This is a genomic window from Salmonella sp. SJTUF15581, from assembly GCF_043356775.1.
In the GTDB taxonomy this organism is placed as follows: Bacteria; Pseudomonadota; Gammaproteobacteria; order Enterobacterales; family Enterobacteriaceae; genus Salmonella; species Salmonella enterica.
On sequence record NZ_JBEUJY010000001.1, the window covers coordinates 461,374 to 692,059 of the forward strand.

At 53.1% G+C, this 230,686-nt stretch carries 202 protein-coding genes, 6 pseudogenes and 1 riboswitch (2 of these 209 running past the window's edge); of the genes and pseudogenes, 120 read left to right on the top strand and 88 right to left on the bottom strand.

The window, feature by feature from the left end; translation table 11 throughout:
• From ABVN36_RS02220 to ABVN36_RS02270, 11 genes are all read left to right on the top strand, one after another.
• A protein-coding gene (locus ABVN36_RS02220) for a hypothetical protein (protein ID WP_023138577.1) crosses the window boundary here: on the top strand, positions 1-256 show its 3' end. The gene continues 2,741 nt to the left of window position 1, outside the view; the window shows 256 of its 2,997 coding nt (coding positions 2,742-2,997); the start codon falls outside the window, past its left edge; the stop codon is at positions 254-256.
• A gap of 282 nt (positions 257-538) precedes the next feature.
• Positions 539-1,243: a winged helix-turn-helix transcriptional regulator gene (locus tag ABVN36_RS02225; RefSeq protein WP_000738619.1), complete on the top strand. Its 705-nt coding sequence runs from the start codon at positions 539-541 to the stop codon at positions 1,241-1,243.
• A gap of 429 nt (positions 1,244-1,672) precedes the next feature.
• On the top strand, positions 1,673-2,215 hold the full coding sequence (locus tag ABVN36_RS02230; RefSeq protein ID WP_000743357.1) for a fimbrial protein BcfA: 543 nt from the start codon (positions 1,673-1,675) through the stop codon (positions 2,213-2,215).
• Between the two features lie 100 nt (positions 2,216-2,315).
• Positions 2,316-3,002 carry a fimbrial biogenesis chaperone BcfB gene (bcfB, locus tag ABVN36_RS02235; RefSeq protein WP_000742551.1) on the top strand — a complete coding sequence of 229 codons (687 nt, stop codon included), beginning with the start codon at positions 2,316-2,318 and terminating at the stop codon, positions 3,000-3,002.
• Positions 3,003-3,006: 4 nt separating this feature from the next.
• The gene (bcfC, locus tag ABVN36_RS02240; RefSeq protein WP_023138578.1) at positions 3,007-5,628 is read left to right on the top strand and encodes a fimbrial usher BcfC; all 2,622 of its coding nucleotides are present in this window, start codon (positions 3,007-3,009) and stop codon (positions 5,626-5,628) included.
• Positions 5,629-6,636, top strand: a complete 1,008-nt coding sequence (locus tag ABVN36_RS02245; RefSeq protein ID WP_000701245.1) for a fimbrial protein BcfD — start codon at positions 5,629-5,631, stop codon at positions 6,634-6,636. It abuts the gene before it with no gap.
• Positions 6,637-7,182 carry a fimbrial protein BcfE gene (locus ABVN36_RS02250; protein WP_001082038.1) on the top strand — a complete coding sequence of 182 codons (546 nt, stop codon included), beginning with the start codon at positions 6,637-6,639 and terminating at the stop codon, positions 7,180-7,182.
• 15 nt (positions 7,183-7,197) lie between these two features.
• Positions 7,198-7,716, top strand: a complete 519-nt coding sequence (locus tag ABVN36_RS02255) for a fimbrial protein BcfF (RefSeq protein WP_001243232.1) — start codon at positions 7,198-7,200, stop codon at positions 7,714-7,716.
• Entirely contained in the window at positions 7,682-8,413 is a 732-nt protein-coding gene (gene bcfG, locus ABVN36_RS02260; RefSeq protein WP_077908627.1) for a fimbrial chaperone BcfG, read from the top strand. Before ABVN36_RS02255 ends, bcfG begins: the two co-directional genes overlap by 35 nt.
• Positions 8,414-8,477: 64 nt before the next feature.
• Complete coding sequence (locus ABVN36_RS02265) at positions 8,478-9,323, top strand: DsbA family protein (protein WP_000291383.1); 846 nt, start codon at positions 8,478-8,480, stop codon at positions 9,321-9,323.
• Positions 9,324-9,361: 38 nt separating this feature from the next.
• Positions 9,362-9,649, top strand: coding sequence for a hypothetical protein (locus tag ABVN36_RS02270; RefSeq protein WP_000839832.1), 288 nt, complete (start codon positions 9,362-9,364; stop codon positions 9,647-9,649).
• A 99-nt stretch (positions 9,650-9,748) separates the two neighbouring features.
• Here the strand turns inward: ABVN36_RS02270 and ABVN36_RS02275 are convergent, their stop codons facing one another.
• A complete protein-coding gene (locus tag ABVN36_RS02275; protein WP_001248821.1) occupies positions 9,749-10,198 on the bottom strand; it encodes a transcriptional regulator in 450 nt (149 codons plus the stop codon).
• Between the two features lie 747 nt (positions 10,199-10,945).
• Here ABVN36_RS02275 and ABVN36_RS02280 point away from each other — a divergent pair.
• Complete coding sequence (locus ABVN36_RS02280; protein ID WP_023138580.1) at positions 10,946-11,137, top strand: hypothetical protein; 192 nt, start codon at positions 10,946-10,948, stop codon at positions 11,135-11,137.
• A gap of 137 nt (positions 11,138-11,274) precedes the next feature.
• Here ABVN36_RS02280 and ABVN36_RS02285 read toward each other — a convergent pair.
• Positions 11,275-11,672 (bottom strand): annotated as a pseudogene (locus ABVN36_RS02285) (5'-nucleotidase C-terminal domain-containing protein); the annotation flags it as partial.
• 11 nt (positions 11,673-11,683) lie between these two features.
• Positions 11,684-11,856 (bottom strand): annotated as a pseudogene (locus tag ABVN36_RS02290) (IS1 family transposase); the annotation flags it as partial.
• A 255-nt stretch (positions 11,857-12,111) separates the two neighbouring features.
• On the opposite strand from ABVN36_RS02290, the gene ABVN36_RS02295 reads away from it, so the two are divergent.
• The 8 genes and pseudogenes from ABVN36_RS02295 to nhaR all read left to right on the top strand — a co-directional run bounded on the left by ABVN36_RS02295 (position 12,112) and on the right by nhaR (position 19,776).
• On the top strand, positions 12,112-12,876 hold the full coding sequence (locus ABVN36_RS02295; protein WP_000052612.1) for an outer membrane protein OmpK: 765 nt from the start codon (positions 12,112-12,114) through the stop codon (positions 12,874-12,876).
• A gap of 20 nt (positions 12,877-12,896) precedes the next feature.
• Entirely contained in the window at positions 12,897-14,390 is a 1,494-nt protein-coding gene (locus ABVN36_RS02300; RefSeq protein WP_241648198.1) for a sulfatase, read from the top strand.
• A 103-nt stretch (positions 14,391-14,493) separates the two neighbouring features.
• Positions 14,494-15,690: an anaerobic sulfatase maturase gene (locus tag ABVN36_RS02305; protein ID WP_001519625.1), complete on the top strand. Its 1,197-nt coding sequence runs from the start codon at positions 14,494-14,496 to the stop codon at positions 15,688-15,690.
• Positions 15,691-15,707: 17 nt separating this feature from the next.
• The gene (locus ABVN36_RS02310) at positions 15,708-16,961 is read left to right on the top strand and encodes a hypothetical protein (protein ID WP_000457885.1); all 1,254 of its coding nucleotides are present in this window, start codon (positions 15,708-15,710) and stop codon (positions 16,959-16,961) included.
• 118 nt (positions 16,962-17,079) lie between these two features.
• The gene (locus ABVN36_RS02315; RefSeq protein ID WP_000528983.1) at positions 17,080-17,337 is read left to right on the top strand and encodes a hypothetical protein; all 258 of its coding nucleotides are present in this window, start codon (positions 17,080-17,082) and stop codon (positions 17,335-17,337) included.
• Positions 17,259-17,486, top strand: a pseudogene (locus ABVN36_RS02320) (arylsulfatase); the annotation flags it as partial. The gene ABVN36_RS02315 and the pseudogene ABVN36_RS02320, both read left to right, overlap by 79 nt.
• A gap of 162 nt (positions 17,487-17,648) precedes the next feature.
• Complete coding sequence (gene nhaA, locus ABVN36_RS02325) at positions 17,649-18,815, top strand: Na+/H+ antiporter NhaA (protein WP_000681340.1); 1,167 nt, start codon at positions 17,649-17,651, stop codon at positions 18,813-18,815.
• A gap of 61 nt (positions 18,816-18,876) precedes the next feature.
• Positions 18,877-19,776 (top strand): transcriptional activator NhaR, encoded by a 900-nt coding sequence (gene nhaR / locus ABVN36_RS02330; protein WP_000062872.1) that lies wholly within the window; start codon positions 18,877-18,879, stop codon positions 19,774-19,776.
• Between the two features lie 54 nt (positions 19,777-19,830).
• Here nhaR and ABVN36_RS02335 read toward each other — a convergent pair whose 3' ends face one another.
• The 3 genes from ABVN36_RS02335 to rpsT all read right to left on the bottom strand — a co-directional run bounded on the left by ABVN36_RS02335 (position 19,831) and on the right by rpsT (position 24,002).
• Positions 19,831-21,870, bottom strand: a complete 2,040-nt coding sequence (locus ABVN36_RS02335) for a TIM-barrel domain-containing protein (protein WP_001116438.1) — start codon at positions 21,868-21,870, stop codon at positions 19,831-19,833.
• Positions 21,871-21,909: 39 nt separating this feature from the next.
• A complete protein-coding gene (locus ABVN36_RS02340) occupies positions 21,910-23,283 on the bottom strand; it encodes an MFS transporter (protein WP_000099989.1) in 1,374 nt (457 codons plus the stop codon).
• A gap of 455 nt (positions 23,284-23,738) precedes the next feature.
• Entirely contained in the window at positions 23,739-24,002 is a 264-nt protein-coding gene (gene rpsT / locus ABVN36_RS02345; RefSeq protein ID WP_001518655.1) for a 30S ribosomal protein S20, read from the bottom strand.
• Positions 24,003-24,107: 105 nt separating this feature from the next.
• Between rpsT and ABVN36_RS02350 the strand changes: the two genes are divergently transcribed.
• The 8 genes from ABVN36_RS02350 (at position 24,108) to rihC (ending at position 32,543) form a co-directional block, all read left to right on the top strand.
• Positions 24,108-24,323 (top strand): DUF2575 family protein, encoded by a 216-nt coding sequence (locus ABVN36_RS02350; RefSeq protein ID WP_001726890.1) that lies wholly within the window; start codon positions 24,108-24,110, stop codon positions 24,321-24,323.
• Between the two features lie 7 nt (positions 24,324-24,330).
• Entirely contained in the window at positions 24,331-25,269 is a 939-nt protein-coding gene (gene ribF, locus ABVN36_RS02355) for a bifunctional riboflavin kinase/FAD synthetase (RefSeq protein ID WP_000767311.1), read from the top strand.
• 44 nt (positions 25,270-25,313) lie between these two features.
• On the top strand, positions 25,314-28,148 hold the full coding sequence (gene ileS / locus ABVN36_RS02360; RefSeq protein ID WP_001670710.1) for an isoleucine--tRNA ligase: 2,835 nt from the start codon (positions 25,314-25,316) through the stop codon (positions 28,146-28,148).
• Positions 28,148-28,648 (top strand): signal peptidase II, encoded by a 501-nt coding sequence (lspA, locus tag ABVN36_RS02365; RefSeq protein ID WP_000042739.1) that lies wholly within the window; start codon positions 28,148-28,150, stop codon positions 28,646-28,648. Before ileS ends, lspA begins: the two co-directional genes overlap by 1 nt.
• Before the next feature lie 154 nt (positions 28,649-28,802).
• Complete coding sequence (gene fkpB, locus ABVN36_RS02370; RefSeq protein ID WP_000047269.1) at positions 28,803-29,252, top strand: FKBP-type peptidyl-prolyl cis-trans isomerase; 450 nt, start codon at positions 28,803-28,805, stop codon at positions 29,250-29,252.
• A gap of 2 nt (positions 29,253-29,254) precedes the next feature.
• Positions 29,255-30,205, top strand: a complete 951-nt coding sequence (gene ispH / locus ABVN36_RS02375; protein ID WP_001166426.1) for a 4-hydroxy-3-methylbut-2-enyl diphosphate reductase — start codon at positions 29,255-29,257, stop codon at positions 30,203-30,205.
• Positions 30,206-30,404: 199 nt separating this feature from the next.
• Positions 30,405-31,607 carry an XAC2610-related protein gene (locus tag ABVN36_RS02380; protein ID WP_020898360.1) on the top strand — a complete coding sequence of 401 codons (1,203 nt, stop codon included), beginning with the start codon at positions 30,405-30,407 and terminating at the stop codon, positions 31,605-31,607.
• Positions 31,608-31,622: 15 nt separating this feature from the next.
• On the top strand, positions 31,623-32,543 hold the full coding sequence (gene rihC / locus ABVN36_RS02385; protein WP_023138582.1) for a ribonucleoside hydrolase RihC: 921 nt from the start codon (positions 31,623-31,625) through the stop codon (positions 32,541-32,543).
• A 21-nt stretch (positions 32,544-32,564) separates the two neighbouring features.
• Here rihC and ABVN36_RS02390 read toward each other — a convergent pair whose 3' ends face one another.
• The 6 genes from ABVN36_RS02390 to citS all read right to left on the bottom strand — a co-directional run bounded on the left by ABVN36_RS02390 (position 32,565) and on the right by citS (position 39,841).
• Positions 32,565-33,251 carry a response regulator gene (locus tag ABVN36_RS02390; RefSeq protein ID WP_000377416.1) on the bottom strand — a complete coding sequence of 229 codons (687 nt, stop codon included), beginning with the start codon at positions 33,249-33,251 and terminating at the stop codon, positions 32,565-32,567.
• A gap of 1 nt (position 33,252) precedes the next feature.
• Entirely contained in the window at positions 33,253-34,872 is a 1,620-nt protein-coding gene (locus ABVN36_RS02395) for a sensor histidine kinase (RefSeq protein WP_033903623.1), read from the bottom strand.
• A 134-nt stretch (positions 34,873-35,006) separates the two neighbouring features.
• Positions 35,007-36,308: an oxalacetate decarboxylase subunit beta gene (locus ABVN36_RS02400; RefSeq protein WP_050901197.1), complete on the bottom strand. Its 1,302-nt coding sequence runs from the start codon at positions 36,306-36,308 to the stop codon at positions 35,007-35,009.
• Positions 36,309-36,320: 12 nt separating this feature from the next.
• Positions 36,321-38,087, bottom strand: a complete 1,767-nt coding sequence (gene oadA / locus ABVN36_RS02405; protein WP_114052045.1) for a sodium-extruding oxaloacetate decarboxylase subunit alpha — start codon at positions 38,085-38,087, stop codon at positions 36,321-36,323.
• A 15-nt stretch (positions 38,088-38,102) separates the two neighbouring features.
• Positions 38,103-38,342 (bottom strand): oxaloacetate decarboxylase subunit gamma, encoded by a 240-nt coding sequence (locus ABVN36_RS02410; RefSeq protein WP_001001155.1) that lies wholly within the window; start codon positions 38,340-38,342, stop codon positions 38,103-38,105.
• Positions 38,343-38,500: 158 nt separating this feature from the next.
• On the bottom strand, positions 38,501-39,841 hold the full coding sequence (gene citS / locus ABVN36_RS02415) for a citrate/sodium symporter CitS (protein WP_023139015.1): 1,341 nt from the start codon (positions 39,839-39,841) through the stop codon (positions 38,501-38,503).
• A gap of 244 nt (positions 39,842-40,085) precedes the next feature.
• Between citS and citC the strand changes: the two genes are divergently transcribed.
• The 10 genes from citC (at position 40,086) to caiF (ending at position 52,216) form a co-directional block, all read left to right on the top strand.
• A complete protein-coding gene (citC, locus tag ABVN36_RS02420; RefSeq protein WP_001181445.1) occupies positions 40,086-41,129 on the top strand; it encodes a [citrate (pro-3S)-lyase] ligase in 1,044 nt (347 codons plus the stop codon).
• Between the two features lie 29 nt (positions 41,130-41,158).
• Positions 41,159-41,452 (top strand): citrate lyase acyl carrier protein, encoded by a 294-nt coding sequence (citD, locus tag ABVN36_RS02425; protein WP_000691461.1) that lies wholly within the window; start codon positions 41,159-41,161, stop codon positions 41,450-41,452.
• Positions 41,449-42,318: a citrate (pro-3S)-lyase subunit beta gene (citE, locus tag ABVN36_RS02430; RefSeq protein WP_001247811.1), complete on the top strand. Its 870-nt coding sequence runs from the start codon at positions 41,449-41,451 to the stop codon at positions 42,316-42,318. The genes citD and citE overlap by 4 nt, the downstream gene beginning before the upstream one ends.
• A 10-nt stretch (positions 42,319-42,328) precedes the next feature.
• The gene (citF, locus tag ABVN36_RS02435) at positions 42,329-43,849 is read left to right on the top strand and encodes a citrate lyase subunit alpha (protein ID WP_000665573.1); all 1,521 of its coding nucleotides are present in this window, start codon (positions 42,329-42,331) and stop codon (positions 43,847-43,849) included.
• Positions 43,849-44,400: a citrate lyase holo-[acyl-carrier protein] synthase gene (gene citX / locus ABVN36_RS02440; protein WP_000679050.1), complete on the top strand. Its 552-nt coding sequence runs from the start codon at positions 43,849-43,851 to the stop codon at positions 44,398-44,400. Before citF ends, citX begins: the two co-directional genes overlap by 1 nt.
• Positions 44,378-45,286, top strand: a complete 909-nt coding sequence (gene citG, locus ABVN36_RS02445; RefSeq protein WP_001103242.1) for a triphosphoribosyl-dephospho-CoA synthase CitG — start codon at positions 44,378-44,380, stop codon at positions 45,284-45,286. The genes citX and citG overlap by 23 nt, the downstream gene beginning before the upstream one ends.
• 179 nt (positions 45,287-45,465) lie before the next feature.
• Positions 45,466-46,287, top strand: a complete 822-nt coding sequence (gene dapB, locus ABVN36_RS02450; RefSeq protein ID WP_023139014.1) for a 4-hydroxy-tetrahydrodipicolinate reductase — start codon at positions 45,466-45,468, stop codon at positions 46,285-46,287.
• Between the two features lie 865 nt (positions 46,288-47,152).
• Positions 47,153-48,301 (top strand): glutamine-hydrolyzing carbamoyl-phosphate synthase small subunit, encoded by a 1,149-nt coding sequence (carA, locus tag ABVN36_RS02455; RefSeq protein ID WP_023139013.1) that lies wholly within the window; start codon positions 47,153-47,155, stop codon positions 48,299-48,301.
• 18 nt (positions 48,302-48,319) lie between these two features.
• Positions 48,320-51,547, top strand: coding sequence for a carbamoyl-phosphate synthase large subunit (gene carB / locus ABVN36_RS02460; RefSeq protein WP_023139012.1), 3,228 nt, complete (start codon positions 48,320-48,322; stop codon positions 51,545-51,547).
• A 273-nt stretch (positions 51,548-51,820) separates the two neighbouring features.
• On the top strand, positions 51,821-52,216 hold the full coding sequence (caiF, locus tag ABVN36_RS02465) for a carnitine metabolism transcriptional regulator CaiF (RefSeq protein WP_000333324.1): 396 nt from the start codon (positions 51,821-51,823) through the stop codon (positions 52,214-52,216).
• A gap of 77 nt (positions 52,217-52,293) precedes the next feature.
• Here the strand turns inward: caiF and caiE are convergent, their stop codons facing one another.
• The 6 genes from caiE to caiT form a co-directional block, all read right to left on the bottom strand.
• Positions 52,294-52,890 (bottom strand): carnitine operon protein CaiE, encoded by a 597-nt coding sequence (gene caiE, locus ABVN36_RS02470; RefSeq protein WP_000122863.1) that lies wholly within the window; start codon positions 52,888-52,890, stop codon positions 52,294-52,296.
• A gap of 109 nt (positions 52,891-52,999) precedes the next feature.
• Positions 53,000-53,785, bottom strand: coding sequence for a crotonobetainyl-CoA hydratase (caiD, locus tag ABVN36_RS02475; protein ID WP_000004383.1), 786 nt, complete (start codon positions 53,783-53,785; stop codon positions 53,000-53,002).
• A 53-nt stretch (positions 53,786-53,838) separates the two neighbouring features.
• Entirely contained in the window at positions 53,839-55,392 is a 1,554-nt protein-coding gene (gene caiC, locus ABVN36_RS02480; protein WP_023139011.1) for a crotonobetaine/carnitine-CoA ligase, read from the bottom strand.
• Positions 55,393-55,454: 62 nt separating this feature from the next.
• Entirely contained in the window at positions 55,455-56,672 is a 1,218-nt protein-coding gene (gene caiB, locus ABVN36_RS02485; RefSeq protein ID WP_001016209.1) for an L-carnitine CoA-transferase, read from the bottom strand.
• Between the two features lie 111 nt (positions 56,673-56,783).
• Complete coding sequence (gene caiA / locus ABVN36_RS02490) at positions 56,784-57,926, bottom strand: crotonobetainyl-CoA dehydrogenase (protein ID WP_000347134.1); 1,143 nt, start codon at positions 57,924-57,926, stop codon at positions 56,784-56,786.
• 34 nt (positions 57,927-57,960) lie between these two features.
• Positions 57,961-59,478 (bottom strand): L-carnitine/gamma-butyrobetaine antiporter, encoded by a 1,518-nt coding sequence (gene caiT, locus ABVN36_RS02495; RefSeq protein ID WP_000787073.1) that lies wholly within the window; start codon positions 59,476-59,478, stop codon positions 57,961-57,963.
• Between the two features lie 480 nt (positions 59,479-59,958).
• Here caiT and ABVN36_RS02500 point away from each other — a divergent pair, with 480 nt between their 5' ends.
• The 8 genes and pseudogenes from ABVN36_RS02500 to ABVN36_RS02535 all read left to right on the top strand — a co-directional run bounded on the left by ABVN36_RS02500 (position 59,959) and on the right by ABVN36_RS02535 (position 65,821).
• Complete coding sequence (locus ABVN36_RS02500) at positions 59,959-60,729, top strand: electron transfer flavoprotein FixA (protein ID WP_000692197.1); 771 nt, start codon at positions 59,959-59,961, stop codon at positions 60,727-60,729.
• 16 nt (positions 60,730-60,745) lie between these two features.
• Positions 60,746-61,687 carry an electron transfer flavoprotein subunit alpha/FixB family protein gene (locus tag ABVN36_RS02505; protein WP_023139010.1) on the top strand — a complete coding sequence of 314 codons (942 nt, stop codon included), beginning with the start codon at positions 60,746-60,748 and terminating at the stop codon, positions 61,685-61,687.
• 49 nt (positions 61,688-61,736) lie between these two features.
• Positions 61,737-63,023, top strand: a complete 1,287-nt coding sequence (locus tag ABVN36_RS02510; RefSeq protein WP_001287774.1) for an FAD-dependent oxidoreductase — start codon at positions 61,737-61,739, stop codon at positions 63,021-63,023.
• On the top strand, positions 63,020-63,307 hold the full coding sequence (fixX, locus tag ABVN36_RS02515) for a ferredoxin-like protein FixX (RefSeq protein ID WP_000203736.1): 288 nt from the start codon (positions 63,020-63,022) through the stop codon (positions 63,305-63,307). Before ABVN36_RS02510 ends, fixX begins: the two co-directional genes overlap by 4 nt.
• 146 nt (positions 63,308-63,453) lie before the next feature.
• Positions 63,454-64,794 carry an MFS transporter gene (locus ABVN36_RS02520; RefSeq protein WP_001187057.1) on the top strand — a complete coding sequence of 447 codons (1,341 nt, stop codon included), beginning with the start codon at positions 63,454-63,456 and terminating at the stop codon, positions 64,792-64,794.
• Positions 64,795-64,882: 88 nt separating this feature from the next.
• The gene (locus ABVN36_RS02525) at positions 64,883-65,113 is read left to right on the top strand and encodes a YgdI/YgdR family lipoprotein (RefSeq protein WP_001172089.1); all 231 of its coding nucleotides are present in this window, start codon (positions 64,883-64,885) and stop codon (positions 65,111-65,113) included.
• A gap of 26 nt (positions 65,114-65,139) precedes the next feature.
• Positions 65,140-65,234: pseudogene (locus ABVN36_RS02530) on the top strand (glutathione-regulated potassium-efflux system ancillary protein KefF); the annotation flags it as partial.
• A gap of 170 nt (positions 65,235-65,404) precedes the next feature.
• Positions 65,405-65,821: a hypothetical protein gene (locus ABVN36_RS02535; protein ID WP_000767274.1), complete on the top strand. Its 417-nt coding sequence runs from the start codon at positions 65,405-65,407 to the stop codon at positions 65,819-65,821.
• Positions 65,822-66,044: 223 nt separating this feature from the next.
• On the opposite strand, the gene srfN is transcribed toward ABVN36_RS02535, so the two are convergent.
• Entirely contained in the window at positions 66,045-66,335 is a 291-nt protein-coding gene (gene srfN, locus ABVN36_RS02540; protein ID WP_000745961.1) for a DUF1471 family virulence protein SrfN, read from the bottom strand.
• An 897-nt stretch (positions 66,336-67,232) separates the two neighbouring features.
• Here srfN and ABVN36_RS02545 point away from each other — a divergent pair.
• A complete protein-coding gene (locus ABVN36_RS02545; RefSeq protein ID WP_000066315.1) occupies positions 67,233-69,122 on the top strand; it encodes a sulfatase-like hydrolase/transferase in 1,890 nt (629 codons plus the stop codon).
• A 351-nt stretch (positions 69,123-69,473) separates the two neighbouring features.
• Here ABVN36_RS02545 and ABVN36_RS02550 read toward each other — a convergent pair.
• Positions 69,474-69,554 (bottom strand): annotated as a pseudogene (locus ABVN36_RS02550) (hypothetical protein); the annotation flags it as partial.
• A gap of 121 nt (positions 69,555-69,675) precedes the next feature.
• On the opposite strand from ABVN36_RS02550, the gene kefF reads away from it, so the two are divergent.
• The 3 genes from kefF (at position 69,676) to folA (ending at position 72,739) form a co-directional block, all read left to right on the top strand.
• The gene (gene kefF / locus ABVN36_RS02555) at positions 69,676-70,206 is read left to right on the top strand and encodes a glutathione-regulated potassium-efflux system oxidoreductase KefF (RefSeq protein WP_000600710.1); all 531 of its coding nucleotides are present in this window, start codon (positions 69,676-69,678) and stop codon (positions 70,204-70,206) included.
• Entirely contained in the window at positions 70,199-72,061 is a 1,863-nt protein-coding gene (kefC, locus tag ABVN36_RS02560) for a glutathione-regulated potassium-efflux system protein KefC (protein ID WP_023139009.1), read from the top strand. The genes kefF and kefC overlap by 8 nt, the downstream gene beginning before the upstream one ends.
• Before the next feature lie 198 nt (positions 72,062-72,259).
• Positions 72,260-72,739 carry a type 3 dihydrofolate reductase gene (folA, locus tag ABVN36_RS02565; protein WP_000624379.1) on the top strand — a complete coding sequence of 160 codons (480 nt, stop codon included), beginning with the start codon at positions 72,260-72,262 and terminating at the stop codon, positions 72,737-72,739.
• 105 nt (positions 72,740-72,844) lie between these two features.
• Here folA and apaH read toward each other — a convergent pair whose 3' ends face one another.
• Genes apaH through lptD form a run of 6 tightly spaced genes read right to left on the bottom strand, consistent with a single transcriptional unit; the run spans position 72,845 to position 79,591 of the window.
• Entirely contained in the window at positions 72,845-73,693 is an 849-nt protein-coding gene (gene apaH, locus ABVN36_RS02570) for a bis(5'-nucleosyl)-tetraphosphatase (symmetrical) ApaH (protein WP_000257211.1), read from the bottom strand.
• Positions 73,694-73,703: 10 nt separating this feature from the next.
• Complete coding sequence (gene apaG, locus ABVN36_RS02575) at positions 73,704-74,081, bottom strand: Co2+/Mg2+ efflux protein ApaG (RefSeq protein ID WP_000610894.1); 378 nt, start codon at positions 74,079-74,081, stop codon at positions 73,704-73,706.
• Positions 74,082-74,083: 2 nt separating this feature from the next.
• Entirely contained in the window at positions 74,084-74,905 is an 822-nt protein-coding gene (gene rsmA / locus ABVN36_RS02580; RefSeq protein ID WP_001065397.1) for a 16S rRNA (adenine(1518)-N(6)/adenine(1519)-N(6))-dimethyltransferase RsmA, read from the bottom strand.
• Positions 74,902-75,891: a 4-hydroxythreonine-4-phosphate dehydrogenase PdxA gene (pdxA, locus tag ABVN36_RS02585; RefSeq protein ID WP_000093001.1), complete on the bottom strand. Its 990-nt coding sequence runs from the start codon at positions 75,889-75,891 to the stop codon at positions 74,902-74,904. Before pdxA ends, rsmA begins: the two co-directional genes overlap by 4 nt.
• Positions 75,891-77,177 (bottom strand): peptidylprolyl isomerase SurA, encoded by a 1,287-nt coding sequence (gene surA / locus ABVN36_RS02590; protein WP_000800482.1) that lies wholly within the window; start codon positions 77,175-77,177, stop codon positions 75,891-75,893. Before surA ends, pdxA begins: the two co-directional genes overlap by 1 nt.
• Positions 77,178-77,230: 53 nt before the next feature.
• Complete coding sequence (gene lptD, locus ABVN36_RS02595) at positions 77,231-79,591, bottom strand: LPS assembly protein LptD (RefSeq protein WP_000746119.1); 2,361 nt, start codon at positions 79,589-79,591, stop codon at positions 77,231-77,233.
• A 253-nt stretch (positions 79,592-79,844) separates the two neighbouring features.
• Between lptD and djlA the strand changes: the two genes are divergently transcribed.
• Positions 79,845-80,657, top strand: coding sequence for a co-chaperone DjlA (gene djlA / locus ABVN36_RS02600; RefSeq protein WP_001200595.1), 813 nt, complete (start codon positions 79,845-79,847; stop codon positions 80,655-80,657).
• Between the two features lie 94 nt (positions 80,658-80,751).
• Here the strand turns inward: djlA and rluA are convergent, their stop codons facing one another.
• The 4 genes from rluA to ABVN36_RS02620 all read right to left on the bottom strand — a co-directional run bounded on the left by rluA (position 80,752) and on the right by ABVN36_RS02620 (position 87,518).
• Positions 80,752-81,411, bottom strand: coding sequence for a bifunctional tRNA pseudouridine(32) synthase/23S rRNA pseudouridine(746) synthase RluA (gene rluA / locus ABVN36_RS02605; protein WP_000525198.1), 660 nt, complete (start codon positions 81,409-81,411; stop codon positions 80,752-80,754).
• Between the two features lie 11 nt (positions 81,412-81,422).
• A complete protein-coding gene (gene rapA / locus ABVN36_RS02610) occupies positions 81,423-84,329 on the bottom strand; it encodes an RNA polymerase-associated protein RapA (RefSeq protein ID WP_023139008.1) in 2,907 nt (968 codons plus the stop codon).
• Between the two features lie 173 nt (positions 84,330-84,502).
• On the bottom strand, positions 84,503-86,854 hold the full coding sequence (gene polB / locus ABVN36_RS02615) for a DNA polymerase II (RefSeq protein WP_023139007.1): 2,352 nt from the start codon (positions 86,852-86,854) through the stop codon (positions 84,503-84,505).
• Between the two features lie 43 nt (positions 86,855-86,897).
• Positions 86,898-87,518, bottom strand: coding sequence for a YdcF family protein (locus ABVN36_RS02620; RefSeq protein WP_023139006.1), 621 nt, complete (start codon positions 87,516-87,518; stop codon positions 86,898-86,900).
• 719 nt (positions 87,519-88,237) lie between these two features.
• On the opposite strand from ABVN36_RS02620, the gene ABVN36_RS02625 reads away from it, so the two are divergent.
• Positions 88,238-88,657, top strand: coding sequence for a DUF4751 family protein (locus ABVN36_RS02625; protein ID WP_001103156.1), 420 nt, complete (start codon positions 88,238-88,240; stop codon positions 88,655-88,657).
• A gap of 5 nt (positions 88,658-88,662) precedes the next feature.
• On the opposite strand, the gene araD is transcribed toward ABVN36_RS02625, so the two are convergent.
• The 3 genes from araD to araB form a co-directional block, all read right to left on the bottom strand.
• Positions 88,663-89,358 (bottom strand): L-ribulose-5-phosphate 4-epimerase, encoded by a 696-nt coding sequence (gene araD, locus ABVN36_RS02630; protein WP_000888682.1) that lies wholly within the window; start codon positions 89,356-89,358, stop codon positions 88,663-88,665.
• 140 nt (positions 89,359-89,498) lie between these two features.
• The gene (gene araA / locus ABVN36_RS02635) at positions 89,499-91,001 is read right to left on the bottom strand and encodes an L-arabinose isomerase (protein ID WP_023139005.1); all 1,503 of its coding nucleotides are present in this window, start codon (positions 90,999-91,001) and stop codon (positions 89,499-89,501) included.
• Positions 91,002-91,011: 10 nt separating this feature from the next.
• Entirely contained in the window at positions 91,012-92,721 is a 1,710-nt protein-coding gene (gene araB, locus ABVN36_RS02640; RefSeq protein ID WP_000951816.1) for a ribulokinase, read from the bottom strand.
• Between the two features lie 340 nt (positions 92,722-93,061).
• Between araB and araC the strand changes: the two genes are divergently transcribed.
• Positions 93,062-93,907, top strand: a complete 846-nt coding sequence (gene araC / locus ABVN36_RS02645; protein ID WP_000852385.1) for an arabinose operon transcriptional regulator AraC — start codon at positions 93,062-93,064, stop codon at positions 93,905-93,907.
• A 118-nt stretch (positions 93,908-94,025) separates the two neighbouring features.
• Positions 94,026-94,793: a DedA family protein gene (locus tag ABVN36_RS02650; RefSeq protein ID WP_001148369.1), complete on the top strand. Its 768-nt coding sequence runs from the start codon at positions 94,026-94,028 to the stop codon at positions 94,791-94,793.
• Positions 94,794-94,831: 38 nt separating this feature from the next.
• Here the strand turns inward: ABVN36_RS02650 and thiQ are convergent, their stop codons facing one another.
• From thiQ to sgrR, 4 genes are all read right to left on the bottom strand, one after another.
• Positions 94,832-95,539 (bottom strand): thiamine ABC transporter ATP-binding protein ThiQ, encoded by a 708-nt coding sequence (gene thiQ, locus ABVN36_RS02655; RefSeq protein ID WP_000915962.1) that lies wholly within the window; start codon positions 95,537-95,539, stop codon positions 94,832-94,834.
• Positions 95,523-97,133: a thiamine/thiamine pyrophosphate ABC transporter permease ThiP gene (thiP, locus tag ABVN36_RS02660; protein WP_000235639.1), complete on the bottom strand. Its 1,611-nt coding sequence runs from the start codon at positions 97,131-97,133 to the stop codon at positions 95,523-95,525. Before thiP ends, thiQ begins: the two co-directional genes overlap by 17 nt.
• Entirely contained in the window at positions 97,109-98,092 is a 984-nt protein-coding gene (gene thiB, locus ABVN36_RS02665) for a thiamine ABC transporter substrate binding subunit (RefSeq protein WP_000915326.1), read from the bottom strand. The genes thiP and thiB overlap by 25 nt, the downstream gene beginning before the upstream one ends.
• A gap of 31 nt (positions 98,093-98,123) precedes the next feature.
• Positions 98,124-98,223: riboswitch (TPP riboswitch) on the bottom strand.
• A gap of 46 nt (positions 98,224-98,269) precedes the next feature.
• Positions 98,270-99,928 (bottom strand): HTH-type transcriptional regulator SgrR, encoded by a 1,659-nt coding sequence (gene sgrR, locus ABVN36_RS02670; RefSeq protein WP_020898376.1) that lies wholly within the window; start codon positions 99,926-99,928, stop codon positions 98,270-98,272.
• Positions 99,929-100,020: 92 nt separating this feature from the next.
• Here sgrR and sgrT point away from each other — a divergent pair, with 92 nt between their 5' ends.
• Positions 100,021-100,143: a glucose uptake inhibitor SgrT gene (sgrT, locus tag ABVN36_RS02675; RefSeq protein ID WP_001248755.1), complete on the top strand. Its 123-nt coding sequence runs from the start codon at positions 100,021-100,023 to the stop codon at positions 100,141-100,143.
• A 333-nt stretch (positions 100,144-100,476) separates the two neighbouring features.
• On the opposite strand, the gene leuD is transcribed toward sgrT, so the two are convergent.
• The 5 genes from leuD to leuL form a co-directional block, all read right to left on the bottom strand.
• A complete protein-coding gene (gene leuD, locus ABVN36_RS02680) occupies positions 100,477-101,082 on the bottom strand; it encodes a 3-isopropylmalate dehydratase small subunit (protein WP_000818267.1) in 606 nt (201 codons plus the stop codon).
• 10 nt (positions 101,083-101,092) lie between these two features.
• Positions 101,093-102,493 carry a 3-isopropylmalate dehydratase large subunit gene (leuC, locus tag ABVN36_RS02685; protein ID WP_023139004.1) on the bottom strand — a complete coding sequence of 467 codons (1,401 nt, stop codon included), beginning with the start codon at positions 102,491-102,493 and terminating at the stop codon, positions 101,093-101,095.
• Positions 102,494-102,495: 2 nt separating this feature from the next.
• Entirely contained in the window at positions 102,496-103,587 is a 1,092-nt protein-coding gene (gene leuB, locus ABVN36_RS02690) for a 3-isopropylmalate dehydrogenase (RefSeq protein ID WP_000042336.1), read from the bottom strand.
• Positions 103,587-105,158: a 2-isopropylmalate synthase gene (gene leuA / locus ABVN36_RS02695; RefSeq protein ID WP_000082820.1), complete on the bottom strand. Its 1,572-nt coding sequence runs from the start codon at positions 105,156-105,158 to the stop codon at positions 103,587-103,589. Before leuA ends, leuB begins: the two co-directional genes overlap by 1 nt.
• Before the next feature lie 87 nt (positions 105,159-105,245).
• Positions 105,246-105,332: a leu operon leader peptide gene (gene leuL / locus ABVN36_RS02700; RefSeq protein WP_001575587.1), complete on the bottom strand. Its 87-nt coding sequence runs from the start codon at positions 105,330-105,332 to the stop codon at positions 105,246-105,248.
• A gap of 656 nt (positions 105,333-105,988) precedes the next feature.
• Here leuL and leuO point away from each other — a divergent pair.
• The 23 genes from leuO (at position 105,989) to mutT (ending at position 133,362) form a co-directional block, all read left to right on the top strand.
• Positions 105,989-106,933, top strand: coding sequence for a transcriptional regulator LeuO (gene leuO, locus ABVN36_RS02705; protein WP_001115420.1), 945 nt, complete (start codon positions 105,989-105,991; stop codon positions 106,931-106,933).
• Positions 106,934-107,254: 321 nt separating this feature from the next.
• Entirely contained in the window at positions 107,255-108,979 is a 1,725-nt protein-coding gene (gene ilvI, locus ABVN36_RS02710; protein WP_023139002.1) for an acetolactate synthase 3 large subunit, read from the top strand.
• Between the two features lie 2 nt (positions 108,980-108,981).
• Positions 108,982-109,473, top strand: a complete 492-nt coding sequence (gene ilvN, locus ABVN36_RS02715) for an acetolactate synthase small subunit (RefSeq protein WP_001563086.1) — start codon at positions 108,982-108,984, stop codon at positions 109,471-109,473.
• Between the two features lie 283 nt (positions 109,474-109,756).
• On the top strand, positions 109,757-110,761 hold the full coding sequence (gene cra, locus ABVN36_RS02720; RefSeq protein ID WP_000762406.1) for a catabolite repressor/activator: 1,005 nt from the start codon (positions 109,757-109,759) through the stop codon (positions 110,759-110,761).
• A gap of 605 nt (positions 110,762-111,366) precedes the next feature.
• Positions 111,367-111,825 carry a division/cell wall cluster transcriptional repressor MraZ gene (gene mraZ / locus ABVN36_RS02725; protein WP_000488294.1) on the top strand — a complete coding sequence of 153 codons (459 nt, stop codon included), beginning with the start codon at positions 111,367-111,369 and terminating at the stop codon, positions 111,823-111,825.
• 1 nt (position 111,826) lies between these two features.
• Complete coding sequence (gene rsmH, locus ABVN36_RS02730) at positions 111,827-112,768, top strand: 16S rRNA (cytosine(1402)-N(4))-methyltransferase RsmH (RefSeq protein ID WP_023139001.1); 942 nt, start codon at positions 111,827-111,829, stop codon at positions 112,766-112,768.
• Entirely contained in the window at positions 112,765-113,130 is a 366-nt protein-coding gene (ftsL, locus tag ABVN36_RS02735; RefSeq protein ID WP_000625651.1) for a cell division protein FtsL, read from the top strand. Before rsmH ends, ftsL begins: the two co-directional genes overlap by 4 nt.
• 15 nt (positions 113,131-113,145) lie before the next feature.
• Positions 113,146-114,912 (top strand): peptidoglycan glycosyltransferase FtsI, encoded by a 1,767-nt coding sequence (gene ftsI / locus ABVN36_RS02740; RefSeq protein WP_000642235.1) that lies wholly within the window; start codon positions 113,146-113,148, stop codon positions 114,910-114,912.
• On the top strand, positions 114,899-116,386 hold the full coding sequence (murE, locus tag ABVN36_RS02745; protein WP_023139000.1) for a UDP-N-acetylmuramoyl-L-alanyl-D-glutamate--2,6-diaminopimelate ligase: 1,488 nt from the start codon (positions 114,899-114,901) through the stop codon (positions 116,384-116,386). Before ftsI ends, murE begins: the two co-directional genes overlap by 14 nt.
• Entirely contained in the window at positions 116,383-117,741 is a 1,359-nt protein-coding gene (gene murF / locus ABVN36_RS02750) for a UDP-N-acetylmuramoyl-tripeptide--D-alanyl-D-alanine ligase (protein ID WP_000626634.1), read from the top strand. The genes murE and murF overlap by 4 nt, the downstream gene beginning before the upstream one ends.
• Positions 117,735-118,817 (top strand): phospho-N-acetylmuramoyl-pentapeptide-transferase, encoded by a 1,083-nt coding sequence (gene mraY / locus ABVN36_RS02755; protein WP_000964138.1) that lies wholly within the window; start codon positions 117,735-117,737, stop codon positions 118,815-118,817. The genes murF and mraY overlap by 7 nt, the downstream gene beginning before the upstream one ends.
• A gap of 2 nt (positions 118,818-118,819) precedes the next feature.
• Entirely contained in the window at positions 118,820-120,136 is a 1,317-nt protein-coding gene (gene murD, locus ABVN36_RS02760; RefSeq protein ID WP_112324582.1) for a UDP-N-acetylmuramoyl-L-alanine--D-glutamate ligase, read from the top strand.
• Entirely contained in the window at positions 120,136-121,380 is a 1,245-nt protein-coding gene (gene ftsW, locus ABVN36_RS02765) for a cell division protein FtsW (protein ID WP_001239803.1), read from the top strand. The genes murD and ftsW overlap by 1 nt, the downstream gene beginning before the upstream one ends.
• A complete protein-coding gene (gene murG / locus ABVN36_RS02770; RefSeq protein ID WP_000016613.1) occupies positions 121,377-122,444 on the top strand; it encodes an undecaprenyldiphospho-muramoylpentapeptide beta-N-acetylglucosaminyltransferase in 1,068 nt (355 codons plus the stop codon). The genes ftsW and murG overlap by 4 nt, the downstream gene beginning before the upstream one ends.
• Before the next feature lie 118 nt (positions 122,445-122,562).
• Complete coding sequence (gene murC, locus ABVN36_RS02775; RefSeq protein ID WP_001096070.1) at positions 122,563-124,038, top strand: UDP-N-acetylmuramate--L-alanine ligase; 1,476 nt, start codon at positions 122,563-122,565, stop codon at positions 124,036-124,038.
• Positions 124,031-124,951, top strand: a complete 921-nt coding sequence (locus ABVN36_RS02780) for a D-alanine--D-alanine ligase (RefSeq protein ID WP_000763906.1) — start codon at positions 124,031-124,033, stop codon at positions 124,949-124,951. Before murC ends, ABVN36_RS02780 begins: the two co-directional genes overlap by 8 nt.
• A gap of 1 nt (position 124,952) precedes the next feature.
• The gene (gene ftsQ / locus ABVN36_RS02785; RefSeq protein ID WP_000075728.1) at positions 124,953-125,783 is read left to right on the top strand and encodes a cell division protein FtsQ; all 831 of its coding nucleotides are present in this window, start codon (positions 124,953-124,955) and stop codon (positions 125,781-125,783) included.
• Positions 125,780-127,042, top strand: a complete 1,263-nt coding sequence (gene ftsA / locus ABVN36_RS02790) for a cell division protein FtsA (protein ID WP_000588463.1) — start codon at positions 125,780-125,782, stop codon at positions 127,040-127,042. The genes ftsQ and ftsA overlap by 4 nt, the downstream gene beginning before the upstream one ends.
• A gap of 60 nt (positions 127,043-127,102) precedes the next feature.
• Positions 127,103-128,254: a cell division protein FtsZ gene (gene ftsZ / locus ABVN36_RS02795; RefSeq protein WP_000462785.1), complete on the top strand. Its 1,152-nt coding sequence runs from the start codon at positions 127,103-127,105 to the stop codon at positions 128,252-128,254.
• A 100-nt stretch (positions 128,255-128,354) separates the two neighbouring features.
• Positions 128,355-129,272, top strand: coding sequence for a UDP-3-O-acyl-N-acetylglucosamine deacetylase (lpxC, locus tag ABVN36_RS02800; protein WP_000595487.1), 918 nt, complete (start codon positions 128,355-128,357; stop codon positions 129,270-129,272).
• A 278-nt stretch (positions 129,273-129,550) separates the two neighbouring features.
• Entirely contained in the window at positions 129,551-130,048 is a 498-nt protein-coding gene (gene secM, locus ABVN36_RS02805; RefSeq protein ID WP_023138999.1) for a secA translation cis-regulator SecM, read from the top strand.
• Positions 130,049-130,109: 61 nt separating this feature from the next.
• The gene (gene secA / locus ABVN36_RS02810) at positions 130,110-132,815 is read left to right on the top strand and encodes a preprotein translocase subunit SecA (protein ID WP_000905756.1); all 2,706 of its coding nucleotides are present in this window, start codon (positions 130,110-130,112) and stop codon (positions 132,813-132,815) included.
• Positions 132,816-132,966: 151 nt separating this feature from the next.
• Positions 132,967-133,362, top strand: coding sequence for an 8-oxo-dGTP diphosphatase MutT (gene mutT, locus ABVN36_RS02815; protein ID WP_000736058.1), 396 nt, complete (start codon positions 132,967-132,969; stop codon positions 133,360-133,362).
• 33 nt (positions 133,363-133,395) lie between these two features.
• On the opposite strand, the gene ABVN36_RS02820 is transcribed toward mutT, so the two are convergent.
• Positions 133,396-134,385 carry an aldo/keto reductase gene (locus ABVN36_RS02820; protein WP_023138998.1) on the bottom strand — a complete coding sequence of 330 codons (990 nt, stop codon included), beginning with the start codon at positions 134,383-134,385 and terminating at the stop codon, positions 133,396-133,398.
• An 85-nt stretch (positions 134,386-134,470) separates the two neighbouring features.
• Here ABVN36_RS02820 and ABVN36_RS02825 point away from each other — a divergent pair, with 85 nt between their 5' ends.
• Positions 134,471-135,412, top strand: a complete 942-nt coding sequence (locus ABVN36_RS02825; RefSeq protein WP_023138997.1) for a LysR family transcriptional regulator — start codon at positions 134,471-134,473, stop codon at positions 135,410-135,412.
• On the opposite strand, the gene yacG is transcribed toward ABVN36_RS02825, so the two are convergent.
• Genes yacG through coaE form a run of 3 tightly spaced genes read right to left on the bottom strand, consistent with a single transcriptional unit; the run spans position 135,409 to position 136,973 of the window.
• Positions 135,409-135,600 (bottom strand): DNA gyrase inhibitor YacG, encoded by a 192-nt coding sequence (yacG, locus tag ABVN36_RS02830; protein WP_001286419.1) that lies wholly within the window; start codon positions 135,598-135,600, stop codon positions 135,409-135,411. The genes ABVN36_RS02825 and yacG overlap by 4 nt on opposite strands.
• Before the next feature lie 9 nt (positions 135,601-135,609).
• Complete coding sequence (gene zapD, locus ABVN36_RS02835; protein WP_000557441.1) at positions 135,610-136,353, bottom strand: cell division protein ZapD; 744 nt, start codon at positions 136,351-136,353, stop codon at positions 135,610-135,612.
• Entirely contained in the window at positions 136,353-136,973 is a 621-nt protein-coding gene (gene coaE / locus ABVN36_RS02840) for a dephospho-CoA kinase (RefSeq protein ID WP_023138996.1), read from the bottom strand. Before coaE ends, zapD begins: the two co-directional genes overlap by 1 nt.
• A 225-nt stretch (positions 136,974-137,198) precedes the next feature.
• Here coaE and ABVN36_RS02845 point away from each other — a divergent pair, with 225 nt between their 5' ends.
• Complete coding sequence (locus ABVN36_RS02845; RefSeq protein ID WP_001217365.1) at positions 137,199-138,242, top strand: GMP reductase; 1,044 nt, start codon at positions 137,199-137,201, stop codon at positions 138,240-138,242.
• A 30-nt stretch (positions 138,243-138,272) separates the two neighbouring features.
• Here the strand turns inward: ABVN36_RS02845 and hofC are convergent, their stop codons facing one another.
• The 4 genes from hofC to nadC form a co-directional block, all read right to left on the bottom strand.
• Positions 138,273-139,475, bottom strand: coding sequence for a protein transport protein HofC (gene hofC, locus ABVN36_RS02850; RefSeq protein ID WP_023138995.1), 1,203 nt, complete (start codon positions 139,473-139,475; stop codon positions 138,273-138,275).
• Positions 139,465-140,850 (bottom strand): type II secretion system protein GspE, encoded by a 1,386-nt coding sequence (gene gspE, locus ABVN36_RS02855; protein ID WP_023138994.1) that lies wholly within the window; start codon positions 140,848-140,850, stop codon positions 139,465-139,467. The genes hofC and gspE overlap by 11 nt, the downstream gene beginning before the upstream one ends.
• A gap of 9 nt (positions 140,851-140,859) precedes the next feature.
• Positions 140,860-141,297 carry a prepilin peptidase-dependent pilin gene (ppdD, locus tag ABVN36_RS02860; protein WP_000414989.1) on the bottom strand — a complete coding sequence of 146 codons (438 nt, stop codon included), beginning with the start codon at positions 141,295-141,297 and terminating at the stop codon, positions 140,860-140,862.
• A 221-nt stretch (positions 141,298-141,518) separates the two neighbouring features.
• Entirely contained in the window at positions 141,519-142,412 is an 894-nt protein-coding gene (gene nadC / locus ABVN36_RS02865; protein WP_001135135.1) for a carboxylating nicotinate-nucleotide diphosphorylase, read from the bottom strand.
• Positions 142,413-142,499: 87 nt separating this feature from the next.
• On the opposite strand from nadC, the gene ampD reads away from it, so the two are divergent.
• Positions 142,500-143,063 carry a 1,6-anhydro-N-acetylmuramyl-L-alanine amidase AmpD gene (gene ampD / locus ABVN36_RS02870; protein ID WP_000936326.1) on the top strand — a complete coding sequence of 188 codons (564 nt, stop codon included), beginning with the start codon at positions 142,500-142,502 and terminating at the stop codon, positions 143,061-143,063.
• Positions 143,060-143,914 carry a beta-lactamase regulator AmpE gene (gene ampE, locus ABVN36_RS02875; RefSeq protein ID WP_000172039.1) on the top strand — a complete coding sequence of 285 codons (855 nt, stop codon included), beginning with the start codon at positions 143,060-143,062 and terminating at the stop codon, positions 143,912-143,914. The genes ampD and ampE overlap by 4 nt, the downstream gene beginning before the upstream one ends.
• Before the next feature lie 91 nt (positions 143,915-144,005).
• On the opposite strand, the gene ABVN36_RS02880 is transcribed toward ampE, so the two are convergent.
• From ABVN36_RS02880 to aroP, 3 genes are all read right to left on the bottom strand, one after another.
• On the bottom strand, positions 144,006-144,956 hold the full coding sequence (locus ABVN36_RS02880; RefSeq protein ID WP_000024771.1) for a family 43 glycosylhydrolase: 951 nt from the start codon (positions 144,954-144,956) through the stop codon (positions 144,006-144,008).
• Positions 144,956-146,362 (bottom strand): glycoside-pentoside-hexuronide (GPH):cation symporter, encoded by a 1,407-nt coding sequence (locus ABVN36_RS02885; RefSeq protein WP_000357539.1) that lies wholly within the window; start codon positions 146,360-146,362, stop codon positions 144,956-144,958. The genes ABVN36_RS02880 and ABVN36_RS02885 overlap by 1 nt, the downstream gene beginning before the upstream one ends.
• Positions 146,363-146,525: 163 nt before the next feature.
• A complete protein-coding gene (aroP, locus tag ABVN36_RS02890) occupies positions 146,526-147,899 on the bottom strand; it encodes an aromatic amino acid transporter AroP (RefSeq protein WP_000969487.1) in 1,374 nt (457 codons plus the stop codon).
• Between the two features lie 562 nt (positions 147,900-148,461).
• On the opposite strand from aroP, the gene pdhR reads away from it, so the two are divergent.
• The 5 genes from pdhR to ABVN36_RS02915 all read left to right on the top strand — a co-directional run bounded on the left by pdhR (position 148,462) and on the right by ABVN36_RS02915 (position 156,151).
• A complete protein-coding gene (gene pdhR, locus ABVN36_RS02895) occupies positions 148,462-149,226 on the top strand; it encodes a pyruvate dehydrogenase complex transcriptional repressor PdhR (RefSeq protein ID WP_000331771.1) in 765 nt (254 codons plus the stop codon).
• Positions 149,227-149,385: 159 nt separating this feature from the next.
• Positions 149,386-152,049 carry a pyruvate dehydrogenase (acetyl-transferring), homodimeric type gene (gene aceE, locus ABVN36_RS02900; RefSeq protein ID WP_000003853.1) on the top strand — a complete coding sequence of 888 codons (2,664 nt, stop codon included), beginning with the start codon at positions 149,386-149,388 and terminating at the stop codon, positions 152,047-152,049.
• A gap of 14 nt (positions 152,050-152,063) precedes the next feature.
• On the top strand, positions 152,064-153,953 hold the full coding sequence (gene aceF / locus ABVN36_RS02905) for a pyruvate dehydrogenase complex dihydrolipoyllysine-residue acetyltransferase (RefSeq protein WP_023138993.1): 1,890 nt from the start codon (positions 152,064-152,066) through the stop codon (positions 153,951-153,953).
• A gap of 200 nt (positions 153,954-154,153) precedes the next feature.
• On the top strand, positions 154,154-155,578 hold the full coding sequence (lpdA, locus tag ABVN36_RS02910; RefSeq protein WP_001519338.1) for a dihydrolipoyl dehydrogenase: 1,425 nt from the start codon (positions 154,154-154,156) through the stop codon (positions 155,576-155,578).
• A 288-nt stretch (positions 155,579-155,866) separates the two neighbouring features.
• Positions 155,867-156,151 carry an outer membrane protein gene (locus ABVN36_RS02915; RefSeq protein WP_000765363.1) on the top strand — a complete coding sequence of 95 codons (285 nt, stop codon included), beginning with the start codon at positions 155,867-155,869 and terminating at the stop codon, positions 156,149-156,151.
• Positions 156,152-156,188: 37 nt separating this feature from the next.
• Here the strand turns inward: ABVN36_RS02915 and ABVN36_RS02920 are convergent, their stop codons facing one another.
• Together ABVN36_RS02920 and ABVN36_RS02925 are read right to left on the bottom strand one after the other, a co-directional pair.
• On the bottom strand, positions 156,189-156,980 hold the full coding sequence (locus ABVN36_RS02920; RefSeq protein WP_000757452.1) for a DUF2950 family protein: 792 nt from the start codon (positions 156,978-156,980) through the stop codon (positions 156,189-156,191).
• A gap of 12 nt (positions 156,981-156,992) precedes the next feature.
• A complete protein-coding gene (locus ABVN36_RS02925) occupies positions 156,993-158,621 on the bottom strand; it encodes a DUF3300 domain-containing protein (RefSeq protein ID WP_023138992.1) in 1,629 nt (542 codons plus the stop codon).
• Positions 158,622-159,009: 388 nt separating this feature from the next.
• Here ABVN36_RS02925 and acnB point away from each other — a divergent pair, with 388 nt between their 5' ends.
• Complete coding sequence (gene acnB, locus ABVN36_RS02930) at positions 159,010-161,607, top strand: bifunctional aconitate hydratase 2/2-methylisocitrate dehydratase (RefSeq protein ID WP_023138991.1); 2,598 nt, start codon at positions 159,010-159,012, stop codon at positions 161,605-161,607.
• Between the two features lie 31 nt (positions 161,608-161,638).
• Here the strand turns inward: acnB and ABVN36_RS02935 are convergent, their stop codons facing one another.
• Positions 161,639-162,610 (bottom strand): DUF4424 family protein, encoded by a 972-nt coding sequence (locus ABVN36_RS02935; RefSeq protein ID WP_020839585.1) that lies wholly within the window; start codon positions 162,608-162,610, stop codon positions 161,639-161,641.
• 141 nt (positions 162,611-162,751) lie between these two features.
• Here ABVN36_RS02935 and ABVN36_RS02940 point away from each other — a divergent pair, with 141 nt between their 5' ends.
• Entirely contained in the window at positions 162,752-163,774 is a 1,023-nt protein-coding gene (locus ABVN36_RS02940) for a DUF4431 domain-containing protein (RefSeq protein ID WP_231923113.1), read from the top strand.
• Positions 163,775-164,116 carry a hypothetical protein gene (locus ABVN36_RS02945; protein WP_001230267.1) on the top strand — a complete coding sequence of 114 codons (342 nt, stop codon included), beginning with the start codon at positions 163,775-163,777 and terminating at the stop codon, positions 164,114-164,116.
• 14 nt (positions 164,117-164,130) lie between these two features.
• On the opposite strand, the gene ABVN36_RS02950 is transcribed toward ABVN36_RS02945, so the two are convergent.
• A complete protein-coding gene (locus ABVN36_RS02950; protein ID WP_023138989.1) occupies positions 164,131-165,063 on the bottom strand; it encodes a DUF4424 family protein in 933 nt (310 codons plus the stop codon).
• Positions 165,064-165,137: 74 nt separating this feature from the next.
• On the opposite strand from ABVN36_RS02950, the gene ABVN36_RS02955 reads away from it, so the two are divergent.
• Positions 165,138-166,271: a DUF4431 domain-containing protein gene (locus ABVN36_RS02955; RefSeq protein WP_023138988.1), complete on the top strand. Its 1,134-nt coding sequence runs from the start codon at positions 165,138-165,140 to the stop codon at positions 166,269-166,271.
• An 88-nt stretch (positions 166,272-166,359) separates the two neighbouring features.
• Positions 166,360-166,452: pseudogene (locus ABVN36_RS02960) on the top strand (hypothetical protein); the annotation flags it as partial.
• Between the two features lie 39 nt (positions 166,453-166,491).
• Here the strand turns inward: ABVN36_RS02960 and ABVN36_RS02965 are convergent.
• Positions 166,492-166,956 carry a hypothetical protein gene (locus tag ABVN36_RS02965; RefSeq protein ID WP_023138987.1) on the bottom strand — a complete coding sequence of 155 codons (465 nt, stop codon included), beginning with the start codon at positions 166,954-166,956 and terminating at the stop codon, positions 166,492-166,494.
• A 409-nt stretch (positions 166,957-167,365) separates the two neighbouring features.
• Positions 167,366-167,689: a low molecular weight protein tyrosine phosphatase family protein gene (locus ABVN36_RS02970; RefSeq protein ID WP_001101536.1), complete on the bottom strand. Its 324-nt coding sequence runs from the start codon at positions 167,687-167,689 to the stop codon at positions 167,366-167,368.
• A gap of 270 nt (positions 167,690-167,959) precedes the next feature.
• Between ABVN36_RS02970 and yacL the strand changes: the two genes are divergently transcribed.
• The 5 genes from yacL to ABVN36_RS02995 all read left to right on the top strand — a co-directional run bounded on the left by yacL (position 167,960) and on the right by ABVN36_RS02995 (position 172,528).
• A complete protein-coding gene (gene yacL / locus ABVN36_RS02975) occupies positions 167,960-168,322 on the top strand; it encodes a protein YacL (protein ID WP_000384308.1) in 363 nt (120 codons plus the stop codon).
• A gap of 234 nt (positions 168,323-168,556) precedes the next feature.
• Complete coding sequence (locus ABVN36_RS02980; RefSeq protein WP_001022089.1) at positions 168,557-169,510, top strand: 2-keto-3-deoxygluconate permease 1; 954 nt, start codon at positions 168,557-168,559, stop codon at positions 169,508-169,510.
• Positions 169,507-170,778 (top strand): D-threonate kinase, encoded by a 1,272-nt coding sequence (locus ABVN36_RS02985; protein WP_023138986.1) that lies wholly within the window; start codon positions 169,507-169,509, stop codon positions 170,776-170,778. The genes ABVN36_RS02980 and ABVN36_RS02985 overlap by 4 nt, the downstream gene beginning before the upstream one ends.
• Positions 170,768-171,751 carry a D-threonate 4-phosphate dehydrogenase gene (locus ABVN36_RS02990; RefSeq protein WP_000448749.1) on the top strand — a complete coding sequence of 328 codons (984 nt, stop codon included), beginning with the start codon at positions 170,768-170,770 and terminating at the stop codon, positions 171,749-171,751. The genes ABVN36_RS02985 and ABVN36_RS02990 overlap by 11 nt, the downstream gene beginning before the upstream one ends.
• A gap of 9 nt (positions 171,752-171,760) precedes the next feature.
• Positions 171,761-172,528: a DeoR/GlpR family DNA-binding transcription regulator gene (locus ABVN36_RS02995; protein WP_000678254.1), complete on the top strand. Its 768-nt coding sequence runs from the start codon at positions 171,761-171,763 to the stop codon at positions 172,526-172,528.
• Positions 172,529-172,557: 29 nt separating this feature from the next.
• Here the strand turns inward: ABVN36_RS02995 and speD are convergent, their stop codons facing one another.
• The 3 genes from speD to ABVN36_RS03010 all read right to left on the bottom strand — a co-directional run bounded on the left by speD (position 172,558) and on the right by ABVN36_RS03010 (position 174,687).
• Positions 172,558-173,352, bottom strand: a complete 795-nt coding sequence (speD, locus tag ABVN36_RS03000) for an adenosylmethionine decarboxylase (protein WP_000734293.1) — start codon at positions 173,350-173,352, stop codon at positions 172,558-172,560.
• A gap of 20 nt (positions 173,353-173,372) precedes the next feature.
• Entirely contained in the window at positions 173,373-174,233 is an 861-nt protein-coding gene (gene speE, locus ABVN36_RS03005) for a polyamine aminopropyltransferase (protein WP_000829968.1), read from the bottom strand.
• A 106-nt stretch (positions 174,234-174,339) separates the two neighbouring features.
• Entirely contained in the window at positions 174,340-174,687 is a 348-nt protein-coding gene (locus ABVN36_RS03010) for a YacC family pilotin-like protein (RefSeq protein ID WP_000846613.1), read from the bottom strand.
• A 201-nt stretch (positions 174,688-174,888) separates the two neighbouring features.
• Here ABVN36_RS03010 and cueO point away from each other — a divergent pair, with 201 nt between their 5' ends.
• Positions 174,889-176,499, top strand: a complete 1,611-nt coding sequence (gene cueO / locus ABVN36_RS03015; protein ID WP_023138985.1) for a multicopper oxidase CueO — start codon at positions 174,889-174,891, stop codon at positions 176,497-176,499.
• 77 nt (positions 176,500-176,576) lie between these two features.
• Here the strand turns inward: cueO and ABVN36_RS03020 are convergent, their stop codons facing one another.
• Entirely contained in the window at positions 176,577-178,967 is a 2,391-nt protein-coding gene (locus tag ABVN36_RS03020) for a glucose/quinate/shikimate family membrane-bound PQQ-dependent dehydrogenase (protein WP_023138984.1), read from the bottom strand.
• Between the two features lie 205 nt (positions 178,968-179,172).
• Between ABVN36_RS03020 and hpt the strand changes: the two genes are divergently transcribed.
• The gene (gene hpt, locus ABVN36_RS03025) at positions 179,173-179,709 is read left to right on the top strand and encodes a hypoxanthine phosphoribosyltransferase (protein ID WP_000683342.1); all 537 of its coding nucleotides are present in this window, start codon (positions 179,173-179,175) and stop codon (positions 179,707-179,709) included.
• Between the two features lie 57 nt (positions 179,710-179,766).
• Here hpt and can read toward each other — a convergent pair whose 3' ends face one another.
• On the bottom strand, positions 179,767-180,429 hold the full coding sequence (gene can / locus ABVN36_RS03030; protein WP_000651591.1) for a carbonate dehydratase: 663 nt from the start codon (positions 180,427-180,429) through the stop codon (positions 179,767-179,769).
• Between the two features lie 108 nt (positions 180,430-180,537).
• Here can and ABVN36_RS03035 point away from each other — a divergent pair, with 108 nt between their 5' ends.
• Both ABVN36_RS03035 and ABVN36_RS03040 read left to right on the top strand, forming a co-directional pair.
• Positions 180,538-181,464 (top strand): ABC transporter ATP-binding protein, encoded by a 927-nt coding sequence (locus ABVN36_RS03035; RefSeq protein ID WP_000150628.1) that lies wholly within the window; start codon positions 180,538-180,540, stop codon positions 181,462-181,464.
• Entirely contained in the window at positions 181,461-182,231 is a 771-nt protein-coding gene (locus ABVN36_RS03040; protein WP_000983418.1) for an ABC transporter permease, read from the top strand. The genes ABVN36_RS03035 and ABVN36_RS03040 overlap by 4 nt, the downstream gene beginning before the upstream one ends.
• Positions 182,232-182,344: 113 nt before the next feature.
• On the opposite strand, the gene ABVN36_RS03045 is transcribed toward ABVN36_RS03040, so the two are convergent.
• Genes ABVN36_RS03045 through ABVN36_RS03060 form a run of 4 tightly spaced genes read right to left on the bottom strand, consistent with a single transcriptional unit; the run spans position 182,345 to position 187,267 of the window.
• A complete protein-coding gene (locus tag ABVN36_RS03045) occupies positions 182,345-183,421 on the bottom strand; it encodes a fimbrial protein (protein ID WP_023138983.1) in 1,077 nt (358 codons plus the stop codon).
• Between the two features lie 8 nt (positions 183,422-183,429).
• Positions 183,430-185,976, bottom strand: a complete 2,547-nt coding sequence (locus tag ABVN36_RS03050) for a fimbrial outer membrane usher protein (protein WP_023138982.1) — start codon at positions 185,974-185,976, stop codon at positions 183,430-183,432.
• 26 nt (positions 185,977-186,002) lie between these two features.
• Positions 186,003-186,686: a fimbrial biogenesis chaperone StiB gene (stiB, locus tag ABVN36_RS03055; RefSeq protein WP_001086407.1), complete on the bottom strand. Its 684-nt coding sequence runs from the start codon at positions 186,684-186,686 to the stop codon at positions 186,003-186,005.
• A gap of 47 nt (positions 186,687-186,733) precedes the next feature.
• The gene (locus tag ABVN36_RS03060; protein ID WP_017441540.1) at positions 186,734-187,267 is read right to left on the bottom strand and encodes a fimbrial protein; all 534 of its coding nucleotides are present in this window, start codon (positions 187,265-187,267) and stop codon (positions 186,734-186,736) included.
• Between the two features lie 369 nt (positions 187,268-187,636).
• Here ABVN36_RS03060 and ABVN36_RS03065 point away from each other — a divergent pair, with 369 nt between their 5' ends.
• Complete coding sequence (locus tag ABVN36_RS03065; RefSeq protein ID WP_000901958.1) at positions 187,637-188,077, top strand: PTS sugar transporter subunit IIA; 441 nt, start codon at positions 187,637-187,639, stop codon at positions 188,075-188,077.
• 61 nt (positions 188,078-188,138) lie between these two features.
• Positions 188,139-189,368, top strand: a complete 1,230-nt coding sequence (locus tag ABVN36_RS03070; protein WP_033903668.1) for a polysaccharide deacetylase family protein — start codon at positions 188,139-188,141, stop codon at positions 189,366-189,368.
• Between the two features lies 1 nt (position 189,369).
• On the opposite strand, the gene ABVN36_RS03075 is transcribed toward ABVN36_RS03070, so the two are convergent.
• The 16 genes from ABVN36_RS03075 to thpR all read right to left on the bottom strand — a co-directional run bounded on the left by ABVN36_RS03075 (position 189,370) and on the right by thpR (position 203,892).
• Positions 189,370-190,431 (bottom strand): fimbrial protein StkG, encoded by a 1,062-nt coding sequence (locus ABVN36_RS03075; RefSeq protein WP_000777846.1) that lies wholly within the window; start codon positions 190,429-190,431, stop codon positions 189,370-189,372.
• Positions 190,432-190,442: 11 nt separating this feature from the next.
• A complete protein-coding gene (locus ABVN36_RS03080; RefSeq protein WP_001186616.1) occupies positions 190,443-191,042 on the bottom strand; it encodes a fimbrial-like protein in 600 nt (199 codons plus the stop codon).
• Positions 191,043-191,060: 18 nt separating this feature from the next.
• Positions 191,061-191,618: a fimbrial protein gene (locus ABVN36_RS03085; protein WP_000673424.1), complete on the bottom strand. Its 558-nt coding sequence runs from the start codon at positions 191,616-191,618 to the stop codon at positions 191,061-191,063.
• A 26-nt stretch (positions 191,619-191,644) separates the two neighbouring features.
• Positions 191,645-192,229, bottom strand: coding sequence for a fimbrial protein (locus ABVN36_RS03090; protein WP_023221127.1), 585 nt, complete (start codon positions 192,227-192,229; stop codon positions 191,645-191,647).
• A gap of 22 nt (positions 192,230-192,251) precedes the next feature.
• On the bottom strand, positions 192,252-194,849 hold the full coding sequence (locus ABVN36_RS03095; RefSeq protein WP_023138980.1) for an outer membrane usher protein: 2,598 nt from the start codon (positions 194,847-194,849) through the stop codon (positions 192,252-192,254).
• A 67-nt stretch (positions 194,850-194,916) separates the two neighbouring features.
• Positions 194,917-195,669, bottom strand: a complete 753-nt coding sequence (locus ABVN36_RS03100) for a fimbrial chaperone (RefSeq protein ID WP_017441535.1) — start codon at positions 195,667-195,669, stop codon at positions 194,917-194,919.
• Between the two features lie 86 nt (positions 195,670-195,755).
• On the bottom strand, positions 195,756-196,361 hold the full coding sequence (locus ABVN36_RS03105; RefSeq protein ID WP_020898401.1) for a fimbrial protein: 606 nt from the start codon (positions 196,359-196,361) through the stop codon (positions 195,756-195,758).
• 280 nt (positions 196,362-196,641) lie between these two features.
• The gene (gene panD / locus ABVN36_RS03110) at positions 196,642-197,022 is read right to left on the bottom strand and encodes an aspartate 1-decarboxylase (RefSeq protein WP_000621526.1); all 381 of its coding nucleotides are present in this window, start codon (positions 197,020-197,022) and stop codon (positions 196,642-196,644) included.
• 94 nt (positions 197,023-197,116) lie between these two features.
• Complete coding sequence (panC, locus tag ABVN36_RS03115) at positions 197,117-197,971, bottom strand: pantoate--beta-alanine ligase (protein ID WP_000905349.1); 855 nt, start codon at positions 197,969-197,971, stop codon at positions 197,117-197,119.
• A gap of 125 nt (positions 197,972-198,096) precedes the next feature.
• Entirely contained in the window at positions 198,097-198,888 is a 792-nt protein-coding gene (panB, locus tag ABVN36_RS03120) for a 3-methyl-2-oxobutanoate hydroxymethyltransferase (RefSeq protein WP_023993177.1), read from the bottom strand.
• 120 nt (positions 198,889-199,008) lie between these two features.
• A complete protein-coding gene (folK, locus tag ABVN36_RS03125; RefSeq protein WP_023138978.1) occupies positions 199,009-199,488 on the bottom strand; it encodes a 2-amino-4-hydroxy-6-hydroxymethyldihydropteridine diphosphokinase in 480 nt (159 codons plus the stop codon).
• A complete protein-coding gene (pcnB, locus tag ABVN36_RS03130; RefSeq protein WP_204355897.1) occupies positions 199,485-200,882 on the bottom strand; it encodes a polynucleotide adenylyltransferase PcnB in 1,398 nt (465 codons plus the stop codon). The genes folK and pcnB overlap by 4 nt, the downstream gene beginning before the upstream one ends.
• A gap of 161 nt (positions 200,883-201,043) precedes the next feature.
• Positions 201,044-201,940 (bottom strand): tRNA glutamyl-Q(34) synthetase GluQRS, encoded by an 897-nt coding sequence (gene gluQRS, locus ABVN36_RS03135; protein WP_023138976.1) that lies wholly within the window; start codon positions 201,938-201,940, stop codon positions 201,044-201,046.
• Between the two features lie 68 nt (positions 201,941-202,008).
• Positions 202,009-202,464: an RNA polymerase-binding protein DksA gene (gene dksA, locus ABVN36_RS03140; protein ID WP_001155232.1), complete on the bottom strand. Its 456-nt coding sequence runs from the start codon at positions 202,462-202,464 to the stop codon at positions 202,009-202,011.
• A gap of 176 nt (positions 202,465-202,640) precedes the next feature.
• Positions 202,641-203,345 carry a DNA/RNA nuclease SfsA gene (gene sfsA, locus ABVN36_RS03145; RefSeq protein ID WP_000899412.1) on the bottom strand — a complete coding sequence of 235 codons (705 nt, stop codon included), beginning with the start codon at positions 203,343-203,345 and terminating at the stop codon, positions 202,641-202,643.
• A 16-nt stretch (positions 203,346-203,361) separates the two neighbouring features.
• Positions 203,362-203,892: an RNA 2',3'-cyclic phosphodiesterase gene (thpR, locus tag ABVN36_RS03150; protein WP_001294185.1), complete on the bottom strand. Its 531-nt coding sequence runs from the start codon at positions 203,890-203,892 to the stop codon at positions 203,362-203,364.
• A 72-nt stretch (positions 203,893-203,964) separates the two neighbouring features.
• Between thpR and hrpB the strand changes: the two genes are divergently transcribed.
• The 13 genes from hrpB (at position 203,965) to stfH (ending at position 222,773) form a co-directional block, all read left to right on the top strand.
• A complete protein-coding gene (gene hrpB / locus ABVN36_RS03155) occupies positions 203,965-206,394 on the top strand; it encodes an ATP-dependent helicase HrpB (protein ID WP_033903671.1) in 2,430 nt (809 codons plus the stop codon).
• 140 nt (positions 206,395-206,534) lie between these two features.
• The gene (gene mrcB, locus ABVN36_RS03160) at positions 206,535-209,057 is read left to right on the top strand and encodes a bifunctional glycosyl transferase/transpeptidase (protein ID WP_000918127.1); all 2,523 of its coding nucleotides are present in this window, start codon (positions 206,535-206,537) and stop codon (positions 209,055-209,057) included.
• A gap of 292 nt (positions 209,058-209,349) precedes the next feature.
• Entirely contained in the window at positions 209,350-211,593 is a 2,244-nt protein-coding gene (gene fhuA / locus ABVN36_RS03165; RefSeq protein WP_010835134.1) for a ferrichrome porin FhuA, read from the top strand.
• Between the two features lie 48 nt (positions 211,594-211,641).
• Positions 211,642-212,439: a Fe3+-hydroxamate ABC transporter ATP-binding protein FhuC gene (gene fhuC / locus ABVN36_RS03170; RefSeq protein WP_023138974.1), complete on the top strand. Its 798-nt coding sequence runs from the start codon at positions 211,642-211,644 to the stop codon at positions 212,437-212,439.
• Entirely contained in the window at positions 212,439-213,329 is an 891-nt protein-coding gene (gene fhuD / locus ABVN36_RS03175; RefSeq protein ID WP_023138973.1) for a Fe(3+)-hydroxamate ABC transporter substrate-binding protein FhuD, read from the top strand. Before fhuC ends, fhuD begins: the two co-directional genes overlap by 1 nt.
• Positions 213,330-213,343: 14 nt before the next feature.
• The gene (gene fhuB / locus ABVN36_RS03180) at positions 213,344-215,383 is read left to right on the top strand and encodes a Fe(3+)-hydroxamate ABC transporter permease FhuB (protein ID WP_023138972.1); all 2,040 of its coding nucleotides are present in this window, start codon (positions 213,344-213,346) and stop codon (positions 215,381-215,383) included.
• Between the two features lie 940 nt (positions 215,384-216,323).
• Positions 216,324-216,884, top strand: a complete 561-nt coding sequence (stfA, locus tag ABVN36_RS03185; RefSeq protein ID WP_001090554.1) for a fimbrial major subunit StfA — start codon at positions 216,324-216,326, stop codon at positions 216,882-216,884.
• 85 nt (positions 216,885-216,969) lie between these two features.
• Positions 216,970-219,627: a fimbrial biogenesis outer membrane usher protein gene (locus tag ABVN36_RS03190; protein WP_023138971.1), complete on the top strand. Its 2,658-nt coding sequence runs from the start codon at positions 216,970-216,972 to the stop codon at positions 219,625-219,627.
• A 17-nt stretch (positions 219,628-219,644) separates the two neighbouring features.
• Positions 219,645-220,397, top strand: coding sequence for a fimbrial chaperone StfD (gene stfD / locus ABVN36_RS03195; RefSeq protein ID WP_023138970.1), 753 nt, complete (start codon positions 219,645-219,647; stop codon positions 220,395-220,397).
• 18 nt (positions 220,398-220,415) lie between these two features.
• Complete coding sequence (locus tag ABVN36_RS03200) at positions 220,416-220,928, top strand: fimbrial protein (protein ID WP_001250313.1); 513 nt, start codon at positions 220,416-220,418, stop codon at positions 220,926-220,928.
• Complete coding sequence (gene stfF / locus ABVN36_RS03205) at positions 220,925-221,401, top strand: fimbrial minor subunit StfF (protein WP_000737993.1); 477 nt, start codon at positions 220,925-220,927, stop codon at positions 221,399-221,401. Before ABVN36_RS03200 ends, stfF begins: the two co-directional genes overlap by 4 nt.
• On the top strand, positions 221,401-221,931 hold the full coding sequence (locus tag ABVN36_RS03210) for a fimbrial protein (protein WP_001129319.1): 531 nt from the start codon (positions 221,401-221,403) through the stop codon (positions 221,929-221,931). The genes stfF and ABVN36_RS03210 overlap by 1 nt, the downstream gene beginning before the upstream one ends.
• Positions 221,931-222,773, top strand: a complete 843-nt coding sequence (stfH, locus tag ABVN36_RS03215; RefSeq protein WP_001747688.1) for a fimbrial adhesin StfH — start codon at positions 221,931-221,933, stop codon at positions 222,771-222,773. The genes ABVN36_RS03210 and stfH overlap by 1 nt, the downstream gene beginning before the upstream one ends.
• A gap of 97 nt (positions 222,774-222,870) precedes the next feature.
• Here stfH and hemL read toward each other — a convergent pair whose 3' ends face one another.
• Positions 222,871-224,151 (bottom strand): glutamate-1-semialdehyde 2,1-aminomutase, encoded by a 1,281-nt coding sequence (hemL, locus tag ABVN36_RS03220; RefSeq protein WP_023138969.1) that lies wholly within the window; start codon positions 224,149-224,151, stop codon positions 222,871-222,873.
• Between the two features lie 169 nt (positions 224,152-224,320).
• Here hemL and clcA point away from each other — a divergent pair, with 169 nt between their 5' ends.
• Complete coding sequence (gene clcA, locus ABVN36_RS03225) at positions 224,321-225,742, top strand: H(+)/Cl(-) exchange transporter ClcA (RefSeq protein ID WP_023138968.1); 1,422 nt, start codon at positions 224,321-224,323, stop codon at positions 225,740-225,742.
• 81 nt (positions 225,743-225,823) lie between these two features.
• Positions 225,824-226,168: an iron-sulfur cluster insertion protein ErpA gene (gene erpA / locus ABVN36_RS03230; RefSeq protein WP_001278668.1), complete on the top strand. Its 345-nt coding sequence runs from the start codon at positions 225,824-225,826 to the stop codon at positions 226,166-226,168.
• A 100-nt stretch (positions 226,169-226,268) separates the two neighbouring features.
• On the opposite strand, the gene ABVN36_RS03235 is transcribed toward erpA, so the two are convergent.
• Genes ABVN36_RS03235 through mtnN form a run of 3 tightly spaced genes read right to left on the bottom strand, consistent with a single transcriptional unit; the run spans position 226,269 to position 228,420 of the window.
• Positions 226,269-226,892: a TRIC cation channel family protein gene (locus ABVN36_RS03235; protein ID WP_000964234.1), complete on the bottom strand. Its 624-nt coding sequence runs from the start codon at positions 226,890-226,892 to the stop codon at positions 226,269-226,271.
• A 36-nt stretch (positions 226,893-226,928) separates the two neighbouring features.
• A complete protein-coding gene (gene btuF, locus ABVN36_RS03240) occupies positions 226,929-227,729 on the bottom strand; it encodes a vitamin B12 ABC transporter substrate-binding protein BtuF (RefSeq protein WP_000240674.1) in 801 nt (266 codons plus the stop codon).
• A complete protein-coding gene (gene mtnN, locus ABVN36_RS03245; protein ID WP_000689822.1) occupies positions 227,722-228,420 on the bottom strand; it encodes a 5'-methylthioadenosine/S-adenosylhomocysteine nucleosidase in 699 nt (232 codons plus the stop codon). Before mtnN ends, btuF begins: the two co-directional genes overlap by 8 nt.
• 84 nt (positions 228,421-228,504) lie before the next feature.
• On the opposite strand from mtnN, the gene dgt reads away from it, so the two are divergent.
• Both dgt and degP read left to right on the top strand, forming a co-directional pair.
• Positions 228,505-230,022 carry a dGTPase gene (gene dgt / locus ABVN36_RS03250; RefSeq protein WP_000146455.1) on the top strand — a complete coding sequence of 506 codons (1,518 nt, stop codon included), beginning with the start codon at positions 228,505-228,507 and terminating at the stop codon, positions 230,020-230,022.
• 129 nt (positions 230,023-230,151) lie between these two features.
• Positions 230,152-230,686 carry the start of a serine endoprotease DegP gene (degP, locus tag ABVN36_RS03255; protein WP_000753961.1) on the top strand. Its footprint extends 893 nt past the window's final position, so 535 of the gene's 1,428 nt are visible here — the first part of the coding sequence; the start codon lies at positions 230,152-230,154; the stop codon falls past the right edge of the window.

Here is a 230,686-nt window from a genome sequence, read left to right on the forward strand (position 1 = left end):
TTTGCAGCTACTCAATACGGCCTTAAATAGCGCGACTTACGGCGTCCCGACCGTCGGCGACTTTTTACGTAAAGATAAAGGGTATGACTGGGGCCAGATGCAGGCGCTGAACCTACCGGACTTTAACGTCTTTTCGATCTTATGGGGCGGTGGTTCTACTATCAGTATTACGACAATCCATTCTAACGGTGAAGACGGCGGCTGGCTGGCGGATAAAATGGTAGAGTATTATGCTGCTCCACGCTATTTCAGATAATATCACTGCTTATTTGCATTAATCTGGACTATTAGTTTGAGATTCGAAGGTGCGTGCTCTTTCGAATCTCTTTTCTTGCGCCCCCTGACCTCTCATTCTTTATGCGTAATTCGTTATTAATTTTCTGTAATCATTTTGTATTAAGAATTGTCTTAATCTTAAAAATATTGCGTATTAGTGCGTTGTGAATACAGAAATACTGCATAGTGATGTTATTTATTATTAATTTAAGTACTTTTTGAGAAGTTATACTGTGGCGCTACATTGAGTAGACAACCGTTAATGAAAAAAATGATGAATGACGCTTTTGCTAAAGATAATAATGAGAATTCATTACACTCTTTTCTTTTTTCTCAGCAGGCTAAACCTCACGCGGCGATTGATGCCTTATTTTCGGCCTTGTTGCCATTTGGTCAACCGTTTACGCTGGGTATCGGCGATGAGTTTTATTTACAGGCAAATGATGAACACTACATTGTATTACTGGAGTCAGGCGTTGTTTCTTTCTGTCATAATGACAAACGACTCCATATATCTTCATCGTTTGCGCCATCGGTCGTGGGTATGGTTGACAGCTATGGCGCTACCTATAATGTCCCCGCGCGACCGGAACACTTTTTGCTCGCAGAAACGGTTTGTACCGGTAGATTTGTTCGCCTGCCGGATTTTATAAAAATCGCCGATGAATGCGATTTGTGGCACGACGTGGCCCGTTGTCTGGCTTACCGTCTGATGGTGATGAGCGCGCGCGATCGTGAATTAGTCGGCGTCGATTCTTATCTGAAAGTTCGGGCGCTGCTGACTGAAATATGGGCTTATCCACAGGCCTACCGGGAAAGCATTATCGTGTTGAATTTTATTCAACGGCGTACCGGGATATCGCGCAGTCGGACCATGAAGATTCTGTCTGAACTAAAAAAAGGCGGGTATATCCATATTGATAATGGGCGACTGACGGCGCTCGGAAAACTGCCAGTGGCGTATTAATGTACTATGTGCAACGATATATTTACATATCTCGTCTGAATTTGCCTGATATCGTTAATAAAATGTTTTATTGAAGGTTGTTATGAAGGCTATTTTTAAAAAGTCAATACGGCTAAAGGAGATAGGCCGAACGACTGGTGTAAAGTTAATATAAAACAAGAAGTTATGTCTGGTCCTATAAAACCAAATGTCGATGATTGCAACTTGCCGTTGGCTTGCTAATAATTAATAACATCGTTATCTCATTATAACGTAAAGATTAACTCACGACGTTGAGTGGCTGTTTTATTGCCTCTGACATTTATATCAGAACAAGAAGACACTTTTTTTCGCATAAGAAAAAGTCGTGATATTGCTGTGAAGAAATATCAGCAGCCGTTTCGTTAAAAAATCTGATTACCCTCATTTTTATATTTAAAAGGAGCTTGAATGAAAAAGCCTGTACTAGCATTAATGGTCTCTGCAATTGCCTTTGGCGGAATGTTGTCCACCGCGCAAGCGGATACTACAACCGTCACTGGCGGTACGGTAAATTTTGTCGGACAGGTCGTTGACGCCGCCTGTTCTGTTTCCGCTGACTCTGTCGATCAGACCGTGACATTAGGCCAGGTTCGCGCCAGTAAATTAACCGAGGCCGGTATGGTGGCGAATCAAAAAGAAGATTTCACCATTAAACTGGAAGACTGCGATACTCAGACCAGCCAGAATGCGGCGGTGATTTTTAATGGCCAACAGGACGCAAACCAGCCGGGGTCGCTGGCGAATACCGCTGGGGCAGGTTCGGCGACGAATGTGGCATTACAACTTTATGGACCAGATGGCCAGGCGCTGAATATCGGTGAATCGTCCAGTACTGTTACCTTGAACGATGGCGAAAACGTTATTCCGCTTAGCGTGGATTATATCGCTACCGGTACGGCGACTGCCGGTAATGTTACCGCGACGGCGACATTTAGCATGGTTTATTCCTGATTCCTTATTGGGATTTTTTTCTCGTCTGTTGGGAGGCGAGAAAGGGGCGTTACGCGCGTCACTGCGCGTAACAAACCGACGGCATCAGGATATTACGCAGATGAAAAAAAACGTACCGATTTTCCTTCGATTATTGCTACTGCTGTCGGCGGCCGGCCTGTCGTTTGCCGCGCAGGCGGGAGGCATTGCGCTGGGCGCGACCAGGGTGATTTATCCGCAGGGAAGTAAGCAAACCTCCTTGCCGATTATTAATTCTTCTGCCAGCAATGTTTTTTTAATTCAGTCATGGGTCGCCAATGCCGATGGTTCACGCTCGACGGATTTTATCATTACGCCGCCTCTCTTTGTGATCCAGCCTAAAAAAGAAAATATATTACGTATTATGTATGTCGGGCCGTCATTACCGACCGATCGCGAAAGCGTATTTTATTTAAACAGTAAAGCGATACCCTCTGTCGATAAAAATAAATTGACCGGCAACTCCCTGCAAATTGCGACGCAAAGCGTGATTAAGCTATTTATTCGCCCGAAAAATCTGGCGGAGGCGCCAGCTCATGCCCCGTCGACGCTTCGCTGCCGTAACGAGCGCGGCCAGCTAACGATTACTAACCCTTCGCCGTACTACGTTTCGATGGTTGAACTGTACAGCGCGGGGAAAAAACTGCCGAATACTATGGTACCGCCGAAAGGCGCGATCACTCTCCCGGCGACGCCCGGCCAGGTATCTTTGCGCACGGTAAACGATTTTGGCGCAACGACGCCAGCACGCGTTTGTCCAGCTTCATGATGTTATGCGTAATCAGCTTTTCATGACGCGATATTACTCCAGCGTAGCTAAACCCGTATTAACCCCGCTGGCGTTGGCTATCGCACTGGCGCCTGCGCCGGGGTGGGCGGAAAACTATTTCAACCCGGCGTTTCTGTCTGACGACCCGTCTGCGGTGGCCGACTTATCGACCTTTTCCCGTAATGCCCAGGCGGCGGGGATGTATCGCGTTGACGTTTACCTGAACAATACGTTTCTCGCGACCAGAGACATTGCCTTCCAGGCGGTGAAGACGACGGGAAAAAGCGCGCCCACCGATGACAGCGGATTACGCGCCTGCCTGACGCCTGAAATGCTTAAAAATATGGGAGTAAACACCGGGGCGTTTCCACTGTTGGCGAAGGCGGCGGCGGGAAGTTGCCCGGATCTCGCCAGTGCGATACCGGCCGCCCGGACCCGCTTTGATTTTGCGCAGCAACGTCTCGACATTAGCATCCCGCAGGCGGCGATGGTTGCCAGCGCCAGAGGCTATATCCCACCGCAATACTGGGATGAAGGTATTAACGCGTTGCTATTGAATTACACCTTTACCGGCGCGAATAGTCAGGATCGGAGCCCAGGCGGCAGTGCGGAGAACAGCTATTTTCTTGGATTGAATAGCGGCCTTAATCTGGGGGCCTGGCGGTTACGCGACTACTCCACATGGAACGCGAATAGCGGCGATCAGAATAGCGACAGCGACTGGCAGCACATCAGTACTTATCTGGAACGTGATGTGGTCTTTTTGCAGGGAGAACTGACGGCAGGCGATAGTTATACCCCCTCCGCATTATTCGACAGCCTTCCTTTTCGCGGGCTACAACTGGCGTCTGACGACAATATGTTGCCAGACAGCATGAAGGGCTTCGCGCCGACCATTCACGGCATTGCCAGAAGCAACGCGCAAGTGACCATTCGGCAAAACGGCTACATCATCAATCAGCGCTATGTGCCGCCCGGGGCATTTACTATTAATGATCTCTATCCTACCGCCGCCAGCGGCGATTTGACTGTGGAAGTCAAAGAATCCGACGGTTCTATTAATCGCTATAACGTGCCCTATTCCGCCGTGCCGATTCTACAACGAGAAGGGCGGTTGAAGTATGCGGCGACGGTGGCGGAGTATCGCAGCGATAGTAGTCAAAAAGAGAAGGTGAAATTCAGTCAGGCGACCTTGATATGGGGGTTACCGCATGGTTTTACGCTGTATGGCGGAACACAACTTTCCAGTCATTATCACGCGCTGGCGATCGGCAGCGGCGCAAATCTGGGCGATTGGGGCGCGGTGTCGCTGGATGTCACCCAGGCTACCAGTACGCTGGCGGATAATAACACCTACCAGGGGCAATCGCTGCGTTTCCTGTATGCCAAATCGCTTGCACAGTCAGGAACCAATTTACAGCTTATGGGCTATCGCTATTCAACCTCGGGCTTTTACACGCTGGATGATACCACGTGGAAACGGATGAGCGGCTATGACGATGACAGTCGGACTGACAGCGATAAAAGCAGGCCGGAATGGGCGGATTATTACAATCTTTATTACACCAGGAGGGGGAAAGTACAACTCGATATCAATCAACAGCTAGGCGGGTTGGGATCGCTTTTTATTACCGGCAGTCAGCAAAGTTACTGGCACACTGATGAAAAGGATTCTTTGTTGCAGGTGGGATACAGCGATACGCTGGCGGGGATTGCATGGAGCGTTTCTTACAACAATAACAAATCCGCAGGCGATGCGGAGCGCGATCAAATTTTCGCGCTGAATATCTCGGTGCCGCTAAGTCAATGGCTGCAACACGATGATGAGGTCACGCGCCATCACAATGTTTACGCTACCTTTAGCACCAGTACGGACAAACAGCATAACGTTACGCAGAATGCGGGCCTTAGCGGCACACTGCTGGACGAAAACAATCTTAGTTACAACATACAGCAAGGCTATCAGAATCACGGTATTGGCGAAAGCGGCGCCGCCAGCCTGGAATACGATGGCGCGAAAGGCAACGCCAACATTGGCTATAACGTTAGCGATAACGGTGATTACCAGCAGGTGAACTATGGCCTGAGCGGCGGCCTGGTGGCGCACGCGCATGGAGTGACGCTAAGCCAGCCGTTGGGCAATACCAATATTTTGATTGCCGCGCCGGGCGCAGCCAACGTCGGCGTTGTCGACCAGCCGGGTATTCATACAGACGCGCGTGGCTATGCGGTGGTGCCGTATGCGACGACATATCGCCAAAACCGTATGGCGCTGGACGTTAACGCCATGGCGGATGATGTCGATATTGATGACGCGGTGACTCGCGTTGTGCCGACCGAAGGCGCGCTGGTTCTGGCCAGCTTTAAAGCGCGGGTCGGCGCGCGTGCCCTGGTAACGCTGAATCATAACGGTAAGCCTGTACCCTTTGGCGCAACGGTGACGGTGAATGATCGTCATGCGGAGGCGATTGTTGACGAGGCCGGGGAAGTCTATCTTTCCGGGTTGTCAGCGCAAGGCGTTCTGCACGTTCGCTGGGGGAACCTGCCGGATCAACAGTGCGTCGCGTCCTATCATCTCTCTTCCTCCCGTCAGATTCTGAGTCGACAACATGCGGAGTGTCATTAAATGAAAATACCTCTTTTATTTGCTCTGCTGGCGGGAAGTGTCGTATCGCAGTACGCCTTCGCAGACGTGTGTAAAAACGTTAACGGTGTACCTTCCAGTATTAATTACGATTTAACGACCACTCTGACGGCAGAACAAAACCAGGTGGGAAAGACGGTTCAACTGGAAAAAAGCCAGGAAGTTAATGTACAGGCGGTGTGTCCCGCCGGCGCGTCGACCTATAGCCAGACTTATCGCTCCTATGTGTCGCCATATCCGGTCGTAGAAACGAGCGGTAACTGGAAATATTTAAAGCTGGACCCGGACTATCTTGAAGGCGGAATGCGAATTGAGGATTCTTCGGCGGGCGATATCTATCCGCCAATGAACAACGTTCTGATGGGATATGATGAAAATGTGAAAGCGGGTCAACCGTTTTACGTTCGTGACTCAAATCTGGAGTTTCAGCTCAAAATTGTTAAACCGTTCGTCGGCACGGTGAATATTAGTCCTAAGACTATGTTCAATGTTTATGTCATGACCGCCGCAGGCGATCCGCTGACAGATGTCGTATACAGCATTCTTTATAGTGGAACGGTGACCGTACCGCAAAGCTGTGAAATCAACGCCGGACAAACGATTCTGGTAAATTTCGGCGCATTATACAGCGGCAATTTCAACCATGCAGGCCAAAAGCCGGAGGGGGTACGAGCGAAAAAATTCAGCGTACCGGTAAAGTGCAGCGGTCTGGATTCGCAGGTCAATTTAACAATGCGTCTTATCGCTACGCCGGATAGCCACTTTCCCCAGGCTATCGCTTCGGATAATGCCGATGTCGGCGTAGTGGTCGAAACCGATGAAGGAAACGCGCTTATCCCCAATGATGTACAGAGCGTCGCGCCTTTTATCACCGATAGCGCCGGACGCGCTAACATCACATTGCAAGCCTACCCGGTAAGTACAACAGGCGAAACGCCTGCGGAAGGGGCATTTACCGCACTGGCCAGCCTGCGAGTGGACTTTGACTAAATGAACAGATCACACTGCGCTCTTTTTGCCATGGGACTAATGCTGTGTCCACAAATCAATGCCAGCGCTGACGACCTCGCTTATAACCTCGAATTTACCGGCACTATTGTGGCGCAAACCTGCGACATAGATATCTCCAGCCTCAGTCAAAGTATTGATTTAGGGCAGTTTGCAGTTGGCGATTTTCCTTCGACAGGAACAACGACAAAATTTAAGCCCTTTAATATCAACCTCAAAAATTGTTCCCGAGGAATTGCCGGGGCGAAGATCTGGTTTACCGGCGAACCCGATCCGGACAATCCCGCGCTACTGGCGATAACCGACACCGGAATGGGAAGCGGAAACATGTTAGCAAGCGGGGTTGGGGTGGAAATTCTGAATGATGATCAGGATACCATCAGTATCAATAATGCCGACTCGGTGGTCTATCCGTTGAAAGCCGGACGCAACACGCTGTCTTTTTATATTCGCTATAAATCGACCCGGCCGACGGTCACGTCCGGGAACGCGACGGCGGTCATGTATTTCGATATGCAGTATGAATGAGGAGCCATCGTAATTATGCGTAACGATATCCTGTACGGCATCGGGATGCTGCTGGCGGCATCCGGCGTCCAGGCGCACGATGGCCGGGTCTATGTTTCCGGAACCATCACGGACAATACGTGTTCGCTCTCTCCTGGCTCGGAAAATATTAACGTGGCGATGGGCGCGGTTTCTCAACGGCAGTTTTATCGCGCAGGCGACGGTTCCGCATGGCAACCTTTTGCTATCGATTTACAGAACTGCGGCAGCACTGCCAGCGGCGTAACGGTCAGTTTTAGCGGTGCGGCGGACAGCCGTAATACGGATTTATTGGCGCTTACCGCAGGGGAAAGCGACGCTTCAGGCATTGGGATTGCGCTTTATGATCAAAATAAAACCTTAATCCCACTGGGGCAGGAGAGTGATGTGGTGACGCTCAGTCCGGGCCAGGCGTCGGCACATCTGCAATTTTATGCGCGTTATCTTGCCGATGGCGGCGCGGTAACGCCCGGGGACGCCAATGCCTCCGCAACCTTCATTCTTGCCTATGAATAAGCTCTTTTTACGCTGCGCGATATATTGGTGCTTGCTTCCCATATCATGGGCGCAGGCTGGCGTGGTAATTGGCGGTACTCGCTTTATCTATCATGCGGGCGCCCCGGCATTAAGCGTACCGGTAAGTAACCATTCAGAAGCGTCCTGGTTAATTGATACGCATATTTTACCTGGTGGCCGCTGGCCTGGAACCAAAAACGAAGGGAATATCACGCCCTTCGTGGTCACGCCGCCATTATTTATGCTTTCAGCGCGCCAGGAAAACTCAATGCGGGTGGTTTATACCGGCGGACCGCTACCCGCCGACAGGGAAAGTCTGTTTACCTTGAGTATCGCCGCTATTCCCTCCGGTAAACCGGAAGCGAACCGTGTACAAATGGCGTTTCGTTCGGCTTTAAAATTGCTCTATCGCCCTGAGGGACTCGCCGGCAATCCGCAGCAGGCCTACCGGCATCTGATCTGGTCGCTTACCCACGATGGCGCGACGGTACGCAATCCGACACCCTATTACGTTACGCTCTTTTTATTACGCGCTAACGAGCGCGCCCAGGACAACGCCGGGGTCGTGGCTCCCTTTGCAACGCGTCAAACGGACTGGTGCCGGCACACGGTTCGCTGCACTGTGCGCTGGCAAAGTATTAATGACTATGGGCGGGTAATGCCAGCGCAAACCGTGGATCTGACGCGTATTCATTAACCTATTTTTCAGGCGTCTCCCGATAGCGGGAGGCTTTCCGATCTTATCGAACGAGACTTTTATTATGTATTATCACGCGTTAAAAATTTCCCGACTGGCGATGTTGACGTTGGCAGGCGTTGCCGTATCCGCCTCGGCAATCGCCGCCGATTCAGCCCCGACGTCGCAAATTGGCCCGACGGCGGAAGCCTACATCGTCAGTCATCCGGATAAAGTGGGAGAGGTGGTGGCAACGTACTTGGCCGAACATCCGGAATTTTTGGTCGCCGCCAGCGAGACGTTGCATCAGCGTCAGCAGATTGCGCAACAACAGGCGTATGTTCAACTGGCATTACAGTATCGTGCTGAGTTGCTCAGTAGCAGCAGTCCTTCCGTTGGGCCCAACGAGGCAAAAGCGGCGGTGGTGATGTTCTTTGATTACCAGTGCTCGTGGTGCAGCAAAATGGCGCCTGTGGTCGAAAACCTGATTAAGGCGAACCCGGATACCCGGTTTATTTTCAAAGAGTTTCCTATTTTTTCCTCCCGCTGGCCGGTATCCGGACTGGCGGCAAGAGTCGGCGAACAGGTATGGCTCACCCAGGGCGGGGCAAAATATCTCGACTGGCATAATGCGCTTTATGCCACAGGGAAGGTGGAAGGCGCGTTAACGGAACACGATGTCTATACCCTGGCGCAACATTATCTAACGCCGACGCAGCTGGCCGCCGTAAAAGAAGCGCAAAGCAGCGGTGCAGTACATGATGCGCTCCTCACTAACCAGGCACTGGCGCAGCATATGGACTTTAGCGGCACGCCTGCTTTTGTCGTCATGCCTCAGACGCAAAACGGTGATGTAAAACGGGTGACCGTGATCCCGGGAAGCACGACTCAGGATATGTTGCAAATGGCGATTCAGAAAGCGAAGGGGTGATATTCGCTCAGAGGAGAACGCACAGGAGTGAAAGTAAAATGAAGTCTATGCGTTGCGTCATACCGGTGATTTTACTTTCCTTTATCGTTCATGAAGGGACAGCGAAACCGACCGCTCAGATTCATTTTATGGGATCGGTTGTTGAGGCAGGCTGCTGGAATGACGTGGGAACCTTAGAAATTCAATGCCATAATAAAGAGGGAGTTGAACGTTATATTATTGTCGAGAATATTATCACGCCGATATCATCTCCTCATGCAATGGTAAAACGAGATTATTTGGATGAAGATAAGCAATTAACAGTGCTACGCATTGTCTATGACTGAACCGCGTAGCAGACCGCAGGTAGTGTCCCGTCAGTGTCGTGTGAGGATATTATGAAAAATGTTCTCACCTTCCCGGGACACGGTCTACAGACTTTATCTTCAGATAAACGGCGCTAAAAAGAAAAGTACGATCAATAAAAAAAGGGTGGGAATACCAATAGATATAATTTTATTACATCGGTGAGTATGATATTGAATAGCTTGTGGCGGTATGTCAGCAGCGTCAATGATAAATCTTTCATCAATTTTTATCCCCTGCCTGGGGAGCGTAACGAACAGTTCGAAAAGCCCGATTTGTTGTAAATCTCGTCGCAGCAGATAAAGAAGTTGCGTCAAATTAGCATCGCTAACAAATTGACTTCGCTCTCCCCAAACTGCGTACGCGACACCTTCACGGATAATCAATTCCTGATGTGCGTTTTCTATTAAATAGCTCAGGCACCAGGCCCGCATAAATGTCATTTTGAACGCTGCATTGCTGCGCAAGGACGTGATTTCCCTTAATGATTCATTGTAAATAAACTCATTATTTATTTTATGCTGTCTCATGATTACTCCATTTGTGCTTTCAGGCCATGACATCCCACTTGTTCCGTATAGTCAGCATCGTTGCAACGTGTCCGCTATGCTATGAGCAAGGATAGGTTGGGGCGACAGGCCTGAAAAATCAACTGTCATTAAATTGGCTAAATTGTTTACGTGAAATAAATGTTATTGTGTTATTGTTTTTGTGTTCTTTCTATAAGCATGTTGATTCTGTTTTATCAATATTTAATGGGTATGCATATAACGCGTCGTTTAAGGATTCTCAAACCATGTTTTTGAGCGGTAAATAATATGTATGTCATTATTTTTTATTCAGTTGATGAGAATTGTCTGTTGTGATTCATTAATTTGAAAATGCGGTTAGTTACAAAAAAGGACATAAAAATAATATTTTGCCACCGTTTATGATTAATTTTATTAAGTGGTGCTATGATTTTAGGTTAAGCATTTTTTATGTGCTTGAATGATAATTTATGTTATCTGGTGTAACTTTTATTTCGGCCTATTGGTCGGTCTTATGGATGCTATAGGATATAGGTAAAAAGAACTAAATAAATATTCGATGATGACTTGCTTTCTCAGGATGAAATTTTATGAGTAGATGGCGATATAAAATATTTTTATGATTTTTTTTTGTTATGGCGTTATACATGATAACTATGCTGAACATCTTCGGAATATTACGTTGGACGGGCAGAGAAATTGCCTCTGCATTGCAGAAGTCTCATAACGTATAGTCTGGAGAGCATTATGTACGTAAACCAACAGTCCTCACTCGCCATGCCTGCACCAAGAGCGCCGATGAATCAGAAAATTGATACCGATAACGCGATGGTGCAAAACCATAACGCCATATACCAACAGCTCCTCGACCAAATTCGTGAGGACAATACATATACACATGCCGTTATTACCTTAATCCTTATGGCACCGCGCCGTTAAGCCTTTATCCTGGTGTCTGAGTTGAAAGCAGCGAACCGGGTATCGTGGAGTTTCTGGTTTTTGACAACGGTAATTACCGTTTCCGCGAAGATAATATCAATCTGCCGCCACCGGGTAACGACCGCATGAGAGTTGTTTTATTTACTGATGTCGTCAACACGCATGGTGTGATCCGGAACGATGTTATTGATATGTTCCATATAATCAGCAATTGCCTGCGAGGTTTACAGCCCTTTAATGCCTTTGACATTTTTACCTTTCGTGAAGTCAAATCCGCCACGGCCTTTACCGATAAAGGAGTCAGCGCGACGGTACTGAATGACTTGTCTGCGACCTGTTTACCTTTGATATCAAATTCGACAATACGCTGTCCCAGCGGTTTTGTGTTGTAGTGTTTGAATTTGGCCGTTTTCGACACATGCAGCATGCCGTTCTTCGGATCGGCTGCATGAGACATCATCGCCTTCAGATCTTTACCGCTAATTTCCACGTTCATTACGTCGTTAGTAAAAGGATACATACTCAGAACATCGCCGAGCAGGTAATCATCGTCATATCAATAATGGTGTGATGGAGGGCACCGTTGTTGTGATGGCTGTGCTGGCAGGTTTTCAGGTATTGCTTACAGCGATAGAGTTGCACTCCTGAGGGGGAAATGACCGTTCGGATCACCCCCTGAGTTACGGAACAGCGGGGCAAATCACATCAATCTTTGCTATCAGTTATCCAAAAGGTAAAGCTTAGTACAACACTAAATCTGCGGTATGACCTAAAAAGATGAAGTGTTGATTTAATAATAAACATTGAGTTATTTTTTATAAAAAAACATTTCTCGACACATTATTTTTAAATACTTTTATCCTGCGTGATGTGAGATTTATATCACTATTCTATAACTAGATTTGGTTAAACTTCGACACCGGAGTAAAACATATTCATTGATGAATAAAATATAACTATGGGAAATATATTCAATGTCTCTGATAAAGCGAACAGTATTATTTAGTCTCTTACTTACAATATCTACTGTTTTTAGCCATTCTGTACATGCACTGGAATATAAGAATTCATTTGGATCAATTAATGCCGGTTATGCTGACTGGAATAGTGGATTCGTCAATGTACATCGTGGGGAGGTGTGGAAAGTAACTGCTGACTTTGGTGTCAATTTCAAAGAGGCAGAATTCTATTCATTTATTGAAAGCAACGTGTTAAATCACGCTGTTGCTGGAAGAAATCATACTGTTTCTGCCATGACTCATGTACGACTCTTTGATTCAGATTATACTTTCTTCGGTAAGATATATGGTCAATGGGATAACTCATGGGGCGATGACCTCGATATGTTTTATGGAGCGGGGTATTTAGGTTGGAGCGGGAGTTGGGGGTTCTTCAAACCCTATATTGGTCTGCATAATCAATCTGGTGATTATGTCTCGCAGAAATATGGGCAGACAAGCGGCTGGAATGGCTATGTTATTGGCTGGACTGCAGCCTATAATTTTAATTTATTTGGTGAAGATTTTGTTTTATCTGACTGGAATGAAATCGAACTAGATAGAAATGACGCTTATACGGAGCAGCAATTCGGTCGAAATGGATTAAATGGTGGATTAACACTGGCATGGAAATTTTATCCCCGCTGGAAAGCTACTGTGACATATCGTTATTTCGCGAACAAACTAGGTTATGACGGATATGGAGACCAGATGATTTATATGGTCGGATATTCATTTTAAATAAAATCAAAGGAGTTGAAATGAAAAAAACAGTCATTGCCAGCATGATTGGACTGGCGCTTTGTGCGACAAGTACGTTATCTGTCGTGCACGCGGCTGCCGAAAAACGCCCGAACTTAGTTTTTATTGTGGCAGATGATCTTGGCTATGGTGATTTGGCGACTTACGGTCACCAGATAGTGAAAACCCCGAATATTGACCGCCTGGCGAAAGAAGGGGTCAAATTCACTGAATACTATGCGCCGGCTCCTTTGTGTTCTCCTTCCCACGCCGGGATGTTAACAGGCCGTATGCCCTTCCGCACCGGTGTACGCTCCTGGATCCCTGAAGGTACTAATGTTTCTATTGGACGTAACGAATTGACCATAGCCAATCTGCTGAAACAGCAGGGTTACGATACCGCGATGATGGGTAAACTGCATCTCAACGCCGGGGGCGATCGTACCGATCAGCCGCAGCCGAAAGAGTTAGGTTTTGATTACTCTCTGGTGAACCCGGCTGGCTTTGTGACCGATGCTACGCTGGATAATGCCAAAGAGCGCCCGCGTTACGGCGTCGTCCACCCAACCGGCTGGATGCGTAACGGCAAACATATTGATCGTGCCGATAGCATCAGCGGCGAATTTGTCAGTTCTGAAGTGGTGAACTGGCTAGATAACAAGAAAGACGACAAACCGTTCTTCTTATACGTTGCCTTTACGGAAGTTCACAGCCCGCTGGCCTCGCCGAAAAAATACCTCGATATGTATTCACAATACATGAGCGAATACCAGAAGCAGCATCCCGATCTGTTCTACGGCGACTGGGCGGATAAACCGTGGCGCGGTACCGGTGAATATTACGCCAATATCAGCTATATGGATGCGCAAGTCGGTAAAGTACTGGATAAAATTAAAGCGATGGGGGAAGAAGATAATACCATTGTCATCTTCACCAGTGATAACGGCCCAGTGACGCGTGAAGCGCGTAAAGTCTACGAGCTGAACCTCGCAGGCGAGACTGACGGTCTGCGCGGACGTAAAGATAACCTGTGGGAAGGCGGTATTCGCGTTCCGGCAATTATCAAATACGGTAAACACATTCCACAGGGCGTCGTTACCGATACGCCGGTGTATGGTCTGGACTGGATGCCGACGCTGGCGAACATGATGGATTTCAAACTGCCTACTGATCGTACATACGACGGGCAATCGCTGGTTCCGCTGTTGGAGCAGAAAACGTTAAAACGTAATAAGCCGCTGATCTTCGGTATTGATATGCCGTTCCAGGATGATCCGACCGATGAATGGGCGATCCGCGACGGCGACTGGAAGATGATCATCGATCGCCAGAATAAACCTAAATATCTCTATAACCTGAAAAAAGATCGGTTCGAAACGCTGAACCAAATTGGCAAACAGCCTGAAATTGAAAAACAGCTGTATGGCAAGTTCCTGAAAATGAAACAGGACATCGATAACGACTCATTAATGAAAGCCCGTGGCGACAAACCAACGCCGGTGACCTGGGGCTAAAAGGATAATTATAAAAAATTAAGTATGCCACTTAGGGCTCTGCCCGCCTGATTCAGCGCCCTCGTGCTGAGTCAGGTTCTTTTATTTTAGGGATACGGAAAATATGCAACGGAAAAGCTGTCAGGTAATGATCAAACCGACCGGGTCGGTGTGTAATCTTGATTGTAAATATTGCTTCTATCTGGAAAAGGAAATGCTCTATCCCGATAGAAAAAACCATTACAAGATGACGGAAGAAACGCTGGCGTTGTTTGTGCAACAGCATATTGCGGCGCAGGATGTGGATGAAGTGATTTTTGCGTGGCAGGGTGGGGAACCGACGCTGATGGGGCTGCCATTTTACCGCCAGGCGGTAGCGCTCCAGCAACGTTATGCTAATGGAAAAGCCATCGTTAATACTTTTCAGACCAATGGCATTCTGATTGATGATGAATGGGCGAGATTCTTCAGGGCGCATGACTTTCTGGTTGGTATTTCGATTGATGGCGATGCGGCGCTGCACGACGAATGGCGGGTAACTCGCGCAGGGCAACCTACCCATCATAAAGTTGAACAGGCGATAAAATGCCTGGCGAGTCATGGCGTTGAATTTAATACTCTCACGGTGGTGAGTCAGAGCAATATGCTGCACCCACAGCGGGTTTATGCGTATCTGAAATCTATCGGCAGCCGCTATATGCAGTTTATTCCGCTAGTGGAAAGAGCAGCAAATAAAGACGGAATGCTGGCGCATCCGCAGGACGAGCAAACTGCAGTAACCCCCTGGTCAGTGGACGGATTACAGTTTGGAAAGTTCCTGAATGCCATTTTTGATATCTGGATCCGCGAAGATATTGGTGATATCGGCATTCAACTCTTTGAACAAACGCTGGCGGCATGGTGTGGACTCCCCCCTCAGGTTTGCGTTTTTGCGCCCGTTTGCGGTAGCGCTTTTGCAATGGAAATGAATGGCGATGTGTATAACTGCGATCATTTCGTTTACCCGCAATATAAGCTCGGCAATATTAACGACACGCCGCTGCGTCAGATGAATAATAGCGCGAAAAACCAGCAGTTTGGTCTCGATAAAAGCCGCACGATGGCGCAGGAATGCCATACCTGCCCGTGGCAATTCGCCTGTTATGGCGGTTGCCCTAAACACCGCTTTTTGCCTTCGGCTTGCGGACCGATGAAGCAAAACTATCTTTGTGCCGGCTATCAGTGCTTTTTCTCTCATACCGCGCCGATGATGAAAGCGATGAAAACCCTTTACGTAAATAACCTGTCACCGGCGGAGATCCGGTCTGTTTTTTTTAAGTAATGCTCAAGGAGGAACGCATGTTTGCCAATATTAATGTGGACTGCTGTAAAACGCCGGGATGTAAAAATCTGGGCGTGTTGAACAGTCCGGATTATGTCCGCCAGGGAAAAGATGTTCTTTGTCGGGAATGTGGTTTCCTGTTTCCTGTTATTTCCGCTGGGGCGTTAAATCTTTTTCGCCACACGGTAAACCGGGGATGGAAAGGCCTGGTCAAACAGTGTCCTGCCTGCGGCAGCACCTCATTAAAGAAATACGGCTTCTCGACTCAGGGCGAACACCGCATGGCGTGTAGTCAGTGTCGGAAAACGTTCATCGTCCCCGAAAAGGCAAAAAGCGATTGCCGACAGGACGAGCTGGCAACCCTAATTGAGGAAGGGACGTCGCTTGCCGGGATCCGCTCACAGCTGAAATTAGACAGCACAGGCCTTAACCGGGCGCTGTTTAAACTATCCCGTAATGCAAACCTTGCCGAGCGATGCCAGCAGTTTCCGGCCTTCGATATCGCACTCAGCACCCGCGCTTTCCGGGTGAACTATAACGGTGGAGACAGCAGCCTGTATGTTCTGGTGACGGCAGAAGAACAAAGCGGAAGGGTGGTGGCGATTTCGTCAAATTATTCAGCACAGCCGCTGGATAAAGCCTGGCAGTATCAGTCGTATTATGAAGAACGGCTACCTCCGGGAACGCTGGCGCATATGGTGCAACGTAAGGAAGCGATTACAGCGCGCCGCGAAACTTTATTTGATATCGATTACGGCCCGGCCTCGTTATATAAGAATGACTCCGGAATGATCGTAAAGCCGGTGTTGCCTGCCTACCGCCATTTTGAACTGGTGCGGATGCTGACGGACGAACGCTCCTTAAACGTTCAGCATTACCTCGATCATGAATGCTTTATTCTGGGGGGATGCATGATGGCGAATATGCCGCATGTCCATCAGGGCCGTTGCCATATTTCATTTGTCAAAGAACGCGGTACGACGCCGCTGCAAAAAGATATTCCGCCACGCCTGTTTTTAAGCGGCGGTATCCGTAACAATGTCTGGCGTACTTTTTCTACCCGCGATTATGCTATGGCGGTGTGTAATCTCACCGGTAATAAAAAAATTACCCAGCAACGTTATGCTACGTTACAAGGCGCGACGGCGTTCATTAATTATCTGTATGCGCATCCTTTTTTGGCGCAGCTTAATCGTCTGTCACCGGCAAATGTGACGGCAACGCTGGATTATCTGAAGTATGAATATAATCAATCCCGTAAGGTCGGATAACGCATCGCATGCCGTGTGATAGAGCTGAGTCGATGGCTTTTGATTATCAGCCCAACCCTCTCCAGCGTATCTATTTCGTTGTTCCAGCAAGGAACGACAACGATATACTGGAGAGAGCATGGGGCCGTTCAAACATCAAAAGAATACGCTTCCTGCCCCGTGTCTTGCCGTCAATCAGAGGCTTGATAAGCAAAATGCGATGGTGCTCAACCATACGGCGATTTATGAGCACAGCCTCAGCCAGATTACAGAAAGTAATACAGTACAAAATGCGCTGATTATTCTTAATCCGCTTATGGCCGCGCCATCTCTTGCCAGCCTGGCGAGAGCGATATTATCGATCCGCAGGCGGGCAGCGAGGCGATGGGGCTGCTAATTTTACAGGAGATTGCGCCTACGGAGAAAACCGTGCTTTTTGAAGCGACCATGACGTCAGGTTACTACAAAAACGCGGAAACGAACGGGGAAGGCTATCGCTACGATATTACCAGTTTCCGGGTGTATAAAATGGATCTGTACGCGTAGCGGTCTATCATCAATGACTGACTGCACTAAAAAGGTCCGGCGTAAGTCGGACTTCATTTCGTAAAAAACGAGCTATTCATCATATATAATCTAATTTTAACGATGAGTCAGGCGAGGTAAGATAGTAGATTCGAAGAATTCACCTGATTGAGAGAATAAAAAGTGAAACATCTGCACCGATTTTTTAGCAGCGATGCCTCTGGGGGCATCATTCTCATCATCGCCGCTGCGCTGGCTATGCTGATGGCCAATATGGGCGCGACCAGTGGATGGTATCATGATTTTCTGGAGACGCCGGTTCAGCTACGGGTTGGGGCGCTTGAAATCAACAAAAACATGCTGCTGTGGATCAACGATGCGCTGATGGCCGTGTTTTTCCTGTTGATTGGCCTGGAAGTTAAGCGCGAACTGATGCAAGGCTCGTTAGCCAGTCTGCGCCAGGCTGCTTTTCCGGTGATTGCCGCCATCGGCGGGATGATTGTACCGGCATTGCTCTATCTGGCCTTTAATTACTCCGATCCGGTCACTCGCGAGGGCTGGGCTATTCCTGCCGCGACGGATATCGCCTTTGCGCTGGGCGTGCTGGCGCTGTTGGGCAGCCGGGTTCCGCTGGCGCTGAAAATATTCCTGATGGCGCTGGCGATCATCGATGATCTCGGCGCCATCGTTATTATCGCACTGTTTTATACCAGCGATCTTTCTATCGTCTCGCTGGGCGTGGCGGCGTTCGCGATTGCCGTGCTGGCGCTGCTGAACCTGTGCGGCGTCAGACGGACAGGGGTATATATTCTGGTCGGGGCAGTGCTGTGGACGGCGGTACTGAAGTCCGGCGTTCACGCGACGCTGGCAGGCGTCATTGTCGGTTTCTTTATTCCGCTGAAAGAAAAACACGGTCGCTCGCCGGCGAAGCGTCTGGAGCATGTTCTGCACCCGTGGGTCGCGTACCTGATCCTGCCGCTCTTCGCTTTTGCGAATGCTGGCGTTTCTCTTCAGGGCGTCACGATTGACGGTCTGACCTCCATGCTGCCGTTGGGAATTATTGCCGGTCTGCTGATTGGTAAGCCGCTGGGGATTAGCCTGTTTTGCTGGCTGGCGCTGCGTTTCAAGCTGGCGCATCTGCCGCAGGGGACCACTTATCAGCAAATCATGGCGGTCGGCATTTTGTGTGGCATTGGCTTTACGATGTCCATCTTTATCGCCAGCCTGGCATTTGGCAATGTCGATCCGGAACTTATTAACTGGGCGAAATTGGGCATTTTGATTGGTTCATTGCTCTCCGCAGTGGTGGGGTATAGCTGGTTGCGCGCGCGTTTGAACGCGCCAGCATAACCAGTACGAAGGAAAGGGGGAGCGATGTATCGCTCCCTTGCGACATTGAACAGGGAGAGGAATGAGCATGTCTCATATTAACTACAACCATCTTTATTACTTCTGGCATGTCTATAAAGAAGGTTCTGTCGTGGGTGCCGCAGAGGCGCTTTTTCTGACGCCGCAAACCATTACTGGTCAAATTAAAGCTCTGGAAGAGCGTTTACAGGGGAAGCTATTTAAACGTAAGGGACGCGGTCTTGAACCCAGCGAACTGGGCGAGCTGGTTTTTCGCTATGCGGACAAAATGTTTACGCTAAGCCAGGAGATGCTGGATATCGTCAATTACCGCAAAGAATCAAACCTGTTGTTTGATGTCGGCGTCGCCGATGCTTTATCCAAGCGTCTGGTCAGCAGCGTTCTGGATGCGGCGGTGGTGGTGGACGAACCCATACATCTGCGTTGCTTCGAGTCCACGCACGAAATGTTGCTCGAACAGCTCAGCCAGCACAAGCTGGATATGATTATCTCCGACTGCCCGATAGATTCCACGCAGCAGGAGGGGCTATTCTCAGTCAAAATCGGCGAATGCAGCGTCAGTTTCTGGTGTACGAATCCGCTTCCTGAAAAAGCGTTCCCTGCCTGCCTGGAAGAGCGACGTTTGCTGGTGCCGGGACGGCGCTCGATGCTGGGGCGTAAGTTGTTGAACTGGTTTAATTCGCAGGGGTTGCAGGTTGAGATCCTCGGTGAATTTGATGACGCGGCCTTAATGAAGGCGTTTGGCGCGACGCACGATGCGATTTTTGTGGCGCCGAGCCTTTATTCGCTGGATTTTTATGCCGATGAGTCGGTAATAGAGATTGGGCGCGTGGAGAATGTCATGGAAGAATATCATGCGATTTTTGCCGAGAGAATGATCCAGCATCCGGCGGTGCAGCGTATTTGCAATGCGGACTACTCGGCGTTGTTTAAACTACAGTAGACGTACCTACTGTAATACTTCCGGCTGCGGTATTAACCCGCAGCCGGAATCATTCTACAAGTTCAGCAGGCTACGGTACTGCCCACCTTCGCGGATAAACACCGGAATTCTGTTCAGTGGCGTAGCGTAATGCAGCGTCTGCCCTCCTGAATAGCTTTCACCGGTCGCAAGATCCGTCCATGTTTCCCCTTCTGGTAGCCAGACATCACGCTCGCGCATACCTTCATGCATGACGGGGGCGATCAGCAGGTCAGGACCAAAACAATACTGGTCGGTGATTGCCCAACTTGTTTCCTGTTCGGGGAATTCAAAGAACAGGGGGCGCATCACTGGCGTATTGTGCTTATGGGTTTCCTCCATCAGCGCTTTGATATAGGGCTTGAGTTTTTCTCGCAACGCCAGGCAACCTGTCAGTACCTCGCATACTTCCTCACCGTAGCTCCAGACCTCGTTCGGCGCACCTGTAGGGCACTGGGCGATACCATCCCGATACGGTTGTGCGGGTAAAATCTGCGGATCGCGGTTGCCGTGCAGACGCATCACCGGGCTAAAGACGCCCCACTGGAACCAGCGAATCAGCAATTCATGGAATTTCGGGTCGTGAATATTACCGCCATGAAAACCGCCGATATCCGTCGTCCACCACGGTATCCCCGCGATTCCCATATTGAGTCCGGCAGCAAACTGGTTGCGCAGCGATCTAAACGAGGAGTGAATATCACCTGACCAGACCAGTGCGCCGAACTTCTGACTGCCGGCCCAGGCGCAGCGTAGCAGGTTGATAACCTGGTCTTCGCCATCGGCTTTCATGCCGTCAAAAAAGGTTTTAGCGTACATACGTGGGTAGATATTGCCCACTTCCAGTACCGGCCCGGCATGGTAGCGATAGTTGTCGTAGTCGTAAACGCTGAACTCAGGTTCGGCTTCATCTAACCAGAATAACTTCACGCCTTTATCGTAATAGTTGCGTTTGGCTTTGCCCCAGACGTAGTCGCGCGCGCCCGGATGAGTCGCATCAAAGTAAGTGGTATTGCCGAGGAAATCCATATTGATCGGCAAGCCACGTTCCGTTTGTACCAGCCAGCCGTTTTCGCGCATCTCCCGATAGCTTTCGGTACGGTTATCCACCGTCGGCCAGACGGAGACCATCAGCTCAATTCCCAGCGATTTCAGCTCGGCAATCATGGCATCAGGATCGGGCCAGTCGCGCGCATCGAACATCCAGTCACCCTGATTCGGCCAGTGAAAGAAGTCGATTACGATCACTGAGATAGGCAGATTGCGGCGCTTATATTCGCGGGCGACCTCCAGCAGCTCTTCCTGCGTACGATAACGGAGTTTGCACTGCCAGAAGCCCATGGCGTAGTCCGGCATCATCGGCGGCGTGCCGGTAGCCAGCGCGTAAGCCCGGCTAATTTCTGCCGGGGTATCGCCAGCCGTGATCCAGTAGTCTAACTGTTCGCTGACCTGCGCTTCCCATTCAGTAACGTTTTGGGCAAAGGTTACGCGTCCGACTGCCGGGTTGTTCCATAAAAATCCGTAGCCCAGACTGGAGAGCATAAACGGTACTGAGGCCTGGGAGTTACGTTGCGCCAGCTCAAGCACGCATCCTTTGAGATCCAGGTTGGCCTGTTGATACTGCCCCATACCATAAATTTTTTCCCCTTCGGTGGCTTCGAAGCGGGCTTTCAGTGAATATTTCCCACCCGGAATAGGGCGGAACTCGCGTCCCTCAAGGTTGAGTGCGCTGACGTACTGGCCGTGAGATGATTCATCCTCGCCAATTTCGCCCCGCAGGCGCCAGAACTCCTGCAACAGGGGTTTGTGTGGATGGCGGTAAAAGGTAACCTGTCCTTTTTGATTGACGATAGCGATAATTTTGCCGTTGGTCAGCGTTGCCTGGTGGTGCTCATAATCAATGTGGCACTGGCTTTCTGCGACTGGCTCAGTCAATGCCCAGTCTTCATTTCTCATTACCGGCAGATGACGGCCGCTGCGTACGCGCAGGCTGTTCTCGCCCCAGGGTTCAATCCATAAATAGCGATCGTTTTGCTGCCAGACCAGACGACGCGGGTCTTGTTGCATAAATGGCATGGTGGTGCCTCCCATATTCGAGGGTGAAGGTAAAGAACGTTATGAGTTGACGGTTTCCAGATCGTGGCGAATCTTCTCTTCCATCGCTTCGTATTTGCGAAAGAAAAGTAGTGGGATCGCTGCGAGCGCGAAGAGTAGGGCGGGTGCCCAGATAAAGGCCCAGATAATGCCCTCCAGACCCGCAGCACTCTGGGCATGGTTGGGGACATAGCCAAAACTGTTCATGATCCAGGCGGCGAAAGCGGTGCCGAGGCCACTACCCATCTTGATGCAGAAGGTACTGCCGAAGGCGATAAGAATGCCGGTAGCCTTAATACCGGTCTTCCAGGCGCCAAAATCAACGGCGAAGCCCAGCATGGCAAACGGCATTGAGCAGGCGATACCGCTGCCGATATTGCCGAGTATCCAGGCGGCGATGAGGAAAGTAATGTTGTCCGCTGCCAGCCACATCATGACGCCGCCAAACGTGGCGACCAGCAGACCGCCTACCCATATCCAGGTTTTAGCCAGGTATTTGCTAAAGAAGGGGATAGCGATGATAAACAGGATCTGAATCGTCGCCAGGCTGTTAATCAGCGGTACCAGATCTTTACGGTCGAGGTTGTAGGTCAGATAATAGACAATGGTCGTGTTGCGCTGCTGTAGGGCAATCCAGAAGATCAGATTAGCCAGCACCATCAGGATCCACGGCCAGTTACCTTTCATCGCCGCGAAACTTTTTTTCATCGGCAACTTAGGTTCATGCTGTATTTTATCCGTATCCATTTCACGAATGTTTTTAAACGCAAAGAGCGTTAGCGCGCAGGATATAATGGCAAACGTAATTGCCGTATAAATAAAACCAGCGTGATCATCACCGTTACCTAAAAAAGCGACTAACGGCAAGGCGGTCGCGTTCATTAATAAAACCCCAATTTGCCCACCGGTCATTCGCCAGGAATTTAAAACCAGTCTTTCCTTGGGAGATAAGGTCATCAGGGGTAATATTGCACTGAGTGGTGTATTAAGTCCGGTAAATAGAATGCTGGCAATCATATAAGATATTGCTGCATAGATGGCTTTTCCTGTCATACTGATATCAGGAGACCAAAATGACAGCGCGCTGAATACCGCAAAAGGCAGCGGTAACCATAAAAACCAGGGACGACATTTACCGTAGCGTGAACGCGTTTTATCGATGATGATCCCCCATATGGGGGCGTCTATGCCATCGATAATACGCGCCAGCAGCAGGATAACGCCTGCTACGGCAAGGCTAATGCCCGCAACGTCTGTGTAGAAATATAAAATGTACGTTGAACCGAAGCAGTACAGCAGATTACCCGCCACATCCAAAGAGCCGTAGCTAATACGCTGTAGTAAAGACAATGATGCTGACCCGGAAGGCTGGGTATCCTCAATGACAGAACTCATAATGATAACTCCGATATTGGTACGATACGCCCAGAAAAACAACCTCTACTTTCTAAGCAAGTTTTGAATATTATTTTTATGTCGTTTCTGAATTTAACCTCAGATTAAAATGAGTAAGTAAGGTGTACATGAAAAGTAGTTAACCCGACGGCATCAATCAATTATTAAATCTTACATCAGGATTGCGTTTATTAGTTTTTGAATGAGCGATGTTTTTATTTGCTAAGGTGGTCACAGTTTTTTCAGTAATGAAATAAGAAAAGGAAAACAGTGAAAGAAAATAACTTTCAAGTATTACGTGACTAAGGGAGGGGTAGCTGAAAAAATAGGCTGGTCAGGAAGAGCGTGAACGAGTGAGGTCAGCGCCAGCGGTTGACGAGCAAAACGGCAGATAGCAGGCATAAAAAAACCCGCTTTACGCGGGTTTTTCTACAAAGCTGATAACAAGCAGGCGATTAAGCCAGTTTGTTGATCTGTGCAGTCAGGTTAGCTTTATGACGTGCAGCTTTGTTTTTGTGGATCAGACCTTTAGCAGCCTGACGGTCCACGATCGGTTGCATTTCGTTAAATGCTTTCAGTGCAGCAGCTTTGTCGCCAGCTTCGATAGCTGCGTATACTTTCTTGATGAAAGTACGCATCATAGAGCGACGGCTTGCGTTGTGCTTACGAGCCTTTTCAGACTGAACGGCGCGCTTCTTAGCTGATTTGATATTAGCCAAGGTCCAACTCCCAAATGTGTTCTATATGGACAATTCAAAGGCCGAGGAATATGCCCTTTTAGCCTTCTTTTGTCAATGGATTTGTGCAAATAAGCGCCGTTTAAATTGCAGCACTCGTTGCGTAGTGATGGCGCAGGATTCTACCAGCTTGCGTGCTGTGAATACAGCCTTTCCATGAGAAAAATTGCATTAAGCGGCGGGTTTTGGGGCGGAGTTTGCCGCATGGCGATGAAAAGCATCTTCTTTATGTTTCATCAGGGCAATAGTCGGTTAACCTTGACCGCTGTACAAGGTATACTCTTGCGATTTTCACTGTTTTGAGTCAGACATGAAGCTGATACGCGGCATACATAATCTCAGTCAGGCCCCGCATGGGTGTGTGCTGACCATTGGTAATTTCGACGGCGTACATCGGGGGCATCGCGCTCTACTGCAGGGTTTGCAGGAAGAAGGACGCAGACGCGGTCTGCCGGTGGTGGTCATGATTTTCGAACCGCAGCCGCTGGAGCTGTTCGCGACGGATAAAGCGCCCGCTCGCCTGACGCGCCTGCGTGAAAAACTGCATTACCTTGCGCAGTGCGGCGTGGACTATGTGCTGTGCGTGAAATTCGATCGCCGCTTTGCCGCTTTGACGGCGCAAACGTTTATCAGCGAACTGCTGGTGGAGCGACTTGGCGTGCAATTTCTTGCCGTCGGCGATGATTTCCGCTTTGGTGCTAGCCGCGCGGGCGATTTCTTGTTATTACAGAAGGCGGGGGCGGAGTATGGTTTTGCGGTTTCCAGCACCCAAACCTTTTGTGAAGGCGGCGTGCGTATCAGTAGTACCGCAGTGAGACAGGCGCTGGCGGAAGATAACCTGGCGCTTGCCGAAAGCCTGCTGGGACATCCCTTTACTATTTCCGGGCGTGTCGTTCATGGCGACGAGCTGGGACGTACCATTGGCTTCCCGACGGCGAACTTACCGCTGCGCCGTCAGGTCTCCCCGGTCAAAGGGGTCTATGCGGTGGAAGTCACCGGGCTTGGCGATAAGCCGTTACCCGGCGTAGCGAACATTGGCACTCGTCCAACGGTGGCTGGCGTGCGTCAACAACTGGAAGTGCATCTGCTGGATGTTGTAATGGACCTCTACGGTCGCCATATAGATGTAATACTGCGTAAAAAGATACGTAATGAGCAGCGATTTGCGTCGCTTGATGAGCTAAAAGCGCAAATCGCACGCGATGAGTTAACGGCCCGCAAGTTTTTTGGGCTAGCCGGGCAGGTGTAACCCTGACGGTGTTTATCAAACCGAAATACGGAACCGAGAATCTGATGAGTGACTATAAATCGACCCTGAATTTGCCGGAAACAGGGTTCCCGATGCGCGGCGATCTCGCCAAGCGTGAACCGGGAATGCTGGCGCGTTGGACCGATGATGATCTGTACGGCATCATTCGTGCGGCCAAAAAAGGCAAAAAAACCTTCATTCTGCATGATGGCCCTCCATATGCGAATGGCAGCATTCATATTGGTCACTCAGTTAACAAGATTCTGAAAGACATTATCGTGAAGTCCAAAGGACTGTCGGGATTTGACTCGCCTTACGTGCCGGGCTGGGACTGTCACGGTCTGCCTATCGAGCTGAAAGTCGAGCAGGAGTTCGGTAAGCCGGGCGAGAAATTCACCGCCGCTGAATTCCGCGCTAAGTGCCGCGAATATGCCGCTACGCAGGTTGACGGCCAGCGTAAAGACTTCATTCGTCTGGGCGTGTTGGGCGACTGGTCGCATCCGTACCTGACCATGGACTTCAAAACCGAAGCCAACATCATCCGTGCTCTGGGCAGAATTATCAAAAACGGTCATCTGCACAAAGGCGCTAAGCCGGTGCACTGGTGCGTTGACTGCCGTTCCGCGCTGGCGGAAGCGGAAGTTGAATATTACGACAAAACGTCACCGTCTATCGACGTGGCGTTCCGCGCCGTCGATCAGGATGCGGTGAAAGCGAAGTTTGGTCTGCCGGGCGTGAGCGGCCCTGTGTCGCTGGTTATCTGGACCACCACGCCGTGGACTCTGCCAGCTAACCGCGCGATTTCCCTGGCGCCGGACTTTGATTATGCGCTGGTGCAGATTGACGGCCAGGCGGTGATTCTGGCGAAAGATCTGGTTGAAAGCGTCATGCAGCGTATTGGCGCGGCTGAATACACCATTCTCGGCACCGTTAAAGGCGCGGAGCTGGAACTGCTGCGCTTTACCCATCCGTTTATGGGCTTTGACGTGCCGGCGATCCTCGGCGATCACGTCACCCTGGACGCCGGTACCGGCGCGGTACATACCGCCCCTGGTCACGGCCCGGATGACTACGTGATCGGTCAAAAGTATGGCCTGGAAACCGCTAACCCGGTTGGCCCGGACGGCACTTACCTGCCAGGCACATATCCAACGCTTGACGGTGTTAACGTCTTCAAAGCGAACGATATCGTTATTGAACTGCTGAAAGAAAAAGGCGCGCTACTGCATGTCGAAAAAATGCAGCACAGCTATCCGTGCTGTTGGCGTCACAAAACGCCGATCATTTTCCGCGCGACCCCGCAGTGGTTCGTCAGCATGGATAAAGAAGGGCTTCGTCAACAGTCGCTGAAAGAGATCAAAGGCGTTCAGTGGATCCCGGACTGGGGTCAGGCGCGTATTGAATCAATGGTCGCTAACCGTCCTGACTGGTGTATCTCACGTCAGCGTACCTGGGGCGTACCGATGTCGCTGTTCGTGCATAAAGAAACGCAGGAGCTGCTGCCGATTGAGCGTACTCTGGCGGCGATGGAAGAGGTGGCGAAACGCGTTGAAGTTGACGGTATCCAGGCGTGGTGGGATCTCGACCCGAAAGAGATCCTCGGCGAAGATGCCGATCAATACGAGAAAGTTCCGGATACGTTGGACGTTTGGTTTGATTCCGGTTCCACCAGTTACTCCGTGGTTGACGCACGTCCGGAATTCGCCGGTCATGCGGCCGATATGTATCTGGAAGGCTCTGACCAGCATCGCGGCTGGTTTATGTCCTCCCTGATGATTAGCGTGGCGATGAAAGGCAAAGCGCCATACCGCCAGGTACTGACTCACGGCTTCACCGTCGATGGTCAGGGGCGCAAGATGTCCAAATCCATCGGTAACACCGTGTCGCCGCAGGATGTGATGAATAAACTGGGCGCGGATATCCTGCGTCTGTGGGTGGCGTCTACTGACTATACCGGCGAAATGGCGGTCTCTGACGAAATCCTGAAACGCGCTGCCGACAGCTATCGTCGTATCCGTAATACCGCGCGCTTCCTGCTGGCGAACCTCAATGGCTTCAATCCGGCCACCGATATGGTCAAACCGGAAGAGATGGTGGTGCTGGACAGGTGGGCGGTGGGCTGCGCGAAAACGGCGCAGCAAGAGATTCTGAAGGCATACGAAGCTTACGACTTCCATGAAGTGGTACAGCGCCTGATGCGCTTCTGCTCCGTTGAAATGGGCTCGTTCTACCTCGACATCATCAAAGACCGCCAGTACACCGCGAAGGCCGATAGCGTCGCGCGTCGTAGCTGCCAGACTGCGCTGTATCATATCGCAGAGGCGCTGGTTCGCTGGATGGCGCCGATCATGTCCTTCACGGCTGATGAAATCTGGGGCTACCTGCCGGGCGAGCGTGAAAAATATGTCTTCACCGGCGAATGGTACGACGGGTTGTTTGGCCTGGAAGAGAATGAAGAATTTAATGACGCATTCTGGGACGATGTCCGCTATATCAAGGACCAGGTCAACAAAGAGCTGGAAAATCAGAAAGCCAATGGCATCAAATCGAACCTGGAAGCAAAAGTGACGCTGAAATATGCTGACGATGCTAACGGTACGATCAAGAAGCTAAAACTGTTGGGTGAAGAGGTCAGATTTATCTTCATTACTTCCCAGTTCGTGATTTCTGAGCAAGCGGGGGGTATTGATGATGAAAATATTCAGTACAATGCTGGTAATACGACAGTTCAGGCAGTGGTAACGCGTGCCGAGGGTGATAAGTGTCCGCGCTGCTGGCACTACACTACTGATGTCGGCAAGGTGGCGGAACATGCAGATATCTGCGGACGCTGTGTCAGCAACATCGCCGGTAATGGCGAACAACGTAAATTTGCCTGATGAGTAAACCACTCTGTTCAACAGGACTACGCTGGCTATGGCTGGTAGTAGTCGTGCTGATTATCGATTTGGGCAGCAAATACCTGATCCTCCAGAATTTCGCGCTGGGGGATACGGTAGGGCTGTTTCCGTCGCTTAATCTGCATTATGCGCGTAACTACGGCGCGGCTTTTAGCTTCCTGGCGGATAGCGGCGGCTGGCAGCGCTGGTTCTTTGCCGGGATTGCGATAGGGATCTGCGTAATTCTTTTGGTGATGATGTACCGCTCGAAAGCGACGCAGAAGCTGAATAACATCGCTTATGCGTTAATCATCGGCGGCGCGCTGGGTAACCTGTTCGACCGCCTGTGGCACGGCTTTGTTGTCGATATGATCGATTTTTACGTCGGCAACTGGCATTTCGCGACGTTCAACCTTGCCGATAGCGCGATCTGTATCGGCGCGGCGCTAATAGTACTGGAAGGCTTTTTGCCGAAGCCGACAGCGAAAGAACAGGCATAAGCGTAAATACCGGGTAGCGCTTATCCGGTTTTGTAGGCCTGATAAGCGCAGCGCCATCAGGCAAACGTGGTGCCGGATGGCGGTGAAAACGCCTTATCCGGCCTACGGTTTTATCGTTCTTTATGCCTCCGGGCAAAACACGTGAGCAATTTGCATGTCTAAATCCGTACAGAGCAACAGCGCGATCCTCGTTCACTTCACCCTGAAACTGGATGATGGCTCAACGGCGGAATCTACCCGCAATAACGGCAAGCCAGCCCTGTTCCGTCTTGGCGATACCTCGCTTTCCGAAGGTCTGGAGCAGCAGCTTCTGGGGTTGAAAGAAGGGGAAAAGAAAGCGTTTTCGCTGGAGCCTGACGCCGCGTTTGGCGTCCCCAGTCCGGACTTAATCCAGTATTTCTCGCGCCGTGAGTTTATGGCGGCGGGCGAACCGGAAGTCGGGGCGATTATGCTTTTTACCGCAATGGATGGCAGCGAAATGCCTGGCGTGATTCGCGAAATCAACGGCGACTCGATTACCGTTGATTTTAACCATCCGCTGGCCGGGCATACCGTTCACTTTGATATTGAAGTGCTGGAAATCGATCCGGCGCTGGAGGCATAAACATGCAGATCCTGTTGGCCAACCCACGCGGTTTTTGCGCCGGGGTAGACCGCGCTATCAGCATTGTTGAAAATGCGCTCGCCATTTACGGCGCGCCAATTTACGTTCGGCACGAAGTCGTGCATAACCGCTATGTAGTGGACAGCCTGCGCCAGCGCGGGGCGATCTTTATAGAGCAAATTAGCGAAGTGCCGGATGGCGCCATTCTGATTTTCTCCGCTCATGGGGTTTCCCAGGCGGTGCGTAACGAGGCGAAAAGCCGCGATCTTACCGTTTTTGACGCCACCTGCCCGCTGGTGACGAAAGTCCATATGGAAGTGGCGCGCGCCAGCCGTCGCGGTGAGGAATCTATTCTCATCGGCCACGCCGGGCACCCGGAAGTGGAAGGCACCATGGGCCAGTACAGCAACCCGGAAGGGGGGATGTACCTGGTTGAGTCGCCAGAGGACGTCTGGACGCTGAATGTCAAAAATGAAGGCAAGCTCTCCTTCATGACGCAAACCACGCTTTCCGTGGACGATACGTCCGATGTGATTGATGCGCTGCGTAAACGCTTTCCGAAAATCGTCGGCCCGCGCAAAGACGATATTTGCTATGCCACTACTAATCGTCAGGAAGCGGTGCGGGCGCTGGCGGAGCAGGCTGACGTGGTGCTGGTGGTCGGCTCGAAAAACTCTTCTAACTCTAACCGATTGGCGGAACTGGCCCAACGGATGGGAAGAACTGCGTTTCTTATCGACGATGCGGCGGATATCCAGGAGGCGTGGGTGAAAGACGCCGCCTGCGTCGGCGTGACCGCTGGCGCTTCCGCGCCGGATATTCTGGTGCAGAATGTTATTGCGCGTCTGCGGGAGTTTGGCGGCGGCGAAGCCGTCACGCTTGAGGGGCGCGAAGAAAATATTGTTTTCGAAGTGCCGAAAGAGCTGCGTGTGGATGTTCGTGAAGTCGAATAAGATTTCACAATTCAGAAATCTGCCCGATGACGCTACGTTGACCAGATCTTAAGAATTTCTTTTGATATTCAATGTGCGACAGGAAGAATAAGGCGTAGTCGTCATCCGGTGCTAATGCCCCACCTTTTTGCTATTCATCTGAAAAACCAGCACAATCGTTGCTGGTTTTTTAGTTGTAATGCCTACAGGGATAAGGGAAATGGGCAAAATAAAATATGGATTGCCAACGTTACTCGCCATCGGCTTTTGGATGGACGCAACAAGCGCCACGGTGCTGGAGCTACCCGCCTGGGAGCGAAACTATACCGGAACTATCGCGGGGAAACCGGTAAACGTTAATATCACGCGATTTGGTAACACGCTTTATGGGTATTACTGCTATGAACCTTGCAATCAGCACAAGGCAGCGATTGTTCTACGCGGCTCACTCCAGGATAAAGAGGTACATCTTGAAGAACGCGTAAAGGCGCTTTCGGGTTACTGGAATGCGGAAATCTCCAGCAGTGAGATTAAAGGCGAATGGACGTCCGCAGATAAAAAACGACATTTTCCTGTTGCCCTTATCTACCTCAAACCTAAAAACTCCCCTGATATTGTGCTGGTCACGAACACGAATGATGCAGGGGGTTACGACCCTTCCAAAGAGATTGATTGTGGCAATACGCCGGCCATTTCGGCGATAAAATTATACCGTGATGGTAAACTCATACAGACCTTAGATACCGCCTCGGTGGGCACTTGTAGCCCGTTTATGCCTCAATGGGGGGATGTCAATTTTGATGGCTACCCGGATCTGTCGATTGTAACAGAGTTACTTGCTGGGCCGGATGCTCCAGTACAAACATGGCTCTATGACCCCGCCAAACAGCGTTATGTTGATGCGCCAGCGTCTTATCAGGAAATCACTTCACCAGAGATCGATGCTGAACATAAACAGATTGTCAGCTATTGGCGCGGCGGTTGCTGCAGCCATGGCGTCAATGTGTATCGCTGGAAAGGAAAAACGATTGAACTGATCGATCGCGGTGAAAGCTACTTTCAGCCTGTGATAAGCAAAGGCAAAATGTATAACTGCTACATGACACCTTCCTACGCTGATGGGCGTATTATTTATCCGCTAGTACGTAAAAATGGTCATTTGACGCCGCCTCTTAGCCTTGATGGGACGTGTCAACCTTTTTGGCTAATCGGTAATGTTCGTACCGTGATTCAGGCAGAAAAACCCGGCGCTGAGCCCGAATCGCTTGAGATTCAGTGGCAGGAAAACAAAGCATCGCCAGGGCGTTTTTGCCCATTAGTTCCGTTTATCGAAGGTGATAAGCTAAGTCCGCGTCTGGTGACGGATGACGATGTGCCTGATACCTGTATCAGTCGCGCTGAGTATGAAGATATAAAACAATAGGTCAGGAGAGCGTTAATGACAGCATCCCTACACATTATTCTTGATACCGATCCGGGCATTGATGACGCGGCTGCGATTGCCGCTGCGCTGTTCGCCCCCGAGCTGGATCTGCAACTAATAACCACCGTTGCCGGCAACGTTTCGGTCGAAAAAACCACCCGTAATGCGTTGCAGCTTCTGCATTTCTGGGACGCCGATGTGCCACTTGCACAAGGGGCCGCGACGCCGCTGCTGCGTCCGTTACGCGATGCGGCATACGTCCACGGCGAGTCCGGCATGGAAGGCTATGATTTTGTCGACCATCAGCGCCAACCGTTGGCGAAGCCTGCGTTTATCGCTATCCGGGATGTGCTGATGAACGCCCCGGAGCCCATGACATTAGTGGCGATTGGGCCATTGACCAATATTGCGTTGCTACTGATGCACTATCCGGAGTGTGCGTGTAACATTCGCCGTCTGGTGTTGATGGGCGGTTCCGCAGGGCGCGGCAATTTTACGCCTAATGCTGAATTTAACATTGCTGTCGATCCGGAGGCCGCGGCGCTGGTGTTCCGCAGCGGTCTGGAGATTGTGATGTGTGGGCTGGACGTCACGAATCAGGCAATGCTCTCGCCAGATTTTCTAAGTAAACTGCCCGCGCTGAATCGCACCGGTAAGATGTTGCACAGCCTGTTCAACCATTATCGCAGCGGTAGTATGCGCACTGGCGTCCGGATGCACGATCTTTGCGCGATCGCCTGGCTGGTGCGTCCGGAATTATTTACTCTTAAACCCTGCTTTGTGGCGGTGGAAACGCAGGGGCAATATACCGCCGGTACCACGGTGGTGGATATTGAAGGGCGTCTGGGGCAGCCCGCCAACGCGCAGGTGGCGCTGGCGCTGGATGTGGACGGTTTTCGTCAGTGGGTGGCTGAGGTGTTTGCCTATGCGCCGTAATTACATGTTGGCGCCATAATCTCATACTTTGCCGCGATAGAGTCTCTCCGGCCTGCCCACTTTCCCGTAGCTGATCTCCGCTTCGAGAAAGTTATTTTTCACGCCTTGTTCCAGATAGCGTCGGGCAGTGGTTTTACTGCTGCCCAGAATTTGCGCCAGAGTGTCTGCTGTATGTACTGCCTGCGGGTCGGTGAATATTTGTCGTACCCGGTTGAAGGTGTTTTCATCAATTCCCCGCAGTCCGCTATTCGGTTCTGCGGTTTGTTCTTTGGCCTGGATATTAAATAAGGCATCAACGTGCGTCTGGTTTGCCTGCTCACTGGAACGTAACGAACTGCGGTAACGGGTGAACCGCTCCAGGGTATGCTGCAGGCGCTGATAATGTACCGGCTTAATCAGATAATCGAATACGCCCATGCGTAAGGCATCGCTGATGGTATCCATATGATTGTCGGCGGTAATGAAAATAATTCGCCCCGTGTAGTTGGTGCTGATGGTATGACGAATTAAATCGATCCCTTTGCCATCGGGTAAAAAATTATCCAATAGAATTAACTGTGGTTGATAGAGGCGTATTTGCTTCTTTGCACTTTCCAGTTTGTCTGCGATGCCGACGATTGAAAACTGGGGAAAAAGCTTGATGGTGTCCACCAGGATTTCCGCTAGCATCGGTTCGTCTTCAACGATGAGTGTCGTAATGCTATCCATGTTATTCTTCTCTGGTAAAAGGGATATAGAGGGTAAAAATGGTGCCAAAAGGATTATTGTTATCGACGATAATGTCGCCATTGGCCTGCTTGACGTAGCTGTGCACTAACCATAATCCAATTCCGTGATCGCCGTTGTTGTGGGTGGTCACTCCACGCTCGAAAATATGCTGGCGGATATTTTCGTCAATACCACATCCCTGATCGGCAACTTCAATAATGACTTCATTACCTTCGCTATTGATCAGGCACTCAATCTGTCGCGAGCCTTCGCTATTGAGCAGGGTGGCGTTATAGGCGTTGTCCAATAAATTGCCAACAATCGAAATCCATTCATTATGCGAGAGCGATGACGGCAGGTGTTCAACAAAGCTTGAAGGATCGAAAATCAGCTCCAGCCCCAGCTCTTTTGCCCGATAATATTTACCGATTAATAGCCCCGCAAGGTGGTGGTCGCGGAAATTATGGGAAATAAAATCGAGTACTTTCTGGTGGCTTTCCGACTGCTGCTGAATCAGCGCCAGCGCATTATCGTAGCGCTTCAGGAACAGCAGTCCGGCAATGGTGGAAATAAGGTTGCGATGCTCATGCTGCACGGCGCGCAGGTTATCGGCGTATTGCCGCACCTGACTTAACTGCAGGCTGAGTGTATTGATATCGTCTTTGTTGCGAAAGCTAATAACCCAGCCCTGAGGCTGGTTGTCAATAATGACCGCCATGCGACTGGCGATGACTTTCATTTGGTTAAAGGTGACGATCTCATCTTTTTTGTTTTTTTGCGGCGCATCGTAAAAGAAGGCCTCCGGCAACACGACATGGTGGATTGCATAGCCAATGAGTTCAGACTCCGGTTGGCTCAGATTCAGTAAGCGGCGAGCCGTTTGGTTAATAGCGGTAATACGGTGATGGGAGTCAATGGCGATCAACCCTTCAAATACCGACTCAAACAACACGCTTTGCTGAATTAATAGTTGTGAAAGCTGCTGCGGCTCCATGTTAAGCATCTGCTTTTTAATATGCAGCGAGAAGCGGCGGGCGCAGTACAACAGCACCAGCAGCAGTAACGCCATCGGGAACAGCAACGAGCTGATTTGTAAGTTAAGCCAGCTATCCAACTGTTCCAGAGTATAGCCGACGGAAACAATACCAATGACTTTACCGGTACTGTCCTGAATCGGGGATTTACCACGTAGGGAAGAGCCTAATGAACCTTTGCGCACCGATACGTAGCTTTTAGCGTTATACAGCGCGTCGTCGCTATCGCCGCCCTCCATATATTTGCCGATCTCATCCGGGTTGACGTGATACAGTCGCTGACCTTTTTCGTTGCCAACGGTAATGTAAGTCGCATCCGAAAACGAGCGCATTGGGTCAATCAGCGCTTTGATGCGTGACAAATCATGCGCCTCTACGGCTTCAACTAATTCTGGCATAGCGGATATTTGCATTGCCTGAATAAGCGCACGTTGGCCCACCTGATAATGCAGGCGTTCTTTCGTGATATCGGTCAGATACCAGGTGATTGCCAGCATCACGATGGTGGATGTAAACAGGATCAGTAGAAATATCCGGTTTTGAAACGAGCGTCTGGCAAACCAGTGTGTAATTTCCCGTATAAACATATTGGTAGTTAGATATTTAATTACGGTATTTTCTTGCATTCGGCATCACCGGAACCTGAACCAGTTCATACTTACTTTTCTTTCAGAAAAAATTTGGATGAAAATGGGATACGACATGCGTATCCCATCCACTATTACATCGCCAGCACGTACTTCAGCATCACCCCGGCGGCTATCGCCGAGCCAATCACCCCCGCCACGTTCGGGCCCATCGCGTGCATCAGCAGGAAGTTCTGCGGGTCCGATTCCAGCCCCACTTTGTTCGATACGCGTGCCGCCATCGGCACTGCCGACACCCCCGCCGAACCGATAAGCGGGTTAATTTTGTTCTTACTGCACAGGTTCATCAGCTTCGCCATCAGCACCCCGGCCGCCGTCCCGATACCAAAGGCAATCACACCCAGCAGCAGAATGCCCAGCGTCTGCGGCTGCAGGAACTTGTCCGCCACCAGTTTTGCGCCCACCGACAGCCCGAGGAAGATGGTCACGATATTAATCAGCCCGTTCTGTACCGTGTCGCTCAGACGCTCCACCACGCCGCTTTCGCGCATCAGGTTGCCGAAGCAGAACATCCCCAGCAGCGGCGCGGCGTCCGGCAGCAGCAGCGCCACCAGCATGAGCAACACCACCGGGAAGAGGATTTTTTCCCGCTTACTCACCGTGCGCAGCTGCACCATGCGGATTTTCCGCTCCGTCTCCGTGGTCAGCGCTTTCATAATCGGCGGCTGGATTAACGGCACCAGCGCCATATACGAGTACGCCGCCACCGCGATGGCCCCCAGCAGCTCCGGCGCCAGCTTGCCCGACAGATAAATCGCCGTCGGGCCGTCCGCGCCGCCGATGATGCCGATGGCCGCCGCCTGCGGCAGGGTGAAGGAAATCAGGCCGAAGTAATTCAGCGTCAGCGCCCCCAGCACCGTGGCGAAGATACCGAACTGCGCCGCCGCCCCCAGCAGCAGGGTGCGCGGGTTGGCCAGCAGCGGGCCGAAGTCGGTCATCGCGCCGACGCCCATGAAGATGACCAGCGGCGCGACGCCGGAGCCAATCGCCACTTTATAGAACAGCGCCAGCACCCCCGGTGTGTAGCCCATGTCCACCGCCAGGTTCTCCATCTGGCCCTGCACCGACGGCAGCGCCAGCGCTAATGCCTCTTTAATGGCGTGCACGTCCGGCGCGCAGTTAAGCTTCGCGGCAATCACCGCCAGCTGTCCGGCGTCGTGATGCGCCAGCAGGCTCTCCAGCGCGGTCAGCGCCATGCCCGCTTCCGGGATATTGGAGAGCAGGCCGCCGAAGCCAATCGGCAGCAACAACAACGGCTCGAACTTCTTCGCTATCGCCAGCCACAGCAGCAGCAGGCTCACCAGCAGCATGATGGCCTGGCCTGCGCCAAGGTGCATCAGCCCCATGCCCTGAAGCAGGGCGTTCAGACTTTCCATTTCAGTTCTCCGTTACGCCAGCGTCATCAGGGTGTCGCCGACGGAGACCGCGTCCCCGGACTTCACCGCGATACCGCGTACCGTCCCGGCCTGTGCGGCGCGGATTTCGGTTTCCATCTTCATGGCTTCCAGAATCAGCAGCACATCGCCTTCGGCCACCGTCTGGCCCTCGCTGGCAATCACCTTCCAGATATTGCCCGCCAGCGGCGCGGTGACCGGTGTGCCTGCGCCCGCCGGAGCGGCTGCGGCTGGCGCGGAGGCAGGAACGGCTGCGGTCAGCTGGCTGATATCGCCGCCGTCGCTGACCTTCACCACAAAGGCTTTACCTTCCACTTCCACGGTGTAGATACCGGAAGCGGCAGGCTTCTCTGCTTTTGCCACCGGCTGCGCGGCTTCTGCCTGCGGCAGTGGCTCAAACGCCGCCAGGTTGTGGCGGTTTTCGAGGAATTTGAGGCCGATTTGCGGGAACAGCGCCACGGTGAGCACGTCGTCAATGGCGTTTCCCGCAAGCTGAATGCCCTTCTCCTGCGCCTGGCGCCTGACGTCCGCTTCCAGTTCAGCCAGTTCCGGTTTGAGTAAATCCGCCGGACGGCAGGTCACCGGGGCGCCCCCTTCCAGCACGCGGGCCTGTAACGCGGCGTTCACCGGCACCGGGGTGTGGCCGTATTCGCCTTTCAGAATGCCCGCCGTTTCTTTGGCAATGGTTTTGTAGCGCTCGCCGGTCAGGACGTTGAGCACCGCCTGGGTGCCGACAATCTGCGAGGTCGGGGTCACCAGCGGGATAAAGCCGAGGTCCTCGCGCACGCGGGGGATTTCCGCCAGCACCTGGTCGAGTTTGTCCGCCGCGTTCTGCTGCTTCAGCTGGCTTTCGAGGTTGGTGAGCATTCCGCCCGGCACCTGGGCCACCAGAATACGGCTGTCGTAACCCTTCAGCTGGCCTTCAAAGGCGTGATACTTTTTGCGCACCTCGCGGAAGTAGGCCGCGATGCTCTCCAGCTTCAGGATATCCAGCCCGGTGTCGTGCTCAGTACCTGCCAACGTCGCCACCAGCGCTTCGGTGGCCGGGTGGCCGTAGGTGGCGCTCATGGAGGAAATCGCCGTGTCCACGCCGTCAACACCCGCCTCGATAGCCTTCAGCAGGGCCATCTCCGCCATCCCGGTAGTGGCGTGACAGTGCAGGTGCAGGCGCACCTCAAAACGTTTTTTGATTTCGCTGACCAGCTCATACGCCGCCATCGGCGTGAGAATGCCGGACATATCCTTGATGGCAATCGAGTCAACGCCGGTTTCCAGCAACTGTTCGGTTAAATCCAGCCAGGTCTGCAGCGTGTGCGCCGGGCTGGTGGTGTAGGAGAGTGTGCCCTGGGCGTGCGCGCCGTGGCTGCGCACCGCCTGCAGTGCGGCTTTCATATTGCGCGGGTCGTTCATGGCATCGAAGACGCGGAACACATCCATGCCGTTTTTCACCGCGCGTTCGACGAAGCGCTCCACCACGTCGTCGGCGTAGTGGCGGTAGCCGAGCAGGTTCTGGCCGCGCAGCAGCATCTGCAGCGGGGTTTTGGGCATGGCTTTTTTGAGTTCGCGCAGGCGCAGCCACGGGTCTTCGCCGAGAAAGCGGATACAGGCGTCAAAGGTGGCGCCGCCCCAGCATTCGAGGGAGCCGTAGCCCACGTCGTCGAGCTGAGCGGCAATCGGCAGCATATCGTCAAGACGCAGGCGGGTGGCGAACAGAGACTGGTGGGCGTCACGCAGGACGACGTCGGTAATGGCAATGGTCATGGATCCCTCCGGGAATTAAGCGTTAAGTCGGTGATGGTGAATGGCGGCGGCAATCACCGGCTTTAAGCGGGTGAAGTCGTCCACGACGGGAACGGCGCGCGGTGCGGGCGCGGCGACGGGTTCCGGGAAGAAGCGAGTAATCACGGCAGACATGCCGCGAATGGCGAAAATCAGCAGGAACAGAAAGCTCAGTACGAACCCCATCCCTAAAAACATCAGGGTGAAACCTTCACCCAGTAGTACAGCTTCATTCATGAATCATTTTCCATAATGAGAGGCACGACGGTGGCCTTGACGACAACCTTCCTGGTGAATCCGGCTAAGGAGTAGAGTGGATTTCCCTTGGCCGCCTCTGGCTTTGGCCTCTACTTTTCTCCAGGTCGTTTGCGGCAAAGACACCGCCGTGCGTTTTTTTACACCATCATGCTGAACACGATGCTAGCGATAACCAGCACAATACCGCCGCCCAGACGAGAGGAAATTTGTGCATATGAAATGAGGTTCATACGGTTACAGGCGGAGAGCACTTCCAGATCGCCGGAGCCGCCGCGGTTGGCCATACAAAGACCCGCAGTAATGGATGATTCAATCGGGTAGAAGCCAATCAACCAGCCCCCGACAGCCGCGCCGACGACTGCGCCGACCACAATGATCGCGGCGATAACGACGTTCGCGAACGTCAGGGCATCGATGATCTCTTGCAGATCGGTGTAGCAAACACCCACACCTACCATCAGCACCCACAGCAGTTGTTTGGAGAAGAAGTCAGAAAGACGTTTCGCCCCGGCTTTAATCTCCGGTGAGCAAAGACCTGATGCGTTCAGCGCAGCAACAATCAGAACCATCCAGGCGAAGTAGTGAATAGAGACGCCGCCGATGCTTGGCAGAATTTTCTTGGCAACAACATAGGCCAGCAGGAAGCAGGTGGTGGATAACACCATGCCAACCGCCGTTTCACGATGGGTAATCTGACCGGCCTTTTCATCATCTTCGGTTTTGAAGGAAGCCTTACGAACCAATTCACCTTCACCGCTAAGCCAGGTGTATTTTTTGCCTATCATATCGAGGAGGGCGGCGAAAATAATGGCGAAGATATTCGCAATGGTCAGAATAGCAATAGCCGTTGAGTAATACTCTTCGCGAGAACGTCCGGTAACCGAGTGATAAATTTCAGACAGAGGCACGGCGCCCGCGCCGTTACCACCGCCCATAATCGGCAGAACGTACAGCATCATGATACGGTCGACCGGGATACCGAAGCACAGACCAATGACGATACCGAAAAGGGACGCGCCGACAATCCCGGCGAGGATGGTTGGGATATAGCCCAGCAGTGATTTTAATAGCAGCTTACGGTTTACCGACAGGATCGCGCCTGTGATCAACACTGCGATAAACAGGTTAAGGAAGTTGCTTTTATCCATTACGTTGCTGATCGCATCAATTTCTTTCTGCGTAAATATGCCAGCATAGACAAAATAAGCTGCAACCAGAAATATCATAACCGGTGCGCCGCCAATATATTTATTGAAGATCGGTAAACGTTTGCCGATTTCACCAAAAATGGCCCCCATAACAAACATAAGAGCAAAACCACCGACTAAGTCAGTCGGTATAGCGTTATAGAAATGAGACAGTAATAAAGTAATTAATGCAAAAGCATAAAGCGGTAGCGGCATACCAAAGATTTTGAATCTGAGTAAATCGCCAGCCCCCTTTTTCTCCGTCGCCGAAGCCTGGGTCATGTTGGTCATAAACATTTTCCTGTGTATTGATGGGTAACAAGACCCGCGCATACTAATAAATTCAATGAACCGTGAGATGTGACTATCTTCACTGAATGGTTGTGTTTTTAATTAATTTAATTATTTTTATTAACTCTGGTTAATTAAGGAAATAAAAACCATAAAGCTTATAAAAGCAAGGGGGAAAGTGTGATGTCTATTCCAGACGAGTAATACAAACGCTGGCGAAATATGCGACGTTATTTGCTGACGGATGCAGAATAGAGTGAATCTAATATTTAAACGCATTTATTTGCAAAAGGATGTATTGCGTCGCGAGTCGGTCGCCATGTTTCTGGAGGGCGTGGGACTCGCCCTGGAAGATGATTGTGAAATCGCGGTATGCGCATATTGGCAGGGTGAGATAGTTGGATGCGGCTCGCTGGCCGGAAACGTACTGAAATGCATCGCCGTTTCCCCGGTTTTACAAGGGGAAGGGCTCAGCCTCAAATTGCTGACTGAGCTGCTTACATTGGCCTACGAGTTAAACCGCAGCGAGCTTTTCCTGTTCACTAAGCCGCAAAATCGGTTGCTGTTTTCTGGCGCGGGGTTTTGGCCCATTGCGCAGGCAGGTGAGCTGGCGGTGTTAATGGAGAACAGCAGTGAACGGTTAGCGCGCTTTTGTCGCCAACTGGCGCTTTATCGTCAACCGGGAAAAACGATCGGCGCCATCGTCATGAACGCCAATCCGTTTACATTGGGCCACCGTTATCTGGTGGAGCAAGCAGCGGCAGCCTGTGACTGGCTGCATCTGTTTGTGGTCAAAGAAGATGCTTCATTTTTTTCCTATACCGACCGTTGGGCGCTGATCGAACAAGGAATCGCGGGCATTGACAACGTCACGTTGCATTCCGGCTCCGCTTATATGATCTCGCGTGCGACGTTTCCCGGCTATTTCCTCAAAGAAAAAGGGGTTGTGGACGACTGCCATTGCCAGATCGATCTGCAACTCTTCCGTGAACATCTGGCTCCAGCGCTGGGGATTACCCATCGTTTTGTCGGCAGTGAACCGTTTTGTCCGCTGACCTGTGCCTATAACCAGCGAATGCACGACATTTTACACGATCCGAAGCGCAGCGGCCCGGTTATTGAGGTCGTCGAGCTGGCGCGGGTAGAGAAAAACGGCGTGGCTATTTCCGCCTCTCGCGTCAGAAAACTGTATAGCGAACGTAATTGGCCGGCGATAAGCGCGCTGGTGCCTGTTGGCACCCTGGCATATCTGCAGCGGCATGCCGCCAGACACACTGAAACCATATGACGTAACACCGTTAACAAGGAACATAACTAATGAAAATCATTAAAGATGCCCTGGCAGGCACGCTGGAATCCAGCGATGTGATGATCAGGATTGGTCCATCCAGCGAGCCAGGAATTCGGCTGGAGCTAGAGAGTCTGGTGAAGCAGCAGTTTGGCGCGGCGATTGAGCAGGTGGTTCGGGAAACGCTGGCGAAGCTGGGCGTTGAACGCGCGCTGGTTAGCGTCGATGACAAAGGCGCGCTGGAGTGTATTTTACGCGCCCGAGTGCAGGCGGCGGCGTTACGCGCTGCAGAACAAACGGAAATTCAATGGAGTGCGTTATGAGACCTCGTCGCAGTATGTTGTTTATTCCCGGCGCAAATGCGGCCATGTTGAGCACCTCGTTTGTCTATGGTGCGGACGCGGTGATGTTCGACTTAGAAGACGCCGTAGCGTTACGTGAGAAAGATACCGCCCGTCTTTTGGTTCATCACGCGCTTCAACATCCGTTCTATCAGGATGTTGAAAAAGTGGTGCGCATTAATCCACTGAACACGCCATTCGGTCTGGCCGATCTTGAGGCCGTCGTGCGTGGTGGCGCGGATATCGTGCGTCTGCCGAAAACCGACAGCAAAAACGATGTGCTGGAGCTGGAAGCGCAGGTTGAACGGATCGAACGTGAATGTGGACGTGAAGTCGGCAGTACCAGGCTGATGGCGGCGATCGAATCAGCGAAAGGCGTGGTCAATGCCGTCGACATCGCCACCTCCAGCCCGCGCATGGTGGCAATTGCGCTGGCGGCATTTGATTACGTGATGGATATGGGCACCAGCCGGGGCGATGGCACCGAGCTGTTCTACGCCCGCTGCGCAGTGCTGCATGCGGCGCGCGTTGCGGGTATTGCCGCCTATGATGTCGTTTGGTCGGATATTAATAATGAAGAAGGCTTCCTGAAGGAAGTGCAGTTGGCGAAAGGGCTTGGTTTTAACGGTAAGTCCTTAGTGAACCCACGTCAGATTGAGCTGTTACATCAGGCTTATTCTCCGACACGTAAAGAAGTTGAGCATGCGTATGAGGTGATTGCCGCCGCTGAAGAGGCTGAGTCTCGCGGTCTGGGCGTCGTTTCACTCAACGGCAAAATGATTGACGGCCCGATTATCGACCACGCGCGCAAAGTGGTGGCGCTGTCGGCTTCCGGTATTCGTGATTAAGGAAGGAACCATGAAAGAGACTGTAACCATGCTCAACCAGCAATATGTCGTACCGGAAGGATTACAGCCCTACCAGGGGGTAACAGCGAACAGCCCGTGGCTTGCCAGTGAAACGGAAAAGCGTCGGCGTAAAATTTGTGACTCGCTTGAAGAGGCTATCCGTCGTTCCGGGCTTAAAAATGGCATGACGATATCCTTCCACCATGCGTTTCGTGGTGGCGACAAAGTTGTCAATATGGTGATGGCGAAGCTGGCGGAAATGGGATTCCGCGATCTGACGCTTGCCTCCAGCTCATTAATTGATGCCCACTGGCCGCTTATCGAACACATTAAAAATGGCGTGGTGCGGCAGATTTACACCTCCGGGCTGCGCGGCAAGTTAGGGGAAGAGATCTCCGCTGGCCTGATGGAAAACCCGGTACAGATCCACTCTCACGGCGGCCGCGTAAAGCTGATTCAGAGCGGTGAGCTGAATATTGATGTCGCTTTCCTCGGCGTGCCGTGCTGCGACGAATTTGGTAATGCGAACGGCTTTAGCGGCAAGTCACGCTGCGGCTCTTTGGGGTATGCGCAGGTTGATGCGCAGTACGCTAAATGTGTGGTGCTCCTGACTGAAGAGTGGGTCGAATTCCCCAATTATCCGGCCAGTATCGCGCAGGATCAGGTTGATTTAATCGTGCAGGTGGATGAGGTAGGGGATCCGGAAAAAATCACCGCGGGCGCGATTCGTCTGTCCAGCAACCCGCGTGAACTGTTGATCGCCCGGCAGGCGGCCAATGTGATCGAACACTCAGGTTATTTTTGTGACGGTTTCTCGCTGCAAACCGGCACCGGTGGCGCATCTCTGGCGGTCACCCGTTTCCTGGAAGACAAAATGCGTCGCCACAACATTACGGCGAGTTTTGGCCTGGGCGGGATCACCGGCACCATGGTGGATCTACATGAGAAAGGGTTGATCAAAGCGCTGCTGGATACGCAATCATTCGATGGCGATGCAGCCCGTTCGCTGGCGCAGAACCCGCATCATATTGAAATCTCAACCAATCAATACGCGAACCCCGCCTCTAAAGGCGCGGCATGCGAACGCCTGAACGTGGTGATGCTGAGCGCACTGGAAATTGACGTGAATTTCAACGTTAACGTGATGACCGGTTCAAACGGCGTACTGCGTGGCGCATCGGGCGGCCATAGCGATACGGCAGCAGGGGCCGATCTCACCATTATTACCGCACCGCTGGTCCGTGGCCGAATCCCATGCGTGGTGGAAAAAGTGCTGACTACCGTCACGCCTGGGGCAAGTGTTGATGTGCTGGTTACCGACCATGGTATTGCGGTGAACCCTGCGCGTCAGGATCTGCTTGATAACCTGCGTGCTGCGGGCGTGGCGCTGATGACCATCGAACAACTGCAACAGCGCGCCGAGCAACTGACGGGCAAACCGCAGCCGATTGAGTTTACCGATCGGGTGGTGGCTGTGGTGCGTTATCGCGACGGTTCAGTGATTGACGTGATTCGCCAGGTTAAAGGCTGATGAAGGGCACAGACCTGCTGTACCAGGGCCAGGCAGTTACGCTGGAGGAGATGCTACAAGCGCGCGATAAACGTGCCGCCAGGCAGCGTCAGGCGTTGAACTGCTATCGGCTACCGTTGATTTCCCTCACGCTGGTTGCACCGGGCGCCGTTAAAAACTCAGCGGTCTGGCGGCGTGTCGCCGATTACGCAATTGCCGAAATACTGGCGCTTTGCGAACAGAAGGAGTGGGTCAACGTCTGGGAAATGCAGGTAAATGAACGCAGCGGCCCGGAATGGATGGCAGCGGTCTGTGCGCCAGCAATGGCGTTGAAACAGCACATGTCGACACTAGAGATGAGCCATCCGTTAGGGCGGCTTTGGGACATCGACATTATTGATAGCGACGGTAAGTCGCTATCACGCCGTGAACTCGGGCATCCTGCCCGGCCATGTTTGATATGCCAGCAGGATGCTCATCTCTGTGCCCGGGGCAAGCATCACACCCTTGACCTTTTGTTGGATGAAATTGCACGAAGGATTGAATGCTATGAACGTGAGCGTTGTGACTGAACGGCGTACGCCAGCGTACTCATCGCTGGCGGCTGGCGAACTTAATGGGTTGGTTGCAAGAGCGCTGCTGACGGAAGCCAGGCTGACACCAAAACCCGGTCTGGTCGATATTCGTAATTCGGGAGCGCATAGGGATATGGATCTGGCGGCATTTGAACGTAGCACTACCGCCATTGCTCCGTGGATGGAAAAGTTTTTTATCATGGGCAACAACACGGCGGCGCTGGCGGCAGAAAATGTCCTGGTGATGCTGCGTCCGCTGGGGATGGCCTGTGAGAACGATATGCTACAGGCGACCAATGGTGTGAATACCCATCGCGGGGCGATTTTCGCTTTTGGCCTACTGAGCGCAGCGATTGGCCGACTTCTCGCGCGGGGAGAACCGTTGGAGCAAAATCGTATCTGCGACCAGGTTGCTCGCCTGAGTCGGAATATTGTTGCCCACGAGCTCTCAGCAAGAAAAGCGGGAAAACTGACAAAGAGTGAAACCCATTTCCAGTGTTATGGCCTGTCGGGCGCGCGGGGAGAAGCGGAAAGCGGTTTTCGAACCGTCAGAACGCAGGCTTTGCCGGTGTTTAACCGGGTCGTGCAGGAGCATGACGATACCCATCTTGCCCTGCTGCAAACATTGTTGCATCTGATGGCGTGGAATGATGATACCAATCTGGTGTCACGGGGAGGCCTGGAAGGGCTTTACTACGTGCAGCAGCAGGCACAAAAATTGTTGTGGCAAGGGGGCGTATTGGTTGAGGGGGGCATTGAAGCGATGCAGTCCCTCGATGATGAACTCATCCTGCGTAACTTAAGCCCTGGCGGTAGCGCGGATTTACTGGCAGTGACCTGGTTTTTAAGTCATTTTCCTGCCGGTTCCCTCTATCCTGAGTAAGTTTCTCTTCTTTCATTCTCTCCAGCAATGATTCATCCTGTGGGATGAATCATGTCTTTTACTGATATCGCTCCCTGTTTATCATTAATTTCTAATTATCGGCGATTTTAGATGGCGGCCTCCGGGCGCGCTGGTTACTCTGAAAACGGTTTACGCAATTTTTACAAAAGAGAATAGCTATGCATGAAGCACAAATCCGCGTCGCCATTGCCGGCGCCGGTGGCCGCATGGGACGGCAGTTAATCCAGGCCGCCATGGCGATGGAAGGTGTTCAGCTGGGTGCCGCGCTGGAGCGCGAAGGCTCTTCCTTGCTGGGCAGCGATGCTGGCGAACTGGCGGGGGCGGGAAAGTCCGGCGTGACCGTTCAAAGCAGCCTTGAGGCGGTAAAAGATGATTTTGACGTTTTCATCGATTTTACCCGTCCGGAAGGCACGTTGACGCATCTGGCGTTTTGCCGCCAGCATGGTAAAGGGATGGTGATTGGTACTACCGGCTTTGACGACGCCGGTAAACAGGCCATTCGCGAGGCGTCGCAAGAGATTGCGATCGTTTTCGCCGCAAACTTTAGCGTCGGCGTTAACGTCATGCTCAAGTTGCTGGAGAAAGCGGCGAAGGTAATGGGCGACTATAGCGATATTGAAATTATTGAAGCGCACCACCGCCATAAAGTGGATGCACCGTCGGGTACAGCGCTGGCAATGGGCGAGGCAATCGCCGGGGCGCTGGATAAAAATCTGAAGGACTGCGCGGTCTACTCGCGTGAAGGTTATACCGGCGAGCGCGTACCGGGCACGATTGGCTTTGCGACCGTTCGGGCGGGCGACATCGTCGGCGAACATACCGCGATGTTTGCCGATATTGGCGAGCGCGTAGAGATTACGCATAAAGCTTCCAGCCGCATGACGTTTGCAAATGGCGCGTTGCGATCGGCGTTATGGCTAAAAACGAAGAAAAATGGGCTATTTGACATGCGGGATGTGCTGGGGCTGGATGTATTATAGCGACTAAATACCTTCGTGATGTGGTTGTGGTAATCAAGATTAATTGATTACAAAGGGCAATATATTATTGCCCTTTTGTTTTTTTTGCCCCCCGGTTATTCGGTCAGATAAATAACGCCTTTCGCCATTCATGTTTCGACAGTTTCTTCGCCCACGACATGTTCTGCCGCAGCGGCTTACCGTATGCAAAAGGCACCTCGACCAGACTAATAAGACTGATATCCATCGGGGGGTTAGTGCTGTTCCACGGGATCGTTTTATCTCTTTTACTTCAATGGGTTAGCTTTTTTATGCTGTAGTGAGGCTGGTTGTGTTCCAATCGTATGCGCTAGTCTTAAAGAAAAAGAAGTTGGATCTTTATATCGCGATTGTAATTCTTATTACATTGTCTTAATTTGCTGTTTTTTGTTGGTTTTATGATGAATTTGTTTTATTTTTTATATTTTTAACATCTTGATTTTTAAAGTGTTTTTGTAGTTAATTTGCTTAATTTTGGATTTTTTATGAATTTAATGACATTGATGACTATTAAATGAGTTTTTATCGTTGTTTTTTGTTGTTTTAATGTGAAATTTGACCATTTGGTCCACTTTTTATCATGCCAGCCAGTTTTTTGCGAACTCAAGGAAGCGCAAGCGTTTTCTATCGTCACTTAGTTGATCTTTTTGCCTCTTAAACAGAATAACTTACTTATAATGTGCAAAATAACATAAAAAATACCCTCTTTAAGTTGACTTTTATCCGGCTTAACTTCAGAATGCCGCCGTTTGCCAGAAATCCACGGGTAAGCAAATTTGCATTGCTTCATACTGACTGAATGAATTAATATGCAAATAAAGTGAGTGAATATTCTCTGGAGGGTGTTTTGATTAAGTCAGCGCTATTGGTTCTGGAAGACGGAACCCAGTTTCACGGTCGGGCCATAGGGGCAACAGGTTCGGCGGTTGGGGAAGTCGTTTTCAATACTTCAATGACCGGTTATCAAGAAATCCTCACTGATCCTTCCTATTCCCGCCAAATCGTCACTCTTACTTATCCCCATATTGGTAATGTCGGCACCAATGAAGCCGATGAAGAATCTTCTCAGGTTCATGCGCAAGGTTTAGTGATTCGCGATCTGCCGTTGATTGCCAGCAACTTCCGTAACACCGAAGACCTCTCTTCTTACCTGAAACGCCATAACATCGTGGCGATTGCCGATATCGATACCCGTAAGCTGACGCGTCTGCTGCGTGAGAAAGGCGCACAGAACGGCTGTATCATTGCAGGCGATAGCCCGGATGCGAAGCTGGCGCTGGAAAAAGCGAAAGCATTTCCTGGACTTAACGGTATGGATCTGGCGAAAGAAGTGACCACGGCGGAAACTTACCGCTGGACGCAGGGTAGCTGGACGCTGAAAGACGGTTTACCAGAAGCGAAATCTGAGGATGACCTGCCGTTCCACGTGGTGGCCTACGATTTTGGCGCCAAGCGCAACATTCTACGTATGCTGGTGGATCGCGGCTGCCGCCTGACGGTGGTGCCAGCGCAGACCTCTGCTGAAGAGGTGCTGAAAATGAATCCGGACGGCATTTTCCTGTCGAACGGCCCTGGCGACCCGGCCCCGTGCGACTACGCCATCGACGCGATTGAGAAATTCCTCCAGACCGACATTCCGGTATTTGGCATCTGCCTCGGCCATCAGCTGCTGGCGCTGGCGAGCGGTGCGAAGACCATCAAGATGAAATTTGGTCACCACGGTGGTAACCACCCGGTGAAAGACCTGGACAGAAACGTGGTGATGATCACCGCGCAGAACCACGGCTTTGCGGTTGATGAGGACTCGCTGCCAGCCAATCTGCGCGTAACCCACAAGTCGCTGTTCGACGGCACCCTGCAGGGCATTCACCGTACCGACAAACCGGCGTTCAGCTTCCAGGGACACCCGGAGGCGAGCCCGGGCCCGCACGATGCGGCGCCGCTGTTCGACCACTTTATCGAGCTTATTGAGCAATACCGTCAGTCCGCGAAATAATCAGGAGTAATAAGAGCCATGCCAAAACGTACAGATATAAAAAGCATCCTGATTCTGGGCGCGGGCCCGATTGTTATCGGTCAGGCGTGTGAGTTTGACTACTCCGGCGCTCAGGCGTGTAAAGCGCTGCGCGAAGAAGGCTACCGCGTTATTCTGGTGAACTCCAACCCGGCCACCATCATGACCGACCCGGAAATGGCCGATGCCACCTACATCGAGCCGATTCACTGGGAAGTGGTGCGCAAAATCATTGAAAAAGAGCGTCCGGATGCAGTGCTGCCGACCATGGGCGGCCAGACCGCGCTGAACTGCGCGCTGGAGCTGGAGCGGCAGGGCGTGCTCGAAGAGTTCGGCGTCACCATGATTGGCGCCACCGCCGACGCCATTGATAAAGCCGAAGACCGTCGTCGCTTCGATATCGCGATGAAGAAAATTGGTCTCGACACCGCGCGTTCCGGTATCGCGCACACTATGGAAGAAGCGCTGGCGGTTGCCGCTGACGTGGGCTTCCCGTGCATCATCCGGCCTAGCTTTACCATGGGCGGCACCGGCGGCGGTATCGCTTACAACCGTGAAGAGTTCGAAGAAATCTGCGAACGCGGTCTGGACCTCTCGCCAACCAACGAGCTGCTGATTGATGAATCGCTGATCGGCTGGAAAGAGTACGAGATGGAAGTGGTGCGTGATAAAAACGACAACTGCATCATCGTCTGCTCCATCGAAAATTTCGATGCGATGGGCATCCATACCGGCGACTCCATCACCGTGGCGCCCGCGCAGACTCTGACCGATAAAGAATACCAAATCATGCGTAACGCCTCGATGGCGGTGCTGCGTGAAATCGGCGTTGAAACCGGCGGTTCCAACGTCCAGTTTGCAGTGAACCCGAAAAACGGTCGTCTGATCGTTATCGAAATGAACCCGCGCGTATCCCGCTCCTCGGCACTGGCGTCGAAAGCCACCGGTTTCCCGATTGCCAAAGTGGCGGCCAAACTGGCGGTGGGTTATACCCTCGACGAGCTGATGAACGACATCACCGGTGGCCGTACGCCGGCCTCCTTTGAGCCATCTATTGACTACGTTGTCACCAAAATTCCGCGCTTTAACTTCGAGAAATTCGCCGGTGCCAACGACCGTCTGACCACCCAGATGAAATCGGTCGGGGAAGTGATGGCGATTGGCCGCACCCAGCAGGAATCCCTGCAAAAAGCGCTGCGCGGCCTGGAAGTGGGCGCCACCGGTTTCGACCCGAAAGTCAGCCTCGACGACCCGGAAGCGCTGACCAAAATCCGCCGCGAGCTGAAAGATGCGGGCGCTGATCGTATCTGGTACATCGCCGATGCCTTCCGCGCAGGCCTCTCCGTCGATGGCGTGTTCAACCTGACCAACATCGACCGCTGGTTCCTGGTGCAAATTGAAGAGCTGGTGCGTCTGGAAGAGAAAGTGGCGGAAGTGGGCATTAACGGCCTCAACGCCGACTTCCTGCGTCAGCTCAAGCGTAAAGGTTTTGCCGATGCGCGTCTGGCGAAACTGGCGGGCGTGCGTGAAGCGGAAATCCGCAAGCTGCGTGACCAATACAACCTGCATCCGGTCTACAAGCGTGTGGATACCTGCGCGGCGGAATTCGCCACCGATACCGCCTACATGTACTCCACTTATGAAGATGAGTGCGAAGCGAACCCGTCCGTTGACCGCGACAAAATCATGGTCCTCGGCGGCGGCCCGAACCGTATCGGCCAGGGCATTGAGTTTGACTACTGCTGCGTACACGCCTCGCTGGCGCTGCGCGAAGACGGTTACGAGACCATCATGGTCAACTGTAACCCGGAAACCGTCTCCACCGACTACGACACTTCCGACCGTCTGTACTTCGAGCCGGTCACGCTGGAAGACGTGCTGGAAATCGTGCGCATCGAGAAGCCGAAAGGCGTTATCGTGCAGTACGGCGGCCAGACGCCGCTGAAGCTGGCGCGCGCGCTGGAAGCGGCAGGTGTGCCGGTAATCGGCACCAGCCCGGACGCCATCGACCGCGCGGAAGACCGTGAACGCTTCCAGCATGCGGTTGACCGTCTGAAGCTGAAGCAACCGGCCAACGCCACCGTCACCGCCATTGAACAGGCTGTCGAAAAAGCGAAAGAGATCGGCTACCCGCTGGTGGTTCGCCCATCCTACGTACTGGGCGGCCGCGCGATGGAAATCGTCTATGACGAAGCCGACCTGCGTCGCTACTTCCAGACGGCGGTCAGCGTCTCTAACGATGCGCCGGTGCTGCTGGACCGCTTCCTTGATGACGCGGTTGAAGTGGACGTGGACGCTATCTGCGACGGCGAAATGGTGCTGATTGGCGGCATTATGGAGCACATTGAGCAGGCGGGCGTACACTCCGGCGACTCCGCCTGTTCCCTGCCAGCCTACACGCTGAGCCAGGAAATTCAGGACGTGATGCGCCAGCAGGTGCAGAAGCTGGCCTTAGAGTTGCAGGTGCGCGGCCTGATGAACGTGCAGTTTGCGGTCAAGGACAACGAAGTCTACCTGATTGAAGTCAACCCGCGTGCGGCGCGTACCGTACCGTTCGTCTCTAAAGCCACCGGCGTGCCTCTGGCGAAAGTGGCGGCGCGCGTGATGGCCGGCAAATCGCTGACCGAGCAGGGCGTGACCAAAGAAATTATCCCGCCGTACTACTCGGTGAAAGAAGTGGTGTTGCCGTTTAACAAATTCCCGGGCGTTGACCCGCTGTTAGGGCCAGAAATGCGCTCCACCGGGGAAGTGATGGGCGTCGGCCGTACCTTCGCGGAAGCGTTCGCTAAGGCGCAGCTGGGCAGTAACTCCACCATGAAGAAACAGGGCCGTGCGCTGCTCTCCGTCCGCGAAGGCGACAAAGAGCGCGTGGTGGATCTCGCCGCCAAGCTGCTGAAACAGGGCTTTGAGCTGGATGCCACCCACGGTACGGCGATTGTGCTGGGCGAAGCCGGTATCAACCCGCGTCTGGTGAACAAGGTGCACGAAGGTCGTCCGCACATTCAGGACCGTATCAAGAATGGCGAATATACCTACATCATCAACACCACCGCAGGCCGCCGCGCGATAGAAGACTCCAGGGTGATTCGCCGCAGCGCGCTGCAGTATAAAGTGCATTATGACACCACGCTGAACGGCGGTTTTGCCACGACGATGGCGCTCAATGCCGATGCCACCGAGAAGGTAACCTCGGTGCAGGAAATGCACGCGCAGATCAAAAAGTCGTAAACCAAGGGGCCGGCGGATATTGCTCTAACCGGACCAGTAATATAATGTTGAAAGGGTTTCTGTAAAGAAACCCTTTTTTTATCTTGCGTAAGGTCATTCCTGGAGAAGTCCGTTTCCGTAACCACATTTTCAATGTAATAAGCACGATATTGCTCACACTAATCAATATTTAAGTCGCATACTATCTTGCATATCCACAATTTTAATATGGCTTAGTTTTTATTAGTTTGGACAGGCCGTAGCCAGATTTTTAATTTGTGAAATGGTGTGCTTATGTGTGAAAAATATGTTGAAAGACCGCTTTATTTGTTAATTGCTGACTGGATGATGGCAGAGAACCGATGGATCACTGCCAGGGAGATTTCCCGTCAATTTGATATTGAACATTGCAAAGCAATTAATACGCTCTCCTATATTCTGTCAGAAGTGGGGGAAATTGTTTGTGAAGTGAAGATGATCCCTAACCAAATTGCAGGACGAGGCTGCCAGTGCCAGCGTCTGGTGAAAGTCGTGAGTATCGACTCTCAACTCTATCGCCGATTGAATCATAATTTGCAGGAAAGAAAAGTGAGCGTGGCGAAAGCGCCGCGACTGTCTGCCGTTCCCCCCACAGAGCTAAACCGTGAGCAGAAATGGCAGATGATGCTCTCCAAGAGTATGCGTCGCTAATTGTCTGTTTAACCTGATGGCGGGGTAAACGGTAATTGACGCGTAGGCCGGATAAGCGTGAGCGCATCCGGCATCAATTACTGTGCTGATTTTGGCTTCACGTCCGTCGTGCCTTTCAGGCGCGGTCGGTTTTCTTCGACCTGCGTTAACGGCTTCGTTTCAGATAACCCCGTTCGACAACGGATCGCAAGATCCTGATATTCTTTGGTATTGAGGCGTTTCCAGTGCAGCTCCTGGTCCGTAACCTGGCGTAGTACGCGCGCCGGTGATCCCACCAGCAGTTGCCTTGCCTCACCCTGAAATCCGGCTTTGACAAAACTCATGGCGGCGACAATGCTCTCTTCGCCAATCACTGCGCCGTCCATAATGACGCTATTCATGCCGACCAGGGCGTCCCGTCCCACCACGCAGCCATGTAGAATAGCGCCGTGGCCGATATGGCCGTTTTCATGCACGATGGTATCGGTATCGCAGTAGCCATGCATAATGCAGCCATCCTGCAGATTAGAGCCTGCCTCCAGGATCAGGCGACCATAATCCCCACGCAATGACGCGAGTGGGCCAATATAAACACCGGCGCCCACGATGACATCGCCAATCAGCACGGCGCTGGGATGGACAAACGCGTCCGGATGCACCACCGGGATCAGTCCTTCAAAGGCGTAATAGCTCATAGTTGTACCTCGGTTTTTTTGCCGGATGGCGGCGTAAACACCTTATCTGGCCTACGGTTGCGCATGTGCTGTAGGCCGGATAAGCGAAGCGCCATCCGGCATAGTCACATTAACGACCTTTCCACACCGGATCGCGTTTTTCGGCAAATGCCTGCGGTCCTTCGAGCGCATCTTCTGAATGCAGTACCGACGGATAATGCTTCAGCACGCCGCTGCGGATGTAGCGGTAGCCTTCTTCTACCGGCATTTCGCTGGTCGCGCGATAAATCTCTTTCAGCGCCGCGATAGCCAGCGGGGCGCTATTGACCAGTTGTTGCGCCAGTTCGCGCGCGCTATCCATCAGTTCGCTCTGGCTGACAACGCGGTTCACGACTCCCCAACGCAGCGCTTCTTCGGCGCTCATTCGTCTGCCGGTCATTACCATTTCGTTGACGATAGCCGGTGGCAGCAGCTTAGGCAGACGCAATACGCCGCCGCTGTCAGGCACGATGCCGAGCTTTGCTTCCGGCAGCGCGAAACTGGCGTTTTCGGCGCAGACAATAAAGTCCGCCGCCAGCGCCAGCTCAAAACCGCCGCCAAACGCGTAGCCGTTCACCGCGGCGATAACCGGCTTATCGAGGTCAAATATTTCGGTTAAACCAGCAAAGCCGCCGGGACCAAAATCGGCATCCGGCGCTTCACCTTCCGCTGCCGCTTTTAAGTCCCAGCCAGCAGAAAAGAATTTCTCCCCGCCGCCGGTAATGATTGCTACGCGTAATTCCGGATCGTCACGGAAATTCAGAAAAGCTTCGCCCATTGCAAAGCTGGTTTTGGCATCAATGGCATTCGCTTTAGGTCGGTCGAGGGTAATTTCCAGGATCGGGCCGTTACGGGTCAGATGTAATGACTCACTCATAGTTCATCTCCAGATAAATAGTTTCCCGGCGGGAGGGATTCCTGCCGGAAGGTTTATTTCAGATTTTTTTTGATTATTTTTCCTGAACAGTTGCGCGGCAGGTCGGTTCTGATCTCCATAAAAGAGGGAACCTTGAATTTCGCCATATTGTTTTCGCAAAAGCTGAAAAACTCGGCTTCGCTTAATGTTTCACCTTCATTAAGGACGATAAACGCTTTAATGGCCTCATCACGGATCGCGTCTTTAATACCAACCACCACAATGTCCTGAATTTTCGGATGCGCAGAAATAATATTTTCCAGCTCGACGCAGGAGACATTTTCCCCGCCGCGTTTAATCATGTTGCAGCGTCTGTCGACAAAATAGAAATAGCCATCCTCATCCTGGTAACCCGAATCACCGGTATGTAACCAGCCCTCTGGTTCCAGCGCCCTGGCGGTTGCTTCCGGCTGCATGTAATACTCTTTGAAGATAGTCTTGCCGGGGATGCCTTTAATACAGATTTCGCCAATTTCTCCGGCGGGCAGCGGGCGATTTTGATCGTCGCGAATTTCAGCTTCATAGCTAAAACCCACGCGACCAATGGAAGGCCAGCGCCGTTTGTCTCCGGGACGGTCGCCAATAATTCCGACAATGGTTTCAGTCATACCATAAGAGGTCAGCAGCCTGACGCCAAAGCGTTCGGTAAAGGCGTCTTTTTCCTGCGCGGATAGATTGAGATAGAACATCACTTCACGCAGATGATGCTGCCTGTCCGTTGGTGCGGAGGGCTGGACCATCAGCGTGCGGATCATCATCGGGATGCACTCGGTCACCGTCGCCTGATATTTACGTACCTGATCCCAGAAGGCCCTGGCACTGTACTTCTCTAGCAGGACAAAGGTGCTGCCAGCGGAGAATGCAGGCATTGCGGCGGTACACTGACAATCGATATGAAACGCGGGCATCACCGTCATGTACACGTCATCATCGCGCAGGGCGATTTGCCAGGCAGAGTAGTAGCCTGCAAAACGCAGGTTATAGTGGGTAATCACCACCCCTTTTGGACGCGAGGTGGTACCGGAGGTAAACAGAATTTCCGCCGTATCGTCAGTGGATAACGCGGGCGTATAGCACAGCGTGGCCGATTGACGAGCTTGCAGTTGGGTAAAGTGACTCACGCCGTCGTCAGCCGGAAGCTGCTCGCCAATCAGACAGATATGATTAAGCGGAGTGCTATTTTCCTGGCGTATTTCACGGTACATAGGATAAAACTGGACGCTGGTAACCAGCAGACTCACCTGGCTGTTTTGCAGGATCCAGGCGCTTTCTTCGCCCAGTAAGCGGGCATTAATCGGCACCATAATGGCGCCGATTTTTGCCAGTCCAAACCAGCAAAAGATGAATTCCGGACAGTTATCCAGATGCAGCGCGACCCTATCACCCTTGCGGATCCCTAAGGAATAAAAAAGGTTCGCCGTGCGGTTAATCTCTTCATTGAGCGAAGCATAGCTAAACTGCCGAACGATTCCCTCACAGGATTCGAAAATTAACGCCGTTTTATCTCCGTACACCCCGGCCAGGTCGTCCCACATCTGACGTAAGTTTTGTCCGCCAACGATATCCATATTGCTTTATCCACTGAAATCAGGCGTGAGCGCTAACCGGAAAACCGATTAGCGCATCGCGTTTAATCCTCAACTTTGGCCAGGCCTTTGCCGACCAGTTCCTTAATATCTGCTTCGCTATAACCAATGTTTTTCAGAATGGCGGCGGTATCCATGCCGTGTGACGGCATGCCACGCCAGATTTTCCCCGGGTTATTTTTAAATTTCGGCATGATGTTCGGCCCTTTACAGGTGCGACCGTCCATTGTTTGCCACTGAGTAATCGATTCGCGGGCAACGTACTGCGGGTTACCTTCCAGTTCCGGAATGGTGAGCACCTTCGCACAGGCGATATTCAGCTCAGCAAAACGCGCCTGAACGTCGGCGATGGTATGTGCTGCCAGCCAGGCGTCCAGTTTCTCTTCGACGAGCGGGCCGTAAGGGCATTCCACGCGATGGATGAGCTGCGTGCCTTCCGGAACTTCCGGCGTACCGAGAATGTGGGCCAGGCCAATATCTTTAAAACACTCGTTGATTTGCGTGATGCCGACCAACTCCATGACGATGTAACCATCGGCGCATTTATACAGGCCGCAACCGGCGTAGTAGGGGTCTTTCCCTTTCGTCATACGTGGACAGATTTCGCCGCCGTTGAAGTAGTCCATCATGAAGTACTGACCCATGCGCAGCATCACTTCGTACATGGCGATATCGATGCTTTCACCTTTACCCGTTTCGCGTACTTTGTGCAGGGCTGCCAGCGCGGCTGTCGTCGCGGTCATCCCGGAGAAGTAATCGGCGGTATACGGGAAGGCTGGCATCGGTTGGTCAACGTCGCCGTTTTGGATCAGATAACCACTGAATGCCTGCGCGATGGTGTTATACGCCGGAAGATTGGTGTACTCCTCGGTACCATACTGGCCGAAGCCGGAAAGGTGGGCAATGACCAGTTTCGGGTTATGTTCCCACAGCACTTCATCAGTAATACCGCGGCGGGCAAAGGCCGGGCCTTTACTGGCTTCAATGAAAATATCGGTGGTTTCCATCAGTTTCAGAAACGCTTCCCGACCTTCATCTTTGAAAATATTCAGCGACAGGGCGTGCAGGTTGCGGCGTGAGAGCTGCGGGTAGTTAGGCTGTACGCGGATGGTATCGGCCCATGCGACGTTTTCAATCCAGATAACCTCGGCGCCCCATTCGGCGAACATCTGTCCGGCGAATGGACCGGCGATTTCGATTCCTGAAAAAACAACGCGTACCCCAGCAAGCGGGCCAAAGGTTGGCATTGGTAAATGATTCATCATTTTTCTCCTGGCATTTTTTGCGGTATGTAGGCCGGATAAGCACAGCGCCATCCGGCATGATTGTCTGATGGCGACGCCTCGCGTCTTATCAGGCCTACAAGGGATCGATTAGCGGTATTGCTTAAGTACCGCACGACCCAACGTCAGGATCTGCATTTCGTCAGAACCACCAGAAACACGGTCAACGCGCAGGTCACGCCAGAAACGCGTGATGCGGTGGTTGCCCGCGATACCAACACCTCCCAGTACCTGCATGGCGGTGTCTACCACTTCAAACGCGGCGTTGGCGCAGAAGTATTTGCACATGGCCGCGTCGCCGGAGGTGATAGTGCCGTTATCCGCTTTCCACGCGGCTTCCAGCAGCATATTTTTCATGGAGTTCAGTTTGATCGCCATATGCGCAAACTTCTCCTGAATCAGTTGGAAACGGCCAATAGCTTCACCAAACTGCACGCGCTGATTAGCGTAACGCGCAGCGTCTTCAAAAGCGCACATTGCGGTACCGTAGTTGGTCAGCGCGACGAGGAAGCGCTCATGGTCAAACTCTTCTTTCACGCGGTTGAAGCCGTTACCTTCCCGACCGAACATGTCTTTCTCGTCCAGTTCAACGTCGTCAAAGGTGATTTCACAGCAGCTATCCATGCGCAGACCGAGTTTCTCCAGTTTGTTGACCTTGATACCCGCTTTGCTCATGTCCACAAACCACTCGGTGTAAACCGGTTTATCCGGCGATGCACCGTCTCTCGCCATGACCACGATGTACGGGGTATAGGCGCTACTGGTGATAAAGCACTTACTGCCATTGAGATAAACCTTACCATTTTTGCGTGTATAAGTGGTTTTCAGACTACCAACATCCGATCCCGCTCCCGGTTCGGTGATAGCAGAGTTCCACATCTGCTTACCGGTGCCCCGGAACGCCATGATTTTATCAATTTGCTCCTGAGTTCCTTCACGCAGGAAAGTGTTAAAACCTCCCGGCAATTGGTACAACACGTAAGTTGGCGCGCCAAGACGTCCCAGCTCCATCCAGACGGCGGCGACGGTAACAAAACCCGCTTCCAGACCGCCGTGTTCCTCCGGGATCAGCAGGCTATCAATACCCATATCCGCCAGCGCTTTTACAAAACGCTCAGGGTAGACGCTGTCACGATCGCACTCGGCAAAATAAGCTTCCCAGTTCTCACTGGCCATCAGTTCGCGAATACCGGCGACAAACAGCTCCTGTTCGTCATTTAAGTTGAAATCCATCTTTCAGCCTCTTGATCAATTGGGTTAATAAGAATTACTTGTCTTTCCAGTGCACTTTGGCGTCTTTAATAAAGGACAGCGTCACCATAATGTTGACGAAGAACAGCGGGCATCCTCCGGCGATAATCGCGGTCTGAATCGGCTTCAACCCACCCAGCGCCAGCAGAACGATACCGATGATGCCGACCAGCACTGACCAGCCGATACGCACTAACAGAGGCGGCTCTTCACCATCGCGAACTTCGCGACAGGTCGACATCGCCAGGGTGTAAGAGCAGGCGTTAATCAGCGTGACGGTGGCAATAAAGCAGAGGATGAAGAAGCCCCACATGGTGGCGGTGCTGAGCGGCAAGGCGGCCCAGGTTTCGATAATGGCGCGCGCCACGCCGTGTTGCTCAATCAGTTGCGGAATGTTGAGGATGTTTTTATCCATCAGCAGCAGCGTGTTGCTGCCAAGGACAGTCCACAGGATCCAGGTAGACGCGGTCAGACCCATCACCATCCCGAAGCACAGCTCACGTACGGTACGACCACGGGAAATACGGGCCAGGAAGATACTCATCTGGATGGCGTAAATAACCCACCACGCCCAGTAGAAAACGGTCCAGCCCTGCGGGAAGCCGCCTTTACCGATGGCGTCGGTATAGAACAGCATCCGTGGCAGGTGCATTAACAGCATCCCGACGGAGTCGGTGAAGTAGTTCATGATGAAGCTGGCGCCGCTGACGATAAACACCCAGCCGAGCATCAGGAAGCTCAGGTAGCTACGCACATCGCTGGCGATTCTGACCCCTTTTTGCAGGCCGCAGGCCACGCAAATCGCGTTCAGAATGATCCAGCAGGTAATGATGATGGCATCCAATTGCAGCGTATGCGGAATACCGAACAGCCATTGCATACACTCGGTGACCAGCGGGGTAGCCAGACCGAGGCTGGTGCCCATCGCGAAGATCAGCGCCACCAGGTAGAAGTTATCGACGATGGTACCGAACAACCCTTTCGCATGCTTTTCACCGACGAGCGGTACCAGCGTGGAGCTGGGGCGGATGACATCCATCTTGCGTACAAAGAAGAAGTAGGCGAAGGCCACGGAAAGGAAGCTATAGGTTGCCCACGGCAGCGGCCCCCAGTGGAACAGGCTGTACGCCAGGCCTATCTCTTTCGCGCCCGTGGAATTTGGTTCCAGGCCGAACGGCGGGGTGGAGATATAGTAGTAGATCTCAATAGAGCCCCAGAACAGAACCGCAGCGGATGTACAGGAGGCGAACATCATGAAAATCCAGCTGGCGGTGCTAAACTCCGGTTTTTCGTCACCTAATCTCTTTTTGGCATAGGGGCCAAAAACCAGCCAGAACCAGCCGAAGAGCATGACGACCATATACCATTCAAATGCCCAACCCCAGACGTTGGTGACATAACTGAATACCGCATTAATAACGACGTTAGCGGCATCAAGATCTCTGACTGTTAGCCAGCAAAGTATCCCGACAATTATTAATGGCGGAAAAAAAACCTTCGGTTCAATTCCCGATTTTTTCTTTTCATTTTTCATAAGTGAATTCCAGTGTGAAAACGAAATTTATTTAGCGTGCCAGTCCATGAACGTTTGTTTATTTATTATTAATGATTTGTTGATAAGTTTTTAACCTCTGGGACGCCTCAATGAGTAACTCATGATGGGTATTCACTTCGGGTGATTCTGTTATCTTCGTCACACTTTTTTGCGTTGATTATTTTGTGTCTAAATTTTGATTTTTTCTTTATTTATCAATTGATTGGTTGTGGTTTTTTAACTTTTTTAAGTATCTGACGTTCAATATTGTTGAGCCAGCAAACAATATTGAAAATTTTCATATTTGGCATATTTCTTTCAATATTGGTGAGGTGCGTAACACTATTGAAAGTTACGAATATCAATGTGTGACATTTTCAATATTGGTGATTAAGGTTTTATTTCCGAATTAAAGAGCGTGATATCTGTATTTAACACCGCCGATATAAATACGTTTCCTTCATGATTTCTGGAGATGCAATGAAGATAATTACTTGCTACAAATGCGTACCTGATGAGCAGGATATTGCGATTAATAATGCTGACGGAACACTCGATTTCAGCAAAGCGGATAGCAAAATCAGCCAATATGATCTGAATGCAATTGAAGCTGCTTGCCAGTTAAAACAGCAGTTGGGAGACGTTCAGGTTGTCGCCATGAGCGTTGGCGGCAAAGCGCTGACTAATGCAAAAGGGCGCAAAGATGTCCTCTCTCGTGGCCCTGATGAACTGATTGTGGTCATTGACGATCAATTTGAGCAGGCGCTGCCGCAACAAACTGCCAGCGCGCTGGCCGCCGCGGCGCAAAAATCAGGTTTCGATCTACTTATCTGCGGCGACGGTTCTTCCGATCTTTATGCTCAGCAGGTTGGTTTGCTGGTGGGCGAAGCGCTGAACATTCCGGCGATTAACGGCGTGAGTAAAATCCTCTCTCTTACCGACAGCACATTGACGGTAGAACGCGAACTGGAAGATGAAGTTGAAACGCTGAGCATCCCGCTCCCGGCGGTGATCGCGGTTTCCACCGACATTAACACCCCACAAATCCCTTCGATGAAAGCCATTCTTGGCGCGGCGAAAAAACCGGTTCAGGTCTGGTCGCCTGCGGATATCGGGCTGAACAGCGTACCCGCGTATTCCGCACAACAGGTTGCCGCACCGAAGCAGCGCGAGCGTCAGCGTGTGGTGATTGAAGGTGACGGTGAAGAACAAATCGCCGCGTTTGTCGAGAATCTGCGCAAAATCATTTAATTATCAGGGGGATGTTATGAACAAATTTTCCAGTGTCTGGGTATTCAGCGATACCCCTTCTCGTCTGCCCGAACTGATGAGTGGCGCGCAGGCTGTAGGTGAAAAAGTTAACGCGTTCGTACTGAACGAAGCGGACAGCGCGACAGCATGTCATTTGGGCGCGGATCATGTCTGGCTGCTCAGCGGCAAACCAGAAGACCGCATGATCGAAGACTACGCTGCTGCGATGGCTGAGACTATTCGTCAGCATAGCGAGGGCGGCGCGGTGCTGCTGCCGAATACGCGTCGGGGCAAGCTGGTGGCGGCAAAGCTGGGCTATCGCTTGTCGGCTGCGGTTTCCAACGATGCCAGCGAAGTCGCCCTGCAGGATGGAAAAGCGGCGGTTAAACATATGGTCTACGGCGGTCTGGCGATAGGGGCAGAGACCATCGCTTCGCCGTTTGCCGTGATCACGCTCAGCAGCGGAACGTTTGACGCACAACAACCGGACACTTCTCGCAGCGGCGAGATGCACACCGTGCAGTGGCAGGCTCCGGCCACTGCCGTGACCCGCACCGCAACCCAGGCGCGTCAGAGCAACAGCGTTGACCTCGACAAAGCGCGTCTGGTGGTCAGCGTGGGACGCGGCATCGGCAGCAAAGAGAATATCTCGCTGGCCGAAGCGCTGTGCCAGACCATCGGCGCCGAGCTGGCCTGTTCCCGCCCGGTGGCGGAAAACGAGAAGTGGATGGAGCACGAGCGCTACGTCGGTATCTCCAACCTGATGCTCAAACCTGAACTGTATCTGGCGGTGGGGATCTCCGGGCAGATCCAACACATGGTCGGCGCCAACGGCGCGCAGACGATTTTCGCCATCAACAAAGATAAAAACGCGCCAATCTTCCAGTATGCGGATTTTGGCATCGTTGGCGATGCGCTGAAGATCCTGCCTGCGCTGACGGCTGCCTTAGCGCGATAAACCATTTCGGGCAGGATGCGAAGGTATCCTGCCGCTGACAGGAGTACGTATGTCCGAAGATATCTTTGATGCCATCATCGTGGGTGCAGGTCTGGCCGGTTCGGTTGCGGCGCTGGTGCTTGCTCGCGAAGGTGCACAGGTGCTGGTTATCGAGCGTGGCAATTCTGCTGGCGCGAAGAATGTCACCGGTGGGCGTTTGTATGCACATAGCCTGGAACGCATCATTCCCGGCTTTGCGGATCAGGCCCCCATTGAACGCATGATCACCCACGAAAAACTCGCCTTTATGACCGACAACGGGGCGATGACTATCGACTACTGCAATGGTGAAGATGCTTCAGCGTCGCAGGTTTCCTATTCCGTTTTGCGTAGTAAATTTGACGCCTGGCTGATGGAGCAGGCCGAAGAGGCGGGGGCGCAACTGATCACCGGTATTCGCGTGGATAACGTTGTTCAGCGTGATGGCAAAGTCGTGGGCGTGGAAGCCGATGGCGATATTCTGGAAGCCAAAGTCGTGATCCTCGCTGACGGGGTGAATTCTCTGCTGGCTGAAAAGCTGGGCATGGCCAAGCGTGTTGAGGCATCGCATGTTGCCGTCGGTGTGAAGGAACTGATCGAATTGCCGAAGTCGGTCATTGAAGATCGTTTCCAGTTACAGGGCAACGAAGGTGCCGCCTGTCTGTTTGCCGGGGCGCCAACCGATGGTCTGATGGGCGGTGGCTTCCTGTATACGAATGAAACAACCCTTTCCCTGGGGCTGGTCTGCGGTCTTCATCATCTGAAAGACGCGAAAAAATCGGTCCCGCAAATGCTGGAAGATTTCAAACAGCATCCGGCAGTTGCGCCGCTGATCGCCGGTGGCAAGCTGGTGGAATATGCCGCACACGTTGTACCCGAGGCGGGAATGAATATGCAGCCTGAACTGGTGGGCGATGGCGTACTGATTGCCGGGGATGCTGCCGGCATGTGTATGAACCTCGGCTTTACCATCCGGGGTATGGATCTCGCCATATCCGCAGGCGAAGCGGCGGCGAAGACGGTGCTTTCGGCGATGAAGCGCGACGATTTTAGCAAGCAGTCGTTGGGGGAATACCGTCAGCATCTGGACGAAGGTCCGATGCGCGATATGCGCATGTATCAGAAACTGCCAGCTTTTCTTGATAATCCCCGCATGTTTACCGCTTATCCCGAAATGGCGGTCAGTATCGCGCGCGACCTGTTCACCGTGGATGGCTCCGCTCCGGTGCCAATGCGTAAAAAAATCCTGCGCCATGCGAAGAAAGTGGGCTTCATCAACCTGATGAAAGATGGCCTGAAAGGAGTGACCGTATTATGACATCTCCCGTCAATGTGGACGTCAAACTGGGCGTCAATAAGTTCAATGTGGATGAAGACAGCCCGCACATCATTCTCAAAACCGATCCTGATAAACAGGCACTGGAGGTGCTGATTAAGGCCTGTCCGGCGGGACTGTATAAAAAGCAGGACGACGGTAGCGTTCGTTTTGATTACGCCGGGTGCCTGGAGTGCGGAACGTGCCGGATCCTCGGCCTTGATACGGCGCTGGAAAAATGGGAATACCCACGCGGGACGTTTGGCGTGGAGTTCCGCTACGGCTAATAAGTACGAAGTTGTGCCCCCGTTGGCCGGATAAGATGCGGTAGCGTCGCCATCCGGCAATCATGTGGCGCCAATGCCGGATGGCGGCGGAAACGCCTTATCCGGCCTACAGATGCGCTTTGCCCGTGTTGACACAGGACATCACCATGCAGCAGCCCAGGAACTTTGATGACCTTAAATTCTCCTCCATTCATCGCAGAATTATGCTGTGGGGAAGCGGCGGCCCGTTCCTTGATGGCTACGTGCTGGTGATCATTGGCGTGGCGCTGGAACAACTGACGCCGCTATTGCACCTTGATGCTGAATGGATTGGCGCGCTCGGCGCGGCTACGCTTGCCGGACTGTTTATCGGCACCTCGTTGTTTGGCTATATTTGCGATAAAGTCGGGCGGCGTAAAATGTTCCTGCTTGATATTATCGCTATCGGCGTTATCTCCGTGGCGACCATGTTTGTTTCCACGCCGCTTGAATTACTGGTGATGCGCGTTTTAATTGGCATTGTTATCGGCGCGGATTACCCTATCGCCACTTCCATGATTACGGAGTTTTCCAACACCCGCCAGCGCGCGTTCTCCATCGGTTTTATCGCCGCGATGTGGTACGTCGGCGCGACCTGCGCCAACTTGGTGGGTTACTGGCTGTATGACATGGAAGGCGGCTGGCGCTGGATGCTTGGCAGCGCCTTTATCCCGTGCTTAATCATTTTGATTGGCCGCTTTGACCTGCCGGAATCGCCACGCTGGCTATTGCGAAAAGGACGGGTAAAAGAGTGCGAACAAATGATGATCAAACTGTTCGGCGAACCTGTCTGCTTTGACGATGAGCCGCCGCAGGAGACCCGCTTCCTGCAGCTGTTTAACCGCCGTCATTTCCCGTTTGTACTGTTCGTTGCGGCTATCTGGACCTGTCAGGTGATCCCGATGTTCGCTATCTATACCTTTGGGCCGCAGATCGTCGGGTTACTCGGCTGGGAGCAGGGGCGCAACGCGGCGCTTGGCAATGTGGTGATTAGCCTCTTTTTTATGCTGGGCTGTATACCGGCGATGTTCTGGCTAAACAGTATTGGCCGTCGCCCTCTGCTTATTGGCAGCTTCGCCATGATGACTATCGCGCTGGCGCTGCTGGGGCTGGTGTCAAATCTGGGCATCATACTGGTCGTGGTGGCGTTTGCGGTATACGCCTTCTTTTCCGGCGGACCGGGCATACTGCAATGGCTTTATCCTAATGAACTCTTCCCTACGGATATTCGCGCTTCGGCCGTGGGGGTCATCATGTCATTAAGCCGTATCGGAACCATTGTCTCCACCTGGGCATTACCGATTTTTATTACTCGTTACGGTATTAATAACGTCATGCTGATTGGCGCGTTGATTTCGTTAGTCGGGCTTGGCGTATCGGTGATGTTTGCCCCGGAAACCCGCGGCTTGACGCTAACACAGACCGGAAACATGACTTTGCGCGGAACGCCATCGGATAACCCTCGTTAAGAGTGTTCTGCATTTCTCCCTGCTTTTCGCCAATAACGCTACAGTTAACAGTCACATGCTAAAACAACTGAAAAGCAGGGAGAACACCATGCAAAAACGTCTTATGACCGCACTGTTTACCGCAGCAACACTATTCACCGTCGCAGGATGCTCTTCTAACCAGGCGGTTGAAACCACGGATGGCAAAACTATTGTCACCGACGGGAAACCCGAGGTCGATAACGATACCGGTATGGTGTCTTACAAAAACGCCGCCACTGGGAAAACCGAACAGATTAACCGCGATCAGCTGAAAAATATGAGCGAGCTGGATAATTAATTCAATTTTTTCTGGTTAGCCGCGCAATAATATTCTCTCTTTATGCGCATCCATTTATTCCCATGCGAATAAACGGATGCCTGAACAGGCAGGGACGCCGGAAAACGTCGAAATACGTTCGCCCGTGTTCCCGCTTTCCCCACCGCGCTGTCCGCTTACATGAGGTTACACTCATCGACATTTCTCTGAACAGCGGCTCAACATTTCCCGGAAAAAAACATATCGCAGGGCATTTATCCTTATGATTAGGTATAAATGATGAGGTATAAGGAACAGGAGTCTGTAATGAAACTGAAACTAATACCTTTTTATTTGCTCGCGCTATTTTCTGCCGCCTCCGGGGCTACGGAGATAAACGCCTGCAAAGACCTGATCGGAACATGGAAAACCACGGCAGATAACCCGCCTTATACCATGACAATATTGCCGCCAGTAGAAGGCTGCGGGGAAAAATGTGTGAAACTGAACGTGCAGTATGAACTTGACGTGACTCACCGCAACGCGCTTTATTGCCATGAAGGACAAGAGGGGGTAAAAGGGCAGGGACCCATGGTGATAGCATTTGAAGGGGCGTATGGTGGACACGCTATTGGAACCTATAACCGACAGCTGCAATTACTTTGGGCTGGCGTAATACCGAAAAATAAAAAGGGGAAATGGATAACGAAAATGGAAAATTACTGGTTCAGGCAGGTAAAAGCGCATTAAACATCATCTTAAAACAGCCCGCAAAACCGTCTTATTCACGAAGGGCTTACTGCCTGCGCGCATACATTCTACCGACTTGCCTGCCCCGGATGAACTGTTGATAAAAAAGAGGGCCAGCATCTGTTTCCAGACGGCCCTGAGTGGATTGTGACGGAACATGGCACCTTGCTGGCGCTCTCTTATTATTTCATGCCTGTGCCCTCGTTATGGCGCAATCAGAGCTTTATTTCGTCGCATCGTTATAAACTTCGGCAACGGCTTCAAAATTCGGACCATGCTCACGTGCAGCGATAATATGATAATATTTTCCGCCTTTCGCATCGGCTAATTCTGACAGTTTTTCGCGTAGATCAGAGGGTGAGGAAATCTGCCCGCCACTCTGGGACACATTTATGGTGCCGACCTTAACCAGTTTGAAGTGGCTGATTTCTTGTTTAGAGACCTGCTCTGCCGCAAGTGTGCTGAATGAAGCAACCGTTGCCAGTAATGCGGCGGCAATAATGCGTTTTTTCATAGTTCTGTTCCTGTTGCATTGATGATAAGGTTTGCGCAATATCAGTAATCCGTAACGAAATTATTTATCCCCTTCATACTTCAGGTTGCTTATGGGTTGGCTACGGATTACTCGGCCCACCCATGGGCCTCGCCCTGACGGGCCGTCGCACGCGACGTTCAAATCTGCTCCCGGCAAATTTGTCGCTCACCTCAGTCACATAATTATCTATGCTCCTGGGGACTCACTCCCTTGCCGCCTTTAAGCAACTCGAATTATTTTGGGTAATAACCTCGGTTGATTATCTGAAAATAGCCTTATTTGGTGTGACCGTCTTATATCTTGTTATAGTCACCTCTTTATGTTGTTGTCAATGTAAAATAATGCACTGCCAGCTAAAAAGAAACTTAACCCCCTGTAAATAATAGTTTTTATATTATTTCTTTTAATGGCGTAATTTTTATTGAATCACGCGGCAATACGCTAGTTTTATTCATAAGCAACATAACAGAATTGAGTTATGTTTTAATTTCCCAGAGTGATATTACCGGTTGTATGTCTATGGTTGCGCGGCCTGTTACTGATAGTGTTTCTTTCGGGGCGATTTTATTGTAGCGGCATAGGGTAATCACCGTAGTTGAAGGGAAAAGGCACGAACACAGAGCTATAGAGTATGTTTAATAATGTATTTTTTTATGAAGTAATGTCTGCAGTTGTATCTCTAAAATAAAAACAATGAACTTTTCATCTAAATAATTTTTCAATGAATTATGCTCATTTATTAATATATTTCTAATTTGAAATACAAATCAATTTATAACACATATTCTTACCCGGAAGGCATTGATACATATCCACGCTTCCTCGTACAGTAATAAATGAATATGTGATAAAGTTACTGACTACAGGTATAATAATATGAGTAATAAAAAAAATCTGTCCGCAGAAGAGACGGATCTTACGCGTAGGAAACTGTTAACCAGCGCCGGTATTCTTGCCGCCGGCGGTATGCTATCCGGCGCGGTAAAAGCTGATGAAAAATGTGCCGTCAAGGCGAAACCGGCGTGGGATAAACCGTTTACCGGCGAAATCCCGGAAAAATTGCCAGAAGGATATAATATTCTGTTAGTCGTGACCGACCAGGAGCGTTTTTTTCCTACGTTTCCTTTCCCGGTACCCGGCAGAGAGCGACTCATGAAAACGGGGGTGACATTCTGTAATCATCAGAATACCAGTAATGTCTGTACGCCTTCCCGCTCCGTATTGTATACCGGCTTACATATGCCCCAGACAAAGATGTTTGATAATCTGGGATTACCCTGGATGCCTTATGACCTTGACCCCGCTCTTGGAACCACAGGCCATATGATGCGGGAACTGGGATACTATACGGCCTATAAAGGTAAGTGGCATCTTACAGAAAAACTGGAGAAGCCTTTGCCTGACGAAAAAGATGAGGATATTGATGTCGGGGATATTCCTGAACCAGAATTACATAAAATTATGGAAAAATATGGTTTTGCTGACTATCACGGCATCGGCGATATTATAGGCCATAGTAAAGGCGGCTATTTTTATGATTCAACCACCACGGCTCAGACTATAAATTGGTTAAGATGCAAGGGGCAGCCCTTGAATGACCAACACAAGCCCTGGTTCCTGGCCGTTAACCTCGTTAATCCTCATGACGTCATGTTTATTGATACCGATAAAGAGGGAGAAAAGGTACAGTGGCGTGGCGAGTTGGATCAGGATGATAATACCCTGGCGCCCACGCAGCCGCCGGAAAACGAGCTTTATCAGGCAAGCTGGCCGAACTATCCGCTGCCGGCAAACAGGCATCAATCATTCAATGAGCAGGGAAGACCGCCGGCGCATCTTGAATACCAGACGGCGCGCGCTGCGCTGGAAGGGCAGTTTCCTGATGAAGATCGTCGTTGGCGTAAACTGCTTGACTACTATTTCAACTGTATCCGCGATTGTGATACTCACCTTGACCGGATATTAAATGAACTGGATGCCCTCAAGTTAACTGATAAAACGATTGTTGTATTTACTGCCGATCATGGCGAATTAGGCGGAAGCCATCAGATGCACGGTAAAGGCGCTTCCGTTTATAAAGAACAGATCCATGTACCGATGATTATTTCCCACCCGGCGTACCCCGGTAATAAGAAATGTCAGGCGTTGACCTGTCATCTTGATATCGCGCCGACATTAGTTGGGCTGACCGGTTTGCCGGAAGAAAAACAGCACCAGGCGTTAGGCAACCGCAAAGGCGTTAATTTTAGCGGATTGCTAAAAAACCCGGAAGGCGTTGCGGTTAATGCGGTGAGAAATGCCAGCTTATATTGCTATGGCATGATCTTGTATACCGATGCCCATTATCTCCACCGCGTTATCGCGCTACAAAGAGATAAACAAAAAACGGTGGCGCAAATCAAGCAGGAAATATCCCATTTGCATCCTGATTTCAGCCATCGTTCAGGGACGCGGATGATTAACGATGGCCGTTATAAGTTTGCGCGTTATTTCTCGCTAAGGGAGCATAATACGCCGGAAACCTGGGAGGATCTTATTAAGTACAACGATCTTGAACTTTACGATCTTAAAAATGATCCCGACGAGAACCATAACCTTGCTGCTGATAAACAGAAATATCAGGATCTCATTCTTACGATGAATGAAAAACTGAATAAAATTATCAAGGACGAAATTGGCGTGGATGACGGCAGTTTTATGCCGGATGCGGCCCATGAGCCGTGGGATCTTACTATTGAGCAGTTTAACCGCATGGCGAAAGATTAAGAGCCTGGCCCATTAGGCTATTTTATTCGCCATTTGGGGACCGGGCAGTGCTCAAAATCCTCACGTACTACGTGTACGCTCCGGTTTCTGCGCGCTGGTCGGCCCCAAACTGGCTTCAACAATTACGCCTGGTGGGCCAGGCTCTAAGTACCTGACCCATTAGGTTAATTTATGCGTCGGCGATCTGGCATCCAGCGTGTCTGGAGGTTCAGATGCTGTTGGCGCTGCGCTTATTGGGTCTGTATCATCATGTAATGGATTGATATTACAGTCATTACAGGCAAATTTAGCGCAGCGCCGCCCGGTAAGAAGGCCTTAAACCGATTTGTCAGCGATTTAAGACTGCTATCATCACCGACCTTTCCACACCGGATCGCGCTTTTCCGCAAACGCCTGCGGCCCTTCGAGGGCATCTTCGGGGAGCAGGATGGCGTCAACTCCTGGCTGGCGTTAATTCAATTTTTTCTGATTAGCCGCTCAATAATATTCACTATTAGCCTGGCGAATTTGTCACTACACTTTGTAATAAAAAACAGATCATCACAGGCTAATCATGATCCTCATTATTTATGCGCATCCGTATCCGCATCATTCTCATGCGAATAAGCGGATGCTTGAACAGGCAGGGACGCTGGAAAACGTCGAAATACGTTCGCTTTATCACCTCTATCCCGATTTCAATATTGACGTTGCCGCCGAGCAGGAGGCGCTGTCGCGCGCGAGTCTTATCGTCTGGCAGCATCCGATGCAGTGGTACAGCGTCCCTCCTTTACTCAAATTATGGATGGATAAAGTCCTCACCCACGGCTGGGCTTACGGTCATGGCGGTACGGCATTGCACGGTAAACATCTGCTGTGGGCGGTAACGACCGGCGGCGGTGAAAACCATTTTACTATCGGTTCACATCCGGGATTTGATGTCCTCTCTCAGCCGCTACAGGCGACGGCGCTCTATTGCGGCCTCAAATGGCTGCCGCCGTTTGCCATGCACTGCACGTTCATTTGCGATGACGACACCTTACAGGCGCAGGCGCGTCAGTATAAACAGCGTTTACTGGCATGGCAGGAGGTGAATCATGGATAGCCATACTCTACTGCAGGCGCTGATCTATCTTGGTTCGGCGGCGTTGATTGTGCCGATTGCGGTACGTTTGGGCTTAGGATCGGTGCTGGGGTATCTGATTGCGGGTTGCATTATCGGCCCCTGGGGGCTACGGCTGGTAACGGACGCCGAATCTATTCTGCATTTTGCGGAAATCGGCGTCGTGCTGATGTTGTTTGTTATTGGGCTTGAGCTGGACCCGCAACGGTTATGGAAGCTGCGCGCCTCGGTATTTGGCGGCGGCGCGTTACAAATGGTGGTCTGCGGCGGACTGATTGGTCTGTTCTGCATGTTTCTTGGCCTGCGTTGGCAGGTGGCGGAACTGATTGGCATGACGCTGGCGCTTTCGTCCACGGCTATCGCCATGCAGGCAATGAATGAGCGTAACCTGACCGTTTCGCAAGTAGGGCGTAGCGCATTTGCAGTGCTCTTGTTCCAGGATATCGCGGCGATCCCGCTGGTGGCGATGATTCCTCTGCTGGCCGCCAGCGGCGCATCCACCACGCTTGGCGCGTTTGCGCTATCGGCGTTGAAAGTCGCAGGCGCGTTGGCGCTGGTGGTGCTGCTGGGACGCTACGTTACGCGCCCGGCGCTGCGCTTTGTCGCGCGTTCTGGTTTGCGGGAAGTGTTCAGCGCCGTGGCGCTATTTCTGGTGTTTGGTTTCGGCCTGTTGCTGGAAGAGGTTGGGCTGTCAATGGCGATGGGCGCGTTCCTGGCGGGCGTTCTGCTGGCGAGTTCGGAATATCGTCATGCGCTGGAAAGCGATATTGAACCCTTTAAAGGGTTGCTGCTGGGGCTGTTCTTTATTGGCGTCGGCATGTCGATTGATTTCGGCACGCTGGTGGAGAATCCGCTGCGCATTCTGCTGTTGTTGGCCGGTTTTCTGGCAATCAAAATCGTCATGCTGTGGCTGGTCGCGAGGCCGCTGGGCGTACCGGCAAAACAGCGTCGCTGGTTTGCCGTCTTATTAGGCCAGGGAAGTGAGTTTGCGTTTGTGGTTTTTGGCGCGGCGCAAATGGCGGGTGTACTTGAGCCGGAATGGGCAAAAGCGCTGACGCTGGCGGTCGCGCTGTCGATGGCGGCAACGCCGATTTTTCTGGTGCTGCTGACGCGCATGGAGAAGACCGCGACGGGGGAAGCGCGCGAGGCGGATGAAATCGACGAAGAGCAACCGCGGGTTATTGTGGCCGGGTTTGGACGATTTGGTCAGATAGCCGGGCGTTTGCTGCTGTCGAGCGGGGTGAAGATGGTGGTGCTCGATCACGACCCCGATCATATCGAAACGCTGCGTAAATTCGGCATGAAGGTTTTTTATGGCGACGCGACGCGTATGGATTTACTGGAATCTGCCGGAGCGGCGAAAGCGGAGGTATTGATTAATGCCATTGACGATCCGCAAACCAATTTGCAACTGAGTGAACTGGTGAAGACGCATTTCCCGCATCTGCAGATTATCGCCCGCGCCCGTGATGTCGATCATTACATTCGCCTGCGCCAGGCTGGTGTGGCGATGCCCGAACGTGAAACCTTCGAAGGCGCGCTCAAAAGCGGGCGACAGGCGCTGGAGGCGCTGGGGCTGGGGCGTTATGAAGCCCGCGAGCGCGCGGATCTGTTCCGTCATTTTAATACCCGGATGGTGGAAGAGATGGCGAAAGGGGAAAACGATCCGTTATCTCGCGCCGCCGCCTATAAACGTACCAGCGCGATGTTGAGCGAAATTATTACCGAGGACCGGGAGCATCTGTCGTTGATTCAGCGCCACGGCTGGCAGGGAACGGCTGAGGGCAAACATTCCGGGGAGGTCGCCGATGAACCCGAGGTCAAACCGTCAATCTAAAGTAAAAAATGTGATGTTCTGCAAACTTTACTGCTAATTGGCTGTTTTTGAACTACTGTAATGCTGGCGCTCCACATCAAATGAGTGGCGTCGCCAGCAGAACGAAAAATTTTCGTGCTCATCCTCTTTTCGTCAGTCGACGAAAGATTGCGCTTTACGTATAGTGGCGGCAATTTTTTTTGTATCAGGAAATAATTAATGATCAGTCTGATTGCGGCGTTAGCGGTGGATCGCGTCATCGGTATGGAAAACGCCATGCCGTGGAACCTGCCTGCCGATCTCGCCTGGTTTAAACGTAACACGTTAAATAAACCTGTCGTCATGGGACGTCACACCTGGGAGTCCATCGGACGCCCCTTACCGGGACGTAAAAATATTGTTATCAGCAGCCAGCCGGGCACCGACGATCGCGTGCAGTGGGTGAAGTCTGTCGATGAGGCGATTGCCGCTTGCGGCGATGCACCGGAAATTATGGTCATTGGCGGCGGGCGCGTGTACGAGCAGTTCCTGCCAAAAGCGCAGAAGCTTTATCTGACGCATATTGATGCGGAAGTCGAAGGCGATACCCATTTTCCGGATTATGAACCGGATGACTGGGAATCGGTATTCAGTGAGTTTCACGATGCCGACGCGCAGAATTCTCACAGCTATTGTTTCGAGATTCTGGAGCGTCGTTAACGCTGTAGTGCCGGATGGCGGCGAAACGCCTTATCCGGCCTGCTCTTGAGCCAGATGTAGCCGGATGTAGGCCTGATAAGCGTAGCGCCATCAGGCATAAACCTATCAGGCGTTGACCGCTTCGCCTTCGCCCATATCCATCTGGCGGTTTGACGGCTGCACAAAATACTGTTTATCTTCCCAGCGTAAACAGGTCAACTCCCCGCCCCAGCAGCAGCCGGTATCCAGCGCGTAAATACCTTCCGGCGTCCCTTTCCCTTCCAGCGACGCCCAGTGCCCGAACGCAATACTGTAAGCCTCGCTCACCGGCCCCGGAATGGCGAACCACGGCTTCAGCGGCGCAGGGGCATTTTCCGGCGACGCTTTACTGTACATATCCAGTTGACCGTTAGGAAAGCAGTAACGCATACGGGTAAAAGCATTAGTAATAAAGCGTAGCCGCGCCAGACCGCTTAACTCCGGCGACCAGTTATTTGGCATATCGCCATACATCGCGTCGAGGAAAAACGGGTACGAGTCGCTCGACAGCACCGCTTCAACATCGCGGGCGCACTCTTTTGCCGTCTGCAAATCCCACTGTGGGGTAATACCCGCATGCGCCATGACCAGCTTTTTCTCTTCATCTACCTGCAACAGCGGCTGACGGCGTAACCAATTCAACAGCTCATCGGCGTCCGGCGCTTCAAGAAGCGGGGTCAGCCGGTCTTTAGGTTTGTTGCGGCTAATCCCGGCGAATACGGCCAACAGGTGTAAATCGTGATTCCCCAGCACCAAACGCACGCTATTGCCAAGCGATTTGACGTAGCGTAACACGTCCAGCGAACCGGGACCGCGGGCGACCAAATCGCCAGTCAGCCACAGAGTGTCTGTATCTGGCGTAAATTCCACTTGCTGTAATAAGGCGATCAGTTCGTCGTAGCAACCGTGAACGTCGCCGATGAGATAAGTTGCCATTGTTATAATTTTAGTGAATGAGTGTAGGGACGGCGAGTCGAAACACGGGAATGTCGATGGTAAAGGCGTCGCCATTTTCATCGATCATTTCGTAATGACCCTGCATGGTGCCCAGCGGCGTTTCAATTACCGCGCCGCTGGTGTACTGATACTCTTCGCCAGGCGCAATGCGCGGCTGGACGCCAACCACACCTTCGCCCTGGACTTCAGTTTCACGGCCATGACCATTGGTAATCAGCCAGTAGCGGCCCAATAGCTGCACTGGCGCCCGACCCAGATTGCGGATGGTTACGGTATAGGCAAAAACGTAACGTTCATCGTCAGGTGAGGATTGCGCCTCAATGTAGACGCTTTGCACCTGAATACACACTCTGGGCGAATTGATCATGTTTAACTCTCCTTCAAAGGCGCGTTTTCCGACAGATAGTTGGCCATCTGGCAGTACTGCGCGACAGAGATATTTTCCGCGCGCATTGCCGGGTCAATACCCATTTCCGTCAACGTCTCAACACTAAAAAGATTGCCGAGACTATTACGGATCGTTTTACGGCGCTGGTTAAAGGCCTCGGTGGTAATACGGCTCAACACGCGAATATCTTTAACCGGGTAAGGCATTGTTGCGTGTGGAACCAGACGCACCACGGCGGAGTCCACTTTGGGCGGCGGCGTGAAGGCGGATGGCGGCACTTCAAGCACCGGGATCACCTGACAGTAATATTGCGCCATCACGCTTAAACGACCATACGCTTTGCTGTTCGGCCCTGCAACCAGACGATTTACCACTTCTTTTTGCAACATAAAGTGCATGTCGGCAATGGCATCAGTATAGCTAAAGAGATGGAACATCAGCGGGGTGGAGATATTATAGGGCAGATTGCCGAACACACGCAGCGGCTGGCCCAACTGCGCAGACAGTTCGCCAAAGTTCATGGTCATGGCGTCCTGCTGATAAATAGTCAGCTTCGGCCCTAAAAACGGATGGGTTTGCAAACGCGCCGCCAGATCGCGGTCAAGTTCAATGACCGTGAGCTTATCCAGTCGTTCGCCGACCGGCTCCGTCAGCGCCGCCAGACCGGGGCCGATTTCAACCATCGCCTGGCCTTTTTGCGGATTAATAGCAGAAACAATACTGTCGATCACAAACCGATCGTTGAGAAAGTTTTGCCCGAAGCGTTTACGGGCTAAATGGCCCTGATGGACTCGATTATTCATTGGGTATTAACAATCATTTTGATGGCGAGATTAAGCGCCGTAATAAAACTGCCGACATCCGCTTTTCCACGACCTGCCAGTTCAAGCGCGGTGCCGTGGTCAACGGAGGTTCGAATAAAAGGTAGGCCGAGCGTAATATTCACTCCCCGACCGAATCCCTGGTATTTTAGCACGGGCAGGCCCTGATCGTGGTACATCGCCAGCACCGCGTCGGCATTATCGAGATATTTGGGCTGAAACAGCGTATCAGCAGGTAGCGGCCCGTTGAGTTTCATCCCCTGCGCCCGCAGCTCGTCGAGCACCGGAATGATGGTGTCTATCTCTTCCGTGCCCATATGACCGCCTTCGCCCGCGTGCGGATTCAGGCCACAGACAAGAATGCGCGGTTCGGCAATACCAAATTTGGTCCGCAAATCGTGATGCAAAATAGCAATCACTTCGTGCAAAAGCGCAGGGGTGATGGCGTCTGCAATCGCCCGTAGCGGCAGATGCGTGGTCGCCAGCGCCACGCGAAGTTCTTCGGTTGCCAGCATCATCACGACTTTTTTCGCCTGTGAACGCTCTTCGAAAAACTCGGTATGACCGGTAAACGGAATGCCTGCGTCGTTAATAACGCCTTTGTGCACGGGGCCTGTGATCAGCGCGGCAAATTCACCGTTCAGACAGCCATCACACGCTCGCGCCAGCGTCTCTACCACGTAGGGGCCATTTTCTACTGTCAACTGACCGGGGATGGCAGGCGCGCGCAGCGAGACCGGCAATAGGGTCAGCGTTCCCGCGGGCTGCGGCGCAGCGGGGACATCAGGCGAGTAAGGGAGAAGCGAGAGGGGCAGGCCGAGCATGGCGGCCCGCTCCGTCAGGAGCGCGCCGTCCGCACAGACGACCAGTTCAATCGGCCACGCGCGTTGCGCCAGTTGGACGACAAGATCGGGGCCAATCCCGGCGGGTTCGCCGGGAGTGATAACAACGCGTTGCGCACTGCTCATTAGTTACTCAAAATCTTAACGTAAGCGCTGGCGCGCTGTTCTTGCATCCAGGTCGCCGCTTCTTCTGAGAATTTACGGTTCATCAGCATACGATAAGCGCGATCTTTCTGCGCCGCATCGGTTTTGTCTACCTTACGCGTATCCAGCAATTCGATCAGATGCCAGCCGAAAGAGGAGTGTACCGGCGCGCTTATTTGGCCTTTATGCAGCTTCGTCAGCGCGTCGCGGAACGCCGGATCGAAAATATCTGGCGTAGCCCAACCCAAATCACCGCCCTGGTTAGCGGAGCCCGGGTCCTGAGAGTACTCTTTCGCCGCAGCGGCAAATGTGGTTTTACCACTCTTAATGTCAGCCGCGATTTCTTCCAGCTTCAGGCGCGCCTGCTGATCGTTCATGATAGGCGACGGCTTAAGCAGAATGTGACGAGCGTGAACTTCGGTCACGGAGATACTCTGGCTCTGACCGCGCAGGTCGTTTACTTTCAGAATGTGGAAACCGACGCCGGAGCGAATCGGGCCGACAATGTCGCCTTTCTTCGCGGTGCTCAGCGCCTGGGCGAAAATCCCCGGCAGCTCCTGGATACGGCCCCAGCCCATCTGACCGCCTTTTAGCGCCTGCTGGTCGGCAGAGTAGGTAATCGCCAGTTTGCCGAAATCTGCGCCGTTACGCGCTTCTTCAACAATGCTTTCCGCCTGGCGCTGCGCGTCGTTAACCTGCTCGGAGGTTGGGTTTTCCGGCAGAGCAATCAGGATATGGCTCAGATTCAGCTCGGTGCTGGCGTCGTTTTGGGTGCCAATCTGTTTTGCCAGCGCGTCAACTTCTTGCGGCAAAACGGTGATACGGCGACGAACCTCATTGTTGCGCACTTCAGAGATAATCATCTCTTTACGAATCTGGTTACGGTAGGTTGAATAGTTCAGCCCATCGTAAGCCAGACGGCTGCGCATCTGATCCATCGTCATATTGTTTTGTTTGGCGATGTTGGCGATGGCCTGATCCAACTGCTCATCCGTGATCTTCACCCCCATCTTCTGACCCATCTGCAGGATAATTTGATCCATAATCAAACGTTCCAGGATCTGGTGACGCAGCGTGGCGTCGTCCGGAAGCTGCTGACCTGCCTGACCCGCGTTGAGTTTGACTGATTGCATTAAGCCATCAACGTCGCTTTCCAGCACGACGCCATTATTGACGACGGCTGCGACTTTATCGACTACCTGGGGGGCAGCGAAACTGGTATTCGCGATCATGGCGATACCGAGAAGCAGCGTTTTCCAGTTCTTCATACTTTTTCCATTTCAATTAACCGCAATGCGGATTACGTTGTAAATCAATCAGATTACATAGAGCTTTGGTACGGCAGAATGTTCGAACGCAACATTTCTTGCGTGCCGAGGCCGTAGTTAGAGCTCAAACCGCGCAGCTCAATGTTGAAGCCAATCGCGTTATCATAAATCGCGTGTTGTTTATCGTTATCCCAACCGTTCAGCTTACGTTCGTATCCGACGCGGATCGCATAGCAGCAAGAGTTGTACTGCAAGCCGAGCATCTGGTCTGCAGGTTTGCTCGAATTGGTATCGAAGTAGTACGCGCCGACAATCGACCAGCGATCGGCAATCGGCCAACTTGCCACCGCGCCCACCTGGTTGATGCCGTTTTTATACTGCTCTGCCGTGGAATAATACGAAGGCAACGTAGCCTGAATATATTCCGGGCTGGCATAGCGGTAGTTCAACTGTACCAGACGATCCTGATCCCGACGGTATTCGAGGCTGCTGCTGCTGGTAGCGACGCTATCCAGACGGGTATCGTACTGCACTCCGCTACGCAGCCCCCAGCGTTCTGAAATACGCCAGTAAGTGTCGCCTGCCCAAACCAGCGAACCGGTTTTGTCGTCATTCTCCCATTTAATGTTGTCATCGCCGGTGCGAGACTCCGTGAAATAGTAGATTTGACCAACAGAAACGTTAAAACGTTCAACGGCGGCATCATCATAAATGCGTGTTGTGACGCCGGTCGTGACCTGGTTGGCGGAAGCAATACGGTCGAGACCGCCATAAGTGCGGTCGCGGAACAGGCCGTTATAGTCGGATTGCAGCAAAGAAGAATCGTAGTTATAGATGCCGCTCTGGTCGCGGTACGGCACATACAGGTACTGCACGCGTGGTTCCAGCGTCTGGGTATACCCCGGCGCCAGCATCGCCATATCGCGTTCGAAGATGAGCTTACCGTCGACTTTAAACTGCGGCATGACGCGGTTAACCGAATCTTCCAGCTTATTTTTATTGTTTGGATCGCTGTTATAGCTGTCCAGATTCGTTTGCTGATAGTGCGTCGCCATCAGCTTCGCTTCGGTGTTCAGGCTGCCCCAGCGGTTGGAGAGCGGCAAATTAATGGTTGGCTCCAGGTGGACGCGGGTCGCTTCCGGCATATTGTCTTTGGTGTTGACGAAATGTACCGCCTGGCCGTAAATCCGGGTATCAAACGGCCCGAGATCGTTATGGTAGTAGTTAACGTCTAACTGCGGCTCCGCAGAGTAGCTGCTGGTGTTTTGATCGTTAAACACCTGGAATTGTTTGGTCGATACCGTAGCGTCAAAGTTTTGTACGGCGTAGCCGACGCTGAATTTCTGCGTTGCGTAACCGTCGGTACTGGAACCGTACTTACTGTCGAAATCGTTAAAGTAGCTGGAGTCGCTGACTTTGGTGTAATCGACGTTAAAACGCCACACCTGATCCATCACGCCTGAGTGCTGCCAGTAGAATAACCAGCGGTGCTTATCGCCCTCTTTGGGATGTTCGTCCTCGTAGACTTTATCAGAAGGCAGATAATCTAATTCCATCAACCCGGCGCCTGCCTGCGTGAGATAACGGAATTCGTTCTCCCACATAATATTGCCGCGGCGGTGCATATAGTGCGGGGTGATGGTGGCGTCCATATTGGGCGCGATGTTCCAGTAATACGGTAAGTAGAACTCGAAATAGTTCTTGGTCGTGTATTTCGCGTTCGGGATCAGGAAACCTGAGCGACGTTTGTCGCCGACGGGTAGCTGTAAATAGGGGCTATAAAAGATCGGAACCGGACCTACTTTAAACCGGGCGTTCCAGATCTCCGCAACCTGTTCTTCACGGTCATGGATGACTTCACTCCCCACCACGCTCCAGGTATCGGAGCCAGGCAGACAGGAGGTAAAGCTGCCGTTTTCCAGAATGGTATAGCGGTTTTCGCCGCGCTGCTTCATGAGATCGGCTTTACCGCGCCCCTGACGGCCCACCATCTGGTAATCGCCTTCCCAGACGTTCGTGTCTTTGGTGTTCAGGTTCGCCCAGCCCTTCGGCCCTTTAAGGATGACCTGATTGTCATCATAATGCACATTACCCAGCGCATCGACGGTGCGTACAGGTTCCGGCTGACCTTCCGCCTGCTTCTGATGAAGCTGCACTTCATCCGCTTGCAGGCGGCTATTCCCCTGCATAATGTCCACGTTGCCGGTAAAAACGGCATCGTCCGGGTAGTTACCTTTAGCGTTATCGGCATTGATAGTAACCGGCAGATCGTTGGTATCGCCTTTTACCAGAGGACGATCGTAGCTCGGCACGCCCAACATACACTGTGAGGCGAGATCGGCTGCCAGCCCCTGATGACTATAAAGGGCGCTGGCGATCATGGTGGCCAGAAGAGTGGGAATACGTTTTTTCATACGTTGTATTTATTGTTCCATCATCGGTAGCGTTGCGCGTGACAAACGGTCACAGCCTAACTTACTCATCTTCGCTGCGCCAGTGTTAATCCTGCCGTTTAGCGTCTGTGGTGTTAGGCACGGCATTGAATGACAGGTATGATAATGCAAATTATAGGCGATGTCCCACAATTGACCGTAGCCTTCATTCGCAGAAAAGCACCTTATTTTGTGGGAGATAGCCTCACCGATAGCGTAACGTTTTGGGGAGTCTATGCAGTACTGGGGAAAGATAATTGGCGTCGCCGTAGCCCTGATGATGGGCGGCGGCTTTTGGGGCGTGGTCCTGGGTCTGCTGGTGGGCCATATGTTCGACAAAGCCCGCAGCCGAAAAATGGCGTGGTTTGCCAACCAGCGGGAACGGCAGGCGCTGTTTTTTGCCACCACCTTTGAGGTGATGGGCCACTTAACCAAATCAAAAGGACGGGTGACGGAAGCGGATATTCATATCGCCAGTCAGTTGATGGATCGTATGAATTTACACGGCGATTCACGTACTGCCGCGCAGAACGCCTTTCGGGTCGGAAAAGCGGATAATTACCCATTACGTGAAAAGATGCGGCAGTTTCGTAGCGTCTGCTTCGGGCGTTTTGATCTGATCCGGATGTTTCTGGAAATTCAGATCCAGGCGGCGTTTGCCGATGGCTCGCTACACCCTAATGAGCGGGAAGTGCTGTATGTGATTGCGGAAGAGCTAGGTATTTCCCGCGTACAGTTCGATCAGTTTCTGCGCATGATGCAGGGCGGCGCGCAGTTTGGCGGCGGTTATCATCAACAGTCCGGCGGCGGCTGGCAGCAGGCGCAGCGCGGCCCGACGCTGGAAGATGCCTGTAATGTGCTGGGGGTTAAAACCACCGACGATGCAACCACCATTAAACGCGCTTATCGCAAACTGATGAGCGAGCATCATCCGGACAAACTGGTCGCGAAAGGTTTACCGCCGGAAATGATGGAGATGGCGAAGCAAAAAGCGCAGGAAATTCAGAAAGCGTATGAGCTAATCAAAGAACAGAAAGGCTTCAAGTGATTGAATTGCCGGATGCGGCTAGCGCCTTATCCGGCCTACGTTAATGAATGTAGGCCGGGCAAGCGAAGCGCCCCGGCATAAATTGGCTCTGAATTTAAAAATCTGCCGGGACTTTAAACGTCATGCTGGTGCCGTAAGCGGGATGGGTAATGGTCAGCATTTCGGCGTGTAACTGCAAACGCGGCGCCAGTGACAACGCTTCCGGCGAGGCGTAAAACCGATCGCCTAAAATCGGGTGGCCTAACGCCAGCATATGCACACGAAGCTGATGCGAACGCCCGGTGATCGGTTTGAGCACCACGCGGGCGGTATTATCCGCCGCAAACTCCACCACGTTATATTCCGTTTGCGCCGGTTTGCCGGTTTCATAACACACTTTCTGCTTTGGCCGGTTCGGCCAGTCGCAGATGAGCGGTAAGTCAACCAGCCCTTCCGCCGGGGAGGGATGACCCCATACGCGCGCCACATACTGCTTTTTCGGCTCACGTTCGCGGAACTGGCGTTTTAGCTCCCGCTCCGCAGCTTTGGTCAGCGCCACTACAATCACGCCGCTGGTAGCCATATCCAGACGATGCACCGACTCTGCCTGCGGGTAGTCGCGCTGGATACGCGTCATAATGCTGTCTTTGTGCGCTTCCAGACGCCCCGGCACGGACAACAGGCCGCTGGGCTTATTGACCACCATAATGTGCTCATCCTGATACAGGATAACCAGCCAGGGTTCCTGCGGCGGATTGTAGTTTTCCATCCCCATGTACGGCTCCGTTATTGGTGCGTGACGACGATAAGACGCAGCGCGTCCAGACGCCAGCCTGCCTGATTCAGGCTTTCCAGCACCTGCTGACGGTTGCTGTCGATAGCGGCAAGTTCGTCGTCGCGAATGTTCGGGTTGACGGCGCGCAGCGCTTCCAGACGCGACAGTTCCCCGGACAGTTTTTCATCCGCCTCGCGACGCGCGTTATCAATCAGCGCTCTGGCGGACTTTTCAATCTGCGTCTCGCCCAGTTGCAAAATGGCATAGACGTCCTGTTGCACGGCGTTAACCAGTTTGCTGCCGGTGTGGCGATTCACGGCGCTGAGCTGGCGGTTGAAGGTTTCAAACTCGACCTGGGCGGCCAGATTGTTGCCGTTTTTATCTAACAGCATACGTACCGGCGTCGGCGGCAGGAAGCGGTTCAGTTGTAGCTGTTTCGGCGCCTGCGCTTCCACGACGTAAACCAGTTCGACCAGCAGCGTGCCGACGGGCAGTGCTTTATTTTTCAACAGCGAAATGGTGCTGCTGCCGGTGTCGCCGGAGAGGATCAGATCCAGTCCGTTACGGATGAGCGGATGTTCCCAGGTAATAAACTGCGCATCTTCGCGAGACAGGGCGACGTCACGTTCAAACGTGATAGTACAGCCGTCTTCCGGCAGGCCGGGGAAATCCGGCACCAACATGTGGTCGGACGGCGTCAGCACGATCAGGTTGTCGCCGCGATCGTCCTGGTTAATGCCGACGATATCGAACAGGTTCATGGCGAACGCGATCAGGTTGGTGTCGTCGTCCTGTTCTTCAATGCTTTGTGCGAGCTGTTGGGCTTTTTCTCCGCCGTTGGAGTGGATCTCCAGCAGGCGGTCGCGGCCCTGTTCTAACTGGGCTTTTAGCGCTTCATGCTGTTCGCGGCAGGATTTGATCAGATCGTCAAACCCGTCGGTTTCTTCAGGCGCGGCCAGATAGTTAATCAGACTGGCGTAGGCTGAATCATAAATCGCGCGACCGGTCGGGCAGGTGTGCTCAAAGGCGTCCAGCCCTTCGTGATACCAGCGAACCAGCACCGACTGGGCGGTTTTTTCCAGGTACGGGACGTGGATCTGGATATCATGCGCCTGGCCGATACGATCCAGACGACCAATACGCTGTTCCAGCAGATCCGGGTTAAACGGCAAGTCGAACATCACCAGATTGCTGGCAAACTGGAAGTTACGTCCTTCGGAGCCGATTTCGGAACATAACAGCACCTGCGCGCCGGTATCTTCTTCGGCGAACCAGGCGGCGGCGCGGTCGCGTTCGATAATCGACATGCCCTCATGGAACACGGCGGCGCGGATGCCTTCGCGTTCGCGCAGCACCTGCTCCAGCTGTAACGCGGTGGTCGCTTTGGCGCAGATCACCAGCACTTTTTGCGAACGATGGCTGGTCAGATAGCCCATTAGCCACTCAACGCGTGGGTCGAAGTTCCACCAGGTGCCAGTATCGCCTTCGAACTCCTGATAAATTTGTTCCGGATAGAGCATATCGCGGGCGCGATCTTCCGCGCTTTTACGCGCGCCCATAATGCCGGAGACCTTAATGGCGGTCTGATACTGGGTCGGCAGCGGCAGTTTTACCGTATGCAGTTCACGTTTCGGGAACCCCTTGACGCCGTTACGGGTGTTGCGGAACAGAACGCGGCTGGTGCCGTGGCGATCCATCAGCATCGACACCAGCTCATCACGGGCGGCCTGCGCATCGTCGCGATCGCTATTAGCGGCCTGCAACAGCGGTTCAATATCCTGTTCGCCGATCAGATCGCCCAGCCTGTTCAGTTCGTCGTTGCTGAGTTTATTGCCCGCCAGCAGCATGGCCACCGCATCGGCGACAGGGCGGTAGTTTTTCTGTTCTTCGACAAACTGTTCGAAATCGTGGAAACGGTTCGGATCCAGCAGGCGCAGACGGGCGAAATGGCTTTCCATCCCCAGCTGTTCTGGCGTGGCGGTCAGCAGCAGCACGCCCGGTACGCGTTCAGCTAACTGTTCGATGGCCATATATTCACGGCTCGGCGCATCGGTACTCCACACCAGATGATGCGCTTCGTCGACCACCAGCAGATCCCACTCGGCGTCGCACAAATGTTCCAGACGCTGCTTATTACGGCGGGCGAAATCCAGCGAGCAGATCACCAGTTGTTCGGTTTCAAACGGGTTATACGCGTCGTGCTGCGCTTCGGTATAGCGTTCGTCATCGAACAGCGCGAAGCGCAGGTTGAAACGGCGCAGCATTTCTACCAGCCACTGGTGTTGCAGGGTTTCCGGAACGATGATCAATACGCGTTCCGCCGCGCCGGATAATAACTGTTGATGCAGAATCATCCCGGCTTCAATGGTTTTACCTAAGCCCACTTCATCCGCCAGCAGTACGCGCGGCGCATGGCGACGCCCCACATCATGAGCGATATTAAGCTGATGCGGGATCAGATTGGTCCGCTGACCGCGCAGACCGCTGTATGGCATCCGGTACTGCTCGCTCTGAAATTTACGGGCGCGATAGCGCAGCGCGAACCGATCCATTCGATCGATTTGACCGGCGAACAGACGATCCTGGGGCTTACTGAAAACCAACTTGCTGTCGAGCAGAACTTCGCGCAACGTCACATTGGTCTCTTCGGTATCCAGGCGGGTGCCGACATAAACAAGCAGGCCATTTTCTTCTTTTACTTCATCGATATGTAGCTGCCAGCCTTCATGGCTTGTAATCGTATCGCCAGGGTTGAACATGACGCGGGTCACGGGAGAATCACTGCGCGCATACAGGCGGTTTTCTCCCGTGGACGGGAAAAGTAAGGTGACGGTTCGCGCATCCATCGCAACAACGGTTCCAAGTCCCAGCTCGCTTTCTGTATCGCTGATCCAGCGTTGACCAAGTGTAAAAGGCATATGTGTTCGGCTCTATATCTTTAATTGCAGGCATTACTCGCCATTCCCAGGCGACAGCACTGGATAATTGCGAGTATACGACCCCGCTACCAGGCTAATGTGGTAGTGGCGTTAATTAGGTCCAGGAATGGAAAGGGCGCTATGGTACTGGAAGGCGGCGCTTTCGTCACGCGTCAAAATAACCCCAGTTGCCCGGTCAGTAGTGTAGCAAAATTATCTTCAACGAAGGGAAGAATTCCTTCCGCCACGGGTTGTAGCTGGCGGGTAAGATAGTGTTCGTAATCCAGCGGCGACTGCTGGTAATCCACGGGCTCGGGGCCGTTAACAGTCCAGACATATTTTATGGCGCCGCGATTCTGATACTGCGCCGGACGACCCTGCTTCAGGTTTTGTTCATCCGCCAGCCGGGCGGCGCGAACGTGCGGCGGAACGTTACGTTGGTACTCATGTAAAGGGCGACGCAGACGCTTACGATAAACCAGCTGTGCGTCCAGTTCGCCCGCCATCAGTTTATCGATAGTCTCACGCACATAGTCTTGATAAGGTTCATTGCGAAAAACACGCAGATACAGCTCCTGTTGAAAGCGCTGCGCCAGCGGCGTCCAGTCGGTCCGCACCGTTTCCAGACCTTTAAATACCATGCGCTGGCTGTCGCCTTCCTGAATCAGGCCCGCGTAGCGTTTTTTACTGCCAGTATCCGCGCCGCGGATGGTCGGCATCAGAAAACGGCAAAAGTGGGTTTCAAACTCCAGCTCCAGCGCGCTGGTCAAATTTTGCTGTTGTAACGTCTGCGCCCACCATTCGTTCACGTGACGCACCAGCCTGTGCCCGATTTCCGCCGCATCGGCTTCTGAATGCGCGCGCCGGAGCCAGACGAAAGTGGAATCGGTATCGCCATAAATCACGTCATAACCCTGCGCCTCAATCAGCGCTTTGGTCTGGCGCATAATCGCATGACCGCGCATGGTGATTGACGACGCCAGACGGGGATCGAAAAAGCGACAGGCCGTGGTGCCGAGTACGCCATAAAAGGCGTTCATAATGATTTTAAGCGCCTGCGAGAGCGGTTTATTGCCCTGACGTTTGGCTTCATCGCGCCCGTGCCAGATTTGGCTAACAATTTCCGGCAGGCAGTGCTTTTCTCGTGAAAACCAGGCGTCAAGGAAACCTTCGGTACTGTGTTTCGGATCCGGCTGCGCCATGCCTTCGACCAGCCCGACGGGATCAATCAAAAACGTGCGGATAATCGACGGGTACAGGCTTTTATAATCCAGCACCAGTACTGAATCGTATAATCCGGGTTGTGAATCCATTACGTAGCCGCCGGGACTTGCCAGCGGCGGCACTTCGCCGAGATTGGGCGCGACATAGCCGGCGCGGTGCATTCGCGGAAAGTAAAGATGCCCGAATGCGGCGACTGAACCGCCGTGGCGATCGACCGGCAGGCCGTTGATCGTCGCGCGTTCCAGCAAAAACGGCATGATCTCGGTTTTATGGAAAATGCGCGTGACCAGCTCGCAGTCTTTCAGGTTGTAGGTGGCGAGGGCGGGTTTATCCTGGGCAAAGCGGCGATCGATCTCATCCATACGATCCCAGGGATTATCAATGGATTTTCCTTCGCCGAGCAGTTCCTGCGAGACGGCTTCCAGCGAAAAAGACGAAAAATTCCAGAACGCGGATTTAAGCGCGTCGATACCATCGATAATGACTCGCCCTCTGGCCTGGGCGAAAAAAACGCCGTTTTTGAAGCCATGTTCGCGCCACTCCAGTTCGCTATTGTCTCGACCCAGCCGTAAAGGGATACGGTAGCGTTCGGCATGTTTTTGCAGCATACGCAGGTCGAACTGCACCACGTTCCAGCCGATGATGACGTCAGGATCATGTTCGGCAAACCAGGCGTTGAGTTTTTCCAGCAACTGCGGGCGGCTGGCGACATACACAAGCTCGAAGTCCAGTTGGCGGTCATCGCCATTCGCCGGGCCCAGCATATAAACGGTACGCTGGCCGCATCCTTCCAGACCAATGCAATACAGTTCGCCGTGTCGCGTGGTTTCGATATCCAGCGAGACCCATTTTAGCGGCGGTCGATAGTCGGGGTGGGGTTTAAGACGCGCATTGCGGATAACGCCGTTGCGCATCTCGCCGTCTACCCAAACGGGCGACGTAATAAAACGCTCCATCAGGTAACGTTCCGGCGGGCGTACATCCGCTTCATAAACGGTGACGCCGTTTTCGCGCAGCAGTTTCTCCATCCGCATAAGCTGGCGGTGAGTACGGCAATACAGACCGGATACCGGCTGACGATGAAAGTCTCGCAGCTGGAGCTGCGTCAGGCGATAGTCTTTTTCCGCCTGTAGCAGCGAGGCGGCGCGGGAGGTCTGGCTGGTCGGAATAAACGCCACGGACTCTTGCGGCGCCAGCGTTGCCTGCACAGGGCCGTTGTCTGTCGCCAGCCAGAAAGAGACCTCCGTCCCTTGCGGCGTATCCCGCCAGTGCCGGGTTAAAATGAAACCTGCCTGCGCCACGATGATTACCTGTCTAAAAAATTCACGCTAATTATAACCTGTTTTAGGGGGTAATACTGTTATTTTGTACAGGCATATAACGTAAAAACCGATATCCGCTGTAATAAAAAGTTTCTCGCAGTAAGAAGCGGGTTTGCGCCCACCAGGATTTATAGCGGGTGGATCGCGTGGGTGATGAGCGGCTATCGATACCATTATCCTGAGCGATAGTTTTCAGACGCAGCATATGCAGCGGATCGCTGACCAGTAACGCTGTGCGCCATTGTTGTTGTCGCAGTATCTGTTTTGCGTAACGAATATTTTCGCGCGTCACGGTAGAGCGCTCTTCAATAAAAATTGCCTTAGCCGGAATCCCTTTTTCCTGAACGTATTGACGGGCTATCGCCGCGTCGGAAACTGTTGCGCCAGCGCCGTAGCCGCCGGTTAATACCAACGCACGGACAATGTGTTGTTGGTAAAGCCAGATGGCATGATCCAGTCTGGCCTGAAAAACGGGAGAAGGCGTTTTTCCGCTAACGCCTGCTCCTGCGACAATCGCGCAGTCAGCTACGCGCGTCTGGTTTTGCTGACTGAACTGATAAATAGCGATGGCATTATGGATAAACACCGTAGCCATAATGAGAATTATGCCTGCCGCGATTCTGATGATGTAGCGATATTTCATGAATGAGTTCGTTCCCCGTGACGGGTGTAATGGATATTTTAACGATAAAATGGCTTTTAGCGTCAGATATTTTTGCTGACGTATATTTATCAATATATACCCAAAATAATTCGAGTTGCTTAAAGGCGGCAAGGGAGTGAGTGCCCAGGAGCATAGATAACTATGTGACTGGGGTGAGCGACAAATCTGCCGGGAGCAGATTTGAACGTCGCGTGCGACGGCCCGTCAGGGCAAGGCCCATGGATGGGCCGAGTAATCCGTAGCCAACACATAAGCAACTCGAAGTATGAAGGGTATAATGATGCTGGTGTAGACAGCAGATATAATTATCCTATAACTGCTAATTTTGAATCATGTTTATTTACAGTTTTTACCCATGTATTAGCTGTTTTGTGTCAAGTCTGTTTTCATACATTCAGTATTTTTCAGAAAGGCGCTTGTTCGAATCTGTTACTTATTTCTCGGATTAACAAAAAAGCGATATTTTTTTGTTTGTTTTACTTAATGAAAAGTGTAACAATTTCATTTGGAACATCCGCACCGTCAGGTAGAAATATAATATTCCAATTGGCCGCTATGGTTAAATAAAAATGGATTACAGTGCGAATTCGTCGGGAACTCTCTGCATAATTTAATTTTTATTTTAGAATATAATTTTATTTTGACTTTCGGGTGCGGGTGTTTTTATCAAAATTTGTGGTATTCGGGAATGATCTTTTATGAATGTGAGTATGCAGGCGCGTCTGGTAGGGAGCGACCGTTATCTTTTCGTCAATACTCAACGCGCTAACCCTTCCATAAAAACCGTGAGTCGATTTTTTGAGTATAAAACATGGACAGAACAAATTTGGCGTACCGAGATTATTGAAAACGGCAATGCTTTTTTTCACTGGCAAGGACACGACAGAAAAAACGGACATCGGGATACCATTATTAACTATCTGTTAAATGGGCAACGCTGGCAGTCAACAATCGAAGATTATATTTTCTTCCATGCGCTGGAAGGAAAAGCGTGGCAGGGACATTATGATAATATTATTGAATATGTGAGTTCTGATCATTACGTCTATCAAAGCGCATTTGCTGAATATATCACCGACCAGACTCATCAACGCGCCCCCCATGGGACGCGTTTTTAGAGGCATTACTGCCCGTAATAGGCTTTTGCGCCGTGTTTGCGTAAATAGTGTTTATCCAGCAGGGATTGCTGCATGTCGGGCAACTGCGGCGCAAGCTGGCGGCAGAAGATCCCCATATAGGCCACTTCTTCCAGCACGATGGCGTTATGCACGGCATCCTCGGCATTTTTACCCCAGGCAAACGGGCCGTGCGAATGGACAAGCACGCCGGGCATTTGAGCGGCGTCAATACCTTGTTTTTCAAAGGCTTCAACAATGACATTGCCCGTTTCCCATTCATACTCGCCATTAATTTCCGCCTCGGTCATTTTGCGAGTGCAGGGAATCGTACCGTAGAAATAGTCGGCATGGGTGGTTCCCGTCGCCGGAATCGGCTGACCCGCCTGCGCCCAGATAGTCGCGTGGCGCGAATGGGTGTGTACGATGCCGCCGATAGTCGGAAATGCCTGGTACAACAGACGGTGGGTTGGCGTATCGGACGACGGTTTCTTATGACCTTCAACGACTTCACCGCTCTCCAGGCTGACCACCACCATATCGTCAGCGGTCATGACGCTATAATCGACGCCGGACGGCTTAATCACCAGTACGCCGCGTTCGCGATCGACGGCGCTGACGTTACCCCAGGTGAGGGTGACCAGGTTGTGTTTTGGCAGCGCCAGATTGGCTTCCAGTACCTGGCGTTTGAGATCTTCTAACATTGTTTTCTCCCTGCCGGATGGCGCTTCGCTTATCCGGCCTACGAGCGACGGTGTGCCGGATGGCGACACAAATGCCTTATTCGGCCTACAGGACCGTAGGCCCGGTAAACGCAGTGCCACCGGGCAATCCGTTTCACCAATTAACGTTTGAACCCGTAATACACCTCGTTCCAGCGCAGCGCGTCCTTAAAGGCCGGCAGACGGGTATCGTTATCAATCACCGCGATTTCGATATCGTGTATTTCTGCGAACTGGCGCATATCGTTCAGATCCAGCGCGTGGCTGAAGACGGTATGGTGCGCGCCGCCAGCCAGAATCCACGCTTCGGAGGCGGTCGGCAGATCCGGCTGCGCCTTCCACAGCGCGTTAGCCACCGGCAGTTTCGGCAGGGAGTGCGGCGTTTTTACGGTGTCAATGCAGTTGACCAGCAGGCGATAACGATCTCCGAGGTCGATCAGGCTGGCGACGATCGCCGGGCCGGTTTGGGTATTGAAAATCAAACGCGCCGGATCTTCCTTGCCGCCAATGCCGAGGTGCTGGACGTCGAGGATCGGTTTCTCTTCCACCGCGATGGAGGGACACACCTCCAGCATGTGCGAGCCGAGCACCAGATCGTTGCCTTTCTCGAAGTGGTAGGTGTAATCCTCCATAAATGAGGTGCCGCCCTGCAGACCGGTTGACATCACTTTCATAATGCGAAGCAGAGCGGCGGTTTTCCAGTCGCCTTCGCCCGCAAAGCCGTAGCCTTGCTGCATCAGACGCTGTACGGCCAGACCCGGAAGCTGTTTCAGACCGTGTAAATCTTCAAAGGTAGTAGTGAATGCGTGGAAGCCGCCCTGTTCCAGGAAACGCTTCATACCGAGTTCAATACGCGCCGCCTCCCGCACGTTCTGGCGTTTATCGCCGTGGATTTGGGTGGCGGGCGTCAGGGTATAGCTGCTTTCATACTCGTCAATCAGAGCGTTGATATCGCCGTCGCCGATAGAATTCACCACCTGCACCAGATCGCCGACCGCCCAGGTATTGACCGAAAAGCCAAATTTGATTTGCGCGGCCACTTTATCACCGTCAGTCACTGCGACTTCACGCATATTGTCGCCGAAGCGGCAGACTTTTAGCTGGCGAGTATCCTGTTTAGAGACCGCCTGGCGCATCCAGGCGCCGATACGCGTATGGGCCTCTTTATCCTGCCAGTGACCGGTGACGACCGCGTGCTGCTGGCGCATCCGCGCGCCGATGAAGCCGAACTCGCGACCGCCGTGCGCAGTCTGGTTCAGGTTCATAAAGTCCATATCGATGCTGTCCCACGGCAGGACGGCGTTAAATTGGGTATGGAATTGCAGTAGTGGTTTGTTAAGGATACTCAGCCCGTTGATCCACATTTTGGCCGGGGAGAAGGTGTGCAGCCAGACCACCAGCCCTGCGCAGCGATCGTCATAATTGGCGTCACGACAAATGGCGGTAATCTCATCCGGCGAGGTGCCCAGCGGTTTTAATACCAGTTTACATGGCAGTTTGGCTTCGGTATTCAGTGCGTTGACCACATGCTCGGCATGTTGGGTGACCTGACGCAGGGTTTCTGCGCCATACAAATGCTGGCTGCCAATCACAAACCATACTTCATAATTATCAAAAATCGTCATTGTCGTGTCCTTAATGAGTCAGGATTGCCTGATTGGCCGGGGTCGTTGGCGCCGGCGCGGCAGTCGGAAGATAATGTTGTTCTGCGCTTAGCGCCCACTGTTGGTAGCGGCGGTAAAGCTGTTCGAAGCGTTGCGCCTGTTCAGGGTGGGGACGCAGAGTACGTTCTACCGCGCTCGCCATGCTTTGCTGGGCGGCAGGAATATCGGCATGGACTTTCGCAGCGACGGCGGCAAAGATAGCGGCGCCTAATGCGCAACACTGGTCGGAAGCGACGATCTGCAACGGACGATTCAGTACGTCGCAGCAGACCTGCATAATGACCTGATTTTTACGGGCGATGCCGCCAAGCGCCATCACGTTATTGACCGCGATACCTTGATCGGTAAAACACTCCTGAATGGCGCGCGCGCCGAAGGCGGTCGAGGCGACCAGACCGCCAAACAGCGCTGGCGCGTCGGTGGCGAGATTGAGATCGGTAATGACGCCTTTCAGACGCTGATTAGCATTGGGCGTGCGGCGACCGTTAAACCAGTCGAGCACCACCGGCAGGTGATCCAGGGACGGATTTTTCGCCCAGGCGTCGGTGAGCGCTGGCAGTAGCTGCTTCTGGCTGGCGTTAATCTGGGTTTTCAGTTCCGGGTGCTGCGCGGCAAGTTGTTCCAGCGGCCAGCTCAACACGCGGCTAAACCAGGCGTAGATGTCGCCGAAAGCGGACTGGCCCGCTTCCAGACCGATAAAGTTCGGCACCACGCTGCCGTCAACCTGACCGCAAATGCCTTTCACGGCGCGATCCCCGACGCTCTGTTTATCCGCAATCAGAATGTCGCAGGTAGACGTGCCGATGACTTTTACCAGCGTATTGGGCTGTGCGCCCGCGCCGACCGCGCCCATGTGACAGTCGAACGCGCCGCCGGAAATCACCACGCTTTCCGGCAAGCCGAGGCGCTGCGCCCATTCGGCGCACAGGGTGCCCACGGGCAGATCGGCGGTGAAGGTTTCGCTAAATAACGGGTAGCGCAGATGACGGTTAATGCACGGATCGAGTTCATCAAAGAAGCTCGCGGGCGGCAGACCGCCCCAGCTTTCATGCCACAGTGTTTTGTGCCCGGCGCTGCAGCGGCCACGGCGGATATCTTGCGGGCGAGTGGTGCCGGAAAGCAGCGCCGGCACCCAGTCACACAGTTCAATCCACGAGACGGCGGCCTGCGCGACGGCGCTATCCTGACGGGTGACGTGCAGAATCTTCGCCCAGAACCATTCGCTGGAGTAAATGCCGCCAATATAGCGGGAGTAGTCGACCTTACCTGGCTTATGGCACAGACGAGTGATTTCGTCGGCCTCTTCCACGGCGGTGTGATCTTTCCACAGCACAAACATCGCATTCGGGTTCTCGGCGAACTCCGGACGCAGCGCCAGGACGTTACCGTCGGCGTCAATCGGCGCTGGCGTAGAACCGGTGCTGTCAACGCCAATGCCAACGACATTTGCGCGTTGCGCGGCGCTTAATTGTGCCAGAACGGCTTTCAGCGCGGCCTCCATTGACTCCATGTAGTCGCGCGGATGATGACGGAACTGGTTGTTCGGGCCGTCGCAATAACGGCCTTCTTGCCAGCGCGGATACCACTCTACGCTGGTGGCGATCTCGTCGCCGGTGGCGCAGTCCACTGCCAGAGCGCGCACTGAATCACTGCCAAAATCGAGGCCAATTGCAATTGCCATCGTCTTACTCCATCCAGAAAAACAGGTATGGAGAAACAGTAGAGAGTCGCGGCAAAAACCGTCAGGCAGGATCCGCTAATCTTATGGACAAAAATGCTAATGCTTTGCAAAGTGTGACGCTGTGCAAATATTCAATGTGGACATTCCAGCCATAGTTATAGACACTTCTGTTACTTAATTTTATCGCCTGAACTGTACGCTTTTGTTACAAAGCGCTTTTCACAAGCGGGGTTGATACGTGCTTTCATCAAGCGCAAGGTCTTGCGGAGACGTAAGCACTGTCGTCCTGGTCAATATGGACAATTTGTTTCTTCTCTGAACATCGGGGGGTAGAGAAATCATGGCTGAAACGCAAAATGATCCGCTATTGCCGGGATATTCATTTAATGCCCATCTGGTCGCCGGACTGACGCCAATTGAAGCGAATGGATATCTGGATTTTTTTATCGATCGTCCATTGGGCATGAAGGGATATATTCTTAACCTGACCATCCGCGGAGAGGGCGTCATTAATAATAATGGCGAGCAGTTTGTGTGTCGGCCAGGCGATATATTATTGTTTCCGCCGGGCGAGATTCATCACTATGGACGGCATCCGGACGCCAGCGAGTGGTATCACCAGTGGGTTTATTTCCGGCCTCGCGCCTACTGGCAGGAGTGGCTGACCTGGCCGACAATCTTTGCCCAGACAGGATTTTTCCGCCCGGACGAGGCGCGCCAGCCGCATTTCAGCGAACTGTTCGGGCAGATCATCAGCGCCGGGCAAGGGGAAGGTCGCTATTCTGAGCTACTGGCGATCAATCTGCTGGAGCAGCTGTTGCTCAGACGTATGGCGGTAATTAATGAGTCGTTGCATCCGCCGATGGATAGCCGTGTGCGCGATGCCTGCCAGTATATCAGCGACCATCTCGCGGACAGTCATTTTGATATCGCCAGCGTCGCCCAGCATGTCTGCCTGTCGCCCTCCCGGTTATCGCATCTGTTCCGCCAGCAGTTAGGCATTAGCGTATTGAGCTGGCGCGAAGATCAGCGTATCAGCCAGGCGAAACTTCTGCTTAGCACTACGCGAATGCCGATAGCGTCCGTTGGGCGCAATGTTGGATTTGACGATCAGCTCTATTTTTCGCGGGTATTTAAAAAATGCACCGGGGCAAGTCCTAGCGAGTTCAGGGCCGGATGTGAATAAAAAGTGAATGATGTGTCCACAAAGATGTCATAAGCCGTAACTATTCGGATAATTGACGGCTTGACGAAGGGGGACGGGGTAAGCAGAATCCCTGCTTCATCACGCTGACGGACACACTATGCAAGCACTGCTGGAACACTTTATCACCCAATCCACTCTGTATTCGCTTATCGCCGTGTTGCTGGTCGCCTTCCTGGAATCGCTGGCGCTGGTGGGGTTGATTTTACCCGGCACGGTACTGATGGCGGGGCTGGGCGCGCTTATCGGCAGCGGCGAGCTCAATTTTTGGCATGCCTGGCTGGTGGGTATTATCGGCTGTCTGATGGGCGACTGGATTTCGTTCTGGCTGGGGTGGCGCTTTAAAAAGCCGCTACACCGCTGGTCTTTTATGAAAAAGAACAAGTCGCTGCTGGATAAAACCGAACACGCGCTGCATCAGCACAGTATGTTCACGATCCTGGTCGGACGTTTTGTCGGTCCGACGAGGCCGCTGGTGCCGATGGTGGCAGGGATGCTGGATCTTCCCGTGGCGAAATTTATTGGGCCGAACTTGATTGGCTGTTTGCTGTGGCCGCCGTTTTATTTCCTGCCGGGCATTCTGGCGGGAGCGGCAATCGATATTCCTTCCGATATGCAGAGCGGAGATTTCAAATGGCTGCTGCTGGCGACGGCGTTGCTGCTGTGGGTCGGAGGCTGGCTATGCTGGCGGCTGTGGCGCAGCGGCAAAGCGGCAGTCGATCGTTTAACCGCGTATTTCCCCCGCAGCCGTTTGCTGTATCTGGCGCCGTTGACGCTCGGGATCGGCGTGGTCGCGCTGGTGGTGCTGGTTCGCCACCCGCTGATGCCGGTATATATCGATATTCTGCGCAAAGTTGTGGGTTACTAACGATTCCTTTGCCGGATGGCGGCTTCGCCTTATCCGGCCTACAAAATATGGGATTTGATGCCCAATAGCGCTGAGGCGCTGGCTTGACCGCTTAGTAGCTCGTCTGTTTTGCCTTGCCACGCAATGCGTCCGTCGGCCACGACGATTGACCGGGGCGCAATTCGCGCCGCATCTTCCACGCTGTGCGAGACCATCAACAGCGTGAGCTGTCGCTCGCGGCAGATATCGCTGACCAACGTCAGCATCTCCTGGCGCAGCGCGGGATCGAGCGCGGAGAACGGTTCATCCAGCAGCAGTACCGGCTGTTCACGTACCAGGCAGCGCGCCAGCGCTACCCGCTGACGCTGGCCGCCGGACAGTTCGCCCGGTAAACGCGTCATCAGACTCTCAATGCCCATCTGACATGCGATAGCGTCCCGTTTTTCCCGCTGGCTGGCGTTGAGCGTTAACCCGGGGTTTAGCCCCAGACCGATATTTTGCTGCACATTCAGGTGGCTGAATAAATTATTCTCCTGAAACAGCATTGAGACCGGACGGCGTGAGGGCGGCGTAAGCGTATGATCGTCACCGGCAATCAGTAACGTACCGCTGGCAGGCGCAAGAAAACCGGCAATTAAATTCAACAACGTGCTTTTCCCCGCGCCGCTGGGGCCAAGAATCGCCACCTGCTCGCCGCGTTCTACCGCCAGCGTAAAACGCATCGGCAAATGATGGTAAAGCCAGGTGATATCAATCAGTTTTAGCATGTCGGCCCGGTAGTTTCTCTATGAGGGTAAATAACGTAAAGCAGAGCAGCAGCAGTATCAGCGCGGTCACCGCGCCGTCCTGGCTGCGGTAGGAGCCGATCTGCTGATACAGATAAAACGGCAGCGTGCGGAAATTGTCATTGCCGAAAAGCGCGACGACGCCAAAATCACCGATAGAAAGTACGCAGGCAAACGCCAGCGCCTGCGCCAGCGGACGTTTCAGCGCCCGCAGTTCCACGACCTTTAACCGCGACCAGCCTTCAATTCCTAATGACTGGCACAGCATTCCATAACGGGCGGTAATATCGCGCATTGGGTTTTCCAGGACTTTTAGCGCGTAGGGGATTGCCATCAGCGCATTGGTGAAAATCACGATGCCGTCGGCGGATTCCGGTAAGCCAACGCTGTTATTGAGCAGTAAAAAGAAGCCTGTCGCCAGCACGATCCCCGGCATCGCGAGGATCAACATTCCGCTGAGTTCCAGCGTTTGTCCGGCGAAGACTTGCTGGCGTTGGCGTAGCTCGCGGCTACTCCACAGTAGCATCATGGTCAGCACCACACACAGAACGCCCGCCGCCAGCGCAATGCGTAGCGATGTCCAGACAGCCTGCCACAGAATGGGTTGCGCCAGCACCTCCGGCAGGCTGCGGTTGACGCCATCGACCACCACGGCGACCAGCGGCGGAAGCAGCAGCAGCAGCGCCAGCACGATTAATAAGGCGTCCGTCAGACGGCTGTGGAGACGATCATCAGGATCGCGCCAACCCTGCGTCAGCGTCATCCCCGGCGCAATCGCTTTGCTCAGCCGTTGGCTTAGCAGTACCAGCGCCAGGCAGCAGACCATCTGGATTAATGCCAGCATCGCCGCGCGGGCGGGATCGTAGTCATAACTGAGCGCCTGAAAGATAGCCAGCTCGATAGTGGTGGCCTGCGGGCCGCCGCCGAGCGACAGGACCGTTGCGAAACTGGCGAAGCAGAGCATAAAAATCAGCGCCGCGACGGGCGGAATTTGGCGGCGCAGCCACGGCCATTCGACAAAGCGGAAAAAATGCCAGCCGCGCATACCGAGCTGGGCGGCGAGCTGGCGCTGCTCGCCGGGAATGCTTTCCAAAGATTGCAGCAACAAACGGCTCGCCATTGGCAGGTTAAAAAAGACGTGCGCCAGTAAAATGCCCTGCAAGCCGTAGGGGGAGAATGTCCACTGAAGCCCCAGCATCTGCCACAGCGAGGCCAGCCAGCCCTGACGGCCATACACGCTAAGAATGCCGAACACGGCAACCAGTACCGGCAGAATCAGCGTCATGGCGCACAGACGCAGCAGCGCCAGACGTCCAGGAAAACGGCGTCGATAAAGCGCGCGGGCGAGAAAAACCGCCGGGACCACAGACAGCACTGCGGACAGAAACGCCTGCCAGAATGAGAAGCGCACCACATGCCACAGGTAGCTATCCCGCCAGATTGTCGACCACGCGCCCGACGGCGCGTTCAGCCAAAGCGCCAGAAAGGCCGCCAGCGAGACGGTTATCATCAGCGCGGCGGCGCACAGCCCCGGAATCAGCCAGCCGGGAATTAACGGCTGACGGCGCGTTGCCATTCGCTAATCCATGCCTGGCGTTGTGCTGCCACCTGTTGCGGCGTGAATTCCAGCGTTGTGGCGGGTTTGGCCAATGATTCAAACCCTGCGGGTAAGGCGACGTCCGCTACCGGGTACATCCAGTTGCCGGTGGGTATGGCGTTCTGAAACGCCGGAGAAACCATAAATTTGAGGAATTTCTCCGCCAGTTCCGGCTGCTTACTGGCGACGGTACGCGCCGCGACTTCTACCTGTAAGTAATGGCCTTCGCTGAAGTTCGCGGCGGCGTAATTGTCCTTCTTCTCTTCAATAATGTGATACGCCGGAGAGGTGGTGTAACTGAGCACCAAATCGCTTTCACCTTTCAGAAATAAACCGTAGGCCTCGCTCCAGCCTTTCGTCACCGTCACCGTTTTGGCCGCCAGTTTTTGCCAGGCCTGCGGCGCGTTATCGCCATAGACTTTGCGCATCCACAGTAACAGCCCCAGCCCTGGCGTACTGGTACGCGGGTCCTGATAAATCACCCGCCATTTTTGATCGCTCTCGACCAGTTCTTTCAGGCTTTTCGGCGGATTTTTCAGCTTGCTTTTATCGTAGACAAAGGCGAAATAGCCGTAATCGAACGGCACAAATGTGTCGTTTTTCCAGCCGCCGGGCACCTTGACCGCCTCATTCGCCACGCCGCTTTTGGCAAAGAGTTTAGTTTGCGTGGCCGCTTCCAGCAGATTATTGTCCAGCCCCAACACCACATCGGCTTTGCTGTTCTTCCCCTCCATCCGCAGGCGGTTGAGCAGTGAAACGCCATCCTCCAGCGCTACCAGTTTCAGCTCGCAGTTGCAATCGGCTTCAAACGCTTTTTTCACCGCCGGGCCTGGCCCCCAGTCGGCGGCGAACGAGTCGTAGGTATAGACGGTGAGAACGGGTTTGGCGAAAGCAGGCGCCGCGCACAGGAGTAAAAGCGGAAGATATTTTTTTAACACTTTGCACCTCAGTTAAAGAGTGGCAAAGGACTTGAGAGGTAGCCTCAAATCCCTTCGCCGGCATTATCCGGATCAGGTTCGACGGGTATTTTCTCAGCGCGCGCATGAGCGCGGCACCCCGTTGAGTTCGGCGTTAGTGTAGTGATTTTGTTGCCGGGCAGCAATCAAGAGCTGGCGTTAAGGATCTGGCGGCGCAAACCACGCCGATTTAAAATCAAACCAGCCGAGGGTATTCATGCGCAGCCCGCGCATACTGCGTTGTCCCTGGATAATCAGCCAGTGGTGGATCAACGGCACAATCGCTTTGTTGGTCAGCAGCTGCTGGCACCAGTTCGCCAGGTTCATCTCGCCAGCGCGCCACTGCGCGGCGTCGCCCTGCCAGTCGCGCGGAATGCAGTTCTGCAAGAGCGGTACTTCGCACAGGTGCGCGAACAGCGAGAAATCCAGCGGTAGCGTAAAGTTAGCGCTATTGAGCCAGATATCGCTTTCGATGTCGCCGGCGTGCCATTGATCGTAGTCGATCTCCTGAATATGCAGATGCACCTGATGTTCAGCCAGAAGCGCGCTCATGATACGGGCGATAACCCGGTGCTCAATGTGTTCGCGATAGAAGGTCAGCGTGAGGGTTTCCAGCCCGGCGGGTTTTTCGCCCGGGCCTGGACGGGCGTGATGCCAGCGCGGTAAAAGCCCATAGGCCGGGAACCAGAGCTGCTGTAGCGGTTCATCGGCATGATAGAGTAAATTGGTGGGGGAGAGGACGTGGCTTACCCATTCTCTGACCTGCGGATGCGCGCCGCGCGGCGTCCTGGCGTCGAATAGCAGGTAATAGCACCCCTCTTCCAGTCGGCTTTCTATCGCTTTTTCACCGCCTTGTATCGGCCCTTCCAGCATCAAGCCGCAGGCCGGTTCTTCACTGATATCCGGCAGTACCCAGACGTTCACTTCGTCTATCAACGCCCGGTAGCCGAAGTAATCATCAAAGGCGAGTATCTTGAGCTGGTTTGGCGTATTACGCCGCACGGCATAAGGCCCGGTGCCGATAGGGTGGCTGGCGAAATTAGCCAGCGTTTCCCACTCCCGCGGCAAAATCATCGCCGGGACCTGGCCCAGCAGCCACGGCAACCAGCGATCCGGCTGGGAAAGATGAATATCCAGCGTCCACGCGGTAGGGGAGTCTATCTTTTTGATGTGCGAGTAAAGCGGAAGCGTATTGATACGCGTCAGCGAGGCGATGACATCTTCCATCTCCAGCTCGCGGCCATGATGAAAATGAATGCCGGGGCGCAGGTAGAAGCGCCACAGTAAAGGGGAAATTTGCTGCCAGTGGTGCGCAATGTCCGCTTCCAGTTCCCCGTTTTCCTCATTTACCCGCGTGAGCGAACTGAAAATTTGCCGGGCAATATGGGTTTCCGAGCGACGTAATGCGGTTCCCGGCAGGAGATTGTGCATCGGACGATAGTAAAGAACCCGCAGAATATGCCGCCCCTGGCGGAAGCTGCGTCCCAGATGGGAAATCAGCATTTGCCTGACAGCGCTTTTATCGCCGACCAGTTGTACCAGTTGATCGATTCGATCTTGTTCCAGCAGGTCTTCCGCCCGCTGCTGTTGCAGCGCCAGTCCGGTATACAGGAACGTCAGACGCGAACGCTTTCCGCGTCCAACCTCGGCTTCCCATGTTAGCCAACCGCGCGCCTGCATCGTATTTAGCAGCGTACGCATATGGCGACGCGAACAGTTCAGCAGATCCGCCAGCTCATTAAGCGTGGTGTCTTGCGTTTTACCGTCACAACATTGCCAGAGACGGATAAATTGTTGTTGCAGGCGACCTGAGGGCATAAAAGGGGAACTCCGATGAAAAACTCAGCAATTTTATTATCCCTATATTAGGCCAATAATATCTTTCGATGAAGCAAGAGGAAGAGGTCACTATGCGCCAGTTCTGGTTGAGATATTTTGCCGCGACGGAAAAAACGTCCTGGCTGGCTTGCCTGAGCGCGCCGCAGCGCTTAAAAATGCTCGCGGAACTGATGCAGTGGGAGGCGACCGATTGAAGCCAATTGCAGACATCATGTGTGACTGAGTATTGGTGTAGGCGATAGCCTAAAATCACCCGCCAGCAGATAATATCTGCTGGCTTTTTTTATTTCGGCTGTTTCTGGATGACGATGATGGGACGGCGTCTCAACGGGATTTATACGGCGGTTTCTGTGGTCACGCGGGGGGACCGGGCGAGTAAAAGACGTATAAAAAATGCCGGAATATCCCCGGCATGAGCGACTGATGAGTAACCCGGAGCTTGATGGCGCTACGCTTATCAGGCCTACAGGATATAGTGGCAACCTGGTGATATTGCATAACCTGTAGGCCCGGTAAGACATCAAGGGTTACCGCATAAATGCCGGTTGTTTATTTTCGTAGGCGGCAATCGCGTCTTCGTGCTGCAGCGTCAGCCCAATGCTGTCCAGACCGTTCAACATGCAGTGGCGGCGGAAGTCGTCGATTTTAAAGCTGTAGGTTTTATCGCCTGCTTTTACCACCTGTGCTTCCAGATCCACTTCAAATTTAATGCCCGGATTGGCTTTCACCAGAGCAAACAGCTCATCGACCTGTGCGTCGCTCAGGGTTACCGGCAGCAGTTGGTTGTTAAAGCTGTTGCCGTAGAAAATGTCGGCGAAGCTTGGCGCGATCACCACTTTAAAGCCGTAATCGGTCAGCGCCCACGGCGCGTGTTCGCGCGACGAGCCGCAGCCAAAGTTTTCTCGCGCCAACAGAATCGACGCGCCTTGATATTCCGGAAAGTTCAACACGAATTCCGGATTTGGCTGTTGGCCCTTTTCGTCCAGGAAGCGCCAGTCGTTAAACAGATGGGCGCCAAAACCGGTGCGCGTAACCTTCTGCAAAAACTGTTTAGGGATAATTGCATCGGTATCGACGTTGGCGGCATCCAGTGGGACAACCAGGCCGGTATGCTGGGTAAATTTCTCTGCCATGGTAGTTTCCTTATTTGATGCTGCGAATGTCGGCGAAGTGGCCGGTAACGGCGGCAGCGGCGGCCATCGCCGGGCTGACTAAATGCGTGCGACCCCCGCGGCCCTGACGGCCTTCAAAGTTACGGTTGCTGGTGGATGCGCAGCGCTCGCCCGGGTTCAGGCGGTCATTATTCATGGCCAGGCACATGGAACAGCCTGGTAAGCGCCATTCAAATCCTGCTTCGATAAAGATCTTGTCCAGACCTTCCGCTTCCGCCTGCGCTTTCACCGGACCTGAACCCGGCACCACCAGCGCCTGCACGCCAGGCGCAACTTTGCGCCCTTTGGCGACTTCCGCCGCCGCGCGCAAATCTTCAATACGCGAATTGGTACAAGAGCCGATAAAGACTTTATCGATAGCAACGTCCGTTAACGGTACGCCCGGCTGTAAGCCCATATAAGCCAGCGCTTTTTCGGCGCTGGCGCGCTCAACCGGATCGCTAAAAGAGGCGGGATCGGGGATGATGTCGGTGACGGAAATCACCTGGCCCGGATTCGTGCCCCAGGTCACCTGCGGCGCGATCTCTTCTGCTCGCAGGGTGACGACAGTATCAAAGGTCGCGCCGTCATCGGTTTTCAGCGTTTTCCAGTACTCGACGGCTTCGTCAAAATCGCGGCCCTTCGGTGCGTGTAAACGTCCTTTTACGTAGTTGAAAGTGGTTTCATCCGGGGCGACCAGACCGGCTTTGGCGCCCATCTCAATCGCCATATTGCACAGCGTCATGCGGCCTTCCATACTCAGCGCGCGGATCGCGTCGCCGCAAAATTCAACCACGTGCCCGGTGCCGCCGGCGCTGCCGGTTTTACCGATGATCGCCAGCACGATGTCTTTGGCGGTAATGCCCGGCGCGGCGTTGCCCGTGACTTCAATCTTCATGGTTTTAGCGCGCCCCTGTTTCAGGGTTTGCGTCGCCAGTACATGTTCTACCTCAGAAGTGCCGATGCCGAAGGCCAGCGCGCCAAACGCGCCGTGGGTGGCGGTGTGGGAGTCGCCGCAGACGATGGTCATGCCCGGCAGGGTGATGCCTTGTTCCGGCCCCATCACATGGACGATGCCCTGATACGGGTGATTCAGGTCATACAGCTCGACGCCGAATTCGTTACAGTTCTTAATCAGCTCCTGCATCTGGATACGCGCCATTTCACCGGAAGCATTAATGTCTTTAGTCTGCGTCGAGACGTTGTGATCCATCGTGGCGAAGGTTTTCCCTGGCTGACGTACCGGACGATGGTGCGCGCGCAGACCGTCAAACGCCTGCGGAGAGGTGACTTCATGCACCAGGTGGCGGTCGATGTACAGCAGCGGCGTTTCGTTTGGCGCCTCAAAGACCACGTGGGCATCAAATAATTTTTCGTATAACGTTTTGGCCATGATTACACCCCTTCTGCGACATAGCGGGCGATAATATCGCCCATCTCATCGGTACTGACTGCGGCAGCGCCCCTGGCTAAATCGCCGGTGCGAACGCCCTCTTCTAATGCGCGATTGATCGCCTGTTCAATGGCCGTTGCCGCATCGTTGGCATCCAGGCTGTAGCGCAGCAGCAGCGCCAGCGACAGGATCTGCGCAATTGGGTTGGCGATATTTTTCCCGGCGATATCCGGCGCGGAGCCGCCAGCCGGTTCATACAGGCCAAACCCTTGCTCGTTCAGGCTGGCGGAGGGCAACATCCCCATTGAGCCGGTGATCATGGCGCATTCGTCGGACAGAATGTCGCCGAACAGGTTAGAGCACAGCAGTACGTCAAACTGTGACGGGTCTTTAATCAACTGCATGGTGGCGTTATCGATATACATGTGCGCGAGTTCCACATCGGGATACGTTTTCGCGACATCATTGACGATTTCACGCCACAGGATAGAGCTTTGCAGTACGTTGGCTTTATCAATAGAGGTGACTTTACGGCGGCGTTTACGCGCCGATTCAAAGGCGATACGGGCAATGCGCTCGATCTCAAAGCGGTGATAAACTTCGGTATCAAAGGCTTTTTCGTACTGACCGCTGCCTTCACGGCCTTTTGGCTGTCCGAAATAGATCCCGCCGGTCAGCTCGCGCACGCACAGGATATCGAAACCGTTAGCGGCGATATCGGCGCGCAACGGGCAAAATGCTTCCAGTCCCTGATACAGTTTCGCCGGACGCAGGTTACTGAATAATTTGAAATGTTTGCGCAGCGGCAGCAGAGCGCCGCGCTCCGGCTGGCTTTCCGGGGGCAAATTTTCCCATTTCGGGCCGCCGACGGAGCCAAACAGAATGGCATCCGCCTGCTCGCACCCTTCAACGGTGGCTTTCGGCAGTGGATGACCATGATTGTCGATAGCAATACCGCCGACGTCATAGCGGCTGGTGGTGATACGCATATCAAAACGGCTGCGTACCGCATCCATAACTTTCAGGGCTTGCGCCATGACTTCCGGGCCGATGCCGTCGCCCGGCAATACGGCAATATGATAGTTCTTCGACATTACACGGTTTCCTTGTTGTTCTCTTTATTTTGAGCTTTGCGTTGCAATTCTTTTTCAACTTCGGCGGCGCGCCAGATATTGTTCAGTACGTGCACCATCGCTTTGGCGGAGGATTCGACGATATCCGTCGCCAGCCCGACGCCGTGGAAGCGGCGACCATGATGGTTCACGACGATATCGACCTGACCCAGCGCGTCTTTGCCCTGGCCTTTGGCGTTCAGGTCGTATTTAACCAACTCAACGTCGTAACCGGTGAGGCGGTTAATCGCCTGATAGATGGCGTCGACCGGGCCGTTGCCGTTCGCCGCCTCGGCCTTGATCTCTTCACCACAGGCCAGCTTCACGGAAGCGGTGGCGATATCGCTGGAGCCGGACTGCACGCTGAAGTAATCCAGACGGAAATGCTCTGGTTCTTCTTGCTGTTTATTAATAAACGCCAGCGCTTCCAGGTCATAGTCGAACACCTGGCCTTTTTTGTCCGCCAGCTTCAGGAACGCGTCGTACAGGTGGTCCATGTTGTAGTCTGTGTCCTTGTAACCCATCTCTTCCATGCGATGTTTCACGGCGGCACGGCCAGAGCGGGAGGTCAGGTTCAGCTGTATCTGGTTCAGACCGATGGACTCTGGCGTCATGATTTCATAGTTTTCGCGGTTCTTGAGGACGCCATCCTGGTGGATGCCGGAAGAGTGGGCGAAAGCGCCGCTGCCGACAATCGCTTTGTTGGCCGGGATCGGCATGTTACAGATCTGGCTGACGGTCTGGCTGGTGCGCCAGATTTCGTGGTGATTGATGTTGGTGTGTACGTTCATGATGTCTTTGCGCACTTTAATCGCCATGATCACTTCTTCCAGTGCGCAGTTACCGGCACGTTCTCCGATACCGTTCATCGCGCCTTCAACCTGACGCGCGCCCGCATGTACTGCCGCCAGCGAGTTGCCTACCGCTATCCCTAAATCGTCGTGGGTATGAACGGAGATGATGGCTTTGTCGATATTGGGGACACGTTCATACAGGCCGGAAATGATTCCCGCGAACTCAAACGGCATGGTATAGCCCACGGTATCGGGAATATTAATGGTTCTCGCGCCGGCGTTTATAGCGGCTTCCACCACGCGCGCCAGATCGTCAACAGGCGTCCGGCCAGCATCTTCGCAGGAGAACTCTACGTCATCAGTGTAATTACGCGCCCGCTTAACCATGTATACCGCGCGTTCGATGACCTCATCCAGCGTGCTGCGCAGCTTGGTGGCGATGTGCATTGGCGAGGTGGCGATAAAAGTATGGATGCGAAACGCGTCGGCGACCTTCAGCGCCTGTGCCGCGACGTCGATGTCTTTTTCTACACAACGCGCCAGGGCGCAAACGCGGCTGTTTTTAATGGTGCGGGCGATGGTTTGGACGGATTCAAAATCACCCGGAGAAGAGACCGGGAAGCCCACTTCCATGACATCAACACCCATGCGCTCAAGGGCCAGGGCAATCTGCAGCTTCTCTTTCGCGCTCAGGCTGGCCTGTAACGCTTGTTCGCCGTCGCGTAAGGTCGTATCAAAAATAATGACTTGCTGGCTCATGATGTGGTCCTTGTCTCCAGGGGCGCCTTGCGTCAGGCATAAAAAAACCCGCGCAACGGCGCGGGTTTTGTTTGACTTCGAGCTGACTTAATGTTGAATGCCGCCCACCGGTCTACCGCGCACAATAAATGCGTTGAGTAGTAGTAGCCCAGTGAAACGAACGATATGTGACATTAATTCAGCTCCAGCGAATGCGTTATGCTTTTAGTGGTACTGGATATGCCGTTTAATGTCAACTCTATTTTCTGTCGCCATTGCATTTTGTTGACGATATCCGGATACGTACTTTAGCTAATTGTGCTGGGCTGCGCGTCCAATAAAGGATAAAAGAACGAGTGGACATTCATACTTTTCATTGTTTGAAATATTTAGGCATTTTTGTTTGCAAATTGGTTAGGGGAATGGCCTGTTAAAGGTATGCTAAAGGTTTGGTTTATCTTTTTGATTTGTTTTATATTTTAACAAATAACCTTGTTTACTTAATGGATAAGGATAAAGTTATTGATAAATTAATGTTAACTTTTTAGCTATTAATAATATAAACATTTAATTGAAACTTAAATGATCATTCACTTGGTGTATGATTGTGTATTCGCCATAGTTATGGTTATATTGCTTGCGTAATTTAAACATTATGAATCGCAATGGTGTGACTCAGGACACATTACGCTTGCGCTGGCATTCTATTTGTCACTGTCAGCGTCTTTATGTTTTCCGAATTTTAACGCTTTCCCTTTTTCTTATTTTATATGCATGGTAAATCATATTTTCAGGAATTATTTCTGCCTTCAGCCAGAAAAAGGGAGTTAAGCGTGACAGTGGAGTTAAATATGCCAGAGGTCAAAACCGAAAAGCCGCATCTTTTAGATATGGGCAAACCACAGCTTCGCATGGTTGATTTGAACCTATTGACCGTGTTCGATGCGGTAATGCAAGAGCAGAATATTACGCGCGCCGCCCACACGCTGGGAATGTCGCAGCCTGCGGTCAGTAACGCCGTAGCGCGTCTGAAGGTTATGTTTAATGACGAACTTTTTGTTCGATATGGACGAGGAATTCAGCCGACTGCCCGTGCATTTCAGTTATTTGGTTCAGTCCGTCAGGCGTTGCAATTGGTGCAAAATGAATTGCCGGGATCGGGGTTTGAGCCGACCAGCAGCGAACGTGTATTCAATCTTTGCGTGTGCAGTCCGCTGGATAATATCCTGACGTCACAGATTTATAATCGTGTAGAAAAAATTGCGCCAAATATTCATGTCGTTTTTAAAGCGTCGTTGAATCAGAATACTGAGCATCAGCTACGCTATCAGGAAACCGAGTTCGTTATTAGTTATGAAGAATTCCGTCGTCCTGAGTTTACCAGCGTACCGCTATTTAAAGATGAAATGGTTTTAGTCGCCAGCCGAAAACACCCGCGTATTAGCGGCCCGCTACTGGAAGGCGATGTTTATAATGAACAACATGCGGTTGTTTCTCTCGATCGTTATGCGTCATTTAGTCAACCGTGGTATGACACGCCGGATAAACAGTCGAGCGTGGCTTATCAGGGCATGGCACTTATCAGCGTTCTGAACGTGGTTTCGCAGACGCATTTGGTCGCTATTGCCCCGCGCTGGCTGGCGGAAGAGTTTGCGGAGTCGCTGGATCTGCAAATATTGCCGTTGCCTTTAAAACTGAATAGCCGGACATGCTACCTTTCCTGGCATGAAGCGGCTGGGCGTGATAAAGGGCACCAATGGATGGAAGATTTATTAGTTTCTGTTTGTAAGCGATAAAACCGGGCAGAATAAATCAGAAACAAATTCTGGTTTATTCTGCTTTTTTGTGTATATCAAAAATTTTATGCTGATTTAACGGTGAGCGATTCTTTTCGTCGTTGTGAAAAATAGATGAATTGCTGTAAGTCTGCATTTATAAGCGATTATTTATTACCTGGTGTGATTCAGACGGAGTATTTCTCCATTTCTTCTCTTCTTGCCTCCTGATTATTCTAACCTTCCCCATCTTTACGTCATTCCACCCAATTGCCAGGCGTGATAGCGAGCGGTTAAGGTGTCCGTCAAACCGTGATGACAGGTATAAAGTGGAGGCAAGCCGTGGAGATGTTGTCTGGAGCCGAGATGGTCGTCCGATCGCTTATCGATCAAGGCGTAAAGCAGGTGTTCGGCTATCCTGGAGGCGCAGTGCTTGATATTTATGATGCGCTACATACCGTTGGAGGGATCGATCATGTGCTGGTGCGTCATGAGCAGGCCGCGGTGCATATGGCGGATGGCCTGGCGCGAGCCACTGGCGACGTTGGCGTGGTGCTGGTGACTTCCGGACCGGGAGCGACCAATGCGATTACCGGGATTGCTACGGCCTATATGGATTCCATTCCGCTGGTGATTCTTTCCGGCCAGGTCGCCACCTCATTGATTGGCTATGATGCCTTTCAGGAGTGCGACATGGTGGGGATTTCCCGACCGGTGGTCAAACATAGCTTCCTGGTCAAACAGACGGAAGATATTCCCCAGGTGCTTAAAAAGGCCTTCTGGCTGGCGGCAAGCGGACGTCCTGGGCCGGTGGTCGTGGATCTGCCGAAAGATATTTTGAATCCGGCGAAAAAAATGCCGTATGCCTGGCCGGAGACGGTCAGTATGCGCTCTTACAATCCCACAACATCAGGACATAAAGGACAAATTAAGCGAGCCTTGCAAACGCTGGCGTCGGCAAAAAAGCCGGTGGTCTACGTTGGGGGAGGGGCGATAAGCGCGGCCTGCTATGTGCCGCTGCGTCACATCATTGAAACCTTTAACCTGCCGGTGGTCTCTTCATTAATGGGACTGGGCGCGTTTCCTGCTACTCATCGCCAGTCGTTAGGAATGCTGGGAATGCATGGCACTTATGAAGCCAATATGACCATGCATAACGCCGACGTGATTTTCGCTGTTGGCGTACGATTTGACGACCGCACGACGAATAATCTCGCTAAATATTGTCCGAACGCGACGGTATTACACATCGACATTGACCCGACGTCCATATCCAAAACGGTTAACGCTGATATCCCGGTGGTGGGCGATGCCCGCCTGGTACTGGAACAAATGCTGGAGCTACTGGCGCAGGATGCGCCGTCTCAGCCGCAGGATGATATTCGCGACTGGTGGCAGCAGATAGAGATCTGGCGCGCCCGTCAGTGCCTGAAATATGACGCGGAAAGCGAAAGCATTAAACCCCAGGCGGTGATTGAAACCCTCTGGCGTCTGACGAAGGGCGACGCGTACGTGACGTCCGATGTAGGACAACACCAGATGTTTGCTGCTCTCTATTACCCGTTCGATAAACCACGTCGCTGGATTAATTCCGGCGGACTCGGCACGATGGGTTTTGGCCTACCGGCTGCGCTGGGCGTTAAAATGGCCCTGCCGAAAGAAATGGTGGTCTGCGTGACCGGCGATGGCAGTATACAGATGAACATTCAGGAGCTGTCGACAGCCTTACAGTATGAACTGCCGGTACTGGTTCTGAACCTGAACAACCGTTATCTGGGGATGGTGAAACAGTGGCAGGATATGATCTATTCCGGTCGCCATTCTCAGTCTTATATGCAGTCGTTACCGGATTTTGTGCGCCTGGCGGAAGCATATGGCCATGTCGGGCTGCAGATTAACCGTCCGGATGAGCTGGAAAGTAAACTCAGCGAAGCCCTTGAGCATGTGCGTAATAACCGACTGGTGTTCGTCGATGTCACCGTTGATGGCAGCGAGCATGTCTATCCGATGCAGATTCGCGGGGGCGGGATGGACGAAATGTGGTTAAGCAAAACGGAGAGGACCTGATGATGCGCCGGATTTTATCGGTATTACTGGAAAACGAATCTGGGGCGTTATCGCGGGTTATCGGCCTCTTTTCGCAACGCGGATATAATATTGAAAGTCTGACCGTCGCGCCGACAGACGATCCGACGTTGTCGCGCATGACTATCCAGACGGTAGGCGATGAAAAAGTGCTTGAGCAAATTGAAAAGCAACTGCACAAGCTGGTTGATGTGCTGCGCGTCAGCGAGCTGGGACAGGGAGCGCACGTTGAGCGGGAAATCATGCTGGTGAAAATCCAGGCCAGCGGCTACGGACGGGAAGAGGTGAAGCGTAATACGGAAATTTTCCGTGGTCAGATTATTGACGTTACGCCAACGCTGTATACCGTTCAACTGGCGGGCACCAGCGATAAACTGGATGCTTTTCTGGCCTCGCTGCGCGACGTGGCGAAAATTGTTGAAGTGGCGCGTTCAGGCGTCGTCGGGCTTTCGCGCGGCGATAAGATTATGCGCTGAGCAGATTCGCCGGATGACGACGCGGTTGCGTTTTATCCGGTCTACAGGCTGATATCTGGCCCAGGTCTGATAAGCGTAGCGCCATCAGGCAGGTTTGCCGGATATCAGCCAACAGGAATTATCGCCCAACCCAATATCACCGGTTGGGCTTTTTTTTGCGAAATCCGTGGTAACCCGGAATAAAAGCGGTTGCCGGAGTGATCAAACTGCGCTTAGATGTTAACGATTTTAACCCATGCCGACATAAAGGTTATGGTTTGTACAATTTACACAAGGGGCAATTGTGAAACTGGATGAAATCGCTCGGCTGGCCGGTGTCTCGCGCACAACTGCAAGCTACGTTATAAACGGTAAAGCAAAGCAATACCGCGTGAGCGACAAAACCGTAGAAAAAGTCATGGCGGTAGTGCGTGAGCACAATTACCATCCTAACGCTGTGGCTGCCGGGCTGCGTGCTGGACGCACACGTTCCATTGGTCTGGTGATCCCGGACCTTGAAAACACGAGCTACACCCGTATCGCAAACTATCTTGAGCGCCAGGCACGCCAGCGTGGCTACCAACTGCTGATCGCCTGTTCTGAAGATCAGCCGGATAACGAAATGCGCTGCATTGAGCACCTTTTGCAACGCCAGGTGGATGCAATCATTGTTTCAACTTCGTTACCGCCGGAGCATCCCTTCTATCAGCGCTGGGCCAACGATCCGTTCCCCATCGTCGCGCTCGACCGCGCGCTGGATCGCGAACATTTCACCAGCGTGGTCGGCGCCGATCAGGATGATGCCGAGATGTTGGCGGAAGAGCTGCGTAAATTCCCGGCGGAAACGGTGCTTTATTTGGGCGCGCTGCCGGAGTTGTCCGTCAGTTTCCTGCGCGAGCAGGGGTTCCGCACCGCATGGAAAGACGATCCGCGGGAGGTGAATTTCTTATATGCCAACAGCTATGAGCGCGAAGCCGCCGCGCAGCTGTTTGAGAAATGGCTGGAAACGCATCCTATGCCGCAGGCGCTCTTTACGACATCATTCGCGCTATTACAGGGCGTGATGGACGTTACGCTGCGGCGCGATGGAAAACTGCCCTCGGATTTGGCGATTGCGACCTTCGGCGATCATGAGCTGCTGGATTTTCTGCAATGCCCGGTACTGGCGGTGGCGCAGCGTCATCGTGATGTCGCGGAACGCGTGCTGGAGATTGTGCTGGCAAGTCTTGATGAACCGCGTAAACCGAAACCCGGCTTAACGCGTATTCGGCGAAACCTGTATCGTCGCGGCATTCTGAGCCGTAGCTAGAGGACCGGCGGTAAAAGACTCTCTCTTCTGCCGCCGTCAAACAAATGCGTATCAGTAAAAATATCCCTTAAATAATTAAGATTATTCCTTAAAATTATCCGAAAATTCTTTTTTATTACCTTTCTTTTGTCCGAAATCGTCCATATTCCACTAATTAAGACGTAACGAGTCTTTTCCTTTGTCTTGTTTTGTTACAAGCAGGCAAGAAATCGTCGAATTAACAGCCACTTTTTGTCTTTGGCGCGACAGTCGCTCGTAGGCGCTGGTATAGCAGGCGCTGCACACGTTAAACAGGCACTGTTAACACGGTGCAATATGTCCTAAAATGCCGCTCGCGTCGCAAACTGACACTTTATATTTTTCTCGGATTATATTGAGTCCGTTTTAAACGGCGGTGGGTCTTTGGTTTTTTTCTTACAAATATTCATAACGTTAATTTGGCTTGCACGCTGGGTGGAAATTAATCAACGCAGATATTCGCCGTAAACATTGGCTTTTTTACTTAGGTAAGCGTTGTGACTTGCTTGACAAGCTTTTCCTCCGCTCCGTAAACTCCTTCGAGTGGGAATTTGTGGGATAAAGTGGTAAGAAGGGGTGAGACTGGCATGTTCCGGGGGGCAACGTTAGTCAATCTCGACAGTAAAGGGCGCCTGACCGTGCCGACCCGTTATCGGGAGCAACTGATCGAGAGCGCTACCGGTCAAATGGTATGTACCATTGACATCCATCACCCATGCCTGCTGCTTTACCCCCTGCCTGAATGGGAAATTATTGAGCAAAAGTTATCTCGTCTGTCGAGCATGAACCCGGTAGAACGTCGCGTACAGCGTTTACTGTTGGGCCATGCCAGCGAATGTCAGATGGATGGTGCAGGTCGATTACTGATCGCGCCAGTTCTGCGGCAACATGCCGGACTGACGAAAGAAGTGATGCTGGTTGGACAGTTCAACAAATTTGAGCTGTGGGATGAAACGACCTGGTATCAACAGGTCAAGGAAGATATCGACGCTGAACAGTCAGCTACCGAAACGTTATCGGAGCGGCTGCAGGACTTGTCTCTATAAGATGATGGAAAATTTTAAACACACTACGGTACTGTTGGATGAAGCCGTTAATGGGCTGAATATTCGTCCGGATGGTATCTATATTGATGGCACATTTGGTCGCGGCGGCCACTCGCGCCTGATCCTCTCGCAACTGGGCGAAGAGGGGCGCTTGCTGGCGATCGATCGCGATCCGCAGGCGATCGCCGTTGCGCAGGCCATCAATGATCATCGCTTCTCCATCATTCATGGACCTTTTTCCGCGCTGGCTGATTATGTAGCCGAGCGCGAGCTTACCGGCAAGATTGACGGGATCCTTCTCGATCTTGGCGTCTCTTCTCCGCAGCTTGACGATGCGGAGCGCGGTTTTTCATTTATGCGCGACGGTCCGCTGGATATGCGAATGGACCCCACGCGCGGCCAGTCTGCCGCCGAGTGGTTACAAACGGCGGAGGAAGCGGATATCGCCTGGGTGCTGAAAACATTCGGCGAGGAGCGTTTTGCCAAACGTATTGCTCGCGCCATTGTTGAGCGCAATCGCGAACAGCCGATGACCCGCACCAAAGAGCTGGCGGAAGTGGTTGCGGCGGCGACCCCGGTAAAAGACAAATTCAAACATCCCGCGACCCGTACCTTCCAGGCGGTGCGCATCTGGGTAAACAGTGAACTGGAGGAGATAGAGCAGGCGCTAAAAAGCTCGCTCAGCGTACTGGCCCCAGGCGGGCGGCTTTCAATCATCAGTTTCCACTCGCTGGAAGACCGTATTGTGAAACGCTTTATGCGTGAGCAAAGCCGCGGTCCGCAGGTACCGGCGGGATTACCGATGACGGAAGCGCAGCTCAAAAAACTGGGCGGTCGTGAGTTACGAGCGTTAGGCAAGTTGATGCCGGGTGAAAAAGAGGTAGCTGAAAATCCTCGGGCCCGTAGTTCAGTTCTGCGTATCGCAGAGAGGACGAACGCATGATCAGCAGAGTGACAGAAGCCCTAAGCAAAGTGAAGGGATCGATAGGAAGCAACGAGCGCCATGCCTTGCCTGGCGTGATCGGTGACGATCTTTTGCGGTTCGGGAAGCTGCCACTCTGCTTGTTCATTTGCATCATTTTAACGGCGGTGACGGTGGTCACGACGGCGCACCATACTCGTTTACTCACCGCGCAGCGTGAACAACTGGTTCTGGAGCGCGATGCATTGGACATTGAATGGCGCAACCTGATCCTTGAAGAAAATGCGCTCGGCGATCACAGCCGGGTGGAGCGGATCGCAACGGAAAAGCTGCAAATGCAGCATGTTGACCCGTCCCAAGAAAATATCGTAGTGCAAAAATAAGGATAAACGCGACGCATGAAAGCAGCGGCAAAAACGCAAAAATCGAAACGCCAGGAAGAACAGACCAACTTCATCAGTTGGCGTTTTGCGTTGCTATGCGGCTGTATTTTACTGGCGCTGGTTTTTTTACTTGGACGCGCGGCGTGGCTACAGATTATCGCCCCGGATATGCTGGTGCGTCAGGGCGATATGCGTTCGCTGCGTGTTCAGGAAGTCTCCACCTCACGCGGTATGATTACCGACCGTTCCGGGCGTCCACTGGCGGTCAGCGTACCGGTTAAGGCGATCTGGGCCGACCCGAAAGAAGTTCATGACGCCGGCGGCATCAGCGTCGGCGATCGCTGGAAAGCGCTTTCTACTGCGCTCAATATTCCGCTCGATCAGCTCTCTGCCCGTATCAACGCCAACCCGAAAGGGCGTTTTATTTATCTGGCGCGCCAGGTAAATCCTGACATGGCGGACTACATCAAAAAACTCAAACTGCCGGGCATTCATTTGCGTGAAGAGTCCCGCCGCTACTACCCGTCAGGAGAAGTAACCGCTCACCTCATCGGTTTTACCAACGTCGACAGTCAGGGGATTGAAGGCGTTGAAAAGAGCTTTGATAAGTGGCTTACCGGTCAGCCTGGCGAGCGAATCGTGCGTAAAGACCGCTATGGCCGCGTGATTGAGGATATCTCCTCCACTGACAGTCAGGCAGCGCACAACCTGGCGTTAAGCATTGATGAACGCTTACAGGCGCTGGTTTACCGCGAACTGAACAACGCGGTGGCGTTTAACAAGGCGGAGTCCGGTAGCGCGGTGCTGGTCGATGTCAATACCGGTGAAGTACTGGCGATGGCGAATAGCCCTTCCTATAACCCCAACAACCTTGCCGGTACGCCGAAAGACGCGATGCGTAACCGTACCATCACCGACGTGTTTGAACCGGGTTCTACGGTTAAGCCGATGGTGGTGATGACTGCGCTTCAGCGCGGTATCGTCAACGAAAATACGGTGCTGAATACCGTTCCATACCGAATTAACGGCCACGAAATTAAAGACGTGGCGCGCTACAGCGAATTAACCCTGACCGGGGTTCTACAGAAGTCGAGTAACGTCGGTGTATCCAAACTGGCGTTAGCGATGCCGTCCTCAGCGTTAGTAGATACTTACTCACGTTTTGGGCTAGGAAAGGCGACCAATTTGGGGTTGGTCGGAGAACGCAGTGGCTTATATCCTCAAAAACAACGGTGGTCCGACATAGAGAGGGCCACCTTCTCTTTCGGCTACGGGCTAATGGTAACGCCGTTACAGTTAGCGCGAGTCTATGCAACGATCGGCAGCTATGGCATTTATCGCCCGCTGTCGATTACCAAAGTTGATCCGCCTGTACCCGGCGAACGCATCTTCCCTGAATCCACCGTACGCACCGTGGTGCATATGATGGAAAGCGTGGCGCTGCCGGGCGGCGGCGGCGTGAAGGCGGCAATTAAAGGCTACCGTATCGCGATTAAAACCGGTACGGCGAAAAAAGTGGGGCCGGACGGTCGCTACATCAACAAATACATTGCTTACACCGCAGGCGTCGCGCCTGCGAGTCAGCCGCGCTTCGCGCTGGTGGTTGTCATCAACGATCCGCAGGCGGGTAAATACTACGGCGGCGCCGTTTCCGCGCCGGTATTTGGTGCCATCATGGGCGGCGTTCTGCGCACCATGAACATCGAACCGGACGCGCTGGCAACGGGCGAAAAAAATGAATTCGTAATTAATCAAGGCGAGGGAACAGGTGGCAGATCGTAATTTGCGCGACCTTCTTGCTCCGTGGGTGGCTGGACTACCCGCGCGAGAACTGCGAGAGATGACGCTCGACAGCCGTGTGGCTGCGGCGGGCGATCTCTTTGTGGCAGTGGTGGGTCATCAGGCGGACGGGCGTCGATATATCCCGCAGGCGATAGCGCAAGGCGTAGCTGCCATTATTGCAGAGGCGAAAGACGAGGCGAGCGACGGTGAGATTCGCGAAATGCACGGCGTACCGGTCGTCTATCTCAGCCAGCTCAATGAGCGTTTATCTGCGCTGGCGGGCCGCTTTTACCATGAGCCATCTGAAAACATGCGTCTGGTGGCGGTGACCGGCACCAATGGCAAGACCACCACCACCCAACTACTGGCGCAGTGGAGCCAGTTGCTCGGCGAAACCAGCGCAGTGATGGGAACGGTAGGCAACGGACTGTTGGGTAAAGTGATCCCGACGGAGAACACAACCGGTTCCGCTGTGGATGTTCAGCATGTGCTGGCCAATCTGGTTGCGCAGGGCGCGACCTTCGGCGCGATGGAAGTCTCTTCTCACGGCCTGGTGCAGCATCGCGTGGCGGCGCTGAAATTTGCCGCCTCCGTGTTTACTAATTTGAGCCGCGACCATCTCGACTATCATGGCGATATGGCGCATTACGAGGCGGCAAAATGGATGCTTTATTCCACCCACCATCACGGTCAGGCAATCGTCAACGCCGATGATGAAGTTGGACGCCGCTGGCTGGCGTCGCTACCCGATGCGGTCGCGGTATCAATGGAAGGGCATATCAACCCTAACTGTCACGGTCGTTGGCTGAAAGCGGAGGCGGTGGAGTACCACGACCGCGGAGCGACGATTCGTTTTGCTTCAAGCTGGGGTGAAGGCGAAATCGAAAGCCGCCTGATGGGCGCGTTTAACGTCAGCAACTTACTGCTGGCATTGGCGACGCTGCTGGCGCTGGGCTATCCGTTAACGGATTTGCTGAAAACCGCCGCGCGTTTGCAGCCGGTTTGCGGGCGTATGGAAGTGTTCACTGCGCCAGGCAAACCGACGGTGGTGGTGGATTACGCGCACACGCCGGATGCGCTGGAAAAAGCGTTGCAGGCGGCGCGCCTGCACTGCGCCGGAAAATTGTGGTGCGTCTTTGGCTGTGGCGGGGATCGTGACAAAGGTAAGCGCCCACTCATGGGGGGCATTGCCGAAGAATTCGCGGATATCGTCGTGGTGACTGACGATAACCCGCGTACCGAGGAGCCGCGCGCCATTATCAACGATATTCTGGCCGGAATGCTGGACGCCGGGCAGGTCAGGGTAATGGAAGGCCGCGCTGAGGCGGTAACCAATGCCATTATGCAGGCAAAAGACAATGACGTCGTGCTGATTGCAGGTAAAGGGCACGAGGATTACCAGATTGTCGGCACGCAGCGTCTTGATTATTCAGACCGCGTGACCGCAGCGCGTTTGCTGGGGGTGATCGCATGATTAGCGTAACGCTCAGCAAAATTGCCGATGTCCTTGGCGCCGAACACCGCGGGGCGGATCTCACGCTCGATACGGTCATTACCGACACACGGAAAGTAACGCCGGGATGCCTGTTCGTGGCGCTGAAAGGGGAACGCTTTGATGCGCATGATTTTGCCGATAAAGCAAAAGCGAACGGCGCTGGCGCCCTGCTGGTCAGTCGTCCTCTGGATATCGATCTCCCGCAGGTGATTGTAAAAGACACGCGTCAGGCATTTGGCCAACTGGCCGCCTGGGTACGTATGCAGGTACCGGCGCGGGTGGTGGCGTTAACCGGTTCGTCCGGCAAAACCTCGGTCAAAGAGATGACCGCCGCGATTCTGAGCCAGTGCGGAAATACTCTGTATACCGCAGGCAATTTTAACAACGACATCGGCGTGCCGATAACGCTGCTGCGCTTAAACCATGATTATGACTATGCGGTAATCGAGTTAGGCGCTAATCACCAGGGAGAAATCGCCTGGACCGTTAGCCTGACGCGCCCGGAAGCGGCGCTGGTCAATAACCTGGCGGCGGCGCATCTGGAAGGTTTCGGCTCGCTGGCCGGCGTGGCGAAAGCGAAAGGCGAAATCTATACCGGTTTGCCTGAGAACGGTATCGCGATTATGAATGCCGATAATAATGACTGGCTGAACTGGCAAAGCATTATTGGCGATCGTCAGGTGTGGCGCTTTTCGCCGAATGCGGCAAACAGCGACTTTACCGCTGCGAATATCCACGTGACGTCACACGGTACCGAATTTACCCTGCAAACGCCGATGGGCAGCATTGATGTGCTGCTGCCGTTGCCGGGGCGGCACAATATTGCCAACGCGCTGGCGGCCGCTGCTTTATCAATGGCGGTGGGGGCGACGCTGGCGGCGGTTAAAGCAGGGCTGGCGGCGTTAAAAGCCGTACCCGGGCGTCTGTTCCCGATTCAACTAAGTGAAAACCAACTGGTACTGGATGACGCTTATAACGCCAACGTCGGTTCGATGACCGCCGCAGTGCAGGTCCTTTCTGAAATGCCCGGCTACCGCGTGCTGGTGGTAGGCGATATGGCCGAGCTGGGCGCAGAAAGCGAAGCGTGCCACCTCCAGGTTGGCGAGGCCGCAAAAGCGGCGGGTATTGATCGCGTGTTAAGCACCGGAAAACTCAGTCAGGCTATCAGCCACGCCAGCGGCGTCGGCGAACATTTTGCCGATAAAGCCGCGCTCATTGCGCGTTTACACGCTCTGCTTCAGGAGCAACCGATGATGACTATTTTAGTGAAAGGATCACGCAGCGCCGCGATGGAAGATGTGGTTCATGCGTTACAGGAGAAAGGTTCATGTTAGTTTGGCTGGCCGAGCATTTGGTCAAATATTATTCCGGCTTTAACGTCTTTTCTTATCTGACGTTTCGCGCCATCGTCAGCCTGTTGACCGCGCTGTTCATCTCTTTATGGATGGGCCCGCGTATGATCGCTCGTCTGCAAAAACTCTCTTTTGGCCAGGTGGTACGTAACGATGGCCCGGAATCGCACTTCAGTAAACGCGGTACGCCGACGATGGGTGGCATCATGATCCTGACGGCGATTGTGATTTCCGTTCTGTTATGGGCTTACCCGTCTAACCCGTACGTCTGGTGCGTGCTGGTGGTATTGATTGGCTACGGCATTATCGGTTTTGTCGATGACTACCGCAAAGTGGTGCGGAAAGATACCAAAGGGCTGATTGCGCGCTGGAAATATTTCTGGATGTCGGTTATCGCGCTCGGCGTGGCCTTTGCGCTTTATCTCGTCGGGAAAGACACGCCCGCGACCCAACTGGTGGTGCCGTTCTTTAAAGATGTTATGCCGCAATTGGGGCTGTTTTACATTCTGCTGTCCTACTTTGTCATCGTCGGTACGGGGAACGCCGTGAACCTGACCGACGGGCTTGATGGTCTGGCGATTATGCCGACTGTCTTCGTTGCCGCCGGCTTTGCGCTGGTGGCCTGGGCGACCGGGAACATGAACTTCGCCAATTACCTGCATATTCCGTATTTACGCCATGCGGGCGAGCTGGTGATTGTCTGTACGGCGATTGTCGGCGCGGGATTAGGATTCTTGTGGTTTAACACCTATCCGGCGCAGGTTTTTATGGGCGATGTCGGATCGCTGGCGTTGGGCGGCGCGTTGGGCATTATCGCCGTGCTGCTGCGTCAGGAGTTCCTGCTGGTGATCATGGGCGGCGTCTTTGTGGTGGAAACTCTGTCGGTCATCCTGCAGGTGGGTTCCTTTAAACTACGCGGACAGCGTATTTTCCGTATGGCGCCTATCCATCACCACTATGAACTGAAAGGCTGGCCGGAACCGCGCGTGATTGTGCGCTTCTGGATTATTTCGCTGATGCTGGTGCTGATTGGCCTGGCAACGCTGAAGGTACGTTAATCATGGCTGATTACCAGGACAAAAACGTCGTCATTATTGGTCTGGGCTTAACCGGACTCTCTTGCGTGGACTTTTTTCTCGCCCGCGGCGTGACGCCGCGGGTGATGGATACTCGCGTGACGCCGCCGGGTCTGGATAAGCTGCCGCAAGAGGTTGAGCGTCACGTTGGCGGCCTGAACGACGAGTGGCTCTTAGCGGCGGATTTAATCGTCGCCAGCCCTGGTATTGCTCTGGCGCATCCCTCTCTTAGCGCTGCCGCCAGCGCTGGAGTGGAAATTGTCGGCGATATCGAACTGTTTTGCCGCGAAGCGCAAGCGCCGATTGTGGCCATCACCGGCTCGAACGGCAAAAGCACCGTGACCACCTTAGTGGGCGAGATGGCGAAAGCGGCGGGCGTCAATGTCGGCGTTGGCGGCAATATCGGTCTTCCGGCGCTGATGCTGCTGGATGCCGATCGCGAATTGTACGTGCTGGAATTATCCAGTTTCCAACTGGAAACTACCTCAAGTTTGCAAGCGGCGGCGGCAACGGTGCTCAACGTCACTGAAGATCATATGGACCGGTATCCGTTTGGTTTGCAACAGTACCGGGCGGCGAAACTGCGCGTCTACGAGAAGGCGAAAGTGTGCGTGGTGAATGCCGATGACGCGTTGACGATGCCGGTTCGTGGGGCCGATGAGCGCTGCGTCAGCTTTGGCGTCAATATGGGTGATTATCACCTTAATCGTCAGCAGGGCGAAACCTGGCTGCGAGTCAAAGGCGAGAAGGTGCTGAACGTGAAAGAGATGAAGCTTTCCGGGCAGCATAACTATACCAATGCGTTAGCGGCGCTGGCGCTGGCGGATGCCGTAGGTCTGCCGCGCGCCAGCAGTTTGAAAGCGTTGACGACATTTACCGGTCTGGCGCATCGCTTCCAGCTGGCGTTGGAGCATAACGGCGTACGTTGGATCAACGACTCTAAAGCGACCAATGTCGGCAGTACCGAAGCGGCGCTAAACGGTTTGCATGTGGACGGTACGCTGCATCTGCTGCTGGGCGGCGACGGTAAGTCGGCAGACTTTTCTCCGCTGGCGCGCTATCTGACCGGCGATCGTATCCGCCTGTATTGCTTTGGGCGCGATGGCGCGCAGCTTGCCGCACTGCGTCCGGAAATCGCCCAACAGACTGAGACGATGGAAGAGGCGATGCGTTTGCTGGCGCCGCGCGTTCAGACGGGTGATATGGTGCTGCTGTCGCCCGCCTGCGCCAGCCTCGATCAGTTTAAAAATTTTGAGCAACGGGGCGATGTCTTTACCCGTCTGGCGAAGGAGTTAGGTTGATGCGTTTATCTCTCCCCCGTCTGAGAATGCCGCGCGTACCAGGCTTTGGCCTCCTGGCCTGGCTGTTTGCGGCGCTTAAAGGCTGGGTGATGGCTTCGCGCGATAAAGACGCCGACAGTCTGATCATGTATGACCGCACGCTGCTATGGCTGACCTTCGGGCTGGCGGCGATTGGTTTTGTCATGGTGACGTCGGCCTCCATGCCAGTCGGGCAGCGCCTGGCGAACGATCCGTTTTTGTTTGCCAAACGTGATGCGCTCTATATCTTCCTGGCATTTTGTCTGGCGATGGTCACGCTACGTTTGCCCATGACCTTCTGGCAAAAATACAGCACGACGATGCTGATTGCGTCGATCATTATGCTGCTTATCGTGCTGGTCGTCGGGAGCTCGGTCAACGGGGCGTCGCGCTGGATTGCGCTGGGGCCGCTGCGTATTCAGCCTGCGGAGTTTACCAAGCTGTCGCTGTTCTGCTACCTCGCGAACTATCTGGTGCGTAAGGTTGATGAGGTGCGAAATAACCTGCGCGGCTTTTTAAAACCAATGGGCGTGATTCTGGTGCTGGCGGTGTTACTGCTGGCGCAGCCTGACCTCGGGACGGTGGTCGTACTGTTTGTCACCACGCTGGCGATGCTGTTTCTCGCCGGGGCGAAATTATGGCAGTTCATCGCCATTATCGGGATGGGCATCTCGGCGGTGATTCTGTTAATCCTCGCCGAACCGTATCGTATTCGCCGCGTTACCTCGTTCTGGAACCCCTGGGAAGATCCGTTCGGCAGCGGTTATCAGCTGACGCAGTCGCTGATGGCTTTTGGTCGCGGTGAGATATGGGGGCAAGGGCTGGGGAATTCGGTGCAGAAACTGGAGTATTTGCCGGAGGCGCACACCGATTTCATCTTCGCCATTATTGGGGAAGAACTGGGTTATATCGGTGTGGTATTGGCGCTTTTAATGGTATTCTTCGTCGCTTTTCGCGCGATGTCGATTGGCCGTAAGGCATTGGAGATTGACCACCGTTTTTCCGGATTTTTAGCGTGTTCTATCGGTATCTGGTTTAGTTTCCAGGCGCTGGTAAACGTTGGCGCGGCCGCGGGGATGCTGCCGACCAAAGGCCTTACGCTGCCGCTGATCAGTTATGGCGGGTCGAGTCTGTTGATTATGTCGACGGCCATTATGTTTTTATTACGTATTGATTATGAAACGCGTCTGGAAAAAGCGCAGGCGTTTACACGAGGTTCTCGATGAGTGGTCAACCGAAGCGGTTAATGGTGATGGCGGGCGGTACCGGCGGGCACGTGTTCCCGGGACTGGCCGTTGCGCATCATTTAATGGCCCAGGGCTGGCAAGTTCGCTGGCTGGGTACCGCCGATCGTATGGAAGCGGATTTAGTGCCGAAGCATGGCATCGATATTGACTTTATTCGGATCTCCGGTCTGCGCGGCAAAGGCGTAAAAGCGCTTCTGGCGGCGCCGCTGCGGATTTTTAACGCCTGGCGGCAGGCGCGGGCGATCATGAAGCGATTTAAGCCGGATGTCGTGCTGGGAATGGGCGGTTATGTTTCCGGCCCCGGCGGTCTTGCCGCCTGGTCATTGGGTATTCCGGTCGTTTTGCATGAGCAAAACGGTATCGCCGGGCTAACCAATCAGTGGCTGGCCAAAATCGCGACCACGGTGATGCAGGCGTTTCCCGGTGCGTTTCCGAACGCGGAAGTGGTGGGTAACCCGGTGCGTACCGACGTACTGGCGTTGCCGTTGCCGCAGGTGCGTCTGGCCGGTCGTGACGGCCCGATTCGCGTGTTGGTGGTCGGCGGTTCTCAGGGGGCGCGAGTCCTGAACCAGACGATGCCGCAGGTTGCCGCCAGACTGGGCGATACGGTTACAATCTGGCATCAAAGCGGAAAAGGCGCGCAGCTCACGGTAGAGCAGGCATATGCCGGGGCGGGACAACCGCAACATAAGGTAACGGAATTTATCGATGACATGGCCGCCGCCTATGCGTGGGCGGATGTGGTGGTATGTCGTTCCGGCGCTTTAACGGTGAGCGAGATCGCCGCCGCCGGATTACCGGCGATATTCGTGCCGTTTCAGCATAAAGACAGGCAGCAGTACTGGAATGCGCTGCCGTTAGAAAACGCCGGCGCAGCTAAGATTTTTGAGCAGCCGCAGTTTACTGTAGAGGCTGTCGCCGACACCCTGGCGGGGTGGTCGCGCGAGGCGTTGTTAACCATGGCGGAGCGTGCCCGCGCGGTATCCATTCCGGATGCTACCGAGCGCGTCGCCAGTGAAGTCAGCCGGGTTGCCCGGACATAATTTGTGGCGGTGCCTTTTGCATCGCAGGGTTTTTCTACCCTCAATAATTTGGGTTGCAGGCAAGCCAACGCATCTGCAATTTGAAGTATGGCGGGTATTGGAGTTAATGGCGTAAAGAATGAATACACAACAACTGGCAAAACTGCGTTCCATCGTGCCCGAAATGCGTCGCGTTCGGCACATTCACTTTGTCGGCATCGGTGGTGCTGGTATGGGCGGTATTGCCGAAGTTCTGGCCAATGAAGGGTATCAGATCAGTGGTTCCGATTTAGCGCCGAATCCGGTGACCCAGCAGTTGACGAGCCTGGGGGCGACGATTTTCTTTAACCATCGTCCGGAAAATGTGCGTGATGCCAGCGTGGTCGTCGTTTCCAGCGCAATTTCCGCGGATAACCCGGAAATTGTCGCGGCGCATGAAGCGCGTATTCCGGTTATTCGCCGTGCGGAAATGCTGGCGGAACTTATGCGTTTTCGCCACGGCATCGCCATTGCCGGGACGCACGGAAAAACCACAACGACCGCGATGGTGTCCAGTATTTATGCCGAAGCGGGGCTGGACCCGACTTTTGTGAATGGCGGTCTGGTGAAAGCCGCAGGCGTTCATGCGCGTCTGGGCCATAGTCGTTACCTGATTGCCGAGGCAGATGAGAGCGACGCGTCCTTCCTGCATTTGCAGCCGATGGTCGCGATCGTCACCAACATCGAAGCCGACCATATGGATACCTATCATGGCGACTTTGAAAATTTAAAGCAGACGTTTATTAACTTCCTGCATAACCTGCCGTTCTACGGTCGCGCGGTAATGTGCGTCGACGATCCGGTCATCCGCGAGCTGCTGCCGCGGGTGGGGCGTCAGACCACGACGTATGGCTTTAGCGAGGATGCTGACGTCCGCGTAGAAGATTATCAGCAGATAGGGCCGCAGGGGCACTTTACGCTGTTGCGCCAGGGAATGCCGGATCTGCATGTCACGTTGAATGCGCCGGGTCGCCACAATGCCCTGAATGCCGCTGCGGCAGTGGCGGTAGCGACCGAAGAAGGCATCGCCGATGACGCTATCCTGCGCGCGCTGGAAAGCTTCCAGGGGACCGGGCGTCGTTTTGACTTCCTCGGCGAGTTCCCGCTTGAGCCGGTGAATGGTAAAGCCGGGACGGCGATGCTGGTGGATGACTATGGCCATCATCCGACCGAAGTAGACGCCACCATTAAAGCTGCGCGAGCAGGGTGGCCGGATAAAAACCTGGTGATGCTGTTTCAGCCGCACCGTTACACGCGCACGCGCGATCTGTATGACGATTTCGCCAATGTGCTGACCCAGGTCGATGCGCTGCTGATGCTGGACGTTTACCCGGCGGGCGAAGCGCCGATTCCGGGCGCGGATAGCCGTTCTTTATGTCGTACGATTCGTAATCGGGGAAAAATTGACCCGATTCTGGTTTCCGATCCGGCTCAGGTTGCGACAATGTTAGCGCCGGTGCTGACGGGTAACGACTTGATATTAGTGCAAGGCGCAGGAAATGTTGGCAAAATTGCGCGTTACTTATCTGAAATCAAGCTGAAGCCGCAAATCCAGGAGGAAGAGCAACATGGCTGATAAAATCGCGGTCCTGTTGGGCGGAACCTCTGCGGAGCGGGACGTTTCGTTAAATTCCGGCGCGGCAGTGTTGGCCGGGCTACGTGAAGGCGGCATTAATGCGCATCCCGTCGATCCGCAAGAGGTCGATGTCGCGCAGCTTAAAGCAATGGGCTTTCAGAAGGTCTTTATTGCGTTGCATGGCCGCGGCGGTGAAGATGGCACCTTACAGGGAATGCTTGAGCTGCTCGGCCTGCCTTATACCGGCAGCGGCGTGATGGCCTCGGCGCTTTCCATGGATAAACTGCGCAGTAAATTGCTGTGGCAGGGCGCAGGCTTACCGGTTGCGCCGTGGGTCGCGCTGACGCGCGCTGAGTTTGAAAAAGGTCTTAGCGAAGAACAAAAAGCGCGAATTTCGGCGCTGGGTTTACCGCTGATCGTCAAACCCAGCCGTGAAGGCTCCAGCGTCGGTATGACGAAAGTAGTAGAAGAAAATGCTTTACAGGGTGCGTTATCATTGGCTTTTCAGCATGATGACGAAATACTGATTGAGAAATGGCTGTGCGGTCCGGAATTTACGGTGGCGATAGTTGGCGAAGAAATTTTACCGTCAATTCGTATCCAACCGGCAGGAACCTTCTATGATTATGAGGCGAAGTATCTCTCTGATGAGACTCAGTATTTCTGCCCTGCCGGTTTAGAAGCGTCCCAGGAAGCCGCGCTACAGTCTCTCGTCCTGCAGGCATGGAAAGCTTTAGGCTGCACGGGATGGGGGCGTATTGACGTCATGCTGGACAGCGATGGTCAGTTTTATCTGCTGGAAGCCAATACTTCTCCGGGGATGACCAGCCATAGTCTGGTGCCGATGGCGGCGCGTCAGGCGGGAATGAGCTTCTCGCAGTTAGTGGTACGAATTCTGGAGTTGGCGGACTGATATGTCGCAGGCTGCGCTGAACACGCGAAACAGTGATGAAGAGACGCCTTCTTCACGCCGCAATAATGGAACGCGTCTTGCAGGAATTTTATTCCTGCTGACGGTACTGTGCACCGTGTTTGTTAGCGGGTGGGTCGTGTTAGGGTGGATGGAAGATGCGCAGCGTTTACCGTTATCAAAGCTGGTATTAACCGGCGAGCGTCACTACACGCGTAACGATGATATCCGTCAGGCGATACTGGCTCTGGGCGCGCCGGGAACCTTCATGACGCAGGATGTGAACATTATCCAGAGCCAGATTGAGCGTTTGCCGTGGATTAAACAGGCCAGCGTCAGAAAACAGTGGCCTGATGAATTGAAGATTCATCTGGTTGAATATGTGCCGATTGCGCGTTGGAATGATCAACATATGGTCGATGCTGAAGGGAACACCTTCAGCGTGCCGTCAGACCGCATCGGCAAACAGGTTTTACCCATGTTGTATGGCCCGGAAGGCAGCGCGAGTGAAGTGTTGCAGGGATACCGCGAGATGGGGCAGGTGCTGGCTAAGGATAAATTCACTCTGAAGGAAGCGGCGATGACCGCACGTCGCTCCTGGCAATTGACGCTTAATAACGGCATTAAGCTCAATCTCGGCAGGGGCGATACGATGAAAAGGTTGGCTCGCTTTGTAGAACTCTATCCGGTTTTACAGCAGCAGGCGCAAACCGATGGCAAACGGATTAGCTACGTTGATTTGCGTTATGACTCAGGTGCGGCAGTTGGCTGGGCGCCGCTCCCCCCTGAGGAATCTAATCAGCAACAGAATCAGGCACAGGCAGAACAACAATGATCAAGGCGACGGACAGAAAACTGGTAGTAGGACTGGAGATTGGCACCGCGAAGGTTGCCGCTTTAGTAGGGGAAGTTCTGCCCGACGGTATGGTCAATATCATTGGCGTGGGCAGTTGCCCATCGCGGGGTATGGATAAAGGCGGGGTGAATGACCTTGAGTCAGTGGTGAAATGCGTTCAGCGCGCCATTGACCAGGCGGAATTGATGGCCGATTGCCAGATCTCCTCGGTATATCTGGCGCTTTCCGGCAAACATATTAGCTGTCAGAATGAAATTGGTATGGTGCCCATTTCCGAAGAGGAAGTGACGCAAGAAGATGTGGAAAACGTCGTGCATACTGCGAAGTCAGTGCGCGTGCGCGATGAACATCGCGTGCTGCATGTGATTCCTCAGGAGTACGCCATTGACTACCAGGAAGGCATTAAAAATCCGGTCGGTCTTTCCGGCGTGCGTATGCAGGCGAAAGTACATTTGATTACCTGCCACAACGATATGGCAAAAAACATTGTCAAAGCTGTTGAACGTTGTGGTCTGAAAGTTGACCAACTGATATTTGCCGGACTGGCGGCCAGTTATTCCGTGTTAACGGAAGATGAACGTGAACTGGGCGTCTGTGTCGTGGATATCGGCGGTGGTACAATGGATATCGCCGTTTATACTGGCGGCGCGCTGCGTCATACCAAAGTGATCCCTTACGCGGGGAACGTGGTGACCAGCGATATCGCTTATGCCTTTGGTACGCCGCCGAGCGATGCTGAAGCCATTAAAGTCCGCCACGGTTGCGCGCTGGGTTCCATCGTCGGTAAAGACGAGAGCGTTGAAGTACCAAGCGTAGGCGGGCGTCCGCCGCGCAGCCTGCAACGTCAGACGCTGGCGGAAGTGATTGAGCCGCGTTACACCGAGCTGCTCAATCTGGTCAACGAAGAGATATTGCAATTACAGGAACAGCTTCGCCAACAAGGGGTAAAACATCACCTGGCGGCGGGGATTGTGTTAACCGGCGGCGCGGCGCAAATCGAAGGGCTTGCTGCTTGCGCTCAGCGCGTGTTTCATACGCAGGTGCGTATCGGCGCGCCGCTGAATATCACCGGTCTGACGGATTATGCCCAGGAGCCGTATTACTCAACGGCGGTGGGATTGCTTCACTACGGGAAAGAGTCCCACTTAAACGGTGAAGCAGAAGTGGAAAAACGTGTTACGGCATCAGTTGGCTCGTGGATCAAGCGACTTAATAGCTGGCTGCGAAAAGAGTTTTAATTTTTATGAGGCCGCCAGATATTACGGCCTCAGGCGACAGGCACATGACGGAGAGAGATTATGTTTGAACCTATGGAACTAACCAACGACGCGGTGATTAAAGTCATCGGCGTCGGTGGTGGCGGCGGTAACGCTGTTGAACACATGGTGCGCGAGCGCATCGAAGGTGTTGAATTCTTCGCGGTGAATACCGACGCTCAGGCGTTGCGTAAAACGGCGGTTGGCCAGACTATTCAAATTGGTAGCGGCATTACCAAAGGTCTGGGCGCCGGCGCTAACCCGGAAGTCGGTCGTAACGCGGCGGACGAAGATCGTGAAGCGCTGCGTGCGGCGCTTGAAGGCGCAGACATGGTATTTATCGCGGCAGGCATGGGCGGCGGTACTGGAACCGGCGCGGCGCCAGTGGTTGCTGAAGTGGCAAAAGATTTAGGTATTCTGACCGTTGCCGTGGTGACTAAGCCTTTCAATTTTGAAGGCAAAAAGCGCATGGCATTTGCGGAGCAGGGTATCACCGAGCTGTCCAAGCATGTGGACTCGTTGATCACCATCCCGAACGACAAGCTGCTGAAAGTGCTGGGCCGTGGTATCTCCCTGCTCGACGCGTTCGGCGCGGCTAACGACGTGCTGAAAGGCGCGGTTCAGGGTATCGCAGAGCTGATCACCCGCCCGGGCCTGATGAACGTCGACTTTGCTGACGTGCGTACCGTGATGTCTGAAATGGGCTACGCAATGATGGGCTCCGGCGTGGCGAGCGGTGAAGACCGTGCGGAAGAAGCGGCTGAAATGGCTATTTCTTCTCCGCTGCTGGAAGATATCGACCTGTCCGGCGCGCGCGGCGTGTTGGTCAACATTACGGCGGGCTTCGACCTGCGTCTGGACGAGTTTGAAACCGTCGGTAACACCATTCGCGCGTTTGCGTCGGATAACGCCACCGTGGTTATCGGTACCTCTCTGGACCCGGATATGAACGACGAACTGCGCGTGACCGTTGTTGCCACTGGAATTGGTATGGACAAACGTCCGGAAATCACTCTGGTCACCAATAAACAGGTGCAGCAGCCGGTGTTGGATCGTTATCAGCAGCACGGTATGGCGCCGCTGACGCAGGAGCAAAAAACGGTCGCAAAAGTGGTTAACGACAATACACCACAGGCGGCGAAAGAGCCGGATTATCTGGATATCCCCGCATTCCTGCGTAAGCAAGCTGATTAAGAATTAGCTGGAATTTGGGATTCTGGGCTCTTTGTGCTAAACTGGCCCGCCGAATGTATAGTACACTTCGGTTGGATAGGTAATTTGGCGAGATTATACGATGATCAAACAAAGGACACTTAAACGTATCGTTCAGGCGACTGGCGTCGGTTTACACACCGGCAAAAAAGTCACCCTGACATTACGCCCTGCGCCGGCCAATACCGGGGTCATCTATCGTCGCACCGACTTGAATCCACCGGTAGATTTCCCGGCCGATGCCAAATCTGTGCGTGATACCATGCTCTGTACGTGTCTGGTGAATGAGCATGATGTACGGATTTCAACCGTTGAGCACCTGAATGCTGCTCTGGCGGGCTTAGGTATCGATAACATCGTTATTGAGGTTAATGCCCCGGAAATCCCGATCATGGATGGCAGTGCCGCTCCGTTTGTCTACCTGCTGCTTGATGCCGGTATTGATGAACTGAACTGCGCCAAAAAATTCGTACGCATCAAAGAGACTGTTCGGGTTGAAGATGGCGATAAATGGGCTGAATTCAGACCGTACAATGGTTTTACGTTGGATTTCACCATCGACTTTAACCATCCGGCGATCGATTCCAGCAGCCAGCGCTACGCGATGAACTTCTCTGCGGATGCGTTCATGCGCCAGATCAGCCGTGCGCGTACCTTCGGTTTTATGCGTGATATCGAATATCTGCAGTCCCGCGGCCTGTGCCTGGGCGGCAGCTTCGATTGTGCCATCGTTGTTGACGATTATCGCGTATTGAACGAAGACGGCCTGCGTTTTGAAGATGAATTCGTTCGTCACAAAATGCTCGACGCGATCGGTGACTTGTTCATGTGTGGTCACAATATTATTGGTGCGTTTACCGCGTATAAATCCGGTCACGCATTGAATAACAAATTGTTACAGGCAGTCCTGGCAAAACAGGAAGCCTGGGAATTTGTGACCTTCCAGGACGACGCAGAACTGCCGTTGGCTTTCAAAGCGCCTTCGACGGTACTGGCATAACGACATACGCTGTCGTATAAAATTCGACTGGTTAACCTGGCACTCTCTCCGGCCAGGCGAGCCAGTCGTTTTTTTTACTATCCTTTATCTGCGCTTTCCTTAATACAGCCATTTTGACAGGGTTAAATGGAAACACGGCGCGTTCGCTGTTTTCTTAGCCGATTTTCACCTTAGCTTCTCGTCATTACTGCTGTAGCGCGTACGCTTTAATGATAAGATTTGTGCGCAAATTGTTTTGATTCCGTAAGCCCATGAGGGGCATATCAGGTGGCAATGACGTGAGTGGAATACTGACGCGCTGGCGACAGTTAGGCAGACGATACTTCTGGCCGCATCTCTTATTAGGGATGGTCGCGGCGAGTTTTGGTTTGCCCGCGCTCAGTAACGCCGCTGAAACCAATACGCCTGCAAGGACGACCGCCAGCACCGCGTCTAAAGTTAACTTTAGCCATCTTGCGCTGTTAGAAGCCTCTAACCGTCGTCCCAATTTCACCGTAGATCACTGGCATCAGCACGCTATTCGCACGGTGATTCGCCACCTTTCTTTTGCAATGGCGCCGCAAACGCTGCCCGTTGCCGACGCGCCGTCGCCATTACAGGCGCATCATATCGCCTTACTGAATACGCTCAGCGCGATGCTCACGCAGGAGGGCACGCCGCCGGCGATTGTTCGCCGCCTCTCCCTGGCGTATTTTGCGCCACAAACCGCATTTAGCATCCCGGCCTGGATAAGTCAGGCGCAGGGTATCCGCGCCGGTCCGCAACGTCTCAGCTAACGAAAAAAGACCCTTTTACTTTATTTGTAGCTCCGCGGCGCGGGGCATTTGAGACTTTATTATGCTAATCAAATTATTAACCAAAGTATTCGGTAGCCGTAACGATCGTACGCTGCGTCGTATGCGTAAGGCCGTCAGCCTTATTAATGCGATGGAACCGGAGATGGAAAAACTCTCCGATGACGAACTGAAAGCGAAAACCAACGAATTTCGCGCCCGTATTGAAAAAGGCGAAAGCGTAGAGAGCCTGATTCCGGAAGCGTTCGCGGTGGTGCGTGAAGCCAGTAAACGCGTCTTTGGGATGCGTCACTTCGACGTTCAGCTATTGGGTGGTATGGTGCTCAACGATCGCTGTATCGCCGAAATGCGTACTGGTGAAGGTAAAACGCTGACCGCAACGCTGCCAGCCTACCTGAACGCGCTGTCCGGCAAAGGCGTTCATGTGGTAACCGTGAACGACTATCTGGCGCAGCGTGACGCCGAAAACAACCGTCCGCTATTCGAATTCCTCGGTATGTCCGTTGGTATCAACCTGCCAGGTATGCCTGCGCCAGCTAAACGTGAAGCTTACGCTGCCGACATCACTTACGGCACTAACAACGAATACGGTTTTGACTACCTGCGCGACAACATGGCGTTCAGCCCGGAAGAGCGCGTGCAGCGTAAACTGCATTATGCGCTGGTGGATGAGGTTGACTCCATCCTGATCGATGAAGCGCGTACGCCGCTGATTATTTCCGGCCCGGCGGAAGATAGCTCGGAAATGTACAAAAAAGTGAACAAAATCATTCCGCACCTGATTCGTCAGGAGAAAGAAGATTCTGACACTTTCCAGGGCGAAGGCCACTTCTCCGTTGATGAGAAAGCGCGCCAGGTTAACCTGACCGAACGCGGTCTGGTGCTGATCGAAGAGCTACTGGTGCAAGAAGGCATTATGGATGAAGGCGAGTCGCTCTACTCGCCTGGCAATATTATGTTGATGCATCACGTCACCGCCGCGCTGCGCGCGCACGCGCTGTTTACCCGTGACGTGGATTACATTGTGAAAGACGGCGAAGTCATCATTGTTGATGAACATACCGGTCGTACCATGCAGGGGCGTCGCTGGTCTGACGGTCTGCACCAGGCGGTAGAAGCGAAAGAAGGCGTTGAAATTCAGAATGAAAACCAGACGCTGGCGTCTATTACCTTCCAGAACTACTTCCGTCTGTATGAAAAGCTGGCCGGTATGACCGGTACGGCGGATACTGAAGCCTTCGAATTTAGCTCTATCTATAAGCTGGACACCGTCGTTGTTCCGACCAACCGTCCGATGATCCGTAAAGATTTGCCGGATCTGGTCTACATGACCGAAGCGGAAAAAATCCAGGCCATTATCGAAGATATTAAAGAGCGTACCGCGAACGGTCAGCCAGTGCTGGTCGGGACGATTTCTATCGAGAAATCTGAAGTGGTCTCCAGAGAGCTGACCAAAGCGGGCATCAAACATAACGTACTGAACGCAAAATTCCACGCCAACGAAGCAGGCATCGTTGCGCAGGCTGGTTATCCAGCGGCGGTCACTATCGCTACTAACATGGCGGGTCGTGGTACCGATATTATGCTGGGCGGTAGCTGGCAGGCGGAAGTCGCCGCGCTGGAAGCGCCGACGGAAGAACAGATTGCGCAGATTAAAGCGGACTGGCAGGTACGCCATGACGCGGTTCTGGCTGCCGGCGGTCTGCATATCATTGGCACCGAGCGCCATGAATCCCGCCGTATCGACAACCAGCTGCGTGGCCGTTCCGGTCGCCAGGGCGATCCGGGTTCTTCCCGTTTCTACCTGTCGATGGAAGATGCGCTGATGCGTATTTTCGCCTCCGATCGTGTCTCCGGTATGATGCGTAAACTGGGGATGAAGCCGGGCGAAGCGATTGAGCACCCGTGGGTGACGAAAGCTATCGCTAACGCGCAGCGTAAAGTAGAAAGCCGTAACTTCGATATTCGTAAGCAACTGCTGGAATATGATGATGTGGCGAACGATCAGCGCCGTGCAATTTATACCCAGCGTAACGAACTGCTGGATGTGTCTGACGTGAGCGACACCATTAACAGCATTCGCGAAGATGTCTTTAAGGCGACTATCGACGCCTACATTCCGCCGCAGTCGCTGGAAGAGATGTGGGATATCCCGGGTTTGCAGGAACGCCTGAAAAACGACTTCGACCTGGAGATGCCGATTGCCGAATGGCTGGATAAAGAGCCGGAGCTGCATGAGGAGACGCTGCGTGAGCGCATCCTGGCGCAGTCCATCGAGGTGTATCAGCGTAAAGAAGAGGTGGTTGGCGCTGAAATGATGCGTCATTTCGAAAAAGGCGTGATGCTGCAAACGCTCGATTCCCTGTGGAAAGAGCATCTGGCGGCGATGGATTACCTGCGTCAGGGTATTCATCTGCGCGGCTATGCGCAAAAAGATCCGAAGCAGGAATACAAGCGCGAATCCTTCGCTATGTTCGCCGCGATGCTGGAATCGCTGAAATATGAAGTGATCAGTACCCTGAGCAAAGTCCAGGTACGTATGCCGGAAGAGGTCGAAGCGATGGAAATGCAGCGTCGCGAAGAGGCGGAGCGCCTGGCGCAGATGCAGCAGCTAAGCCATCAGGATGACGATGCCGCCGTGGCTGCCGATCTGGCCGCCCAAACAGGAGAACGTAAGATTGGACGTAACGATCCTTGCCCTTGTGGTTCCGGTAAGAAATACAAACAGTGTCACGGTCGCCTGAGCTAATGCGATAAACTTACCGGCCTGATAAGACATAATGTGTTGCCATCAGGTCGGTGCTGGCATTATTGCCGAAGGGCGCTACGCTTATTCGGCCTGGCATTGAACACAGATAAAAAGGCGCAGGCGACTGCGCCTTTTTTATGGATGCAACAAGATGAAAAAACTGCAAATCGCGGTTGGGATTATCCGCAACCCGAACGACGAAATTTTTATTACCCGACGCGCCGCTGATGCGCATATGGCGAACAAGCTGGAATTTCCGGGCGGAAAAATTGAAGCCGACGAAACACCAGAGCAGGCGTTGATCCGGGAGCTACAGGAAGAGGTGGGGATTACGCCAACACAGGTGACATTATTCGACACTCTGGAATATCAATTCCCGGATAGACACATTACGCTGTGGTTTTGGCTGGTTGAACGCTGGGAGGGCGAACCGTGGGGGAAAGAAGGGCAGCCGGGACGGTGGATCGCGCAGAACGCGTTGAATACGGACGATTTTCCGCCGGCCAATGAACCGATTATTCGTAAATTACGCCAATTTGCTCCTTAGTGGGGGATCGCAACACGATCCCCATCGATCTTATTAGCGATTTAATGTCGACATAATTTCCGGCCAGTAGCGGGGGCCGGCCGCGGCGTCGTGAGGAAAAACCGTCTCAATTGCCGCCAGCTCCTGCGGGCTTAGGGTCAGTGATAACGCGCCGAGGTTTTCATCCACCCTGGCGCAGTGGCGGGTGCCGGGAATGGGAACGAGGTGCCTGTTGCGGGCCAGCAGCCAGGCCAGCGCTAATTGTGCGGGGGTACACTCTTTTTCGCGTGCCATTTGTTTTATTGCTTCAGCCAGACGTAAATTGTGCGAGAAGTTCTCACCCATGAACCTGGGATTTGTGCGACGGAAGTCATTCGCAGCAAAATCTTCTGGCGTTTTAATCGTACCGGTCAGAAATCCGCGTCCCAGCGGGCTGTAAGCGACGAATCCTATACCCAACCGTTCACAGGTGGAAAGTGCTGAAATTTCCGCTTCGCGGGACCAAAGCGAATACTCACTTTGCAGCGCGGTAATAGGGTGAACGTTATGGGCGCGTTCCAGCGTTTGCGTTGATGCTTCGGATAGCCCGAGATAACGCACTTTTCCCTCGCGCACCAGGTCCGCCATTGCACCGACAGTCTCTTCTATGGGAACTGATGGATCAACGCGATGTTGATAGTACAGATCGATATGATCGACCCCCAGGCGTTGCAGGCTTTGCTCACAACTACGGCGAACGTACTCCGGTCTGCCATTGACGCCACGCGCCATAGGGTTAGCAGGGTCGAGAACGATACCAAATTTCGTCGCTAAAAATACCCGATCGCGACGATCGGCGATGGCTCTTCCGACTAACCTTTCATTGGTATAAGGGCCATACATATCTGCGGTATCGAGCAGTGTTACCCCCTGATCTAACGCATAATGTAGCGTCTTAATTGAGGTGCTGTCGTCATGAGCGCCGTAAAATGCGCTCATGCCCATACATCCCAGTCCGATGGCTGACACTCGCGGTCCGTTTGCGCCTAATGTACGATATTGCATACTGCCTCCATGAGGATATTTTGTGCATGGCAGGTAGTCTATACTTGGCGTATAACATGAAAAATAGGGGGAATAAGCATGGTTTATGAAGGCTGGCTTAATAATGCGTCATGATGTGATGTCCATATTGCATGCTTTTTGCATGATTGCTGAAAACCATAGCTTCACGCGGGCAGCGGCGCAGTTACATATTTCCACGTCGGCGTTAAGTCAGAATATGCGTCAACTGGAGGATGAACTTGGCGTGAAATTGTTGAACCGAACCACCCGGCGTGTCGGTTTGACAGAAGCAGGACATGCCTTTCTTGTCAGTATCAGGCCCGCATTGAACCATATTGATGAGGCGATGGAACATGCCCGCCAGAGCCGCGATATACCCGGAGGGACATTACGCCTGACCGTACCGCGCACGGCGGCTACGCTTTTGTTACAACCTAATCTCGCCGGTTTCATGCGCGATTATCCCGATATTCGGCTGGATATCGATGTGAATGACGGTTTTGTGGATTTAATTAACGAACGCTTTGATGCCGGTATTCGCTTTGGCGATGCGGTACAACTTGATATGAATGTCGTTCCGCTCGGTGATGTTTTACGCCCGGCGATCGTAGCATCCCCTGCATACCTTGCGCGTTTTGGCACGCCGCTGCACCCTCAGGAACTCATCAATCACCGCTGCCTTTGCCATCGTTTTACGCGTGAGAGCGGGCTATATCGGTGGGAGTTTGTTCACGGAGCGCAACGGCTGGAAATTACGCCGGAAGCCGCGTTAATGGTGAATGATAAAGCGTTGCGTCTCTCCGCCGCGCGTGATGGGGCAGGGCTAACCTATGTTTTTGAACAGGATGTCCACGAAGACTTACAGGATGGGCGGTTGTGTTCCGTACTTGACGAGTGGCTGCCTGCGGCGGACCGGTTTTATTTGTATTATCCCGGCCGCGCGCATATGGCACCAAAACTACGCGTATTTATTGATTATTTTTGTCATAAGGCGATATTGCCGTCTCAACAGAGCCATCACTGTTAGCGCTCTTCGCTCCAGTCGTCGCTATCAGACTGGTCGCCGCTGCTGGCGATTCGTTTCTCTTCGGCGGCCCATTCGCCCAAATCAATTAACTGACAGCGTTTAGAACAAAATGGGCGGAAGGGGCTAATTTCCCCCCAGACGACCGGTTTACCGCAGGTCGGACAGTTTACGACGGTCACGTCAGACATTTTTACTCCTTAGCAACAGGCCAGTTCAAAATCAAGACGCTCCGGCACCAGACCATTTTCACTATCCAGCGGCATAAAGCGAATGGCAAAACGGCTCTTATGGCCGGAAATTTGCGGATAAAGTTGTGAATCGAGCGTCAGCATAAGACGCAGCAAATCGGCGTCGTCCCCGTTATCCTGATAAAAACCGTTCAGACTGGTTTGCTTACGGAAAGGCGCTGAATTACGGATCAGATCAAGCACCAGCGTCAGCGCCTGGGTGAGGGGATTCAGGCTGGCAAGCCAGCTTTCAATCTGGGCGTCGCGCTGCGCCTGTTGTAGGTGCAACCAGATATGCAGAGTGGGTAAATCGAAACTGCAACAGCCGCCAGGAATACTTAAGCGTTGACGCACAAGGGCAATCAAGCGATCTTCGCGTAGCTGCTGGCCAATCCTCGGGGCGGAGATCAGCACGCTGCCCGCGGATTTTAACTGCTGGCGCAGGGCTTCAATACGGTCTTGATCGACGCCGGGAACCTCAACCCAGGCCTGTAATTTACGCTGCTGGCGCTCCAGTTCTTTCAGCAGTTCGGTACGGACTTCGCCCCGTTCGAACACATCCAGTAGATCGCTGATGTTACGGAAAAAATGCAGTGCGCCAGCATGGTCTGCAATTGGCAGGTTGATGGAAAGCTGTTGGATCAAAAACTCTATGCGCAGCCACGTACGCATCTTCTCATTGAGAGGGTGTTCAAATAGGACCTGGGTGTGCATTACGGTTTTTCCTGTGAGACAAACTGCGACGCGAGCTTAAGATAACTGGCGTGCAGGCGGGCCACATCTGATGCGATAGCATCCGGTGCGCCGTTATTATCAATAACATCGTCCGCCACGGCAAGGCGCGCTTCACGCGTCGCCTGCGCAGCGAGAATGTGTTCAACATGCTCGCGCCTAACATCATCACGCTGCATTGTGCGTATGAGCTGCGTTTCGGGCGTCACGTCAACCACCAGTACGCGGTTGGCTTTTTGATACAGCCTGTTTTCAACCAGCAGAGGCACAACCCATAACACATAGGGCGACGTAGCCTGTTGAAACTGTCGTTGGGTTTCCTGCTGAATTAAGGGATGAAGCAGAGCGTTAAGCCAGGCTTTTTCTTCCGGATGCGAAAAAATACGCTCACGCAGCGCCCGGCGACGTAACGTGCCGTCGGCGGCGATAAGTTCAGAACCAAAATGTTCCGCTATTGCGTTCAGGGCGGGCTGCCCTGGCTCAACCATCTGGCGCGCGATAATATCCGCGTCGATGACGGTTATTCCGAGGTCAGCGAAGGCATCAGCGACGGTACTTTTACCGCTGCCAATACCGCCGGTTAAGGCTACGGTATACCTCATATCTCCAGCTTCCGGAATTTTAGTTTGACAATCAAAAGGTTAAATTTCAAGCATGCAAAGACGATACGCTCTGAGCATTAACCTACTATTCGCCAGGTAAATTTATGGGATTGTAACGTAAAAAAAGAGAATTTCGCAGTCTTGTACGGCCATGATTAGTGCGTATGATAACGTCACTGGAGTTGTGAGTTTCGATTTTTCGCCATTAACCCCAGGAATCCGCACATGCGTATTGAAGAAGATCTGAAGTTAGGTTTCAAAGACGTTCTTATCCGTCCTAAACGTTCTACCCTCAAAAGCCGTTCCGATGTCGAACTGGAACGTCAATTCACCTTTAAACACTCAGGTCAGACCTGGTCTGGCGTACCGATTATTGCGGCCAATATGGATACCGTCGGGACGTTTGAAATGGCGCAAGCATTGGCCGGGTTTGATATTCTGACTGCTGTACATAAACATTATACCGTTGAAGAGTGGGCAGCTTTTATCAACACGGCTTCGGCTGATGTTCTCAAGCATGTGATGGTTTCCACCGGGACCTCTGATGCTGATTTCGAAAAAACCGTGCAGATTCTGGCGCTGAATCCTGCGCTGAACTTTGTCTGTATTGATGTGGCCAATGGCTATTCAGAACATTTTGTGCAGTTCGTCGCGAAAGCACGTGAAGCATGGCCGACAAAAACAATCTGCGCAGGCAATGTGGTAACGGGCGAGATGTGCGAAGAGCTTATCCTCTCCGGCGCCGATATCGTGAAAGTGGGAATTGGTCCTGGCTCCGTATGCACGACGCGTGTAAAAACCGGCGTTGGTTATCCGCAACTGTCGGCGGTTATCGAATGCGCTGACGCGGCGCATGGCCTGGGCGGCATGATCGTCAGCGATGGCGGCTGCACCATGCCAGGCGACGTAGCAAAAGCCTTTGGCGGCGGCGCGGATTTCGTTATGTTGGGCGGCATGCTGGCGGGGCACGAAGAGAGCGGCGGCAGCGTGGTAGAAGAGAACGGCGAGAAATTTATGCTGTTCTACGGCATGAGTTCGGAATCTGCGATGAACCGTCATGTCGGCGGCGTTGCGAAATACCGCGCGGCAGAAGGTAAAACGGTTAAATTGCCGCTGCGTGGGCCGGTGGGCAATACCGCCCGCGATATCCTGGGCGGCCTACGCTCAGCCTGCACTTATGTCGGCGCGTCTCGCCTGAAAGAGTTGACCAAACGCACCACCTTTATTCGGGTGCAGGAACAAGAAAACCGCATTTTCAATAGCCTCTAATATTCTGGCTGGCGTAAATGTGCGCCAGCCTTATCCCATCCCGCTCATCGCGTCTCCCAGATGAAAAATCGGCAAATACATCGCCACCACCAGCGTACCGATAATTAAACCGGTGATGATCAATAACGCCGGTTCCAACAGCGACGCCAGATTATCGGCCAGCGCCAGCGTAGTTTCACTGTGGTGACGGGCAAGGTTATGCAGCATGATATCGAGTGAACCGGACGCTTCGCCCGTTCTGACCAGTTGCAGGCATAGCGGACTAAATTCCTGGGTATTTTTTAGCGCCAACCAGACCGGATTGCCCGCGGCGATCTCCTGATGTACCTGCGTTAAACGCTGTGACCAGTAAGGGCAGCCGAGACTCTCGATAGCGCTTTCCAGTCCCTGAAGAAAAGGAATGCCTGCGCTTTGGGTTAATGCCAGTACGGTGAATATTTGCGCTAGTTTCTGGCCTCTTATCAGGCGACCCATAACGGGAAGCCGTAGCAGAAGACGCTGCCGCTGCGCTTGCCAGGACGGTTTTTGTTTTACCCTGCGGTGAGCGATAGCAATGAGCATCGTCAGGAACAAGATGAGCCAACCCCATGTCGACCCCCATTGCGCTATCGCGATAATACCGCGCGTCAGAAGAGGGAGCGGGGTATTGAAGCTACGGTAAATGGCGGCAAATTCCGGCAGGACAAAGTGCAGCATGGCGAAAACGACCAGGGCGGCCATTGTCAGAATAATGGCGGGATAGCGTAGCGCCTTTTTCACGCTAACCGTAATCTGCCGTTGCGCTTTTTGCTGACGGGCCAGTTCAAAGCAGCATTCGGCCAGTTTGCCGGTCAGTTCTCCGGTGCGGATCATCGTCTGGTAGAGCGGCGGAAATACCTGCGGCCAGGAGACTAATGCGCTGGAAAAAGGGACGCCCTGTTCAAGCTCGTGAGCCAGCGTGCGCAACAGCGCTTGCCATTGTCGGTGTGGATGCTGTTGCGCAAGGAGTTCCAGCCCTTCAGAAAGCGTCAGTCCGGCATGAATGAGCGTGGCCAACTGATGAATAATTTCAGCGCTTTGCTCTTCTTTCCACAGTGCGGCGTTAACGCCCATGCGCTTGATGCGAAGCGGCATAATGCGCTGATGTTGCAGGGTGATGATCAGCGCCAGACGATTGTCCACCCATACAACGTCTTGTTCCAGTTGACCTTTATCGTTAACGCCTTGCCAGCGCCAGAGCTGTTTAACGCTCATGGGGCATTCCCAGAACGCGCAGTATCTCTTCAAAGGACGTCATGCCTTGCTCAACGGCGCGACAGCCATTTTCAAAAAGCGTCCCTGTACCGGTCTGTTGGAGGTGGGCTTCCAGTGCTTGCGCCGATGCGCCGCTCGCAATTAACTGACGTAATGCCGGGGTAACGGTTAACACTTCGAATAACGCGGTTCGGCCATAAAAGCCGTGGTAGCAATGCTGGCAGCCGTTTGCCTGCCAGCGCGGTAGCGCGCTGGGCCAAAGATTGGGCGATAGCACCACGGGATCGCTCAGACGCTGTTTGCAGTGCGGGCAAAGCTTCCTTACCAGGCGTTGCGCTACCACCAGCGTAAGCGCCGATGAGATCATCCAGCGTGCTACGCCCATTTGCTGCAAACGTATCAGGGTTTCGCTGGTGGAGTTTGTATGGAGCGTTGAAAGTACCAGATGGCCCGTTTGTGCCGCCTTAATGGCGATTTCTGCGGTGTCGCCGTCACGAATTTCACCTACCATGATGATGTCAGGGTCCTGGCGTAAAAGCGCGCGCAGCACATTTTGAAAGGTGAGCCCGGCGCGGGGATGGACCTGCGTCTGGTTAATCCCATCCAGTGGAATTTCTATCGGATCCTCAACGCTACAGAGGTTGATACCCGGCGTATTCCGGGTTTGTAGCGCGCTGTATAGCGTGACCGTTTTTCCGCTACCGGTGGGGCCAGTCACCAGTACCAGCCCTTGAGGTTGCTGTAGGGCTTGTCTAAAAGCGGTAAGTTGTGCCCCGTACATGCCCAGCGTGTCCAGATCCAGCGTTTGTTCAACCTGATGCAATAACCGTAAGACGACTTTTTCGCCTTCTTTACAGGGAAGCGTGGCGATACGAAAAGAGATGCTGTCGCCCGTCAGGTCAACGGTAAATTGCCCGTCCTGCGGCAGCCGATGTTCAGCGATGTCCAAATTTCCCAGGACTTTCAATCTGGCCGTCAGCGCAAGCCCCGTCTCTTTGGCGATGTCCTGCAGAATATGAAGAACGCCGTCGATGCGGAGTCTTATTCGGTAGCGGCTGGCGCCTGGTTCGAGATGGATATCAGAAGCGCGTTTCGCCATCGCCGAGCGTAATGTCTGATTGAGAAGCTGGGCCGCGGTTTCTCCGCCTTTCGCGGCGTTTGCCGAGGGTGCCTGATCCTGCTTATGCCGATGATTTTCCATTTGCTGGCGAGTCCAGCACACAATATCAATCTGTTTTTGCGTGGCGAAATGCAGAGCGTCCAGTAACGCATGAGAGGGCGCGTCGACCACAGCAACAGTGATACTGTTGCTGGCGCTATTGATCAGTACAGCCTGATGACGTTGACACAAGGTGTTGAGCTGAGCGTCTTTCATCTTGTCTCCTTAGTTGGCGTCAAAACGGAAGACATCTTCACAAGCCTGTTGTAACGCGCTGTCGCTTTGAATATTGCAGTTACGCGTCCAGCCGGTAATGCCGTTAGCATTGTCCCAGGCGGGCGTCATGATGACGCTAAGCCCGCTCAGACTCTCCTGGCCGGTAAGCGTGATGACGCCTTTTTCCACGCTCATGCCCGAAACATAACGGGTGATGACGGGCGAGGGGATACCGTTGACGCCCGCATCGCATGTGCTCGTCCCTCCATGTTCCAGAGCGCAGAGTTCGACGGCGGTACGGTAGGGGACAAACGTTTGCAACATATCCGTCAGCGCCGCTTTACGCAGATAGTTCTGGTAAGCCGGAATGCCAATGGCGCTTAAAATGGCGATGATGCCAATAACGACCATCAGTTCGATAAGCGTGAAACCGCGTTGTTTTTCCATTGTTCGCTCCTTGAGTTAGCTGGCGCTACTGTGGCAAACGAGGAAAGAGCAGGCGAGCGGCAAAAGGTAAAATGGGAAGGCGGATTCTGAAGATTTTCGCTGCGTTACATTACACGGCAACGTTATTGCGAGGCGCTACGAATATTTTACCGAATCACGACGCGGATCTACGGACAGGTGATTTATAGACCCGACGGCGCAGCGCCATCGGGCGGAGAGGATCAGCAAAAACGCATGGAGAGATCGAGCGCGCGTACGTGCTTGGTCAGCGCGCCAACGGAGATGAAATCCACCCCGGTTTCAGCAAATTCGCGTAAGGTTTCCGCGGTGACGTTGCCGGATACTTCCAGCCGCGCCTGGCCGTTGACGCGTTTCACCGCCTCGCGCATCTGGTCGGTGTTGAAATTATCCAGCATGATAATATCCGCGCCTGCTTTCAGCGCATCGTCCAGTTCATCCAGATTTTCGACCTCGACTTCTACCGGCACGTCCGGATGTAGCCAGAACGCTTTTTCCACCGCCTGACGAACCGAACCGGAGGCGATAATATGGTTTTCTTTAATCAGGAACGCGTCAGTGAGGCCCAGACGATGATTGGCGCCGCCGCCGCATAAAACCGCATATTTGAGCGCGGTGCGCAGACCCGGCAGCGTTTTACGCGTGTCGAGCAACTGGGTTTGGGTGCCAGCCAGCAGTCCAACGTAGCGGCGTACTTCACTGGCGACGCCGGAAAGGGTCTGGACAAAATTTAACGCCGTGCGCTCGCCGGTCAGCAATACGCGAGCCGGGCCGTTCAGTTCAAACACTGTTTGGTTGGCGTGAATGGCGTCGCCGTCATCGACATGCCAGGTGAGGCGCACATCATCGCCCGCCAGTTGGATGAAGACCTCTTCAACCCAGCGCTTGCCGCAGAAAACGCCGTCTTCACGAGTGATCACCGTGGCATGGGCTTGCGTATCTGCTGGCAAAAGTTGCGCGGTGATATCGTTGCCAGCATCGACTTCTCCACCTAAATCTTCACGCAGCGCCTGAGCAACGGCGGCAGGGATATCGAGATTAATGCGTTCCAGTAGCGCGTCACGTCGGTCGTCTGGGTTATAACGGCGAGGCGGCATGATAAAACTCCAAATTGCTAACGAATCATAAGGTAGAAACATGCTACTCTGAAGCAGCTATAAGCACCACTCAAAAGGAGACTCTGCATGTTGCCAGATAAGGGTTGGTTGGTAGAGGCGCGACGCGTCCCTTCTCCGCATTATGATTGCCGTCCGGATGACGAAAAACCGTCCTTGCTGGTGGTGCATAACATTAGCCTGCCCCCCGGCGAGTTTGGCGGTCCGTGGATCGATGCATTATTCACCGGAACGATAGATCCAGACGCCCATCCTTTTTTTGCAGAAATCGCTCATCTTCGTGTTTCGGCCCATTGTCTGATTCGTCGCGACGGTGAAATCGTCCAGTATGTGCCTTTTGATAAGCGTGCGTGGCATGCGGGCGTGTCAAACTATCAGGGGCGGGAACGTTGTAATGATTTCTCCATTGGTATTGAGCTGGAGGGGACGGATACGCTGGCTTATACCGATGCGCAGTATCAGCAGCTAGCCGCCGTGACGCGCACGCTTATCGCTTGCTATCCGGCGATCGCCGACAATATGACCGGACACTGCAACATTGCGCCTGACCGCAAAACGGACCCTGGCCCTGCCTTTGACTGGCCGCGCTTTCGCGCTTTGGTAGCCCTTTCGTCGCACAAGGAGATGACATGACGCTGTTTACGACATTACTGGTGCTGATTGTCGAGCGCCTGTTTAAGTTGGGCGAGCACTGGCAGCTCGATCATCGGCTGGAGGCGCTATTCCGTCGGATTACGCATTTTTCGATGTTGCGCACGATGGGAATGACGGCGATCGCGATGGTGGTGACTTTTCTACTGCTCCAGGCGCTAAAAGGGCTGCTATTTAACGTGCCGACGCTGGTGGTGTGGATTCTCCTGGGCGTGCTGTGTATCGGCGCGGGCAAAGTGCGAGTACATTATCACGCCTGGCTGAAAGCGGCGTCCCGTAACGATCCGCATCCTTGCGAGGCGATGGCCAGCGAGCTTACGCTAATCCACGGCGTGCCGCCGGATTGTAATGAGCGTGAATTTTTGCGTGAGCTGCAAAATGCGTTGTTATGGATAAATTTCCGTTTTTACCTCGCACCGCTATTTTGGTTTATCGTTGGCGGTCCATGGGGGCCGGTAACGCTGGTGGGCTATGCGTTTTTACGGGCCTGGCAGACCTGGCTGGCGCGCTATCAGACGCCGCACCAACGTTTGCAATCCGGCATTGACGCTATTCTTCATGTGCTGGACTGGATTCCGGTACGTCTGGCGGGCGTAGTGTATGCATTACTGGGGCATGGCGAGAAAGCGTTGCCGGCCTGGTTTGCCTCGCTGGCGGATCTGCATACTTCGCAGTATCAGGTGCTCACACGTCTGGCGCAGTTCTCACTGGCGCGCGAACCGCATACTGACAAAGTAGAAACCCCCAAAGCGGCGGTGTCGATGGCGAAGAAGGCCTCGTTTGTGGTGGTGGTGATTATTGCGTTGCTCACCATTTATGGGGCATTAGTGTAGCGTTGTGCCGATGGCGCTAACGCTTATGCTGCCTACAATGGAAAAATCTGTAGGCCCGGTAAGCGCTAGCGCCACCGGGCAGTGCAACGGCTTAGATCGTATCGGCTGGCGGCACGCCAAAATCAGGCATCCCGTTTTCGTCCCAGCGCACCCGTTTCAGACGCGTATGGCGGTTGGGATCGTACAACGGATCGCCTTCAATTTCGGTGTAATTTCTCGCGTGGTACACCAGTACATCTTCACCTTCCGGCGTTTGCGTAAAGCTGTTGTGTCCCGGCCCATACTGGCGATTTTCATAGCTGGTGGTAAAGACCGGGCGCGGTGATTTATGCCAGTTGGCCGGATCGCGCGGATCGTCGTTTACGTTAATCCACAGTAACCCCATACAGTAGTTTTCATCGGTGGCGCTGGCCGAATAGCTGATAAACAGCTTGTCGCCATGCACCACGACGGCCGGACCTTCGTTAACCCAAAAACCCCGACACTCCCAGTCGTACTCTGGCTTACTGAGTCTTACCGGCTCGCCTTTAAGAGTCCACGGGTTTTCCAGTTCAGCCAGATAAATATTTGAGTTACCGGCAATATCCGGCGCTTTTTGCGCCCACAGATACCACTGCTTTCCCTGATGATAAAAAGTGGTGGCATCGAGGGCGAAGGTATCAAACGGTGTTTTAATCTGACCTTTCTCCGTCCACTTGCCGGTGAGTGGGTCGGCATCGGCGCACTCCAGGGCAAACATGCGGTGCTGGAACATTCCCAGCTTATCAAGCGCTTGAGTATGGGTAGCGGCAAAATAGATGTACCACTTGCCGTTGATGCGGTGCATTTCCGGTGCCCAGATGAGCTGGCTCATCGGGCCGCTTTCCGGTTTGCGCCAGACGACAACGGGGTCGGCGGCGCGCAACCCTTCCAGCGAATCAGCCCGGCGGATTTCCAGCCTGTCATATTCCGGTACGGAGGCAATAAAGTAGTAATCGCTGCCGTCGCGTAAAATAAACGGATCGGCACGTTGTTCAATAAACGGGTTTGGCCAGTTTGCCATCAGGCTTTCCTTACGCTTTCAGCGGCTTTGAGCTCCTGCAACTCACTCAATTCGCGGTAATTAGTGCGACGTTTTTCCAAATCGTCCTGGATTTTTTTCATCAGTTCACGGTCAACTTTCAGCAGACGTACCACGCCTGCGGTAATCAGATAGCCAACGCCGGGGATAACGGTAAACAACAGCATAATACCGTTCATCGCCGAGGCGCTTTGCGCTTTGGCGCTGGCGTCATAACCGTACCAGGAGAGCAAAAAGCCGACCATCGCCCCGGCAATCGCCAGGCCCAGTTTCAGGAAGAACAGATTACCGGAGAAGCTAATACCGGTAATGCGTTTGCCGGTTTTCCATTCGCCGTAATCATCGACGTCCGCCATCAGCGACCAGTGCAACGGGGAAGGGATCTGATGCAGAATATTGAGCAGAAAGTAGAGCGCCACTATCATCACGGTAGCTTTCGGATCAAAGAAATAGAACGCGCAGGAGAAAATCGCCAGCGCGATATTGGTCCAGAAAAATACCTTCAATTTACACCAGCGATCGGTTAAGACTTTTGCCAGCATACTGCCGATCATCATACCGACCACGCCAAGGCTAATAAAAAGCGTAGCGAAATGGGTGCTTTGTCCCATCACCCAGGTGACGTAATACATGGTCGCCGCCATACGGATAAACCCCGGGCAGACGTTACATAAGGTCAATAGCAGAATGCGTACCCACTGATCGTTTTTCCACACGTCTTTGAAATCATTCTTCATATCATCGTGCGTCGGAACGGCAGGGCGAACGCGTTCGCGGACGCTGGCAAAGCAGAACAGAAACATACCCATGCCGATAATCGCCAGCACGGTCATCGCCAACTGATAGCCTTTGGCTTTGTCGCCGCCGCCAAACCAGTCCACCATCGGCAATAGCGTTAACGATAGCAACAGCGTCGCGATGCCGACTAACACGAAGCGATAAGCCTGACAGGCCACGCGCTCTTTTGGATCGTTGGTGATCACGCCGCCCAGTGAGCAATAGGGAATATTGATGGCGGTGTAGGTCACAGAAAGCAGAAAATAGGTGACGAAAGCATAGACAACTTTGCTGTTATAGCCCCAGTCCGGCGTCGTGAACATCAGCACGCTGAACAGCGCGTAGGGAAATGCAATCCACAGTAGCCAGGGGCGGAAACGACCATATTTACTTTGGGTACGATCGGCAAGCGCGCCCATCACCGGATCGGTAACGGCATCGATAACGCGTACTGAAAGGAGTAAAACACCGACTAACGCCGGGGCAAGACCAAAAATATCCGTATAAAAATAATTAACAAACAGCATGATAGCGCCAAAAATAATGTTACATCCGGCGTCGCCCATGCCATACCCGATTTTCTCTCTTACCGAAAGTCTGCCCTTATCCATTGAGACTTCTCCCCATCAGATGATGGCGGTAATTATTCGCCTGCGAGCTTTTTTTTGCGTAGCAGGATCACGCCGCTGATATGGATAAAATGGTTATACGTGGGAAACTGTGAGGCAGATAACACCCTCCCCGGACGGGGAGGGCGGAAAAGTAACGTCACGATCAGTGGGCTTTCACCGTTTTTGCCGTTTTTTCTTTACACAGGTAGCCGACGCCCAGGATGAGCAGCCATACCGGAATCAGCCACACGGAGATCGCCATACCTGGCGTCATCAGCATAATGATCAATACCGCCGCCATAAACAGCAGACAGAGAACGTTGCCGAACGGATAAAACAGGGCCGGGAAGCGGGTTTTCACGCCCTGCTGCTGTTTCGCGCGACGGAACATCATATGGGCAAGGCTAATCATCGCCCAGTTAATGACCAGCGCGGAGACCACCAGCGCCATCAGCAGTCCGAATGCGGACTCTGGAGCCAGGTAGTTGAGCAGCACGCACAACGCCGTCACGACGGCGGAAACCAAAATGGAGCTCACCGGCACGCCGCGTTTGTCGACGTTCAGCAGCGCTTTCGGCGCATTTCCCTGCTGGGCCAGACCGAACAGCATACGGCTGTTGCAGTAAACGCAGCTGTTATAAACCGATAGCGCGGCGGTGAGAACCACGATATTCAGCGCATTGGCGACAAACGTATCGCCCAGCTCATGGAAGATAAGAACAAACGGGCTGGTATCGGCGGTGACGCGAGTCCATGGCAGCAGCGAAAGCAGAACCGCCAGCGAGCCGATATAAAAAATCAGGATGCGATAGATAACCTGATTGGTGGCTTTGGGAATGCTCTGTTCCGGGTTATCGGCTTCAGCGGCGGTGATCCCTACCAGCTCCAGTCCGCCGAACGAAAACATAATAATGGCCATCATCATCACCAGCCCGGTCCAGCCATGCGGCAGAAAGCCGCCCTGTTCCCACAGGTTGCGCACGGTGGCCTGCGGACCAGCGGTATCGCTAAAGAGTAACCACGCGCCGAACAGAATCATAGCGATGACGGCGATCACTTTAATAATGGCGAACCAAAACTCCATCTCACCGAACACTTTAACGTTGGTCAGGTTGATGGCGTTGATAATCACAAAGAAGGCTGCCGCAGAAGCCCAGGTGGGGATCTCCGGATACCAGAACTGGATATATTTACCCACTGCGGTCAGTTCCGCCATGGCAACTAATACGTACAGCACCCAGTAGTTCCAGCCGGAAGCGAATCCGGCAAAGCCGCCCCAGTATTTATAGGCGAAGTGGCTAAAAGAGCCGGCGACCGGTTCTTCAACCACCATCTCTCCCAGCTGGCGCATAATCAGAAAGGCAATAAAGCCTGCAATCGCATAGCCCAGGATAATTCCTGGCCCCGCCGACTGAATAACGGAGGCGCTTCCCAGGAACAAGCCTGTCCCTATCGCGCCGCCCAATGCGATAAGCTGAATATGGCGGTTTTTCAGGCCGCGCTTGAGCTGCTCGCCGTGCTGCTGACTGTCCATCATAAAACCTCGTGTATCGGGCGCGGTTTATTCATAACGCGCTTATTTTGAACGATGCAGTAGTGCGTGTGTAAGTTTGCAATTCCGCTTTTTGTATTAATTTATTTACAGATTCGTTTTTTTAAATGTCACTTCAACTCTTTCGTCTTGATCAGAATAATGGTATGTGGCCGCGAATGCACCTGCTTTGTGCAGGGGTGATGACGAGTTGCGTAAAAAGAAAGCACTTGTAAATACCTCCTTTTATTTTCCCTTGCAGAGGTTAATTTATTTCTATTCATTATTTATGCATAAAAATGCATTTAATCTGCTGTTGAATCGGTTCAGATGAGATTTTTTGTCGTTTAAAATACGTTAAATCTACCTCCTGGTGGGTAAATTTAACATTTGTGCACAGTTACAGTTTTGAAACATGATTTCTGTAAAATTGTTAAAATGTGCCTCCTTTACTGATTTCAATCAAAACCTGTATGGACAGAAGGTGAATACTTTGTTACTTTAGCGTCACAGACATGAAATTGGTAAGACCAATTGACTCCGGGCAAATGGCTTAAGACAGGAAATCATGGCCTACAGCAAAATCCGCCAACCAAAACTCTCCGATGTGATCGAGCAGCAGCTGGAGTTTTTAATCCTTGAGGGGACATTGCGTCCCGGAGAAAAACTCCCACCGGAACGTGAACTGGCAAAACAGTTCGACGTCTCCCGTCCCTCCTTGCGCGAGGCGATTCAACGTCTCGAAGCGAAGGGATTGTTGCTTCGTCGCCAGGGCGGCGGAACCTTCGTGCAGAGCAGCCTGTGGCAGAGCTTTAGCGACCCGCTGGTGGAACTGCTCTCCGATCACCCTGAATCCCAGTTTGACCTGCTCGAAACGCGCCATGCGCTGGAAGGCATTGCGGCTTATTACGCGGCGCTGCGCAGCACCGACGAAGATAAAGACCGTATTCGCGAGCTGCACCATGCCATTGAGCTGGCGCAAGAGTCCGGCGATCTGGATGCCGAGTCCGAAGCCGTGCTCCAGTATCAAATCGCCGTCACCGAAGCGGCGCACAACGTGGTATTGCTTCATCTGCTAAGGTGTATGGAGCCGATGCTGGCGCAAAACGTGCGGCAGAACTTCGAATTGCTGTATGCGCGTCGGGAGATGCTGCCGCTGGTGAGTACGCATCGCACCCGTATATTTGAAGCCATTATGGCCGGAAAACCAGAAGAAGCGCGTGAAGCGTCACACCGCCATCTGGCGTTTATCGAAGAGATTATGTTGGACAGAAGCCGTGAGGAGAGCCGTCGTGAACGCGCTTTACGCCGTCTGGAGCAGCGCAAGAATTAGTTTTTTCTGGCAGAACGTTAACCAGAAGATGTTGTGAATAACGCGCAAAAATGTGCGCGGCAACTAAACGCAGAACCTGTCTTATTAAGCTTTCTGACGAAAGTTTAATGGGACAGGTTCCAGATAACTCAACGTATTAGATAGATAAGGAATACCCCCATGTCAGAACGTTTCCAAAATGACGTGGATCCGATCGAAACTCGCGACTGGCTACAGGCGATCGAATCGGTCATCCGTGAAGAAGGTGTTGAGCGCGCTCAGTATCTGATTGACCAACTGCTTTCTGAAGCTCGTAAAGGCGGCGTGAAAGTCGCGGCAGGCGCAGGGGCCAGTAATTACATCAACACTATTGCCGTTGAAGACGAACCGGAATACCCGGGCAATCTGGAGCTGGAACGTCGCATTCGTTCTGCTATCCGCTGGAACGCCATCATGACCGTGCTGCGCGCGTCTAAAAAAGACCTTGAGTTGGGCGGCCACATGGCGTCCTTCCAGTCTTCCGCCACGATCTATGATGTCTGTTTCAACCATTTCTTCCGTGCGCGCAACGAACAGGATGGCGGCGATCTGGTGTACTTCCAGGGCCACATCTCTCCGGGCATCTACGCTCGCGCGTTCCTGGAAGGTCGTCTGACCCAGGAACAGATGGATAACTTCCGTCAGGAAGTGCATGGCAATGGCCTCTCTTCCTATCCGCACCCGAAACTGATGCCGGAATTCTGGCAGTTCCCGACCGTCTCTATGGGTCTGGGCCCAATCGGTGCTATCTACCAGGCGAAATTCCTGAAATATCTGGAACACCGCGGCCTGAAAGATACCTCTAAACAGACCGTTTACGCCTTCCTCGGCGACGGCGAGATGGACGAGCCGGAATCCAAAGGCGCGATCACCATCGCCACCCGTGAAAAACTGGACAACCTGGTCTTTGTTATCAACTGTAACCTGCAGCGTCTTGACGGCCCGGTCACCGGTAACGGCAAGATTGTTAACGAACTGGAAGGCATCTTTGCAGGTGCTGGCTGGAACGTTATCAAAGTCATGTGGGGCGGTCGTTGGGATGAGCTGCTGCGTAAAGACACCAGCGGTAAACTGATCCAACTGATGAACGAAACCGTTGACGGCGACTACCAGACCTTCAAATCCAAAGACGGCGCTTACGTGCGTGAGCACTTCTTCGGTAAATATCCGGAAACCGCCGCGCTGGTGGCCGACTGGACTGACGAGCAGATTTGGGCGCTGAACCGTGGTGGTCACGATCCGAAGAAAGTTTACGCGGCACTGAAAAAAGCGCAGGAAACTAAAGGCAAAGCGACCGTAATCCTGGCCCATACCATTAAAGGTTATGGCATGGGCGACACCGCGGAAGGCAAAAACATCGCTCACCAGGTGAAGAAAATGAACATGGACGGCGTGCGTTACGTCCGCGATCGTTTCAACGTGCCGGTTGCCGATGCTGATCTCGAAAAACTGCCGTACATTACCTTCCCGGAAGGTTCTGAAGAACACAAATACCTGCATGAACGCCGTCAGGCGCTGCATGGCTACCTGCCAAGCCGTCAGCCGAACTTCACCGAGAAGTTAGAGCTGCCTCAACTTTCAGATTTCGGCGCGCTGCTGGAAGAGCAAAGCAAAGAGATTTCCACTACGATCGCTTTCGTGCGTGCCCTGAACGTGATGCTGAAGAACAAGTCGATCAAAGATCGCCTGGTACCGATCATCGCCGACGAAGCGCGTACTTTCGGTATGGAAGGTCTGTTCCGTCAGATTGGTATCTACAGCCCGAACGGCCAGCAGTACACCCCGCAGGACCGTGAGCAGGTTGCTTACTACAAAGAAGACGAGAAAGGCCAGATTCTGCAGGAAGGTATCAACGAGCTGGGCGCAGGCGCATCCTGGCTGGCTGCGGCGACCTCTTACAGCACCAACGATCTGCCGATGATCCCGTTCTACATCTACTACTCTATGTTCGGGTTCCAGCGTATCGGCGACCTGTGCTGGCAGGCTGGCGACCAGCAGGCTCGCGGCTTCCTGATCGGCGGGACTTCCGGTCGTACAACGCTGAACGGCGAAGGTCTGCAGCACGAAGATGGTCACAGCCACATTCAGTCGCTGACTATCCCGAACTGTATCTCTTACGACCCGGCTTACGCTTACGAAGTGGCTGTCATCATGCATGATGGTCTGGAGCGTATGTACGGTGAGAAACAAGAGAACGTTTACTACTACATCACCACCCTGAACGAAAACTACCACATGCCGGCCATGCCAGCAGGTGCCGAGGAAGGTATCCGTAAAGGTATCTACAAACTCGAAACCCTCGAAGGTAGCAAAGGTAAAGTTCAGCTGCTGGGCTCCGGTTCTATCCTGCGTCACGTGCGTGAAGCGGCACAGATTCTGGCGAACGACTACGGCGTAGGTTCTGACGTGTACAGCGTGACCTCCTTCACCGAACTGGCGCGTGATGGCCAGGATTGTGAACGCTGGAACATGCTGCACCCGCTGGAAACCCCGCGCGTACCGTACATCGCTCAGGTGATGAACGACGCTCCGGCAGTGGCATCTACTGACTATATGAAATTGTTCGCCGAGCAGGTTCGTACTTACGTACCGGCTGACGACTATCGCGTACTGGGTACGGATGGCTTCGGTCGTTCCGACAGCCGTGAGAACCTGCGTCACCACTTCGAAGTTGATGCTTCTTATGTGGTTGTCGCAGCGCTGGGCGAACTGGCTAAACGTGGCGAAATCGATAAGAAAGTGGTTGCTGACGCAATCACCAAATTCAACATCGATGCAGATAAAGTTAACCCGCGTCTGGCGTAAGAGGTAAAAGAATAATGGCTATCGAAATCAAAGTACCGGACATCGGGACAGATGAAGTTGAAATCACCGAGATTCTGGTCAAAGTGGGCGACAAAGTGGAAGCTGAACAGTCGCTGATCACCGTAGAAGGCGACAAAGCCTCTATGGAAGTCCCGTCTCCGCAGGCTGGCGTCGTGAAAGAGATCAAAGTCTCTGTCGGCGACAAAACCGAGACCGGTGCACTTATCATGATTTTCGATTCCGCCGACGGTGCAGCCGACGCTGCACCTGCTAAGGCAGAAGAGAAGAAAGAAGTGGCTCCGGCAGCAGCACCTGCTGCGGCAGCGGTGAAAGACGTCCACGTTCCGGATATCGGCAGTGACGAAGTTGAAGTGACTGAAGTGATGGTGAAAGTGGGCGACACCGTTGAAGCTGAACAGTCGCTGATCACCGTCGAAGGCGACAAGGCCTCTATGGAAGTGCCTGCGCCGTTCGCGGGCACCGTGAAAGAGATCAAAGTGAACACCGGTGATAAAGTGTCTACCGGCTCTCTGATTATGGTCTTCGAAGTGGCGGGTGAAGCGGGCGCAGCAGCACCAGCGAAAGCGGAAGCCGCTCCGGCTGCGGCTGCTCCAGCAGCAGCGACGGGCGTGAAAGACGTTAACGTACCGGATATCGGCGGCGACGAAGTTGAAGTCACCGAAGTGATGGTCAAAGTCGGCGATAAAGTTGCCGCTGAACAGTCGCTGATCACCGTGGAAGGCGACAAAGCCTCCATGGAAGTGCCTGCGCCGTTCGCGGGCACCGTGAAAGAAATCAAAATCAGCACCGGCGATAAAGTGAAAACCGGTTCTCTGATTATGGTCTTTGAAGTAGAAGGCGCAGCGCCTGCGGCCGCTCCGGCTAAACAGGAAACGGCGGCGCCGGCTCCGGCGGCGAAAGCTGAGAAGCCTGCTGCCCCTGCAGCCAAAGCGGAAGGCAAATCTGAGTTCGCTGAAAACGACGCTTACGTTCACGCTACCCCGCTGATTCGCCGTCTGGCGCGCGAGTTTGGCGTCAACCTGGCGAAAGTGAAAGGCACCGGTCGTAAAGGCCGTATTCTGCGCGAAGACGTTCAGGCTTACGTGAAAGACGCTATCAAACGCGCGGAAGCTGCGCCGGCTGCTGCGGGCGGTGGTATCCCGGGTATGCTGCCGTGGCCGAAAGTGGACTTCAGCAAGTTTGGTGAAGTTGAAGAAGTGGAACTGGGCCGTATCCAGAAAATCTCTGGCGCGAACCTGAGCCGTAACTGGGTGATGATCCCGCACGTTACGCACTTCGACAAAACCGATATCACCGATCTGGAAGCGTTCCGTAAACAGCAGAACGCCGAAGCTGAGAAGCGCAAACTGGATGTGAAATACACGCCAGTGGTCTTCATCATGAAAGCGGTTGCCGCTGCTCTGGAACAGATGCCGCGCTTCAACAGCTCTCTGTCCGAAGACGGTCAGCGTCTGACCCTGAAAAAATACATCAACATCGGCGTGGCGGTTGATACCCCGAATGGCCTGGTGGTTCCGGTCTTTAAAGACGTGAATAAGAAGAGCGTGACCGAGCTGTCTCGTGAACTGACCACCATCTCCAAAAAAGCGCGTGATGGTAAGCTGACCGCTGGCGAAATGCAGGGTGGTTGCTTCACTATCTCCAGCATCGGCGGTCTGGGAACTACCCACTTCGCGCCGATTGTTAACGCGCCGGAAGTGGCTATCCTCGGCGTTTCTAAGTCGGCGATGGAACCGGTGTGGAATGGGAAAGAGTTTGTGCCGCGTCTGATGATGCCTATCTCTCTTTCCTTCGACCACCGTGTGATCGATGGTGCTGATGGTGCGCGTTTCATTACCATTATCAACAATATGTTGTCTGACATTCGCCGTCTGGTGATGTAAGCGAAAAGCCGGCCCGACGGCCGGCTTTTTTTTGATAATCTCATGGAGTTTGTGAGGTTATTAGCGAAAGCGATAATTCGTGATCCGTTTGTTGTTTCAAAATTGTTAACAATTTTGTAAGATACGGGCGGATAGAACGACCCGGTGGATGATGGGCGATCAAGTACCCCGGACCGCCGGATACAAATAAAGAGGTCATGATGAGTACTGAAATCAAAACTCAGGTCGTGGTACTTGGGGCGGGCCCGGCAGGCTATTCTGCCGCTTTCCGTTGCGCTGATTTAGGTCTGGAAACCGTAATTGTAGAACGCTACAACACCCTTGGCGGTGTTTGTCTGAACGTCGGCTGTATCCCTTCTAAAGCGCTGCTGCACGTAGCAAAAGTTATCGAAGAAGCCAAAGCGCTGGCTGAACACGGTATCGTCTTCGGTGAGCCGAAAACTGATATCGACAAGATTCGTACCTGGAAAGAGAAAGTGATCACGCAGCTGACCGGCGGTCTGGCGGGTATGGCCAAAGGCCGTAAGGTGAAAGTGGTCAACGGTCTGGGTAAATTCACCGGGGCTAACACCCTGGAAGTGGAAGGCGAAAACGGCAAAACCGTGATCAACTTCGACAACGCGATCATCGCGGCAGGTTCTCGTCCGATCCAATTACCGTTTATTCCGCATGAAGACCCGCGCGTATGGGATTCTACCGACGCTCTGGAACTGAAAGAAGTACCGAAGCGTATGCTGGTCATGGGCGGCGGTATCATCGGTCTGGAAATGGGTACCGTATACCACGCGCTGGGTTCAGAGATTGACGTGGTTGAAATGTTCGACCAGGTTATCCCGGCGGCTGATAAAGACATCGTTAAAGTCTTCACCAAGCGCATCAGCAAGAAATTCAACCTGATGCTGGAAACCAAAGTGACTGCCGTTGAAGCGAAAGAAGACGGTATCTACGTTTCGATGGAAGGCAAAAAAGCCCCGGCTGAAGCGCAGCGTTATGATGCGGTTCTGGTGGCGATTGGTCGTGTGCCGAACGGTAAAAACCTCGACGCGGGCAAAGCTGGCGTGGAAGTTGACGACCGTGGCTTTATCCGCGTGGACAAACAGCTGCGCACCAACGTGCCGCACATCTTTGCTATCGGCGATATCGTCGGTCAGCCGATGCTGGCGCACAAAGGCGTTCACGAAGGTCACGTTGCCGCTGAAGTTATCGCCGGTAAGAAACACTACTTCGATCCGAAAGTTATCCCGTCTATCGCGTACACCGAGCCAGAAGTGGCATGGGTTGGCCTGACCGAGAAAGAAGCGAAAGAAAAAGGCATCAGCTATGAAACCGCCACCTTCCCGTGGGCAGCTTCTGGCCGTGCTATCGCTTCTGACTGCGCAGACGGTATGACCAAACTGATTTTCGACAAAGAATCTCACCGCGTGATCGGCGGGGCGATTGTCGGCACCAACGGCGGCGAGCTGCTGGGTGAAATCGGTCTGGCGATCGAAATGGGCTGTGATGCGGAAGACATCGCGCTGACCATTCATGCGCACCCTACGTTGCACGAGTCCGTCGGTCTGGCTGCTGAAGTGTTCGAAGGTAGTATTACCGACCTGCCGAACCCGAAAGCGAAGAAGAAATAATCTTCTGTAGGTGCCAATGCGCCACCCGATACAAAAAAGCGGCTTTACAGCCGCTTTTTTTATGCATGGCAAATCAGATGTGTCAAATGATGGCGAAGGATAACGAAACCGCAAAATTTATCTTTTCCGCAGCAGTACGTTTTTCAAAGCTTATGCCGTCGGTAGTGCCTTTGTCTGTCATTTTCGACCAACTAATTGTTTCATAAGAAATACCTCTCCTTACTTTGTCATCACCCTGAAATTAGTAACGCCATAAAATAATAGCAAGCTAATTATGAGGTTTGATATATGAAACTTTTTCTGACAACAGCAGCGCTAACTGCGACGTTGATTTCCGGCATGGCATTTGCCAGCGATCCCGTCATCCCCTGGGCGACTAACAGCGGCGGTACGGAAAGCACGCATATTGCGGCAATGGGCGAGGATTTGAATGCGCAGCATCAGCAGATCACCCACACGCATGAAGGCGTATGGGCGGCCAATTCCGGCAGCATTCAGGCTGATGAAGCCGCGCTGACCAGCAACAAGCCGCCGGTACAAGGCCACCCGGAATTAATGCCGCATCAGGGCTAATGATCATGGCCTGGCGATAACGCCAGGCGCTTACGGGTTATTCGGCGACCTGCCACTGCGCGTCTGGCGCAAAACGCGTGATAGCCTGAACTTTACTCTCCGTCTCCTTGCCTAAATCCGCCTGATAAATACGATCGTCCTGGTTGACCATAAAACTCATCACCCCGGTTTCGCCGTAATGCATCGGCCAGGCCAGAAGCGCCGCGCCGTGACCGTCGTTATCGCTGATAATACGGAAATGGTAGCCGTGGTAACCCTCGTCTGGCGCTGCGGGGCTAAAGTTTGGGCCTAACGGACTGGGGACGTCGCCTGCTTTGGTTGGCCAGTACAGGCCATCTTTTTGGCCTTCGCTACTGATTATCCTGTGCGCCCAGCGATGGTTTTGTAAGTAATAGTCCTGCTGCGCATCAACGTAAGCATGCATGGCCTGTAAGGTAGAAAGTTCATTTCGCCCAATAGTACGGGTGAGGATCTCATTCCCGGCTGCCGCCATATCAAAGCGCCAGCCGCCAGTCTCTTTCACCATGGGCACCGGGAGCTGCCAGTCTTCTCGTCCGACATTCAGGTGCGCCGTATTGTCTTTTTGTACAATGCGATGGCCTTCGCGCCAGTCACGATTGAAGCGGGCCACGGCCTCGGGATCGGCACCTTCCGGCGGCAGAAATTGCCGCCAGTCATCGCCCAGTAGCGCGGTAAGCTGCGTTTCGTTTTTTCCGGCTACCGCCGCGGCGAAGGCGCTGGCGGCCGCTTCCGGGGAGGGGAACCGTTCCTGCGCGTAGCCCAGCAAGGGTAACGACAGTAACAGAGCGCTTAACATAACCTTTTTCATTATCTGCTCCGGTTAACGGCGATGAAATTCATGATGTTCAGAAAAATGTTCCCGCGCGGCGGCGCGTTGCTCGGTGTTTAAGTGACTGCCGCGACGGCTTTCCAGGCCGCGTAGCTGTTGCGATTGCCATGACGGCGATCGACTGTCGTTCCCGCTAAACACATTGGCGTGCATATTCTGGCGAAATGCCTGACGCTGCTGCGGCGTAGAGGATTCAATACGCTGGCGGGCGGTGTCTCTCTGCTGCTGTGAAACAGGGTGCTGCTGGGCTTTAGCCTTCAGCTCGGAACGATGCTGCTGCGTGGTGGATTTATTCAGTGTCTGCTGCGCCGCCTCGCGACGACTGCTGTTTTGTGTTCCGTCATAGCCACGGTAATTATTACGCTGGGCAATTTGATTTAACTGCTGCGATGCCGCTTTGCGCTGTCTATCGCGGGATGTCTCGCCTGACAGGTTAGCGGGTGATGTATGGCTGCGCTGTTGGAATTGCGCCATGGCCGCCTGGCGCTGACTGTCGCGAGACACTGGCGCTTGCTGCGTTGCGCTTAACCCGCCGCTAACATTGGTGGGATGGAACCGTTGCGCAACGGTATTATTCGGATAAGGGACGCCATTGCGCCAGGCGGGATTATGCTGCCAGCCCATCGTTTGGCCCGGCAGGTTTTGCCCGGATATCCGGTTGAAATTATTGACATTGATGTTGATATTATCGCCATTATGTTGATAACCGTTACCACCATGATGGTAATCATCATCATGGTGGTCGTCGTCATGGTGGTGATGATCGTCGTCATCCCAGTCTATGCTGCTGAACAACGCATAGGTGGTGGCGACGCCCAGACTATAACCAAAACCTTTAACAAAACTATCGGCAAACTGCTGCCCCGGAGGGGGCGGTAAATACACCGGCGGATAAGCGGTATTGGGCCAGGCGCCATACACCGTCGCGGGGTTATAGTTCGGCACGTACACCACCTGCGGATTCGCGGGTTCAATTTTTATAACGGTCGACGGTGTCGCTGGCGTACTGGCGGATGTGGTGGTGGTTGTTGTCGTCGTGACGGCGGTAGAAGCGCTGGACTTCGGCACGCTGGTGACGGTTTGCTGCGGCGTTGATTTTAGCGAACCGGTTTGTTGAGCCAGCAGACGCAACCTTTGCACCGCATCCATCACATCCTGTGGCTGGGCTAAGAACGCATCGCCCAGGTTTTGCACCCATTGCGGATTCTCGCCCATAAGCGCCATCAACTGGGGAAAGGCGACCAGCGATTTGACGCTGGGGTCCCACGGTTGGCTGGCCACCGCCTGAATAGCGGCATCGCCCTGCAGCGTGGGGTTATCTCGCGACCACTGGACGGCCTGAACCACGTTCGCCGGGTAGGTGGAAGCCATGAGCACCTGCGAAAGCAGGGCATCGGGATAAAGCGCGACAGGCGCGACCCATTGATCGATTTGCGCAGTGGTAAAGGTCGTTTTCGCGACAGGCGCGGGCACAGCGGTCTGCGTTGGCTCAGAGGCGGGAGCTGCCGCCTGCGCGGGCGCTTCGGGAGCGCGGCTTTTAACATACAGTACGCCCGAAGCGGCAAATAACCCGGCACTGCACACAAGGGCAATGAGATGGGGTTTAAAGGGCAACGTCATTTTATCTCTCCCGATTCCAGAGAATCGCTATGGTCATTATGCCTGCCGCCGACGGGGTGCAGTTTGGCGTGAGTATAAAGGGACGATAGTTTAATTTTTAGCTAATGTTGGGATCGATAACGTTACGTGACGATCAAAGCACGAAATGAGGTAAGCATTTATGGCTGCAGCTCCCGTCTCAGTAGAGCATTAGACCATCCTTAACGATTCAGCCACTTTTTTATGTTGCTTTTTTGTAAACAGATTAACACTTAAAGAAAATCCTGTTATTGTGCCTTATGCGGTACCGGGCATTTACCCTACTAACTACTGTCTCACAGGAGCGTGAAGAGAATCGCCCATCAACAAAAGCGCCGCATTATGACAATGAGAGCGAGGAGATATCGTCGTGCTAGAAGAATACCGTAAGCACGTAGCTGAGCGTGCTGCCCAGGGGATTGTGCCAAAACCTTTAGACGCAACCCAAATGGCTGCGCTTGTCGAGCTGCTGAAGACCCCGCCTGTGGGCGAAGAAGAATTCCTGTTAGACCTGTTGATCAACCGCGTTCCTCCTGGCGTAGATGAAGCCGCTTATGTTAAAGCCGGTTTTCTCGCTGCTGTCGCGAAAGGCGACACCACCTCCCCGCTGGTCTCCCCAGAAAAAGCCATTGAACTGCTGGGCACCATGCAGGGTGGTTACAACATTCATCCGCTGATTGATGCGCTGGACGATGCGAAACTGGCGCCGATTGCGGCCAAAGCACTGTCCCACACCCTGCTGATGTTCGATAACTTCTACGACGTAGAAGAGAAAGCCAAAGCGGGCAATGAATATGCCAAACAGGTGATGCAATCCTGGGCCGACGCCGAATGGTTCCTGAGCCGTCCGCCGCTGGCGGAAAAAATCACCGTCACCGTTTTCAAAGTGACCGGCGAAACGAATACCGACGATCTCTCTCCGGCGCCGGATGCGTGGTCGAGACCGGATATCCCGTTACATGCGCAGGCGATGCTGAAAAACGCCCGTGAAGGCATTGAGCCGGATCAGCCAGGCGTTGTCGGCCCGATCAAACAAATCGAAGCATTGCAGAAAAAAGGCTACCCGCTGGCTTACGTGGGTGACGTGGTGGGCACCGGTTCTTCCCGTAAATCCGCGACCAACTCCGTGCTGTGGTTCATGGGCGATGACATCCCGAACGTGCCGAATAAGCGCGGCGGCGGCCTGTGCCTCGGCGGCAAAATTGCGCCTATCTTCTTTAACACCATGGAAGATGCGGGCGCGCTGCCGATTGAAGTTGACGTTTCTAACCTGAATATGGGCGATGTGATTGACGTCTACCCGTACAAAGGCGAAGTGCGTAACCACGAAACCGGCGAGCTACTGGCAACCTTCGAACTGAAAACCGACGTGCTGATCGACGAAGTGCGTGCCGGTGGTCGTATTCCGCTGATTATCGGCCGTGGCCTGACCACCAAAGCGCGTGAAGCGCTGGGGCTGCCGCACTCAGACGTTTTCCGTCAGGCAAAAGACGTGGCGGAAAGCAGCCGTGGCTTCTCTCTGGCGCAGAAAATGGTCGGTCGCGCCTGCGGCGTGAAAGGTATCCGTCCGGGCGCGTACTGCGAACCGAAAATGACCTCCGTCGGTTCTCAGGATACTACTGGCCCGATGACCCGCGATGAGCTGAAAGACCTGGCCTGTCTGGGATTCTCCGCCGATCTGGTCATGCAGTCGTTCTGTCACACCGCAGCCTATCCGAAGCCGGTTGACGTCACCACGCACCACACGCTGCCAGACTTCATTATGAACCGTGGCGGCGTCTCTCTGCGTCCGGGCGACGGCGTGATCCACTCCTGGCTGAACCGTATGCTGCTGCCGGACACCGTGGGGACCGGCGGTGACTCCCATACCCGTTTCCCGATTGGTATCTCTTTCCCGGCGGGCTCAGGCCTGGTGGCGTTTGCCGCCGCGACCGGCGTGATGCCGCTGGATATGCCGGAATCGGTGCTGGTGCGTTTTAAAGGCAAAATGCAGCCGGGCATCACCCTGCGCGATCTGGTCCATGCCATCCCGCTGTACGCCATCAAACAGGGCCTGCTGACCGTTGAGAAGAAAGGCAAGAAAAACATCTTCTCTGGCCGCATCCTGGAAATCGAAGGTCTGCCGGATCTGAAAGTTGAGCAGGCGTTTGAGCTGACCGATGCGTCCGCCGAGCGTTCCGCTGCGGGTTGTACCATCAAGCTGAACAAAGAGCCGATCATTGAATACCTGACCTCCAACATCGTCCTGCTGAAGTGGATGATTGCGGAAGGCTACGGCGACCGTCGTACGCTGGAACGCCGTATCCAGGGCATGGAAAAATGGCTGGCGGATCCGCAGCTGCTGGAAGCCGATGCTGACGCAGAGTACGCGGCGGTGATCGACATCGATCTGGCGGATATCAAAGAGCCAATCCTCTGTGCGCCGAACGATCCGGACGACGCGCGTCTGCTGTCTGACGTGCAGGGCGAGAAGATCGACGAAGTGTTCATCGGTTCCTGCATGACCAACATCGGCCACTTCCGCGCGGCTGGTAAGCTGCTGGATAACCACAAAGGCCAGTTGCCAACCCGCCTGTGGGTAGCGCCGCCAACCCGTATGGACGCCGCGCAGCTGACCGAAGAAGGTTACTACAGCGTGTTTGGTAAGAGCGGGGCGCGTATCGAAATTCCGGGTTGTTCCCTGTGTATGGGTAACCAGGCGCGTGTAGCCGACGGTGCGACGGTGGTCTCTACCTCTACCCGTAACTTCCCGAACCGTTTAGGTACCGGTGCGAACGTCTTCCTGGCTTCTGCGGAGCTGGCGGCGGTTGCGGCGCTTATCGGCAAACTGCCGACGCCGGAAGAGTACCAGACCTACGTGGCGCAGGTGGATAAGACGGCGGTGGATACCTACCGTTATCTGAACTTCGACCAGCTCTCTCAGTACACTGAAAAAGCGGACGGCGTGATTTTCCAGACTGCGGTGTAAAAGTGACTGGCCCGGATTTCCGGGCCAGTTTTTACAGCGAAGAATCGTAATAAAAATGGATATCCAGGTTTTCATCGGGCTTGAAGTTTTTTTGTTTAAACTCCAGGGTCAACGGATCAATTTGTTTTAGCGGGTAATTAAAGCAGGGGACAACCACTTCAGTCTCATCCTTCTTATGAATGCGCAAGGTAAAGTCGCCAATGACACCCTCTTTCCAGTTAGCGCCAGTTTTCAGAATATAGCCCAGATAGCCCCAGCCGATATTCGCGCTACCGTCTTCGTTTTTATATTTTATTCCTGCATCCAGCTGTTTTAACGCCTTGCGAGTGGCGGCGGTCAGGCATTGATCGCCGAGCTCATCACCAAGAAGACTGTCAAGGCTGTCAGGCACGCCGGTGGATTTACTGGGCGTGTATGAGTGGTGAATAACGATCTCCTTGCCCGCCGGAAAACGTTGTTGCCAGATAAAATATTGTTGAACGGCAATATTCAGATAGCCGTCATCAAACCACTCTGACGGTAATTGCTGTTTTCCCTCTTTATATCCTTCTTCAATAGAGGCTTTGCCCTCGCGATTGAGGACATGGCGTAGCTGTGGGATCGTCCAGCCGGTTTGCAGTAGTTTCGCCGTAATGTCTTCTTCACCTTTACCGCCTAAGTCATGGATGACTCGCCAGCGGGACTCGCTTTTAACCGGTTTACCGTCCACGCTGATCTTAAAGTTGGCAATACCTTCTGTGCGATCTCCCATATATTGTTGGGAAATAGCCGGCATCGGAAAGGCTACCGGAACGGTAATATCCTGCGCCGAATGATTAATAAATACATAATCGACATTGATACGATCGCTGGCAATCAACAATCGCTCTTTCGCCATGCTGATCTCATTTTGTTGCAGAAATTCAATGGAACCATTGGTTTCCCCGACCGCCGAGTCGTTTGCATAAGCATGGTAACTGGTAATAAAACACAGGAGTACGCTCAGCCATTTAAAATATGTCATACCGGTGCATTCCATGTCCGAAACATAATCATTATCATAATCCGGTGAGTGCCGTTTTTCGAGGGAAGAAAAATGCGGTATTATTTATTTTTATTATTATTAATAATTTGCCAAAATACATTTGCCGAAGAAATAAAACCATTGCCACAAGGTGATACCTGGCGCAAATATATTGCCCTGTCGCTGCGCGATGAAGAAGGGCTTGAGGATGGGCTGTTTAACCTGCGGCGGATTGAAGCAAACAGTAGCATTGCTTACGTTTGTGGCTTAATAAAAGACAAAAACGATAATTTTCTGACGGATGGGCAAAATCAATATCATCTTTATGACCGCGTGATGGCGATAGGTTATCGCTGGAGTTGGGGCAGCGTTGTGCACTTTGATAAAACCATTGCTTCGCCGCAGGATGTTCACTGCCATTATGGTAAAAACGTACCGTTAACGTCTGCGCTCTTACGTGAGCAGGTCGCCGCGCAAGGGCGCAAAAATATTTGCCAGCCGGTAAAAGCCAGCGACCCGCTGCGAAGCGATATTCTGAACGGCCTGCGCGCCAGTTATATTGGCGACAGCAATAGCTTAACCCTTAACGGCCCGCTGCCGACGGTAAAATTTATCGTCGAAGACCTTTGCGCCACGGAAGATTATGCTTACTTTTTGGGTAAGGCGACGGGAGATAAAACGAGTTTTTTTATCCATGATGACGCCAATAATCGGCTTCGCGTCGTGTTGAAAAAATCCCCGGATGGCGTGTGGCGCCCGCAGCCGGAAAACAACCTGCTGACACAACAATCTAAAGTGAGCGGCGGGTACTATAGCGATGGCACGCTGCGAGAAACCGATTTAGCGCAACTGGCGCAGGCGTGCAGGGTGGAGGGAGACACCGTTAACCTCACCGGCACGCTTCGCCAGCAGGGTGACGGCGAGTCCGCTTACTGGACCCTGACCCCGGATAGCCCCCTTACCTGCGTGCGCGATGCCAATAAGCAGCAGCCTGGCTGGAACCAGACGATGCAACTGGTGCTAACCCCACAAGAGCGGGAATCGCTCAACAATTTGGTCGGTAAAAAAGTCAGCGTCGGCGGCGATATTTTTCTGGCGCTGAGCGCCTCGCATCATACGCCGCTGTTACTGGATAATATTTTTCGCTTAACGGAAATAAAGTGAATGAGAAAGCTATGGGTTATAGGAATGCTATTGATGCTATGCGGCAACGCTGATGCGGCGGCTAAATTACAGTATTTACACGTTACTAACGGTGGGATGATGGCATTTTACGATGACGGTAACGCAAAAATGTGCGCGCGCTGCGAACCGATGGTGCAGAATCTCAAATCAATGAATAACAAGGCGCCTTATGCCCGTTGGAAACAAATGGGGGATGTCATAAAACTGAAGTCGCCAAATGGCGAGAGTGATTATGAATTTTACCAGCAGGGTGAAATTCTTTCTACCTGGTGGATTTTTAATTATAAGACGCTTCACGCGCTCGTGGATTTGAGTGAGTAAAGCGTTTTATGCCATCATTCGTACATGGACGATAAAGAATAAAACGTCACTGCCAGATTTTCCGCAGGCCGGAAATTTTTCTGCTTAAATTCCAGCGTAGTGGCGTTAATCCGCGTCAGCGGCGGCTGAAAGCAGGTGGTTATCGCATCGCCGTGAAGGCGCAGCGTAAACTCGCCGATGTCTCCCTCTTTCCACGCGGGATCACCGGTTAGCACCACATCCATCCGGTTTTGCCCCAAAGCGCCTGCCGGGCCTTGCTTCGTCATTAACTGATCCAGCGCCTGCTGTATTTGCTGGCGGTTTTCCGCCGTCGGGCAGGTGTTGTCATTGTCCAGTTCATCCGTTGACATTAGCGCGCTGAGTGACACGCTCGGGGTATAAACCTGGTGGATAGTCACCGCTTTCCCCGCCGGAAAGGTCTGCTGCCAGATGAAGTTGCGCTGGATAGTAAACTGCGGCTGATTATCCTTAAACCATTCCGGCGGCAGCGCCGGGAGATCCGCCGGAGGCGAAAATTCACCGTCGCTTAGCGCGGCGATCAGTTGCTTCACCGTCCAGCCAGCCTGCTGAAGTTTATCGGTGATCTCTTCCTGCGGAGCATTCAGTACTACAGTCCAGCGTGGTTGCGGGGTCACGATCTGACCATCGACGCGGATTTTAATGTTGCGGATGCCGGGGATGTAATCTTCGCCGGCTTCGTTAACGTCGCTAAATGACAGCGGCGGCATGGGGAAAACGACAGGAACGGTAATATCCTGCGTGGTCGGATTCACAAACAAATAATCGGCATTAATCCGATCGCGTTCAATTAACAGACGCTCTTTCGCTAGTTGAATATCGCTCTGTGCCAGTAAATGCAATGAACTATTCGCCACGGCCTCATTGGCTTGCGCCGGATAAGGCAATACTGCCAGCAATAACGGGAAACCGAACGCGATATTTTTCATGAGCAAATGATTACTGATAATAACGCAAAGCGCTATTATGGCACCCTCAATGCAATTTTTCGACGGTCACGTTCATGCGTTATTTTTTATTGGTGTTGATGATGATTTGTTGCAATTTATATGCATCAGATATGTTCCCGCTGAAGCCTGATGAAAATCCACGCGGCGCTATTGCATTAACGCTACGCGAGGAGGTTGGGCTATTAAACGCCCGCTTCGATATCAAGCGGATTGAAATCAACGAGACGAGCGAACTGGCCTATTTTTGCGGCCTGCTAAAAGATACTGACGGTCAGTATATTAAAGATGAAGATGATAAATATTATCTCTTCGATCGTATTCTGCTGGACAGCGGTACCGAAGGGTGGGTGAGTACGGTTTACCTGGATGAAGAGTTTAGCGCGCCGGAGCAAGCAAAGTGCCACTTTGCCGGGAATGTTGACCTGAAGTCACAGGAATTACGCGCGCTGGTGAAACAGTACGGGCGCATCGCAGCTTGCCTGCCGGTAGAAAAAGGCGATCCGTTGCGCACGCAACTGCTTGACGCGGTACGTGAAAACTACGTTGGCGATCTTAATCGTAAAACAACGCTGAATAATACGCCTGTGCCATCCTTCGTGGTGACGCAGCTATGCGCGGCGCAAAAATATGCCTATTTTTGTGGCGAACCTGCCAATGCCGATGCTGACTGGTATAGTCAGGATAGTAAAAAGCTGGATGTGGTATTGCAGAAAGACGCTAATAACACATGGTGGTTGCCCGTTCCTCAATTTCAGGGCATTAGTCGCCAAAGCTCACTGGCCTGGTGTAACCACAGCACCGACATTTTGCCAGTCAAAACGGTTGAAGAAATGGCGAAAAAACGGCAACAGCGCTGCGTGCGGGAAGGCGATACCGTGTCATTGCGCGGAATACTGGCAGAGCAAAAAAGCGGCGCGCAGCGTTATTGGGTGGTTAAACTCGAAGAACCGTTAACCTGCGTCCAGGATGCCGACATGCGGACAGCCGACTGGAATGGGCAAGTGCAACTCTTGTTGAGCGATGAGATTATAGAAAGAGTTAAAGTACAGTACGGCGACGATTTGTTAAACCAAGAAATTGTTGTCACAGGTGATGTTTTACTGGCATTAAGTTCAGATCACCACACGCCACTGGTACTGGAGAATATTGTGAAACTCATGCCCGTGATGGAGGGGCCGGGCTGGTGATGTGAGACTCCCCATTTTTAATGACTGCGCTCTTCCGGCGCATAATAAAAGGTCATCGACAGATCGTTTTCCGGCTTCTGCGGAGCTGGCGGCGGTGGATACCTACCGTTACCTGAACTTCGACCAGCTCTCTCAGTACACTGAGAAAGCGGACGGCGTGATTTTCCAGACGGCGGTGTAACAGAGACGGGCCCGGATTTCCGGGCCCGAATGGCGCTTCTTATTTATTATTACGCTTCACTTCCCGTAGCCCCGGCAAATACGTAATTACCCCGCCCATTATTGTCCCGGCTACAATCGCTGGAATAAGCATAATCAATACTTCACCATATATTAATGGCAGTATGCTTATGTCAAAATCATATCGCGCAAAATTAAACAGCGTCGTGATCAGACCACCTGCAATGGCGCAAAGGATCATCCTGTTAATTATTTTTTGATATAATTTCAGGGGTATCAGCGCGCAGGCGACACCGGTTAACCATGCGGGGAGGAGACTGTATATCCAGCCGGTAATAATCACTAATTCTGGTATTGTTCTGCAGAAATAGAACAAAAATGAGTCTGGTCCGCCAATAATGGCGGGTAAAAAGTTTATGATACCTATCGCGATGGCTGCGCCTATTAACGGCCCAAGCAGAATAAACCAACCGCTATGATAAATTATTCGTCGAAATACAGACATAATGTATCCTTCCTGAATTTTCCTTCAACCGTCTGACAAAAAATACAACTCACTACGGCTTCTCTGCTGATATCGCCCATTGCTGGAGCTCAGTTGAAAAGCGCTTATCAAGTAGCCAACAATTTCATGACAACGACCCGGATGATAAGGAAGCGTCTGAAAGACTAGCAGGCGTCGGCGTGGGCAGGGTATTGATGATTTCTGAAAAAACGCCAGAGGGACACCGGGCTGGTAATGCTATAACTGGATGAGGGGCAGCCATTTTTAATGCCTGCGCTCTTCCGGCACATAATAAAAGTTCATCTAAACGGCGCGCTGCCTGATGTGAAATTTGTCGTCGAGTTTTCGCTTAACGAAGATTAAGTGAATGTAAGCGTGATGGATGATGGACATTTCCTTGCGGCAACGCCTATATCCCCAGCACTTCCGGCACCAGCTCTTCCAGTTGCCTGACCAGCTCAGGGTCCATATAGCGGTAGTCATCGGGGATATCGAGTACGTGCAGGGGCTTATTTTCAATAATACGACGATATTCAGCCATCAACCGGTCTTTATGTTTCTGCTCCATAACGCAGATAACGTCAGCCCACTGAAGTAACCCGCACGACACGCTTTTTTTAGCGTTGCGGCTGGTGCCGGCGGAACGGACGCTAAGGCCGGGATAGCGGCGGAACACCTGCTCCGCCGTGGGGCTGCGCCATTGATTACGGCTGCATATGAAAAGCACATTCATTAAATAAATACTCTTCCAGATCGCGCTTCGCTAACGGCGAGTTTGTCAGTCGTGGAGACTCAATACCCCACGGTGCGGCACGTAGCACTTTGTCGGAGCGCGTGTAGATATATTGAAGCGCTAGAGTGACTTTCTGTATGAATAATAAACCGTTTTGGCATTTTTATTTTATCTTTTGTGCGCCCCGCTGTTTTTCTTTCACCGTGCTGCGATAATTACCTCAAGGCGCAATGCGGTATTGGCGCATTGCCAGGGCAGAGGAAAACAATTATGGATTACGAATTTCTGCGCGACGTTACCGGAGGGGTAAAAGTACGAATGTCGATGGGCCACGAGGTGGTCGGTCACTGGTTTAATGAAGAGGTTAAAGACAATCTCTCGCTACTGGATGAAGTAGAACAAGCCGCGCGTACGGTCAAAGGCAGCGAACGCTCCTGGCAACGAGCAGGGCATGAATACACGATCTGGATGGACGGCGAAGAAGTGATGATTCGCGCCAATCAGCTGGATTTTTCCGGCGATGAGATGGAAGAGGGGATGAGTTATTACGATGAAGAGAGTTTATCCCTGTGCGGCATGGAGGATTTTCTGCGGGTCGTCGCCGCGTATCGGGAATTCGTCAGTAAAGCCTGACCCTCTCTTCGTTATTGTCCCGCAACGCCAGTCGATGGACAGTTGGGGGCGGTAGTGGAAACGAAATCACCACACATTCCAGCCGGGAGTATCCCGGCTTTTTTATTGCAGAATGATTTTTTGATTTTTATTAATCATTTTAAAACTGTGATCTGACGCGTTTGTGATCTTAATTTGATTGAATATAATCGTTATGATTTTATTCAATCACAACAAGCAACAGGCGGTAAGACCATGAACATCAAAAAAGCAATAGAGCGCGTACCCGGCGGCATGATGGTCGTACCGCTCGTTATTGGCGCAGTCATTAACACCTTCGCCCCGCAGGCGCTTGAGATTGGCGGTTTTACCACCGCCTTATTTAAAAACGGCGCGGCGCCGCTGATTGGCGCTTTTCTGCTGTGTATGGGAGCCGGTATCAGTGTGAAAGCCGCGCCCCAGGCGTTATTGCAGGGCGGGACGATTACGCTCACTAAGTTGCTTGTCGCCATCGGCATTGGCCTGGGCGTGGAGCATCTTTTCGGCGCGGAGGGTATTTTTGGCCTGAGCGGCGTGGCGATTATCGCGGCGATGAGCAATTCGAATGGCGGACTTTATGCTGCGCTGGTAGGCGAATTCGGCAATGAGCGCGACGTCGGCGCTATCTCTATTTTGTCTCTTAATGATGGCCCTTTCTTTACGATGATTGCGCTGGGCGCGGCAGGGATGGCGAACATTCCCATTATGGCGCTGGTGGCGGTGCTGGTTCCGCTAGTTGTCGGCATGATCCTCGGCAATCTTGATCCTCATATGCGCGATTTTTTGACCAAAGGCGGCCCGCTGCTCATTCCTTTCTTTGCTTTTGCGCTGGGGGCGGGCATCAACCTGGAAATGTTACTGCAAGGCGGACTTGCCGGAATTCTGCTCGGCGTGCTGACAACGTTCGTTGGCGGTTTCTTTAATATTCGCGCAGATCGTCTGGTTGGCGGAACTGGCATTGCCGGGGCGGCGGCCTCCAGTACCGCGGGTAATGCCGTTGCGACGCCGCTGGCTATTGCGCAGGCCGACCCTTCGCTCGCCGAGGTGGCCGCTGCTGCAGCTCCGCTGATTGCCGCCTCGGTGATCACCACGGCAATCCTGACGCCAGTGTTGACCTCCTGGGTTGCGAAAAAACAGGCGCGTCAGGCTTCTTTGGAGAAAAACGCATGAAAATGATGGTTATCGCCGATGATTTTACCGGATCGAATGATACCGGCGTCCAGTTGGCGAAGAAGGGGGCGAGAACGGAAGTCATGTTGAGCGCGTCGCAAAAACCGTCCCGCCGCGCCGATGTGTTAGTCATTAACACCGAAAGCCGGGCGATGCCCGCAGATCAGGCGGCATCTGCCGTTTATGCCGCGCTTTCCCCGTGGTGTGAGACATCGCCAGCGCCGCTGGTGTACAAAAAAATCGACTCCACATTTCGCGGCAATATCGGCGCCGAAGTGACGGCGGCCATGCGCGCCAGTCAGCGAAAACTGGCCGTTATCGCCGCCGCGATCCCTGCGGCCGGACGCACGACGCTTGAAGGAAAATGTCTGGTTAATGGCGTCCCGCTACTGGAAACCGAATTTGCCAGCGATCCGAAAACGCCCATTGTCTCTTCCCGCATTGCCGAGATAGTGGCGTTGCAAAGTGAGATCCCTGTGTATGAAGTCTTTTTGCAGGATGTCCGACGCGGTGGGTTAAGCGCCTTACTTACGGCTTATGCGGCTGAGGGCGAAGGGATTATCGTCGTGGATGCGGTGGAAGAGCGGGATCTGACGTTGATTGCGCAAGCGGCGTGCGAACAACCGTCGATGCCGCTGCTCGTCGGCGCAGCTGGTCTGGCGAATGCGTTGCCGGTTGAACTTTTTATGCAAGACCGGCAGCGGCTGCCGGTGCTGGTGGTGGCCGGTTCGATGAGCGAAGCCACGCGACGTCAGGTGGATAATGCGCTGTGCCGGGGACGTGCGGAGGTCGTGGATATTGATGCCGCGCGCATGGTGTCGGATAGCGCGGAACAGGAAATCGCGTCTGTCGTAGAGCAGGCCTGCGCGCTGTTAAGTCAGCATCGACATACGATTTTACGCACCAGCCGTCGCGCAGAAGATCGACAGTTAATCGACGCGCTGTGCGAAAAATCCGCGATGAGCCGTCAGCAATTGGGCGAGCGACTGAGCCAGCGGCTTGGCGTCGTCACGTTAAACATTATCGAGCAGGCGCGGATTGGCGGGCTGTTTCTGACCGGCGGCGATATCGCTACCGCCGTCGCCAGCGCGCTTGGCGCTGAAGGTTATCGCATTCAGAGCGAGGTGGCGCCCTGTATTCCCTGTGGAACGTTTGTAAACAGCGAAATTGACGATCTGCCGGTCATTACCAAAGCGGGCGGATTCGGTTCAGACAGTACGTTGTGTGACGCGCTTTATTATATTGAGGAGATGTATTGTGGAGACTAAAACCGTTGCCATTACCATGGGCGATCCAGCGGGCATTGGGCCGGAAATTATTGTTAAAGCGCTAAGCGAAGACGGTCTCAACGGCGCGCCGCTGGTGGTTATTGGATGCCTCGCAACGTTGAAACGTTTACAGGCGAAGGGCATCACGCCGAACGTCGAGTTACGGGCCATTGAACGGGTCGCCGAAGCGCGTTTTGCGCCCGGCATCATTCATGTGATTGATGAGCCGCTGGCGCAGCCGGAGGCGCTGGAGGCCGGGAAAGTTCAGGCGCAGGCGGGGGATTTAGCGTATCGCTGCGTGAAGCGCGCCACCGAGTTAGCGTTACGGGGCGACGTACAGGCTATCGCTACCGCGCCGCTGAATAAAGAGGCGCTGCACCTGGCAGGGCACAACTATCCGGGCCATACCGAGCTGCTCGCGACCCTGACCCATAGCCGCGATTACGCGATGGTACTTTACACCGATAAACTAAAAGTGATTCACGTTTCAACGCATATCGCGCTGCGTAAATTCCTTGATACGTTAAGTACCACGCGTGTCGAAACGGTGATTGGTATTGCTGATACTTTCCTCAAGCGTGTGGGTTACGTTAAACCGCGTATCGCCGTGGCAGGCGTGAATCCTCATGCGGGCGAGAATGGCCTGTTTGGCGATGAAGAGACGCGTATCCTGACGCCAGCCATTACCGATGCCCGCGCAAAAGGTATGGACGTTTATGGGCCGTGTCCGCCGGATACTGTATTTCTCCAGGCTTATGAGGGGCAGTATGATATGGTGGTGGCGATGTATCATGACCAGGGACATATCCCGTTGAAATTGCTTGGCTTTTATGATGGCGTGAATATCACCGCGGGGCTGCCGTTTATTCGGACCTCTGCCGATCATGGCACCGCATTTGATATCGCCTGGACGGGAAAAGCAAAATCTGAGAGCATGGCCGTATCGATCAAACTGGCAATGCAACTGGCATAATTCCCTGTTATGAAAGGACAACACCGTCTGGATCTCATTGTGGCGTATCTGAAAAACCATACGCTGGTTACGGTAGAACAGCTGGTTGAGGCGGTTGACGCATCGCCAGCCACTATCCGTCGCGATTTGATCAAGCTGGATGAGCAGGGCGTGATCAGCCGTAGTCATGGCGGCGTGGCGCTGCGGCGTTTTGAACCCGCCCAGCCCACCACCAATGAAAAACAACTGCGATCGCCCGCTGAAAAACGGGCGATCGCACGCGTTGCCGCATCGCTGGTCAATGCTGGCGATGCCGTCGTGCTGGATGCCGGTACGACAATGATGGAGCTGGCGAAATGCTTAACCCATCTTCCGCTGCGGGTCATCACCGTCGATCTGCATATTGCGCTGTTTTTAGCTGAGTTCCGGCAAATTGAAGTGACGATTGTCGGCGGTCGTATCGATGACAGCAGTCAGTCCTGTATCGGTGAGCATGGGCGTAAGCTGTTGCGCAGCGTGTATCCGAACATCGCGTTTATGAGCTGTAATTCATGGGGGGTAAAAACGGGCGTGACGACCCCAACGGAAGATAAGGCCGGGCTTAAACAGGAGATTATTGCTAATGCGCAGCGCAAAGTGTTGCTGGCGGACAGCAGTAAGTATGGCGCGCATTCGCTCTTTAATGTGGTGCCGCTTGAGCGCTTTAATGACGTGATTACCGACGTCAATCTGCCGCCGTCAGCGCAGGTTGAACTGAAAGGGCGCGCTTTTGCGCTAACGCTGGTGCAGCCGGAGTGACAGCGCCGTCAGGCGCTGCCAGTGGTGAATCAGACCGCAGAAATATTGCGGCCGTAGTAAATCTCGCGCATCTCTTTCCACAGCGCGGCGGTGATCTCCTGGCGTTCGGTTTCAGTGAGATCTTCCGGTTTGGTGTGAAACATGTAGTGCTTAAGATCGAACTCTTTAAGCAGCATCTTGGTATGGAAAATATTTTCCTGATACACGTTTACATCCACCATGTCATACAGCGACTTCATATCTTCCGACATAAAATTCTGAATAGAATTAATCTCATGATCGATAAAGTGCTTCATACCGTTGACGTCGCGCGTAAAGCCGCGCACGCGGTAATCGATGGTGACAATATCGGACTCTAGCTGGTGGATCAGGTAATTGAGCGCTTTTAGCGGTGAAATCACCCCGCAGGTTGACACTTCGATGTCGGCGCGAAAGGTGCATAGCCCGCCTTCCGGATGGCTCTCCGGATAGGTATGCACACAGATATGGCTCTTATCGAGGTGCGCCACCACGGTTTCCGGCAGCGGGCCGGGATGTTCGGTTTGATCGATAAGTTTCGGGTCGACTGGCTCTTCGCTCACCAGAATCGTGACGCTGGCGCCCTGGGGTTCATAATCCTGACGGGCGATGTTCAGGATGTTCGCGCCGATAATGGAGCATGTCTCTGACAGGATCTCGGTCAGTCGGTTGGCGTTATAGAGTTCATCGATATAGGCGATATAGCCATCGCGCTCTTCTGCGGTTTTGGCGTAGCAGATATCGTAAATACAAAAACTCAGGCTTTTCGTCAGATTGTTAAAGCCATGCAGTTTCAGCTTTTTCAATTTTTATCACCTCCTTAACATCACTGTGCGGACAGTGCGTCATGTAGATATTGCGGTAGCGCAAATGCAGCGGCATGAATAGCCGGGTTGTAATAGCGACATTTGAGGCCGGCGGCATGAAAACGCGCCTGAATAATTTCGCTCGACAGGTGACGAAGAGCGTCGTTGTCCGTCGCCCAGGCGAAGGTCATAATGCCGCCGTAATAGGTCGGAATCGCCGCCTGGTAGAAGCCGACATCGCTGAAGTAATGACTCAGCTTGCGGTGGCTGTCGAGCGCTTCATCCTGTTGCAGAAAGCACACGCCGTTCTGGGCGACAAAAATGCCGCCCGGATTCAGGCAACGCTTACAGCCTTCATAAAAGGCGGAGGTAAACAGGCTTTCGCCGGGGCCTATCGGATCGGTACAGTCGGAAATGATCACATCAAAGGTCTGATGGGTCTGATTGACGAAATTCACGCCGTCGTCGATCACCAGCGTAAAGCGCGGATCGTCGTAGCTGCCGGCATTGTGGTTGGGTAAATACTGGCGGCAAAACGAGACTACGCCAGCATCGATCTCTACCATGGTGATGGTTTCGACATTTTTATGCCGGGTAACTTCACGTAGCATTGCGCCGTCGCCGCCGCCGATAATCAGAACGTGTTTCGCATGACCGTGCGCCAGCAGCGGGACGTGGGTCATCATTTCATGATAAATAAACTCGTCGCGTTCGGTGGTCTGTACCACGCCGTCCAGCGCCATCACGCGGCCAAAAGCGGCGTTTTCAAAGATGATTAAATCCTGGTGATCGGTTTTTTCATGATACAGAACGTTGTCTACGGCAAAGTACTGACCAAACTGGTCGTGTAGCGTTTCATGCCACATCGTATTTTCGGCCATTGGCTGATACCTCCATTGTTAACACCCGTAAAAAAAGGGCGCAACATCATAGCTAACAATGACCGTGGATGCACGGTCATTATTTCAGCAATAGGATCGCGGAGGATTATTTAACGTAGGCTAACAGGCTCAGAGAATCGCGGGCCAGAGCTTTGCATTTTTTAGCGACCGGAATACCGATGCCGCTAAGATCGCGGTAGCTGTCTTCGCCCAACGATTTCATATCGAAGGTGTCGTAGTTACTCAGGTCCCACTGATTTTGCTGGGCAAAAAAGACCAGCGCACGGCGAATCTGACTGTTGGGTAAATTTTGGTAACCACAGTCATTTTTCAGAAAAACGAAAACCGCCGTTAAATCGGCCATATCTTCAGCTTCGGATTCAGTAAGCGCATAGCTATTTGCGCATAAGGCCATCAGGCTGCCAAACAACACGGGTCTGAAAAACGTCTTCATTGCTTCTACCACGGCATCAGGGAAAGTCAACGTTAGCATACTGAGAACGTAGCGACGACTTTTATTATTAGAATTGGCCGCGGCGTTTTCATTCTTATTGTATTGCTGTCAGGAATGGTAAAGACGTGTTGCTGGCTTGACCTTCCCGTTAGGGCAGGGTCTAAGCTTAGACACCCGCCTGTTCATTATAAGGAAATGATTATGTTACGCCGTGATTTCTTAAAATATTCAGTGGCGCTGGGGGTTGCATCAGCGCTGCCGCTGTGGAGCCGCGCCGCTTTTGCCGCCGAACGTCCCGCGTTGCCTATTCCTGACCTGTTAACGGCAGATGCGAGCAACCGTATGCAGTTAATTGTTAAAGCCGGACAGTCGACATTCGCCGGTAAGAACGCGACAACCTGGGGCTACAACGGTAATTTGCTGGGGCCAGCGGTACAGCTTCACAAAGGAAAAAGCGTGACCGTTGATATCCATAACCAACTGGCCGAAGACACGACGCTTCACTGGCATGGTCTGGAGATTCCGGGCATCGTCGACGGCGGTCCGCAGGGGATTATTCCCGCAGGCGGAACCCGCACGGTGACGTTTACGCCGGAGCAACGCGCCGCGACCTGCTGGATTCATCCGCACAAACACGGCAAAACCGGGCGCCAGGTGGCGATGGGCCTTGCCGGGCTGGTGCTGATTGAAGATGATGAGATTCGCAAATTGCGCCTGCCGAAACAGTGGGGCATCGACGATGTGCCGGTGATCATTCAGGACAAACGCTTCTCCGCCGATGGCCAGATTGATTATCAACTGGATATTATGACCGCCGCCGTCGGCTGGTTTGGCGATACGCTGCTGACCAATGGCGCTATCTATCCGCAGCATTCCGCGCCGAAAGGCTGGCTACGTCTGCGCTTGTTGAATGGCTGTAATGCGCGCTCGCTGAATATCGCCGCCAGCGATAATCGCCCGCTTTATGTGATCGCCAGCGACGGCGGCCTGCTGGCGGAGCCGGTGAAAGTCACCGAACTGCCGTTATTAATGGGCGAGCGTTTTGAAGTGCTGGTGGATATCAGCGACGGGAAAGCCTTTGATCTGGTGACCCTGCCGGTCAGCCAGATGGGAATGGCGATCGCTCCGTTTGATAAACCGCACCCGGTGATGCGTATCCAGCCGCTGCGGATTACCGCCTCCGGTACGCTGCCGGATACGTTGACGACGATGCCGGCGCTGCCGTCGCTGGAAGGGTTGACGGTGCGCAACCTGAAACTGTCGATGGACCCACGCCTTGATATGATGGGGATGCAAATGCTGATGAAGAAATATGGCGCTCAGGCGATGAGCGGCATGGATCATGACAGCATGAACGCGCATATGCAGGGCGGCAATATGGGGCATGGCGAGATGGATCATGGCAACATGGATCACAGCGGGATGAATCATGGCGCGATGGGCAATATGAATCACAGCGGAAAATTCGACTTCCATAACGCTAACTTTATCAACGGCCAGGTCTTCGATATGAACAAACCGATGTTCGCGGCGCAAAAAGGCCGACATGAACGTTGGGTCATTTCCGGCGTGGGCGACATGATGCTGCATCCTTTCCATATTCACGGCACGCAGTTCCGTATTCTGTCAGAGAACGGCAAAGCGCCAGCGGCGCACAGAACGGGCTGGAAGGATACGGTACGCGTTGAGGGTGGTATCAGCGAAGTGCTGGTCAAGTTCGATCACGACGCGCCGAAGGAACATGCCTATATGGCGCACTGTCATCTGTTAGAACATGAAGATACGGGAATGATGTTAGGATTTACGGTCTGACCGATGTCTGTGACGCAGGCCGGGTAAGGCGAAGCCGCCACCCGGCACAATGCCCGGCATACGCCGGGCATTAATGGTTATTTCGCGTCGTCAGGCAAAGCATAGGCCACGATATAGTCGCCCATCTTCGTACCAAACGAACCGTGGCCTCCGGCAGAAACGACCACGTACTGCTTACCGTTTACCTCATAGGTCATCGGCGTTGCCTGGCCTCCGGCGGGTAAACGTCCCTGCCACAGTTTTTCCCCGTTGCTCATGTTATAAGCGCGCAGGTAGTTGTCGGCGGTCGCGGCAATGAACAGCACGTTACCGGCGGTTGAGATTGGCCCGCCGAGCATGGGCATCCCCATGTTGAACGGCACCGGAACCGGCATCGGGAACGGCATACTGTCGCGCGGCGTCCCTATACGTTTCTTCCATACGATTTCATTGGTCTTCAGATCCAACGCGGAAATATAGCCCCAGGCCGGTTGTTTACACGGCAGGCCAAACGGCGAAAGGAACGGATTCAGCGTGACGCCGAACGGTACGCCGTACTGTGGCTGAATACCCGCTTCTGTTCCGGTACCTTTCGCGTCTTTCGGCGGCTCCATCGGATTACCCGGGCCGCGTGGGATCAGCTTCGAGACAAACGGCAGCGCCATCGGGTTAGCGATAGCGACCTGACGGTCTGGATCGACGGAAATACCGCCCCATTCAAACATCCCCAGGTTGCCAGGGAATACCAATGTCCCCTGCTCGGACGGCGGGGTGAAGATACCTTCATAGCGCAACTGGTGGAACATAACGCGGCACACCAGTTGGTCGAACATGGTCGCGCCCCACATATCCGCGCCGGAGAGATCTTTTTTCGGGCGGAAGGTTAAATCAGAGAACGGCTGAGTTTTGGCGACGTAATCGCCTTTTGCCGCGCCCTGCGGGACCGGTTTTTCCGGAGCGGGCACGACCAGCTCGCCATTACGTCTGTCGAGCACAAAGATATTACCGGTTTTCGCTGGCGCATAGATAACCGGAACGGTAGTACCGTCAACGGTAATATCTGCCAGCGTCGGCTGTGCCGGCAGGTCCATATCCCACAGATCGTGATGGACGGTCTGATAACTCCAGGCCAGTTTCCCGGTGGTGGCATTCAGCGCCAGGATGGAGCTGGCATAACGTTCCTGCTCCGGCGTGCGGTTACCGCCCCAGATATCCGGCGTGGTCACGCCCATCGGCAGATAGACCAGATCCAGTTTCGCATCATAGGCGGCAGGCGCCCAGGAGTTCGGCGAGTTAAAGGTAAAAGAGTGCTCATCGGCTGGAATCGCGTTCGGATCTTTCGCCCCTGGATCGAAGGCCCACAGTAGTTTACCGGTATTAACATCAAAACCACGGATAACGCCGGACGTTTCGCGGGTAGAGAAGTTATCCGTGACCGAACCGGCAATGACAATCGTTTTATCGGTGATAATCGGCGGCGACGTCGGTTCATACAGTCCCGGCGTGGTGTCCGGCATATTGGTTTGCAGATTCAGGACGCCTTTGTTGGCGAAGGTTTCACACAGCTTGCCGGTTTCGGCATTCACCGCGAAAAGGCGACCGTCATTGACCGGAAGGATAATGCGGCGCGGACAGTCGGCGATGACCTCCGGCGAGGCGGTATCCGCTTTGGCCTCATGATAAGAGACGCCGCGGCAGGTCACATGCTGGAAAGACGAATCGGTCTTCAACTGAGGATCAAAATGCCACTTCTCTTTACCGCTGGCGGCGTCCAGCGCGAACAGACGCTGGTGAGCTGTACACAGATAAAGCGTATCGCCGACTTTAATCGGGGTCACTTCGTTGGTGATTTCGCCCGGATCGTTGGGTTGTTTCAGATCGCCGGTGCGGAAGACCCACGCTTCTTTCAGTTGGTGAACGTTATCCGCAGTGATCTGTTTCAGCGGCGAATAGCGTTGGCCTTCCTGATTACGTCCATAGGCCGGCCAGTCTTCGTCGGCGATCGACGAGCTTGTTGCGGCGGGCGTGGCGTCGGCGCGAAGCGTACCGTTGATCTCCTGCGGGTCGTTGAAGCCAGCCCAGGTCAGAATGCCGCCGCTAATCAGCAGCGCCACGACCAGCGCCGCCACTGCGCCGCTGGAAGGAACCACCAGCCGATGCCAGACAAACGGCAATATTAGCCAGATGCCGAAAAACACCAGGATATCGCTACGCGGCGTGAGCGCCCAGAAGTCGAACCCGACTTCCCACACGCCCCAAATCATTGTCGCCAGCAGCAGGGCGGCATACAGCCACAGCGCGGCACGTTTACTGCGCCATAGCAATCCGGCCACAACCAGCATCACGAGGCCCGCGATGGGGTAGTACCAGGAACCGCCAATAGCAACCAGCCAGACACCTCCGATAAGAAGATACAGCCCGCAAAGTGCTGCAAAGAGGGCCGTCAGCGTCACGAGTAATCGTGGCGATCGTGCGTTATTTTCTGCCATAAAAAGACACCATCCCAAATTGTTAATTTTTTAGTAGCAATTAAGTATAGGAATTAACATGTGTGATCGTCATCACAAAATGAGCTTTCTTATCAAATGCCGCGAATGAATACGTTTGCTGTTATACTGCGTGCCTTGCGCGTCAATGCGGCGTTATTAGTCACCGGCATTGAGTGATTTGTTTTTAAATCATATGGTTATAAATATGAAACATACTGTTGAAGTCATGATCCCCGAAGCGGAGATCAAAGCACGTATTGCCGAGCTGGGTCGTCAGATTACCGAACGTTATAAAGACAGCGGCAGTGAAATGGTGCTGGTAGGTCTGTTGCGTGGCTCATTTATGTTTATGGCGGACCTGTGCCGTGAAGTTCAGGTTCCTCATGAAGTCGATTTTATGACCGCCTCCAGCTATGGTAGCGGCATGTCCACCACCCGCGACGTGAAAATCCTCAAAGATCTGGATGAGGATATTCGCGGTAAAGACGTGCTGATTGTCGAAGACATTATTGATTCCGGTAATACGCTGTCGAAGGTCCGTGAAATCCTGGGCCTGCGCGAGCCGAAATCGCTGGCGATTTGTACGCTGCTGGATAAACCGTCTCGCCGCGAAGTGGACGTGCCGGTTGAGTTCGTTGGCTTTTCGATTCCGGACGAATTTGTAGTCGGTTACGGTATCGACTACGCCCAGCGTTATCGCCATCTACCGTATGTTGGTAAAGTGGTGCTGCTGGACGAGTAAGCGCAGAAATGCCGGATGGCGTCGCTAAAGCGACTTATCCGGCCTATAGCTAATGGCTTATTGGTGGGGAATGTATTTCAGACTTAGGGCGGAGATACCCTTATGATAGCCGTTCTCCAGCGTTTCTCTGTTGGTGGCGGTGACGTCAAGATCGCGCAGCAGGCCATCATTGATACTGTACGCCCAGCCGTGAATGGTCACATTCTGCCCGCGTTTCCACGCTGACTGCATAATGGTGGAATGCCCCAGGTTATAGACCTGCTCCATGACGTTCAATTCATAGAGCGCGTCCAGACGTTGCTCTTCGGGCATTTTTCCCAACAGCGAGCTATGTTTAAGCCAGATGTCGCGGATATGCAGCAGCCAGTTATTAATCAAGCCCAGCTCAGGGTTTTCTACCGCAGCCTTGATACCGCCGCAACCGGAGTGGCCGCAAATGATAATATGCTCAACTTCCAGAACATCTACCGCATACTGAACCACGGAGAGACAGTTCAGATCGGTGTGAATAACCAGGTTAGCCACATTACGGTGAACAAACAATTCGCCCGGTTCAAGCCCGGTTAAACGCTCTGCGGGAACGCGGCTGTCGGAACATCCAATCCATAGAAAGCGCGGTTTTTGCGCTTGCGCCAGTTTCTCAAAAAATCCGGGGTCCTCTTCCACCAGCATTTTTGACCATAGTGCATTGTTGCTGATGAGTGTATCTATGTCTTTCATGGAAGTTAACGACCTGTAACCAAATAAGTGCGTTGGGCTAATATAGGGCAACTCCGTAGTTATTTAAACCATATATAAAGTGTAAGAACGTAAAGTAAGTGAGAATTTATGACCATTGCGCTGGAACTTCAACAACTTAAAAAAACCTATCCCGGCGGCGTTCAGGCGCTGCGCGGCATAGATTTGCAGGTCGAAGCGGGGGATTTTTACGCGCTTCTGGGGCCAAATGGAGCAGGGAAATCGACCACCATCGGTATTATCAGCTCATTGGTTAATAAAACGTCCGGGCGCGTTAACGTTTTTGGTTACGACCTGGAAAAAGACGTGGTTAACGCCAAGCGACAGCTTGGACTGGTACCACAGGAGTTTAACTTTAACCCGTTTGAAACGGTGCAACAGATCGTAGTGAATCAGGCCGGTTATTACGGCGTGGAGCATAAAGAGGCGGTTTTACGTAGCGAAAAGTATTTAAAACAGCTCGATCTGTGGGAAAAACGTAGTGAACGTGCGCGGATGCTCTCCGGTGGGATGAAACGCCGCCTGATGATCGCCCGCGCATTGATGCATGAACCTAAGCTATTGATTCTCGACGAGCCGACGGCGGGCGTCGATATCGAATTGCGTCGCTCGATGTGGGGATTCCTGAAAGACTTAAACGCCAAAGGCACCACCATTATTCTCACCACCCACTATCTGGAAGAGGCGGAAATGCTGTGCCGCAATATCGGTATTATTCAGCACGGCGAGCTGGTGGAAAATACTTCCATGAAAAATCTGCTTTCAAAGCTGAAATCGGAGACGTTTATTCTGGATTTAGCGCCAAAAAGCCCGCTACCTAAGCTTACGGGTTATCAATATCGTCTGGTGGATACCTCGACTCTGGAGGTGGAAGTGTTACGCGAGCAGGGGGTTAACAGCGTCTTTAGCCAACTGAGCGAGCAGGGGGTACAGGTATTAAGTATGCGTAATAAAGCCAACCGTCTGGAAGAACTGTTTGTGTCGCTGGTGCATGAAAAACAAGGAGATCGCGCATGATGCAGCTTTACTGGGTTGCCCTTAAAAGCATCTGGGCGAAAGAGATCCACCGCTTTATGCGGATCTGGGTGCAAACGCTGGTGCCGCCCGTCATCACCATGACGCTCTATTTTATTATTTTCGGTAATTTGATTGGTTCGCGCATCGGCGAAATGCATGGTTTTAGCTATATGCAATTTATTGTGCCGGGCCTGATTATGATGGCGGTCATTACTAACTCCTACGCGAATGTCGCGTCGTCATTTTTTAGCGCCAAGTTTCAGCGCAATATTGAGGAGCTGCTGGTCGCGCCGGTACCAACGCACGTGATCATCGCCGGATTTGTCGGCGGCGGCGTGGCGCGCGGGCTGTGCGTGGGGATTCTGGTGACGGCGATTTCGCTCTTTTTCGTGCCTTTCCAGGTGCATTCCTGGGTATTTGTCGCGCTAACGCTGATTCTGACCGCGATTCTGTTCTCGCTGGCCGGACTGCTGAACGCCGTGTTTGCGAAAACTTTTGACGATATCAGCCTGATTCCCACCTTCGTGCTGACGCCGCTGACCTACCTCGGCGGGGTATTTTACTCGCTTACGCTGCTGCCGCCGTTCTGGCAAGGGCTGTCGCACCTGAACCCGATCGTCTACATGATCAGCGGCTTCCGCTACGGCTTCCTGGGTATCCATGATGTACCGCTGGTGACGACGTTTGGCGTACTGGTGATCTTTATCGCCGCTTTCTACCTGCTGTGCTGGTCGCTGATCCAGCGTGGGCGCGGGTTGCGCAGTTAAGCGTTGACAGGGGCGTTGGGTTGCACCTCGCTTCATCCCATCTACGGGCCCGTAATATCAATGGGTTACGGGTCTGTAGGTGGGGGGAGGCTTGCTGAAACCTAACGCTTCTCTCAGCGAATCTGAATCTCCAGCGTGGCGGTAGCCTGGTATTCTCCGGTGTGGGGGACATGTCCGGTGGTATTGACCGGCGCGGCGGTGAACTCGGTGCTGCCTTTACCGTCTGTGTAATCTTCAATCGGCAATTCGGTGCTGCCGCCGGGAACGATGGTCTTATCGTATTTATCGGAAATCCGTATCCCTAAATTCTCATTGTCGGTTTTCAGGTATTCCGGGTTGTGCGGATCGGTTTCTCCGTTCAATGACATTGACAGGTTGGTGCCGTCCGCCACGTTGCTACAGGTAAAGTTTACCTGAGTGGTGACGTGCGAGTTCTGCGGACTGTCGCCGAGATTACGAATATCTTTGCCCTCAATATCCGGCAGCCTGACCTCGATAACCTGCCCGGCGTTGATGGAACAGGACTGCGGCACGGTAATAGTTCCGGACATGGTGACGTGCGCGACAGGGGGAACGGCGGGGGGAATATTATCTCCGCTGCTGCCCGGCGTTTTTGATAAATAGAGATTCATGATCGTTGTTTGCGGGATCGAGATTTCACCGACCAAAGGATGAGTAATATAAATCCTTACCGTGCCTTTATTGCCCGCCGTCATTGATTTCATTTCTGCATCGCCACAGCCGCCTGCGGAACTATCCTCATTGCTGATTGAGGAAAACGGGACAGGAATATTCTGGTTCAACTTCCCGGCTACATACGCTTCGGTGCCAATTTCCAGTTTGCCTGCCACGAGGACATAGTAATCCATATGTCCGTAGTATCGCGTCTCGCTGTGCGTGCCTTTCTGCGTCAGATCGCCGGTGGTCGCGGTGAAATAGTTGTACCCGCGATAATCACTGTTATCGCAGTCGCATTTAGCCGAATATTCTCCGCCAGCTGACCAGTGCTCTTCAACGATGGTTCCCGTCTGGTTCCCATCCGTATCGGTAATGGTTTGATTAAAACTAAAAGGAAAATTATGCGTGCCGTTGGTGGGTTGACACCAGCCGCTTCCGTTGCCCATCGTTCCTTCTGCCAGCGCATGGCCTGAAAATAGCGCCAGCGCCAGCAGCATCCATAAATTCTTCATTGTGTTCCTCACTGGCAGACGGCGTTCGCCATCACGATGCCGTTCATATTTTTGCTGATATCAAGGCGGTAATCCGCGCGGCAAGAGGCGCTTCCCCAGTTCACCAGCAGCAGGCCCTCTTCCGGCAGGCCGCTGAGGAAGACCTGGCCTTTATCGCCGACGATACTGGCCAGGTTCGCATCCTGCCCATCGACGCTTGCCGTCGCGCCAAAGGGCACGGGCTCGCCATTGCTGCGCGTCAGCGTTAACAACACGCGATAGCCCTTATGCGTGTCATACGCCGCGCGCACCACCGCATTACGCGTCGGGTAGACGGTCTGGTTGTTGAGCGGAATATCCACGTTGTCGGCAAACGTGCTGCTGTCGAGCGAGATATCGTAGCGATAATACGGCGTAACGTTGGGGATCACCGTATAACCCCGGAAGTCGGTGGCGACGCCGGTCTGGTTTTCAACCGAAACGCCGCTGGCGCCGGGCGCTTTAATTAAAATCGCCGCGCCGGTAATCGGCTGGCTCAGGGTAATACCATTTTCGTGCGCCAGAATGCCGCCGCTGATGCCGTAGCTGACCTGTTGGCTATCTGGCGACTGATTGTAACCGGCGTTGAGGTTGGCATAAGTGCCTTTGTAGCTGGCGTTTACCCCGCCGGAATCACCGTCTTGTGTGCTGTGGCTTTGCTGTAACGACCAGTTCAGGTTTCTGTCACGCAGCGCGGTGCCGCTAAGGGTGGTGCTGTTCACCGTGGCATCGTGCTTACGCGTGTTCAGCATATAGCTGGCGTATAGCCTGGAATCGAACACCGTAAACGGAACATGCAGCGACAACGTGAACAGCCGATCGTTCTGGTTATAACGATCGTCGTCGTTATCATCATCGTCATTGTCCGAACGGTACTGGTAGGTGTTTTTGTTATAGCTGTAGCTCAGCGTATAGCTCACCGGACCCCAGCTATTGTTGTAACTGGCGCTCAGAGACTCCATCTGCTGCGCGCTGTGCCAGTAATCTTCTTTTACCCAACTTAGCGTTAAGGAACCGAGCGTATCGCTAATTTGCTGGTTGACCGAGGCTTCGAAACGATTATGGCGCTTGCCGTAGTTATCATAAAAATCGTCGTCCGGGTTGATCACCTCGCTCAGCGAATTGTAGTTTTCGCTGGCGTAACGATAGCCGGCCAGCGAAAACGTGGTGCCCGTACTGACGACGCCCTTGCTGTAGCGGACGCGCCAGGATTGCCCGATTTCTTTGCGGCCATCGTCAAATTTGGCGTGCGACCAGATGCCGTCCAGGGAAATGGCTCCCAGCATCTGCATATTTTGCCCGACGCCGAAGGCGACGGACTGGTATTTATCGCCGGCAATCTGGCTGCCGCCGTACAGGGTGATGTCCCACGGCAGGCCGTACAGCAGGGTCGCCTGGCCGAAGTCGTCCAGCGTGTGGTTGTTATAATCGCGGTATTTACCCACGGTCACGCTGTATTTTGCCCGTCCGGTGCGCTGCAGAATCGGCAGCGAAGAGTAGGGCACGATAAAATGCTGTTCGCTGCCGTCGGCTTCTTTTACCGTTACGTCATAGTCGCCGTTGCTGCCGGTGGGAAACATATCGTTGATTTCAAATTCGCCCGGCGAAACGGCGGTCTGATAGGCGATATAGCCGTTTTGCCGCACGATAACCTGCGCGTTTGAGCGGGCAATGCCGCGAATCGTCGGGGCGTAACCACGCTGGCTGTTGGGCTGCATTTGATCGTCAGAGGTGAGCTGGAGGCCGCGAAAAGGTACGCTGTCGAACACGTCGGATGGCGTATTGCTGTCTCCGGCGGTGAACTGGCTTTTCAGCGCGATAATGTCGCGCTGTAAATAGTTATAAACGCTGTTCCAGCTACCGCTCTCGCCGTTATTTGAACTCCAGTTACTGTAGTTGCGAAAACGCCACGGCCCGAGGTTAAAACCCGGCTGGAGAGCGAGATACTTCGATTCCGCATCGTCGGAATCCTCGCTGGAACCGTACTCTTTATAGCCGCTGAAACTGTAGTTCAGCATTAGCGCGGTAATCCCCTCCTGCCACTTTTCCGGCGGCACGTAGCCGCGCGCGTTGTTGGCGATATAGAGTTGCGGGATGCTTACTGATAATGTCTGTTGCTGAAAATCAAACCGCTGGCTGGCGCCGGGGATAACGCTGAGATCGACGCAGCCTTTTTCACTCTCCAGGGTTGGAAAAAGGTCGGTTTTGACGCTGTTATCTTTTAGTTCCTGGAGCCGTAAACAGCCCTGTAATGCCTGTTGACCGTCACTGAGCGTCGTGAGTTGAAAATCAACGTTTCGCGCGCCGATTTCTGTTTTATTGATATTGATAGTGACGTAATAGGTGCCAGGCAGCTGGCTTTTGTCGTTATCAAATGTCGACAGATCGACGCTTGTGCGACTCGCCTGCCCATGGTTTTCAATAAATGCCGGATTGAAATAGTCGCGCGCCCATGTAACGTGTGCGAACGTGCTGCCCAGCGCGATACACACAGCGCAGCGCGATAAATAAAATACCCGGTGTTGCCTTTTGCGCATCGGCACTCTCATCCCTGTCACTCTTCTCAAGGCGTTTGTTTATGTTCGGGGCCAATACCGCCAAAATCGTTGATGATAGACCAGACAATCGGGCCGCTGGCGGCGGCAGGCAGCGTGTACTGCGCGTTGCCGAAAGGCGCCACATAGCGCGGGGCTTTCACTTTTTGACTGCCAACGGAAAGGGTGGCGAAGTTCATATAATAGGGCGTGGGGTTCTTCACGGTGAGCGTGCGCCCCTGACGCGACCACGTTAACCGATCGGCAACCTCTTCTGGTTTTTGGGTTAACGCTTTTGGCCGGTAAATCAGCTTAAATTCCGCTTTAACGGCCAGCATGAGTGTGTTGTGTTTATTGTCCGGATTGCTGCTGGGAATCGATTTAATATCCAGCCAGTACAGCGACTCGCGATCTTCCGGCAAATTGCCGCCGGTACGGATAATTCGTAGTACGTTCTTTTGCCCGCCATTAAGGCGAAAAAGCGGCGGGGTGACCATAAACGGCGCATCGCCGCTCGCCCCTGTTTCGCTGATCGATTGCGCCCAGGACTGAATTAAATAGGGAACGTTGTCGCTATTGCTTATCGATATGGACGCATCTTTGGCATCGCCGTGAAAAATAACCCGCGTTGTGCCGATGTTTATCCCTGCGGCATGCGCCAGCGAACCGCACAACAGGCAACAAAGCAACCCTGCTTTAGCCAATGAATTCATTGATGACCTCAATAAACAAATGGGCCAGCCGACGCTGGCCGCCAGGATCAGTTATATTGCAGATAGAATGTTGCGGTTGCATCGACCGTTCCCGACTTAACGGGAACCGCGGTGGAGATATAGCGGGCGGTGAAAGGCATTGAGAGTTCCGTCACCCCCTCTGTGAGCACGACTGCGGCAGACCATGCCTGAAGATCGTTAAAGGTCATAGGGGTGCTAGATTTATCAAGAATTTGCACGCCAATATTCTCAGCATCATCCTCATTTTTCAGGATGGTCGCATCGGTTCCGTCGAGTGTGCCTTCAAAGCGCGCCTGTACACTGCTGTAGACGTTTGCGTCGCAGTTTTCGAGTTCGATGGTGAAGTCTTTATCCCCTGCCGTCTGCCCTGCGGCAGTAAAAAGAGAGGCAAATTCGTCCTGTAATGTCACCTCTACTGAATCCGTTTTTACCGTACAGGCGTTTTGCTTAATGAGGCCGGTGATATGTACGGTGCCGTCTTTGGCGGTGTCGGCCAGCGCGGCGGGGGAGAGGGTGATGGCAGCCAGTGCCACAGTGAGTGTTTTTAAGGTGAGTTTCATTATCTTTGATCCTTTAAGATATTATAAATATTGACATAGTAACAATATCTATAGTGTGGGAAGTTATTGTTCTTTTTATTGCCGAATGAGTAAATATAATGTCCGATGATTTTTGCGGCGCGAAGAAAAATTCAGAATACATAAATATGAAATATTTATAATATATATTTAATCAATTATTTTGGTGAGTGTTTGTTTAATTGAATCGCCGTGATTACCCTTTAATGGGCCAGATTCTATGAAGGCTGCTAACAATTTTAAAAATAATGCAAATTTTTTTGAATAAAAAATGATCGTGGTCATAGTGTGTTGTCGGCCAAAAAAACATGCTGACATCATGCAGGATTGGAGCTCAATGGAGGAGAAGTTATGCTGGGATGGGTCATTTCCTGTCATGACGATCGGGCGCAGGAAATGCTCGAAGGTCTTGAAAAGAAATATGGGCCGTTGGCGCAGTGTCGGGCGGTCAATTTCTGGCGTGGGTTAAGCGTAAATATGCTCAGCCGCATGATGTGTGACGCCCTCCATGCCACCGACTCCGGTGAAGGCGTGATATTTTTAACCGACATTTCCGGCGCGGCGCCTTATCGTGTAGCGTCGCTGATGAGCCATAAACATTCTCAATGTGAAGTTATTTCCGGTGTCAGCTATTCATTGATGGAGGAAATGATTCCATGGCGAGAGTCAATGAGCAGTTCAGCATTTCGCGACCAGATTGTCGCGCTTGGCGCGCCGGATGTCACCAGTCTCTGGCATCAGCAGCAGAAAAATCCGCCTTTTGTATTGCTGCATGATTCGTATGAGTTTTGATCAATACCATTGACGACGCTTTTGCTACAATGACGGCGTTTTTTCGCCTCGGTTATGATATATGGTTATGCGCGTTGTTCTTATCTTGCTGTTCTTTTTCGCCGGTAATGTGTTGGCTGCCTTGCCCGCTCGTTATATGCAAACGACGAAAGATGCCGCCATCTGGTCGCAGATTGGCGACAAAATGGTGACCGTAGGGAATATCCGCGCCGGACAAATTCTTTCCGTAACGCCTGTTGCGGCTGATTATTATGCCTTTAAATTCGGCTTCGGTGTGGGCTTTATCGATAAAGGCCATCTGGAATCCGTGCAGGGAAAACAAAAAGTGGAAGATGGCCTGGGCGATCTTAACAAGCCGCTCAGCAATCAGAATCTGGTGACCTGGAAGGACACGCCGGTGTATAACGCGCCGGACATCAGTAGCGCCCCGTTTGGCGTATTGGTGGATAATTTGCGTTACCCCATTATTAGCAAGCTGCAAGGCCGGCTACACCAAACCTGGTATCAGATCCGTATTGGCGACAGGCTGGCTTATGTCAGCGCCATGGATGCGCAGGAAGACAACGGCATTCCGATTTTGACCTATCATCACATCTTACGTGATGAAGAGAATACCCGTTTTCGCCATACGTCCACCACGACTTCGGTTCGGGCATTCAGCAACCAAATGACCTGGCTTCGCGATCGCGGCTATGCCACGTTGACGATGTACCAACTGGAGGATTACATCCATAACCGCGCCAATTTCCCGGCGCGCGCGGTGGTTATCACCTTTGACGATGGCCTTAAATCGGTGAGTCGCTATGCGTATCCGGTATTAAAGCAGTACGGTATGAAAGCGACGGCATTTATTATCTCATCGCGTATTAAGCGCCATCCGCAAACATGGAATCCCAGATCGCTGCAATTTATGAGCGTGTCCGAATTGCGCAAGATAAGCGACGTTTTTGATTTTCAGTCGCATACCCACTTTTTACACCGGATAGATGGGCATCGTCGCCCGATTTTATATAGCCGCAGCTACCATAATATTCTGTTTGATTTTGAACGCTCGCGGCGGGCACTCGCACAGTTTACTCCGCACGTATTTTATCTTTCTTATCCCTTTGGCGGCTATAACGCGACCGCGATCAAAGCAGCAAAAGACGCCGGTTTCCATCTGGCGGTCACCACGGTGAGAGGGAAGGTGAAGCCGGGAGATAATCCGATGCTGCTCAAAAGGCTGTATATTCTGCGCACGGATTCGCTGGAAACCATGTCGCGGCTGATCAGCAACCAGCCGCAAGGGTAGTTTACTCGTAGGTTACCTGGAAGGTGACAGACGATCCGAAAATACCGGGTGTCACGGCCTCCGTCCCTGTTTTGACCAGCTTTGCCTTAAAGTTGGCGTTTACTGAGGTCACCGGCCTCCCGATTATCTCGCCCACGGCAATGACTTCTGGCGTACTGTCGGCATGAATTTGCGGATAGGCCGGTGAGCTTATTTTTACGCCGACGCCGCCAGCCGCGGTAACGCTTGAGTTGCTGGTAATCGAGTTGGTGAACAGGTTCTTATCCGCATTGGTATATGAGGATTTCGCCACGAACGAGACTTCAATCGTCCCGGTACAGGTTCCGGTAATCTGAAAAGGCACTTCGGTGGTCTGATCTTTCTCCAGGTCGCTTCGGTACCAATCACCTAAATTCACGGTGGTGGGCGCGGTAAGAATACAGGTCGGTTCGGAGAATGGAATGTTAAACATCATATCAGAAATGGTGATTAGCGGGCGAGGATGGTCAGACTCAGAACCTACGGGGTCTCCGAGAACAATGCGTCCCAATGGGCCGCCGATTGAGCTAATAAAGCCGACTCCTGAAGGCACGCCATTAAAGCCGGGCATCTGGTAGATTTCCATCACGGCGTACCATTTTTTTTCATGGTCGAAATAGCCTTCGTTGTCGTCAGCATAAGCGGTCATATAATATTGACCGGAATTGACGGGAAACCATCCGGTAATGCCTTTCCCTGCGGGGTATAACCCAATGGCATACGTAATGCCGGGTATATTGGTGCGAAACAACGCTTTACCGTCGACATACCCTTCAAGTAAGGTGTTGTCCGTCATCTGGTAAATGTTCTCTCCATCATCCCCCACTGCACAGTGGCTGTGCATTTCCGGCGTTAATTCCATCGTAATACCGCTAGCCAGCAGCGTGGCGGTTTGCACCGAGGGGTGAAAGGTAATGATTGGTTGAACGCCTGGCGACATTATCTGTCGTGTATCGCCATTGTAAAATTTACATTCCATAGCACCATAGGCTGCGCCGGATGCGCTCAACAATAACAGTGCGGCCAGATAAGGGGATAGCTTCATCATAAATCCTTTTATTCGTAGCTGACGTCAACCAACACGTTGCTGGTGACAACGCCGCTGACAACTGCGCCCGTATTCTGATAGCGCGCGTAAAACTGATAATCCGTTAAATACAGCGAACTGCTTTTTCCGCTGACGTCGTAAACCACGTTAGAACTGCCATCGCTGTTTAAGACGTTAGTTTTATAGTCTGCCGAGAAAATGACGATACCAACGTTTTGCGCCGCGCCTGTTGTGGCATCATTTTTGAAAACCTGGTTTTGGTTGCTCCAAAAACCGGATTGCGGCGTAAAACTGAACATCAACTGCTTGATGCTACTGTTATCTGCACAGTTTTCGAGACGCACGTTAAAAGGCGTGCCGCCCGCTTCGTCGGTAGGCGCATATTTACTGCTGCCGTCGTTATTGTAAAACCATGCCCGCGTGACGTTGGGAAGGTAGACTTCCCCCCCGTTTTCCAGACTGAGTTTGCAGGTGCTGTTAACAATACTGGCGGTCAGATTGATATCCAAATTGGAACCCGCCTGGCTGATGCCAGACCAAAACCCGCCCGTCAGACCCATAAGCAACACAAGGCCGGGCTGGCGTAAAAGAAACAGTAATTGTTGCATGAACAAAGCACCTGAAAATTAAGGGTATGTCACAACAAAGGTGACCGGAGCCGTGACATCGCCGGCGGTGACGTCGCTCAGGCTTTTACCGTTTGCCACCACAATGCGTGACGTCATTGGGTAGGTACCCGCACCGTTGGTAATGGTCACCTTCTGTGCGGCTGGTGGCGTTTTACAAGACAGTTTCACCCCCGTGTCTGCATCGCCGCCCCAAATTTCGAAGGCGGTATTCAGGCCCGCCGCGTAAGAATCGCCGTCTAAATTATCACCGGAGCAGGTGCCGCCGGTGCCCGCTTTTGCTTCTACTTCAGCGATGGTTACGCCGGAACAATTGCTCAAGACAATGCTCAGCGGCATCGCTTTCTTGTTAAGATCCGATTTATATGTCTCACCATAGCCAATGGTGCTGACATTTTTTCCGTCACCATTAACGACGATAGCTTTACAGGTACCGGTTGTCACTGTGGTCTTAAAGGTCATTTGTACACTGTCGGTACCGGTAATAGCGGCTCTGACCACTCCAGAGAATAAGACGGCAGAAACGGATAATGTGATTAAAGCTGATGTAAATTTCATAGTGATGCTCCGTAGATCTGCGTTAATTACTCGTAGCTAAATACGAAAGTCGCAACGGCTGAGAAAGCCCCGGTGGTAGCCGAATTTGCCTTGGTCTCTTTCATGATGGCGATCAGCGGAACCTCTTTACTGTTAATTTCTACCTCACTCCAGACCAGACGTTCTGAATCGGCGGTGGAGTTAATAACAAAAGGTTCATCTGGTTTGGATGCGCGCGCTACTGACACCCCCATATAGTCGGCTGAGCCTTTTGTTCCATTCGTTAATATTTTTGTTGAATACCCGGATGGCGTTCCGTTGATTGATGTTTTTAATGATTGAAGCGATGCCGGGCATTCAACAATCACTAATTTAAAATCTGCCGTTGCTGTTCCCGCTCTTACATCATCAATACGAACTTCACCACTACTATTACCAATGATTAATTCCTGTACCGTGTCGGAGCCTGTACCACCGACCAGTTTCATGTTACACGTCGTCTCTAAAATTGTGGCCGTGAAATTAACATCCAGGTTAGTGGAGTTAGCGGCAAGCGCGCTTCCAGAAGCTGCCATTACGGCAAGCGCCGCGATGGGAAGACTGAGGCGGTTTCTTTTCATATAAACTCTCATTAGTTTTTCCCTAAACAGGTCATTACATGTGACAAAGTTGATTGCTCAGTACGGGGGTGAGTCCCGCTTTTGCCGTGGTTTCAGCTAATTGGTAACGCACTGTACAGGTGCTTTCTTTACCACTGCCCCACACCACGCGAAGTTCGCCTTGCTGTTCTACGCCGCGCACGTACGCCTGTCCGGCCTGGCCTACGGTACCGACAGTTTCATTTTTCTCGTTAAGGACATCTGCGCCTAAAGGAATAAAGCCTTTATCGCTACGCAGTAATTCCAGAATCAGTGAGCGACCTTCATCGGTTTCAAAATTCACCAGCACGACGGCGCCGCTACGCGGTACGGTAACCGTGCTGGTGCTTTTGATTTCAACATCGTTCTCCAGTGTGCTGATATCCAGCGACACCCGGTTTTCGCGGTAGGCTGACATATACGGTAAAATGCCATAGCCCGAACTGCCGATTTCGCTGCTGCTGTAGCCCAGTCCTGCGCCTTGTGCGCCGCTGGCTTTCACCAGCGCGACGGCGTCGGTTTCGCCAATGCTGCCCGGCGCGAACGCCACGCCGCCAGAATGCAGCACCATGCCACCGCTGTAACTGGCGGAATATTGCTGGCTATTGTCGTCGCCAAACGAGGCGGAAATCCCTAATGGGCCATAGCTGCTGTTAAGGGAGCCAAAGCCACTTACCTGATTCAGGTTGCCGTAATTACCGCTGCTGGAGGTGGCGCTCACGGAGTAGCTGATGTCGCTATCTTTGGTATTACCGCTGGCGGTGGAGTTGACGTTAGTACCGCCCTTCATGTCAGAACGCAGGCCCATGTTGATATTGGAGAAACCGCCAGAGCGTTCCCCGTTGTGCGAGAACATACTCAACGGAATACTGAAACTTATATAGACGCTGTCGTCTTTACTGCCGTTCTGGTCATAGGCGCGTTGTAATGACACGCTATAGCTGCCGTAGGCAAAACTGTTGTTGTAACCCACGCTATAGTTGGCCGTGGAGCCCGCATCATTCCAGTAGTCCTGCCATGTTCCGCTGACATACACAGAACCCCAGGTTGTTTCTCCCTGGTTTAAGGGCTGGTTGATGCTGATTTGCACCTGATTTTTGGTACGCTGGTAATCGTCATATAACTCATCGCCTGAGCGATAACTTTGTTGCGCATATTGCTGATGTTTAACGCTGTCTTGCAAAGACGCGGCGTCATTCAGGCTGAGGTAGTCTTCAGTAGAAAAACGATAAGCGGCGACGTTAAATGAGGTATTGGTCGCCTCGATCATTTTGCTGTAGGTCAGCCGGTAGCTTTGCCCGCTGAGCGTGCCTAAATCATCAATACTGGCGTGAGATTGCGTCACATCAAAGGCGAATGCGCCAATACCGGTGTTCATTGCCAGACCTAATAACCCAGCATAGAAATTCATATCGGTATATTGCGCGCCGATATAGCCGGTAAAGGTGTTGTTCAGGCCATAGTAAAACTGCGCGTAACCCACCTGCGGTTTATCATGCAAAGAATCATCGTTCAGCTCGCCGACGCCGATATCCCAGCGCGTCGCGCCGGGGCGTAACATTTGGGTGACTGACGAAAAGGGAACGGTAAAGCTGCGTTTGCTGCCGTCCGCTTCTTCTACGGTGACCAGCAGATCGTTACCATAACCTGTGGTGCTAAGGTCGTTAATCTCGAACGCCCCCGGCGGTACGGTGGTTTCGTAGATTTTATTGCCGCTTTGCATCACCGTGACTTTGGCATTGCTGTTGGCGACGCCGCGGATAACAGGCGCGTAGTTGCTGGAGCCCATCGGTAACATGCGGTCATCGTTATACATCCGTATCCCGCTCAGGCTGAAGGAGTCAAACGCATCGCCACGGGTGTAGGAGTCGCCTATCACCATTTGCGCTTTCAGCGCGGTGATATCTCGTTGTAAATAAACGTCCTGATTGTTGTATTCGCTACCGGTATCTTTGTTCCAGTTAAGGCTACCTCGGGAACGCAAACGCCACGGTCCCATATTTAAACCGTAACGTAGCCCCACGTAAGCGGTATCGGACGTTGTGCCATTGCCTTCACTGTGCCAGGCGTTCATATCGTAAGAGACGATGGCCGCCGGAACGCCATCTTCCCACAGTGAGGGGTCAACATACCCGGCAGGACGCTTCAGGATATAAATCTGCGGGAAGTTGAGATCCATGGCCTGTTTGCCGGAATCGTAATTCGCCGTCGCACCGGGGTAGTATTTTTTTATATCCAGACACGTGGTGTTGTCGTCGACCTCGACGTCATCGCGCATTGCGGCGGGATCAACGCCTGCCTGGGTGAGTAAAAGCGGCGTCAGACATGCACTGGCGCGTGGCGTACCGTTTTCATTAAAGGTAATTTCAGAGGTAGATTTCAACGCATTGTTAAGATTCACTTTCACACGATAGGTTCCGGCAAGCACCGGGTTGCCATATGCATAGCGACTAATATCGATATTAGCGCTGCTATTAAGTAAAAATTGTTCGTTAAATTCTACGGCTTCGTCCGACTCAGCAACGGTTTTTTCTGCTACTGAATTTGCAGCAGAAACGGAAAAAGGGAGTGCAGCGCCAATAGTAAGACATAATAATGAGCGTTGAAATAGCATTGTTTTTCCGAATAATTAACGTGGGCCAGAATGGCCCACTACATTGGTACGTAATTGTTATAATTGATTAGTCTATTTTGGCTTCTCGTTTATTTGTGCCGCCATTATCATTAATGGTGTTATAGATAACGGTACCGTTAATATTATTCGAAAGGCCTTTTACGGGCATGCTGACCCCGCTAAAGGGTAAAACGGATTTGCTGTCGACGGTATATTCTTTACCGCCCACTTTAAATTTTACGTTGGAAATAGAAACGTTGTACGCGCTGTCATTTTGGGCAAATAGTGAAAGCGTATTGCCTTCTTTTTTCTGCGACCATTTCAGGTTTGCCGCCGCATCGCCAGGCGTGCCTTTCAGGCCATCCGGGCGGAAAAATAATTTGATCCGCGTGCGAAAGGCGAGTTGAAGTTGATTTAAACTCTCGCCTTCTTTCGCTTTTGATTTTGGCGGAATTTCCAGCACGTTAAACCAAAACAGCGATTCCCGATCCTGAGGTAATGCGCTACCCATATACGTAATACGCAAGGATTGCCCTTTTTGTGGATCGATACGAGATACCGGAGGCGTAATGACAAACGGCAGTTTTAGCTCCTGCGGGTCAACACCGTCACGCCCGTCATCCAGCCAGGTTTGCACCAGTAGAGGTTTATTGCCCCGGTTATCCAGGTTCACAATCACGTCTTTTGATGACGCTGGGTACACAATACGTGTTCCGGATATGACGATATCCGCGTTTACCTGGAATGTGGCAAATGCCGTGAAGGCCGCGGCAGCGAAGCAGGTGGTTTTAAATCCCTTTGTAATAACCGTATTGACCATTTTACCCTCCCTGTAGGTATACTTTAAAATTAAAATCCCCCAGCACAGCCGCTGAGGGATTGGCTAATCTTTTTAAATACAAAGGATTAGTTATAAATAACAGTGAAGGCAACTTGTGCCTGTACGGTTCCTGCCGTTACCGGGCTGGTGTCTGCATTCCACTTCTGGCCCTGGGTGTAGGCTACGCGGTAGAACAGGTCACCGGTGCCATCAGCGGAAATAGTGGCTTTCTGCGTGTTGTTAGTCTGGTCAATTTTGATCAGATCGGTAGCGCCGTTACCGTTGTTAGCCAGCACCAGGTTAACGTTTTCTGCTGCTCCTTGCAGATTAGCCGGTGGTACTAACAGACCACCTGACGTTGAACTGGAACCGCCCCAGGAATTAAACTGAGCGGAGGCATCTTTTACCGTTGCGTTATCACATTCGCTCAGATTCAGAGTGAACTGTTTTTCGCCCAGAGTACTGTTAGCACCCAGTGCGGTAGCGAAGTTTTTAACAAAAACGGTATCCAGAGTAATGTCAAAATCATTACCGTCTTGATCTATTTTATTATCAAGAGAGATTTTACAGGTATTGTTAGAAACCAGACCGTGGAAAGTAATAGTACCCGTATCTGGATCTGCTGCCATTGCAGACCCGGCACCCAAAGTCATTGCAATAAAAGCGGCTACGCTATATTTTCTGAAAAACATTTAGAATATCCATATTTTAGTGATAAATATAAATAAAATATATTATTTATATATCTTATTTGTTGAAATATTATATTTCGAGGCGGATTTTATAGAGAGTTGCGATGAAAAGGAATAAAGTTATCCATTAGAAATACTTTATGTTCTTTTAAGTAAAACTAATGTTTTATTATTTAAGCAATAAGATAAATAATAAATAATATTATTTATTGGTGATTTAAAAAAAAGACAACCCGTCCCAAAATATGTTTTTCTGGAAGGATTGTCCTATTATTGAAAATCAGGCAACCTGTACCGGAATAGCTTTCGCGGTGCGCTTCATTTCGTTGTCGCCTTCAAAATAGGCCACTTTTGGACGCCATGTACGCGCTTCTTCATCAGACATGGTGACGAAGCTGGCGATAATCACAATGTCGCCAACTTCAGCACAGTGCGCCGCCGCACCGTTCACCGAGATGATTCTGGAGCCGCGTTCAGCCGCAATCGCATAGGTTGAGAAACGTTTCCCATTGGTCACGTTCCAGATATCAATCGCTTCGTTCTCCAGAATACCGGAGGCATCAAGGAAATCCTGGTCAATGGCACAGGAACCTTCGTAGTGCAGGTCCGCCTGCGTGACTTTTACGCGGTGGAGCTTGCCTTGCAGCATGGTGCGAATCATAACTTCTTTACCCTGTCGTTTACCTTGGCTAAGCAGGCGCTTGTGGCCTGCTTTGGAAATTCTCAGGCAGTATTGCCCGATTTTTAACCCCTGTCTACTGGGCTAATGTAACGCTTTGATTATCGATCAGACGCGCCTGACCCAGCCAGGCGGCGGCCAGAATCACTGCGCGTTTGCTGGTTTCCGTCAGCTCCTGCAGCGTGTCGGCATCACGGATTTGAATGTCGTCGGCACGGAAGCCTTTTTCATTCAGTTCCTGTTCGGCAATGGCAATAATCTCTTGCAGCTCACGATTACCCGCAATCAGTTTTTCAGCGATGCTATTCATCACGTTGTGTAGACCCGGCGCAATTTTGCGCTGCTCTGCGGTCAGATAACCGTTACGTGAGCTGAGCGCCAGACCGTCTTTGGCGCGAATAATCGGCACGCCGACGATCTCAATGTCATAACTCATATCCGCCACCATTTTGCGGATCAGCGCCAGTTGCTGGAAATCCTTCTCGCCAAAGCAGGCGATATCCGGCTGGATCAGGTTGAACAGCTTGCTGACGATAGTCGAGACGCCGCGGAAGTGGCCCGGACGGCTGGCGCCTTCCAGCATGGTAGAGAGGCCGGGAACATCAACGTACGTCTGGCCTTCCAGCCCCTGCGGGTAGATTTCCTCAACGGCTGGCGCAAAGACATAATCGACTTTGCGTTTGTTCAGCTTTTCACAATCTTCCTGCAGCGTGCGCGGATAACGCACCAGATCGTCCGGCCGGTCAAACTGCATCGGGTTGACGAAAATGCTGACGATCACCACATCAGCTCGGGCTTTTGCCTCATCGACCAGCTTCATATGGCCATCGTGCAGGTTGCCCATGGTGGGAACCAGTGCGACGCGTTTACCTTCCTGACGCAGACGACGAATATGCTGGCGCAGCAGCGGCAGGGTTTCAATGATTAGCACAACAAAACTCCTTGAGTTGCTTGATGATCCTGCCCGATGGCGCTGCGCTTATCAGGCCTACATCCGTTGAGGATCGGTAGGCCGGATAAGACGCGTCGCGTCGCCATCCGGCACGGTCAGAAAAATTAGTGAAAGCTGTGTTCTTCGCCCGGATAAACGCCGGACTCCACTTCAGCCATATACTGCCGTACGGCGGCGCGCATGTCGCCTGCTTCAGCAAGGAAATTTTTCGCGAATTTTGGAATATGGCCGCCGGTGATGCCAAACGCATCGTGCATCACCAGGATCTGACCGTCGGTGACGTTGCCCGCGCCGATGCCGATCACCGGAATCGACAGCGCTTCCGTGACGCGCTTCGCCAGCTCAACCGGCACGCACTCCAGCACCAGCAGTTGAGCGCCAGCCGCTTCTAAAGCCAGCGCGTCATCCAGCAGTACTTGTCCGGCATCGCCGCGGCCCTGAATTTTATAGCCGCCGAAGATATTCACCGACTGTGGCGTTAGTCCCAGATGACCACAAACCGGCACGGCGCGTTCGGTGAGCATTTTCACCGTATCAACCAGCCAGGCGCCGCCTTCAATTTTGACCATATTGGCCCCCGCACGCATCACGATAGCCGCGTTTTCAAACGCCTGTTCCGGGGTGGCGTAAGCCATAAACGGCAGGTCGGAGAGCAATAGACAGTTGGGCGCGCCACGTCGCACGGCACGAGTGTGGTAAGCGATATCTTCCACGGTGACCGGCAGGGTGGAGTCATGCCCCTGAATCGTCATGCCCAGCGAGTCGCCAACCAGCATCACATTGATACCTTCGTCGGCAAATAACTTAGCGAAGCTGTAGTCGTAGGCGGTAATTGTCGCGAAGCGTTTTTTCTCTTGCTTGCATTTCTGCAGCAGTGAAATAGTGGTGGGTTTCATAACGTTTCCTGATGGTAAAAGTTATATTTCCCGGCATTCTAACAGTCATATTCAGGGGGGCAATTGATTTAAGCAATCGTTTGGCGCTAAAGCAGTAAACGCTAAAGGGGAGGCGATGTTTTACCAGTGGGCGGGTTTTGCAGCACCAAGATGGGTGAGATGCTGATGCAGGCTGATACCATCCGGAAAGATCAGATCAGGAGCGATTTCGAATAACGGCCACAGCATAAAACCGCGGTTTTTCATGTCGTAGTGCGGTACGGTCAGACGGTCGGTGTTAATGACTTCATCGCCAAACAGCATAATGTCGAGATCCAGCGTGCGCGGCCCCCAGCGTTCGGCTTTGCGCACCCGGCCCTGTTGCAGCTCAATGCGCTGGGTATGGTTAAGCAATTCTTCGGGGGCGAGGGCGGTATCCAGCGCCACCGCGGCGTTCAGGTAGTCCGGCTGATCCTGTGGACCAAGCGGCGGCGTGCGGTAAAACGAAGACACCGTGACGATACGGCTATCGGGAATGTCGGCGATAGCCTTCAGGGCGGCATTGACCTGCTCCAGCGGAGAGGCCAGATTACTGCCAAGCGCGATATACGTGATCGTCATACGGTGCCCTCGCGGCGCGGCGCGCGTTTGCGCGGACGTGAACGGCGGCGGCGTGGAGCAGGATCGTCGTCCAGCTCGTTGAGCATCCCTTTTTGTTCCGGCGGCGCGGAAGCCTGAAACTCGGCCCACCACTGCGCCAGACGTTGCAGTTCAGTATTATTTTCCACCTGAGCGCGCAGCTCCAGTAAATCAAACGCGGCGCGGAATTTGGGATGTTCCATCAGTTTCCAGGCGCGTTTGCCCTGACGTCGCGACATCCGTAACTGAAGCTGCCAAATATCACGGGTAAGCGTGGTAAGGCGTTTCGGGATCGCCAGTGAACGGCAGGCTTCATCCAGCACGTCATTCATGGCCAGCGCGAAAGCGTCGTAATAGGCCAGACCGCTCTCCTGAGCGATTTTTTGCGCCATCTCCAGCAGCGGATACCAGAACATGGCGGCAAACAAAAATGCCGGATTAACGCGCATCTCGTTACGGATGCGGTTATCCGTATTCTTCAACACCTGCGCAATGATGCGTTCCATTGCGCTGTCGCCGTTTTCGGTGAAATAACGCGTAATGGTAGGAAACAACGGCTGGAAGAGGTTGTATTCCCGCAGTTGTTGATAGGTTTCAAAACCGTTCCCCGCCTGCAACAGCTTCAGCGACTCTTCGAACAGGCGCGCGGGAGGAATGTCGTTTAGCAAGGTAGCCAGACGCGGGATTGGCTCAGCCGTTTCAGGGCTGATACGCATATTGAGCTTCGCAGCGAAACGCACGGCGCGCAGCATTCGAACCGGATCTTCGCGGTAGCGCGTTTCCGGATTGCCGATCAGGCGAATCACGCCTTCTTGCAGATCCTGCATCCCGCCGACGTAATCGCGCACGGTAAAATCCGCTACGCTGTAGTAAAGGCTGTTGATGGTGAAATCGCGGCGCTGGGCATCTTCTTCGATAGAACCGAAGATATTGTCGCGCAGCAGCATACCGTTTTGCCCACGCTGGGAGGTCGTACGGTCGCTTTCACTGCCTTCATGATGACCACGAAACGTTGCCACTTCGATAATTTCCGGGCCAAACATCACGTGAGCCAGGCGGAAACGACGCCCCACCAGACGGCAATTGCGGAATAATTTCCGTACCTGATCCGGTGTTGCGTTGGTGGTCACGTCGAAATCCTTCGGCTTTTTGCCGAGCAGGAGATCGCGGACGCCGCCGCCGACCAGGTAGGCTTCATAGCCCGCTTTGTTCAGCCTGTACAGTACCTTGAGGGCATTTTCACTGATATCTTTGCGGGAGATAGCGTGCTGTTCACGCGGGATAATCGTCATATGTGGACGGGCGACGGCTTGTTCTGCCTCGCTCTCCTCGCGGCTTAACACCTTACGGCAAAAATTAGCGACTCGGGTAAAAATAGCGCACCTCGGTAGTGTCATACATTAATAAGATCAACTTACTCTATGTCTTTCGCATTACGGCAGACGGGCGTAAGAGAGCAACGCGACCTGGGCTGTAAGCATCATTAACGCCGCAGCAATGCGAAAGACGATGAGCAAAAATAGCGGCTAATCATAGCTCAGCGAGACGCATTTGAGAATGCCGGATTTACATTAGCCGATGTGGGTACGGCTGTAAGCCTCCAGTGCGTCACTGCAAAGCGCAGCAACTCCTCAACAGACATCTCCTGCCACGCTACGACGTCGCGTTGGCCTAAAAAGCGCAATGCCTGGACCAGTACCGGGCGCGGATCGCCTGTCGCAAGCGCAGGGGCATGATTTTGCTTGGAAAGTTTAGCGCCTTGTTCGTTGAGCGCCAGCGGAAGGTGCACGTAACCAGGCGCACGCCAGCCAAACTGTTTATACAGCGAAAGTTGTCGGACAGTGGGTTCGATTAAATCTGCGCCGCGGACGATCTCCGTCACCCCCTGAAAATGATCGTCGACCACCACGGCCAGATTATAAGCAAACAGTCCGTCGCGGCGGTGGATAATAAAATCTTCGCTCGCCAGCTGTGGGTCAGCCTGGATGTCGCCGCGCAAGGCATCATAGAAATGCATCACCGGATGCTGCTGTTTAATTCTGACGGCGGCATTCTCCGGCCCGTGGCATAACGTCCGGCAATGGCCGTCGTAAATACCGCCCAGACGTTGAATGCGCGAGCGGGGGCAAGTGCAGTAGTAGCTCAGTCCCTGCTCGTGAAGCCAGGCCAGCGCCTCGCGATAAGCCTCATGACGCTGTGATTGCCATAAGACCTCGCCATCCCAGTGCAGGCCGTAATGTTCCAGCTGGCGCAGAATGGTCGCTGCGGCACCGGGAACTTCACGTGGAGGGTCGATATCCTCTATGCGAACGCGCCAAATTCCGCGTTGCGCACGGGCTTGTAGATAGCTGCCGAGGGCGGCGATTAACGAGCCGAAATGCAGTTCGCCGGATGGCGACGGCGCGAAACGGCCAATATAGTGTGAGTCAGTCATGCTGCGGGCAATAAAGAATAAGGCGGGAAAACTCCCGCCTGTCATAAATAGGGTAGAAACGAACGGGATTAACCCGCCATCTGTTTTTCGCGAATTTCAGCCAGCGTTTTGCAGTCGATGCACAGATCGGCTGTTGGACGCGCTTCCAGGCGGCGGATACCAATCTCCACCCCGCAGGACTCGCAATAACCGAAGTCTTCATCTTCCACTTTCTTCAGCGTCTTCTCGATCTTTTTGATCAGTTTGCGCTCACGGTCACGATTACGTAACTCCAGGCTAAACTCCTCTTCCTGCGCGGCGCGATCGACCGGATCGGGGAAGTTGGCGGCTTCGTCCTGCATGTGCGTCACAGTGCGATCGACTTCATCCCGGAGTTGATTACGCCATGCTTCAAGAATACGCTTGAAGTGCGATAGCTGGGCTTCGTTCATATACTCTTCGCCCGGTTTCTCCTGGTACGGCTCCACCCCAGCGATGGCGAGAATACTCAGGGACGATGTTTTACGGTTTTGCCCTTCTTGCATGTTGCTTCTCCTTAACACGCACTATCGATCCCCATGTTCGGGGGAAAATCAGGTCGCTATAAATAGCAGATGCTTTTCCGGATAGCAATTATCTAAACGTAACACTTGACAACCCTGTGAGGAAAAGCGTATTTACGCACGCGGCCAGAATACTTAATAATCAGGCTGTTATTCCACTACAACGTTATGGGTACTGGTTCGTTCAGTTCCATTTTTTGGGCTGAAAGTTCTGCTTTATAAGCTAAAACTTCCACGCCTTTATTCTGAGCCTCGCTCAATAGCTGCGCGTATTTTATATCGATATGACGTGCGGGTGAAAAACGTGTAATGGCGGAGTGCAGCACCGCGAACACCACCACCGCGCGATGACCTGCCGCCGCAACGCCCATCAACTCCCGAAGATGTTTTTGCCCTCGTTCGGTGATGGCGTCGGGAAAATAACCGTTTTCTTTTTCCGCTAACGTGACCGATTTCACTTCAATATAGCAGTCCGGGCGGAAATCTGCCTGTAACATAAAATCTATACGGCTGCGCTCGGCGCCATATTTGACTTCACTTTTCAGAATATTGTACCCCGCCAGCGCCGGCAGGCGATTCTCCTGAATCGCTTCTTTCGTTAGCTGGTTCGCCCGCAGCGTATTCACGCAAATGAATGCGCCGGATTGCGTTTCAGTCAATTCCCAGGTATGCGGATATTTGCGTTTAGTATTTTCTGATGTCGAATACCAGACGGTATCGCCTGGCGTGGCGCAGCCGGTCATTGCGCCGGTATTAGGACAGTGCAGCGTAAGCGTCGTACCGTCAGGGGTGATCACATCGGCTAAAAAACGTTTATAGCGCTGAATCAGCGTAGCGCGTTGTAAAGGGGGGGAGAATAGCATCGACATTCCTTCATTATTATTCGCCCAGCGTCCAGCGCTGCAGCTCGGCATAGCGGGTACGGCCTTGCCCATACGAAGAGGCGTAAAGCGCAAACGACGTGACCGGAAATGACCAGCAAAAGCCCGGCGGCGGGATAGCCACCGTATGGCTGGCGTCGCGCAGCAGCGTAATATGCGGGTGAAAAGGCTGCGGGCTTTGGTAACAACCGCTGCGGGCGGCCTGCGCGCGCAGCATATTAGCCAACTGCAACAACCCGCGCGGCGGATGGCGCATCCCCAGCCACACCACGCGTGAACGCAGCCACTGACCGGCGTCATCCAGATGTAGCGTAAAGCCCGGCTGGCGAATTCGTCCGGCCAGTTGCGCAAGCGCGCGCTGCTTATCGTTACTGACGTCGCCTAAAAAGGCCAGCGTCAGGTGCAGGTTCGCCGCTGCGACGGGGCGTCCGTCTTCAGACGCAAAATGAGCGGCGCGCCAGGCGATAATTTGCGTGCGCGCGTCGTCGGGTAAGTCAATCGCAAAAAACAGCCGTTTTGGCTCAGACATAGGGATACTCGGTTATGGATTAACACGATGCTACAATGCGGCGCAAAGAAAGTTAACCCCGTGGAGCCGTTTGTGACGTCATTGCCCGTTGCCGCCGTATTGCCTGAATTGTTGACAGCCCTAAAAACCGCGCCGCAGGTTTTGTTGTCCGCGCCTACCGGGGCGGGGAAATCCACCTGGCTGCCGTTGCAACTCCTGCAACAAGGTCCGGTTGCTGGAAAAATCCTTCTGCTTGAACCGCGTCGTCTGGCGGCGCGTAATGTCGCGCAGCGTCTGGCGGAAGCGTTGAATGAAAAGCCTGGCGAAACGGTAGGTTACCGGATGCGCGCGCAAAGCTGCGTGGGGCCGCGTACCCGGCTGGAAGTAGTGACAGAAGGCGTATTGACCAGAATGATTCAGCGCGATCCCGAATTACGCGGCGTGGGACTGGTGATACTGGATGAATTTCATGAGCGCAGTTTACAGGCGGATTTAGCGTTAGCGCTGTTGCTGGATATCCAGCAAGGGCTTCGTGACGATCTCAGGCTGTTAATCATGTCAGCGACGCTGGATAACGACAGGCTTTGTCAGCGACTGCCTGATGCGCCGACGATCGTCTCGGAGGGGCGCGCGTTTCCCGTGGAGCGACGTTATCAGCCGCTTGCGGCGCATTTGCGTTTTGATGAAGCCGTCGCGATGGCGACAGCGGAACTGTTGCGCAATGAAAACGGTTCGCTGCTGCTATTTTTACCCGGCGTAGGCGAAATACAGCGCGTTCATGAACATCTGGCGTCGCGGGTAGGCAGCGATGTCCTGCTTTGTCCGCTGTATGGCGCATTGTCTCTGGAAGCGCAACGCAAAGCGATTGTTCCCGCCCCCGCCGGGATGCGTAAAGTGGTATTGGCGACTAACATTGCCGAAACCAGTTTGACGATTGAAGGGATTCGTCTGGTCGTCGATAGCGCTCAGGAGCGCGTGGCGCGATTTGACGCGCGAACGGGACTGACGCGGCTGGTTACGCAGCGTATCAGTCAGGCATCAATGACGCAGCGCGCGGGGCGCGCCGGACGACTGGCGCCGGGTATCTGTTTACATCTGCTGGCCAAAGAACAGGCGGAGCGGGCGGCGGCGCAAAGCGATCCGGAAATCTTACACAGCGACCTTTCCGGTTTATTGATGGAGGTGTTGCAGTGGGGATGTCACGATCCGGCATCGCTTTTCTGGCTGGACAGGCCGCCGGAGGTGAATCTTCAGGCCGCCCGCCGTTTATTATTGATGTTAGGCGCGCTGGAGGGCGAGCGGTTAAGCGCGCGGGGCCGGAAAATGGCGGCAATGGGTAACGATCCGCGCCTGGCGGCGATGTTAGTCAACGCCGGCGAGGGCGATAGCGCCGCCACTGCCGCCATGCTCGCGGCCATCCTTGAGGACCCGCCGCGCGGCGGCGGTACGGATTTAAGCGTAGTATTTTCGCGGCGACAGCCGGGCTGGCAGCAGCGTAGCCAGCAGCTTTTAAAACGGCTGCAGGTGCGTAATGGCGAGCCGGATAGCGCGCTTATTATGCCGCTGTTGGCCAGAGTGTTTAGCGACCGCATCGCGCGGCGTCGTGGTCAGGAAGGGCGCTATCAGTTAGCCAATGGTATGGGCGCGATGTTAGATGCGGATGACGCGTTGGGACGTCATGAATGGCTGATCGCGCCGCTGTTACTGCAAGGTAGCGCCTCGCCGGACGCCCGAATATTGTTGGCGCAGCCGCTGGATATTGCCTCGCTGATTCAGGCGTGTCCTGATTTACTGCGCCAGTCCGACACGGTTGAATGGGACGAGGCGCAGGGAACGTTGAAAGCATGGCGCAGAATGCGTATTGGACAGTTGACGGTTAGCGTTCAGCCACTGGCGAAGCCGTCTGAAGAGGAGCTTCATCAGGCGATGCTGAACGGCATCCGCGATAAAGGTCTGTCCGTCCTTAACTGGACGCCGGAAGCGGAGCAGTTCCGTCTGCGTCTGCACTGTGCGGCGAAATGGCTGCCGGAATATGACTGGCCTGCCGTGGATGAGGCGTCGCTGCTGGCGACTCTGGAAAATTGGTTGCTGCCGCACATGACAGGCGTACAGTCGTTACGAGGGCTAAAATCCCTGAACGTTAATCAGGCGTTACGGGGACTGCTTGACTATGCCATGCTGCAACGTCTGGATAGTGAACTGCCTGGGCATTACACTGTGCCGACGGGAAGCCGAATAACGATTCGTTATCATGAAGATAACCCGCCCGCTCTGGCGGTCAGAATGCAGGAAATGTTTGGCGAAGCGAAGACTCCAACCATCGCTCAGGGCCGCGTGCCGCTGGTGCTGGAGCTGCTTTCGCCTGCGCAGCGACCGCTACAGATTACGCGCGATTTAAGCGCTTTCTGGCAGGGGGCGTATCGCGAAGTGCAAAAAGAGATGAAGGGTCGTTACCCCAAACATGTCTGGCCGGACGATCCGGCGAATACGGCCCCAACGCGGCGCACGAAGAAGTATTCGTGACGTGTTATACGTTGCCTCCAGGCCGGATAAGGCGTTAATCGCCATCCGGCAAAAGGGTAAATTGAGAGATTTCTTCTTCTGTCGTCTGGCGGAAGAATAGAGAATCGGGCCTTTGCGCCTGTATGTTGCGGAGAAAAAGCATGGCGGGGAATGACCGCGAGCCGATTGGACGTAAGGGGAAACCGTCACGTCCTGTGAAACAAAAGGTGAGCCGTCGTCGGCAGCATGACGACGATTATGATGATGACTATGAGGATGAAGAACCGATGCCGCGTAAAGGTAAGGGCAAAGGGCGTAAGCCTCGTGGCAAGCGCGGCTGGCTGTGGCTATTGCTAAAACTGTTTATCGTTTTTGTGGTGCTGTTCGCCATTTACGGCGTCTATCTGGATCAAAAAATCCGCAGCCGTATTGATGGCAAGGTCTGGCAGCTTCCGGCGGCGGTATATGGCCGGATGGTGAACCTTGAGCCAGACATGCCTGTCAGCAAAAACGAGATGGTGAAATTACTGGAAGCGACGCAGTATCGTCTGGTGACGAAGATGACCCGTCCCGGCGAATTTACCGTGCAGGCCAATAGCATTGAGATGATCCGTCGTCCGTTTGACTTCCCGGACAGCAAAGAAGGGCAGGTGCGCGCGCGGCTGACGTTCAGTGACGGGCGTCTGGAAACCATCGTCAATCTGGATAACAACCGCCAGTTTGGCTTCTTCCGTCTCGATCCGCGGCTTATCACCATGCTTTCTTCGCCAAATGGCGAGCAGCGTTTATTCGTCCCGCGCAGCGGTTTCCCGGATCTGCTGGTCGATACGCTGTTGGCGACGGAAGACCGTCATTTCTATGAGCATGATGGCATTAGTCTTTACTCTATCGGGCGTGCGGTGCTGGCCAACCTGACGGCGGGACGCACGGTGCAGGGGGCCAGTACGCTGACCCAGCAGCTGGTGAAGAACCTGTTCCTCTCCAGCGAAAGATCATACTGGCGTAAAGCGAATGAAGCCTACATGGCGCTGATCATGGATGCCCGTTACAGTAAAGATCGTATTCTTGAGCTGTACATGAACGAGGTCTACCTCGGTCAAAGCGGGGATAATGAAATTCGCGGTTTTCCGCTGGCGAGCCTGTATTACTTTGGTCGTCCGGTAGAGGAGCTGAGCCTCGATCAGCAGGCGTTACTGGTGGGGATGGTAAAAGGGGCGTCGATTTATAACCCGTGGCGCAACCCGAAACTGGCGCTGGAGCGTCGTAACCTGGTGCTACGCCTGTTACAGCAGCAGAAAATCATCGATCAGGAACTCTATGACATGCTGAGCGCGCGTCCGCTTGGCGTACAGCCGCGCGGCGGCGTTATTTCACCGCAGCCAGCGTTTATGCAGATGGTTCGTCAGGAACTGCAGGCGAAGCTGGGGGATAAAATTAAAGATCTCTCCGGCGTGAAGATCTTCACCACCTTTGACTCCGTGGCGCAGGATGCCGCAGAAAAAGCCGTTGTCGAAGGCATTCCGGCGTTGAAGAAGCAGCGTAAATTGAGCGATCTGGAAACCGCGATGGTGGTAGTGGATCGCTTTAGCGGCGAGGTGCGCGCGATGGTTGGCGGGGCGGAGCCGCAGTATGCCGGCTATAACCGTGCCATGCAGGCGCGCCGTTCCATCGGGTCGCTGGCGAAACCGGCGACCTATCTGACCGCGTTAAGTCAGCCGAACTTATACCGTCTGAACACCTGGATTGCCGATGCGCCGATTTCTCTGCGCCAGCCGAATGGTCAGGTCTGGTCGCCGCAGAACGACGATCGTCGCTACAGCGAAAGCGGGAAAGTGATGCTGGTGGATGCGTTAACTCGCTCAATGAACGTACCGACGGTCAATCTGGGGATGGCGTTAGGTTTACCGGCGGTAACCGATACCTGGACGAAGCTCGGCGTGCCGAAAGATCAGCTCAATCCGGTTCCGGCGATGCTGTTAGGGGCGCTGAACCTGACGCCGATCGAAGTGGCGCAAGCGTTCCAGACTATCGCCAGCGGCGGAAATCGCGCGCCGTTATCAGCGCTGCGTTCGGTTATTGCGGAAGATGGTAAAGTGCTATACCAAAGTTATCCGCAAGCTGAACGCGCCGTACCGGCACAGGCGGCTTACCTGACGCTCTGGACAATGCAGCAGGTCGTCCAGCGTGGTACGGGGCGTCAGCTTGGCGCGAAATATCCAGGTCTGCATCTGGCGGGTAAAACCGGGACGACAAACAACAATGTCGATACCTGGTTTGCCGGTATCGACGGCAGCCAGGTGACTATCACCTGGGTAGGCCGTGATAACAACCAGCCGACGAAATTGTACGGCGCCAGCGGCGCGATGGCGATTTACCAGCGCTATCTGGCGAACCAGACGCCGACGCCTTTAGTTCTGACGCCGCCGGAAGATGTGGTGGATATGGGCGTTGATTACGACGGTAATTTTGTCTGTAGCGGCGGTATGCGCACTCTGCCGGTCTGGACGGACGATCCAAATACGCTGTGCCAGCAGGGCGAGATGATGCAGCAGCAACAGCAGCCGTCAGGCAATCCGTTCGATCAGTCGTCTCAGCCGCAGCAGCCTGCGCAGCAACAGCCGCCGAAAGAAGAGAAGAGCGACGGCGTTGCCGGCTGGATTAAGGAGATGTTCGGCGGCAATTAATCACGGTAATAGTGCCGGGTGGCGCTGTGCTTACCCGGTCTACACCGTTACGACCCCATTATGTGCGACGTAGGCCGAATAAGACGCTTACGTCGCCATCCGGCAAATCCCCTATAAATAACATTTCAGTCTAATTTATTAACCCTTCCTTTTCATCTGGTTGTTTCTTAACCCCTTAGTTTTCGTAGGGCCGCGTATCGCTTGCCATTGCGACGATATTTCGCCTATCATGCTGCGGTTATAATAATAATTATCGTTTACGTTATCATTCACTTTCATCAGAGATATACCAATGGCGCGTCTTAAAACTGCTCAGCCAAACTCCTCACTGCGTAAAATCGCAGTTGTAGTAGCCACAGCGGTTAGCGGCATGTCTGTCTATGCACAGGCGGCGGTTCAACCGAAAGAAGAAACCATTACCGTAACCGCAGCGCCTGCCGCGCAGGAAAGTGCCTGGGGACCGGCGGCAACCATCGCTGCAAGACAATCCGCCACGGCAACCAAAACGGACACGCCGATTCAAAAGGTGCCGCAGTCTATTTCCGTTGTTACCGCCGAAGAGATGGCGTTGCATCAGCCAAAGTCGGTTAAAGAAGCGTTGAGTTATACCCCTGGCGTTGCCGTGGGCACTCGTGGCGCGTCCAATACTTACGACTACCTGATCATTCGCGGTTTCGCCGCTGATGGCCAAAGCCAGAATAACTATCTGAATGGCTTGAAAATGCAGGGCAACTTCTATAATGATGCGGTGATAGACCCTTATATGCTGGAACGCGCGGAAGTGATGCGTGGTCCGGTTTCCGTTCTGTATGGGAAAAGTAGCCCTGGCGGTTTGCTGAATATGGTTAGCAAGCGCCCGACGACGGAGCCGCTGAAAGAAATTCAGTTCAAGATGGGTACTGACAGTCTGTTCCAGACTGGTTTTGACTTCAGCGACGCGCTGGATGAAGAGGGCGTATATTCGTATCGTTTGACCGGTCTGGCGCGTTCCGCCAATGCGCAGCAGGATCGCGCGGAAGAGCAGCGCTATGCGATTGCGCCAGCGTTCACCTGGCGTCCGGATGACAAGACGAACTTTACGTTTCTCTCTTACTTCCAGAATGAACCAGAGACGGGTTACTACGGCTGGCTGCCGAAAGAGGGAACGGTTGAGCCGCTGCCAAACGGTAAACGTCTGCCAACAGATTTCAACGAAGGGGCGAAAAACAATACCTATTCTCGTAATGAGAAGATGGTAGGGTACAGCTTCGATCATGAATTCAACGACACCTTTACCGTGCGCCAGAATTTGCGCTATGCCGAGAATAAAGTCTCGCAAAATAGCGTCTATGGTTACGGCGTTTGTTCCGATCCGGCAAACCGTGACAGCAAGCAGTGCGCGGCATTAGCGCCAGCGGACAAAGGTCATTATCTGGCTCGTAAATATGTTGTTGACGACGAGAAACTGCAAAACTTCTCCGTTGATACTCAGTTGCAAAGTAAATTTGCCACCGGTGAGGTGGATCACACGCTGCTGACCGGCGTCGACTTTATGCGTATGCGTAACGATATTAATGCCTGGTTTGGCTACGACGACTCCGTACCTCTGCTTGACCTCTATAACCCGGTGTACACTGATTTCGACTTTGCTTCGCGAGATCCAGCAACATCCGGCCCGTACCAGATTTTGAATAAGCAAAAGCAAACGGGTCTGTACGTCCAGGACCAGGCACAGTGGGATAAAGTCCTGGTAACATTGGGTGGACGTTATGACTGGGCCGATCAAGAGTCTCTTAACCGCACTACTGGCATCACATCTAAACGTGATGATAAGCAGTTTACCTGGCGTGGTGGTGTTAACTATCTGTTTGATAATGGAATAACGCCTTACTTCAGTTATAGTGAGTCGTTTGAGCCGGCTTCACAGACGGGAGAGAACGGGAAAATATTTGCACCTTCGAAAGGTAAGCAGTATGAAGCGGGGGTTAAATATGTACCGAATGATCGGCCGATAGTCATTACCGGTGCGGTCTATCAGTTGACCAAAACCAACAACCTGATGGCTGATCCGGCGGGGTCTTTCTTCTCGGTTGAAGGCGGTGAAATTCGCGCCCGCGGCGTGGAACTAGAAGCGAAAGCGGCGCTTTCTGCAAGCATCAACGTCGTGGGTTCTTACACCTATACTGACGCCGAATACACGACGGATACGACTTATAAAGGTAATACTCCTGCACAGGTACCAAAGCATATGGCGTCGTTGTGGGGCGATTACACTTTCTTTGATGGTCCATTGTCCGGTTTAACGCTGGGGACTGGCGGGCGTTTCACGGGGTCAAGCTATGGCGATCCGGCAAACTCCTTTAAAGTAGGGAGTTATACGGTTGTCGATGCATTGGTACGTTATGACCTTGCGCGCGTAGGCATGGCAGGCTCCAACGTTGCCCTTCATGTCAATAATCTGCTCGACCGCGAATACGTCGCCAGCTGCTTCCAGACCTACGGCTGTTTCTGGGGCGCAGAACGTCAGGTCGTTGCAACGGCAACCTTCCGTTTCTAATTTCTTTTTGGGCACGGCTTGCCGTGCCCGTTTTACAAGTTGGCTGCGATGCAGGAAAACCACATTCATTCCGATACCACCTTTGCGCTGCGAAGCGTCGCTTTTCGTGTGCCGGGCCGCACGCTTTTACACCCCCTCTCGTTAACGTTTCCCGCAGGTCGCGTCACCGGACTTATCGGTCATAATGGTTCCGGTAAATCCACGCTGTTAAAAATGCTGGGCCGCCATCAGCCGCCTTCCGAAGGGGATATTCTGCTCGACAATCAGCCGCTGGCGAGCTGGAGCAGCAAGGCGTTTGCCCGCAAAGTTGCCTATCTGCCTCAACAATTGCCGCAGGCGGAAGGAATGACGGTGCGCGAACTGGTAGCGATTGGCCGCTATCCGTGGCACGGCGCGCTGGGACGCTTTGGCGTCGCGGACCGGGAAAAAGTAGAAGAGGCGATTACGCTGGTCGGCTTAAAACCGCTGGCGCATCGTCTGGTAGACAGCCTTTCCGGCGGCGAGCGCCAGCGCGCGTGGATTGCCATGCTGGTCGCGCAGGATAGCCGTTGTCTGCTGCTGGATGAGCCGACGTCAGCGCTGGATATCGCCCATCAGGTTGACGTGCTGGCGCTGGTGCATCGCTTAAGCCAGCAGCGTGGGCTGACGGTGGTTGCGGTGCTGCACGATATCAACATGGCGGCCCGCTACTGTGATTATTTAGTCGCGCTACGCGGCGGTGAAATGATTGCGCAAGGAACGCCTGCGGAACTGATGCGCAGTGACACGCTGGAGAAGATTTACGGTATCCCGATGGGTATCCTTCCGCATCCGGCGGGCGCGGCACCTGTGAGTTTTGTGTATTAATGCGTGATTTATATCCTCTTACTCGCCGCCGTTTATTAACGGCGATGGCACTCTCGCCGCTGCTGTGGCAAATGAATACGGCGCAGGCTGCCGCTATCGATCCCCGCCGGATTGTGGCGCTGGAGTGGCTGCCGGTTGAGCTGCTGCTGGCGCTCGGTATTACGCCGTATGGCGTGGCGGATGTGCCAAATTATAAGCTGTGGGTTAGCGAACCGCCGTTGCCGGATTCGGTGATTGATGTGGGTCTTCGCACTGAACCCAATCTCGAACTGCTGACGGAGATGAAGCCGTCGTTTATGGTCTGGTCGGCAGGTTACGGACCCTCGCCGGAGAAACTGGCGCGGATCGCGCCGGGGCGCGGGTTCGATTTTAGCGACGGCAAAAAGCCGCTGGCGGTAGCCCGACGCTCGCTGGTTGAACTGGCGCAGACGCTGAATCTGGAAGCTGCGGCAGAAAAACATCTGGCGCAATACGATCGCTTCATCGCCAGCCAGAAGCCGCATTTTATCCGCCGCGGGGGGCGTCCGTTACTGATGACGACGCTTATCGATCCGCGGCATATGCTGGTGCTAGGCCCGAATTGCTTGTTCCAGGAGGTGCTGGACGAGTATGGCATTGTCAATGCCTGGCAGGGTGAAACCAACTTTTGGGGCAGTACGGCGGTTAGCATCGATCGGCTGGCGATGTATAAAGAAGCGGATGTGATCTGCTTCGATCACGGGAATAGCACCGATATGAACGCGCTGGTGGCAACGCCGCTGTGGCAGGCCATGCCGTTTGTCCGCGCCGGGCGTTTTCATCGGGTGCCCGCCGTTTGGTTCTATGGCGCGACCCTCTCCACGATGCACTTTGTCCGCATCCTGAATAACGTGTTGGGAGGCAAAGCGTGAGCAGAAAACGTGAAATGCCGGATGGTGGCGCGAAAAGCGTCTTATCCGACCTACGGTTCGGGCGCTTTGTAGGCCGGATAAGGCGAAGCCGCCATCCGGCGTTGCTGTTATTGGCGCTGTTTGTTGCCGCCTGCTGGCTGACATGGGTTAACTTCTCCGTTGCGCTACCGCGCAGCCAGTGGCAACAGGCTATCTGGGCACCGGATATCGACATCATTGAGCAGATGATTTTTCATTACAGCCTGCTGCCAAGACTGGCGATTTCGCTGCTGGTGGGCGCGGGGCTTGGGCTGGTAGGCGTCCTGTTCCAGCAAGTATTGCGTAACCCGCTGGCGGAACCGACCACGTTGGGCGTGGCGACCGGCGCGCAATTGGGGATCACGGTGACTACGCTATGGGCGATTCCCGGCGCGCTGGCCACGCAGTTTGCCGCCCTGACGGGAGCCTGTATCGTCGGCGCGCTGGTGTTCGGCGTGGCGTGGGGCAAACGCCTGTCGCCGGTAACCCTAATCCTCGCCGGGCTGGTGGTCAGCCTTTACTGTGGCGCAATCAACCAGTTACTGGTGATTTTCCACCACGATCAGTTGCAAAGCATGTTTTTATGGAGCACCGGAACGCTAACGCAAACCGACTGGAGCGGCGTGCAGCGTCTGTGGCCGCAGTTGCTGGGCGGTGTGATGCTCACGTTATTGTTGTTACGCCCGATGACGCTGATGGGGCTGGATGACGGCGTTGCGCGTAATCTGGGTCTGGCGCTGTCGTTAGCGCGTCTGGCGGCGCTGTCGCTGGCGATTGTGTTGAGCGCTCTGCTGGTCAACGCGGTGGGCATTATCGGTTTTATCGGCCTGTTTGCGCCGCTGCTGGCGAAAATGCTTGGCGCAAGACGTCTGCTGGCGCGCCTGATGCTGGCGCCGCTCATTGGGGCGCTTATTTTGTGGCTATCCGATCAGATTATCCTTTGGCTCACCCGCGTATGGATGGAGGTTTCCACCGGGTCAGTGACGGCGTTAATCGGCGCGCCGCTGCTCCTGTGGCTGCTGCCGCGGCTTAAAAGCATGAGCGCGCCGGATATGAACGCCAGCGATCGTGTGGCGGCGGAACGTCGGCATGTCCTCGCTTTTGCCGTTGCCGGTGGCGCGCTCCTGCTGCTGGCAACATGGGTCGCGCTCTCTTTTGGTCGCGACGCGCACGGCTGGACGTGGGCGAGCGGAACGCTGCTTGAGGAACTGATGCCGTGGCGCTGGCCGCGGATACTGGCGGCGTTAATGGCGGGCGTCATGCTGGCGGTGGCGGGCTGCATTATTCAGCGTCTGACCGGTAATCCAATGGCCAGCCCGGAAGTGCTGGGGATCAGTTCCGGAGCCGCGTTTGGCGTGGTGTTGATGCTGTTTTTGGTGCCGGGGAATGCTTTCGGTTGGCTACTGCCTGCCGGAAGCCTGGGTGCGGCGGCGACACTGCTGATTATTATGATAGCCGCCGGGCGCGGCGGTTTCTCACCGCAACGGATGTTGCTGGCGGGGATGGCGCTCAGCACCGCGTTTACCATGCTGCTAATGATGCTCCAGGCGAGCGGCGACCCGCGGATGGCGGAAGTGTTGACCTGGATCGCAGGATCTACCTATAACGCCACTGGCGGGCAGGTTACGCGAACCGCGATCGTGATGGTGATTTTGCTGGCCATTGTGCCGTTGTGCCGCCGCTGGTTAACGATTTTGCCTCTGGGCGGCGATGCCGCGCGCGCGGTGGGCATGGCGCTTACGCCGTCGCGTATCGCGCTGCTGGCGCTGGCGGCTTGTTTGACGGCAACCGCGACGATGACCATTGGGCCGCTGAGTTTCGTTGGACTGATGGCGCCGCATATTGCGCGGATGCTCGGTTTTCGCCGGACGATGCCGCATATGGTCATCTCGGCGCTGGCAGGGGGCGTTTTACTGGTCTTTGCCGACTGGTGCGGCAGGATGGCGCTATTTCCGTATCAGATCCCGGCGGGACTGCTTTCAAGCTTTATTGGCGCGCCGTACTTTATCTATTTGCTACGTAAACAGAGCCGGTAAAAAAAGCTGTGCCACATTTATGTCGGGTGGCGGCCATGCTCAACCCGACCTACAAATTACACAATATCAATATGTTGTGGCAATATTTTGTAGACCTAAAAATAGCTGAACGCTATCAGCGTGCGAAAGCTGTCCTGTCACGTTTTATCGAGGGAACTCTGCTTTTATGTTCAGCAAGAAGCAGGGGTTATTTCTGTATCGATAAGTCATGTGCTATTTCAGTGGCGCGCCGCTGTCTCCTGAACAGGGTGACTAATTTCAACATATCCAGGCCCGAAACGTTGATGATAAATTGCGGCATGATCTATCCAATAATAAGAATTACCGGTTTCGGTATTAAGCCTTTTTAAATATTAAGATGCGGATGCCGCATCTTTAATGCATCTCGTAAATCAATTTTAATTTAATAATAAGTTTTCATTATAAAACTTCGATAATAAAATATTGTTTTTTTATCGAAGTAATAAAAAACAACTCTATTAAAATAAATTAATTGCCACGAGTAAACAAAAAAAATGTAACTTAGCATTTTTTGATTTTTTTAATGGAATTTATACCAAAAATAAATCTTATGCATCATTGCTATACACTCAGTACTGTAATTCTGATCTTTTTTTATTCATTTTGACATGTTTACTGTTTTTTGGGCTCTCCCGTCTTGCTTGTTTTGTTTGTTTTTTGAACGGTAAAAAATATTTATTATTTAATGCTGATGATCCTTTAAATAAAAAACACTTGTCTTTGGGTTTTTAATGGAAAATACTTTGCCGCGCCTAAGGGATGTTATTTATTAACGTGTTGTTTGCTTCTTTTGAATGTTGCATCGGGAATTTCATAACTCGTCATATAATATATATCTACCCATATAAACATGGGGTATTGAGTATAGCTCCGTGTGAATAGCGTAAAAATACTCACCAACTTTTAATAAGGATGAAAAATGAATACAGCAGTAAAAGCTGCGGTTGCTGCCGCACTGGTTATGGGTGTTTCCAGCTTTGCCAATGCTGCGGGCAGTAATACTGGTACGGTGACTTTTACAGGTACTATTGAAGATTCACCGTGTTCAATCGTGGTTGGCGACGAACACCAGACCGTTAACCTGGGCCATATCGGTACCGGTTCTCTGATGGGCGGTAAAGAATCTTCAAAAGTCGATTTCCATATCGGTCTGGAAAACTGCGCATTCACCACTGAGAAAGAAGCGTCTACCGTTTTCTCTGCCATCGGTAACGAATCCAGCGCTAATCCGGGCAGCGTTGCGCTGATGCGCATCGGCGGCGGCGAAATGGCGGGTTCCAGCATTGTCATCGGCAACCACCTGGGTTCCGCGATCAAATTGGGCGACGCTTACAGCGAAAACCTGACGATGAACGGCAGCGTTGCGGCGGCGAAACAGACTCTTAACTTCAAAGCCTGGGTGAAAGGCGATTCCGCTGCCACCACTATCGATACCGGCGAATTCAGCAGCACCGTAAACTTCACGATCAGCTATCTGTAAGTGAAATATCATCCTGCGGCAGTCTGCCGCAGGATAATGCTCAAAGTAAAAAAATAGATTATATATTTCAGGGATAGATTGTCTGATGGCTCACTATAAAAAATTTCGTCTGAGCACGCTTGCGGCCGTGGTGGGTATTGTTCTGGCTGTCGGTCCGAAAAATAGCTACGCGGAAGCGCCCATTCAATTTAATACCCGATTTCTTGATGTTAAAGATGATGCCAGCCTGGATCTCTCCCGTTTTTCCCGTAAAGGCTACATTATGCCGGGGAGCTATCATCTCCAGGTGCTGGTCAATCAGAGTCAAATTGCCCAGGACAATATTATTACGTATTCCGTTGATAATAACGATCCTGATAACACCTATCCCTGTTTATCGCCTGAACTGGTATCGCTGCTGGGGTTAAAACCTGAAATAGCAGATAAAATGATCTGGATAAATGCCGGTCAGTGTCTGCAACCAGAACAACTGGAAGGGATGGAAACCCAAACGGATTTAAGCCAGTCAACGCTGACGGTGATTATTCCGCAGGCCTATCTGGAATACAGCGATGAAGAGTGGGATCCACCTTCCCGCTGGGATGAAGGGATTCCCGGCGTGTTATTTGACTACAACGTTAACAGCCAGTGGCGACATGCTGAACATGATGACGGCGATGAATATGACATCAGCGGCAACGGCACGGTGGGTGCCAACCTCGGCGCGTGGCGTTTGCGCGCGGACTGGCAGGCTAACTATCGTCACGAAAATGACAGCGAAGATAAAGACAACTTTGGCTCCAGTTCCGAACAGAACTGGGACTGGAACCGCTATTACGCCTGGCGGGCGATCCCGCAGCTCCGGGCACAGCTAACGCTGGGCGAAGGATCGCTGGAATCCGATATTTTCGACGGCTTTAACTATGTTGGCGGCAGCCTTATTACCGACGATCAGATGTTACCGCCTAATCTGCGCGGCTACGCCCCGGATATATCAGGCGTGGCGCGCACCAACGCCAAAGTCACCGTGACCCAGCGCGGGCGGGTGATTTATGAGTCGCAGGTCCCGGCAGGGCCGTTTCGCATTCAGGATATTAATGAAACGGTATCCGGCGATCTACACGTCAAAATTGAAGAACAAAGCGGTCAGGTGCAGGAATATGACGTCAGCACCGCCTCCATTCCGTTTCTGACCCGTCCCGGCCAGGTGCGCTACAAGTTGGCCGCCGGGCGACCGCAGGACTGGGATCACAATATGGAAGGCGGCTTTTTCACCTCAGCCGAAGCCTCCTGGGGGATCGCTAACGGCTGGTCGCTGTACGGCGGCGCCATCGGTGAGCAGGATTATCAGGCGCTGGCGTTAGGACTGGGGCGCGATCTGGCGCTGCTGGGCGCGTTTTCCGTCGATGTTACCCATTCCCGTGCGACGCTGCCAGAGGGGAGCGCCTACGGCTACGGCACCATTCAGGGTAACTCGTTCCGTGCCAGCTACGCTAAAGATTTTGATGATATAGACAGCCGTCTGACGTTTGCTGGTTATCGCTTTTCCGAAGAAAACTACATGACGATGGACGAGTTTATCGATACGCATAATGACGATAACGATCGTCAGCGCACCGGCCACGATAAAGAGATGTATACCCTGACGTACAGCCAGAACTTTTCGGCAATAAACGTCAACGCTTATATCAACTACACCCATCGCACCTACTGGAATCAACCCAACCAGGACAGCTATAACCTGACGCTGTCGCACTATTTCGATGTCGGCGAGGTGCGCGGGATCAGTCTGTCGGTGAACGGTTTTCGCAACGAATATGACAATGAGCGTGATGACGGCGTGTACGTCTCGCTGAGTATTCCGTGGGGCAACAACCGCACGCTGAGCTACAACGGCTCCTTTAGCGATGACAACAACAGCAATCAGGTCGGCTATTACGAGCGCATTGACGATCGCAATAACTACCAGATCAACGCTGGCCGCGCGGATAACGGCGCGACTCTCGACGGCTATTACCGTCATCAAGCGAGCTATGCCGACATTGACGTCAGTGCGAACTATCAGGAAGGCGACTATACCTCCGGCGGGCTGAACATCCAGGGCGGCGCGACGCTGACTGCTAAAGGCGGGGCGCTGCACCGTACCAGCGTCAACGGCGGCTCGCGGCTGATGGTGGATGTCGGCGATGAAGCGAACGTACCCATCTCCGGCTACAGCACACCGGTATATACCAACGCGTTTGGTAAAGCCGTCATTGTCGACGTCAACGACTACTACCGCAACCAGGTGAAAATCGACATTACCCAGTTGCCGGAAGACGCGGAAGCAACCCTCTCCATCGCTCAGGCGACCCTGACGGAAGGGGCGATCGGTTATCGCCGCCTGGAGGTGCTCAGCGGTAAAAAAGCCATGGCCAGTATCCGCTTGCGCGATGGCGGCACGCCGCCCTTCGGCGCGGAGGTTTACAACAGTCGCCAGCAACAGTTAGGGATCGTAGGTGAAGACGGCAGCGTTTATCTGATCGGCATTAACCCCGGCGAGCGGTTGCAGGTGACATGGGAAGGTAAAACGCAGTGTGAAGCGGCGTTGCCCGACCCGCTGCCGGGCGATCTGTTTAGCGGCCTGCTGCTGCCGTGCATCGGCGACGCTTCATCACCTGAGGCAACGCAGCCCGCAGAGAAACCATTACTCCAGCTTCATACGCAGCGGCTGACGTCTTCAACGCAACCCGAAGCGCTCTCTTCTCGTTATCCAACACATTGATTCAGGAAATCGCATTCATGATGCCATTAAAACATTATAACCTGGCCGCTGTTTTGCTGCTTTTGCTGGGCGGCTACGATAGCGCCCAGGCCGCCATCGCGCCCGATCGCACCCGCCTGGTGTTTCGCGGCGAAGATAAATCGATAAGCGTCGATCTGAAAAACGCCAACAGCAAACTGCCCTATCTGGCGCAGTCCTGGGTGGAAGATGAGAAGGGCGTCAAAATTACCTCACCTTTAATCGTCGTCCCACCGGTCCAGCGCATTGAGCCGTCGGCAATCGGACAGGTCAAAATTCAGGGGATGCCGGCGCTGGCGTCGCTCCCCCAGGATCGGGAAACCCTTTTTTATTACAACGTGCGCGAAATTCCGCCGCAAAGCGACAAGCCCAACACACTGCAAATCGCCCTGCAAACGCGCATCAAAGTTTTTTACCGTCCGCAGGCGCTATCGAAAATCGATATGCAGCATCCATGGCAATACAAGATCACCCTTCAGCGTCAGGGCAATGGCTATCAGGTGAGCAATCCGACCGGTTACTACGTGGTGTTAAGCAACGCCAGCAACCGCATGGACGGCACACCGGCCAGAGGCTTTAGCCCATTAGTGATTGCACCAAAAAGCAACGTGACGCTGGGAGGGGACGCCAGTGAATTAGGTCACTCGCCTGTGCTGACTTACGTCAACGATTATGGCGCGCGGTTACCGCTGATTTTTAACTGTACTGACAACAGTTGTGCGGTAGATGAAGCAAAAAGCAGAAAGTCGTAACCGACAAGGAGACGCAAGATGAGGCAATGGCGGTTACGGCTGGGCACGGTAACGTGTGCGGCCATGCTGAGTGCGGTCAGTATGCCGCTGGCAGCAGGAAGTAAGACGGTCAACATGACGCTGACGATAGTCGTTAATGCCGCGCCGCCCTGTACTGTGACCGGCGGTGAGGTGGAATTTGGCAATGTGTTGACGACGAAAGTGGACGGAGTGAATTACCGGCAGGCGGTGGGCTATCGCCTGAGCTGTAACGGCAGAGTGAGCGATTACCTGAAGTTACAGATTCAGGGGAATGCGGTGACTATCAATGGCGAGTCGGTATTGCAAACCGATGTCGATGGATTGGGTATCCGACTGCAAACCGCCACGGATGGCGCGCTGATTTCACCCGGCAATACGCAATGGTTGTCATTTCAATACAGCGGCGGCAGCGGTCCGGCCATTGAGGCAATTCCCGTCAAAAATAATGGCGTAACGTTAACAGGTGGCGCGTTTAACGCAGGCGCCACGTTGGTGGTGGATTACCAATGAAAAAAATGGCTTTGATAGTGTTAATAAGCAGCAGTTTTGCCGCGCAGTCGGCTGAGAACCTTAAGTTTCACGGCACATTAATTTCACCGCCGAATTGTACGATTAACAATGATCAGACGATCGACGTTGAGTTCGGTAACCTGCTGATTAATAAAATAGATGGTACGCGTTATGCGCAGAATGTTCCGTATGAGATCACCTGTGATTCAACGGTACGCGATGAGACGATGGCGATGACCCTGACGCTAAGCGGTTCCGTGAGTGATTTTAATCCGGCGGCGGTAAACACCAGCGTGGCGGGGCTGGGGATTGAACTCAGGCAGAACGACCAACCCTTTACGTTGGGGTCCACCATTACGGTGAATGAACAGTCGATACCTGTTCTGAAAGCCATACCGGTTAAAAAGAGCGGTGCTTCGCTGAAAGAAGGCGGCTTCGATGCGACGGCAACATTACAGGTGGATTATCAGTAATGGCTAAAAGACAGGCGTTATTACACGGCGCGGCCTGCATCCTCTGTGGGGCGCTGATATTGCCGGTCTCAGCGGCAGATAATCTGCATTTTTCCGGTAGCCTGGTGGCCAGTCCTTGCACGCTCACGATGCAGGGGACGGGGATTGCCGAAGTCGATTTTTCGTCGCTTGACAGTTCTGATTTCACTCCCGACGGCCAGTCTGCTCGTAAGCCTCTGGTGTTTGAGCTCACGGATTGCGATTCGGCGCTGAGTAACGGGGTGCAGGTGACTTTCACTGGAACCGAAGCGACCGGAATGCGCGGTATCCTGGCCATCGATAGCCATTCAGGCGCTTCCGGGATCGGGATTGGTATTGAAACGCTATCCGGCGTTCCCGTGGGCATGAACGATGAAGAGGGGGCGATATTCACGCTGGTGACGGGGAATAACGCGCTAAGCCTGAATGCCTGGGTACAACGTCTTCCTGGCGAAGATCTGGTTCCGGGAACGTTCTTCGCAAGCGCACTAGTTACATTTGAGTATTTATGATGAAAATAATACGGACTTTATTTTTGCTGCTGATTGCCGTTTATGGCAGTTCGGTAGTGGCTAAACCCATGCTGAAAGCGACGTTTTCAAGTACCACGCTCTATTACGGCATAGGTCCGAGTACCTTCGATCGCTCGATTCTGCTGAATGTGATGGTGGATACGCATGACGGAGTATACTATGGCACCTGGCAGCTAGGAGGGGTTTTTAAAAATCGTCCGGTACCCTTACAATCCTGGTCGGGGCCAGAGCCCGCGCCGACGGTTGTGTTACGCGATTTCGATAACAGCGTTGCGCGCTCCAGTTGCCAGAATATGCCAGCGAGTTGGCACGATTGTGGCTCTTTTACCGTGGATATTACGGTACAAAGCGATGACTATGGTTGCCCCTGGCTGGCAACGAGTCGTGTCACTGCTGCTGATGGTATCTCTGGCGAAACGTACTCCCCGCCGGATACGCGCAGCTCAGTTTGCCCGAAAGTTCCCGTTGATACTTTTGATATCTCCTGGGATGCGAACGTTTCGAAACAGAAAACAACCCTCATGCTTGATGCCACCGGTGGCACGGTGAATCGCACGTTACATACCTATTTGATGGAGGGGGGAAAACTTTGCGATGGCAGCAAATTTGACGACCGTGGCGCTTATTGCCGTTTTGTCTCATCGGGTATTACGCTCAATGTGCTGGGCTGCGACCAGTCGAGCGTCACGACCAGCGCCGTTGATCATCCGATAACCGATGTTGAGCTTCATGACATTAATGTAGCGGTGAACACCCGCAACATTGGCTCTGGGCAGTTCACGTCGACCTGTAGCTTTCAGTATATTATTGATGAGCTTTAGGTTGTCTGGTGCGGTTCAGGCTAACCTGCGATGAACCAAAAAAAGCCGGGTGGCGGCTTCGCCTTACCCGGCCTATGTTGTTTCTGGACGTTCTCTTTTACAATTTCGCAAACACCCGACGCGCGGCGTCAATAGTATTATTAATGTCGTCCATGCTGTGTGCGACCGACATAAAGCCCGCCTCAAACGCCGATGGCGCCAGATATACGCCTTCCTCCAGCATCAGGTGGAAGAAACGCTTAAAGCGTTCAACGTCGCACGCCATCACGTCCTGATAGCAGGTTACGCTCTCAGCGTCGGTGAAGAAAATCCCGAACATGCCGCCGACATGGTTAACCACCAGCGGAATATTCGCTTCTTCGGCAGCTTCCAGCAAACCTTCCGCCAGGCGGGTGGTGAGCTCATCCAGCGTTTCATGAATGCCGGGCTGGGCGACTTCATTCAGGCAGGCGAAACCGGCCGCCATCGCAATCGGGTTGCCGGAAAGGGTGCCCGCCTGGTAAACCGGGCCCGTCGGCGCCAGCGCATCCATTACATCGCGACGACCGCCAAACGCGCCTACCGGCATCCCGCCGCCGATGATTTTACCCAGACAAGTCAGGTCCGGCACGACGCCGTAGTAATCCTGGGCTCCGGCCAGCGCAACGCGAAAACCGGTCATCACTTCGTCGATAATCAGCAGCGCGCCGAACTCATCGCACAAGGCGCGCAGACTTGGCAGAAATTCCGGCAGCGGCGGGACGCAGTTCATATTGCCCGCCACGGGTTCGACGATGATACAGGCAATTTCCTGCGGATATTGTTCAAACGCCGCGCGTACTGACGCCAGATCGTTATAAGTGCAGGTCAGCGTATGTTTCGCGAAATCTGCCGGCACGCCCGGCGAGTTCGGCTGACCAAGCGTCAGCGCGCCAGAACCGGCTTTGACCAGCAGGCAGTCGGCATGGCCATGGTAGCAGCCTTCGAATTTGATAATCTTATCGCGGCCAGTAAAACCACGCGCCAGGCGAATAGCGCTCATGGTCGCTTCGGTGCCGGAGTTCACCATGCGCACCATGTCCATGGTCGGCACCAGGTTGGTGACCAGTTCCGCCATTTTCACTTCCATTTCGGTTGGCGCGCCGAAGCTTAAACCGCGCTCCGCAGCTTCGATCACCGCATTGCGGATAGCCGGATGGTTATGCCCCAGTACCATTGGCCCCCAGGAACCGACATAGTCGATATACGCTTTGCCATCGACATCATAAAGATACGCGCCGTCCGCTTTTTCGATAAACAGCGGGGTGCCGCCCACGCCAGTGAAGGCGCGAACAGGGGAGTTCACGCCGCCGGGGATCAGCTCGCGGGCCGCGCTATAGAGATTTTCAGACTTACTCATGGAAAGATTCCTGGTTCGTAGAAAAAGTGAATACCCGCTATTCTAAGTTATTCAGAGAAGGTTATGAAAGTTTTACGCATTTGAAACAATACGATTTGCAGGGGATTTTCGCGGCGTTGGCGAGTAGAATGCCGACTTTAGATTTGTATTACCAATTAATGATCTTCTGATGAAAACAGACACTTCCACCTTTTTAGCTCAGCAAATTGTGCGTTTACGGCGCAGAGATCAGATTCGCCGGTTAATGCAGCGGGATAAAACGCCGCTGGCCATCCTGTTCATGGCGGCCGTTGTCGGCACGCTTACCGGACTGGTTGGCGTCGCCTTTGAAAAGGCGGTTTCCTGGGTACAAAACATGCGCATTGGCGCGCTGGTTCAGGTCGCGGACCATGCGTTTTTGCTTTGGCCGCTGGCCTTTATCCTTTCGGCGTTACTGGCGATGGTCGGCTACTTTTTGGTGCGAAAATTTGCGCCGGAAGCCGGCGGCTCGGGTATCCCGGAAATTGAAGGCGCGCTGGAGGAGTTACGTCCGGTGCGCTGGTGGCGCGTGTTGCCAGTGAAATTTATCGGTGGGATGGGAACGTTGGGCGCAGGAATGGTATTAGGGCGCGAAGGGCCAACGGTACAAATCGGGGGCAACCTGGGGCGCATGGTGCTGGATGTTTTTCGTATGCGCAGCGCCGAAGCGCGGCATACGTTGCTGGCGACCGGCGCGGCGGCGGGGCTCTCTGCGGCGTTTAACGCGCCGCTGGCGGGTATCCTGTTTATTATTGAAGAGATGCGCCCGCAGTTTCGCTACAACCTGATTTCGATTAAAGCGGTGTTTACCGGCGTCATCATGTCGAGCATTGTGTTCCGCATATTTAACGGCGAAGCGCCGATTATTGAAGTCGGCAAACTGTCTGATGCGCCGGTTAACACGCTGTGGTTATACCTTATCCTCGGTATTATTTTTGGCTGCGTCGGGCCGGTATTTAATTCGCTGGTGCTGCGTACCCAGGATATGTTTCAGCGCTTTCATGGCGGCGAAATTAAAATATGGGTGCTTATGGGCGGCGCGATCGGCGGCCTGTGCGGTATTCTGGGGTTGATTGAGCCGGAAGCGGCAGGCGGCGGATTTAACCTTATTCCTATCGCCGCAGCAGGTAATTTTAGCGTCGGGCTACTGCTGTTCATCTTTATTGCCCGGGTGGTCACGACGCTGCTTTGCTTTTCTTCCGGCGCGCCGGGGGGCATTTTCGCCCCGATGCTGGCGCTGGGAACGCTGCTTGGTACGGCCTTCGGTATGGCGGCGGCAGTGCTTTTCCCGCAGTATCACCTGGAGGCCGGTACCTTTGCGATTGCCGGGATGGGGGCGCTGATGGCGGCGTCGGTGCGCGCCCCGCTGACGGGGATTGTGCTGGTGCTGGAGATGACCGATAACTACCAGCTCATTTTGCCAATGATTATCACCTGTCTTGGCGCGACACTATTAGCCCAGTTTTTGGGCGGGAAACCGTTATACTCAACCATCCTGGCGCGCACTCTGGCGAAGCAGGATGCGGAACAGGCGGCGAAAAACCAGAATGCGCCTGCGGGCGAGAATACTTGAACGAATTACCAGGGTATTAGATAATGACTGCCAATATTGGGTGAAAATTTATCCAATTACCGATGTCGTTTGGAGCAAAATATGAGTGATGACGTAGCGCTGCCGCTGCAGTTTACCGACGCAGCAGCGAATAAAGTAAAAAGCCTTATCGCTGACGAAGATAACCCGAATCTGAAACTGCGCGTGTATATCACCGGCGGTGGTTGCAGCGGCTTCCAGTATGGTTTTACCTTTGACGATCAGGTGAACGAAGGGGATATGACCATCGAAAAACAGGGCGTTGGCCTGGTGGTTGACCCGATGAGTTTGCAGTATCTGGTGGGTGGTTCGGTAGATTATACCGAAGGCCTGGAAGGTTCCCGCTTCATTGTAACCAACCCGAATGCGAAAAGTACCTGCGGGTGTGGCTCTTCCTTCAGCATTTGATTGCTGTTCGTTGTGCCGGATGGCGACGCGAGCGTCTTATCCGGCCTACAACATCTTTCCTGTAGGCCCGATAAGCGTAGCGCCATCGGGCAAAACAATATCAACGTCCGTTTTCATCCAGGGCAAACGTCGGCAATTTCAAATGCCAGCGAATGGCCGCCAGCCGAATGAACAGCGTGACCACCATACCCATCATGCTGGCGCTTTCCAGCGGTACTGAAAACGTATAAAACGCGGTAGCGTGAACAATCCCGCCGATAATACAGGCCGTGGCATAGATTTCGGTGCGTAGGATCATGGGGATCTCGCGTGCCAGAACATCGCGAATAATCCCGCCGCCGACGCCGGTAATCACGCCCATACAGACAGCCACTAATGGCCCCGTTTCAGCGAGGAAGGCTTTATTCACCCCAATGCCGACAAACACCGCCAGCCCGACCGCATCCAGTACCGGCAACATCCATTTCGGTAGACGTCTTGGCTGGCGAACCAGCAGGATGGTCAGCATACTGGTGACCATGGCGACGACCAAATCGGTAGGATCTTTAACCCAGAATACCGGGCCGTTATCCAGCGCCATATCGCGGATTGTCCCGCCGCCGACGGCAGTAACGACGCCGAGCACCAGGACGCCGAACGGGTCCATACGTAATTTCCCGGCCAGCAACACGCCAGAGATAGCAAATACAGCCGTGCCTACAATATCCAGCCAATAGACGAGCATTGTCGAATCCCCACTGGGAGCCTGGTAAGACAGGCTCTAATTCACCTGTGAAAGCGCATTACAGAGTTGTTTTGCGGCGAGGATAATACGCGGGCTTGCGCGTTCAAACCAGTCGCTGTTAAGCGGAATAACCGGAATTTTTAACAGGTTTCCCCAGTATTGTTCAATTTTGAGAATTTCGCCCGCTTTTCCGGCCACGATAATGGCCTGGGGATGCCTTGCCAGCACCTGCTCACGGCTGACTTGCGGCCACGGCACGCGGCTGTCAGCAAAGACGTTTTCTCCGCCGCAGGTCGTCAAAACCTGATGTTGAATAGACCCTTTACCACTGGTAAACAGAGGATTCATGCCAAACTGAAGAAAGACGCGCTTTTTAGCTTTACCGGCATACTCGGCGTTGAGCGCGGCGTACTCGTTTAGCAATGTCTGCGCTGCCTGCTGAGCCTTTTCCGGCTGCGGGCTCCAGGCGGCCAGTTGACGGAGCGTGTCGGCGATCTGTTCGATGCTTACCGCGTCCACCCACATGACCTTAATACCTAATGACGTCAGTTGGTTTACCTGGCGTTCCGCATTACCGCCGCGCCAGGCGACGACCAGATCCGGCTTCAGCGCCACAATGCGTTCCAGATTCATTCCCTGCCAGGTAGAGACCTGTTCTATTTTTTGCGCTTCGGGCGGGTAGTCGGAATAGCTGCTGACGCCAACGGGCGTAATCCCGGCGGCAAAAGCGAGCTCCGTATTGGCGGGAGAGAGGGTAATGACGCGCGGCGCAGCGTAAAGCCACACCGGGAGCGTAAGCAGCAGGGCGACCAGCGCCCTGAACATTTGCTTAACCATGCGCCAGTTTCTGTACCAGCGTTTCGACCATCAGAGTCGACTGTTTCGCCGCCACCGCGAGGAATTCGTCAAAGCTGAGGTGCGATTGCTGATCGGCTACGTCAGAAATAGCGCGTACCACCACGAACGGCACGTTGAAGTTATAGCAGACGTGGGCGATAGCGGTGGCTTCCATCTCTACGGCGACCGCGTCGGGGAAGTTATGCCGAATTTTCGCCAGCCCGACGGAACCGTTAATAAACGCGTCGCCGCTAACAATAAGGCCGCGTACCGCGTTCAGATTCAACTCCCTGATGCAGGATTCCGCGGCGGCGATCAGTTTGTCATCGGCCTTAAATCCGGCCGGACAGCCCGGTAATTGCCCGTATTCATAGCCGAAAGCGGTCACATCAGCGTCGTGGTAACGCGCTTCGTCAGAGACGACGATATCGCCGACCTTCAGCGTGGACGCCAGACCGCCTGCGGAACCGGTATTGATGATCACGTCCGGCTTGCAGTGCTCCAGAAGCAACGTTGCGCCCAGCGCTGCCGCGACTTTACCGATACCGGATTTCAGCAACGCCACTTCGGTGCCGTTCAACTGGCCAGTGTAAATTTCGCAGCCGCCCAGCGTAATCGTCTGACGGTTGTCAATTTTGTCACGCAGCAGCGTAACTTCTTCTTCCATTGCGCCAATGATGCCGATTTTCATAGATTTACTCGCGATAAGTCAGTTTTGGGGGCATAGTTTATCATGCGCTTATGGGGAAGCGCATTTCTCAGGCGGGGAGAGGATATGGCATCGATCGATTTCCGAAATAAAATTAACTGGCATCGTCGTTATCGTTCACCGCAGGGTGTAAAGACGGAGCATGAGATCCTGCGGATTTTTGAAAGCGATCGCGGGCGGATTATCAACTCTCCGGCTATACGCCGTTTGCAGCAAAAAACGCAGGTTTTCCCGCTGGAGCGCAATGCCGCGGTGCGTACTCGCCTGACGCATTCGATGGAGGTGCAGCAGGTAGGGCGTTATATCGCGAAAGAGATTTTAAGCCGCCTGAAAGAGCAAAACCGACTGGAGGAGTACGGTCTGGATACGCTGACCGGTCCCTTTGAAAGTATTGTGGAAATGGCCTGCCTGATGCACGACATCGGTAATCCGCCGTTCGGTCATTTTGGCGAGGCGGCGATCAATGACTGGTTTCGTCAGCGGCTGCATCCGGAAGATGCGGAAAGTCAGCCGCTCACGCATGATCGTTGTGTGGTTTCCTCGCTACGGTTACAGGAAGGCGAAGAAAATCTGAACGATATTCGCCGCAAGGTACGTCAGGATATCTGCCATTTTGAAGGCAATGCACAGGGAATTCGTCTGGTGCATACGCTCATGCGGATGAATCTTACCTGGGCGCAGGTTGGCGGAATTTTAAAATATACCCGTCCGGCATGGTGGCGAGGGCCGGTGCCGGATTCCCATCGCTATTTAATGAAGAAACCGGGCTATTATCTTTCTGAAGAGAAGTATATTGCGAGGTTACGTAAAGAACTTCAGTTAGCGCCTTACAGTCGCTTTCCATTAACGTGGATTATGGAAGCCGCAGATGATATTTCTTATTGTGTCGCCGATCTTGAAGACGCGGTAGAGAAAAGAATCTTTAGCGTTGAGCAGCTTTATCACCATTTATATCACGCGTGGGGCCACCATGAGAAGGATTCGCTGTTTGAGCTGGTGGTAGGAAATGCGTGGGAAAAATCACGCGCCAATACATTAAGCCGCAGTACCGAAGATCAGTTTTTTATGTATTTACGGGTAAATACATTAAATAAACTGGTGCCCTATGCCGCTCAGCGTTTTATTGATAATTTGCCGCAGATTTTTGCCGGTACCTTCAATCAGGCGTTACTGGAAGATGCCAGCGGTTTTAGCCGCCTGCTTGAACTCTATAAGAATGTGGCGGTTGAACATGTGTTTAGCCATCCGGATGTAGAACAGCTTGAACTACAGGGATACCGGGTGATCAGCGGATTATTAGATATCTATCAGCCGCTATTAAGCCTGTCGCTTAACGACTTTCGCGAGCTGGTGGAAAAAGAACGGTTGAAACGCTTCCCCATAGAATCGCGCTTATTTCAGAAACTTTCTACGCGCCATCGTTTGGCCTACGTGGAAGTCGTCAGTAAATTACCCACGGATTCGGCGGAGTACCCGGTACTGGAATATTATTATCGCTGTCGGTTGATTCAGGATTATATCAGCGGGATGACTGACCTTTACGCATGGGATGAATATCGGCGTTTGATGGCGGTCGAACAGTAAATGGACTTTTGTAAAGATGGACAATAAATTTTTACTTTTTCCAGAAACTTTATTCCGGAACTTCGCGTTATAAAATGAATCTGACGTACACAGCAATTTTGCGTTACCTGTTAATCGAGATTGAAACACATGAAAAAAACCACATTAGCAATGAGTGCACTGGCTCTGAGTTTAGGTTTGGCATTGTCGCCTCTGTCTGCCACGGCGGCTGAAACGTCCTCTTCAGCAATGACTGCCCAGCAGATGCCAAGCCTGGCACCGATGCTCGAAAAAGTGATGCCATCGGTGGTCAGTATTAATGTAGAAGGTAGCACCACGGTGAATACGCCGCGTATGCCGCGTAATTTCCAGCAGTTCTTTGGCGATGACTCCCCGTTCTGCCAGGACGGTTCTCCGTTCCAGAATTCTCCGTTCTGCCAGGGCGGCGGTAGCGGCGGCAACGGCGGTCAACAACAGAAATTCATGGCGCTGGGCTCCGGCGTAATTATTGACGCCGCGAAGGGCTACGTCGTCACCAACAACCACGTGGTTGATAACGCCAGCGTGATTAAAGTACAGCTTAGCGATGGGCGTAAATTCGATGCTAAAGTGGTAGGCAAAGATCCGCGTTCTGATATCGCGCTGATTCAAATTCAGAATCCGAAGAACCTGACGGCGATTAAGC

Coding starts and splice junctions, on each gene's coding strand:
- ABVN36_RS02225 (WP_000738619.1), top strand. CDS start 539: ATGAAAAAAATGATGAATGACGCTTTTGCTAAAGATAATAATGAGAAT.
- ABVN36_RS02230 (WP_000743357.1), top strand. CDS start 1,673: ATGAAAAAGCCTGTACTAGCATTAATGGTCTCTGCAATTGCCTTTGGC.
- bcfB (WP_000742551.1), top strand. CDS start 2,316: ATGAAAAAAAACGTACCGATTTTCCTTCGATTATTGCTACTGCTGTCG.
- bcfC (WP_023138578.1), top strand. CDS start 3,007: ATGCGTAATCAGCTTTTCATGACGCGATATTACTCCAGCGTAGCTAAA.
- ABVN36_RS02245 (WP_000701245.1), top strand. CDS start 5,629: ATGAAAATACCTCTTTTATTTGCTCTGCTGGCGGGAAGTGTCGTATCG.
- ABVN36_RS02250 (WP_001082038.1), top strand. CDS start 6,637: ATGAACAGATCACACTGCGCTCTTTTTGCCATGGGACTAATGCTGTGT.
- ABVN36_RS02255 (WP_001243232.1), top strand. CDS start 7,198: ATGCGTAACGATATCCTGTACGGCATCGGGATGCTGCTGGCGGCATCC.
- bcfG (WP_077908627.1), top strand. CDS start 7,682: ATGCCTCCGCAACCTTCATTCTTGCCTATGAATAAGCTCTTTTTACGC.
- ABVN36_RS02265 (WP_000291383.1), top strand. CDS start 8,478: ATGTATTATCACGCGTTAAAAATTTCCCGACTGGCGATGTTGACGTTG.
- ABVN36_RS02270 (WP_000839832.1), top strand. CDS start 9,362: ATGAAGTCTATGCGTTGCGTCATACCGGTGATTTTACTTTCCTTTATC.
- ABVN36_RS02275 (WP_001248821.1), bottom strand. CDS start 10,198: ATGAGACAGCATAAAATAAATAATGAGTTTATTTACAATGAATCATTA.
- ABVN36_RS02280 (WP_023138580.1), top strand. CDS start 10,946: ATGTACGTAAACCAACAGTCCTCACTCGCCATGCCTGCACCAAGAGCG.
- ABVN36_RS02295 (WP_000052612.1), top strand. CDS start 12,112: ATGTCTCTGATAAAGCGAACAGTATTATTTAGTCTCTTACTTACAATA.
- ABVN36_RS02300 (WP_241648198.1), top strand. CDS start 12,897: ATGAAAAAAACAGTCATTGCCAGCATGATTGGACTGGCGCTTTGTGCG.
- ABVN36_RS02305 (WP_001519625.1), top strand. CDS start 14,494: ATGCAACGGAAAAGCTGTCAGGTAATGATCAAACCGACCGGGTCGGTG.
- ABVN36_RS02310 (WP_000457885.1), top strand. CDS start 15,708: ATGTTTGCCAATATTAATGTGGACTGCTGTAAAACGCCGGGATGTAAA.
- ABVN36_RS02315 (WP_000528983.1), top strand. CDS start 17,080: ATGGGGCCGTTCAAACATCAAAAGAATACGCTTCCTGCCCCGTGTCTT.
- nhaR (WP_000062872.1), top strand. CDS start 18,877: ATGAGCATGTCTCATATTAACTACAACCATCTTTATTACTTCTGGCAT.
- ABVN36_RS02335 (WP_001116438.1), bottom strand. CDS start 21,870: ATGCCATTTATGCAACAAGACCCGCGTCGTCTGGTCTGGCAGCAAAAC.
- ABVN36_RS02340 (WP_000099989.1), bottom strand. CDS start 23,283: ATGAGTTCTGTCATTGAGGATACCCAGCCTTCCGGGTCAGCATCATTG.
- ribF (WP_000767311.1), top strand. CDS start 24,331: ATGAAGCTGATACGCGGCATACATAATCTCAGTCAGGCCCCGCATGGG.
- ileS (WP_001670710.1), top strand. CDS start 25,314: ATGAGTGACTATAAATCGACCCTGAATTTGCCGGAAACAGGGTTCCCG.
- lspA (WP_000042739.1), top strand. CDS start 28,148: ATGAGTAAACCACTCTGTTCAACAGGACTACGCTGGCTATGGCTGGTA.
- fkpB (WP_000047269.1), top strand. CDS start 28,803: ATGTCTAAATCCGTACAGAGCAACAGCGCGATCCTCGTTCACTTCACC.
- ispH (WP_001166426.1), top strand. CDS start 29,255: ATGCAGATCCTGTTGGCCAACCCACGCGGTTTTTGCGCCGGGGTAGAC.
- ABVN36_RS02380 (WP_020898360.1), top strand. CDS start 30,405: ATGGGCAAAATAAAATATGGATTGCCAACGTTACTCGCCATCGGCTTT.
- rihC (WP_023138582.1), top strand. CDS start 31,623: ATGACAGCATCCCTACACATTATTCTTGATACCGATCCGGGCATTGAT.
- ABVN36_RS02390 (WP_000377416.1), bottom strand. CDS start 33,251: ATGGATAGCATTACGACACTCATCGTTGAAGACGAACCGATGCTAGCG.
- ABVN36_RS02395 (WP_033903623.1), bottom strand. CDS start 34,872: ATGTTTATACGGGAAATTACACACTGGTTTGCCAGACGCTCGTTTCAA.
- ABVN36_RS02400 (WP_050901197.1), bottom strand. CDS start 36,308: ATGGAAAGTCTGAACGCCCTGCTTCAGGGCATGGGGCTGATGCACCTT.
- oadA (WP_114052045.1), bottom strand. CDS start 38,087: ATGACCATTGCCATTACCGACGTCGTCCTGCGTGACGCCCACCAGTCT.
- ABVN36_RS02410 (WP_001001155.1), bottom strand. CDS start 38,342: ATGAATGAAGCTGTACTACTGGGTGAAGGTTTCACCCTGATGTTTTTA.
- citS (WP_023139015.1), bottom strand. CDS start 39,841: ATGACCAACATGACCCAGGCTTCGGCGACGGAGAAAAAGGGGGCTGGC.
- citC (WP_001181445.1), top strand. CDS start 40,086: ATGCAGAATAGAGTGAATCTAATATTTAAACGCATTTATTTGCAAAAG.
- citD (WP_000691461.1), top strand. CDS start 41,159: ATGAAAATCATTAAAGATGCCCTGGCAGGCACGCTGGAATCCAGCGAT.
- citE (WP_001247811.1), top strand. CDS start 41,449: ATGAGACCTCGTCGCAGTATGTTGTTTATTCCCGGCGCAAATGCGGCC.
- citF (WP_000665573.1), top strand. CDS start 42,329: ATGAAAGAGACTGTAACCATGCTCAACCAGCAATATGTCGTACCGGAA.
- citX (WP_000679050.1), top strand. CDS start 43,849: ATGAAGGGCACAGACCTGCTGTACCAGGGCCAGGCAGTTACGCTGGAG.
- citG (WP_001103242.1), top strand. CDS start 44,378: ATGAACGTGAGCGTTGTGACTGAACGGCGTACGCCAGCGTACTCATCG.
- dapB (WP_023139014.1), top strand. CDS start 45,466: ATGCATGAAGCACAAATCCGCGTCGCCATTGCCGGCGCCGGTGGCCGC.
- carB (WP_023139012.1), top strand. CDS start 48,320: ATGCCAAAACGTACAGATATAAAAAGCATCCTGATTCTGGGCGCGGGC.
- caiF (WP_000333324.1), top strand. CDS start 51,821: ATGTGTGAAAAATATGTTGAAAGACCGCTTTATTTGTTAATTGCTGAC.
- caiE (WP_000122863.1), bottom strand. CDS start 52,890: ATGAGCTATTACGCCTTTGAAGGACTGATCCCGGTGGTGCATCCGGAC.
- caiD (WP_000004383.1), bottom strand. CDS start 53,785: ATGAGTGAGTCATTACATCTGACCCGTAACGGCCCGATCCTGGAAATT.
- caiC (WP_023139011.1), bottom strand. CDS start 55,392: ATGGATATCGTTGGCGGACAAAACTTACGTCAGATGTGGGACGACCTG.
- caiB (WP_001016209.1), bottom strand. CDS start 56,672: ATGAATCATTTACCAATGCCAACCTTTGGCCCGCTTGCTGGGGTACGC.
- caiA (WP_000347134.1), bottom strand. CDS start 57,926: ATGGATTTCAACTTAAATGACGAACAGGAGCTGTTTGTCGCCGGTATT.
- caiT (WP_000787073.1), bottom strand. CDS start 59,478: ATGAAAAATGAAAAGAAAAAATCGGGAATTGAACCGAAGGTTTTTTTT.
- ABVN36_RS02500 (WP_000692197.1), top strand. CDS start 59,959: ATGAAGATAATTACTTGCTACAAATGCGTACCTGATGAGCAGGATATT.
- ABVN36_RS02505 (WP_023139010.1), top strand. CDS start 60,746: ATGAACAAATTTTCCAGTGTCTGGGTATTCAGCGATACCCCTTCTCGT.
- ABVN36_RS02510 (WP_001287774.1), top strand. CDS start 61,737: ATGTCCGAAGATATCTTTGATGCCATCATCGTGGGTGCAGGTCTGGCC.
- fixX (WP_000203736.1), top strand. CDS start 63,020: ATGACATCTCCCGTCAATGTGGACGTCAAACTGGGCGTCAATAAGTTC.
- ABVN36_RS02520 (WP_001187057.1), top strand. CDS start 63,454: ATGCAGCAGCCCAGGAACTTTGATGACCTTAAATTCTCCTCCATTCAT.
- ABVN36_RS02525 (WP_001172089.1), top strand. CDS start 64,883: ATGCAAAAACGTCTTATGACCGCACTGTTTACCGCAGCAACACTATTC.
- srfN (WP_000745961.1), bottom strand. CDS start 66,335: ATGAAAAAACGCATTATTGCCGCCGCATTACTGGCAACGGTTGCTTCA.
- ABVN36_RS02545 (WP_000066315.1), top strand. CDS start 67,233: ATGAGTAATAAAAAAAATCTGTCCGCAGAAGAGACGGATCTTACGCGT.
- kefF (WP_000600710.1), top strand. CDS start 69,676: ATGATCCTCATTATTTATGCGCATCCGTATCCGCATCATTCTCATGCG.
- kefC (WP_023139009.1), top strand. CDS start 70,199: ATGGATAGCCATACTCTACTGCAGGCGCTGATCTATCTTGGTTCGGCG.
- folA (WP_000624379.1), top strand. CDS start 72,260: ATGATCAGTCTGATTGCGGCGTTAGCGGTGGATCGCGTCATCGGTATG.
- apaH (WP_000257211.1), bottom strand. CDS start 73,693: ATGGCAACTTATCTCATCGGCGACGTTCACGGTTGCTACGACGAACTG.
- apaG (WP_000610894.1), bottom strand. CDS start 74,081: ATGATCAATTCGCCCAGAGTGTGTATTCAGGTGCAAAGCGTCTACATT.
- rsmA (WP_001065397.1), bottom strand. CDS start 74,905: ATGAATAATCGAGTCCATCAGGGCCATTTAGCCCGTAAACGCTTCGGG.
- pdxA (WP_000093001.1), bottom strand. CDS start 75,891: ATGAGCAGTGCGCAACGCGTTGTTATCACTCCCGGCGAACCCGCCGGG.
- surA (WP_000800482.1), bottom strand. CDS start 77,177: ATGAAGAACTGGAAAACGCTGCTTCTCGGTATCGCCATGATCGCGAAT.
- lptD (WP_000746119.1), bottom strand. CDS start 79,591: ATGAAAAAACGTATTCCCACTCTTCTGGCCACCATGATCGCCAGCGCC.
- djlA (WP_001200595.1), top strand. CDS start 79,845: ATGCAGTACTGGGGAAAGATAATTGGCGTCGCCGTAGCCCTGATGATG.
- rluA (WP_000525198.1), bottom strand. CDS start 81,411: ATGGGGATGGAAAACTACAATCCGCCGCAGGAACCCTGGCTGGTTATC.
- rapA (WP_023139008.1), bottom strand. CDS start 84,329: ATGCCTTTTACACTTGGTCAACGCTGGATCAGCGATACAGAAAGCGAG.
- ABVN36_RS02620 (WP_023139006.1), bottom strand. CDS start 87,518: ATGAAATATCGCTACATCATCAGAATCGCGGCAGGCATAATTCTCATT.
- ABVN36_RS02625 (WP_001103156.1), top strand. CDS start 88,238: ATGAATGTGAGTATGCAGGCGCGTCTGGTAGGGAGCGACCGTTATCTT.
- araD (WP_000888682.1), bottom strand. CDS start 89,358: ATGTTAGAAGATCTCAAACGCCAGGTACTGGAAGCCAATCTGGCGCTG.
- araA (WP_023139005.1), bottom strand. CDS start 91,001: ATGACGATTTTTGATAATTATGAAGTATGGTTTGTGATTGGCAGCCAG.
- araB (WP_000951816.1), bottom strand. CDS start 92,721: ATGGCAATTGCAATTGGCCTCGATTTTGGCAGTGATTCAGTGCGCGCT.
- araC (WP_000852385.1), top strand. CDS start 93,062: ATGGCTGAAACGCAAAATGATCCGCTATTGCCGGGATATTCATTTAAT.
- ABVN36_RS02650 (WP_001148369.1), top strand. CDS start 94,026: ATGCAAGCACTGCTGGAACACTTTATCACCCAATCCACTCTGTATTCG.
- thiQ (WP_000915962.1), bottom strand. CDS start 95,539: ATGCTAAAACTGATTGATATCACCTGGCTTTACCATCATTTGCCGATG.
- thiP (WP_000235639.1), bottom strand. CDS start 97,133: ATGGCAACGCGCCGTCAGCCGTTAATTCCCGGCTGGCTGATTCCGGGG.
- sgrR (WP_020898376.1), bottom strand. CDS start 99,928: ATGCCCTCAGGTCGCCTGCAACAACAATTTATCCGTCTCTGGCAATGT.
- sgrT (WP_001248755.1), top strand. CDS start 100,021: ATGCGCCAGTTCTGGTTGAGATATTTTGCCGCGACGGAAAAAACGTCC.
- leuD (WP_000818267.1), bottom strand. CDS start 101,082: ATGGCAGAGAAATTTACCCAGCATACCGGCCTGGTTGTCCCACTGGAT.
- leuC (WP_023139004.1), bottom strand. CDS start 102,493: ATGGCCAAAACGTTATACGAAAAATTATTTGATGCCCACGTGGTCTTT.
- leuB (WP_000042336.1), bottom strand. CDS start 103,587: ATGTCGAAGAACTATCATATTGCCGTATTGCCGGGCGACGGCATCGGC.
- leuA (WP_000082820.1), bottom strand. CDS start 105,158: ATGAGCCAGCAAGTCATTATTTTTGATACGACCTTACGCGACGGCGAA.
- leuL (WP_001575587.1), bottom strand. CDS start 105,332: ATGTCACATATCGTTCGTTTCACTGGGCTACTACTACTCAACGCATTT.
- leuO (WP_001115420.1), top strand. CDS start 105,989: ATGCCAGAGGTCAAAACCGAAAAGCCGCATCTTTTAGATATGGGCAAA.
- ilvN (WP_001563086.1), top strand. CDS start 108,982: ATGCGCCGGATTTTATCGGTATTACTGGAAAACGAATCTGGGGCGTTA.
- mraZ (WP_000488294.1), top strand. CDS start 111,367: ATGTTCCGGGGGGCAACGTTAGTCAATCTCGACAGTAAAGGGCGCCTG.
- rsmH (WP_023139001.1), top strand. CDS start 111,827: ATGATGGAAAATTTTAAACACACTACGGTACTGTTGGATGAAGCCGTT.
- ftsL (WP_000625651.1), top strand. CDS start 112,765: ATGATCAGCAGAGTGACAGAAGCCCTAAGCAAAGTGAAGGGATCGATA.
- ftsI (WP_000642235.1), top strand. CDS start 113,146: ATGAAAGCAGCGGCAAAAACGCAAAAATCGAAACGCCAGGAAGAACAG.
- murF (WP_000626634.1), top strand. CDS start 116,383: ATGATTAGCGTAACGCTCAGCAAAATTGCCGATGTCCTTGGCGCCGAA.
- mraY (WP_000964138.1), top strand. CDS start 117,735: ATGTTAGTTTGGCTGGCCGAGCATTTGGTCAAATATTATTCCGGCTTT.
- murD (WP_112324582.1), top strand. CDS start 118,820: ATGGCTGATTACCAGGACAAAAACGTCGTCATTATTGGTCTGGGCTTA.
- ftsW (WP_001239803.1), top strand. CDS start 120,136: ATGCGTTTATCTCTCCCCCGTCTGAGAATGCCGCGCGTACCAGGCTTT.
- murG (WP_000016613.1), top strand. CDS start 121,377: ATGAGTGGTCAACCGAAGCGGTTAATGGTGATGGCGGGCGGTACCGGC.
- murC (WP_001096070.1), top strand. CDS start 122,563: ATGAATACACAACAACTGGCAAAACTGCGTTCCATCGTGCCCGAAATG.
- ABVN36_RS02780 (WP_000763906.1), top strand. CDS start 124,031: ATGGCTGATAAAATCGCGGTCCTGTTGGGCGGAACCTCTGCGGAGCGG.
- ftsQ (WP_000075728.1), top strand. CDS start 124,953: ATGTCGCAGGCTGCGCTGAACACGCGAAACAGTGATGAAGAGACGCCT.
- ftsA (WP_000588463.1), top strand. CDS start 125,780: ATGATCAAGGCGACGGACAGAAAACTGGTAGTAGGACTGGAGATTGGC.
- ftsZ (WP_000462785.1), top strand. CDS start 127,103: ATGTTTGAACCTATGGAACTAACCAACGACGCGGTGATTAAAGTCATC.
- lpxC (WP_000595487.1), top strand. CDS start 128,355: ATGATCAAACAAAGGACACTTAAACGTATCGTTCAGGCGACTGGCGTC.
- secA (WP_000905756.1), top strand. CDS start 130,110: ATGCTAATCAAATTATTAACCAAAGTATTCGGTAGCCGTAACGATCGT.
- mutT (WP_000736058.1), top strand. CDS start 132,967: ATGAAAAAACTGCAAATCGCGGTTGGGATTATCCGCAACCCGAACGAC.
- ABVN36_RS02820 (WP_023138998.1), bottom strand. CDS start 134,385: ATGCAATATCGTACATTAGGCGCAAACGGACCGCGAGTGTCAGCCATC.
- ABVN36_RS02825 (WP_023138997.1), top strand. CDS start 134,471: ATGAAGGCTGGCTTAATAATGCGTCATGATGTGATGTCCATATTGCAT.
- yacG (WP_001286419.1), bottom strand. CDS start 135,600: ATGTCTGACGTGACCGTCGTAAACTGTCCGACCTGCGGTAAACCGGTC.
- zapD (WP_000557441.1), bottom strand. CDS start 136,353: ATGCACACCCAGGTCCTATTTGAACACCCTCTCAATGAGAAGATGCGT.
- coaE (WP_023138996.1), bottom strand. CDS start 136,973: ATGAGGTATACCGTAGCCTTAACCGGCGGTATTGGCAGCGGTAAAAGT.
- ABVN36_RS02845 (WP_001217365.1), top strand. CDS start 137,199: ATGCGTATTGAAGAAGATCTGAAGTTAGGTTTCAAAGACGTTCTTATC.
- hofC (WP_023138995.1), bottom strand. CDS start 139,475: ATGAGCGTTAAACAGCTCTGGCGCTGGCAAGGCGTTAACGATAAAGGT.
- gspE (WP_023138994.1), bottom strand. CDS start 140,850: ATGAAAGACGCTCAGCTCAACACCTTGTGTCAACGTCATCAGGCTGTA.
- ppdD (WP_000414989.1), bottom strand. CDS start 141,297: ATGGAAAAACAACGCGGTTTCACGCTTATCGAACTGATGGTCGTTATT.
- nadC (WP_001135135.1), bottom strand. CDS start 142,412: ATGCCGCCTCGCCGTTATAACCCAGACGACCGACGTGACGCGCTACTG.
- ampD (WP_000936326.1), top strand. CDS start 142,500: ATGTTGCCAGATAAGGGTTGGTTGGTAGAGGCGCGACGCGTCCCTTCT.
- ampE (WP_000172039.1), top strand. CDS start 143,060: ATGACGCTGTTTACGACATTACTGGTGCTGATTGTCGAGCGCCTGTTT.
- ABVN36_RS02880 (WP_000024771.1), bottom strand. CDS start 144,956: ATGGCAAACTGGCCAAACCCGTTTATTGAACAACGTGCCGATCCGTTT.
- ABVN36_RS02885 (WP_000357539.1), bottom strand. CDS start 146,362: ATGGATAAGGGCAGACTTTCGGTAAGAGAGAAAATCGGGTATGGCATG.
- aroP (WP_000969487.1), bottom strand. CDS start 147,899: ATGATGGACAGTCAGCAGCACGGCGAGCAGCTCAAGCGCGGCCTGAAA.
- pdhR (WP_000331771.1), top strand. CDS start 148,462: ATGGCCTACAGCAAAATCCGCCAACCAAAACTCTCCGATGTGATCGAG.
- aceE (WP_000003853.1), top strand. CDS start 149,386: ATGTCAGAACGTTTCCAAAATGACGTGGATCCGATCGAAACTCGCGAC.
- aceF (WP_023138993.1), top strand. CDS start 152,064: ATGGCTATCGAAATCAAAGTACCGGACATCGGGACAGATGAAGTTGAA.
- lpdA (WP_001519338.1), top strand. CDS start 154,154: ATGAGTACTGAAATCAAAACTCAGGTCGTGGTACTTGGGGCGGGCCCG.
- ABVN36_RS02915 (WP_000765363.1), top strand. CDS start 155,867: ATGAAACTTTTTCTGACAACAGCAGCGCTAACTGCGACGTTGATTTCC.
- ABVN36_RS02920 (WP_000757452.1), bottom strand. CDS start 156,980: ATGAAAAAGGTTATGTTAAGCGCTCTGTTACTGTCGTTACCCTTGCTG.
- ABVN36_RS02925 (WP_023138992.1), bottom strand. CDS start 158,621: ATGACGTTGCCCTTTAAACCCCATCTCATTGCCCTTGTGTGCAGTGCC.
- ABVN36_RS02935 (WP_020839585.1), bottom strand. CDS start 162,610: ATGACATATTTTAAATGGCTGAGCGTACTCCTGTGTTTTATTACCAGT.
- ABVN36_RS02945 (WP_001230267.1), top strand. CDS start 163,775: ATGAGAAAGCTATGGGTTATAGGAATGCTATTGATGCTATGCGGCAAC.
- ABVN36_RS02950 (WP_023138989.1), bottom strand. CDS start 165,063: ATGAAAAATATCGCGTTCGGTTTCCCGTTATTGCTGGCAGTATTGCCT.
- ABVN36_RS02955 (WP_023138988.1), top strand. CDS start 165,138: ATGCGTTATTTTTTATTGGTGTTGATGATGATTTGTTGCAATTTATAT.
- ABVN36_RS02965 (WP_023138987.1), bottom strand. CDS start 166,956: ATGTCTGTATTTCGACGAATAATTTATCATAGCGGTTGGTTTATTCTG.
- ABVN36_RS02970 (WP_001101536.1), bottom strand. CDS start 167,689: ATGAATGTGCTTTTCATATGCAGCCGTAATCAATGGCGCAGCCCCACG.
- yacL (WP_000384308.1), top strand. CDS start 167,960: ATGGATTACGAATTTCTGCGCGACGTTACCGGAGGGGTAAAAGTACGA.
- ABVN36_RS02980 (WP_001022089.1), top strand. CDS start 168,557: ATGAACATCAAAAAAGCAATAGAGCGCGTACCCGGCGGCATGATGGTC.
- ABVN36_RS02985 (WP_023138986.1), top strand. CDS start 169,507: ATGAAAATGATGGTTATCGCCGATGATTTTACCGGATCGAATGATACC.
- ABVN36_RS02995 (WP_000678254.1), top strand. CDS start 171,761: ATGAAAGGACAACACCGTCTGGATCTCATTGTGGCGTATCTGAAAAAC.
- speE (WP_000829968.1), bottom strand. CDS start 174,233: ATGGCCGAAAATACGATGTGGCATGAAACGCTACACGACCAGTTTGGT.
- ABVN36_RS03010 (WP_000846613.1), bottom strand. CDS start 174,687: ATGAAGACGTTTTTCAGACCCGTGTTGTTTGGCAGCCTGATGGCCTTA.
- cueO (WP_023138985.1), top strand. CDS start 174,889: ATGTTACGCCGTGATTTCTTAAAATATTCAGTGGCGCTGGGGGTTGCA.
- ABVN36_RS03020 (WP_023138984.1), bottom strand. CDS start 178,967: ATGGCAGAAAATAACGCACGATCGCCACGATTACTCGTGACGCTGACG.
- hpt (WP_000683342.1), top strand. CDS start 179,173: ATGAAACATACTGTTGAAGTCATGATCCCCGAAGCGGAGATCAAAGCA.
- can (WP_000651591.1), bottom strand. CDS start 180,429: ATGAAAGACATAGATACACTCATCAGCAACAATGCACTATGGTCAAAA.
- ABVN36_RS03035 (WP_000150628.1), top strand. CDS start 180,538: ATGACCATTGCGCTGGAACTTCAACAACTTAAAAAAACCTATCCCGGC.
- ABVN36_RS03040 (WP_000983418.1), top strand. CDS start 181,461: ATGATGCAGCTTTACTGGGTTGCCCTTAAAAGCATCTGGGCGAAAGAG.
- ABVN36_RS03045 (WP_023138983.1), bottom strand. CDS start 183,421: ATGAAGAATTTATGGATGCTGCTGGCGCTGGCGCTATTTTCAGGCCAT.
- ABVN36_RS03050 (WP_023138982.1), bottom strand. CDS start 185,976: ATGCGCAAAAGGCAACACCGGGTATTTTATTTATCGCGCTGCGCTGTG.
- stiB (WP_001086407.1), bottom strand. CDS start 186,686: ATGAATTCATTGGCTAAAGCAGGGTTGCTTTGTTGCCTGTTGTGCGGT.
- ABVN36_RS03060 (WP_017441540.1), bottom strand. CDS start 187,267: ATGAAACTCACCTTAAAAACACTCACTGTGGCACTGGCTGCCATCACC.
- ABVN36_RS03065 (WP_000901958.1), top strand. CDS start 187,637: ATGCTGGGATGGGTCATTTCCTGTCATGACGATCGGGCGCAGGAAATG.
- ABVN36_RS03070 (WP_033903668.1), top strand. CDS start 188,139: ATGGTTATGCGCGTTGTTCTTATCTTGCTGTTCTTTTTCGCCGGTAAT.
- ABVN36_RS03075 (WP_000777846.1), bottom strand. CDS start 190,431: ATGAAGCTATCCCCTTATCTGGCCGCACTGTTATTGTTGAGCGCATCC.
- ABVN36_RS03080 (WP_001186616.1), bottom strand. CDS start 191,042: ATGCAACAATTACTGTTTCTTTTACGCCAGCCCGGCCTTGTGTTGCTT.
- ABVN36_RS03085 (WP_000673424.1), bottom strand. CDS start 191,618: ATGAAATTTACATCAGCTTTAATCACATTATCCGTTTCTGCCGTCTTA.
- ABVN36_RS03090 (WP_023221127.1), bottom strand. CDS start 192,229: ATGAGAGTTTATATGAAAAGAAACCGCCTCAGTCTTCCCATCGCGGCG.
- ABVN36_RS03095 (WP_023138980.1), bottom strand. CDS start 194,849: ATGCTATTTCAACGCTCATTATTATGTCTTACTATTGGCGCTGCACTC.
- ABVN36_RS03100 (WP_017441535.1), bottom strand. CDS start 195,669: ATGGTCAATACGGTTATTACAAAGGGATTTAAAACCACCTGCTTCGCT.
- ABVN36_RS03105 (WP_020898401.1), bottom strand. CDS start 196,361: ATGTTTTTCAGAAAATATAGCGTAGCCGCTTTTATTGCAATGACTTTG.
- panD (WP_000621526.1), bottom strand. CDS start 197,022: ATGATTCGCACCATGCTGCAAGGCAAGCTCCACCGCGTAAAAGTCACG.
- panB (WP_023993177.1), bottom strand. CDS start 198,888: ATGAAACCCACCACTATTTCACTGCTGCAGAAATGCAAGCAAGAGAAA.
- folK (WP_023138978.1), bottom strand. CDS start 199,488: ATGACGATCACGTATATCGCGCTTGGCAGTAATCTGGCCTCTCCGCTG.
- gluQRS (WP_023138976.1), bottom strand. CDS start 201,940: ATGACTGACTCACACTATATTGGCCGTTTCGCGCCGTCGCCATCCGGC.
- dksA (WP_001155232.1), bottom strand. CDS start 202,464: ATGCAAGAAGGGCAAAACCGTAAAACATCGTCCCTGAGTATTCTCGCC.
- sfsA (WP_000899412.1), bottom strand. CDS start 203,345: ATGCTATTCTCCCCCCCTTTACAACGCGCTACGCTGATTCAGCGCTAT.
- thpR (WP_001294185.1), bottom strand. CDS start 203,892: ATGTCTGAGCCAAAACGGCTGTTTTTTGCGATTGACTTACCCGACGAC.
- mrcB (WP_000918127.1), top strand. CDS start 206,535: ATGGCGGGGAATGACCGCGAGCCGATTGGACGTAAGGGGAAACCGTCA.
- fhuA (WP_010835134.1), top strand. CDS start 209,350: ATGGCGCGTCTTAAAACTGCTCAGCCAAACTCCTCACTGCGTAAAATC.
- fhuC (WP_023138974.1), top strand. CDS start 211,642: ATGCAGGAAAACCACATTCATTCCGATACCACCTTTGCGCTGCGAAGC.
- fhuD (WP_023138973.1), top strand. CDS start 212,439: ATGCGTGATTTATATCCTCTTACTCGCCGCCGTTTATTAACGGCGATG.
- fhuB (WP_023138972.1), top strand. CDS start 213,344: ATGCCGGATGGTGGCGCGAAAAGCGTCTTATCCGACCTACGGTTCGGG.
- stfA (WP_001090554.1), top strand. CDS start 216,324: ATGAATACAGCAGTAAAAGCTGCGGTTGCTGCCGCACTGGTTATGGGT.
- ABVN36_RS03190 (WP_023138971.1), top strand. CDS start 216,970: ATGGCTCACTATAAAAAATTTCGTCTGAGCACGCTTGCGGCCGTGGTG.
- stfD (WP_023138970.1), top strand. CDS start 219,645: ATGATGCCATTAAAACATTATAACCTGGCCGCTGTTTTGCTGCTTTTG.
- ABVN36_RS03200 (WP_001250313.1), top strand. CDS start 220,416: ATGAGGCAATGGCGGTTACGGCTGGGCACGGTAACGTGTGCGGCCATG.
- stfF (WP_000737993.1), top strand. CDS start 220,925: ATGAAAAAAATGGCTTTGATAGTGTTAATAAGCAGCAGTTTTGCCGCG.
- ABVN36_RS03210 (WP_001129319.1), top strand. CDS start 221,401: ATGGCTAAAAGACAGGCGTTATTACACGGCGCGGCCTGCATCCTCTGT.
- stfH (WP_001747688.1), top strand. CDS start 221,931: ATGAAAATAATACGGACTTTATTTTTGCTGCTGATTGCCGTTTATGGC.
- hemL (WP_023138969.1), bottom strand. CDS start 224,151: ATGAGTAAGTCTGAAAATCTCTATAGCGCGGCCCGCGAGCTGATCCCC.
- clcA (WP_023138968.1), top strand. CDS start 224,321: ATGAAAACAGACACTTCCACCTTTTTAGCTCAGCAAATTGTGCGTTTA.
- erpA (WP_001278668.1), top strand. CDS start 225,824: ATGAGTGATGACGTAGCGCTGCCGCTGCAGTTTACCGACGCAGCAGCG.
- ABVN36_RS03235 (WP_000964234.1), bottom strand. CDS start 226,892: ATGCTCGTCTATTGGCTGGATATTGTAGGCACGGCTGTATTTGCTATC.
- btuF (WP_000240674.1), bottom strand. CDS start 227,729: ATGGTTAAGCAAATGTTCAGGGCGCTGGTCGCCCTGCTGCTTACGCTC.
- mtnN (WP_000689822.1), bottom strand. CDS start 228,420: ATGAAAATCGGCATCATTGGCGCAATGGAAGAAGAAGTTACGCTGCTG.
- dgt (WP_000146455.1), top strand. CDS start 228,505: ATGGCATCGATCGATTTCCGAAATAAAATTAACTGGCATCGTCGTTAT.